The 210,971-nt window shown below is 73.1% G+C and carries 183 protein-coding genes, 6 tRNA genes, 2 pseudogenes and 4 riboswitches (1 of these 195 only partly in view); of the genes and pseudogenes, 61 read left to right on the forward strand and 130 right to left on the reverse strand.

What is annotated here, in order from left to right; translation table 11 throughout:
- The 5 genes from ACIRPH_RS25695 to rplJ all read right to left on the reverse strand — a co-directional run.
- A protein-coding gene (locus ACIRPH_RS25695) for a hypothetical protein (protein WP_402918793.1) crosses the window boundary here: on the reverse strand, positions 1-3,084 show its 5' portion. 45 nt of this gene lie to the left of the window's left edge; only the first 3,084 of its 3,129 coding nucleotides appear in the window; its start codon is at positions 3,082-3,084; its stop codon lies beyond the left edge, outside the window.
- Positions 3,085-3,208: 124 nt separating this feature from the next.
- A complete protein-coding gene (locus tag ACIRPH_RS25700) occupies positions 3,209-7,087 on the reverse strand; it encodes a DNA-directed RNA polymerase subunit beta' (RefSeq protein ID WP_402918795.1) in 3,879 nt (1,292 codons plus the stop codon).
- 34 nt (positions 7,088-7,121) lie between these two features.
- On the reverse strand, positions 7,122-10,589 hold the full coding sequence (gene rpoB, locus ACIRPH_RS25705) for a DNA-directed RNA polymerase subunit beta (RefSeq protein WP_402918797.1): 3,468 nt from the start codon (positions 10,587-10,589) through the stop codon (positions 7,122-7,124).
- A 1,082-nt stretch (positions 10,590-11,671) separates the two neighbouring features.
- Entirely contained in the window at positions 11,672-12,055 is a 384-nt protein-coding gene (rplL, locus tag ACIRPH_RS25710; protein WP_402918799.1) for a 50S ribosomal protein L7/L12, read from the reverse strand.
- Positions 12,056-12,152: 97 nt separating this feature from the next.
- Positions 12,153-12,680, reverse strand: coding sequence for a 50S ribosomal protein L10 (gene rplJ / locus ACIRPH_RS25715; protein WP_402918801.1), 528 nt, complete (start codon positions 12,678-12,680; stop codon positions 12,153-12,155).
- 693 nt (positions 12,681-13,373) lie between these two features.
- Here rplJ and ACIRPH_RS25720 point away from each other — a divergent pair.
- Positions 13,374-14,204 (forward strand): hypothetical protein, encoded by an 831-nt coding sequence (locus ACIRPH_RS25720; protein WP_402918803.1) that lies wholly within the window; start codon positions 13,374-13,376, stop codon positions 14,202-14,204.
- Between the two features lie 80 nt (positions 14,205-14,284).
- On the opposite strand, the gene rplA is transcribed toward ACIRPH_RS25720, so the two are convergent.
- The 5 genes from rplA to ACIRPH_RS25745 form a co-directional block, all read right to left on the reverse strand.
- Positions 14,285-14,962: a 50S ribosomal protein L1 gene (gene rplA, locus ACIRPH_RS25725; RefSeq protein WP_330089899.1), complete on the reverse strand. Its 678-nt coding sequence runs from the start codon at positions 14,960-14,962 to the stop codon at positions 14,285-14,287.
- 122 nt (positions 14,963-15,084) lie between these two features.
- Positions 15,085-15,513: a 50S ribosomal protein L11 gene (gene rplK / locus ACIRPH_RS25730; RefSeq protein ID WP_330159891.1), complete on the reverse strand. Its 429-nt coding sequence runs from the start codon at positions 15,511-15,513 to the stop codon at positions 15,085-15,087.
- Between the two features lie 288 nt (positions 15,514-15,801).
- Entirely contained in the window at positions 15,802-16,593 is a 792-nt protein-coding gene (gene nusG, locus ACIRPH_RS25735; RefSeq protein WP_402918806.1) for a transcription termination/antitermination protein NusG, read from the reverse strand.
- Positions 16,594-16,764: 171 nt separating this feature from the next.
- Positions 16,765-17,019, reverse strand: coding sequence for a preprotein translocase subunit SecE (secE, locus tag ACIRPH_RS25740; protein WP_267946703.1), 255 nt, complete (start codon positions 17,017-17,019; stop codon positions 16,765-16,767).
- A 100-nt stretch (positions 17,020-17,119) separates the two neighbouring features.
- Positions 17,120-17,192, reverse strand: a tRNA-Trp gene (locus ACIRPH_RS25745).
- 356 nt (positions 17,193-17,548) lie between these two features.
- Here ACIRPH_RS25745 and ACIRPH_RS25750 point away from each other — a divergent pair.
- Positions 17,549-18,628: an adenosine deaminase gene (locus ACIRPH_RS25750; protein ID WP_402918809.1), complete on the forward strand. Its 1,080-nt coding sequence runs from the start codon at positions 17,549-17,551 to the stop codon at positions 18,626-18,628.
- Here the strand turns inward: ACIRPH_RS25750 and ACIRPH_RS25755 are convergent.
- From ACIRPH_RS25755 to ACIRPH_RS25835, 17 genes are all read right to left on the reverse strand, one after another.
- Entirely contained in the window at positions 18,591-19,184 is a 594-nt protein-coding gene (locus ACIRPH_RS25755; protein WP_402918811.1) for a TMEM165/GDT1 family protein, read from the reverse strand. The genes ACIRPH_RS25750 and ACIRPH_RS25755 overlap by 38 nt on opposite strands.
- Before the next feature lie 402 nt (positions 19,185-19,586).
- On the reverse strand, positions 19,587-20,696 hold the full coding sequence (locus ACIRPH_RS25760; protein ID WP_402918813.1) for a UDP-N-acetylmuramate dehydrogenase: 1,110 nt from the start codon (positions 20,694-20,696) through the stop codon (positions 19,587-19,589).
- A 27-nt stretch (positions 20,697-20,723) separates the two neighbouring features.
- A complete protein-coding gene (locus ACIRPH_RS25765) occupies positions 20,724-21,149 on the reverse strand; it encodes a MaoC family dehydratase (RefSeq protein ID WP_330159885.1) in 426 nt (141 codons plus the stop codon).
- Positions 21,150-21,180: 31 nt separating this feature from the next.
- The gene (locus ACIRPH_RS25770; protein WP_402918815.1) at positions 21,181-21,624 is read right to left on the reverse strand and encodes a MaoC family dehydratase N-terminal domain-containing protein; all 444 of its coding nucleotides are present in this window, start codon (positions 21,622-21,624) and stop codon (positions 21,181-21,183) included.
- 134 nt (positions 21,625-21,758) lie between these two features.
- Complete coding sequence (rpmG, locus tag ACIRPH_RS25775) at positions 21,759-21,923, reverse strand: 50S ribosomal protein L33 (protein ID WP_013156089.1); 165 nt, start codon at positions 21,921-21,923, stop codon at positions 21,759-21,761.
- A gap of 102 nt (positions 21,924-22,025) precedes the next feature.
- Positions 22,026-22,101: transfer RNA gene (locus ACIRPH_RS25780), tRNA-Met, on the reverse strand.
- A 100-nt stretch (positions 22,102-22,201) separates the two neighbouring features.
- Positions 22,202-22,277, reverse strand: a tRNA-Thr gene (locus tag ACIRPH_RS25785).
- Positions 22,278-22,505: 228 nt separating this feature from the next.
- Positions 22,506-24,608, reverse strand: a complete 2,103-nt coding sequence (locus ACIRPH_RS25790) for an AAA family ATPase (RefSeq protein ID WP_402918817.1) — start codon at positions 24,606-24,608, stop codon at positions 22,506-22,508.
- A gap of 301 nt (positions 24,609-24,909) precedes the next feature.
- On the reverse strand, positions 24,910-29,565 hold the full coding sequence (locus tag ACIRPH_RS25795; protein WP_402918819.1) for an SbcC/MukB-like Walker B domain-containing protein: 4,656 nt from the start codon (positions 29,563-29,565) through the stop codon (positions 24,910-24,912).
- Positions 29,519-30,901: a TIGR02678 family protein gene (locus tag ACIRPH_RS25800; RefSeq protein WP_402918821.1), complete on the reverse strand. Its 1,383-nt coding sequence runs from the start codon at positions 30,899-30,901 to the stop codon at positions 29,519-29,521. Before ACIRPH_RS25800 ends, ACIRPH_RS25795 begins: the two co-directional genes overlap by 47 nt.
- Complete coding sequence (locus ACIRPH_RS25805) at positions 30,901-32,391, reverse strand: DUF2397 family protein (protein ID WP_402918823.1); 1,491 nt, start codon at positions 32,389-32,391, stop codon at positions 30,901-30,903. The genes ACIRPH_RS25800 and ACIRPH_RS25805 overlap by 1 nt, the downstream gene beginning before the upstream one ends.
- 179 nt (positions 32,392-32,570) lie before the next feature.
- Entirely contained in the window at positions 32,571-33,119 is a 549-nt protein-coding gene (locus tag ACIRPH_RS25810; RefSeq protein WP_402918825.1) for a hypothetical protein, read from the reverse strand.
- Between the two features lie 169 nt (positions 33,120-33,288).
- Positions 33,289-33,573 (reverse strand): hypothetical protein, encoded by a 285-nt coding sequence (locus tag ACIRPH_RS25815; protein ID WP_402918827.1) that lies wholly within the window; start codon positions 33,571-33,573, stop codon positions 33,289-33,291.
- Between the two features lie 12 nt (positions 33,574-33,585).
- Positions 33,586-33,840 carry a hypothetical protein gene (locus ACIRPH_RS25820; RefSeq protein WP_402918829.1) on the reverse strand — a complete coding sequence of 85 codons (255 nt, stop codon included), beginning with the start codon at positions 33,838-33,840 and terminating at the stop codon, positions 33,586-33,588.
- Between the two features lie 15 nt (positions 33,841-33,855).
- A complete protein-coding gene (locus tag ACIRPH_RS25825) occupies positions 33,856-34,107 on the reverse strand; it encodes a hypothetical protein (RefSeq protein WP_402918831.1) in 252 nt (83 codons plus the stop codon).
- A 56-nt stretch (positions 34,108-34,163) separates the two neighbouring features.
- Positions 34,164-34,409 carry a hypothetical protein gene (locus tag ACIRPH_RS25830; protein ID WP_267946717.1) on the reverse strand — a complete coding sequence of 82 codons (246 nt, stop codon included), beginning with the start codon at positions 34,407-34,409 and terminating at the stop codon, positions 34,164-34,166.
- Between the two features lie 572 nt (positions 34,410-34,981).
- Positions 34,982-35,063: transfer RNA gene (locus ACIRPH_RS25835), tRNA-Tyr, on the reverse strand.
- Positions 35,064-35,301: 238 nt separating this feature from the next.
- Here ACIRPH_RS25835 and ACIRPH_RS25840 point away from each other — a divergent pair.
- Positions 35,302-35,799, forward strand: coding sequence for a YajQ family cyclic di-GMP-binding protein (locus tag ACIRPH_RS25840; protein ID WP_267946738.1), 498 nt, complete (start codon positions 35,302-35,304; stop codon positions 35,797-35,799).
- A gap of 83 nt (positions 35,800-35,882) precedes the next feature.
- Here the strand turns inward: ACIRPH_RS25840 and ACIRPH_RS25845 are convergent, their stop codons facing one another.
- On the reverse strand, positions 35,883-36,746 hold the full coding sequence (locus ACIRPH_RS25845) for a M48 family metalloprotease (RefSeq protein ID WP_402918833.1): 864 nt from the start codon (positions 36,744-36,746) through the stop codon (positions 35,883-35,885).
- Between the two features lie 495 nt (positions 36,747-37,241).
- Between ACIRPH_RS25845 and ACIRPH_RS25850 the strand changes: the two genes are divergently transcribed.
- From ACIRPH_RS25850 to ACIRPH_RS25890, 9 genes are all read left to right on the forward strand, one after another.
- Positions 37,242-39,092 carry a 2-oxoacid:acceptor oxidoreductase subunit alpha gene (locus ACIRPH_RS25850; RefSeq protein ID WP_402918835.1) on the forward strand — a complete coding sequence of 617 codons (1,851 nt, stop codon included), beginning with the start codon at positions 37,242-37,244 and terminating at the stop codon, positions 39,090-39,092.
- A 70-nt stretch (positions 39,093-39,162) separates the two neighbouring features.
- A complete protein-coding gene (locus ACIRPH_RS25855; RefSeq protein ID WP_402919108.1) occupies positions 39,163-40,149 on the forward strand; it encodes a 2-oxoacid:ferredoxin oxidoreductase subunit beta in 987 nt (328 codons plus the stop codon).
- A gap of 145 nt (positions 40,150-40,294) precedes the next feature.
- Complete coding sequence (locus ACIRPH_RS25860) at positions 40,295-40,963, forward strand: SDR family oxidoreductase (RefSeq protein WP_402918837.1); 669 nt, start codon at positions 40,295-40,297, stop codon at positions 40,961-40,963.
- Positions 40,964-41,161: 198 nt separating this feature from the next.
- Positions 41,162-41,683, forward strand: a complete 522-nt coding sequence (locus ACIRPH_RS25865; RefSeq protein WP_402918839.1) for a hypothetical protein — start codon at positions 41,162-41,164, stop codon at positions 41,681-41,683.
- A gap of 328 nt (positions 41,684-42,011) precedes the next feature.
- Positions 42,012-42,224, forward strand: a complete 213-nt coding sequence (locus ACIRPH_RS25870; protein WP_267946743.1) for a hypothetical protein — start codon at positions 42,012-42,014, stop codon at positions 42,222-42,224.
- An 89-nt stretch (positions 42,225-42,313) separates the two neighbouring features.
- A complete protein-coding gene (locus ACIRPH_RS25875; RefSeq protein WP_402918841.1) occupies positions 42,314-42,526 on the forward strand; it encodes a hypothetical protein in 213 nt (70 codons plus the stop codon).
- A 242-nt stretch (positions 42,527-42,768) separates the two neighbouring features.
- On the forward strand, positions 42,769-43,677 hold the full coding sequence (gene sigJ / locus ACIRPH_RS25880) for an RNA polymerase sigma factor SigJ (protein ID WP_402918843.1): 909 nt from the start codon (positions 42,769-42,771) through the stop codon (positions 43,675-43,677).
- Positions 43,678-43,681: 4 nt separating this feature from the next.
- Positions 43,682-44,836 carry a phytoene desaturase family protein gene (locus ACIRPH_RS25885; protein ID WP_402918845.1) on the forward strand — a complete coding sequence of 385 codons (1,155 nt, stop codon included), beginning with the start codon at positions 43,682-43,684 and terminating at the stop codon, positions 44,834-44,836.
- Positions 44,837-45,036: 200 nt separating this feature from the next.
- The gene (locus tag ACIRPH_RS25890; RefSeq protein ID WP_402919110.1) at positions 45,037-45,657 is read left to right on the forward strand and encodes a Uma2 family endonuclease; all 621 of its coding nucleotides are present in this window, start codon (positions 45,037-45,039) and stop codon (positions 45,655-45,657) included.
- Here ACIRPH_RS25890 and ACIRPH_RS25895 read toward each other — a convergent pair.
- Together ACIRPH_RS25895 and ACIRPH_RS25900 are read right to left on the reverse strand one after the other, a co-directional pair.
- Complete coding sequence (locus ACIRPH_RS25895) at positions 45,639-46,325, reverse strand: response regulator (protein WP_267946748.1); 687 nt, start codon at positions 46,323-46,325, stop codon at positions 45,639-45,641. The two genes, ACIRPH_RS25890 and ACIRPH_RS25895, sit on opposite strands and share 19 nt — an antisense overlap.
- Complete coding sequence (locus ACIRPH_RS25900; protein WP_402918847.1) at positions 46,322-47,986, reverse strand: ATP-binding protein; 1,665 nt, start codon at positions 47,984-47,986, stop codon at positions 46,322-46,324. The genes ACIRPH_RS25895 and ACIRPH_RS25900 overlap by 4 nt, the downstream gene beginning before the upstream one ends.
- A 209-nt stretch (positions 47,987-48,195) precedes the next feature.
- Here ACIRPH_RS25900 and ACIRPH_RS25905 point away from each other — a divergent pair, with 209 nt between their 5' ends.
- The 5 genes from ACIRPH_RS25905 to ACIRPH_RS25925 all read left to right on the forward strand — a co-directional run bounded on the left by ACIRPH_RS25905 (position 48,196) and on the right by ACIRPH_RS25925 (position 52,600).
- Positions 48,196-49,188: a Bug family tripartite tricarboxylate transporter substrate binding protein gene (locus tag ACIRPH_RS25905; RefSeq protein WP_402918849.1), complete on the forward strand. Its 993-nt coding sequence runs from the start codon at positions 48,196-48,198 to the stop codon at positions 49,186-49,188.
- Positions 49,185-49,847, forward strand: coding sequence for a tripartite tricarboxylate transporter TctB family protein (locus ACIRPH_RS25910; protein ID WP_402918851.1), 663 nt, complete (start codon positions 49,185-49,187; stop codon positions 49,845-49,847). The genes ACIRPH_RS25905 and ACIRPH_RS25910 overlap by 4 nt, the downstream gene beginning before the upstream one ends.
- On the forward strand, positions 49,847-51,403 hold the full coding sequence (locus ACIRPH_RS25915; protein WP_402918853.1) for a tripartite tricarboxylate transporter permease: 1,557 nt from the start codon (positions 49,847-49,849) through the stop codon (positions 51,401-51,403). The genes ACIRPH_RS25910 and ACIRPH_RS25915 overlap by 1 nt, the downstream gene beginning before the upstream one ends.
- A gap of 191 nt (positions 51,404-51,594) precedes the next feature.
- Positions 51,595-52,044, forward strand: coding sequence for a helix-turn-helix domain-containing protein (locus tag ACIRPH_RS25920; RefSeq protein WP_402918855.1), 450 nt, complete (start codon positions 51,595-51,597; stop codon positions 52,042-52,044).
- A 1-nt stretch (position 52,045) separates the two neighbouring features.
- Entirely contained in the window at positions 52,046-52,600 is a 555-nt protein-coding gene (locus ACIRPH_RS25925) for a putative toxin-antitoxin system toxin component, PIN family (protein WP_402918857.1), read from the forward strand.
- Between the two features lie 134 nt (positions 52,601-52,734).
- Here ACIRPH_RS25925 and ACIRPH_RS25930 read toward each other — a convergent pair whose 3' ends face one another.
- The 4 genes from ACIRPH_RS25930 to ACIRPH_RS25945 all read right to left on the reverse strand — a co-directional run bounded on the left by ACIRPH_RS25930 (position 52,735) and on the right by ACIRPH_RS25945 (position 56,518).
- The gene (locus ACIRPH_RS25930; RefSeq protein ID WP_402918859.1) at positions 52,735-52,944 is read right to left on the reverse strand and encodes a hypothetical protein; all 210 of its coding nucleotides are present in this window, start codon (positions 52,942-52,944) and stop codon (positions 52,735-52,737) included.
- Positions 52,945-53,187: 243 nt separating this feature from the next.
- Positions 53,188-54,321, reverse strand: coding sequence for a hypothetical protein (locus tag ACIRPH_RS25935; protein ID WP_402918861.1), 1,134 nt, complete (start codon positions 54,319-54,321; stop codon positions 53,188-53,190).
- A gap of 161 nt (positions 54,322-54,482) precedes the next feature.
- Entirely contained in the window at positions 54,483-55,856 is a 1,374-nt protein-coding gene (locus ACIRPH_RS25940; RefSeq protein WP_402918863.1) for an ATP-binding protein, read from the reverse strand.
- Entirely contained in the window at positions 55,853-56,518 is a 666-nt protein-coding gene (locus ACIRPH_RS25945; protein WP_402918865.1) for a response regulator transcription factor, read from the reverse strand. Before ACIRPH_RS25945 ends, ACIRPH_RS25940 begins: the two co-directional genes overlap by 4 nt.
- A gap of 159 nt (positions 56,519-56,677) precedes the next feature.
- Here ACIRPH_RS25945 and ACIRPH_RS25950 point away from each other — a divergent pair, with 159 nt between their 5' ends.
- From ACIRPH_RS25950 to cobM, 5 genes are all read left to right on the forward strand, one after another.
- Positions 56,678-57,412 (forward strand): PepSY domain-containing protein, encoded by a 735-nt coding sequence (locus ACIRPH_RS25950; RefSeq protein ID WP_402918867.1) that lies wholly within the window; start codon positions 56,678-56,680, stop codon positions 57,410-57,412.
- Positions 57,413-57,625: 213 nt separating this feature from the next.
- Positions 57,626-57,830: riboswitch (cobalamin riboswitch) on the forward strand.
- A 53-nt stretch (positions 57,831-57,883) separates the two neighbouring features.
- The gene (locus tag ACIRPH_RS25955) at positions 57,884-58,819 is read left to right on the forward strand and encodes a nitrite reductase (RefSeq protein ID WP_402918869.1); all 936 of its coding nucleotides are present in this window, start codon (positions 57,884-57,886) and stop codon (positions 58,817-58,819) included.
- Positions 58,816-59,481, forward strand: a complete 666-nt coding sequence (locus ACIRPH_RS25960) for a precorrin-8X methylmutase (RefSeq protein ID WP_402918871.1) — start codon at positions 58,816-58,818, stop codon at positions 59,479-59,481. Before ACIRPH_RS25955 ends, ACIRPH_RS25960 begins: the two co-directional genes overlap by 4 nt.
- Entirely contained in the window at positions 59,478-60,992 is a 1,515-nt protein-coding gene (locus ACIRPH_RS25965; RefSeq protein WP_402918873.1) for a precorrin-2 C(20)-methyltransferase, read from the forward strand. Before ACIRPH_RS25960 ends, ACIRPH_RS25965 begins: the two co-directional genes overlap by 4 nt.
- Entirely contained in the window at positions 60,977-61,759 is a 783-nt protein-coding gene (gene cobM / locus ACIRPH_RS25970) for a precorrin-4 C(11)-methyltransferase (protein ID WP_402918875.1), read from the forward strand. Before ACIRPH_RS25965 ends, cobM begins: the two co-directional genes overlap by 16 nt.
- On the opposite strand, the gene cbiE is transcribed toward cobM, so the two are convergent.
- Entirely contained in the window at positions 61,742-62,977 is a 1,236-nt protein-coding gene (gene cbiE / locus ACIRPH_RS25975) for a precorrin-6y C5,15-methyltransferase (decarboxylating) subunit CbiE (protein WP_402918877.1), read from the reverse strand. The genes cobM and cbiE overlap by 18 nt on opposite strands.
- 54 nt (positions 62,978-63,031) lie before the next feature.
- Positions 63,032-63,171, forward strand: a riboswitch (cobalamin riboswitch).
- A gap of 26 nt (positions 63,172-63,197) precedes the next feature.
- On the opposite strand from cbiE, the gene ACIRPH_RS25980 reads away from it, so the two are divergent.
- The 3 genes from ACIRPH_RS25980 to ACIRPH_RS25990 all read left to right on the forward strand — a co-directional run bounded on the left by ACIRPH_RS25980 (position 63,198) and on the right by ACIRPH_RS25990 (position 68,367).
- A complete protein-coding gene (locus tag ACIRPH_RS25980; protein ID WP_402918879.1) occupies positions 63,198-65,288 on the forward strand; it encodes a VWA domain-containing protein in 2,091 nt (696 codons plus the stop codon).
- Positions 65,288-65,902, forward strand: a complete 615-nt coding sequence (gene cobO / locus ACIRPH_RS25985) for a cob(I)yrinic acid a,c-diamide adenosyltransferase (RefSeq protein ID WP_402918881.1) — start codon at positions 65,288-65,290, stop codon at positions 65,900-65,902. The genes ACIRPH_RS25980 and cobO overlap by 1 nt, the downstream gene beginning before the upstream one ends.
- 77 nt (positions 65,903-65,979) lie before the next feature.
- On the forward strand, positions 65,980-68,367 hold the full coding sequence (locus ACIRPH_RS25990) for a cobyrinate a,c-diamide synthase (RefSeq protein WP_402919112.1): 2,388 nt from the start codon (positions 65,980-65,982) through the stop codon (positions 68,365-68,367).
- A gap of 264 nt (positions 68,368-68,631) precedes the next feature.
- On the opposite strand, the gene ACIRPH_RS25995 is transcribed toward ACIRPH_RS25990, so the two are convergent.
- The 8 genes from ACIRPH_RS25995 to msrA all read right to left on the reverse strand — a co-directional run bounded on the left by ACIRPH_RS25995 (position 68,632) and on the right by msrA (position 79,983).
- A complete protein-coding gene (locus ACIRPH_RS25995) occupies positions 68,632-69,372 on the reverse strand; it encodes a cobalt-precorrin-6A reductase (RefSeq protein WP_402918882.1) in 741 nt (246 codons plus the stop codon).
- Positions 69,369-71,117, reverse strand: a complete 1,749-nt coding sequence (locus ACIRPH_RS26000; RefSeq protein WP_402918884.1) for a cobyric acid synthase — start codon at positions 71,115-71,117, stop codon at positions 69,369-69,371. The genes ACIRPH_RS25995 and ACIRPH_RS26000 overlap by 4 nt, the downstream gene beginning before the upstream one ends.
- Positions 71,114-71,839: a precorrin-6A synthase (deacetylating) gene (gene cobF / locus ACIRPH_RS26005; protein ID WP_402918886.1), complete on the reverse strand. Its 726-nt coding sequence runs from the start codon at positions 71,837-71,839 to the stop codon at positions 71,114-71,116. The genes ACIRPH_RS26000 and cobF overlap by 4 nt, the downstream gene beginning before the upstream one ends.
- A complete protein-coding gene (gene cobN, locus ACIRPH_RS26010; protein WP_402918888.1) occupies positions 71,836-75,426 on the reverse strand; it encodes a cobaltochelatase subunit CobN in 3,591 nt (1,196 codons plus the stop codon). The genes cobF and cobN overlap by 4 nt, the downstream gene beginning before the upstream one ends.
- A 33-nt stretch (positions 75,427-75,459) precedes the next feature.
- Positions 75,460-75,599, reverse strand: a riboswitch (cobalamin riboswitch).
- A 13-nt stretch (positions 75,600-75,612) separates the two neighbouring features.
- Positions 75,613-76,431 carry an ABC transporter ATP-binding protein gene (locus ACIRPH_RS26015; RefSeq protein WP_402918890.1) on the reverse strand — a complete coding sequence of 273 codons (819 nt, stop codon included), beginning with the start codon at positions 76,429-76,431 and terminating at the stop codon, positions 75,613-75,615.
- Positions 76,428-77,444 (reverse strand): FecCD family ABC transporter permease, encoded by a 1,017-nt coding sequence (locus ACIRPH_RS26020; RefSeq protein WP_402918892.1) that lies wholly within the window; start codon positions 77,442-77,444, stop codon positions 76,428-76,430. Before ACIRPH_RS26020 ends, ACIRPH_RS26015 begins: the two co-directional genes overlap by 4 nt.
- Positions 77,441-78,499 (reverse strand): ABC transporter substrate-binding protein, encoded by a 1,059-nt coding sequence (locus ACIRPH_RS26025; protein WP_402918894.1) that lies wholly within the window; start codon positions 78,497-78,499, stop codon positions 77,441-77,443. Before ACIRPH_RS26025 ends, ACIRPH_RS26020 begins: the two co-directional genes overlap by 4 nt.
- A gap of 59 nt (positions 78,500-78,558) precedes the next feature.
- Positions 78,559-78,769, reverse strand: a riboswitch (cobalamin riboswitch).
- Positions 78,770-79,326: 557 nt separating this feature from the next.
- A complete protein-coding gene (msrA, locus tag ACIRPH_RS26030) occupies positions 79,327-79,983 on the reverse strand; it encodes a peptide-methionine (S)-S-oxide reductase MsrA (protein ID WP_402918896.1) in 657 nt (218 codons plus the stop codon).
- A gap of 607 nt (positions 79,984-80,590) precedes the next feature.
- On the opposite strand from msrA, the gene rarD reads away from it, so the two are divergent.
- From rarD to ACIRPH_RS26045, 3 genes are all read left to right on the forward strand, one after another.
- Positions 80,591-81,568, forward strand: a complete 978-nt coding sequence (gene rarD / locus ACIRPH_RS26035) for an EamA family transporter RarD (protein ID WP_402918898.1) — start codon at positions 80,591-80,593, stop codon at positions 81,566-81,568.
- A 122-nt stretch (positions 81,569-81,690) separates the two neighbouring features.
- On the forward strand, positions 81,691-82,632 hold the full coding sequence (locus ACIRPH_RS26040; RefSeq protein WP_402918900.1) for a flagellar associated protein: 942 nt from the start codon (positions 81,691-81,693) through the stop codon (positions 82,630-82,632).
- Positions 82,633-82,840: 208 nt separating this feature from the next.
- Positions 82,841-83,953 carry a hypothetical protein gene (locus ACIRPH_RS26045; RefSeq protein WP_402918902.1) on the forward strand — a complete coding sequence of 371 codons (1,113 nt, stop codon included), beginning with the start codon at positions 82,841-82,843 and terminating at the stop codon, positions 83,951-83,953.
- Between the two features lie 553 nt (positions 83,954-84,506).
- On the opposite strand, the gene ACIRPH_RS26050 is transcribed toward ACIRPH_RS26045, so the two are convergent.
- From ACIRPH_RS26050 to ACIRPH_RS26135, 18 genes are all read right to left on the reverse strand, one after another.
- A complete protein-coding gene (locus ACIRPH_RS26050) occupies positions 84,507-85,511 on the reverse strand; it encodes a polyprenyl synthetase family protein (protein WP_402918904.1) in 1,005 nt (334 codons plus the stop codon).
- 216 nt (positions 85,512-85,727) lie between these two features.
- Positions 85,728-87,368: an NADH-quinone oxidoreductase subunit NuoN gene (nuoN, locus tag ACIRPH_RS26055; RefSeq protein WP_402919114.1), complete on the reverse strand. Its 1,641-nt coding sequence runs from the start codon at positions 87,366-87,368 to the stop codon at positions 85,728-85,730.
- An 8-nt stretch (positions 87,369-87,376) separates the two neighbouring features.
- Positions 87,377-89,041: an NADH-quinone oxidoreductase subunit M gene (locus ACIRPH_RS26060; protein WP_402918906.1), complete on the reverse strand. Its 1,665-nt coding sequence runs from the start codon at positions 89,039-89,041 to the stop codon at positions 87,377-87,379.
- Positions 89,042-89,044: 3 nt separating this feature from the next.
- A complete protein-coding gene (nuoL, locus tag ACIRPH_RS26065; protein ID WP_402919116.1) occupies positions 89,045-90,988 on the reverse strand; it encodes an NADH-quinone oxidoreductase subunit L in 1,944 nt (647 codons plus the stop codon).
- Positions 90,989-91,002: 14 nt separating this feature from the next.
- The gene (nuoK, locus tag ACIRPH_RS26070) at positions 91,003-91,302 is read right to left on the reverse strand and encodes an NADH-quinone oxidoreductase subunit NuoK (protein WP_013156051.1); all 300 of its coding nucleotides are present in this window, start codon (positions 91,300-91,302) and stop codon (positions 91,003-91,005) included.
- A complete protein-coding gene (locus ACIRPH_RS26075) occupies positions 91,290-92,279 on the reverse strand; it encodes an NADH-quinone oxidoreductase subunit J (RefSeq protein ID WP_402918908.1) in 990 nt (329 codons plus the stop codon). Before ACIRPH_RS26075 ends, nuoK begins: the two co-directional genes overlap by 13 nt.
- On the reverse strand, positions 92,276-92,827 hold the full coding sequence (gene nuoI / locus ACIRPH_RS26080) for an NADH-quinone oxidoreductase subunit NuoI (protein ID WP_402918910.1): 552 nt from the start codon (positions 92,825-92,827) through the stop codon (positions 92,276-92,278). Before nuoI ends, ACIRPH_RS26075 begins: the two co-directional genes overlap by 4 nt.
- A complete protein-coding gene (gene nuoH / locus ACIRPH_RS26085; protein ID WP_402918912.1) occupies positions 92,820-94,187 on the reverse strand; it encodes an NADH-quinone oxidoreductase subunit NuoH in 1,368 nt (455 codons plus the stop codon). Before nuoH ends, nuoI begins: the two co-directional genes overlap by 8 nt.
- Positions 94,184-96,664, reverse strand: coding sequence for an NADH-quinone oxidoreductase subunit G (locus ACIRPH_RS26090; RefSeq protein ID WP_402918913.1), 2,481 nt, complete (start codon positions 96,662-96,664; stop codon positions 94,184-94,186). The genes nuoH and ACIRPH_RS26090 overlap by 4 nt, the downstream gene beginning before the upstream one ends.
- Positions 96,661-97,980, reverse strand: a complete 1,320-nt coding sequence (nuoF, locus tag ACIRPH_RS26095; protein WP_402918915.1) for an NADH-quinone oxidoreductase subunit NuoF — start codon at positions 97,978-97,980, stop codon at positions 96,661-96,663. Before nuoF ends, ACIRPH_RS26090 begins: the two co-directional genes overlap by 4 nt.
- On the reverse strand, positions 97,977-98,729 hold the full coding sequence (gene nuoE / locus ACIRPH_RS26100) for an NADH-quinone oxidoreductase subunit NuoE (protein WP_402918917.1): 753 nt from the start codon (positions 98,727-98,729) through the stop codon (positions 97,977-97,979). Before nuoE ends, nuoF begins: the two co-directional genes overlap by 4 nt.
- A complete protein-coding gene (locus tag ACIRPH_RS26105) occupies positions 98,726-100,021 on the reverse strand; it encodes an NADH-quinone oxidoreductase subunit D (RefSeq protein WP_402918919.1) in 1,296 nt (431 codons plus the stop codon). The genes nuoE and ACIRPH_RS26105 overlap by 4 nt, the downstream gene beginning before the upstream one ends.
- 43 nt (positions 100,022-100,064) lie before the next feature.
- Positions 100,065-100,796: an NADH-quinone oxidoreductase subunit C gene (locus ACIRPH_RS26110; protein WP_402918921.1), complete on the reverse strand. Its 732-nt coding sequence runs from the start codon at positions 100,794-100,796 to the stop codon at positions 100,065-100,067.
- A 1-nt stretch (position 100,797) separates the two neighbouring features.
- A complete protein-coding gene (locus ACIRPH_RS26115) occupies positions 100,798-101,343 on the reverse strand; it encodes an NADH-quinone oxidoreductase subunit B family protein (protein WP_344177191.1) in 546 nt (181 codons plus the stop codon).
- 67 nt (positions 101,344-101,410) lie between these two features.
- Complete coding sequence (locus tag ACIRPH_RS26120; protein WP_267946792.1) at positions 101,411-101,770, reverse strand: NADH-quinone oxidoreductase subunit A; 360 nt, start codon at positions 101,768-101,770, stop codon at positions 101,411-101,413.
- A gap of 196 nt (positions 101,771-101,966) precedes the next feature.
- Positions 101,967-103,271, reverse strand: a complete 1,305-nt coding sequence (locus tag ACIRPH_RS26125) for a geranylgeranyl reductase family protein (protein WP_402918924.1) — start codon at positions 103,269-103,271, stop codon at positions 101,967-101,969.
- Positions 103,272-103,700: 429 nt separating this feature from the next.
- Positions 103,701-104,411, reverse strand: coding sequence for a demethylmenaquinone methyltransferase (locus tag ACIRPH_RS26130; RefSeq protein WP_402918926.1), 711 nt, complete (start codon positions 104,409-104,411; stop codon positions 103,701-103,703).
- 127 nt (positions 104,412-104,538) lie between these two features.
- Entirely contained in the window at positions 104,539-104,898 is a 360-nt protein-coding gene (locus ACIRPH_RS26135) for a hypothetical protein (RefSeq protein ID WP_402918928.1), read from the reverse strand.
- 406 nt (positions 104,899-105,304) lie between these two features.
- Between ACIRPH_RS26135 and ACIRPH_RS26140 the strand changes: the two genes are divergently transcribed.
- From ACIRPH_RS26140 to ACIRPH_RS26165, 6 genes are all read left to right on the forward strand, one after another.
- The gene (locus tag ACIRPH_RS26140) at positions 105,305-105,604 is read left to right on the forward strand and encodes a hypothetical protein (protein ID WP_402918930.1); all 300 of its coding nucleotides are present in this window, start codon (positions 105,305-105,307) and stop codon (positions 105,602-105,604) included.
- A gap of 25 nt (positions 105,605-105,629) precedes the next feature.
- Complete coding sequence (locus ACIRPH_RS26145) at positions 105,630-106,001, forward strand: DUF6507 family protein (protein WP_402918932.1); 372 nt, start codon at positions 105,630-105,632, stop codon at positions 105,999-106,001.
- Positions 106,002-106,116: 115 nt separating this feature from the next.
- Complete coding sequence (locus tag ACIRPH_RS26150) at positions 106,117-109,071, forward strand: hypothetical protein (RefSeq protein ID WP_402919118.1); 2,955 nt, start codon at positions 106,117-106,119, stop codon at positions 109,069-109,071.
- Positions 109,072-109,087: 16 nt separating this feature from the next.
- Complete coding sequence (locus ACIRPH_RS26155; protein WP_402918934.1) at positions 109,088-109,555, forward strand: hypothetical protein; 468 nt, start codon at positions 109,088-109,090, stop codon at positions 109,553-109,555.
- Between the two features lie 180 nt (positions 109,556-109,735).
- Positions 109,736-110,437, forward strand: a complete 702-nt coding sequence (locus ACIRPH_RS26160; protein ID WP_402918936.1) for a hypothetical protein — start codon at positions 109,736-109,738, stop codon at positions 110,435-110,437.
- Between the two features lie 209 nt (positions 110,438-110,646).
- Positions 110,647-110,841 carry a hypothetical protein gene (locus ACIRPH_RS26165; protein WP_267946802.1) on the forward strand — a complete coding sequence of 65 codons (195 nt, stop codon included), beginning with the start codon at positions 110,647-110,649 and terminating at the stop codon, positions 110,839-110,841.
- A gap of 72 nt (positions 110,842-110,913) precedes the next feature.
- On the opposite strand, the gene ACIRPH_RS26170 is transcribed toward ACIRPH_RS26165, so the two are convergent.
- On the reverse strand, positions 110,914-111,279 hold the full coding sequence (locus tag ACIRPH_RS26170; protein ID WP_402918938.1) for a helix-turn-helix domain-containing protein: 366 nt from the start codon (positions 111,277-111,279) through the stop codon (positions 110,914-110,916).
- Between the two features lie 10 nt (positions 111,280-111,289).
- Complete coding sequence (locus ACIRPH_RS26175) at positions 111,290-111,817, reverse strand: ATP-binding protein (RefSeq protein ID WP_402918940.1); 528 nt, start codon at positions 111,815-111,817, stop codon at positions 111,290-111,292.
- A gap of 180 nt (positions 111,818-111,997) precedes the next feature.
- On the opposite strand from ACIRPH_RS26175, the gene ACIRPH_RS26180 reads away from it, so the two are divergent.
- The 3 genes from ACIRPH_RS26180 to ACIRPH_RS26190 are packed head-to-tail and all read left to right on the forward strand — an operon-like array spanning position 111,998 to position 113,188.
- Complete coding sequence (locus tag ACIRPH_RS26180; RefSeq protein WP_402918942.1) at positions 111,998-112,822, forward strand: helix-turn-helix domain-containing protein; 825 nt, start codon at positions 111,998-112,000, stop codon at positions 112,820-112,822.
- Positions 112,809-112,994, forward strand: a complete 186-nt coding sequence (locus tag ACIRPH_RS26185; RefSeq protein ID WP_402918944.1) for a DUF397 domain-containing protein — start codon at positions 112,809-112,811, stop codon at positions 112,992-112,994. Before ACIRPH_RS26180 ends, ACIRPH_RS26185 begins: the two co-directional genes overlap by 14 nt.
- Positions 112,995-113,017: 23 nt before the next feature.
- Positions 113,018-113,188 (forward strand): DUF397 domain-containing protein, encoded by a 171-nt coding sequence (locus tag ACIRPH_RS26190; RefSeq protein WP_402918946.1) that lies wholly within the window; start codon positions 113,018-113,020, stop codon positions 113,186-113,188.
- Between the two features lie 121 nt (positions 113,189-113,309).
- On the opposite strand, the gene ACIRPH_RS26195 is transcribed toward ACIRPH_RS26190, so the two are convergent.
- Positions 113,310-114,119, reverse strand: a complete 810-nt coding sequence (locus ACIRPH_RS26195) for a DUF1963 domain-containing protein (RefSeq protein ID WP_402918948.1) — start codon at positions 114,117-114,119, stop codon at positions 113,310-113,312.
- Positions 114,120-114,441: 322 nt separating this feature from the next.
- Here ACIRPH_RS26195 and ACIRPH_RS26200 point away from each other — a divergent pair, with 322 nt between their 5' ends.
- Together ACIRPH_RS26200 and ACIRPH_RS26205 are read left to right on the forward strand one after the other, a co-directional pair.
- Positions 114,442-114,984, forward strand: a complete 543-nt coding sequence (locus ACIRPH_RS26200; protein WP_402918949.1) for a hypothetical protein — start codon at positions 114,442-114,444, stop codon at positions 114,982-114,984.
- Entirely contained in the window at positions 114,981-115,457 is a 477-nt protein-coding gene (locus tag ACIRPH_RS26205; protein WP_402918951.1) for an ATP-binding protein, read from the forward strand. The genes ACIRPH_RS26200 and ACIRPH_RS26205 overlap by 4 nt, the downstream gene beginning before the upstream one ends.
- Positions 115,458-115,507: 50 nt before the next feature.
- Here ACIRPH_RS26205 and ACIRPH_RS26210 read toward each other — a convergent pair whose 3' ends face one another.
- Positions 115,508-116,257, reverse strand: coding sequence for an alpha/beta fold hydrolase (locus ACIRPH_RS26210; RefSeq protein WP_402918953.1), 750 nt, complete (start codon positions 116,255-116,257; stop codon positions 115,508-115,510).
- Between the two features lie 92 nt (positions 116,258-116,349).
- On the opposite strand from ACIRPH_RS26210, the gene ACIRPH_RS26215 reads away from it, so the two are divergent.
- The 4 genes from ACIRPH_RS26215 to ACIRPH_RS26230 all read left to right on the forward strand — a co-directional run bounded on the left by ACIRPH_RS26215 (position 116,350) and on the right by ACIRPH_RS26230 (position 121,477).
- The gene (locus tag ACIRPH_RS26215; RefSeq protein WP_402918954.1) at positions 116,350-116,898 is read left to right on the forward strand and encodes a TetR/AcrR family transcriptional regulator; all 549 of its coding nucleotides are present in this window, start codon (positions 116,350-116,352) and stop codon (positions 116,896-116,898) included.
- A gap of 117 nt (positions 116,899-117,015) precedes the next feature.
- Positions 117,016-118,905: a DUF4328 domain-containing protein gene (locus tag ACIRPH_RS26220; protein WP_402918956.1), complete on the forward strand. Its 1,890-nt coding sequence runs from the start codon at positions 117,016-117,018 to the stop codon at positions 118,903-118,905.
- 188 nt (positions 118,906-119,093) lie between these two features.
- Positions 119,094-119,378: a hypothetical protein gene (locus tag ACIRPH_RS26225; protein ID WP_402918958.1), complete on the forward strand. Its 285-nt coding sequence runs from the start codon at positions 119,094-119,096 to the stop codon at positions 119,376-119,378.
- 185 nt (positions 119,379-119,563) lie between these two features.
- The gene (locus tag ACIRPH_RS26230; protein ID WP_402918960.1) at positions 119,564-121,477 is read left to right on the forward strand and encodes a rhamnogalacturonan lyase; all 1,914 of its coding nucleotides are present in this window, start codon (positions 119,564-119,566) and stop codon (positions 121,475-121,477) included.
- Positions 121,478-121,733: 256 nt separating this feature from the next.
- Here ACIRPH_RS26230 and ACIRPH_RS26235 read toward each other — a convergent pair whose 3' ends face one another.
- The gene (locus ACIRPH_RS26235) at positions 121,734-122,498 is read right to left on the reverse strand and encodes a DUF1963 domain-containing protein (RefSeq protein ID WP_402918962.1); all 765 of its coding nucleotides are present in this window, start codon (positions 122,496-122,498) and stop codon (positions 121,734-121,736) included.
- A 192-nt stretch (positions 122,499-122,690) separates the two neighbouring features.
- Between ACIRPH_RS26235 and ACIRPH_RS26240 the strand changes: the two genes are divergently transcribed.
- Positions 122,691-124,610 carry a S9 family peptidase gene (locus ACIRPH_RS26240; RefSeq protein WP_402918963.1) on the forward strand — a complete coding sequence of 640 codons (1,920 nt, stop codon included), beginning with the start codon at positions 122,691-122,693 and terminating at the stop codon, positions 124,608-124,610.
- A gap of 425 nt (positions 124,611-125,035) precedes the next feature.
- Here ACIRPH_RS26240 and ACIRPH_RS26245 read toward each other — a convergent pair whose 3' ends face one another.
- The 5 genes from ACIRPH_RS26245 to ACIRPH_RS26265 form a co-directional block, all read right to left on the reverse strand.
- On the reverse strand, positions 125,036-125,242 hold the full coding sequence (locus ACIRPH_RS26245; protein ID WP_402918965.1) for a hypothetical protein: 207 nt from the start codon (positions 125,240-125,242) through the stop codon (positions 125,036-125,038).
- Complete coding sequence (locus ACIRPH_RS26250; RefSeq protein ID WP_402918967.1) at positions 125,233-126,078, reverse strand: hypothetical protein; 846 nt, start codon at positions 126,076-126,078, stop codon at positions 125,233-125,235. Before ACIRPH_RS26250 ends, ACIRPH_RS26245 begins: the two co-directional genes overlap by 10 nt.
- Complete coding sequence (locus ACIRPH_RS26255) at positions 126,065-128,866, reverse strand: hypothetical protein (RefSeq protein ID WP_402918969.1); 2,802 nt, start codon at positions 128,864-128,866, stop codon at positions 126,065-126,067. Before ACIRPH_RS26255 ends, ACIRPH_RS26250 begins: the two co-directional genes overlap by 14 nt.
- Positions 128,867-129,023: 157 nt before the next feature.
- Positions 129,024-129,371 (reverse strand): DUF6507 family protein, encoded by a 348-nt coding sequence (locus ACIRPH_RS26260; protein WP_402918971.1) that lies wholly within the window; start codon positions 129,369-129,371, stop codon positions 129,024-129,026.
- A complete protein-coding gene (locus ACIRPH_RS26265; protein WP_402918973.1) occupies positions 129,368-129,682 on the reverse strand; it encodes a hypothetical protein in 315 nt (104 codons plus the stop codon). Before ACIRPH_RS26265 ends, ACIRPH_RS26260 begins: the two co-directional genes overlap by 4 nt.
- 381 nt (positions 129,683-130,063) lie before the next feature.
- Between ACIRPH_RS26265 and ACIRPH_RS26270 the strand changes: the two genes are divergently transcribed.
- A complete protein-coding gene (locus ACIRPH_RS26270) occupies positions 130,064-131,452 on the forward strand; it encodes a DUF6177 family protein (RefSeq protein ID WP_402918975.1) in 1,389 nt (462 codons plus the stop codon).
- Between the two features lie 232 nt (positions 131,453-131,684).
- Positions 131,685-132,950 carry a hypothetical protein gene (locus ACIRPH_RS26275; protein WP_402918977.1) on the forward strand — a complete coding sequence of 422 codons (1,266 nt, stop codon included), beginning with the start codon at positions 131,685-131,687 and terminating at the stop codon, positions 132,948-132,950.
- Between the two features lie 469 nt (positions 132,951-133,419).
- Here the strand turns inward: ACIRPH_RS26275 and ACIRPH_RS26280 are convergent, their stop codons facing one another.
- Positions 133,420-133,815: a DUF4229 domain-containing protein gene (locus ACIRPH_RS26280; RefSeq protein ID WP_402918979.1), complete on the reverse strand. Its 396-nt coding sequence runs from the start codon at positions 133,813-133,815 to the stop codon at positions 133,420-133,422.
- Between the two features lie 425 nt (positions 133,816-134,240).
- On the opposite strand from ACIRPH_RS26280, the gene ACIRPH_RS26285 reads away from it, so the two are divergent.
- Together ACIRPH_RS26285 and ACIRPH_RS26290 are read left to right on the forward strand one after the other, a co-directional pair.
- Positions 134,241-134,441: a BldC family transcriptional regulator gene (locus tag ACIRPH_RS26285; protein WP_017535950.1), complete on the forward strand. Its 201-nt coding sequence runs from the start codon at positions 134,241-134,243 to the stop codon at positions 134,439-134,441.
- Positions 134,442-134,558: 117 nt separating this feature from the next.
- Positions 134,559-134,912: a PLD nuclease N-terminal domain-containing protein gene (locus ACIRPH_RS26290; RefSeq protein WP_402918982.1), complete on the forward strand. Its 354-nt coding sequence runs from the start codon at positions 134,559-134,561 to the stop codon at positions 134,910-134,912.
- 210 nt (positions 134,913-135,122) lie between these two features.
- Here the strand turns inward: ACIRPH_RS26290 and ACIRPH_RS26295 are convergent, their stop codons facing one another.
- Positions 135,123-136,412: a polysaccharide lyase family 1 protein gene (locus ACIRPH_RS26295; RefSeq protein WP_402918984.1), complete on the reverse strand. Its 1,290-nt coding sequence runs from the start codon at positions 136,410-136,412 to the stop codon at positions 135,123-135,125.
- A gap of 237 nt (positions 136,413-136,649) precedes the next feature.
- Between ACIRPH_RS26295 and ACIRPH_RS26300 the strand changes: the two genes are divergently transcribed.
- Positions 136,650-137,645, forward strand: coding sequence for a LacI family DNA-binding transcriptional regulator (locus ACIRPH_RS26300; RefSeq protein WP_402918986.1), 996 nt, complete (start codon positions 136,650-136,652; stop codon positions 137,643-137,645).
- A 123-nt stretch (positions 137,646-137,768) separates the two neighbouring features.
- On the opposite strand, the gene ccsB is transcribed toward ACIRPH_RS26300, so the two are convergent.
- The 9 genes from ccsB to ACIRPH_RS26345 form a co-directional block, all read right to left on the reverse strand.
- Complete coding sequence (gene ccsB / locus ACIRPH_RS26305; RefSeq protein WP_402918988.1) at positions 137,769-138,785, reverse strand: c-type cytochrome biogenesis protein CcsB; 1,017 nt, start codon at positions 138,783-138,785, stop codon at positions 137,769-137,771.
- Between the two features lie 3 nt (positions 138,786-138,788).
- Complete coding sequence (locus ACIRPH_RS26310; RefSeq protein ID WP_402918989.1) at positions 138,789-140,453, reverse strand: cytochrome c biogenesis protein ResB; 1,665 nt, start codon at positions 140,451-140,453, stop codon at positions 138,789-138,791.
- On the reverse strand, positions 140,453-141,271 hold the full coding sequence (locus ACIRPH_RS26315) for a cytochrome c biogenesis CcdA family protein (RefSeq protein ID WP_402918991.1): 819 nt from the start codon (positions 141,269-141,271) through the stop codon (positions 140,453-140,455). The genes ACIRPH_RS26310 and ACIRPH_RS26315 overlap by 1 nt, the downstream gene beginning before the upstream one ends.
- Positions 141,271-141,993: a TlpA family protein disulfide reductase gene (locus ACIRPH_RS26320; RefSeq protein WP_402918993.1), complete on the reverse strand. Its 723-nt coding sequence runs from the start codon at positions 141,991-141,993 to the stop codon at positions 141,271-141,273. The genes ACIRPH_RS26315 and ACIRPH_RS26320 overlap by 1 nt, the downstream gene beginning before the upstream one ends.
- A 239-nt stretch (positions 141,994-142,232) precedes the next feature.
- Positions 142,233-142,436, reverse strand: coding sequence for a helix-turn-helix domain-containing protein (locus ACIRPH_RS26325; protein ID WP_013155995.1), 204 nt, complete (start codon positions 142,434-142,436; stop codon positions 142,233-142,235).
- A 254-nt stretch (positions 142,437-142,690) separates the two neighbouring features.
- Complete coding sequence (locus tag ACIRPH_RS26330) at positions 142,691-143,488, reverse strand: phosphatase (RefSeq protein WP_402918995.1); 798 nt, start codon at positions 143,486-143,488, stop codon at positions 142,691-142,693.
- 294 nt (positions 143,489-143,782) lie between these two features.
- On the reverse strand, positions 143,783-144,943 hold the full coding sequence (locus ACIRPH_RS26335) for an acetoin utilization protein AcuC (RefSeq protein ID WP_402918997.1): 1,161 nt from the start codon (positions 144,941-144,943) through the stop codon (positions 143,783-143,785).
- Positions 144,944-145,110: 167 nt separating this feature from the next.
- Complete coding sequence (proC, locus tag ACIRPH_RS26340) at positions 145,111-145,905, reverse strand: pyrroline-5-carboxylate reductase (RefSeq protein WP_402918999.1); 795 nt, start codon at positions 145,903-145,905, stop codon at positions 145,111-145,113.
- A 114-nt stretch (positions 145,906-146,019) separates the two neighbouring features.
- Complete coding sequence (locus ACIRPH_RS26345; protein WP_402919001.1) at positions 146,020-146,964, reverse strand: sugar phosphate isomerase/epimerase family protein; 945 nt, start codon at positions 146,962-146,964, stop codon at positions 146,020-146,022.
- A gap of 319 nt (positions 146,965-147,283) precedes the next feature.
- Here ACIRPH_RS26345 and ACIRPH_RS26350 point away from each other — a divergent pair, with 319 nt between their 5' ends.
- Complete coding sequence (locus ACIRPH_RS26350; protein WP_402919120.1) at positions 147,284-147,901, forward strand: class I SAM-dependent methyltransferase; 618 nt, start codon at positions 147,284-147,286, stop codon at positions 147,899-147,901.
- A gap of 88 nt (positions 147,902-147,989) precedes the next feature.
- Here ACIRPH_RS26350 and ACIRPH_RS26355 read toward each other — a convergent pair whose 3' ends face one another.
- Together ACIRPH_RS26355 and ACIRPH_RS26360 are read right to left on the reverse strand one after the other, a co-directional pair.
- Positions 147,990-148,571 (reverse strand): C40 family peptidase, encoded by a 582-nt coding sequence (locus ACIRPH_RS26355; protein WP_402919003.1) that lies wholly within the window; start codon positions 148,569-148,571, stop codon positions 147,990-147,992.
- Positions 148,572-148,798: 227 nt separating this feature from the next.
- Positions 148,799-149,716 carry an SGNH/GDSL hydrolase family protein gene (locus tag ACIRPH_RS26360; RefSeq protein WP_402919005.1) on the reverse strand — a complete coding sequence of 306 codons (918 nt, stop codon included), beginning with the start codon at positions 149,714-149,716 and terminating at the stop codon, positions 148,799-148,801.
- A gap of 167 nt (positions 149,717-149,883) precedes the next feature.
- Here ACIRPH_RS26360 and radA point away from each other — a divergent pair, with 167 nt between their 5' ends.
- Positions 149,884-151,266: a DNA repair protein RadA gene (gene radA, locus ACIRPH_RS26365; protein WP_402919007.1), complete on the forward strand. Its 1,383-nt coding sequence runs from the start codon at positions 149,884-149,886 to the stop codon at positions 151,264-151,266.
- Between the two features lie 103 nt (positions 151,267-151,369).
- Here radA and ACIRPH_RS26370 read toward each other — a convergent pair whose 3' ends face one another.
- The 3 genes from ACIRPH_RS26370 to ACIRPH_RS26380 all read right to left on the reverse strand — a co-directional run bounded on the left by ACIRPH_RS26370 (position 151,370) and on the right by ACIRPH_RS26380 (position 153,618).
- Positions 151,370-151,774, reverse strand: coding sequence for an SSI family serine proteinase inhibitor (locus ACIRPH_RS26370; RefSeq protein WP_402919009.1), 405 nt, complete (start codon positions 151,772-151,774; stop codon positions 151,370-151,372).
- Between the two features lie 120 nt (positions 151,775-151,894).
- Positions 151,895-152,659, reverse strand: coding sequence for an SGNH/GDSL hydrolase family protein (locus ACIRPH_RS26375; protein WP_402919011.1), 765 nt, complete (start codon positions 152,657-152,659; stop codon positions 151,895-151,897).
- Positions 152,660-152,937: 278 nt separating this feature from the next.
- Complete coding sequence (locus ACIRPH_RS26380; protein WP_402919122.1) at positions 152,938-153,618, reverse strand: hypothetical protein; 681 nt, start codon at positions 153,616-153,618, stop codon at positions 152,938-152,940.
- A 143-nt stretch (positions 153,619-153,761) separates the two neighbouring features.
- Here ACIRPH_RS26380 and ACIRPH_RS26385 point away from each other — a divergent pair, with 143 nt between their 5' ends.
- Positions 153,762-154,637, forward strand: coding sequence for an A/G-specific adenine glycosylase (locus ACIRPH_RS26385; RefSeq protein ID WP_402919013.1), 876 nt, complete (start codon positions 153,762-153,764; stop codon positions 154,635-154,637).
- Between the two features lie 22 nt (positions 154,638-154,659).
- Here ACIRPH_RS26385 and ACIRPH_RS26390 read toward each other — a convergent pair whose 3' ends face one another.
- The 7 genes from ACIRPH_RS26390 to lysX all read right to left on the reverse strand — a co-directional run bounded on the left by ACIRPH_RS26390 (position 154,660) and on the right by lysX (position 163,876).
- The gene (locus ACIRPH_RS26390) at positions 154,660-155,556 is read right to left on the reverse strand and encodes a DUF3105 domain-containing protein (RefSeq protein WP_402919015.1); all 897 of its coding nucleotides are present in this window, start codon (positions 155,554-155,556) and stop codon (positions 154,660-154,662) included.
- An 82-nt stretch (positions 155,557-155,638) separates the two neighbouring features.
- Positions 155,639-158,149: an ATP-dependent Clp protease ATP-binding subunit gene (locus ACIRPH_RS26395; RefSeq protein ID WP_402919017.1), complete on the reverse strand. Its 2,511-nt coding sequence runs from the start codon at positions 158,147-158,149 to the stop codon at positions 155,639-155,641.
- Between the two features lie 861 nt (positions 158,150-159,010).
- Positions 159,011-159,349 carry an Lsr2 family protein gene (locus ACIRPH_RS26400; RefSeq protein WP_402919019.1) on the reverse strand — a complete coding sequence of 113 codons (339 nt, stop codon included), beginning with the start codon at positions 159,347-159,349 and terminating at the stop codon, positions 159,011-159,013.
- Between the two features lie 215 nt (positions 159,350-159,564).
- Positions 159,565-159,846, reverse strand: a complete 282-nt coding sequence (locus ACIRPH_RS26405; protein ID WP_402919020.1) for a hypothetical protein — start codon at positions 159,844-159,846, stop codon at positions 159,565-159,567.
- A gap of 441 nt (positions 159,847-160,287) precedes the next feature.
- Entirely contained in the window at positions 160,288-160,890 is a 603-nt protein-coding gene (locus ACIRPH_RS26410) for an amino-acid N-acetyltransferase (RefSeq protein WP_402919022.1), read from the reverse strand.
- A gap of 397 nt (positions 160,891-161,287) precedes the next feature.
- The gene (locus ACIRPH_RS26415) at positions 161,288-161,611 is read right to left on the reverse strand and encodes a LuxR C-terminal-related transcriptional regulator (protein WP_330158420.1); all 324 of its coding nucleotides are present in this window, start codon (positions 161,609-161,611) and stop codon (positions 161,288-161,290) included.
- A gap of 762 nt (positions 161,612-162,373) precedes the next feature.
- On the reverse strand, positions 162,374-163,876 hold the full coding sequence (lysX, locus tag ACIRPH_RS26420; protein ID WP_402919023.1) for a bifunctional lysylphosphatidylglycerol synthetase/lysine--tRNA ligase LysX: 1,503 nt from the start codon (positions 163,874-163,876) through the stop codon (positions 162,374-162,376).
- 179 nt (positions 163,877-164,055) lie between these two features.
- Here lysX and ACIRPH_RS26425 point away from each other — a divergent pair, with 179 nt between their 5' ends.
- Positions 164,056-165,012, forward strand: coding sequence for a cation diffusion facilitator family transporter (locus ACIRPH_RS26425; RefSeq protein ID WP_402919025.1), 957 nt, complete (start codon positions 164,056-164,058; stop codon positions 165,010-165,012).
- Between the two features lie 75 nt (positions 165,013-165,087).
- Here the strand turns inward: ACIRPH_RS26425 and ACIRPH_RS26430 are convergent, their stop codons facing one another.
- The 19 genes and pseudogenes from ACIRPH_RS26430 to dacB all read right to left on the reverse strand — a co-directional run bounded on the left by ACIRPH_RS26430 (position 165,088) and on the right by dacB (position 184,749).
- Positions 165,088-165,870, reverse strand: coding sequence for a type III pantothenate kinase (locus tag ACIRPH_RS26430; protein WP_402919124.1), 783 nt, complete (start codon positions 165,868-165,870; stop codon positions 165,088-165,090).
- Between the two features lie 65 nt (positions 165,871-165,935).
- On the reverse strand, positions 165,936-168,527 hold the full coding sequence (locus tag ACIRPH_RS26435) for an L-aspartate oxidase (RefSeq protein ID WP_402919027.1): 2,592 nt from the start codon (positions 168,525-168,527) through the stop codon (positions 165,936-165,938).
- A 43-nt stretch (positions 168,528-168,570) separates the two neighbouring features.
- Positions 168,571-169,449, reverse strand: coding sequence for a pantoate--beta-alanine ligase (panC, locus tag ACIRPH_RS26440; protein WP_402919029.1), 879 nt, complete (start codon positions 169,447-169,449; stop codon positions 168,571-168,573).
- Between the two features lie 80 nt (positions 169,450-169,529).
- The gene (locus ACIRPH_RS26445; RefSeq protein WP_402919031.1) at positions 169,530-170,414 is read right to left on the reverse strand and encodes a Rossmann-like and DUF2520 domain-containing protein; all 885 of its coding nucleotides are present in this window, start codon (positions 170,412-170,414) and stop codon (positions 169,530-169,532) included.
- A gap of 173 nt (positions 170,415-170,587) precedes the next feature.
- Positions 170,588-170,830 carry a hypothetical protein gene (locus ACIRPH_RS26450; RefSeq protein WP_402919033.1) on the reverse strand — a complete coding sequence of 81 codons (243 nt, stop codon included), beginning with the start codon at positions 170,828-170,830 and terminating at the stop codon, positions 170,588-170,590.
- 544 nt (positions 170,831-171,374) lie between these two features.
- Positions 171,375-171,614 (reverse strand): chaplin family protein, encoded by a 240-nt coding sequence (locus ACIRPH_RS26455; RefSeq protein WP_330158369.1) that lies wholly within the window; start codon positions 171,612-171,614, stop codon positions 171,375-171,377.
- Positions 171,615-171,857: 243 nt separating this feature from the next.
- On the reverse strand, positions 171,858-173,252 hold the full coding sequence (locus ACIRPH_RS26460) for a PH domain-containing protein (protein ID WP_402919035.1): 1,395 nt from the start codon (positions 173,250-173,252) through the stop codon (positions 171,858-171,860).
- Positions 173,253-173,801: 549 nt separating this feature from the next.
- Positions 173,802-174,248 (reverse strand): PH domain-containing protein, encoded by a 447-nt coding sequence (locus tag ACIRPH_RS26465; RefSeq protein ID WP_402919125.1) that lies wholly within the window; start codon positions 174,246-174,248, stop codon positions 173,802-173,804.
- A 437-nt stretch (positions 174,249-174,685) separates the two neighbouring features.
- Positions 174,686-175,174 (reverse strand): DUF3180 domain-containing protein, encoded by a 489-nt coding sequence (locus ACIRPH_RS26470; protein ID WP_402919037.1) that lies wholly within the window; start codon positions 175,172-175,174, stop codon positions 174,686-174,688.
- Positions 175,174-175,710 carry a 2-amino-4-hydroxy-6-hydroxymethyldihydropteridine diphosphokinase gene (folK, locus tag ACIRPH_RS26475; protein WP_402919039.1) on the reverse strand — a complete coding sequence of 179 codons (537 nt, stop codon included), beginning with the start codon at positions 175,708-175,710 and terminating at the stop codon, positions 175,174-175,176. Before folK ends, ACIRPH_RS26470 begins: the two co-directional genes overlap by 1 nt.
- Positions 175,711-175,784: 74 nt before the next feature.
- Positions 175,785-176,144, reverse strand: a pseudogene (gene folB / locus ACIRPH_RS26480) (dihydroneopterin aldolase); the annotation flags it as partial.
- Positions 176,141-176,584 carry a nuclear transport factor 2 family protein gene (locus tag ACIRPH_RS26485; protein WP_402919041.1) on the reverse strand — a complete coding sequence of 148 codons (444 nt, stop codon included), beginning with the start codon at positions 176,582-176,584 and terminating at the stop codon, positions 176,141-176,143. The pseudogene folB and the gene ACIRPH_RS26485, both read right to left, overlap by 4 nt.
- The gene (folP, locus tag ACIRPH_RS26490; RefSeq protein ID WP_402919043.1) at positions 176,581-177,486 is read right to left on the reverse strand and encodes a dihydropteroate synthase; all 906 of its coding nucleotides are present in this window, start codon (positions 177,484-177,486) and stop codon (positions 176,581-176,583) included. Before folP ends, ACIRPH_RS26485 begins: the two co-directional genes overlap by 4 nt.
- Before the next feature lie 97 nt (positions 177,487-177,583).
- The gene (folE, locus tag ACIRPH_RS26495; RefSeq protein ID WP_402919045.1) at positions 177,584-178,183 is read right to left on the reverse strand and encodes a GTP cyclohydrolase I FolE; all 600 of its coding nucleotides are present in this window, start codon (positions 178,181-178,183) and stop codon (positions 177,584-177,586) included.
- Positions 178,180-180,186 carry an ATP-dependent zinc metalloprotease FtsH gene (ftsH, locus tag ACIRPH_RS26500; protein WP_402919047.1) on the reverse strand — a complete coding sequence of 669 codons (2,007 nt, stop codon included), beginning with the start codon at positions 180,184-180,186 and terminating at the stop codon, positions 178,180-178,182. Before ftsH ends, folE begins: the two co-directional genes overlap by 4 nt.
- Positions 180,187-180,448: 262 nt before the next feature.
- On the reverse strand, positions 180,449-181,003 hold the full coding sequence (hpt, locus tag ACIRPH_RS26505) for a hypoxanthine phosphoribosyltransferase (protein ID WP_267946864.1): 555 nt from the start codon (positions 181,001-181,003) through the stop codon (positions 180,449-180,451).
- Between the two features lie 139 nt (positions 181,004-181,142).
- On the reverse strand, positions 181,143-182,159 hold the full coding sequence (gene tilS, locus ACIRPH_RS26510) for a tRNA lysidine(34) synthetase TilS (RefSeq protein ID WP_402919049.1): 1,017 nt from the start codon (positions 182,157-182,159) through the stop codon (positions 181,143-181,145).
- Complete coding sequence (locus tag ACIRPH_RS26515) at positions 182,156-183,238, reverse strand: zinc-dependent metalloprotease (RefSeq protein ID WP_402919127.1); 1,083 nt, start codon at positions 183,236-183,238, stop codon at positions 182,156-182,158. Before ACIRPH_RS26515 ends, tilS begins: the two co-directional genes overlap by 4 nt.
- Before the next feature lie 140 nt (positions 183,239-183,378).
- A complete protein-coding gene (gene dacB, locus ACIRPH_RS26520) occupies positions 183,379-184,749 on the reverse strand; it encodes a D-alanyl-D-alanine carboxypeptidase/D-alanyl-D-alanine-endopeptidase (protein ID WP_402919051.1) in 1,371 nt (456 codons plus the stop codon).
- Between the two features lie 76 nt (positions 184,750-184,825).
- Between dacB and ACIRPH_RS26525 the strand changes: the two genes are divergently transcribed.
- A complete protein-coding gene (locus ACIRPH_RS26525; protein ID WP_267946867.1) occupies positions 184,826-185,356 on the forward strand; it encodes an inorganic diphosphatase in 531 nt (176 codons plus the stop codon).
- 423 nt (positions 185,357-185,779) lie between these two features.
- Here ACIRPH_RS26525 and ACIRPH_RS26530 read toward each other — a convergent pair whose 3' ends face one another.
- On the reverse strand, positions 185,780-186,373 hold the full coding sequence (locus ACIRPH_RS26530; protein WP_402919054.1) for an RNA polymerase sigma factor: 594 nt from the start codon (positions 186,371-186,373) through the stop codon (positions 185,780-185,782).
- A 109-nt stretch (positions 186,374-186,482) separates the two neighbouring features.
- Positions 186,483-186,719, reverse strand: coding sequence for a hypothetical protein (locus ACIRPH_RS26535; protein WP_402919056.1), 237 nt, complete (start codon positions 186,717-186,719; stop codon positions 186,483-186,485).
- Between the two features lie 545 nt (positions 186,720-187,264).
- Here ACIRPH_RS26535 and ACIRPH_RS26540 point away from each other — a divergent pair.
- Positions 187,265-187,870, forward strand: a complete 606-nt coding sequence (locus ACIRPH_RS26540) for a hypothetical protein (RefSeq protein ID WP_402919058.1) — start codon at positions 187,265-187,267, stop codon at positions 187,868-187,870.
- A gap of 43 nt (positions 187,871-187,913) precedes the next feature.
- Here ACIRPH_RS26540 and ACIRPH_RS26545 read toward each other — a convergent pair whose 3' ends face one another.
- Entirely contained in the window at positions 187,914-188,303 is a 390-nt protein-coding gene (locus tag ACIRPH_RS26545; protein ID WP_402919060.1) for a hypothetical protein, read from the reverse strand.
- 37 nt (positions 188,304-188,340) lie between these two features.
- A complete protein-coding gene (locus ACIRPH_RS26550; RefSeq protein WP_402919062.1) occupies positions 188,341-188,559 on the reverse strand; it encodes a hypothetical protein in 219 nt (72 codons plus the stop codon).
- A gap of 149 nt (positions 188,560-188,708) precedes the next feature.
- Here ACIRPH_RS26550 and ACIRPH_RS26555 point away from each other — a divergent pair, with 149 nt between their 5' ends.
- Together ACIRPH_RS26555 and ACIRPH_RS26560 are read left to right on the forward strand one after the other, a co-directional pair.
- A complete protein-coding gene (locus ACIRPH_RS26555) occupies positions 188,709-189,542 on the forward strand; it encodes an exonuclease domain-containing protein (RefSeq protein WP_402919064.1) in 834 nt (277 codons plus the stop codon).
- 83 nt (positions 189,543-189,625) lie between these two features.
- The gene (locus ACIRPH_RS26560; protein ID WP_402919066.1) at positions 189,626-189,781 is read left to right on the forward strand and encodes a hypothetical protein; all 156 of its coding nucleotides are present in this window, start codon (positions 189,626-189,628) and stop codon (positions 189,779-189,781) included.
- Positions 189,782-189,898: 117 nt separating this feature from the next.
- Here the strand turns inward: ACIRPH_RS26560 and ACIRPH_RS26565 are convergent, their stop codons facing one another.
- From ACIRPH_RS26565 to ACIRPH_RS26580, 4 genes are all read right to left on the reverse strand, one after another.
- Positions 189,899-190,258, reverse strand: a complete 360-nt coding sequence (locus tag ACIRPH_RS26565; protein ID WP_402919068.1) for a hypothetical protein — start codon at positions 190,256-190,258, stop codon at positions 189,899-189,901.
- A 267-nt stretch (positions 190,259-190,525) separates the two neighbouring features.
- Positions 190,526-190,598 (reverse strand) — tRNA-Thr (locus ACIRPH_RS26570).
- A 139-nt stretch (positions 190,599-190,737) separates the two neighbouring features.
- Positions 190,738-192,294, reverse strand: a complete 1,557-nt coding sequence (locus tag ACIRPH_RS26575) for an alpha/beta hydrolase (protein WP_402919070.1) — start codon at positions 192,292-192,294, stop codon at positions 190,738-190,740.
- 255 nt (positions 192,295-192,549) lie between these two features.
- On the reverse strand, positions 192,550-193,731 hold the full coding sequence (locus ACIRPH_RS26580) for a DNA polymerase III subunit delta' (protein WP_402919072.1): 1,182 nt from the start codon (positions 193,729-193,731) through the stop codon (positions 192,550-192,552).
- A gap of 217 nt (positions 193,732-193,948) precedes the next feature.
- Between ACIRPH_RS26580 and ACIRPH_RS26585 the strand changes: the two genes are divergently transcribed.
- The gene (locus ACIRPH_RS26585) at positions 193,949-194,206 is read left to right on the forward strand and encodes a hypothetical protein (protein ID WP_402919074.1); all 258 of its coding nucleotides are present in this window, start codon (positions 193,949-193,951) and stop codon (positions 194,204-194,206) included.
- 287 nt (positions 194,207-194,493) lie between these two features.
- Here ACIRPH_RS26585 and tmk read toward each other — a convergent pair whose 3' ends face one another.
- From tmk to ACIRPH_RS26615, 6 genes are all read right to left on the reverse strand, one after another.
- Positions 194,494-196,593 (reverse strand): dTMP kinase, encoded by a 2,100-nt coding sequence (tmk, locus tag ACIRPH_RS26590; protein ID WP_402919076.1) that lies wholly within the window; start codon positions 196,591-196,593, stop codon positions 194,494-194,496.
- 271 nt (positions 196,594-196,864) lie between these two features.
- Entirely contained in the window at positions 196,865-199,726 is a 2,862-nt protein-coding gene (gene topA / locus ACIRPH_RS26595; protein ID WP_402919078.1) for a type I DNA topoisomerase, read from the reverse strand.
- Positions 199,727-200,362: 636 nt separating this feature from the next.
- The gene (locus tag ACIRPH_RS26600) at positions 200,363-201,742 is read right to left on the reverse strand and encodes a hypothetical protein (RefSeq protein ID WP_402919080.1); all 1,380 of its coding nucleotides are present in this window, start codon (positions 201,740-201,742) and stop codon (positions 200,363-200,365) included.
- A gap of 347 nt (positions 201,743-202,089) precedes the next feature.
- The gene (locus ACIRPH_RS26605) at positions 202,090-202,830 is read right to left on the reverse strand and encodes a chaplin family protein (protein ID WP_402919082.1); all 741 of its coding nucleotides are present in this window, start codon (positions 202,828-202,830) and stop codon (positions 202,090-202,092) included.
- 160 nt (positions 202,831-202,990) lie between these two features.
- Positions 202,991-204,028, reverse strand: coding sequence for a hypothetical protein (locus ACIRPH_RS26610; protein WP_402919084.1), 1,038 nt, complete (start codon positions 204,026-204,028; stop codon positions 202,991-202,993).
- A gap of 225 nt (positions 204,029-204,253) precedes the next feature.
- Positions 204,254-205,576: a M20/M25/M40 family metallo-hydrolase gene (locus ACIRPH_RS26615; RefSeq protein WP_402919086.1), complete on the reverse strand. Its 1,323-nt coding sequence runs from the start codon at positions 205,574-205,576 to the stop codon at positions 204,254-204,256.
- Between the two features lie 143 nt (positions 205,577-205,719).
- Between ACIRPH_RS26615 and ACIRPH_RS26620 the strand changes: the two genes are divergently transcribed.
- Positions 205,720-205,804, forward strand: a tRNA-Leu gene (locus tag ACIRPH_RS26620).
- A gap of 329 nt (positions 205,805-206,133) precedes the next feature.
- On the opposite strand, the gene ACIRPH_RS26625 is transcribed toward ACIRPH_RS26620, so the two are convergent.
- The gene (locus tag ACIRPH_RS26625) at positions 206,134-207,003 is read right to left on the reverse strand and encodes an alpha/beta hydrolase (RefSeq protein WP_402919088.1); all 870 of its coding nucleotides are present in this window, start codon (positions 207,001-207,003) and stop codon (positions 206,134-206,136) included.
- Between the two features lie 388 nt (positions 207,004-207,391).
- Here ACIRPH_RS26625 and ACIRPH_RS26630 point away from each other — a divergent pair, with 388 nt between their 5' ends.
- Positions 207,392-207,970, forward strand: coding sequence for a TetR/AcrR family transcriptional regulator (locus tag ACIRPH_RS26630; RefSeq protein ID WP_402919090.1), 579 nt, complete (start codon positions 207,392-207,394; stop codon positions 207,968-207,970).
- 277 nt (positions 207,971-208,247) lie between these two features.
- Here the strand turns inward: ACIRPH_RS26630 and ACIRPH_RS26635 are convergent, their stop codons facing one another.
- Together ACIRPH_RS26635 and ACIRPH_RS26640 are read right to left on the reverse strand one after the other, a co-directional pair.
- A complete protein-coding gene (locus ACIRPH_RS26635; RefSeq protein WP_402919092.1) occupies positions 208,248-208,907 on the reverse strand; it encodes a response regulator in 660 nt (219 codons plus the stop codon).
- Positions 208,904-210,058: a sensor histidine kinase gene (locus tag ACIRPH_RS26640; protein WP_402919094.1), complete on the reverse strand. Its 1,155-nt coding sequence runs from the start codon at positions 210,056-210,058 to the stop codon at positions 208,904-208,906. The genes ACIRPH_RS26635 and ACIRPH_RS26640 overlap by 4 nt, the downstream gene beginning before the upstream one ends.
- Before the next feature lie 313 nt (positions 210,059-210,371).
- Here ACIRPH_RS26640 and ACIRPH_RS26645 point away from each other — a divergent pair.
- Positions 210,372-210,971: pseudogene (locus ACIRPH_RS26645) on the forward strand (sensor histidine kinase); the annotation flags it as partial.

Below are 210,971 nucleotides of genomic sequence, written 5' to 3' on the forward strand. Positions count from 1 at the left end.
GCCGACCACCGCGAACACCGTGCCGACGGTGATCAGTCCGAGGCCGTCGAGCTCCCCGCGCGAGGCGCGGATCGCCTTCTTGGCCTTGGGCCCCGTGACCAGGAGCGCCAGGAGAGCCGTGACCAGACCGATGCCGGGGAGCAGCGAGGCGATGCCCAGCCACAGGGTGACGGTCGCCCCCCTCTCCGTGTCCGGCAGGAAGTCGATGCTGTCGTAGCCGGGGTACGGGTCGCCCGGCTCCCCGCCCAGGGGACGGTCCACGAAGCCGGGGAACTCCTCGGCGATGGGGTCCTTGCGGCGCCTGCGGGAGGCCGGGGCCTCCGGCATGCCGTAGTCCGCCGGGGTGAAGCCGTCGTCGTACTCGCTCTCCCCCGCCGGCTCCGGCTCGTCGTGGTCCCAGGTGTCCTCGGGGATGCTCGGCGCCTCGAAGACCTGGGTGGCGCCGTCGGGGACGCCGTCCCCGCCGGGACCGCCCCGGCGGACCGGGCCGTCGTCGTACTCCTCGTCGTCGTACTCCTCGTCCGCGAACGCCTCGTCCGCGTAGCCGTCGGCCTCCCTGGAGCGGGCGCGCGACTGCATGTCCGCGATCGCCGCCAGGGGGTCGTCCGCGGAGGGCACGCCGCCGGTCCGCTCCCCGTCCGGGCCCCCGTCGCGCAGCCGGTCGTCGTCCCCCCGGGCCGGGAGGGAGCCCCCGTCCGCGCCGTCGTCCCCCCAGGCTCCGGTGTCGGAGGACCTGGCGGACTCGCGCCGGCGCTCCTCCGCCTCCCGGACGATGTCGGGGAGGCGGGGGTCGTTGCGGTCGAACGCCCAGGTGTTGCCGCTCCCCGCCCCGAACCCGCCCGGGTCGGGAACGGGGGCGGGGGCCGGGGCGGACGGCGACAGCTCGTCGCCGTAGCCGTCGGTCCACGACTCGTCGGTCCCCGCGCCGGACCACGCGTCGCCGGTCTCCCCGGCGGGCGCCCAGGAGTCCAGGTCGCCGGTGTCGGCCGCGGACCCGCGACCGCCGTACTCAGGCCCCGCGGCGGCGTCCCGGCCCTCTCCGGCGGGGGCGCCGCGATCGGCGGCCGACCCCCAGGAGTCCGAGCCGAGCTCGTCGTCGTCCCACGAGCGGCCGCCGTCGGCGGCGGCCCGGGCGCCGGCCGGCGCCCCGTGGCGGGGGGCCGCGTCCCAGGGGTCGCGTCCCGGTCCCGCCGCGCCCTCCGCGGGGGCGTCGGCGCCCCACGCGGACGGTCGGCGGTCGTCGGACAGCTCGTCGTCCCAGAGCGGGGCCGCGGGGGCCGTGCCCCCGACGGGGGTCCGGAAGTCCTCTCCCACGGGGTCCCGCCGGTCCGCGGGACCCGCGCCCCAGGCGGTGGCGCCGCGGTCCTCGTCCCGGGCACGGTCCGCGCCCCCGGCGGGTCCGTACCCGGAGGGCGCGTCGTCCCAGGGGCGGTCCCCGGCGTCGGCCGAGGGCGTCCAGGCGTCGGCCGCGCCGACGTCCTGTCCGTCGTCCCACGGGCGCGCGTCGCCCGTCGCGGGGCCGGTCACGGGAGCGTCGGAACCGCCCGCCGGGGCGTCCGGGGACCAGCGGTCCCGCTCCCGGTCCTCCGGGCGGCCCGCCGGGGCGTCGGCGCCCCATGAGTCCCGGAGGGGCTCGCCGATCCCGCCGAGGGCGGGGTCCGGCTCCCACGACCGCGTGTCGGCCGGGGGCTGCGGGGTCCAGGCGTCGGCGCCCGGGGAGGGGGACCACGCCTCGCGGCCGCCCTCCCCCCCGGGCGCCTCGTCCCACGGGCGCGCGTCGTCCGTCGCGGGGCCGGTCACGGGAGCGTCGAAGTCGGCGGGGGCGGAACCGCCCGCCGGGGCGTCGGCGCCCCACGCGTCCCCGGCGCCGGCCGCGGGGGCCTCCGGGGACCACGCCTCACGCGCGTACACGTCGGAACCGCCCGCCGGGGCGTCCGGCGACCAGCGGTCCCGCTCCCGGTCCTCCGGGCGGCCCGCCGGGGCGTCGGCGCCCCACGCGTCCCCGGTACCGGCCGCGGGAGCCTCCGGAGACCACGCCTCACGCGCGTACACGTCGGAACCGCCCGCCGGGGCGTCGGCGTCCCACGCGGCGGGGCCGCGCGCGCCCTCGGGGTCCCACGCCGTGGAACCCTGCGTACGGGTCCCCGGGGCCTCGTGGCCGTGCCCGCCCTCGGGCACGTCGTCCCACGGGCGCGCGTCGTCCGACGGCTCCGGGGTACGTGCGTCGGCGTCTCGGGCCGGGACCCACGCCTCGGGACCGCCGTCGCCCGGGCCGTCGTCCCCGGGGACGTCGGTACGCCACGCGTCCTGCCCCCGGGCGTCGGAGCGCTCCGCCGGGGCATCGCTCCAGGCGTCCCGCGCGTACACGTCGGAACCGCCCGCCGGGGCGTCGGCGTCCCACGCGGCGGGGCCGCGCGCGCCCTCGGGGTCCCACGCCGCGGAACCCTCGGGCCGGGCCGCGGGGGCGTCCCACCCGGACGGGTCGTGCGCCCCGTCGAGGGGCGACCCGCTCCTCCAGGCGTCGGAGGCGCGGTCGGGCGACGCGTACCCGGCGTCCGGGAAGGCCTCCCCGTCCCGTGGGCCCTGTGCGGGCGCCTCCGGCTCGTCCCGGCCCGTCGCCCAGGCGTCGCCGGGGCCGGCCGGCGCCTCGGCGCCGCCCGCCGCCGGGTCGGTCCGGGGCGCGGCCCAGGAGTCCATGCGGCCGGCCGGTCCCTCGCCCGGGTCCTCGGAGGGCAGGGGAACCTCGGCGCTGGCCGCGACGCTGGGCAGGCTCGGCTCCTCCGGCTCCCCCGGCACCCGGGTCAGCGGCTGGTACGCCGACCGTCCCGCCCCCGGGTAGGAGATCGGGTGCGAGGCGCCGGACGGCGGACCGCCGAGCGCCTCCGGGTACGGCTCGACCAGGGCCGGGCGCGACGCGCTCAGCCCCGTGTAGCCGCCGCTGTCGGGGAACACCGTCTCGGCGCCCTCGTCGGCTTCCTCACCCTCGAGCGGGTCCTGGTACTCCGACTGCGTGCGGTAGCGGTTCTCGCTCGGCTTGAACCAGTCCCCCGCACCGGAGTCCCGTCCGCCCCCGTGTTCAGTCATGCCTCTCCCGCCAGCGCAGTAGCGCCGTCTCCCCGTCCGCCGTGCGCGGACCCTCTACGCCGAACGGCGGCGGCACCACTCCCGGTCGGGAGTGGCTGGCCGCCGCCGTCAGTTCAAACCGCTCTTACCGGTTGTACGGCCCGAAGTCGTACTCCTCCAGCGGGACGGCCTCGCCCGACCCCTGACCGAAGGTGTACTCGCTCGGCTCCTCGTACCCGGAGACCGAGTACATCGAGGCCTTCGCCTCCTCGGTGGGCTCCACCCGGATGTTGCGGTACTGCGGAATACCGGTACCGGCCGGGATGAGCTTACCGATGATGACGTTCTCCTTGAGGCCGAGCAGCGGGTCGCTCTTGCCGTGGATGGCGTTCTCGGTGAGCACCCGGGTGGTCTCCTGGAAGGAGGCCGCCGACAGCCAGGACTCCGTGGCCAGCGAGGCCTTGGTGATCCCCAGCAGCACCGGGCGTCCGGCCGCGGGCTGTCCGCCCTCGGAGACGACGCGGCGGTTGATCCGCTCGAACTTCGGACGCTCGACCATCTCGCCGGGAAGGAGCTCGGTGTCGCCCGACTCCAGGATGTTCACCCGCTTGAGCATCTGGCGGACGATGATCTCGATGTGCTTGTCGTGGATGGACACACCCTGCGACTTGTACACCTCCTGGACCTCCGACACGAGGTGCTGCTGCACCGCGCGCGGGCCCTGGATGCGAAGAACCTCGTGCGGGTTGATCGCACCCTGGATCAGCTGCTGGCCGACCGTGACGTGGTCGCCGTCGCTGACGAGGAGCTGCGCACGCATCGGGACCGGGTAGGCGATCTCGTCCGTGCCGTCGTCGGGGATGACGACGATCTTGCGGCTCTTCTCGGTGTCGTCGATCCGGATCCGGCCCTCCATCTCGGAGATCGGGGCCACACCCTTGGGGATGCGGGCCTCGAAGAGCTCCTGGACACGGGGCAGACCGTGCGTGATGTCCTGACCCGCGGAACCGCCCATGTGGAAGGTACGCATGGTCAGCTGGGTGCCGGGCTCACCGATCGACTGCGCCGCGATGATGCCGATCGCCTCGCCGACGTCCACCGGCTTGCCGGTCGCCATGGAGCGGCCGTAGCAGGTGGTGCAGACGCCGATCTTGGCCTCACAGGTCAGCGACGAGCGGATGCGGACGCGGGTGAACCCGGCCTCGATCAGCTTGTCGATGTTCTGCTCGGAGGTGTCGCTCAGCGCGGGCAGGACGAGCTTGCCGTCCGCCCCCGTCACGTCCTCGGAGAGGGTGCGGCCGAAGCCGGTGTTCTCGACGTTGTGCTTGCGCACGACGACGCCGGCGGCGTTCTTCTCACCGATCTCGTGCCAGATCGAACGGTCCGTGCCGCAGTCGATCTCGCGGACGATGACGTCCTGCGCGACGTCCACCAGACGACGGGTCAGGTAACCCGAGTCGGCGGTACGCAGGGCGGTGTCGGCCAGGCCCTTGCGCTGGCCGTGCGTGGAGATGAAGTACTCCAGCACCGACAGGCCCTCACGGTAGGAGGACTTGATCGGACGCGGGATCGTCTCGCCCTTGGTGTTGGAGACCAGGCCGCGGATACCCGCGATCTGGCGCACCTGCATCGGGTTGCCTCGGGCGCCGGACTGGACCATCATCCACACCGGGTTGTCGGCGGGGAAGTTGTCCTCCATGTTCTGCGCGACCTCGGCGGTGGCCTGGGTCCACACCTCGGTGAGCTCCTGGCGGCGCTCGTCGTCGGTGATGAGACCGCGGTCGTACTCGCGCTGGATCTTGTCGGCCTTGCGCTCGTACCCCTCGAGGATCTCCGTCTTGCGCGGAGGCGCGACGACGTCCTCGATGCCGATGGTCAGGCCGGACCGGGTGGCCCAGTGGTAGCCCGCGTCCTTCAGGGCGTCCAGGGTCGTGGCGACCTGGACCTTGGGGTAGTTCTCGGCGAGGTCGTTGACCAGGACCGAGACCTGCTTCTTGCCCACCTGGAAGTTGACGTACGGGTAGTCGACCGGGGTGGTCTCGTTGAAGAGGTACCGGCCCAGGGTCGTCTCCAGGACGTACACGTCACCCTGCTGCCAGCCCTCCGGCGGCGTCCAGTCCTTCGGAGCCGGGGCGCCGTCGGCGATCCGCAGGCGGATCTTCGCCTGCAGGTCCAGGTCGCCCAGGTCGTAGGCCATGATCGCCTCGGCCGGGGAGCGGAACGCGCGGCCCTCGCCCTTGGCGTCGTCCTTCTCCGTCGTCAGGTAGTACAGGCCGATGATCATGTCCTGGGTGGGCATGGTCACGGGCTTGCCGTCGGACGGCTTGAGGATGTTGTTGGTCGCCAGCATCAGCAGCCGCGCCTCGGCCTGGGCCTCGGCGGACAGCGGCAGGTGCACGGCCATCTGGTCGCCGTCGAAGTCGGCGTTGAACGCCGTGCAGACGAGCGGGTGGATCTGGATGGCCTTGCCCTCGACCAGCTGCGGCTCGAAGGCCTGGATGCCCAGGCGGTGCAGCGTCGGGGCGCGGTTGAGCAGCACCGGGTGCTCGGTGATGACCTCTTCGAGGACGTCCCACACGACCGGGCGGGACCGCTCCACCATGCGCTTGGCGCTCTTGATGTTCTGCGCGTGGTTCAGGTCGACCAGGCGCTTCATCACGAACGGCTTGAAGAGCTCCAGGGCCATCTGCTTGGGCAGACCGCACTGGTGCAGCTTCAGCTGCGGGCCGACGACGATGACCGAACGGCCGGAGTAGTCGACGCGCTTGCCGAGCAGGTTCTGGCGGAAGCGGCCCTGCTTGCCCTTGAGCATGTCGGACAGCGACTTGAGCGGCCGGTTGCCGGGACCGGTGACCGGGCGTCCGCGGCGGCCGTTGTCGAACAGCGCGTCGACGGCCTCCTGCAGCATCCGCTTCTCGTTGTTGACGATGATCTCGGGCGCGCCGAGGTCGAGCAGCCGCTTGAGGCGGTTGTTCCGGTTGATCACCCGGCGGTACAGGTCGTTGAGGTCGGAGGTCGCGAAGCGACCGCCGTCCAGCTGCACCATCGGACGCAGGTCCGGCGGGATGACCGGGATGCAGTCGAGCACCATGCCCATGGGGCTGTTGGTGGTGTTGAGGAACGCCGAGACGACCTTGAGCCGTTTCAGGGCACGGGCCTTCTTCTGGCCCTTGCCGGTGCGGATGGTCTCGCGGAGCTTCTCGGCCTCCACGTCCAGCTCGAAGTTGGCGAGCCGGTCCTGGATGGCCTGGGCGCCCATGCCGCCGCGGAAGTACTTCCCGAAGCGGTCCCGCATCTCGCGGTAGAGCATCTCGTCGCCCTCGAGGTCCTGGACCTTGAGGTTCTTGAAGCGGTTCCAGACCTCGTCGAGGCGGTCGATCTCGCGCTGGGCGCGGTCGCGGAGCTGGCGCATCTCGCGCTCGGCGCCCTCGCGGACCTTGCGGCGCGCGTCGCCCTTGGCGCCCTGCTCCTCGAGCTCGGCCAGGTCGGCCTCGAGCTTGCGGTGCCGCTCCTCGATGGTGGAGTCGCGGCGCTGCTCCAGGTGCTGCTTCTCGACCGAGATCCGCGCCTCCAGGGACTGGAGGTCGCGCTCACGGGCCTCGGTGTCCACCCACGTGACCATGTAGGCGGCGAAGTAGATGATCTTCTCGAGATCCTTCGGAGCCAGGTCCAGCAGGTAGCCCAGGCGGGAGGGCACGCCCTTGAAGTACCAGATGTGCGTGACGGGAGCGGCCAGCTCGATGTGGCCCATCCGCTCGCGGCGCACCTTGGCACGGGTCACCTCGACGCCGCAGCGCTCACAGATGATGCCCTTGAAGCGGACGCGCTTGTACTTGCCGCAGTAGCACTCCCAGTCCCGGGTCGGGCCGAAGATCTTCTCGCAGAAGAGTCCGTCCTTCTCGGGCTTGAGGGTCCGGTAGTTGATGGTTTCGGGCTTCTTGACCTCGCCGTGCGACCACTGGCGAATGTCGTCGGCGGTGGCGAGGCCAATCCGCAGCTCGTCGAAGAAGTTGACGTCGAGCACTTAATTCGTCCCCTGCTCTCGAAATCCGCGGAAGTTAGACCTCTTCGACACTGCTGGGCTCTCGCCGCCCCAGGTCGATTCCCAGTTCTTCCGCCGCGCGGAAGACGTCCTCGTCACTGTCCCGCATCTCGATGGACATACCGTCACTGGACAGCACCTCCACGTTCAGACAGAGCGACTGCATCTCCTTGATGAGCACCTTGAAGGACTCAGGGATACCCGGCTCGGGGATGTTCTCGCCCTTGACGATGGCCTCGTAGACCTTGACCCGGCCCACCACGTCGTCGGACTTGATGGTGAGCAGCTCCTGGAGGGCGTAGGCGGCGCCGTAGGCCTCCAGCGCCCAGACCTCCATCTCACCGAAGCGCTGACCGCCGAACTGCGCCTTACCGCCCAGCGGCTGCTGGGTGATCATGGAGTACGGGCCGGTGGAGCGCGCGTGGATCTTGTCGTCCACGAGGTGGTGGAGCTTGAGGATGTACTTGTAGCCGACGGAGATCGGCTCGGCGAACGGCTCGCCGGTGCGGCCGTCGAACAGGCGCGCCTTGCCGTCCTCGTTGATGAGGCGGTTGCCGTCCTTGTTCGGGCGCACCGACTGGATCAGGCCGCTGAGCTCGTCACCGTGCAGGCCGTCGAAGACCGGGGTGGCCACGCGCGAGTTCGGCGGGACCTCGGCCGCGCCGATCGCGTGGAGCGACTTCTGCCACTCCTCCTCCACCCCCTCGACCAGCCAGCCGTTCTTGGCCAGCCACCCGAGGTGGACCTCCAGGACCTGGCCGACGTTCATCCGGCCGGGCACGCCCAGCGGGTTGAGGATGATGTCGACCGGGGTGCCGTCCTCCAGGAAGGGCATGTCCTCCTGCGGCAGGATCTTGGAGATGACGCCCTTGTTGCCGTGGCGGCCGGCGAGCTTGTCACCGTCGGTGATCTTGCGCTTCTGGGCCACGTAGACGCGGACCATCTCGTTGACGCCGGGGGCGAGCTCGTCGCCCTCCTCGCGGCTGAACACGCGCACGCCGATGACCTTGCCGGTCTCGCCGTGCGGCACCTTCAGGGAGGTGTCGCGGACCTCGCGGGCCTTCTCGCCGAAGATGGCGCGCAGCAGGCGCTCCTCCGGGGTCAGCTCGGTCTCGCCCTTGGGCGTGACCTTGCCGACGAGGATGTCGCCGTCCACGACCTCGGCGCCGATCCGGATGATGCCCCGGTCGTCGAGGTCGGCCAGGACCTCTTCGCTGACGTTGGGGATCTCGCGGGTGATCTCCTCCGGGCCCAGCTTGGTGTCGCGGGCGTCGACCTCGTGCTCCTCGATGTGGATCGAGGAGAGGACGTCGTCCTGCACCAGGCGCTGGGAGAGGATGATCGCGTCCTCGTAGTTGTGGCCCTCCCAGGACATGTAGGCCACGAGCAGGTTCTTGCCGAGCGACATCTCACCCTGGTCGGTGGAGGGTCCGTCGGCGAGGACCTGGTTGGCCTCGACCCGCTGGCCCTCGCTGACGATCGGCCGCTGGTTGAAGCAGGTGCCCTGGTTGGAGCGCTGGAACTTGCCCATGCGGTACGTCTTGCGCGTGCCGTCGTCCGCCATGATCGTGGCGTAGTCGGCGGTGACGTCCTCGACGACGCCGGCCTTCTCGTTGAGGATGACCTCACCGGCGTCGGTGGCGGCGCGGTACTCCATGCCGGTGCCGACGAACGGCGACTCGGCGCGCAGCAGCGGCACGGCCTGGCGCTGCATGTTGGAGCCCATGAGCGCGCGGTTGGCGTCGTCGTGCTCCAGGAACGGGATCATGGCGGTGGCGACCGACACCATCTGGCGCGGCGACACGTCCATGTAGTCGACCTCGTCGGTGCTGACCTGCTCGAACTCCCCGCCCTTGCGGCGCACGAGCACGCCGGACTCGGCGAAGCTGCCGTCGGCGTTCAGCGGCGTGTTGGCCTGCGCGATGACGTACAGGTCCTCCTCGTCCGCGGTCAGGTAGTCGACCTGGTCGGAGATGCGACCGTCGACGATCTTGCGGTACGGGGTCTCCACGAAGCCGAAGGAGTTGACCCGCCCGTAGCCCGCCAGGGAGCCGATCAGACCGATGTTGGGACCCTCGGGGGTCTCGATCGGGCACATGCGGCCGTAGTGGGAGGGGTGCACGTCGCGCACCTCGAAGCCCGCGCGCTCACGGGACAGACCGCCCGGACCCAGCGCCGAGAGGCGGCGCTTGTGGGTCAGGCCCGCGAGCGGGTTGGTCTGGTCCATGAACTGGGACAGCTGCGAGGTGCCGAAGAACTCCTTGATGGAGGCGACGACGGGGCGGATGTTGATCAGGGTCTGCGGCGTGATCGCCTCGACGTCCTGGGTGGTCATCCGCTCGCGGACCACGCGCTCCATGCGGGCCAGGCCCAGGCGGACCTGGTTCTGGATGAGCTCGCCGACGGTGCGCAGGCGGCGGTTGCCGAAGTGGTCGATGTCGTCGGTCTCGATCGGGCGGAGGCCGTTGACGGTCTCCTTCTCCACCTCGCCCGCGTGCAGGCGGACCATGTAGTCGATCGTGGCGACGATGTCGTCCTCGGTCAGCGTGCCCTGCGTGTAGTCGGCGTCGAGGCCGAGCTTCTTGTTGATCTTGTAGCGGCCGACCTTGGCGAGGTCGTAGCGCTTGGGGTTGAAGTAGAGGTTCTCCAACAGCGCCTGGGCCGACTCCTTCGTGGGCGGCTCTCCGGGGCGCAGCTTGCGGTAGATGTCCAGCAGCGCGTCGTCGGTGCCCGCCGTGGGGTCCTTCTCCAGCGTGTTGCGGATGGACTCGTACTGGCCGAACCGCTCCAGGATCTGGTCGGTGGTCCAGCCCAGCGCCTTGAGCAGGACGGTGACGCCCTGCTTGCGCTTGCGGTCGATGCGGACGCCGACGAAGTCGCGCTTGTCGACCTCGAACTCCAGCCAGGCGCCGCGGGACGGGATGACCTTGCAGCCGAAGAGGTCCTTGTCGGTGGTCTTGTCGACGGACCGGTCGAAGTAGACGCCCGGGGAGCGGACCAGCTGGGACACGACGACGCGCTCGGTGCCGTTGATGATGAAGGTGCCCTTGACGGTCATGAGCGGGAAGTCGCCCATGAACACCGTCTGGCTCTTGATCTCACCGGTGTCGTTGTTGATGAACTCCGCCGTGACGAACATCGGGGCGGAGTAGGTCATGTCCTTGTCCTTGCACTCCTCCTCGGAGTACTTGGGCGGCTCGAACCGGTGGTCGCGGAACGAGAGGGACATCGTGCCCGAGAAGTCCTCGATCGGGCTGATCTCCTCGAAGATCTCTTCGAGACCGGACTGCTCCGGAACGTCCTTGCGGCCGGCGTTTCGGGCCGTCTCGACCCGGGTCTTCCACTTGTCGTTGCCCAGCAGCCAGTCGAACGACTCGGTCTGCAGGGCCAGAAGGTTCGGAACCTCGAGGGGTTCCTGGATACGGGCGAAAGAAACGCGGTGCGGACCAAGGGCGTTAGCGGAGGCGTTGCGCGAGGCTGCCAACAGGGGTCCTTCCGAAGGCTTGTGGCGGTTGAAGCGCGCACGCCAGACGATCCGTCACGAGAGGGACCGCCGCAACGCGGTTGAGACGGTCACATCGAGCGGGTGACGGGCCACCGTATGTCCAGAAATGGGATGGGTGGCAGCCGTGCACCGGCACAGGGATCACCAAAGGGCAGCGCAAAAGAGCAGTGTAGCCGAACACCACACCGCTGTCCACTCACGGTCCACAGCGCAACTCACGACACCGGCAGGATCACCCGTGAAGGGCGATCCGTCAAGCCCGGCCGTCGTCCCGCGCGGCCCGTGACGGAGAACCTCCGACCGTGGACCAGCCCCGCCGCCGTCTCCGGCACGGGGTGTCCGGCCTCGGACCGTCCGCCCGTCCGCTCCCCCTCGGGGGAGCGGTCCGCCGGCGGACCGGCTCCGGTCCGCCGCCGCTCGCAACCCTCACGGGGTCGCCCTCGACCGGGATCGGTGGAGCTGGCGCGCCTGCCCTGGCCCCAGGGGGTTGTGAGCCCGACGGACACCGGAAAAGGTTCCCCCGCGGGGGGCGGGTAAACCCTCTCCCGGGGCCTCGTCGGGATTCCCGGGACGGGAGATTACCGCGTCCGGGGGACAGTTCGCACATGCGGCCCCTGACCTGGTGCTCCCGAACCGCCCCAGCTTCGCACACCCGGCGGAGCGAACGGCGGCGGAACACGGCGTACCCGGAGAAGGGGGGACCTTCGTCGCACGGGTCCGGGACCAGGGGCCCTGTCACGGCGGAGTGCGGGGACGGCGGGTCGGCGGGGTGCGGGGCGGTGGCCGGGCGGCGGGGCGGGGTGCCGGGGCGGCAGGACGCGGGGAGGGGGACGGCGGGGGACGGTGCCGGTGCGCGGCCGAGGGGGGTCGCACCGACGGGCACACCCGCGGCGCGGGGGCGCGGGTGCGGGGCCGGTTCCCGTCACGGGCCCCGCGCCCGGCGGACCGCGGGGCCCGGAAGCCCCTGCGGCCCGGCCCCGGGAACGCGAACGCGGCCGCCCCTCCCGGAGGAGGGACGGCCGCGTGGAGCAGACCAGCGGGCCCGTGCGGCCCGCGGAGGACTACTTGAGGGTGACGGTGGCGCCGGCGCCCTCGAGAGCGGCCTTGGCCTTCTCAGCGGCCTCCTTGTTGACGCCCTCGAGCAGCGGCTTCGGAGCGTTGTCGACCAGGTCCTTGGCCTCCTTGAGGCCCAGGCTCGTGAGGCTGCGGACCTCCTTGATGACCTGGATCTTCTTGTCGCCGGCGGACTCGAGGACGACGTCGAACTCGTCCTTCTCCTCGGCCTCGGCCGGAGCGGCGCCCGCGGGGCCGGCGACGGCGACGGCGGCCGGGGCGGCGGCGGTGACGTCGAACTTCTCCTCGAAGAGCTTCACGAAGTCGGCCAGCTCGAGAAGGGTCATCTCCTCGAAAGCGGCAAGCAGGTCGTCGTTGCTGAGCTTCGCCATGATGCGGTTTCTCTTTCTCTACAGACACGCGCGCCTGTCGGCATCACGTGCGAGCCTTCGGCGGGGCGCCCTCGGCGCCCGCCGCGGTTCAAAAGGTTCAGGCAGCTTCCTGGGAACGCTTGTCCGCCAGGGCCTGCGCGAGGCGCACGGCCTTGGAGGGAAGCGCCTGGAAGACGGCGGCGGCCTGGCCCTGCTTGGCCTTGAGCGCGCCGGCAAGCTTCGCGAGGAGAACCTCGCGGGACTCCAGGTCGGCCAGCTTGGTGATGTCCTCGGCGCTCATCGACTTGCCGTCGACGATGCCGCCCTTGATCACCAGGGGCGCGTTCGCCTTCGAGAAGTCGCGCAGACCCTTGGCGGCCTCGACCACGTCACCGTGGACGAAGGCGATGGCGGACGGGCCCACCAGAAGATCCTGGATCTCCTGGTCGACGCCGGCCTCCTTGACCGCGATCTTGGTCAGCGTGTTCTTGACGATGCGAAAACGCGCGTTCTGGCCGAGGCTGTTGCGCAGGTCGGTGATCTGCGCGACAGTGAGCCCCCGGTATTCGGTCAGCACGGCGCCGCTCGACTCACGGAATTCCTCCGTGAGTTCGGCGACCGCGGCTGCCTTGTCCGGCCTCGCCATGGGACTCCTTCCAACATTGACTTCGATCCCGCGCCTGACGGCGGGGTGTCCCGCACCTCGCGGGGCGGAGTTCCTGCACTCGTGCGCCGGCGGACCGCCCCGGACGGAGCCGGAACGGACCCGCTCCGCCTCCGCCTGCCTTCCGGCCGGGGCCCGGTGGACCACCGGTGCCGGCCGGTGCGGGTACGAACGCCGGTCGGTTCCCGAGGACTCGCGCGATCGGCGTCAGCACGAGAAAAAGCCCCGAGCGCCAGGCGCACGGGGCACGACCGCGTTCTCTCGGCGCGGAGTGCGCGCCCGGAACGGGAAAGCTCTAGTGACACCTGCGCGGGCGCCCATCGCGGATGGGTCCTTGGGCCACCCCTGCGGGTGGCGACCAGCGGTCTTCGGCAGTCTCCATCGTAACCGACGTCCGGGGGTGCTCGCCCCCTTCCGCGGAACCGCCGGTGTGATCGCGCGCACCCCGCGCACGCGCGGGAACCGCACGCCGGTCGGGGCCGGTCCCGAGGACCAGGGGGCGCACCCCGCGCACGCGCGGGAACCGTACCGGGAGACCGGCCGTCGAAGGGGCAACTCGCGAATAATCGACCGATATGTCGGTTGCGTGCGGGAAGATGATCCCCCGGGCACCCCCGCTCCCAGACGTGCCCGTCCCCCACCCCAAGAAAGCGGAACACCTTCGTGAAGACGCGCATGCCCGCCCTGATCACGGCGGGAACCCTCGCCCTCGCCCTCACCGCCTGCGGAGGCGGGGCCCCGGAGGAGGAGGCGGTCGAGGTCGAGGCGGCCGAGGAGCCCGCGGAGGGCGGCAGTGTCCTGGACATGCTCGCCGAACTCGCCTCGAGCACGCAGGAGGTCACCAACTACACGCTGGACCTCGACCTGTCCATGCCCGACCCCGAGCTCGGCTCCATGGACATGACCATGACCTACGAGGTCATGGACGACCCCGAGGCCGCGCAGGTCACCATGGTGATGCCCTTCGTCGGCGAGATGCTGCTGGAGCTCGCCGCCATGGGCGGGGAGGACCTCGGCCTGACGGCCGAGGAGCTCGGCACGACCATCCTCATCGTCCCCGCGGAGGGCGAGTCCCTGGTGTCCAACCACAACGGCCTCCAGGAGGTCGACACCCCCTGGGCCCGCGGCGTCCAGGACACGGCGGAGCTGAGCCCGCAGGAGACGTTCGACATCGCCTCGCTGCCCGACCTGGTCGGCGCCTTCGCCGAGATCGACCAGATCGAGGAGGCCGGCACCGAGGAGGTCGGCGGTGTCGAGACCACCCTCGTCGAGGGCACGATGACCGCGGAGGAGATCGACGCCCTGGACGCCGAGCAGAAGCTCGCCGTGCTGGAGCTGATCGGTGACGTCAGCGGCTCCGTCGACGTGTCCATCTGGGTCGGCCGGGACGGCTTCCCGATGCGCCTCGACTTCTCCGACGAGAAGGCCGACGTGTCCATGGTCTTCTCCGAGCTGGGCCAGACCTCCTTCGAGATCCCCGGCGAGGACGAGATCACCGACCTGTAGGGGCCCGCACGAGGAACGGCCCCCGCGTCCGGTGGACGCGGGGGCCGTCGCCGTCTGCGTGACGGCTACGCGGAAGGACGTCAGGCGTCGAGCGGGATGCTCGGGCCCATGGTCGTGCTGACCACGGCCTTCTTGATGTAGCGGCCCTTGGCGGCCGACGGCTTGAGGCGGTTCACCTCGTCGATCGCGGCCTGGTAGTTCTCCAGGAGCTGCTGCTCGCCGAAGGAGGCCTTGCCGATGATGAAGTGCAGGTTCCCGTGGCGGTCCACGCGGAACTCGATCTTGCCGCCCTTGATGTCGGTCACGGCCTTGGCCACGTCCGGGGTGACGGTGCCCGTCTTCGGGTTCGGCATCAGGCCACGCGGACCGAGCACGCGGCCCAGGCGGCCGACCTTGCCCATGAGGTCCGGGGTGGCGACGACGGCGTCGAAGTCGGTGTAGCCCTTGGCGACCTTCTCGATCATCTCGTCGTCGCCGATGATGTCGGCGCCAGCGGCGAGAGCCTGCTCGGCACGCTCACCGGTCGCGAAGACCAGGACCCGAGCGGTCTTGCCGGTGCCGTGCGGCAGGTTCACGGTGCCGCGGACCATCTGGTCGGCCTTGCGCGGGTCGACGCCCAGGCGCAGGGCGACCTCGACGGTCGAGTCGAACTTGGCGCTGGCGGTCTCCTTGGCGAGCTTCACGGCCTCGGCGGGGCCGTGGAGCTTGTCGCGGTCCACCAGCTCGCTGGCTTTGCGGTGGTTCTTGCTGCGCTTCACGCTGTTCTCCTAGGGAACGTGTGGTCGTCGGGCCAGCGCCTGGCCCTGCCACGGTGGTTCTTGAACGTCGAGCGTCCCCGGTCGCCCCGCCCCGTCTGGGGACGGCGCCACCGTGCGGGGGGCTACTTGACCTCGATGCCCATCGAACGGGCGGTGCCGGCGACGATCTTGGTCGCGGCCTCGATGTCGTCGGTGTTGAGGTCGGGCAGCTTGGTCTGCGCGATCTCGCGGACCTGCTCGGCGGTGATGGAACCAGCCGTGCTGCGACCCGGGTCGGTGGCGGCCTTGTCCAGCCCGGCGGCCTTCAGGATCAGCTTCGGCGCCGGAGGCGTCTTGGTGACGAAGGTGAAGGAACGGTCCTCGTAGATGGAGATCTCTACGGGGATGACGTTGCCGCGCTGGGACTCCGTGGCAGCGTTGTACTGCTTGCAGAAGTCCATGATGTTGACGCCGTGCGGACCGAGGGCGGTACCAACGGGCGGCGCCGGGGTCGCCTGGCCGGCGGGGAGCTGCACCTTGACGAGTGCGGCCAGTTTCTTCTTCGGAGGCATATCGGGTCCTTTGCCTGATCTGCGTTGTGTGCTGGTCCCTGGCCTCCCTGACGACGCCGTGCGGTCGTGGTGACCGCTGCGGCGCCGCTGCCGAAGGAGGCGCGGCCCCGCGCCGGAGGGCGCGGGGGCGGCGGCCCGCCGGGACCTGGCGGGCCGTGGCGTGCCCTGCCTGGGCGGGACACGGGAGTGGGTCCACCGCGAGGGTGGACCCACCAAGTCTATGCCGCCGTGACGAGTGCCTTGACGGTCGTCCGGCGGGCACGGCGCCCCGCCGGACGGCGGCCCGGGTCAGATCTTGGCGACCTGGGTGAAGGACAGCTCGACCGGGGTCTCGCGGCCGAAGATCGACACCAGCACCTTGAGCTTCTGGGTGTCCGGGTTGATCTCGCTGACCGTGGCGGGCAGCGTGGCGAACGGGCCCTCCATGACCGTGACGGACTCGCCGATCTCGTAGGCCACGTCGGAGCGGACCTCGCCGCCCGTGCGGGCCTTCTGCGCCTGCTCCGGCTCCTGCTCCGGCTCGGGCGCGAGGAGCTTGGCGACCTCGGTCAGGCTCAGCGGGGCCGGCTTGTTGGACAGGCCCACGAAGCCGGTGACGCCGGGGGTGTTGCGGATGGCCGACCAGGACTCGTCGGTCAGGTCCATGCGGACGAGCACGTAGCCGGGCAGGACCTTCTCGGTGACCTGCTGGCGCTTGCCGCTCTTGACCTCGGTGACCTCGTGCTCGGGCACCTCGACCTGGAAGATGTACTCCTCCATGTTGAGGGACTGGGTGCGGCTCTCGACGTTGGCCTTGACCCGCTTCTCGTAGCCCGCGTAGGTGTGCACGACGTACCAGTCGCCGGGCAGCAGGACCAGCTCGTTCCTGAACTCCTCGACGGGGTCGAGGCGCGGGGCCTCCTCGGCCTCCTCCTCGCCCTCGTCGTTCTCGTCCGCGTCGCCGGTCAGAGCAGGGCTGTCGTCGTCGGCCTTGTCGGCCGCGTCCTCGGACAGCTCGCCCGCCAGGCCGGTCTCTTCCGCAGACGACTGATCCGGCTCCTCATCGGGGAAGTCGTCAGAGGTCAGTGGGGACTCGGACACGGCTGCTCTTTCTCTCGTCGGATGCGCTCTGCGGAGCGACGCACGCCGAACAGCGGTCTGCGTCGAACCCAGTCATGCCAGCTTACGGTCTGTCCGGGCGGCGCGGGACCGACGCGCGGACGAGCGGGGCCGCGCCCCGGTCGTCCGGCAGGCGCGGCCCAGAAGTCTCGGTCAGACGCCCGCCGGGCGACCGAAGGTGCCGTAGAGCCAGGTGATGGCCTCGCCGAAGCCCCAGTCCAGGAGCGAGACGTAGCCGAGGACGACCACCACGAAGACGAGGACGACGATGGTGTAGGTCACCAGTTCGCGGCGCGTGGGCCAGCGGACCTTGCGCAGCTCACCGACGACCTGCTTGGTGAACGTCACCGGACCGGTACGACGCTTCGGCTCCTTGTCGGGCTTCGCGTCGGCGTCAGTCTGTGTCACCTGGGGTCCTTAGGGTCGCGGGCTGCCAGAAATCCCCGTAGTTCCGATGCCCCGTGCGGAGTGTCGGCCCGGAGGCCGCCACTCCGCTCGCGCGGACTTGCAGGGCAGGAGGGACTCGAACCCCCAACCGCCGGTTTTGGAGACCGGTGCTCTACCAATTGAGCCACTGCCCTTGACGGAAACTGCGCTCCCACCATAGCCGGTCGTCGCGCGCTACGCACACTGGTGGCCCGGTAACACCTGGGCCACGACCGTTCGGCGCGACCGAGTGTATGCCCATTCGCCCGATCTGACCAAACCGCCGGAGGGGCGGCGCCCCTGCCCGGGCCGCCTCTCGGGGCCCACGGCCCGGGACGGGCCCGCGTGGCGCCACGGGCGCCCGACCCCTCTGTCCGCGCACGCGCCGGGGCCGTCCCGGCTCCGGCGCCCCCGCCGCGGGCTCCGGCCCGGGGCACCCGTCCCGCGGCCCCGGCGCGGCAAGTACGGCGTCCTGGCACCGGGGGCGCCCGTGATACGGCAGGCTTGGTTCATGGAGACACCGACCACCGCTCGCCGATTGGACCGGCTGCCCAAGGCCCACCTGCACCTGCACTTCACCGGCTCGATGCGGCACTCGACCCTGGTCGAGCTGGCCGAGGAGCGCGGAGTACACCTTCCCCAGGCCCTGGTCGAGGAGTGGCCTCCCCGGCTCCGGGCCACGGACGAACGCGGCTGGTTCCGCTTCCAGCGGCTGTACGACATCGCCCGCTCGGTGCTGCGCCGGCCGGAGGACATGTACCGGCTGCTGCGCGAGGCCGCCGAGGACGAGCGCGAGGCCGGGTCCGCCTGGCTGGAGATCCAGGTCGACCCGAGCGGGTACGCGTCCCTCTTCGACGGCCTCACCGCCACCCTGGAGCTGATCCTGGACGCGGCCCGTGCCGCCGAGCGCGACACCGGCGTGGCCGTCGGCCTGATGGTGGCCGCCAACCGGACCAGGCACCCCCTCGACGCGAAGGCCCTGGCGAGGCTGGCCCGGCAGTACGCGGGCAAGGGGGTCGTCTCGTTCGGGTTGAACAACGACGAGAGGCGCGGGCGCGCCCGCGAGTTCGAGGGCGCCTTCAGGATCGCCCGCCGGGCCGGCCTGCTGTCCGCCCCGCACGGGGGCGAGCTCCAGGGGCCGCGCAGCGTGCGCGAGTGCCTGGACGAGTTGAGCGCCGACCGGATCGGCCACGGCGTCCGCGCCGTGGAGGACCCGTACCTGGTCGAGCGGATCGCCACCCAGGAGGTCACCCTGGAGATCTGCCCGACCTCCAACGTGGGCCTGGGCGTGTACGAGGACCTGGAGCACCTGCCCCTGCGCAGACTCTTCGACGCGGGGGTCCCGATCGCCCTGGGGACCGACGACCCGCTGCTGTTCGGTCCCCGCCTGGTGGAGCAGTACCGGATCGCGCGCGAGGTGTTCGGCTTCTCGGACGCCGAGCTGGCGACGCTGGCGGGGATGTCGATCCGCGGGTCGGGAGCGCCGGACGCGCTCAAGAAGGAACTGCTGGGCGGGGTGGAGGCCTGGCTGGCCTCGGAGCCCGTGCCGGACGCTACGCCAGGAGCATCCACGCCCCCTGGCCGAGCATGACCGCTCCCGCCCCGAAGAAGAGGACGGCGGCGCCGATCCGGATGGCGCGCTCGGGGAGCTTCTTGCCGAGGGCCGCGCCGAGGGCGATGGCGATGGCGTCGGCGGCGACCATGCCGAGGGTCGAGCCGATCCAGACGGGGAGCCAGTGGTGCTGGGTGCCGACCGTGATGGTGGCGAGCATGGTCTTGTCGCCGAGCTCGGCGACGAGGAAGACCACGAAGACGGTCATGAACGCGGAGCGGATGCGCCTGGAGGCGGCGCGCCTCTCGTCGTTCTCGGTCATCTCGTCGCCGCGCAGGGTCCACAGCCCGAAGAGGAGGAAGGCCGCGCCGGCGACGAGGGTGAGCCAGTCGGTGGGGATGGCGGCGCCCAGGACCTCGGCGAGGAACACGCTCCCGGCGTGCACGACGAGGGTGGCCGCGGTGATGCCCAGGAGGACCGTCAGGGCCCGGTAGCGGGTGGCCAGGGACATCGCGACGAGTTGGGTCTTGTCGCCCATTTCGGCGATGAAGATGGCGACGGCGCTGAATCCGAGGCCCGCGAGAAAAGCGGTCATGCGTCTGCCTCCGTACGAGGTGTGCAGGGCGGAAGGAGGCGGAGAGCGCCCCTTCAACCCGGTCGTCCTGAACCGGGTCAAAGGTCTCGTCCGCCCGCCGCGCCGGAATGCGGCCCCCGTCGGACCGGGGGCTCCTCGTCGGTTCGGGCTCGTACGACCGGGCCGCGGGGCGGCCAGTGTGTCGATCGCACGCATTGGGGACTACTCCCCTTCGACACACGTACTTTATGCGCAAAGAACGGCGGAGGGCAATTCATTGCCCCTTCGCATTTCTTTATTCGGAGCGACTCATAAACGAGTTCGGTTCACCGAACTTCTTTCTTGGGGAAAGGCCACTCTGTTGTGCGGCATGACGGCCCCCGACCGCACGCGGGTCGGCGCGGCGGCCGGGGGCGTGAGCCGTCAGAGGGAGACGCCGACCATCACGGGCTCGTTGACCAGGCGGACCCCGAAGGCCTCCTCGACGCCGTCGCGGACGTCCCGGGCCAGGGCCAGGAGGTCCTCGGTGGTGGGCGCCCCCGGGACGGTGGTGAGGGCGAGCACGTGCTTGGAGGAGATGCGGGCGGTCCCCCTGGCGTGGCCGCGGAACCCCGCCCTGTCGATGAGCCAGGCCGCGGACAGCTTGACGCCGCCGTTCCCGTCCGGGTGCCCGGGCATCCCGGCGTCCGCGCCGAGCAGCCGGTCGGCCCGTGCGCGCACCTCGGCGAACTCCTCGGCCGTGACCACCGGGTTGGTGAAGAAGGAGCCGGCGCTGCGGGTGTCGGGGTCGTCGGGGTCCAGGACCATGCCCTTGCCCCTGCGCAGGCCCAGGACGGTCTCCCTGGCCCGCTCCAGCGGCACCCTGTCCCCCGCTTCGGCCCCCAGGGTGCGGGCGACCTCCGCGTAGGCGATCGGGCGGCTGAGCTTGGCCCGGCGCAGGGCGAACACGACCTCGCACACCACGTACCGGTCGTCGCCCTTGAAGGCGCTGTCGCGGTAGGTGAACCCGCACTCGGCGTTCCCCAGGACGCGCCGCTCGCCGGTCCGCCGGTCGTAGACCAGCACCTCGCGGATGGTCTGGCTGACGTCCTGGCCGTAGGCTCCGACGTTCTGGATGGGGGTGGAGCCGACCCGGCCGGGGATGCCGGAGAGGAACTCCAGGCCGTTGAGCCCCTCGGCGACGGTGCGCTCCACGAGCGGGTCCCACTCCACGCCCGCCTCGGCGCGCAGCAGCACGACGGGCTCGCCCGTCCCGGGGTCGGTGTCGCCGGTCTCCTCGAAGGAGACCCCGGGCGTGTCCACGAGGACCACGGTGCCCGGGAACCCGTCGTCGGAGACGACCAGGTTGCTCCCGCCCCCCAGGACGAGGACGGGCTCCCCCGCGGCGTCGGCCGCGGCGACGGCCCCGACCAGCTCATCGGTCGTACGGGCCGTCAGGGAGGTCGTCGCCGGGCCGCCGAGGCCGAGCGTGGTGTGGTCGCAGAGCCAGAGGACCTGGTTCTCGGGGGCCTCGTTCTCGCGCACTGTGGACACGGTCACCTCACTGCTTCGCTACTGCCGTCAGGCCAGGCGGACGACGGCTTTGGACTGCACCAGGACCTTCGCGCCGCCGGAGCGGGCGGTCAGCAGGACCGTGACGGTGCCGTCGTCGTTCTTGGACTTGACCTTGCCGCCGACGGTGATCTCGGCCCCCTCGTCGTCGTCCGGGACGACCACGGGCGCGGAGAAGCGCACCGAGTAGTCGACGACGCAGCCGGGGTCCCCGGTCCAGTCGGTGAGCACCCGCGCGGCCTCGGCCATCGTGAACATGCCGTGGGCGATGACGTCGGGGAGCCCGACGGACTTGGCGAAGCGCTCGTTCCAGTGGATGGGGTTGAAGTCGCCGGAGGCGCCCGCGTAGCGGACGAGGTCCAGTCGGCGGACCGGGAAGGTCCGCTCGGGAAGCTCGGCGCCGACCTCGACGTCGGCGTGGCTCAGCCTGCTCACGATCGCGTTCCTCACGTTCCTGTGGATGGGGTCACTCGCCGCGCACGACGAGCATCATCGTGGTGGTGACCACGTGGTCGCCGTCGGCGTTGTCGGCCACGGTCTCCAGGGTGAGCAGTTCGTTGCCGCCGAGGGACTTGATGCCCGTGATGCGGGTGACGCTGCTGAGGACGTCGCCGGCGTGCAGGGGCCGGCTGTAGCGGAAGCGCTGGTCGCCGTGCACGACACGGGAGAAGTCGACCCCCAGCCCCGGGTCGGCGATGGCCTGCGCGGACCCGGCCATGCCCAGGATCACGGGGAAGGTGGGCGGCGCGATCACGTCGGGGTACCCGGCGGCCTTGGCGGAGGCCGTGTCGGTGTACACCGGGTTGGGGTCGTTGACCGCCTCGGCGAACTCCCGGATCTTGCCCCGGGTCACCTCGTAGGACTCCGGCGCGGGGTACTCCCGGCCGAGGTAGTCAGGGTTGATCGCCACGCTCTCCCTCTCCTGGTTCTGCAACGCGGGCCGGAGGGGCCCGGATACGCGAACAGCCCGGTGAGCGGATCGCTCACCGGGCTGGAAGTCTATGAGAAGCTCACGTCGGCCTCAGCCGCGCCGCTCGCGAGGACCTAGCGGGTCTCGCGGTGCTCGTTGTGCTTGCGGCAGTTCGGGCAGAACTTCTTGATCGCGAGCCGGTCGGGGGTGTTCCGACGGTTCTTGCGCGTGATGTAGTTACGGTGATTGCACTCCTGGCAGGCCAGGGTGATCTTCGGCCTCACGTCTGTGGCAGCCACTTCGGAGTGCCTTTCTCGCTGGAAACAGTACCTAGTGCGCAGTAGAACACTGCAAAGCGCCCGCGACGACCCCTGAGAACGGTGTCCCAGGGGTCAACGGGTTGGTAGCGGGGGCCGGACTTGAACCGACGACACAGCGATTATGAGCCGCTTGCTCTACCGACTGAGCTACCCCGCCCCGATCAACGGAACCCGGCCCCCGTGGGGACCGGTCCCGGTTCAGGCCGGTAGATGCTCCACCGGCCACCCACCTGAGTGGACCGGACCTCGTCAAGTGGTGGAGCCCCTTTACGGAATCGAACCGTAGACCTTCTCCTTACCATGGAGACGCTCTGCCGACTGAGCTAAAGGGGCGCGCTGTGGGGCTTGTGTCGACCGCCCCGGGGGTGTTGCCCCCTTGCGCTGGTCATGACTATACAGGGATTCGGGGGTGGTCTGCCAAATCAAAGGCCCCGGCGACCCCGGCGGCCCGCCCCTCCGAAGCGAAACCCCAGCTCGGAACCGGTTTCCGCCCCTTTCGCGAGCCTGCGTGTGATCCAGGCCGCTCCCGGCGTCCCGGGGCCGGGACGCCGTGGCCGGGCGTCAGAGCGCCCCGTCGGACACCCACACGTTGGACATGGCGTCCCTGTTGAGGGTGCGGATGGTCGCGGGCAGCCCGAGGCGGCGCAGCGCGTCGGAGAGCCGGGTGTCGTGCGTGAACACGATCAGCTGCCGGTGCCGGCCCACCTCCGCCAAGACCGAGGACAGCCCCTCGACGGTCTCGGTGTCCATCGCCTGGACGGGGTCGTCGAGCAGCAGGAAGCCGAACGGGTTGCCCTCCACCAGGGTGCGGGGCAGGCAGATGGACAGCGCCAGGGCCTGGAACTCCCCCTGGCTGAGCAGGCCGGGCGCGCTGGTCTGGTCGTCGACCCCGTCCACGGTCACGTCCACCTCGACCCGCCTCCGGGCGCCGCGCCCGATCAGGCGCATGCCCTGGAGGTCGATGCGGCGTTCCTGGCGCAGCCGGAACCACACCTGCTCGGCCTGTGAGGCGACCGGGCCGAGCCGTTCCGCCCGCAGGCCCCGGGCCTGGTCGGCCAGCCAGTCGAGGGCCGCCTCGGCGCTGTACAGGACGTCCCTGGCGCGGAGGGCGTCCTGCGCCTCGTCCAGCCAGCCGGCGAGCCGCTCGGCGAGGTCGCCCCAGCCTCCGCTGGGGTCCTCCAGCCGCTCGGTCGCGTCCCGGCGCGCGCTGACGGCGGCGGAGCGGAGCCGGCGGCCGACCGCCTCGATGTGCTCGGCCAGCTCGGCGAGGTCGGTGATGTCGGAGCCGGACTCCCACAGCGCCCACACCTGGCCCAGCTCGCTCTCCGGCGGCAGCCACCCGGGGGCGGGGGAGAGCAGGAAGCGGGCCTGGTCCCGGGCGGCCGAGGCGCGCTCGTAGGCGGCCGAGGCCGGGGCGGCCTGGGTGCGCAGGGTCCTCAGCTGGGCGTTGGCCCTGCGGACCCAGTCGGCGCCGAGGGCCCCGGGCGCGGAGCAGGTGGGGCAGGTGGTGTCGGAGGGGTGCCGCTTGTGGTGCTCCAGCGCCTGTTCGAGGAGCTGCACGACGCCGTGGGCGTGGTCGCCCTTGCTCCCCGCCGCCATGGCGAGCTCCATGGACGCACCGCGCAGCTCGTTGACGACGTCGGCGATGACGGTTCGCTCGGGGACCGAGAGCCGCCGCAGGCGCCGCAGGACGACGTGCAGGGCGGGGTCGCTGGGCCCGTCGTCCTCGGCGATCCGGCGGAGCGCCTCGATGTCGAGGTGCTGCGCGCCGAGGAGGTGGACGGCCTGGGCGGCCCGGGGATCGCCGGAGCCCCTGAGCGCGTCGACCAGGTGGCCGAGCTCCCGCGAGGGCCGGTCGCGCCGCTTGGCCAGGGAGTCGCAGACCTTGGCGAGCCTGCGCTCGGCCTCGGCCAGGCCGGTGAGGCCCAGGAGCGCCGTGAGCGTGTCGTAGAGCTCGGCCGAGCGCCCGGTGACGGTGCGCCCGAGCTCGTCGTAGGAGAGGAAGGGGCGGTAGCGGACGAGGCTCTCGCCCCAGTCCAGGGTGCGGAGCGGGGCCACCTCCCCGTTGGGGCGGACCACCTCGCCGCGCGCGGAGCGCACGCTCTCGCCGGTCCAGCGGCGGGTGATCCGGGTGGGGCCCTCGTCCCCGGCGACGTGGATGTCGACGGTCGCCTCGGTGCGTTCGTCGTAGTGCAGGTTGCGCCAGCCGTCCCGCCACCCGGTCGGCATCGCGTCCCAGCGCGGGTTGCGCCCGGTGAGGGCGGCCTCGGCCGCCTCCGCGAAGCTGGACTTGCCGGAGCCGTTGCGGCCGACGATGACGGTGAGCCCCGGGCCGGGCGGGAAGGACAGCTCGGAGGGGCGGCCGATCCCCCGGAAGCCCTGGACCCGGATGCCGGTGAGGTAGGAGCGGCGGACCCTGCCCGGCGGCGCGGGCGCCGCGGGCGGTCCGCCGGCGGCCGGGTCGGGGATGTGCTCGCCGTCGAGCAGCGCGGCGAGGGCGTCCTCGCCCCACAGGGCGGCGGTGACCCACGACCGGACCTCCCGTGGCAGCCCGGAGGCCGCCAGCGCGTCCAGGAGCGAGGTCGTGGTGGGGTCGTCCCCGGCCGACGGGGCGCTCTGCGCGTCCGTACCGCCACCGTCGAACGTCTCGGGTACCCGAGTCACCTTCGTCACCCCGCTCTGTCGTCGTTGCCGCACAAGCAGACTAGGACAGGTGGGGAGGAAGCATTCGTGGTTCCCCCCTTCCCGGGTGTGCGGTTCCGCTCCGCGCCCCGCCCGCCCGCGGGGGCCGGGCGGCGTTGCCCGTAGGGCTCCCGCCGCGGCGCCCGGCCGCCCCGTGCGGCCCCCGCGGGGCGGTGCGCGGCGTCTCGGCCGGGTTCGGGGCGCGGCCGGGGCCGGGGCGGTGGAAGGCGTGCCGGGGGTCCTCCGGCCGGGGCCGGAAGGGCCCCGGAGCCCGCCGCCGTGCTCAGACGCCGACCAGGCGCCTCCTGCTGCCGTCCCACGTGAAGTGCAGTGTCGCGATGCCGGGGACGTTGGGGTCGCGCAGGCACTCGTAGATGTTGAGGCTCGGCACGCTGGCGAAGCAGCCCCACACGCGTTCGGAGGTCAGCACGAAGTCCAGGTCCAGTTCGACCAGGAGGCCGAGGAGGCGCCCGTGTGTGGGCTCGTCGACCTTCGCGAACGCGTCGTCCAGCAGGATGAGCCTGGGCGCCCACGAGGCGCGCGCGGCGAGCGCGTCGAAGTGCGCCGCCGCCGCGGCGAACAGCACCAGGTAGGCGACCACGCGCTGCTCGCCCTGGCTGAGGGCGGTGCGATGGCCCAGGCGGCGCTCGTCGCCCGCGCCGTCGGTCACGTAGACGGTGAACGTGAACCAGGACCTGTAGTCGAGGGCGGCCCGCAGCTGGGCTCCTCCGGTGGCCGTGGGGTCCAGGCGGCGGATCGCCTCGATGCAGCGGCGCAGGGCGTCGCGCAGGCGGGTGGTCTGCACGCGGGTGCGCTCCTCGGCCGGGGTCGCCAGGAGCGGGACCACCGCCTCGACGTCGGCGCCCGCGTCGGGGGCCAGCCTCCAGTCCAGGCGCACGCCGAGGCCGGCGGAGGTGGTGACGTCCTTGAGGACGTCGTTCATGGTGGTGATGAGGGCGCGGGCCTCGTCGATCTGGCGGGCGAGGTGGCCGGCCAGCTCTCCGAGCAGGTGGCGCTCGAATGCCTCCTCCTCGGCCACCGCGACGGCCTCGGCGGCGCGGGCGGCGGAGGCGGTGATCCGCTCGGCGTAGGCGGTGACGTCGTGGGCGCCGCCCTCGTCGTGGACCGTGAGGCGCTTGAGGCCGCGCGGCTCGCTGAGCTCGGTGCGGGTCTGCGCCCACCCGGCGGAGGTGAGCAGGCGGTGCAGGTCCTCGCGGCTGCTCAGGATGGCGCTGTCGTCCACCTCGGGCACCCCGGCCTCCTCCTGGGCGGCGAGGCCCTCCTCCAGCTGTCCGACGAACGCCTCCAGCAGGGCGAGCCGGGTGTCCGGGCCGGGCGCGGGCGGCCGGGCGGCCGGGTCCGCGTCCGGCTCCCCGGCGTGGAGGGCGGAGTGGGCGAGGTAGGCGGCGAGGGGGCCGTCGTCCGCGGCGCAGGCGTCCAGGCCCGCGGCGCCCAGCAGGACGGCGTCCGGGACGTCGGTGTCGTCGATCCCCGTGCCGCCGGGGAGGGAGACCGCGCGGACGAGCCGCTCCCCCGCCGTGAGGGCGCGGCGCACCTGTTCGGCGCGCTCCTGGGCGGCGGCGACGAGCCGCGCCTCGGCGCCGACCCGCTCGTCGCGGGCGCGCTGGGCCCCGCGCTCGAGTTCGGGCAGTCGGCGGGACGCCTCGTCGGCCCTGGCCCTGACCTGGTCCCGGGCCGCGTCGATCTGCTCGCCGGGCACGCCGCGGGCGCGGTCGCCGAGCTCGAACTGGCGGCGGACGGTGATCATGTCGTCGATGGCGGCGGCCCTGGCGTCCTCGGCCAGGACCCGTTCGGCGCGGGCCGCCCTCCACCCGGCGACGTGGTGCTCGTGGTCGGCCAGCTCCCAGGCGAGGACGTCGAGGTCCTTGAGCCCGGAGCCGACGAGGACGCGCAGGTGGTCGAGGGCGCGCAGTGCGCTGTCCAGCTCGGCGCGGACGCTCGGCAGGGCGTTGACGTCGGCCGAGGTGCGCAGGCGGGAGCGGAGGTCGAGGAGTTCGGCGCGGCACTCCTCGGCGGCCCGGCCCGCGGTCTCATGGGCCCGGCGGGCGGCGGCGACGTCCTCGCGGGCGACGTCGAGGACCGCCCGGGCGCGGATCAGCGGGGAGGGGTCCGGCAGGCTCCGGGACACCTCCAGGAGCTCGGCGTAGGACTGCTCGACGGCCCAGCGGCGCTCCCCCGCCTCGGCGAGGAGGGCCTCGGCGATGGCCATGCGCCGGTCGGTGTTGGCCGACTGGCGGTCGCGGGCCCGTTTGCGGGCGGCCTCGCCGATGTACTCGGGCTCGCTCTTGTCGTGGGAGCCGGAGGCCACGCCGAGGCGCCAGCCGCCGGTGAGCGACATGGAGCTGACGGTGGCGACGGAGCTGTCGCGGCGGTGCTTGGCCTCGGTGTCCTCGGCCGTGCCCGGGACGGGTTCGTCCTCGGAGTGCAGGGCGATGGACGAGAGCAGGGTGCGGAGGCTGTCGTGGTTGACGCCGCGGTCGGGGGCGGCGACCGGGACGAGCACGTCGAGGAGGGTCCTGCCCTTGGCCTGCCGGGCGGGCGTGACCAGGAGGTCGCGGGTGCCCGGGTCGTGGAGGGAGCCGTCCGCGCGGATCCACCCGGCGAGCAGCCCGCTGGCCTCCAGGGCGGCCTCCAGGCCGGCCTGCTCGCGGGTGCTGAGCCCGTCGGCGAAGTCGACGGCCAGGTAGAGGGGGGCGCCCTCGCCCGGGGGGCGCGCGTAGGTGGCCCACGGCGGGCGCTCCGGGGCGTGCTCGGCGTTGCCGGTGCGGCGCTCGGCGAGCTCGGCGAGCTCGTCGGAGAGCTGGCCCTCCTCGTTGACGGCGACGTCGCGCCGGGCGCGCAGGTCCTCCAGGAGGGGGGCGACGGCGTTGTTCGCGAGGCGGGAGACGGTGGAGGGCACGTCGGGGTCGAGCACCCTCAGGGAGTCGGTGATGGGCAGCTCGACGCTGCCCTCCAGCTCGTGGACGGCGTCGCCGAGCGCGTGGGCGTGGCTGGACTCCCGCAGGCGGGCGGCCCAGGCCCGGACGCCGTCGGCGTAGGCGGTGCTCTCCTCGCGCAGCGCGGCGACGGCGGCGCTCTCGCGACCGTGGGCGAGTGCGAGCACGGCGTCGGCGCTCTCGGCCTCGCTCGTCAGGGCGACGAGGCGGCGGTCGGCCGCCGCCTCGGCCGTGGTGAGGCCGGTGAGGCGGGCGGCGAGGTCGGCGCGCTCGGCCGACCGCTCCGCCGCGTGGGAGAGCTGGTCGTGGAGGCGTCCGAGGCGGTCGCGCAGGTCGTCGAGGTCGATGCCTTCGACGGGCTCGCGCTCGACGGCCTGTTCGAGCCCCTGGAGATCGACCCGGGTGGCGCTCTCTCGCGGGGCGTGGACGGTGTCGAGCGTGTCCGGGACCTCGCCGAGGAGGGCGGGGTCGATCCCGGCGGCGGTGGCCGCGCGGGTGGCCTCGGCGTGGGTCTGGCGCAGGGTGTCGAGCGCGCGGTCGATGGCGGCGGTGTCCTCGCCGAGCCGTTCGACGGTGTGCCGTTCGACCCGCTCGGCGTGCTCGGCGGCGACCCAGGCGGCCTCGGCGGCCCTGATGTAGGCGCCGACGGCGGCGTCGTAGGCGCGGCGCTCGTTCCCCGTGGCGGTGGCGGCGTTGTTCCGGGCCGCGGCGAGGGTGCCGTCGTCCGCCTCTGCGGTGTCGCGGGTGCGCCGGGCCTGGTCGCGCTCCTCGGAGATCCGGCTCTCCTCGGTGATGAGCCGGTCGAGTTCGGCGCGCAGGCGCTCGGTCTCGGCGGTCCGGCCCGCGGCGGCGTCGATCTGCTCGCGGACGTCGGCGGCGCGTGACCGGAGGGCGTGGACCAGGTAGCCGCGGTAGTCGTCGAGGAAGGCGGTGACCCCGGCCCCCGCCTCGCCGAGGGCGGTCTTCTCCGCCCGGGCCTGTTCGAGGTCGGCGATGTTGCGGGCGACCTCGTCCAGGACCGACTCGTCCATGGGCGGAAGGGCCTCGGAGAGGACGCCGACGAGTTCGCCGGCCTCCAGGCGGTCGCCGATGGTGGGGCGCCGGAGCCGGTAGAGGAGGTGGATGAGGTTGCGGTAGCGGACGGAGTCGTCGATGCCGAACAGGTCGTGCATCACGCGGGCCCGGTAGGGGACGGCGCTGGTGAAGCAGTTGTCCGCGCCGATCTCCGAGCGGAGCCGGTCGACGGGCTTGGGGCGGCCGTCGGTGACGAGTTCGAGGTCGTGTCCGACCCGGCGGTCGGTGACGAAGAACACGCAGCGCGGGTCGGAGTCGCCGACGGCCATGACGGCGGCGCCGAGGGTCAGGTGGCGCGGCCGGCCGCCCGGGGCGTCCTGCCCGGGCTCCTCCGCCGCGGGGCCGGGGCCCGGCGTCGCGGCGGCGAGGAGCGCGGACGCGTCGGCCGTCCCCGACGCGGCGAGCAGGGCGGACGCGCTGTTGGGCCCGGTGGTGGCGCGGGCGGCGGCGTCGAGGCCGCGGTCGCCGCGGTCGGTGGTGAACTCGACCCACAGGTAGCCGAGGCGGGTGACGGGGCCGGTGTCGCCGTCGGCCTGCTCGGGCCCGGCCTCCTCGGCGGCCTCCTCGGGGCCGCCGAGCAGGTCGGGGCCGGTCTCCTCCGGCTCGGGCCGGCGTCCGGCCCGGGGGTCGTCGGCCATGAGCCAGCGCAGGCTGGTGCGGTTGGTGCCGGTGGTGTCCAGGCGGCGCACGTCGCCGTCCAGCAGGAACGGGAGCAGCATCTCCAGCGCCTTGGACTTGCCCGCGCCGTTGCGTCCGCGCAGCAGGAGGCGGCCCTCGGCGAAGTCGAGGACGTGGTCGTCGTACTGCCAGACGTTGCGGATGCCCGCGCGTTCGAGGCGGTAGCGCGGGGTGTCGACGGGGTCAGCCGGAGCTGCCCCCGGGGCCTCGCTGGTCTCCTGTGTCACCACTGGTCGCGCTCACCTTCTCGTTCGCCACCGCTTGCAGCACGGACGTCACCCGGCTCAGGTCGCCTCGGGGATCGGCGGGAGCGTCGGGAGGACCGTCTTCGTGGCCGGACCCGCGCGTCGGGGCGGCGTGCGTCCGGCTGTCTTCGCCATTGTCCTGGATCGGGGGGACGCGCTCGTCCACGTCGGCCCCGTACCGCGCCGCCGCGGCGGTGAGCCGCCACTCGCCGGGGCCTCCCCGCAGGAGTCCGAGGTCGGTCAGCAGGGCCGTGACGCGGGTGCGCAGCCGGTCCGGGTCGGGCACCTCGGGGCCGGCGGTGCGGGCCCACTCGGCCCGCGCGGGGGCGTCGGGGCCGCCCAGGGCGTCCAGAGCGGTGCGCAGTTCGCGGTCGGGCACGGGGACGGAGGTGGCGGGCCTGCCGGGGTGCAGACGGCCGGAGAGGTGGCGGACGAGGGCGAGCGCCACCTGGCCGACGGGGTCGTCGGAGGGGAAGGCCGGGCGGGCGCCGGCCTCGTCGGGCATCACCATCGCGACACCCTCGGCGCGCACCTCGGCGTCGCAGCCGAGCAGGTTGCCGAGCGCGGCGGCGGCACGCCACTGGTGCGCGGCGAGGCGGTCCCTCTGGCGGTCGGGGAGGTCCTCGCGGTAGACGACCGCGGTCTCGGCGAGGAGGCGGCGCAGGGCGGTCTCGCCCTGGTGCTCGCTGTCGGGGTCGGTGTCGACGGCGCCCGCGAGGAAGGATTCCGGGTCGTCGGAGGCCTGCGGCAGGTGGGCGGCGACGGCGCGGACGACCGGTGTGCGGGGGCGGACGGCCGGGTCCGCGGCGGCGTCGGCCCCGTGGTCGGCGATGCGGCCGGAGGTCTCGGTCAGGGCGCCGAGCGCGACCAGGTGTTCCAGGGCCGCGCAGAAGGCGCGTCGCTCGCCGAGCCCGCGGCCGGGATCGGCGTCGATCCCGGCCTCGTGCGCGGCGGCCCGGACACGGAGGGCGAGCGCGCGGACGGTGGTGGGCCCGGTCTCCTCGACCAGGACGGCCAGGGCCAGCGCGAGGTAGGTGTGGGTGCGCGGCGTGAAGCGGGCTCCGTTGGCACGGGTGGGCCGGTGGACGACCTCGCCGACGAGGCCGCGTTTGACCAGCCGGGCGTGGTCGTCTCCGACGTCGAGCCGGTACCCGAGCACGCGCTGGAAGCGCTGGACGAGCCACTCGGCGTGGGAGCGCACGAGGGACAGTTCCGCCGGGTGGGCGGCCCGGGTCAGCAGCGGGTGCGCCAGGAGCGCGCGCGCCGCGGCCTGGCGTTCGCCGATGAGCGCGGCGTCCTCGCTGTAGGCGTCCGTCTCCATCACCCCCACGGTCGGGTCCGGTCGGCGGACAGGTCGATCGGTCCCGTGGTCTCGACGTCCGGGTCCGGTCCCGGGAGGCCGCCGGCGGCTCCGGGCGCCTCGGCGGAAGACGCGGACGGGTTCCCGACGGTACCCGGTCCGGGCCGCCGGGCCCCCGTCACGGGGGCCTCGGCCGGGAGGGGCGCGCCGTCGCCCGCCTCGGGTCCGTCCGGCTCCTCCGGCGGCCGGTGCCCGCCGTCGGTCCCGGCGGGGGCGGTCCGTGCCCCGCTGCCCCCCGTCTCGGCGGACGGGGTGGCGAGGAGGCCGCGGGCCGGAGGGACGTCGTACCGGGGGGCCGTGCGGCCCGGCTGTTCCGGGTCGAGGGGGTGCGGGGCCCCGGGGTGTGGGGCGAGGGCGTCCGCGGCGGGCGAGTGCCGGGACGGCGGGTCCAAGGGGTCCGGGAACAGCGTGTGCGGGGCGGCAGGGGCCGCCGGCGCCGCGGGCACGGGGTCCGGGGCGGGCGGGTCCGGGCGGTCCGCCTCCGCGGGGTCCGGGGCCGCGGGCACGGGGTCCGGGGCGTCGGCCGGAACCCGGTCCGGAGGGGACGGCGGGGCGGGGGCGTACGGGGTCGTCGGGTCCAGGGGGTCCGGGTCCAGGGGGTGCGGGGCGGAGTCGTCCACCACGCCCGGGGCGTCCGGCTCGGGGACGGGCGTGTACGGGGACGCCGGATCCAACGGATCCGGATCGAGGGGGTGCGGCTCACGGGCGGGCGCGGCCGCCGGGGCCCCGGCAAGGGGGCCGGAGCCGGTCCGGGCGGCGAGCGGTGGGCGCCCCGCGGGCCCGAGGAGGCCGGGGAAGCCGTCGTCCTCGACGGTGTGCTGGTCGTAGGAGGTGACGCGCAGGCGGAGCCCCTCCAGGGTGAGTTCCCCGCCCTCGCCCCGGATGGTGACCTCGGCCCCCGGGGCGGCGCCGACGTGCAGGCGCAGGGAGAACTCCAGGTCGCCGGCGGAGGTGGGGCGGCGGCCGGCGTCCCCGGAGCCGAGGGCGGCGGTGAGGAGCTCCATGAGGACCTCCATCCCGGCTCCGGACAGGTCCAGGCGAGCCCGCAGCGGGGTGGGCTCGGCGAGCAGGGCGCGGATCTGGGAGGCGCCCGCGCGGCGCCAGTGGGCGGAGGACTCGGCGGCGTCGCGCAGGCGGGCCTGCTGCGCGCGGTGGTCGCGGACGGGCTCGGGCAGCCGGGAGCCCGGGTGCTCGGTGACGGTGCTGCGGTCGGGGGCCGCCTGCCACCAGCTGGTGGTGGCGGCGACGCCCTCGTCCGTCTGCCCCTCCAGGTGGAGGGCCGGGTGCAGGCCGTAGGCGGCGGTCGCCAGGGCGTCGGCCCGGTCGGGGCCGGCCTCATCGAACCAGGAGGCCAGGCGCAGCAGAGCCGCGCGGCCGTGCCTCGGCCCCGGCCGTCCGCCGGCGCCCCGTACGTCGTCCGCGCGGGTGTCCGCGCGCTCGTTGAGTGCCACAACTCAGCAGACTAGAGACCTCCCGGGCGCGCCACGCCCGGTTCCGGCCCGTCCGGTCCCGCCGACCTGCTCCTGCCACCCACTCTGACCAGTAGGTTTGCGCATTTTCGGAACTTTAGGACGATTCTTGGGGGCCGTGGGAGAGGCGAACCCCACCCGGCCGCGCCGGGCCGCCCGCCTCACTCCGGGGTCGGCACGGAGAGGCGCCCGCCGTCCGCGTCCTCCAGCGCCTGGCGCACCTCCGGCGTCATGTCCTCGTCGTACCTAGTGACGGTGTAGGTCGAGAAGTACGGTGTGCCGTTCACGTCGACCGGGTCGCCGAGCTCGACCTCGACCTCGTAGGGCTCGTCCTGGCAGCCCCGGTCCATGCACCAGGTCCCGTACAGGTCGCCCGCGCCCGACGCGGTCTCGTCCGTCCACTCGGGCCACTCCAGGTCGGAGAAGGACGTGAACTCGGTGGCGACGTACTCGACGGGGCGCTGGTCGTCGAACCCGTTCTCGTCGCCGTACATGTTCAGGACGTGGGCGCCGTCGTCTTGGGCTCCCTGGCCGGAGCCGCCCTCCTCGGAGCCGCCGCCCTCCCCGGCGTCGGGGCTCGCCCGGTCCTCGGGGCTCTCCGTGGCCTGCGGGGCGCCGGTGCCCTCGGGCAGCCTCGGGGTGGTCTCCTGCTGTCCGCAGGCGGTGGCCGCCAGCAGCAGGGCGGCCCCCGTCAGGATCACGCGCTTCATCTCGCCTCTCTCCTCCTCCGTCGGGGCCCGGGACGGCCCCCTGGCCGGCCCGCGCGGGGAGCCGCCGAACCGATGGGTCGCGTCGAGGCCCCCCGGCGGCTGCCGGGGGGCCTCGACCTACTGCTCTGTTCCGTCACCGTGGGGCCGGAGCCCCGTGACACCGGGCGCCCTAGTGGTACCCGTGACCGCTCTCGTGCTCGGCGCGGTCCTGGCTGATGTTGGTGGCCGCCGGACCGTTGATGCAGTCGCCCGTCGTCTGCGGCGACAGGATCGGCACGTTGACACCGGCCAGGCCCACGGCCAGCTCCATGTTGCAGAGCTGGACGGGAACCAGTTGCAGGTTCTGGTTGAACTGCTGGTCACCGCCGTGCGAGGCGGACGCGGGCGAGGCGGCGAGCATCGCCCCCAGCGCTACACCGGCGATGGCGGTGGCAGCCGCGAACTTGCGCAGCATGCGGACCCCCCGCTAGTCGATGTTGTGGCTGATCGGGCCGTTGACGCAGTCGCCCGTGGTCTGCGGCGACAGGATCGGGATGTTGACGCCCGCCAGGAGACCGACGGCCAGCTCGGTGTTGCAGAGCTGGACCGGGATGGCCTGGAGGTTCTGGTTGTACTGCTGGTCGCCGCCGTGCGAGCCGGAGGCGGAGGCCGGGGAGGCCGCGAGCATGGCGCCCAGGGCGATTCCGGCGATGGCGGTGGCAGTCGTGAACTTGCGCAGCATGTCTGGAATCCCCTACTAGTCGATGTTGTGGCTGATCGGGCCGTTGACGCAGTCGCCGGTGGTCTGCGGCGACAGGACCGGCACGTTCACCGCGACCAGGCCGATGGCGGCGCTGGTGTTGCAGAGCTGGACCGGAACCAGCTGGAGGTTCTGGTTGTACTGCTGGTCGCCGCCGTGGGAACCGGAGGCGAGGGCCGGGGACCCGGTGAGAACGACGCCGAGAGCGGCGCCAGCGACGAGACCGGCAACGCCGAGCTTACGCAGCATTGAATTGCCCTTCGAGAAAGTGTGAGACATCGTCACGGTCGGACGAATTGCCGGAACTAGCTGATGTTGGTGCCGATGGGGCCGTTCACGCAGTCGCCCGTGGTCTGCGGCGACAGGATCGGCACGGTCACGGCCACCAGACCGACGCTGCCGGTCAGGTTGCAGGACTGGATCGGAACCAGCTGGAGGTTCTGGTTGAACTGCTGGTCGCCGCCGTGCGAGGCGTGAGCGGGAGCCCCCATGAGGAGAGCGCCCATCGCGGCACCGGCGACCAGGCCGGCAACGGCCATCTTCTTGATCATGTTTCCCCCGGGAAATCATTACGAGGCATTGACAGAAAAAGACTCAGGCGCTTGCTGCACCTGTGTCGCGGTGGACTGGTGCAATCATCATCCGGCCCCCGTTTTTTGTCAACGCCGAAACCCCGGAATCACTTTGTCCATATTGCCGTCAGGGTTCTTTTTGCGACATACGCAAATGGATTGATTGCCCTTCTTTTCGCGCGACACGCACAAAGGCCCGAGAGCGGGTCGAGGGGTGGCCGGACCGGCGAACCGGGCACATCGGCCGCCAACGGCACAGGAAGACCTTCGGCCCGCGCGCGAGACCGCCCGGGGAGACGGCGAAACCGCAGCTCAGAGCAGGATCGGCCGAGTGGCCGGAGAGCAGTTCCGGTCGGACCGGAAGCAGGGCGCGCCGTTACTCCGCCGCAACCTGAACGCGACACATTCGCGATCAACCGAATCCCGGGAGGCGGCGGATCCGCGAGGGCGGGGGCCGGGCCGGACCGGGACGGGGGAGACACCGGGCCGACGGACCCCGGACACACGACGGGGCCCCGGCACCTGATGGTGCCGGGGCCCCGTCCCCAGGGTGGCAGGTGAAGGATTCGAACCTTCGAAGGCTAAGCCGACGGATTTACAGTCCGCTCCCATTGGCCGCTCGGGCAACCTGCCTGGGCTGCGGCGACGGTGTTCGTCGCGACGCATGAACGAGAATAGCGGATGATCCGCCCGAACCTGTAATCGAATACCCGGGGCGCGTCCCGAGCAGGGGCTTCGGGCACCCCGACCAGGTCGGGGCTAAGCTCTGAAGCCTGCCCGGGCCGGGGTTCCGGCACGGGCGGACGTGTACCCACGCGGGCGTCCCGACGGGCGCCCGCGATCCATGAGACCAAGCGGGGTGTGAGCGAACGTGGCCGCCGAATCCAGTTTCGACGTCGTGTCCAAACTCGACCGTCAGGAGGTCGACAACGCCCTGAACCAGACGGGCAAGGAGCTGTCCCAGCGGTTCGACTTCAAGGGGACCGGAACCACCATCGCCTGGCAGGGCGAGGACGGGATCGAGATCAGGAGCACGTCGGAGGAGCGGGCGAACGCCGCCCTGGAGGTGTTCAAGGAGAAGCTGGTCAAGCGCAAGCTCTCCCTGAAGATCCTCGACCCGGCCGAGGAGCCCAAGATCTCCGGCAAGGAGTACCGCCTTCCCGTCGGCCTCAAGGAGGGCATCACCTCCGAGGACGCCAAGAAGATCTCCAAGCTGATCCGGGACGAGGGCCCCAAGGGGGTCAAGGCCCAGATCCAGGGTGACGAGCTGCGCGTCAGCTCGAAGAAGAAGGACGACCTCCAGGCCGCCCAGAACCTAATCAAGGAGAAGGACTTCGACCTGGCCCTCCAGTTCGTGAACTACCGGTAGCCGGCGGTCCGCGGCCCCGGCACGGCGACGGCCGCTCTCCCCCGTGAGGGGAGAGCGGCCGTCGCCGTGTCGGGGAGGGGCGCCTACCCGCCCATGTCCCACCGGCGGCGCAGGAGGTGCAGCCGACGGACGCGCTCGTCCGTCGGCGGGTGGGCGGCGAACAGCCGCCCCACCCCGGTCGGGAACGGGTTGGTGGTCATCACGTGCGCCGACGCCAGCAGGCCGCGGTCGCGGGGCAGGGGGTAGCGCCGCGCCCCCTCCTCCAGCTTGACCAGCGCCTCGGCGAGCCCGATCGGGTCCCCGGTGAGTTCGGCGGCCTTCTCGTCGGCGCGGAACTCGCGTCCGCGCCCCACACCGAAGTGGACGACCAGGGCGGCGAGCGGCGCCAGCGCCGCCACCATCAGTCCGGCCAGCAGGTCGGGCATGTCCGTCTCCTCCGACTCCCCCAGCGGGAGCAGGAAGGTGACCACCGTCATCGCGGTGATGACCGCGGTGAGGGTCGCCGCCACCGAGCTGATCAGGGTGTCGTGCGAGCGGATGTGCGCCAGCTCGTGGGCGATCACCCCGCGCAGCTCCCGCTCGTCGAGGGTGCGCAGCAGGCCCGTGGTGCAGCAGAGCGCGGCGCGGCGCGGGCTGCCGCCGGTGGCGAAGGCGTTGGGCGAGCGGATCGGCGACAGGTACAGCCTGGGCATGGGCTGCCGGGCGGCGGTGGCCAGCTCCCGGACGATCCGGTACAGCTCGGGGCGCTCGATCTCGCTGACCGGCCGGGCCCTCATGGCCCGCAGGGCCAGCGACTCGCCGAACAGGTAGACGAGCACGCCCGCGCCCACCACCAGGGCCACGGAGAACTGGGCGCCCTTCGCGGATCCGCACAGCCAGCCGACCACCACGACGAGGACGGCGGCCCCGACGAACAGACCGACCGCACGGGCCACGTTGACGTGCACGCCGCCACCTCCTCGCTCAGCCGGTCCTCGACCGTGAATGCGTACATGGTGACAAACGTGCGGGTCGACGTCTTGCGTTCCCCATGTGACGGGCTGTCGGTCACATCCCGGTTGCGGATGACCTCACGCCGTCCGACGGGGTTCCGGTGTGACAATCGCCACCCGGCCCCCGTCCCGCAGTTCCCGACGACCTATAGTGCGATCGTGGCCCTTATCACTCCGAACTCCAGGCCGGCGGGGCGCCGCCCCGTCCGGATCCCGGTGTCCGGGGAGCCGTGTCGTTGAAGGCAGGCCCCTTCACGACCCGGCAGTCGCGGTGTGACCGCGCCGTGCGAGACCGGGTTGGCGCACCCGGCGAGCGCGAGGGCCGCGCACGCTGTCCCACGCCCCCGAGCCGGACGCCCGCCCCGCGGCGGAGTGCCCCGACCGGGGGATGACACCCGAGCGCCGCCGCCCGTCACGACCGGCGGCTCACCAAGGAGGTCGTCGATCTCAGTGGCCAAACAGATCGAACAGCTCGACCGCGTCATCATCCGCTTCGCCGGCGACTCCGGCGACGGCATGCAGCTGACCGGAGACCGCTTCACCCAGGAGACCGCGTCGTTCGGCAACGACCTGTCGACCCTTCCGAACTTCCCGGCCGAGATCCGCGCCCCCGCCGGAACCCTCCCGGGGGTGTCCAGTTTCCAGCTGCACTTCGCGGACCACGACATCATGACCCCGGGCGACGCGCCCGACGTCCTGGTGGCCATGAACCCCGCGGCCCTCAAGGCGAACCTCGGCGACCTGCCCCGGGGCGCGACGGTGATCGTCAACACCGACGAGTTCACGAAACGGAGCCTGGCCAAGGTCGGTTTCACCGGGGACCCCCTCACCGACGGCACCCTGGACGGGCTCAAGGTGAGCGCGGTGGCGCTCACCTCGATGACGGTGGCGGCGCTGGCCGGCGCCGACCTGTCCAAGAAGGACGCGCAGCGGGCCAAGAACATGTTCGCCCTGGGCCTGCTGTCGTGGATGTACAACCGGCCCACGGAGGGGACGACGTCCTTCCTCAAGTCCAAGTTCGCCGCCAAGCCGGACATCCTCGCGGCGAACCTGACCGCGTTCCGGGCGGGGTGGAACTTCGGTGAGACCACCGAGGACTTCGCCGTCTCCTACGAGGTCAAGCCGGCCCGGCTCCCCGCGGGCACGTACCGGAACATCACCGGGAACCTGGCGATGGCCTACGGGCTGATCGCCGGCTCCACCCGGTCGGGCCTGCCGCTGTTCCTGGGCTCGTACCCGATCACCCCCGCGTCGGACATCCTGCACGAGCTGTCCAGGCACAAGAGGTTCGGTGTGCGCACCTTCCAGGCCGAGGACGAGATCGCCGGGGTGGGGGCCGCCCTGGGCGCCGCGTTCGGCGGCTCGCTGGGGGTGACCACGACCTCCGGCCCGGGCATGGTGCTCAAGCAGGAGACGGTGGGGCTCGCGGTGATGACCGAGCTGCCGCTGCTGATCATCGACGTGCAGCGCGCCGGGCCCAGCACGGGCATGCCGACCAAGACGGAGCAGACCGACCTGCTGATGGCCCTGTACGGGCGCAACGGCGAGTCCCCGCTCCCGGTGGTGGCGCCGTCCTCCCCCGCCGACTGCTTCGACGCCGCGGTGGAGGCGACCAGGCTCGCCGTCACCTACCGCACCCCGGTGGTCGTGCTCTCCGACGGGTACCTCGCGAACGGGTCGGAGCCGTGGCGCCTGCCGGAGGTGGGCGACCTGCCGGTGATCGAGCCGGGGTTCGCCACCGGGCCCAACGGCCCCGACGGCTCGTTCCTGCCGTACAAGCGCGACGAGGAGACCCTGGCCCGCCCGTGGGCGGTGCCGGGCACGGCCGGGCTGGAGCACCGCATCGGCGGCATCGAGAAGCACGCCGAGACGGGTGACATCTCGTACACGCCCGCCAACCACGACCTGATGGTGCGGACCCGCCAGGCCAAGATCGACGCCATCGCCCGGGACATCCCCGAGCTGGCGGTGGACGATCCCGACGGCGCCGCCGGGGTGCTGGTGCTCGGCTGGGGCGGCACGTACGGGTCGATCACCGCGGCGGTGCGCCGGGTGCGGCGCGCGGGCGGCCGGGTGGCGCAGGCGCACCTGCGCCACCTCAACCCGTTCCCGGCCAACCTCGGCGAGGTGCTGGCCCGCTACGAGCGGGTGGTGGTGCCGGAGATCAACCTCGGCCAGCTGGCCCTGCTGCTGCGCGGCAGGTTCCTGGTCGACGTCATCGGCTACAACAAGGTCCGCGGCCTGCCCTTCAAGGCCGAGGAGCTCGCGGACGTGCTTCGGGAGGTCATCGACCGTGACTGAGAACGCGAACGGCCGGCCGGACGGCTCCGGGGGGCTGAGGCTGGTCCCCAGGACGGACACCGCCTACAAGATGAAGGACTTCAAGTCCGACCAGGAGGTGCGCTGGTGCCCGGGCTGCGGCGACTACGCGATCCTGGCCGCGTTCCAGTCCTTCCTCCCCGAGCTGGGGGTGCCCCGCGAGAACATCGTCATGGTGTCGGGGATCGGCTGCTCCTCCCGCTTCCCCTACTACCTGAGCACCTACGGCGTGCACTCGATCCACGGGCGCGCGCCGGCGATCGCGACCGGGCTGGCCTCCAGCCGCCCGGACCTGTCGGTGTGGGTGGTGACCGGTGACGGCGACGGGCTGTCCATCGGCGGCAACCACCTGATCCACGCGCTGCGCCGCAACGTCAACGTCAACATCCTCCTGTTCAACAACCGGATCTACGGTCTGACGAAGGGGCAGTACTCCCCCACGTCCGAGCCGGGGAAGATCACCAAGTCCTCGCCGGCGGGATCGCTGGACCACCCGTTCAACCCGGTGTCCCTCGCCCTGGGCGCGGAGGCCTCGTTCGTGGCCCGGACGGTCGACTCCGACCGCAAGCACCTCACGTCGGTGCTGAGGGCGGCGGCCGAGCACCCGGGGGCGTCGTTCGTGGAGATCTACCAGAACTGCCCGATCTTCAACGACGACGCGTTCGAGCCGCTGAAGGACCCGGCCGCGAGGGACACGCGCCTGCTGCGCATGGAGCACGGCGAGCCGCTGCGGCTCGGCCCGGACCGCGGCGTGGTCGCCGGCGGGTTCGGCGGGCTGGAGGTCGTGGACGTGGACGCGGTGGGCGAGGACCGGCTGATCCGGCACGACGCGCACCGGGAGGACCCGGGGTACGCGTTCGCCCTGTCCCGGTTGGACCAGCCCGCGTTCGAGCACGTGCCGATCGGGGTGTTCCGGGACGTGCGCCGCCCCGCCTACGACGAGCTGTTGAACGAGCAGGTCGCGGAGGCTCGGGCGGAGCACGGGGACGGCGAGCTGGCCGCGCTGCTGGCGAGCGGGGACACCTGGACCGTCGAGTAGGGGGTCCGGGGCCGTCCCTCCCGGGCTCCGCGCGGACCCGCGCGGGGCCCGGGGCGTTCGTCGGGGCGCACACGGACGCGGACGTCCGGAGGAGCCGCGTGCGGGGCCCGGGGGTCCGGCCGCCGGGAGGGCATACGCTTCCCCCATGCGTATCGTCATCGCCGGGGGACACGGGAAGATCGCACTGCTGCTGGCCAGGCAACTGGCCGACCGCGGGGACGAGCCCGTCGCCCTCATCCGCAACCCCGACCACTCGCAGGACGTCGTCGACGCCGGTGCCGAACCGGTCGTGGTCGACCTGGAGACGGCCACCGTCACCGAGCTGACGGAGAAGCTCATGAACGCCGACGGCGTCGTGTTCGCCGCCGGGGCCGGACCCGGCAGCGGGCCGGCCCGCAAGGAGACGGTGGACCACAAGGGGGCGGTGCTGACCGCCGACGCGGCCTCGCTCGCGGGGGTGCGGCGCCTGGTCCAGGTCTCGGCCATCGGGGTGGACGACCCGCTGCCCGGCGGGAACGACCCCGACGGTTCGTGGGCCGCCTACGTGGAGGCCAAGCGCGCCGCCGACGCCGACCTGCGGGAGCGCGGGCTGGAGCTGGACTGGACGATCCTGCGCCCGGGAAGGCTGACCGACGAGCCGGCCACCGGGAGGGTGGCGCTGGGCGCGGAGGTCGAGAGGGACTCGGTGACGCGGGAGGACGTCGCCTCGGTGATCGTGGCCGTTCTGGACGAACCGGGGACCGTCGGGAGGGTTCTCAACCTGGTGAACGGTGAGACACCCGTCGTCGAGGCCGTCCGCGCCGCCGCTTCCTGAGCACCGCCCCGGAGCGGCCGCCGGCCGGGACGCCCCTCCCGGTCGGCTGCCGCTCCGGCCTTCTGTGGCCAGACAGGCCCGCAGGGGGCATGATGGGAGCGGAACCCGGCGGATTCCCGCCGCTGTGGACGCGGACGACCGGGTGGCACCCCGACGGGTACGGCAAGCTCCGCGCTGAGCAGATGGGTACGGTTATTCATGAGCGTCACGCAGGTCGTGAGGGACAGCACGGTCGTCGAACACGCCAAGGTCGCGGCGCAGCAGAAGCGCCGGATGTTCATCATCCAGCTGGAGGTGAACGCCTACGACGAGCCCTCCAGCAAGCTCCGTCCCGGGCTGACCCGCATCCTGGAGGGGATCGAGGAGGCCGGTTGGCGGCTCGACCTGATCACCCCCGGCGACGAGGGCGACAAGCCCGCGCGCCTGTTCATCTTCCGCCCCGACCCCGACGGCAGGAAGAAGGACGAGGCGGACAGGGCCGAGGCCCAGCAGCAGCCGGAGCCGTCCGGCCAGCAGCAGGCCTACCAGCACCCGCCCACGGGCGCCCAGCAGCCGGACCCGTACGCGGGTTACGGACAGCAGCCCGGCTACGGCCAGCAGCAGTACCCGGGGTACGACCAGCAGCAGTACCCGGGCTACGGGCAGCCGCAGCCGGGGTACGGACAGCAGCCCGGCTACGGCCAGCAGTACCCGGGATACGGGCAGCAGCAGGGCTGGTAGCTTTCGCGGCGCACGTCGGGGGCGGCGCCCACGAGGTTCGGGGCCCGCGCGGTGGAGACACCGTGCGGGCCCTTTTTCATGTCCGATGTCTTGATACAGCGTGATTCCGATGCATTCGTCAGGGGTGGGATTCGGCCGTGCTTTCGGTTGGGTAACACGTTGGCTTCATTGCCTGGCGACATGTCCGGCATGTCCACATCGAAGCCGAGAAAAGTCCGAGGAAACTCTGGATTCTTCCCGTGAAGTACGGCGAGCACGGGCCTCGCTACGCTAAGTTAATTCCGGCGGCCGCCGATAGAGCGTTATGAACTTCCGAAAGGCATCACCCATGACCCGTATCGCCAAGGTTTCCGGCTTCGTACTGGCCACCGGCCTCGCCTTCGGTGCCTTCACCGGCACCGCCGCCGCGGACAACAACGCCAACGTCCAGAACATCACGATCCCGATCTGCCTCGACGTGCTCGCCGCCTCGGGCGTCAGCGGCCCCGAGTGCAACGTCGTCAACTGGACCGCCACCAAGGGCATCAGCGTCGACGACTAGCACCCCGTCGCACACACCCCTGCATCAGCGGGGCCCCGCGGCCCCGTCATCAGCAACCAACGCACCGCCAACCGAAAAGGATCAGCACCATGAAGCGCATCGCCACCGTCTCCGGCCTCCTCCTCGCCACCGGCCTCGCCCTGGGCGCCATGACCGGGACCGCCGCGGCGGACAACAACGCCAACATCCAGAACGTGACCGTGCCGATCTGCGCCGACGTCCTCGCCTTCGACGGCCTCGACCTGGGCGGCTGCAACGTGGTCTCCGGCACCTCCACCAAGGGCATCTCCGTCGACGACTAGTCGGCCCTCCCGGCTCGCCGGGTACGGGACTTCCGGGGCTCTCCGTCCCCCGGAGCCACCCGGAACTCCCAGCACACCCGGCACTCGCGGGATGGACGCGGGGCACGGCACCGGCCGCGCCCCGCGTCCTGTTTCTCCGGGCGCACCGCCCGGCCGGCCGACGCGCCCCGCGTACAGGGTGCCCGGGCCGACCGGCACGGGGGGCGTGTCACGCCGGGACGGGGGTGATACGTCTTCCAGACATGACGACCGATGCCTTCCACGAACACCGCGCCCTCCTGACCGGTGTCGCCTACAGGATCCTCGGCAGCGCCTCCGACGCGGAGGACGTGGTCCAGGAGGCCTGGCTGCGCTGGTCCGCCGTCGATCCGGCGAAGGTCGACGACCCGCGCGCCTACCTCGTCACCATCGCCTCCCGCCTGTCCATCGACCGGCTGCGCAGCGCCCGGTCCCGCCGCGAGTCCTACGTCGGCGAGTGGCTCCCCGAACCCGTCAGCGACATCCCCGACGGCGCCGACCAGGCCGAACTGGCGGACTCCGTGGAGTTCGCGCTCCTCGTGGTCCTGGAGACCCTCTCCCCCCTGGAACGGGCCGTGTTCGTGCTGCGCGAGGCCTTCCAGTTCCCCTACGCGGAGATCGGGGAGGTCATCGGCCGGGAGGAGGCCGCCACGCGGCAGCTGGCCAGGCGGGCCCGCGACCACGTCCAGGAGAGGCGGCCCCGGTTCGAGGCCGACCGCGCCGCGCGGCGACGGATCACGGAGCGGTTCCTCCGCGCCTGCCTGGAGGGGGACCTGGACGGCCTGACCGGGCTGCTCGCCGACGACGCCACCCTCGTCGGGGACGGCGGGGGCAAGGCCAAGGCCCCCCTGCGGGTGCTGGAGGGCTCGTCCAAGGTCGGCCGCTTCCTGGCCGCCCTGCCCGGCAACGCGGACAGGTTCCTCGCCTCGCTCGGTTTCGACCCGGCGATCACCTGGGCCGACGCCCGGACCGAGGTCACCGAGGTCAACGGCGGTCCGGCGGCGGCCGTCTCGCTCGGGGGCCGGGTGGTGGCGCTGGTCGTGCTGGACGTGGCCGACGGGCGGATCCAGCACGTGTACCTGGTGGCCAACCCCGACAAGATGTCACGCCTGCGGACGCCCGGCCCGTCGTAGGGGTATGGATATCACCGTTGTGGGCGGTGGCCTCGCCGGACTGACCGCGGCCATCGCCGGCGCCGAGAGGGGCGCGAACGTCACCCTGCTGGAGGCGCACCGGACCCTGGGCGGACGGGCCCGTGCCACCGAGCCCCCGTACGTGGCCAACGAGGGGCCCCACGTGCTCTACGGGGACGGGGCCCCGTACCGGTGGCTGGCCGAACGCGACCTGCTCCCGCCGCACCTGCGCCTTCCCGCGCGGGCCGCGCCGGGCGTGAGGTTCCGGTACCGGGGGCGGCTCGGCATGCCGCCCGCCGGGCTCCTGCGGGCCGCGGCCCGCCGAGGGCTGCGGGCCCCGTACGACCGGGACTTCGGGTCGTGGGGCCGGGAGCGCTTCGGCACGGAGACCACCCGGGCGATCGCGAGCATGATGGGGGTGGCGCTCTTCGACGCGGACCCGTCCCGGCTGTCCGCGGAGTTCGTCTGGGACAGGTTCCTGCGGGTGACCGCGCCCGCGTGGCCGGCCGCCCGCTACATGGTGGGCGGCTGGACGTCGCTGGTCGGGTGGATGGCCGACCGGGCGCGGGAACGCGGGGTGCGGATCGCGACGGATGCCCGGGTCGGCTCCCTGGATGCGCTCCCCGGCGGCCCGGTCGTCGTGGCGACGTCGCTGGCCACGGCCCGTTCCCTGCTGGGGGACGACTCCCTGGAGTGGGAGAGCGGGCACACCCTGATGGTGGACCTGGGGCTGCGCCGGGGGCGGGACCCGTTCATCGTCTTCGACGGCGACGAGTGCGGGTTCGTGGAGCGCTACACGGCGGTGGACCGCACGCTGGCGCCGGAGGGCGAGGAGCTCGTGCAGGCCCAGGTCCCGGTGCGCCCCGGCGAGTCGAGGGCGCGCACCGGGGAGCGGCTGGAACGGCTGCTGGACCTGGCGCTGCCGCGGTGGCGCGACCGGGTGACGTGGCGCAGGGACCAGGTCGCGCGGGGGCGCACCGGTGCGCTGGACCTGCCGGGGCACACCTGGCGCGACCGCCCCGCGATCGACCGCGGGAACGGCGTCTACCTGGCCGGCGACTCGGTGGCGGCGCCCGGCCTGCTCGGGGAGGTGGCGTTCACCAGCGCCGTCGCCGCCGTCGAGGCGGCGACGGGAAGGAGGCCGGTCGGGACGCCCTGATCCCGTCCGGTCCCGCGACCGCCGGGCCGGGAGCGGGGACGGACCGCCCCGGCCCGGCGGTCGGCGCTCCCAGGTCCGGAAGGCCCCTCTTTCGCGAGAAACCTCCGCTCTCCTTCGGATTTCTTCGGCGAAACCCGCCGGTAACAGAGCGTGGGGCCGGATACTGGCGGTCATGATGAAGAGGAGGCAGTATGTCTGTCATGACTACCAGGCATCCGGACGTGCCCGAACGAGGTCTGACCGTGGACGACCTGGCGGACACACCGGACGACGGGCGCAGGTACGAGCTGGTCGACGGGCGGCTTGACGTGTCACCGGCCCCCATGTCCAAGCACTTCCGGGCAGCGAACCGCCTGTCCACGCATCTCAACAATCTCTGCCGCGGTGAGTTCGAGATCGGTGAGAACCCCGGCCTCGACCTCAACGCCGAGCGAACACACCACCGCATCCCCGACCTGGCGGTCTTCGACTACGATCCTCCGGCACAGGGATACTTCAACGTGCCGCCGCTCCTTGCGGTGGAGATCGTCTCCCCGGAGAGCGTGCTCCGCGACAACCACACCAAACGGCACGAGTACGCCGCGTTCGGCATCCGCTCCTACTGGATCGTCAACGCGCTCGCGGACAAGGTCGGCCTGGTGGAACTGCGCCTGGAGGACGGCGTCTACCAGGAGGCCGCCCAGGTCCACGGCGAGGACGTCTTCGAGACCGACCTCCCCTTCCCGGTCAGGCTCGTGCCGCACTGGCTCACGGCCAACGGTCCTTGGATGGAGCACATCGGCGGCGAGGCGCCCGGGGAGGATCAGGCGACCCAGCGGTAGAGGTGCTCCGGGCGGCCCGCCGAGCCGTAGCGCATGCGCAGCTCGGCGCGGCCGTCCGCGCACAGGTGCTCCAGGTAGCGGCGCGCGGTCACCCGCGACACCCCCGCCCGTTCGGCTACCTCCGAGGCCGACACCTCCTCGGGCGCGTCCCGCAGGACCCCCGCGACCAGGTCGACGGTGGCCGAGGTCAGCCCCTTGGGCAGCGACCGTGCCGCCGGGGGCCGCAGCAGCCCGAACAGCCGGTCCACGTCCTGCTGGGTGGCCTCCCCGAAGGCGTCCATCTGCCGCCGCGCCACCGCGTACCGCTCCAGCTGGTCGCGCAGCGCGCTCAGCGGGAACGGCTTGAGCAGGTAGTGCACGGCCCCGCCGTGCAGGGCCGAGCGGACCTGCGCGATGTCGCGCACCGCGGTGATCATCAGGAAGTCGGTCTGCTGGGGCGCGGCGGCTGCCGCGGACGCGCGCAGCGCGCGCATCACCGAGATCCCGGAGGCGTCGGGCAGGTGGAGGTCGAGCAGGACCAGGTCGGGCCGGTGGCCGTGGATCTGGGTGAGGGCTGCCGCGGCGGTGTGCGCGACCCCCACCACGGAGAACCCGGGCTGCGACTCCACCACCTCCTGGTGGTTGCGGGCCACGCGCACGTCGTCGTCCACGACCAGCACGCGGATCACGACGGCACCACCGCCGCCGTCCGCACGGGCAGGCAGGCGGTGAACACCGCGCCCTCGTCGGCGTCGGGCGCCTCCATCTCGACACTTCCCTCTCTGCTCTCGCACACCTGTTTCACGAGCGCGAGTCCGAGCCCGCGCGTGCCGCCGTCCCGGGACGCCTTGGTGGTGAACCCGAGCCGGAAGATCTCCTCCGCCACGTCGTCGGCCACCCCCTGGCCGGAGTCGGTCACCCGGATCTCCAGCAGGTCGTGGGGCAGACCGCGGTCGGCGGTGTGCAGGCGCACCATCAGCTCGACCCACCCGTGGGGGGTGGACGCCACCGCGTCGAGCGCGTTGTCGACCAGGTTCCCGAGAACGAGCAGTGCGTCGGAGCGTACCTCCCTGTCGAGGGCGGGGACACTCGTCATGGGCGAGAGCCGCAGGTCGACCCCCATCTCGGAGGCCTGCGCCGACTTGGCGATGGTGAGGGCCGCCACGGCGGGGTCGCGGACGTGCTCGGAGATGTCCGTGCTGGTGCGGGTGTGGGTGGCGGACAGGTCCGCCAGGTAGGCGCGGGCCTCGTCGTAGGCGCCGAGTTCGAGCAGGCCCGCGACGGTGTGCACCCGGTTGGCGAACTCGTGGGTCTGGGCGCGCAGCCCCCGGGTGACGGTGCGGGCTCCGTCGAGTTCCCCGGTGAGGCGGTCGAGCTCGGTGCGGTCCCGCAGGGTGACGACCGCGCCCGCGTCCTCGCCGCGGATCTGGACCGGCATGCGGTTGGCGACCAGGATGCGGTTCCCCGCCAGCAGGAGCCGGTCGTCCCCCGGGTCGTCGCCGGAGACGATGTCGCGGATCCGTTCGGACAGGCCGAGTTCGTCGAGGTGGCGCCCCTCCGCGTCGCCGGGCAGGCCGAGCATGTCGCGCGCGGGCAGGTTGGCCAGGACGAGGCGGTCGGCGCCGTCCACCGCGAGGACCCCCTCGCGGACCGCGTAGAGCAGGGCCTCCCGGCTCTCCAGGAGCGCGGTGATGTCGGCGGGTTCGAGCCCGTGGGTCTTGGTGCGGACCTGGCGCGAGAGCGCCCAGGCCCCGCCCACGCCGAGGACCAGGACCACGGCGACCATGCCGAGGATCGCCGGGACGGAGGCGCGCACCTCCGTGGCGGCGCTGGAGGTGAGTATGCCGAGGGAGACGTAGCCGACCACGTCGCCCCTGGCGTCGCCGCCGTTGACCGAGCCGCCCCCGGAGAACACGGGGACCTTGGCGCGGACGGTGCGCCCCTGGGTCCCGTTCTCCACGCCGGTCCACTCCTCGCCCCGGGCGGCCGGCCCCGGCGGGGTGGACACGGTCAGGCCTATGAGGTCCTTGTCGGGGTGGGTGTGGCGGATGCCGTCGGGGGACGCGATGACCACGAAGTCGGCGTCGGTCGCGGCGGAGACCCGGTCGGCGAGCGGGTCGAGGACGGTGCTCGGCTCGGCGGTCTGGAGGCCCTCGACGACCTGGGGCATGACGGCGACGGAGCGGGCCACGCTGAGGACCCGTTCGGTGTACTGGCGGTCGGTGGCGCGGTCGAGGTGGACCGCCCAGAGGGTTCCGACGGCGGCCAGAGCCACCGTCAGCAGGAGCACGTAGCCGATGAACAGGGAACCTGTGAGCGAGAGGCGGCCGCGCGCGGGGAGCGTGGTCATGTGTCCTCCAGTCGCCTTCGCCGGGTGCGGGGTCCCGGCCGGGCAAACGCCCAGGTGGACGTGTCACGAACAATACGACCAATATGCCCCCAGTTTTAACAAAGATCTGACATCGGCGTGCCCGGGGTCACACTGTGGTCTGGATCTCCTCGTCGCCAGGGCGCCGGGGAGGCCTGTGACGCCCTGGACGACCGAAGAGGAGAGCACCCATGCGCGATCGCGGCGTGCTGTTCCGCGTGGGGGGCGGGCTGTGCGCCCTCCTCCTCGTGGGGACGGCGCTGTTCGACGTGCGGCAGAGCGCGGCGTCGGGGAGCGGCCAGCAGGAGAAGCTCCTGCTGATCGCCCCCGCCGGACCGGGCGGCGGCTGGGACACACTGGCGCGGGAGATGCAGAACGGGCTGCGCGAGGAGGACCTGCGCTTCAACGTCGAGGTACGCAACGCGGAGGGCGCGGGCGGCACCATCGGCCTGGCGCAGACCGCGGGCCGCGAGGGCCAGGCGAACGTCCTCACGATGACGGGCCTGGGCATGGTCGGCGCGGTGGAGACCACCGGTTCGCCGTACACGATGGAGGACTCGACCCCCATCGCGCAGCTGGCGTCGGAGTACCTGGCCGTGGTCGTGCCCGCCGACTCCCCGTACGAGACCCTGGACGACCTGGCCGAGGACTGGCGCGAGCGGTCCGGGACCATGCCGGTCTCGGGCGGCTCGATGGGCGGCGTGGACCAGATCTTCGCCGCGCAGATGGCCCGGACCATGGACATCTTCCCCGGGGAGATCAACTACCTGCCGTACTCGGGCGGCGGCGAGATGCTGACCTCTCTGCTGTCCGGCACGTCGGAGGTCGGCTTCGGGACGCTGGGCGACTTCAGCGACCAGGTGGAGGACGGCGGCCCGCTCCGCGCGCTCGCGGTCTCCTCCCCCGAACGGCTGGACGGGGTGGACATCCCCACCGTCGTCGAGCAGGGCTACGACGTGGAGATGTCGAACTGGCGCGGGGTCATCGCCCCGCCCGGGCTCACCGCGGAGGAGACCGCACGCCTGGAGGAGCTGGTCGCCGACCTGTTGGCCACGGACTCCTGGGCGGACACCCTGGAGCGCAACCGGTGGACCGACACCTACCAGCCGCGTGAGGAGTTCGAGGAGTTCCTCGACGCGGAGGTGGCCCTGACGCAGGAGACCGTAGAGGAGTTGGGGCTGTGACGGCCAACAGTGAGCACGCGGCCCCCGGTGACCGCGGGACGGGCTCCGCGCCCGTCGCCGAGGAGGCGCCCGGGGCCGAGCGGACGCCCGGGGCGCCGGAGGACGGCGCTTCCCGGATCCCGGCGACCGCTGCCCCGGCGGACGCCACGGCCGCCGGGGAGGACCTCGACCCGGAGACCGCGCCGTGGAGCGGACCGGCCATGTGGGTCGTCCCCGCCCTGGTAGCGGCCGTGGGCGCGGTCTGCCTGTGGGGCGCGTTCACCATCGAGGCGCCGCCCAACGTGACCCGGCCCGGACCGGCGGCCTTCCCCGGGGCGGTCGGCGGCCTCCTGCTGCTGGTCGCCGCGTGCCTGACCGCGGTCAACGTGCGCCACCTCCGGTCGGGGGCCGGCGCCGGCGTGAACGGCCTGGCGTGGTTCGAGGGCCGCCCCGTACTGCTCATCCTCGCCGGGCTGGTGGTGCACATCGCCGTGCTGGAGCACGTGGGGTGGCTGCTGTCGGGGGCGATGCTGTTCTGGGTGGTCGCCTACGCGTTCGGCGCCCGCGCCTACGTGCGTGACGCCGTGGTGGCGCTGTCGATGTCCGCGGCCGTGCAGGTCGGTTTCTCGCTCGGGCTCGGGCTGAGCCTGCCCGGCGGTTTCCTGGAGTTGGTGCTCTGATGGATGCTCTCCCCCTCCTCTTCGACGGGTTGGTCTCGGCGCTGACCCCGGCGAACCTCGTGTGGGCCTTCCTCGGCGTGCTGCTCGGCACCGCCGTGGGCGTGCTGCCGGGTCTGGGTTCGGCGATGGCGGTGGCGCTGCTGCTGCCCGTGACGTTCCGGCTCGACCCGACGAGCGCCCTGATCCTGTTCGCCGGCGTGTACTACGGCGGCATGTTCGGCGGGGCGACCACGTCGATCCTGCTGAACACCCCCGGCCAGGCGTCGTCGATCGCCACGACCTACGAGGGCCACAAGATGGCGCTCGGGGGCCGGGCGGCCCAGGCCCTGGGAACCGCGGTCATCGGCTCGTTCGTGGCCAGCGTCATCGGCACCCTGGTGGTGGCCCTGTTCGCCCCGGTCATGGTGTCCCTGGCGCTGAACTTCGGTCCGGGCGAGTACTTCGCGCTGACCGTCTTCTCGTTCGTCGCGGTCGCCGCGGTCGTGTCGGGCTCGGTGCTGCGCGGGCTGGCCTCGCTGCTCATCGGCCTGGCCGTCGGCATGGTCGGCATCGACGGCCAGAGCGGTACCGCGCGCTTCGACTTCGGGTCGTCGGCGATGCTGGACGGGATCGACATCGTCATCGTCACCGTGGGCCTGCTCGCCCTGGGCGAGGTGCTGTACGTGGCGGCGCGCGGCAGCTCGGGGGCGGACCTGTCCGCGATCCGCACCGGCCGCGCGTGGCTGAGCCGCCGGGACTGGGCCCGGTCGTGGAAGCCGTGGCTGCGCGGAACCGCTCTGGGCAGCGCGTTCGGCCCGATCCCGGGCAGCGGCGCGGAGATCCCGACCTTCCTGTCCCTGGGCCTGGAGCGCAAGCTCGCGGAGCGCCGGGCGAAGCGCAGGGGCGTGCCGAACGAGTTCGGCGGAGGAGCGATCGAGGGCGTGGCCGGGCCGGAGGCCGCGAACAACTCCAGCGCGGCGGGCACGATGGTGCCGCTGCTGGGGCTCGGGCTGCCGACCTCGGCGACGGCCGCGATCATGCTGGCCGCCTTCCAGCAGTACGGCCTCCAGCCGGGGCCGGTGCTGTTCGAGCGCAACGCCGACCTGGTGTGGACCCTCCTGGCGAGCCTGCTGATCGGCAGCGTCCTGCTGCTGGTCATCAACCTGCCGTTCGCGCCGCTGTGGGCGAAACTGCTGAAGCTGCCCAAGCCGTACCTGTACGCGGGCATCACGCTGTTCTCGGTGCTGGCGGTGTACGCGATCAACACGTCGGTGGTGCACCTGTTGATGCTGTTGGGCGTGACGCTGCTCGGCCTGGCCATGCGGACGTTCGGCGTCCCGGTGGCCCCCGCGCTCATCGGCGTCGTGCTCGGCCCGATCGCGGAGACCGAGTTCCGCCGCGCGCTGGCCGCCTCCTCGGGCGACCCGTCGATCCTGGTCGGCAGCGGCATCTCGATCACCCTGTACGCGCTGGTGCTGCTGGCGGCCGTGGTCCCGGTGATCGCCGGGCTGCGACGCCGCCGCGCCGCGCGCGGGCGGGAGGCCGCCCCGGAACGAGAGTCCGCCGACCTCGGCTGACCTCCGGGCGCGACGCCCCTCCCCGCGGCCCCCGGCACCGTCCGCCGGGGGCCGCCGCCGTCCGCCCCGGGGGGACCCGCCCGTGGTGGCGGTCCGAGGTCCCGCCTCCCCGGGCCACGATGTTCCACGTATTGCGTTTGTTGCGTTTGCATCGGATAATGCGTTTATCCAGTTCTGGAGGGAGAGGGCCAGTGAGCGTACTGTCGAGCCGACCGGACGAGCGTGAGGCACGTGCCGCGCAGAGTGCCCTGGCGCGCGTGCGCAGATACCTCCAGGAGCATCCGGAGGAGCTGTCCAGCGTGCCGGTCCTCGTGGAGGACAGCCGTGAGGAACTCGTCCTGCCGCGTTCGGCGGTCGAGCTTCTCGCGGGGGTGCTCGCGCACATGGCGGCCGGTCGGGGCGTGTCCGTGGTGCCCGCCCACGCCGAGCTGACGACCCAGGAGTCGGCGGACATGCTGAACGTCTCCCGGCCCTACCTCATCGGCCTGCTGGAGGCGGGCGAGATCTCGTACCGCAAGGTCGGCACCCACCGCCGGGTGCGGGCGGACTCGCTCATGGACTACCTGCGCCGGGACGACCAGCGGCGGCGTGAGGCCGCCGACGAGCTCTCCGCCATGACGAGGGAACTGGGACTCGACTGACATGCCCTTCGTCGTGGTCTACGACGCCAACGTCCTCTACCCGAGTACCCTGCGTGACCTCCTCATACGGGTGGCCCGTGCCGGGCTGGTCCAGGCCAAGTGGTCCCACAGGATCCTCGACGAGGTCTTCGACAACCTCGGGAGGAACCGCCCGGACATCCCGGCGGAGAGGCTCACCCGGACCCGGGAGCTGATGATCCGGGCCGTCCGGGACTGCCTGGTCACGGGTTTCGAGCCCCTCGTCGACGCACTCGTCCTCCCCGACCCCGACGACAGACACGTGCTCGCGGCGGCTGTTCGGGCCCATGCCCAGGTCATCGTCACCTGGGACCTCGGCGACTTCCCGGCCGGGGCGCTGACCCCCTGGGACGTGGAGGCGCGGAGCCCGGACGCGTTCCTGCTCGACCAGGTGCATCTGAACCGCAAGGTGGTGTGGTCCTGCGTGCAGCAGATCGCTGATTCGTGGCGGGACCCGCCCGCCACGGTGGACGACGTCCTGTCCAGCCTGGAACGCGACCGCCTCACGCAGACCGTCGCGGAACTGCAGTCGGAGTAGTCCCCGCGGCCCCCGGCACCGTCCGCCGGGGGCCGCCGCCGTCCGCCCCGGGGGGACCCCGGGCCGACGCCCTGGCGAGGTACGCCTCCGGCCGCGCCTCCCACCGCTCCGGCAGGCCCCTCCCCGCCGGACAGCTACTCCACCAGGTCGGTGCGGACGGCGGCCGGGAGCGCGAGCGCGGTGAAGTCGGCGACGGGCGCGCACGGGATCCCGCGCACGGCGTCCCGCAGGAGGATGTGCCACCACGCGTCGTGCCCCGCCCGGTAGGGGCTGTTCCCGCCGCCCGTCTCCGGCGCCGGGCGGCGGTTGCCGGGTGTGAACCGCGGCGGTGCGGCCCGGAGCACCGGGACGCGCGCGGGTGTGTCGGGGCCGAGGGGCGCAGGGCCGCCCCGGTCGCGGCCGGGACCCGTCAGCCGGGAGCCGCCTCCCTGCCGCGCTGCGCGTCGGCGCGCTCCCCGCGTGGGCGCACGTCCCCCTGCGGGACGGGCCCGCCGCTCCGCACGGACCAACGGTCCCCGTCCCGGGGGCGCGGGGCGCCCGTGCCCGACGCCCCGGCGCGGGCGGGCAGGGCGGCCGGGCCGTCCGGGTCAGCCGGCGGCGCCGGTCTCCAGGGCGTGGAGGCGGGTGTAGGCGTACTCCGGCACGGGCCGCCCGGCGGGCCCCTCCCCGCCCCGGCCGGAACCGTCCCTCCCGGAGGCCGCGGGCCCGGCCGCGCCCCCGTTCACGGGGAGGGGGTCGGCCAGGCGGCGGTGGCCGGGCTCGTCCGGCCCGGTCAGCAGGAAGACCTGGCGCCGGCCCCCGCTCCCCCCGGTCACGAGCGAGTCCTCGACGACCTCGGCGATCCTGCGGTCCCACGGGTCGCGGGTACGGCGTAGCCGGACCACGCCGCGCTCGGTCCACTCCACGTTGTCCCGGCGCAGGAGGACCCGCGGGAGGTCGGGGGCGATCACGTCGTCCACGCGGAAGGCCATGTGGTCGACCCCGGCGAAGGCCCGTCCCGCCCGCGTGACGTGGGCCCGGCAGCGTTCGTAGAGGAACAGCGCGCCGGGGGCCGAGACCACCAGCGTGTCGTCGGGCGTGGCGGGGCGCTGCGCGTAGACGTCCATGGTCCGGCTGCGGCTCCGGAGCCAGCGCCCCGCGGCCGGGTCGACGAACGCCGCCAGCTCCTCGACCTGGCGGACCTCGAACGGGAAGTCGACGCCGAGCACCGAGTCGTGGTGGGCGATCCGGTTGCGGAACCGGCGGACCCCCTCCGCGGTGGCGGCCACCTCGGCGCGCCGCCCGGACGACCCGGGGAAGGCGCGGTGCAGGCAGGCCCGCCACAGCTCCTCGTACCCGGGCCCGAGCATCCCGGACCAGAAGCCGAAGCTCATGGCGGCGACGACCTGGTCGCGCGTCTCCCGCCCCTCCCTGCGGAGGCGCTCACGGACGTGGCCGGACGCCTCGACGACGTACTCGCCGCCGGGAACGGGGATCAGGAACCAGGGGATGCCGCGCTCCGCCTCCCGGAAGTGGGCCCGGAGGACCCCGTCCATGCCCCCTCTGAGCAGAACCTCCAGGTGGGCGATGTCCTCGAAGGCCGCCGCGGACACGCGCGCGCCCCACTCGTACAGGGCGAGGGCCCGGCCGCGGTCTCCCCCGGCCAGCGCCAGGTAGGGCGCGAGGCGCGGGGCGGGGACCAGGTTCAGGACCGCGTCGGTGTCTGCTTCGACGGAGGACATCAGCCGATGCTACTGTCCTGGGGAACGCCCCAGTGCCGCCTCTGCTGACATGCGCCTGGGGCTTTTCCCGTCCCTGGGCCCGCCCGGCCCGGCGGGCCCCCGTCCCGGCGCTTCCCGCACGCGCCGCGCGTCCCGGGCCGCCGCGGCGTGTCGGCCGCCGGTCAGGCCGTGGCCCTGGGCAGGGTGATCGCGACGCCGGTGCCGGAGGGGCCGCTGTCGATCTCCACCCGGCCGCCCTGGGCCCGGACCAGGGAGCTGACGACGGCCAGCCCCAGGCCGGAGATGCGGCCGGCGCCCTCGTCCCGCGAGGTCACGAACGGCTCGAACACGTGGGGCAGCAGCGCGGGGTCGACGCCCGGACCGTCGTCGGTCACCGTGAGGACGAGGGATTCGCCCTCGCCATGGGCGGCCACGGTGGCGCGGGTGCCCTCCGGGTTGTGGTCGACGGCGTTCGCGACCAGGTTGGCCAGGCACTGCTCCAGGCGTGACTGGTCCCCGAGCAGGACGTCCGGCGGCGGATCCTCCAGGGTGACCGCGTCGGCGTAGGGCAGGGAGTCCAGCCGGGCGCGCACGGCGTGGAACAGGTCGGGCAGGAACACCGCCTCCACCCGGACGTCGATCTCGTCGCCTCCCCGGGCGACCGCCATGAGGTCCTCCAGGACCCGGCGCAGGCGGTCGAGTTCGGCGCGCACGACGGCCGCGTCGGCCGTGCCGAGCAGTTCCAGGTGCCCCTCCGCGACGGCGAGGGGGGTGCGCACCTCGTGCGAGATCGCGGCCAGGTAGCGGCGTCTGTTGGCGTCGGCCTGCTCGATGCGCACGAGCATCTGGTTGATCTCGGTGGCCAGCTCGGCGATCTCGTCGCGGGTGGCGGGCACAGGTACGCGGGTGTCCAGGTCGGAGGGGGAGATGGCCTTGGCCGCCTCGGAGACCTCCCGCACGGGCGACAGGGTGCGCCGCACCACCAGCCACAGCACGACGCCGCCGCCGACGACGCCGATCCCGCCGGCGAGGGCGGAGAGCAGCAGGACCGTGGCCGCCGTGTCGCGGGTGGAGTCGAGGGGGGCGACGACGGTGACGACGGCGAGGGGGTCCCCGGCCTCGTCGGCGACCGCGGTGTCGAGCACCCGGACCGGGCCGGCGTCGGTGTCGAGGGTGCGGATCGTCCCCGGTTCGGGGGCGGGGGCGTCGCCGCCGCGCATCAGTCCGGCGACGCGGGTGGGGCCTCCCGTGCTCTGCAGGCGCGCACCGTTGGCGGTCACCAGCGTCACGTGGCGGGCTCCGCTGGGGCGCACGGCGAGCGCCTGCCGTGCGGCGCGCTCCGCCTCGGGCCCCGAGACCACCCCGTCGAGCCCCGCGGCGGCGGGGACCTGGTCGGCGAGGGCGTCGCCGACCAGCGCCGACTCCTCCCGGAGCAGGCGGTCGATGTCGGTCAGGCCCGAGACGCGCACGAGTTCGTAGGTGAGGAGGGCGACGCCGCCGATGACGAGGGCCATGACGAGCAGCGACCGCAGGACGACGCGGCCGGTGAGGCTCACCGGGCACCGCCGGCGAGGCGGTAGCCCGCGCCGCGGACGGTCTGGATGCGGTCGGCGCCGAGCTTGCGGCGCAGCTGGCTGACGTAGACCTCGACCACGTTGGAGGCGCCGTCGAAGTCGTAGCCCCAGACGCGGTCGAGCAGCTGGGGCTGGGAGAACACCTGGGAGGGGTGGCGGATGAGGACTTCCAGGAGGCCGAACTCGCGGGTGGACAGGTTGACGGTCCGGCCGTCGACGGAGGCGGTGCGGGCCCCGAGGTCGAGCACGACGCCGCCGGCCGCCAGCACGTCGCCGCGCTCCTGTCCGCCGGTGCGCAGGCGCGCCCGGACCCGGGCCAGGAGCTCGCTCACGCTGAAGGGCTTGACCATGTAGTCGTCGGCGCCGGCGTCGAGGTTGGCCACCCGGTCGCTGACCGCGTCCTTGGCGGTGAGCACGATCACGGGCACCGAGGGGCGGCGCTGCCGCAGGCGGCGCAGCACCTCCTCCCCCGGGATGCCGGGCAGTCCCAGGTCCAGGACGACCAGGTCGACGTCGGGGGACAGGGCCATCGTGAGCCCGTCGACGCCGTCCGCGGCCGAGAGCACCTGGTACCCGGCCGTCTCCAGGCCCCGCCGCAGGAAGGAGACGATGCCCTCCTCGTCCTCCACCACCAGAATCGCCAACGCCGTGTCCTCTCCGCCCGTGGTCCCCCTACCTTGGCAGGAACCGCTGAACCGTTCCTGAGAGCCACATGAAGACGTTCTTCAGGTGGCTTTCAGGACTCCATCATCTTGCCGCCGCATGCTTGGGGCAGTAGAAACCTTCGAGCAAAGGGAAAGCCGATGCAGCGCACCACCGTCATCCTCCTCTCCTCCGCCGCCGCGGCCGGTCTGCTGGCCGTCGGCACGATCGGCTACCTCGTGGTGGACGACCCCGAGCAGCAGGTCGACTCGATCCGGCTCACCGGCGTGACCTCCGGTTCGGCCCCCTCGGCGAACGGGGCGGACGCGTCGGGGCAGAACCCCCCCTCGACCCAGTCGGTGGACGGCCTGGAGCAGCTCGTGGGCGAGCTGCGCGCCGACCGTGACGACGACGGGGACGGCGACGACGCCGACGACTGGACGGTGTCCGGTGTCGAGGTCGACTTCGGCCCCGAGGAGTGGCTGCTGACCGACCCCGAGCTGGAGGACTTCGACGGCAACGGCACCGTCGAGCCGCTCCTGGACGAGCTGCGCGGCCTGGAGGGCACCGAGGTGACGCTGGGCGTGCGCTACGAGGCCGACGACGACCGCGACGACGCCGACGTGTACACCATCAACGGCCTGGCCTTCCGCGACACCGACGACGGCCCGGCCCCGTGGCAGAACACCGGCGGGCGGACCGAGGCCGACCGCGACACGGTGTCCGCGAACGCCGCCGAGGCGGTCGGCGAGGGCGCCCGCACCGTGGAGGTCGAGCGCCAGGACGAGGACGGCTGGGACGGCTGGGACGCCGAGGTGCTCGACGCCGGGGGCCAGGAGTACGAGGTGATCCTCGACGCGGCCGGCGAGGTCGTCGACGTGCGTGCCGAGGACTGACCTGCGCGGACCCCGTGCGGCCGTCCCGCGGCCCGTCCCCGCGTCCGCGCGGTCGGGGCCCCGCCCTCCGAGGAGGGCGGGGCCCCTTCACGTCGTCCGGCCTTCGGGGACGGGGAGGGGGTCGCTCGTCCGGCCCGCCGGTGTCCGGACGCCGGGCCGCCGTAGGGGACCGGCCGCCAAGGCGACGTCCCCCGGAGCAGGCGGGAGGGGGTCGGGTAACCTCGTCGGGCCAGTCGAACCCCATTCCGTGGGGCAGGGAACCCGGTGGGAATCCGGGACTGACGCGCAGCGGTGAGGATGACGGGCGGGCACGTCCGGGGAGCGCTCCCCGGGACAGCCACTGGGGCACTGCTCCGGGAAGGCGCTCCGCACCGGTCGAATCCGAGTCCGAAGACCTGCTGGCACCGGCGGTCACGGTCCGCCGAGTCATCCGCGGGCTCCGCGAACGAGCCCCTGACCCGAAGGACGCGCATGTCCCCGACCGGTTCTGCCCCCTCCGTGCGCCGTACGCGCCGCGACCGCTGCCCCGGCGTGCTGAGACCCTGGCCCGCGGAGGACGGCCTGCTGGTCCGGCTCCGGCTCATCGGCGGCCGTGTCGGCGCCTCCTCTCTGCGCTCCCTCACCGCGGTGGCCGACCGTTACGGCGACGGCCGTGTCCACGTCACCGGCCGCGCGAACCTGCAACTGCGCGCCCTGCCGGGGAACGCGGGGCGGTTGGGGCCCGAGGTGGTCCGCGCCCTGGCGGAGACCGGCCTGCTGCCCTCCGCCGACCACGAACTCGTACGCAACGTGATGGTCTCCCCGGGCACGGGCGCCGTCCCGGCGGCCACCGCCGGGGACGGGCCCGGCGGCGGCCGGGCCGACCTGCGGCCCGTCGCCTCGGACCTGGACGCGATGCTGTGCTCCGTCCCGCGCCGCGCCGGCCTGCCCGGGCGCTTCCTGTTCGTCCTGGACGACGGGCGCGGCGACCTGATCGGCCACCCGTGCGACCTGGGGCTCGTCGCCCTGGGCGGGGGCGTCGCCCAGCTGAGGATCGGCGAGCGCTGGGGCCCGTTGACGCCGGTCGACGAGGCGCCGGCCGCGCTCCTGCGCCTGGCGGACGCGTTCCTGGACCGCCGAGGGGAGGGGCCCACCGCGCCGTGGCACGTCGCCGAGCTCCCGGCGCCGCTGGCCGAACCGGAGGAACCGGACCGTCGGCTCCCGCCTCCCGCCCCGCCGCTGCCGTACGGACCGCTGCCCGGGGGCGCACGGCATGTGCGCGTGCCGGACGGGGGCCTGGACCGCCCGGCCGTCGAAGCGCTCGCCGGGGAGGCGCTCGCCGCCGGGTCCGGAGAACTCGTCGTCACGCCCTGGCGTGGCGTCCTGGTGCCCGGAAGGCCCGGCTCCGCCCGCGGGGAGGCGCGGTGACCGCCCCACGCCGACCGAGCCGGCACTACGACTACATCGACGACGGGCCCGCGATCTACACGGACTCCTTCGCCGTCATCCGTCAGGAGGCCGAGCTCGGGCACCTGCCCGCCGACGCGGAACGGCTCGCCGTGCGGATGATCCACGGCACCGGCCAGGTCGACCTCGCCGGGGACCTGGTGGTCCACCCCGGCCTGGTGTCCGCGGCGCGCTCCGCCCTGCGCGCCGGGGCGCCGATCCTGTGCGACGCGCGCATGGTGGCCAGCGGCGTCACCGCGAGCCGCCTTCCGTGCGGCAACGAGGTGCTCTGCTTCCTGGGCGACGAGCGCGTCCCCGGCCTCGCCGCCGCGTGGGGGACCACGCGCAGCGCCGCCGCGGTCTCCCTGTGGGAACCGTTCCTGGAGGGCGCCGTGGTCGCCGTCGGCAACGCGCCCACCGCCCTCTTCCACCTGCTGGAGATGCTGGCCGACGGGGCTCCGCGCCCGGCCGCGATCGTCGGCTGCCCCGTCGGTTTCGTGGGGGCGGCCGAGTCCAAGCAGGCGCTGGAGGAGTTCGGCGCCCGGTTCGGCGCCGACATCCCCTACGTGACCGCCCGCGGACGCCGCGGAGGCTCCGCGATGACCTGTTCCGCCCTCAACGCACTCGCCAAGGAGGAGGAGTGACCGGACGTTTCCACGGCGTGGGCGTCGGCCCCGGCGACCCCGGGCTGATCACCCTCAAGGCTGCCCGGCTCATCGCCGCGGCCGACGTCGTCGCCTACCACGCCGGGGTCGGCAAGGCGTCCAACGCCCGCCGCATCGCCGCATCGCTGATCCCCGGCTCGGCGGTCGAGGAACAGCTCACCTATCCGGTCACCACCGGCGCGACCGACCACCCGGGCGGGTACACGGGGGTGCTGGCCGACTTCTACGAGGGGTCCGCCGCCCGGCTGGCCGCGCACCTGGACGCGGGCCGCGACGTCGTGCTCCTCTCCGAGGGCGACCCGCTGTTCTACGGCTCGTACATGTACATGCACGACCGGCTGTCCGAGCGGTACGAGACGGAGATCGTGCCCGGGGTCCCGGCGTTCGCCGCGGCGTCGGCGGCGGCCGCGGCCCCGCTGGCCCGGCAGACCGACGTGCTCACCGTGCTGCCCGGCACCCTCCCCGAGCCGGAGCTGGCCCGCCGGCTGGCCGACACCGACGCCGCGGTGGTCATGAAGCTGGGCCGGACCTTCCCCGCGGTGCGCCGGGCCCTGGAGGCGGCGGGGCGGCTGGAGCACGCGGTGTACGTGGAGCGCGCCTCCATGGACGGGGAGCGGCGGCTGCCCGTGGCCGAGGTCGATCCGGCGACGGTGCCGTACTTCTCCCTGGTGCTGGTCACCGGGGACAGCCTCAACGGCAGGAGGTCGCGCGACCGGGCCGTGCCGGAGCCCGCGGTCGCGGAGCCCGCCGTTCCGGCCGCCGAGCTGCTGGTCGTCGGCCTGGGGCCCGGCCCCGGCCACTGGCTCACCCCCGAGGCCTCCGCGGCGCTGGCCGGGGTGGACCACGTGGTGGGTTACGGCCCCTACGTCGACCGCGTCCCGCAGCGGGCCGGCCTGACCCGGCACGCCTCCGGCAACACCGTCGAGATCGACCGCGCCCGCCTCGCCCTCGGGCTCGCCCGTGGCGGTGAGAGCGTGGCCGTGGTCTCGGGCGGGGACGCCGGTGTGTTCGGCATGGCCACCGCCGTGTTCGAGGCGGCCGAGGACCCCGCCTACCGGGACGTCCCGGTCCGGGTGCTGCCGGGCGTCAGCGCCGTGCAGGCGGTCGCCGCCAGGGCGGGCGCCCCCGTCGGCGGTGACTTCGCGGTGATGAGCCTGTCGGACCGGCTCAAGCCCTGGGAGGTGATCGAACGGCGCCTGCGCGCCGTCGCCGAGGCCGACCTGGCGCTGGCGGTCTACAACCCGGCCTCGCGTTCGCGGACCGGGCAGGTCGCCGCCGCCCGTGAGGTCCTGCTGGAGCACCGCAAGCCCGACACCGTGGTCGTCGTCGGGCGGAGCGTCGGCAGGGAGGACGAGTCCCTGGAGGTGACCACGCTCGGGGAACTCGACCCCGCGGGCGTCGACATGCGCTGTCTGCTCATCATCGGCGCCTCCGGCACCCGCGTCTCCGGGACGGGCCGGGTCTGGACGCCGAGGTGGGTGCGCCCGTGACCGTGCACTTCGTGGGGGCGGGGCCCGGCGCCGCCGACCTGCTCACCGTCCGCGCCACGCGCATGCTCAACGCGGCCGACGTCGTCCTCTACCCCGGCACGTACCTGGACCCCGGGGTCCTCGCCCACTGCGCCCCCGGCGCGGAACTGGTCGACACCCAGGGCCTGGACCTGGACCGCATCACCGAACGCCTGGTCGCCGCGCACGCCGCGGGCCGGGACGTCGTACGGCTGACCTCCGGGGACCCGTCGCTGTACTCGGCGCTGGCCGAGCAGACCCGCAGGCTCGACGCGCACGGGGTGCCGTGGGACGTCACACCGGGGGTGCCCGCCTACGCGGCCGCCTCGGCGCTGGTGGGCCGGGAGCTGACCGTTCCGCTGGTGGCCCAGTCGGTGGTGCTGACCCGGACCTCCGCCCGGTCGACGGCGATGCCGCAGACCGAGTCGCTGGGCGCGTTCGCGGCGACGCGGGCCACGCTGGTGCTGCACCTGGCGGTCCGGCGGGTGCGGGAGCTCATGGCCGAGATCGTCCCCGCCTACGGCGCGGACTGTCCCGCGGTGGTCGTGTACCGGGCGAGCCAGCCGGAGGAGGCGGTGCTGCGCGGGACGGTCTCCACCATCGCCGGCCTGGTGGAGGAGGCGGGGCTCCGGCAGGCGGCGGTCGTCCTGGTCGGGCGGGCGCTCGCTCCGGAGGGGGGCGGGGAGTCCTACCTGTACGACCCCGCGCGGCCCCGGGGCGCCGCCCCCGCGTCAGGCGCCCCCGGGTGAGGTCGCCAGACACCACTGGGTGACGGTGCGGGCGGGGGACCATCCGGTGAACGCGCCGATGGGCGCGGCGGCCTCCACCGCGATGCGGGTCAGCTCCCCGCCGTGGCGCCGGTAGGCGTCCGCGAGCAGCCGCTCGGTCTCCAGCGTCACCCCGTGCACCACGAGCCGGCCGCCCGGCCCCAGCGCCGCCAGGCAGGTGTCGAGCACGCCGGGCCGGGTCGCGCCGCCGCCGACGAACACCGCGTCGGGCGGGGCCAGCCCCTCCAGCGCGTCCGGCGCGCGGCCGGCGACCACGCGCAGGCCCGGGACGCCGAGCCGGTCCGCGTTGCGGCCGATCCGCGCGGCGCGCCCGGCGTCGGCCTCCACCGCCGTGGCCGTGCACGAGGGGTGGGCGCGCATCCACTCGACGCCGACCGAGCCCGCGCCCGCGCCCACGTCCCACAGGTGCTGCCCCGGGGAGGGCGCCAGCCGGGCCAGCGCCGAGGCGCGCAGGTCCCGTTTGGTGAGCTGGCCGTCGTGCTCGAACGCGTCGTCGGGCAGCCCGGCGATCAGGCCGTGGCCCGCCGGCCCGGAGAGCTCAAGCGCCAGGACGTGCAGCCGGGGCGTCCCCGCCGGAGGGGAGCCGAGCCACTCGTGCGCCGTGCTCCCCGATCGCGACTCCGTGTCCGCCCCCAGGTCGCCGAGGACGGTCATCCGGCTGCCGCCGTAGCCCGCGCCGACGAGCAGGGCGGCGACCGTCCCGGGGGTGGCGGCGTCCGAGGAGAGCACCAGGACGCGGCGTCCCGGGGCCAGGTCGCGCATCAGCAGGTGCGGGTCGCGCCCCACCAGGGACAGCACCGTGCTCCCCTCCGCCGGCCACCCCATCCGGGCGCGGGCCAGGGCGACGGAGGAGACGGCCGGTTCCACGCGCACCGCGTCCGCTCCGAGCAGGTCGATCAGCGTGCCGCCGACACCCGACACGAGGGGGTCCCCGGAGGCCAGCGCGACGACGCGGCCCTCGAGGGAGGCGAGCAGGTCCGGCAGGCCCGCGCGCAGCGGGGAGGGCCAGGCCAGGCGGCGCTGGTCCGGCGCCTGCGGCAGCATGGCGAGGTGCCTGTGCCCGCCCAGCACCGTGTCGGCCGCCAGGACCAGCCCGCGCAGCCTCTCGGGCACGCCTGGCCAGCCGTCGGCGCCGATGCCGACGACGGTGATTCGGGGAGGGGACGTCTCGACCTTCATGGGCAGGACGCTATCGTGGCGGCCGAAGGTGCGAGGTGCCCCGGCTGCCCAGCCATCGGAAACGGTGGGGACGGCGTCCGGGGAGAATCTGGGAAGCCCGGTGAGATTCCGGCACAGGCCCGCTGCGGTGAGCCGAGCCTCCGTACAGGAGGACTCGGTGAGTCCGAAGACCGGCCCCGCACCCGCCCATGACCGATGGCGCAACGAGCGGGAGCCTCACATGCCATTGCGGACGTCCCACTATCCCTTCTCGGCGATCGTCGGCTGCGACGCCGAACCGCTCGACGACCTCGGCCTGGCCCTCGTCCTGGCCAGCGTGTCCCCCGAGATCGGCGGAGTCCTGGTCCGCGGCCAGAAGGGCACCGCCAAGTCCACCGCGGTGCGGGCCCTGGCCCCCCTCCTGCCCCCGGTCGAGGTCTACCGGGGCGACCGCTTCTCCGTGGACCCCGCGGACACCGCGCAGGAGTCGCCGGACGGCCCCTTCCCGCCCGGCACGGCCGTGGAGCGCCGCCCAGTGCGCCTGGTCGAACTGCCGGTGGGCGCCACCGAGGACCGCGTCCTGGGCTCGCTGCACCTGGAACAGGCGCTCACGCACGGCCGGGTCGCCTACGAGCCCGGGCTGCTGGCGCGCGGCCACCGCGGCCTCCTCTACGTGGACGAGGTCAACCTGCTCCACGACCACCTCGTCGACCTCCTCCTGGACGCCGCCGCGACCGGCCGGGTGACCGTGGAGCGCGACGGGTTCTCCGTGGAGCACGCCGCGCGGTTCCTGCTCATCGGGACGATGAACCCCGAGGAGGGCGAGCTGCGCCCGCAGCTCCTGGACCGGTTCGGGCTGACCGTCGAGGTCGCCGCGCCCTCCGACCCCGCCGCGCGCATGGAGGTGGTCCGCAGGCGCATGGCCTACGACGCCGACGCCGCCGGCTTCTCCGGCCGCTACGACCGGGCCGAGAAGGCCCTCGCCGAGCGCATCGCGGCGGCCCGGGAGAGGGCACGGCGCGCCCGGCTGTCCGACGCCGCCCTGCTGAAGGTCGCGCAGGTGTGCGCGGCGTTCGAGGTCGACGGCCTGCGCGCCGACATCGTGACCGCGCGCACGGCCCTGGCGCACGCCGCCTGGGAGGGCCGGACCTCGGTCACCCTGGCCGACATCCGCCGCGCGGCCCTGCTGGCCCTGCCGCACCGGCGCCGGCGCAACCCCTTCGACGCGCCGGGGCTCGACGAGGAGCTCCTCGACCGCGTCCTGGGGGACGAGGAGCCGCCTCCGGACGGCCCCGAGCCGCCGGGCGGCCCCGGCGGCGACCCCGCTCCCCCCGCGGAGGACGACGGGGACGGCCCTGCCGAGGGCCCGGAGGGGGATGCCTCCCCGGCCCCGGAGGCCGGCGACGGCGGACCGGACCGGTCCCCCGACCCGCCCCGGGGACCGGAGGACGGCGGGGAGGCGGAAGCCCCCGGGGAGCCCGGGGACGCCGAGCGGGACGGGGCCGGGCCCCGGCCCGCGGCCGGCTCCACGGTCGGGGCGGGCGCGCCCTACCGCCCCCGGACCTTCACCGCGCGGGGCACGGGGATCGGCGCCGACGGCCGGCGCAGCCGCGCCCTCGGCGCCCGGGGCCGCCGGATCGGGGCCGCACCGCCCGGCGGGGGTTCCGGCGGCTCGCTCCACCTGGTCGAGACCGTCAGGGCGGCGGCCTCCCGCCCGCACGGCGGCGGCCGGATCGGCCTGCTCCCCGGCGACCTGCGCGTCGCGGTGCGCGAGGGCCAGGAGAGCAACCTGGTGCTGTTCTGCGTCGACGCCTCCGGCTCCATGGCGGCGCGCAAGCGCATGGGGGAGGTCAAGACCGCCATCCTGTCGCTGCTCCTGGACGCCTACCGGCGCCGCGACAAGGTCGGCCTCGTGACCTTCCGGGGCGCGGGGGCCGAACTGGTGCTGCCCCCGACCCGTTCGGTGGACACCGCCGCCGCCCGTCTGGAGGCGCTGCCCGCTGGAGGGCGCACCCCGCTCGCCGAGGGCCTGCTGGAGGCCGCCCGTGTCCTGCGGCGCGAGCGCCTGCGCGACCCGAGACAGCGTCCCCTGCTCGTCCTGGTGACCGACGGCCGGGCCACCGGGGGCCGGGGGGCGGTCGGCCGATCGCTGGAGGCCGCCGGCCACGTCGCCGGCCTGGGGGTGGCCACCGTCGTCGTGGACGGCGAGTCCGGTCCCCTGCGTCTGGGCCTGGCCGCCGCGCTCGCCGCCCGCATGGGCGCCGAACACCTGCCCGTCGACGAGGTCAGCGCCGACGCGCTGGGAAACGCCGTGAGAGAGAGGGCCGCCTGATGCCCCAGGGCAGACCGTCCGTCGTCCCCGACGACGGGCTCACCACCCGGCAGCGCCGCAACCAGCCCGTGCTCGCCGTCCACACCGGGGACGGCAAGGGCAAGTCGACCGCCGCGTTCGGGCTCGCGCTGCGCGGCTGGAACCAGGGCTGGCGGATCGGGGTGTTCCAGTTCGTGAAGTCGGCGAAGTGGCGCATCGGCGAGCAGACCGTGCTCGAACGCCTGGGAAGGCTGCACGAGGAGACCGGCGAGGGCGGCCCCGTGGAGTGGCACAAGATGGGCTCGGGCTGGTCCTGGAGCCGCCGCCGGGGCAGCGAGGAGGACCACGCCGCGGACGCGGCCGAGGGGTGGGCGGAGATCAAGCGCAGGCTCGCCGAGCAGACGCACGACCTGCTCATCCTGGACGAGTTCACCTACCCGATCCACTGGGGCTGGGTCGACGTCGGGGACGTCGTGACCGCCCTGCGCGACCGGCCGGGCCGCCAGCACGTGATCGTCACGGGCCGCCGCGCCGCCCCCGAACTCCTGGAGGCGGCGGACCTGGTCACCGAGATGACCAAGGTCAAGCACCCGATGGACGCGGGCCGCAAGGGCCAGCGGGGGATCGAGTGGTGACGGACCCGTCGGCCCCGGGGCCGACGGGTCCGCCCCGGCCGGAGCCCCCGGCACGGCCGGCGGCCCTGCCGAGGCTGATGGTCGCCGCGCCCATGACCGGGCAGGGCAAGACCACGGTCGCCGCCGGGCTGATGGCCGCGCTCCGCGACGCCGGGCTCGCCGTCAGCGGCCACAAGGTCGGCCCGGACTACATCGACCCCGGGTACCACGCCCTGGCCACCGGCCGCCCCGGCCGCAACCTCGACCCCCACCTGGTCGGGGAGGAGCGGGTGGCGCCGCTGCTCCTGCACGGGGCCCGGGGCGCGGACGCGGCCGTCGTCGAAGGGGTGATGGGGCTGTATGACGGGCGGCTCGGCACCGGCGGCTTCGCCTCCTCCGCTCACGTCGCGGCCCTGACCCGCACGCCCGTGGTCCTGGTCGTGGACGTGTCCCGGATGTCCCGGTCGGTGGGTGCGCTGGTGGCGGGCATGGCCGCCTACGACCCGGCGGTCGAGGTCGTCGGCGTGATCCTCAACAAGGCCGGTTCGGCGCGCAACGTCGCCGAGATCACCCGCTCGGTCGCCCTGCCGGTCCTCGGCGTGATCCCCCGCGACGAGCGGATCGCCAGCCCGTCCCGCCACCTCGGGCTCGTCCCGGCGTCCGAGCGGGAGGACGCGGCACGGGTGGTCGAGCGGCTCGGCGAGCACATCGCGGGCCACGTCGACCTGGACGCCCTGCTGGAGGCGGCCCGCTCCGCGCCCGGTCTGGACGCCCGCCCGTGGGACCCGGCCCCGGAGGTGGCGGCCCCGGGCCGGGGCCCTCGCCCGGTGATCGCCGTGGCCGGGGGCCGGACCTTCACCTTCCGCTACACCGAGACCGAGGAACTGCTCACCGCCGCCGGGTGCGAGGTCGTCGCGTTCGACCCCCTGGAGGACACCGGCCTTCCGTCCGGTACCCGGGGCCTGTACCTGGGCGGCGGGTTCCCCGAGGTGTACGCGGGCGAGCTCGCCGCGAACCGGGGTCTGCTGGCCGAGCTGCGCGAGGCGGTCCGGGGCGGGGTCCCGACGGTCGCCGAGTGCGCGGGCCTGCTCTACCTCGCCGACGCGCTCGACGGCCACGCCATGGCGGGGGCCGTCCCGGCCGTCGCCCGCATGGCGGAGCGGCTCACCCTGCGCTACCCCGAGGCGGTCTCGCCGGGGGACACACTGCTGACCCGGGCCGGGGAGCGGGTCACCGGCCACGAGTTCCACCGCACGGTCCTCGCGCCCGGCCACGGGGACCGTCCGGCCTGGGAGGTCGACGGCACGCCGGAGGGCTTCGCCTCCCCGACCCTGCACGCCTCCTACCTGCACGTGCACTGGGCCGGCCACCCCGAGCTCGCCGCGAGGTTCGCCGGGGCCGTGCACGGGGCCCCGGCTCCGGCCCCGGCGCCCGCCGTGCCCTCCCCCGTGGCCGGGGCGGCCGTCCCCGGCTCCGGACCGGTGGCCGATCCGCTGCGCCACCACGGCGACGTGGAGGCGCGCGGCGGCATGCTCGACTTCGCCGTCAACGTCTATCCGGGGCGGCGGCCCGCCTGGCTCGACCGGGCCCTGCGCGAGAGCCTGGACCACGCGGACGTCTACCCCGACCCCGCGCCCGCGCGCGAGGCCGTCGCGCGCCGCCACGCCCGGCGGCCCGCCGAGGTCCTGCCGACGGCGGGCGCGGCCGAGGCGTTCACCCTGATCGCCCGCTTGCGGCCGTGGCGCCGTCCCGTCGTCGTGCACCCCCAGTTCACCGAGCCGCACGCCGCCCTGGAGCAGGCCGGGCACGCCGTGACCCCCGTGCTGTGCCCGGAGAGCGGGGGTTTCGCCCTCGACCCCGCCGCCGTCCCCGAGGACGCGGACCTGGTGGTGGTCGGCAACCCCACCAACCCCACCGGTGTCCTGCACCCGGCCGAGGCGCTGCGCGGACTGTGCCGGCCCGGCCGTCTGGTCGTGGTGGACGAGGCGTTCATGGACGCCCTGCCCGGGGAACCGGAGTCCCTGGCCGGTGAGCGGATCGGGGGCCTGGTGGTGCTGCGCAGCCTCACCAAGCACTGGTCGGTCCCGGGTATCCGCGCCGGGTACGCGGTCGGCGACGAGGCCGTCGTGCGCGGTCTGGCCCGGGTGCAGACGCCCTGGTCGGTGTCGGCGCCCGCGATCGCCGCCACCGTCGCCTGCATGGGCGGGGAGGCGGGCGCGGAGGCGGAGCGCCGCGCGGAGGAGTTCGGTGACTGGCGCGCCGTCCTGGAGGCGGGGCTGCGCGGCGCGGGGATCGGGTTCGTGCCCTCCCGGGCGCCTTTCGTGCTGGTGAAGGCGGGCGAGGGGGTCCACGCGCGGCTGCGCGACCGGGGCATCGCCGTACGCCGGGCCGACACCTTCCCGGGTCTGGACGCCGCGTGGGTGCGCGTGGCCGTGCGCCCGCCCGGGACCACGGGCGAACTGCTCGCCGCCCTGTCGGCGGGGTGACCGGGCGCCGACAGCACCGGGAGGGAACGGTTCAGCCGGTCGCGCGCGTCGGCGTCCCCGGGTGCCGGCGGTGCCACGGGGGAACGGCTGGGCCGACCCCGCGCGTCGGTCCCGGTCCGTCGTCCGGGAGACGAACACGTCCTTCCCGGCCGACCGCGTGCGCGCCGGCGTCCCCGGCTCGCGGGGGGGCGGACGCCCGTCGTCACGCCGCGGGGAGGGGAGCGGCCCGTGCCCGGCCCGTCGACGACCGGGTGCGCACCGCCCTCAGGGGCTCCGCCGGGGGATCCCGCCCGGGCCGGTCACCCAGTCGAAGGCGTCCACCACGTCGTGGACGGTGGGCACGCCCCGGGGGCCGGGCGGGCGCCGCACCACCACGACCGGCACCCCCAGCCTCCCGGCCGCCTCCATCTTCGGCCAGGTGTAGGCGCCCCCGGAGTCCTTCGTGACGAGCACGTCCGCGCGGTGCCCGGCCATCAGCTCCAGCTCACCGTCGAGGCGGTAGGGTCCCCGGCTGGTCACCAGCCGCCAGGCGGCGGGGAGTTCGAGTCCGGGCACGTCCACCACCCGGGCCAGGACCGCGCGCCCGCCCAGGGCGGGGACGAGGCGGGCCAGCTCCTGGCGGCCGACCGTCACGAACGGCCGCTCGCCGAGCCCGGCCGCCAGCTCCGCCGCCTCCTCGTGGGTGTCGGCGTAGTGCCAGGCCGGGTCGGGTTCCCACCCCGGCCGCTCCAGGCGCAGCAGCGGCAGGTCCGTACAGGCGGCGGCCGCGTTGGCGGTCATACCGAGCGCGAAGGGGTGGGTGGCGTCCACGACCGCGTCGTAGTCGGCCAGGGCCGCGCGCAGTCCGGGCACTCCCCCGAACCCGCCGATCCGCACCTTTCCCGCCGGCAGGCGCGGCCGGGCCACCCGTCCGGCCAGCGACGTGGTGACGTCGACGCCCGCCCCGACCAGCAGGGCGGCCAGTTCGCGGGCCTCGGAGGTGCCGCCCAGGAGCAGGAGCCTCATCGGGGATCACCGCCCCGAAGGCGTCCGCCGGGGGCGGCGGAGGGCGACGAGGCGGGAGGGACCGCGGCCGAAGGCCCTCCGTCGAGGGTGGTGGAGGGTGACGAAGAGGAAGAGACCGCGGCCGAAGGCCCTCCGTTGAGGGTGGTGGAGGGTGACGAAGAAGGAAGGACCGCGGCCGAAGGCCGTCCGTTGAGGGTGGTGGAGGGTGACGAAGAAGGAAGGACCGCGGCCGAAGGCCGTCCGTTGAGGGTGGTGGAGGGCGACGGGAGGGAGGGTCCCGGGCCGAGCACGGGGAGCCCGGCCGGGGCCCCCTCGCGGGCCAGCCCCAGCAGGGCGTCGACGTCCAGGTACCGCTCCGCCAGATCGGCGAGCAGGTCCATGCGCCGCTCGCGCGCCGCGGAGAAGTCCGTCCCGGACGGCCCGTACCCCAGCGTCCGGGCGAGGAAGGCCGCCCGGAAGGCGTCGCCCTCCAGGCTGCCGTGCCACATGGTCCCGAAGACGCTGCCCGAACGCGCCCCGCCCGGGAACTCCTCCGCGCCGTCGCCCACCGTGATCCGGCCGTGGTGGATCTCGTAACCGCTCACGGGAGCGCCCAGGGCCTCCCCCTCCGGCAGGCGGAGGACCTTGTCGGCGGTGAAGTCGGTGCGCACGTCGAGGAGGCCCAGCCCGTCGGCGGACGCCCCCGGTGCGGCCTCGACCCCTTCGGGGTCGGTGACGGTGCGCCCGAGCATCTGGAACCCGCCGCACACGCCGAGCAGGGGGCGTCCGCGGCGGACGTGTGCGGTGATCGCCGTGTCCAGTCCGCGCGAGCGCAGCCAGGCCAGGTCGGCGAGGGTGGAACGGGTGCCCGGCAGCACCACGAGGTCGGCGTCGGCGATGTCGCGCGGTCCGGAGGCGAAGACCACGTCGAGCCCGGGTTCCAGGCCGAGGGCGTCCACGTCGGTGAAGTTGCTGATCCGGGGCAGGCGCACCACCGCCACCCGCAGCGCCGCCTCCCCGTCGGCCCGCCGCCCCTCCAGGTCGAGGGCGTCCTCGGAGTCCAGCCACAGTCCCGGGTCCCACGGCAGGGTCCCGAACACCCGACGGCCGGTGATCCGTTCGAGGTCGTCCAGCCCCGGCCGGAGCAGGGCGTGGTCGCCGCGGAACTTGTTGACCGCGAAACCGGCGATCAGGACCTGGTCCTCGGGTTCCAGCAGCGCCACCGTCCCGTACATCGCGGCGAACACCCCGCCCCGGTCGATGTCGCCGACCACGACCACGGCCATCCCCGCGTGGCGGGCCAGGCCCATGTTGACGTAGTCGCCCGCGCGCAGGTTGATCTCCGCGGGGCTGCCCGCGCCCTCGGCGACGACGACGTCGTAGCGGGCGGACAGGTCGTCGAAGGCGGCGTGCGCGGCCTCGGCCAGGTGGCGCCGCCCCGCCTCCCAGTCGGAGGAGGACACCTCCCCGGCGGGGTGGCCGAGCAGCACGGCGTGGCTGCGCCGGTCGCTGCCCGGTTTGAGCAGCACCGGGTTCATGGCGGGCTCGGGGAGGGCGCGGGCGGCCAGCGCCTGCACCCACTGGGCGCGGCCGATCTCCGCCGGGCGCCCGTCGGGGCCGTGGCAGACCATCGAGTTGTTGGACATGTTCTGCGCCTTGTACGGCGCCACCCGCACGCCCCGGCGGGCGAAGGCCCGGCACAGGGCGGTGGTGACCACGCTCTTGCCCGCGTCGGAGGTGGTCCCGGCGACCAGGAGCCCCGTCACTCCGGCCTCCTCAGCAGCGCGGTGTCCATCATCCAGCCGGCCTTCTCCCTGGCCCGGCGCCGGGCGGCCCCGATCTCGGGCAGCACCTCGCCCACCCGTCCGGCGACCAGCTCCTCGGAGTCGGCGCCCAGGTTGGCCCCCCACCAGAGGGACCAGTCCTCCAGCCCCTCGAACCCGTGCCGTCCGCCGAGCACGACCACGATGTTGTCCTGCCCCGCGTCGACGGCCTCGCCCAGCCGCCGCGCCGGGGTCACGTGCACCGGGCGGCCGACCTCGTGCAGCACGATCCGGTGCCGGGCGGCCAGGACCTGGGGCGCGCTGATCCCGGGGAGCACGTCGTAGTCCGTCTCGACGCGCCCGCGCTCGGCGATCCGCCGCACGATGCGCAGGGTGGAGTCGTACAGGGAGGGGTCGCCCCAGACCAGGAGGGCCGCGGTGCCGCCGCGCTCGCCGAGCACCCGCTCGAAGGCGGCCACGCGGGCCTCGTGCCAGTCGGCGACCGCCGCCGGGTAGTCGGCGGGGTCGTCGCGGTCGCGCTCGGGGTCGGCCACGGTGACCAGCGGGACGCCGAAGGCGTCGCAGACGGCCCGGCGCAGGGCCAGCAGCCCGTCGTCCGCCCCCTTGTCGACGGCCACCGCGTAGTCGCAGTCCCGCAGGGCCTCGGCGACCTCGCCGGTGACGTGCTGGGGGCCCATGCCGATCCCCAGGATCCGCACCCTCATTCGGACCGCTCCTCCAGGTCGCCCTCGACCTCCAGGTAGACCTCGGTGAGGGCCTCCAGGGTGGCCGGGTCCGGCTCCGCCCACAGCCCGCGGCGCGCGGCCTCGTGCAGGCGCTCGACGATGCCGTGCAGCGCCCAGGGGTTGGAGCGGCGCAGGAACTCCTGGGTCTCGGCGTCCAGCACGTACTCGGCGGCGAGCTTCTCGTACATCCAGTCGTGCACGACCCCGGCCGTGGCGTCGAAGCCGAACAGGTAGTCGACGGTCGCGGCCAGCTCGAAGGCGCCCTTGTAGCCGTGCCGCCGCATGGCCGCGATCCAGCGGGGGTTGACCACCCGGGCGCGGAACACGCGGGCGGTCTCGTCCGCCAGGGGCCGTGTGCGCACCGCGTCGGGCGAGGTGGAGTCGCCGACGTAGGCCTTGGGGTCGGCCCCGCTGAGGGCGCGCACGGTGGCGATCATGCCGCCGTGGTACTGGAAGTAGTCGTCGGAGTCGGCGATGTCGTGCTCGGCGCTGTCGATGTTCTTCGCGGCGACCTTGATCCGGCGGTAGTTGGTCCGCATGTCGTCGGCCGCGGGCACGCCGGCGAGGTCGCGGCCGTACGCGAAACCGCCCCAGGCCGTGTAGACCTCGGCGAGGTCGCGGTCGTCGCGCCAGTTGCCGGACTCCACGACCTGGAGGATGCCCGCGCCGTAGGAGCCGGGGGCGGAGCCGAAGATCCGGGTGGTGGCGCGGCGCCGGTCGCCGTGCTCGGCCAGGTCGGCGTCGGTGTGGGCGCGCACGTAGTTCTGCTCTTCCGGCTCGTCGAGCCCGGCGACGAGGCCGACCGCGTCGTCCAGCATGGCGACCACGTGCGGGAAGGCGTCGCGGAAGAAGCCGGAGATGCGCACCGTGACGTCGATGCGCGGGCGCCCCAGCTCCTCCAGCGGCACCACGTGGAGCCGGCCGACCCGCCGGGAGGCCTCGTCCCACTCGGGCCGGACCCCGAGCAGGGCCAGGACCTCGGCGATGTCGTCGCCGGAGGTGCGCATCGCGGAGGTGCCCCACACCGACAGGCCGACCGACTCCGGGTAGGCGCCGGTCTCGTCCAGGTGGCGGCGCAGCAGGGACTCGGCCATGGCCTGGCCGGTCTGCCAGGCGAGCCGGGAGGGGACCGCGCGCGGGTCGACCGTGTAGAAGTTGCGGCCGGTCGGCAGCACGTTGACCAGTCCGCGCAGCGGGGAGCCGGACGGGCCCGCCGGGACGAAGCCGCCGTTCAGGGCGTGCAGGGCGTGGTCGATCTCGTCGGTGGTGCGGGCCAGCCGGGGCACCACCTGCTCGGCGGCGAACTCCAGGACGCGGCGCACCCCGGGGTCGTCGTGCACGCCCTCCGCGGCGGCGGGGTCCCATCCGGCGGCCTCCATGCGCTCGACGAGGCCGCGGGCCAGCGCCTCCACCGCGTCGACCTCCTGGGTGGGCGCGTCCTCCTTGAGGCCGAGGGCGGCGCGCAGGCCGGGCACCGCACCTCCCACGCCTCCCCAGACCTGGGCGGCGCGGAGCACGGACAGGACCAGGTTCACCCGGGCCGTGCCCTCCGGCGCCGCCCCCAGCACGTGCAGGCCGTCGCGGATCTGGGTGTCCTTGATCTCGCACAGCCAGCCGTCGACGTGCAGCAGGAAGTCGTCGAACTCCTCGTCGTCGGGCCGCTCGTCCAGACCCAGGTCGCGGTGCATCTCGGCGGCGCGCATCAGGGCCCAGATCTCGCCGCGGACCGCGGGCAGCTTGGCCGGGTCCATCGCCGCGATGTTGGCGTGCTCGTCGAGGAGCTGCTCCAGGCGCGCGATGTCGCCGTAGCTCTCCGCCCGGGCCATCGGGGGGATGAGGTGGTCGACGACCGTGGCGTGGGCGCGGCGCTTGGCCTGGGCCCCCTCCCCCGGGTCGTTGACCAGGAACGGGTAGACCAGCGGGAGATCCCCCAGGGCCGCGTCGGTGGCGCAGCCGGCGGAGAGCGCGGCGTTCTTCCCGGGCAGCCACTCCAGGGAGCCGTGCTTGCCCAGGTGCACGACGGCGTGCGCGCCGAACCCGTGCTCCAGCCAGCGGTAGGCCGCCAGGTAGTGGTGGCTGGGGGCCAGGTCGGGGTCGTGGTAGATCGCGATCGGGTTCTCGCCGAAACCGCGCGGAGGCTGCACCAGGACGACGACGTTGCCCGCCCGGAGGGCGGCCAGCACGAGTTCGCCCTGGTCGTTCACGTACAGCTCGCCGGGTGCGGCGCCCCACGCCTCGGTCATCGCCTCCTTCAGGGCCGGGTCCAGGTCCCGGGTCCAGGCGGCGTACTGCTCGGGGGTGATGCGTACGTGGGCCTCGGTGAGCTGGACGGAGGTCAGCCAGTCCTCGTCCTGGCCGCCCGCCTCGATCAGGGCGTGGATCAGGGCGTCGCCCGCCTCCGTCTCGTCGGGCAGGTCCAGGCCGGGAAGGGCGTCGGGTCCGCCCAGGTCGTAGCCCTCCTGGCGCAGGCGGCGCAGCAGGCGCACCAGGGAGCGGGGGGTGTCGAGCCCGACGGCGTTGCCGATGCGCGCGTGCTTGGTGGGATAGGCGGACAGGACCACGGCGATCCGCTTCTCGGCGGGCGGCACGTGCCGGAGCCGGGCGTGGGCGGCGGCGATCCCGGCCAGCCGTGTGCAGCGCTCGGGGTCGGCGACGTAGCGGGGCAGCCCGTCGCCGTCGATCTCCTTGAAGGAGAACGGCACCGTGATGATGCGGCCGTCGAACTCGGGGATGGCGATCTGGGTGGCCGAGTCGAGCGGGGTGACCCCGTCGTCGGATGCCTCCCAGTCCTCGCGTGAGCTGGTCAGGCACAGTCCCTGGAGGACGGGGACGTCCAGGGCGGCCATGCGCTCCACGTCCCAGGCCTCGTCGTCGCCGCCCGCGCCGGCGGACGCGGGCACGGTGCCGCCCGCCGCGAGGACCGTGACCACCAGGGCGTCGAAGCCGCCGAGCGCCTCGTAGAGGTCGTCGGGGGCCGAGCGCAACGACCCGGCGAAGACGGGGACGCCCACGGCCCGGCCGGTCGCGTCGACGGCGTCGGCCAGGGCGTGCGCGAACGCGGTGTTGCCGCCCGCCTCGTGGGCCCGGTAGTAGAGGATGCCCACCTTGGGCAGCCCCGGGTCGTGCGGCAGCTCGCGCTCGGCGAAGCCCCACGGCGGAAGCGCCGCCGGGGGCTCGAACCCCTCGCCGGTCAGCAGCACGGTGTCCGACAGGAAGGCGTGCAGGCGGCCGAGGTTGGCCGGACCGCCCTCGGCGAGGTAGCGGTGGGCCTCGGTCGCCACCCCGACGGGCACGGTGGAGTGCTCCATGAGCTCGGCGCTGGGCTGCTGCTCGCCGCTGAGGACCACCAGGGGCGTGCCCCGCTCGCGGACTGCGGCCAGGCCGGGCCACAGGTCGTGCGAGGAGCCCAGCAGGCGCACCACCACGAGGTCGGCGCGCCCGACGGCGCCGGTGAGCTCGGCGTCGGAGGCGCGGGACGGGTTGGCCCACAGGTAGGCGGCGCCGCTGGCCCGCGCGGACAGCAGATCGGTGTCGGACGTGGACAGCAGAGCGATCCGGACCGTCATGGCCGGGCTCCTCCCTCGGGGTTCTCGCCCCGTCGGCGGTCGGACTGCCCGGGCCAGTGTCTGGCTGCACCCCTCATCGGGGTGTCACAGTGGCGGAACCGCCCCGGACTCGCACCGGGTTCCTGTACCACGAGCAAAGGATTCACACTGTAGCCGGGAGCCCCTCCTCCGGTCCCGGCGGGGACGTCAGGAGCGGCCGGCCCGCCCCGGGGTGACGCGGCCCCGGCGCAGGAAGCGGACCACCGGGCCGTCGGTCCCCGGGGTGACCTCGGCCGGGACCCCGTACACCTCTCCGATGAGGTCGGAGGTCAGGACCTCGGAGGGTGTGCCCCCGGCGACCGCCCGGCCCTCCCGGAGCACGACCAGGCGGTCGCAGTACATCGCCGCCAGGTTGAGGTCGTGCAGGGCGACCACGGTGGTCACCGGCAGGCCCGTGACCAGCTCCAGCAGGTCGAGCTGGTACTGGATGTCGAGGTGGTTGGTGGGTTCGTCGAGCAGGAGCTCGCCGGGTTCCTGGGCCAGGGCCCGGGCGATCTGGGCGCGCTGGCGCTCGCCGCCGGACAGGGTGTGCCAGGACTGGTCGGCCCGGTCCGCCAGTCCGGTGCGCTCCAGCGCCCGCGCCACGGCCTCCAGGTCGGCCGCGGTCATGGGCGTCCAGGACCGGCGGTGCGGGATGCGACCCAGGGCCACCACCTCGCGGACCGTCAGCTCGGTCTGGGTGTGCGCCTGCTGCTGGACGGCGGCCACGCGCCGTGCCACGGCCCGGCGGCCGACCCGGTCCAGCGGCCGGCCGTCCAGGGTGACCACCCCGGCGGAGGGACCGAGCACCCCGGCGAGCAGCCGCAGCAGGGTGGACTTGCCCGAACCGTTGGGGCCCAGCAGTCCGACGGTCTCGCCGGGGCGGGTGGCGAGGGTGACGCCGTCGAGCACGAGCCGGCCGCCGATCCCGAGGCTGACCCGGTCGGCGCGCAGCCCCTCCCCGGGGGCCTGGACGGGGTGGTTCACGTCTTCCTCCTCACTCGGTACAGCACGGCGACGAAGGCGGGCACCCCGATGAGGGAGGTGACCACCCCCACCGGGATCTCCTGCGGGTCCAGCGCGGTCCGGGCGACCGTGTCCACCCACACCAGGAAGACCGCCCCCGCCAGCGCGGTGACCGGCAGGAGCCGGGCGTGGGAGGAACCGGTGAGGGCCCGTGCGGCGTGCGGCAGGACCAGCCCCACGAAACCGATCGCGCCGGTGGAGCTGACCAGCACCGCCGTGAGCAGCGCGGTGGCGCTCAGCAGCAGCGTGCGGGCCCGGCCCACCCGGACGCCCAGGTTCGCCGCGGCCTCCTCGCCGAACGCGAAGGCGTCCAGGGTGGTGGTGTGGGCGAGGCAGACGGCGAGCACGAGGCACAGCACCGCGGCGCACAGGAGCACGTCGGTCCACCCGGCGCCGCTGAGGGAGCCCAGCAGCCAGAACAGCACCGCGCGCGTGGTGTCGGCGTCCGCCGAGGTCAGCACGATGAACGAGGTCAGCGCCGAGAACAGCTGCATGGCCGCGACCCCGGACAGCACGACGCGGTCCATGCTCCCTCCGAGGCTGTGGCTGAGCACCATCACCATGCCGAAGGAGAGCAGGGCGCCCGCGAAGGCCCCCGCCGGGAGCGAGACCGCTCCGACGCCCCAGCCGAGCACGGTCACGAGGACCGCCCCGGTGGAGGCGCCGGAGGAGACCCCGAGCACGAAGGGGTCCGCCAGCGGGTTGCGGAGCAGGGACTGCATGACCGCGCCGCACACGGCCAGGCCGGCCCCGCAGACCGCGGCGAGCAGGGTGCGGGGCATGCGCAGGTTCCACACGATGCCCTCGCGCAGCTGCGTCAGAGGGCTCTCACCCCACCCGAACCGGGCGGCGGCCGACCTCCAGACCTCGGCGGGGGTGATGTCGGCGGGCCCGATGGTGACGGCGACCGAGACCGACAGGCCGAGGAGCAGCAGGCCGGAGGTGAGGAGCAGCGCCGGGCGCGCACCCCTCAACGGACGTACCCGAGCTCGCGCAGACCGTCGGCGACCAGTTCGATGCCCTCGACCGTGCGGATCGAGGGGTTCATCGCCTGGCCGCTGAGCAGGACGTACCGCTCCTCCCGCACGGCGGTGAGGTTGCGGGTGGCCGGGTTGTCCTCCAGGAACGCGATCTTGGCCGCCGCGCTCTCCGCGGTCTGGGAGTCGCGGGTCAGGTCGCCGAGCACGATGACGTCGGGGTCGCGGTCCGCGACGGTCTCCCAGTTGATCTGGGGCCATTCGCTGTGGGTGTCGTCGAAGGCGTTCTGCGCGCCGACGGCGCTGGTGATGGCGCCGGGGGCGCCGCAGCAGCCCGCGAGGTAGGGCGACTGCGCGTTGGCGAACCAGTACATGAGGGAGACGTCCTCGACCTCCAGCTCCTCGGTCGCGGCGTCCACCCGGTCACGGAGTTCCCCGACCAGCTCCTCCCCGCGCTCCTCCACCCCGAAGATCTCGGCCAGGTCGTGGATCTCGCCGTAGACGGCGTCCAGGGTGAGCGGCTCGCTCCGGGAGCCGTCCCCGCCGCCCTCGTTGTCCTTGCCCGTGGCGCAGTCGGTCGGGGAGACGTACGAGGGCACGCCCAGCTCCTCGAACTGTTCGCGGGTGGCGACGCCGCCGGCGCCGAGCGTGGAGACGAAGGAGGCGGTCACGAGGTCGGGCTCGGCCTCCAGGACCCGCTCGAAGGAGGGGCTGTTCTCGGCCAGCCGCGGGATGCCCTCGTCGGCCTCCTCCAAGCCCTCCATGATCGGGTCGGTCCAGGTGGCGGTGCCGACCACGCGGTCCTCCAGCCCCAGGGAGAGGAGGATCTCGGTGGTGCCCTGGTTGAGGGAGACCGCCCGCTGCGGGGGTGCGTCGAGGGTGACCTCGTGGCCGCAGTTGTCGACGGTGCGGGGGTAGCCGGACCCGGTGGCCGCTTCGTTGCCGTCGCCGTCCCGGTCGTCCTGCGGGCCGCAGGCGGTGAGGGCGAGGAGGGGGACGAGCAGGAGGGCGAGGGAGGGGAGGGCGGAGGACGGGAGCGCGTGGCGCGACATGGGGATGCCTCGGGTGTCGGGACTCGAACGCGGAGCCTGGCATGGATGCGCCTCCGCGCACTCGACGCGGAGGGGCCAGCAGGTCTTCGGACTCGGGTTCGTCCGGACGGAGTGCCTTCCCAGGGCGGTGCGCGCGGGCGCTTGTGTCCGCGCGCGGGCCCCAGTGGCTCGTGTACCCCGCCCGTCCCCCACACCGCTGCGCGTCAGCTCCGGATTCTCACCGGATTCCCTGACCACCGAGGTGGTACGACTGGCCCCGGAAGGGTACCAAGGGCCCCGTCCGGTCTCCCGGGCGGGCGGGGCTGCGGGGCCGTCCGGGCCCGTCGGGCCCATCGGCACTCCGCCGGAGCAGGGGGAAGGACCCTGGCAGGCCGCGCCCGCCGTCCGCTACGGGGCGGCCGCCCCGCCCCCTCCCGGGCGGGAGTGCCCGGCCCCGGCACGTCCGTGGCCGCACGGGATCCCTCCGGGCGCGCCTCCCGCGCACGTGACCCCTGCCGCCGTCGGCGTGCGGCTCCCACGGCCCGGCCCCGGCACACGCCCCCGCGTCGCCGGGCTGCCCGGCCTCCCCCACCGGGAGAGCGCCCGCGCCGGGGTTGTGAGAGCCCCGGTCGTCGTCGCGCGACGGCCGGGCCGTCACCCGGCCGTCAGGCGAACGTGCGCGGACGTGCTTCTGCGTGCGCGGACGTACCACCCGGCCGCCGTCGGACGGCGGGCCGGGACGCTGAGCCCCGGCCCGGAGCCCGGCCGAGGCGGACGCGGGGCCCCGGTCGTCGTCGCTCGACGGCCGGGCCCTGCTCCCCCCGGCGCGGTCGGCCGCGCCCGGACGGCTAGCCCACGACGCCGATGGGGCAGCTGGTGCCCGTCCCGCCGATGCCGCAGTACCCGTTGGGGTTCTTGGCGTCGGACAGGTACTGCTGGTGGTACTCCTCGGCGAAGTAGAAGGCCTTGAGCGGCGCGATCTCGGTGGTGATCGGGCCGTACCCGGCGGCGGTCAGCACCGGCTGGAAGGCGTCGCGCGTGGCCTCGGCGACGGCCTTCTGGGCCTCGTCGTGGTAGTAGATCGCCGAGCGGTACTGGCTGCCGACGTCGTTGCCCTGGCGCAGCCCCTGGGTCGGGTCGTGGCCCTCCCAGAAGGCCTTGAGGACCTCCGGGTAGGTGATCCGACTGGGGTCGAACACCACCCGTACGACCTCGGTGTGCCCGGTCAGGCCGGAGCAGACCTCCTCGTAGGTGGGGTTGGGCGTGTAACCGCCCGCGTAGCCGACCGCGGTGGTGACGATGCCGCGTTCGGCGCCGAGGCGCCAGAAGATCCGCTCGGCCCCCCAGAAGCAGCCCATCGCCACGTCGGCGATCTGGCTGCCCTCCGGGTAGGGCGGGGTGAGTGGCGTGCCGAGCACGGTGTGCTCGGCGTGCACCGGCATCGGGGTGTCCCGGCCGGGCAGGGCACGCGCTGGGTCGACCATGGTGGCTTTTCTCCCGAACATGACTCCAGGCTATCCGCGGCGCGGGCGCGGCGCACTGCCCTGTTCCCGCCTGTGGACGACCCCGCCGCCGGGCCCCTTCCGGCGTCGTCGTCCACCGCCGTCCGCCGTCGGCGCGGAGGTCTCTCCCCCGCCGCTCCCACGTCGGCGCGCCCCTCCCCCGACCGGCGCCCCTCTCCGTTCGCCGCCCGGCGGCGAAGCCCCGCCCGAGGGGGCGGCGGGCGATGGCGCCCCCGTCCGGCGGATCACCGCGCCCCCGCCCGCCCGGGGCCCCTGTCCGTCGGACGCCGGACCCGGCGCCCCGTCGCAGGCGCGCACCCGAGCGCCCGGGGTCCCGACCGACCAGAGGTCCGACCTCCGACAGCGCGCCCGAGCGCCCGGGCCCCGGCCCCCGGGGTCCGTCCTCCGGACAGCGCGCACCCGAGCGACCGGGGCCCCGGTCGGCACGCCGCTCCGCAGCGAGGGGCGCGACCCGCCCCCGCCTCCACGGGAGGTCGCCCACGGGCCCGGGAGGCCCCCGCCCGTCCCGGGAGCATGACCCGCCTCACGAAACCGGGTACCGCCCGATATGAGGCAGACACGCCAGATAATTCGTCCTACCATTGCGTACGTGCCGGAATCCAACCGCGGCGTCGCCCTCGGGGCAAGCGCCTTCCTCCTGTGGGGCTTCGCGGCCCTGTACTGGCCGTTCCTCTCCGCCTCCGAACCCGGCGAGATCCTCGCCCACCGCATGGTGTGGGCCCTGCTGGCGATGTGCGTCATCCTCCTGCTCGCCCGCCGGGGCTGGGCCTGGCTCCCCGCCGTGCTCCGCAGCCCCCGGCGCCTCCTGCCGGTCGCCGCCGCAGCCGTGCTGATCTCCCTCAACTGGTGGGGTTTCATCTACTCCGTCTCCGTGGAGCAGACCCTCCAGGCCTCCCTCGCGTACTTCATCAACCCCCTGATGTCGGTGTGTCTGGGGGTGCTGCTGTTCTCCGAACGGCTGCGCACGGCCCAGTGGGTGGCGGTCGGCCTGGGCGTCCTCGCCGTGGTCGTGATGACGATCGGCTACGGCGTGACGCCGTGGCTCGCCCTGCTCATGGCCTCGTCGTTCGCCGCGTACAGCGCGGTCAAGAAGTACGTCGACCTCGACGGGATGCAGAGCCTGACCGTCGAGACGCTGGTGATGTTCCTGCCGGCGCTGGGCTTCGTGGTCTACCTGGAGGCCACGGGGGACGGAACCATGTTCTCGGTGTCGCCCGTCCACACGGCGCTGCTGGTCGGCGGCGGGTTCGTGACCGCCCTGCCGCTGCTGCTCTTCGGCGTGGCCGCCCGCCAGGTGCCCCTGAGCATCATCGGCATGCTCCAGTACATCGCCCCGACCATGATGTTCTTCATCGGCTGGCTCGTCCAGGGCGAGGAGATGCCGCTCGCCCGCTGGATCGGCTTCGCCCTGGTCTGGTCGGCGCTGTGCGTGTTCGTCCTCGACCAGCTGAGCGGCGTCCGCTCGCGTTCCCGCGCACGGGCCAGGGCCCGGCTGGACCTCATGGCGCAGGAGGCGGAACGGGAGAGGGAGCCCGAGCAGCACGTCCGCCCGGACGCCGAGGAGTGACCCCGGCGGATTCCCCCTTTTCGGAGAACACAAACTACCCTGCGTGACATTGTGCTAACGTCAGGTCGCGAACCGGTCACCGTACCGGTTCCGACCAGGCAGCACGTCCCGGAGGGTCCCTCATGCCCCGCACCAGCCGAACGGCACGCGCCATGCGCGTCGCCTCGGCCGCGTGCTCCATGAGCCCCTCCCTGCTCGGCCTGCCGTTCCTCGTGGGGGCGTTCCTCACCACCCTGTGGCTCTTCGGCGCCTCACCCGTCCACGCGGACGCCCTCGGCGGCGCCCTCGACGGGACCGGGGCACTCGCGCGGAGCGGGGCGGGCGCGCTCACCGGGACCGGCGCCGCCCTCGGCGGCACCGGCGCGGACGCGCTGGGCAACGCAGGCGCGCTCGGGCTCGACCGCCCCGGTTCCCTCGACGAGGTCGTCCCGGAGCGGGTCGCCGAACCGGTCTCCAGGACCCTCGGCACCGTCCGGCAGGGCCTGGGCCGACAGGACGGGGACGACCGGACCGGACTCCTGGACGATCCCGGCTGGCCGGTGGACGAGCTTCGCGAAGGGGCCCGCCGGGTCGTCGGGGACCTCGACCGCACCCGCCGGGACACCGCCCAGAACCTCCTCTCCCCCGCCGTCGACACCGTGTCCGGCCTCCAGGACTCCACGGCTCCGGCCGGGGCCCGAGCCCGCGAGGGGGAGCCGGAGTCCGCCGACCGCGCCCGTGGGCGGGAGGGGCGCCAGGACGCCCCGTCCGCCTCCGCCGGGACCCCCGGCGGGCACGGGCCCGTGTACGCCTTCGCACCGCCCGCCGCACCCGCCGCCGAGGTCCCCTCCGCCGGGTCGGACGGGGAGCCCGGCGACACCGGCGCCTCCTCCGCGACAGCGCCCTCCGCCCAGCTGGCCACCGGCTCCGCGGCGTCCGCGGGCGGCGCCGCCCCCGCGGTCGCCGGCTACCTCACGGCCCCGCCCGTCACCGCTCCCTCGGCCTCCGCCGTGCTCCTGGCCTCCCGCTCGCTGCACCCCGTGCCGAGCGGTCCCAGCGACGACCCCACCGTCTCCCCCGACTAGGGCGGTCCCACCGCGCGGTGTCCCGTTCCCGCGCGCGGACCGTTCCCAGCGCGGCGTCCCCGCCGCACCTCCTGGGAGCTGACCTGAGTCCCGTGCCGCCGTTCACGTGATTCATGTCAGCCGGTGGTCCACCTCCGGCCCAGGTCGTCGGCGCTCCGAGCGCACGGCTTCCACGAATGCACCGACCACAGCTTCCGGAAGGAATTCCATGACGCAGGCCAAGCGAATCTCAGCCAGGGCCGTCCTGCTCGTCGCGGGCACCGCGGGCTTCGTCGCCCTCGGCGCCGGGATCGCGGGCGCCGAGGGACTCGACTCCCCCGTCCGCGAGATCACGCCGATCGTCGAGCGGGCCCTGGTGGAGGGCGTCGCCCCCACCATGAACAGCCTGGCCCCCGGCGGGGTCGGCCCCATCGCGGGCACCGCCCTGGCCGAGCTCCAGGACAGCGCGCACAACCCCGACGGCTCCGCCCCCGACCTCTCCGCGCCGCTGCCCCGGGGCACGGACGTCGCCACGCCGGTCGGGACCGTCCCCAACCCCGTCCCCGCCCTCGCCGACACCGTGTCCGGCGTCCAGGACGCCACGGGGCTGGACGGGAACCCCCACGACACCGTCGGCCACACCGCGGGCGCCGTCGTGGAGGAGCGCGCCGTGGCGGCCGGGGAGGCGCTGGAGGACACCGCCCGGGGCGTCGGGTCCGAGGCCGAGGCGACCCTCGTCGAGGTGGTGCCGCACACCGTGGAGGCCACCTACGCCCTGCGCGACGAGATCGACCTGCCGAGCACGCGCGACCTCACCACGCTGCCGCAGACCGCCGAGCTGCCCGAGCCCTCGGACCTGACCGCCCTGACCGGGAACGGGAGCATCGTCCTGGACGAGGTCGTGGCCCCCCTGGGCCGGGGCACCGTCCGGCAGAGCGCCCCCGCGGAGCCCCTGGCCGGTCTGACCGACACCGTGCTCGCCGCCCCCGAGGGCACGACCGTCCTGGGGCTGGGCGGCCCCCTGGCCGACGCCGGCGTGCCCCGCATCACCGGTACCGGCATCGCCCCGGTGGACGAGGCGCTGCCGCAGGCCGCCGAGGCCCTGCCCCGGGCCGCCGCCGACACGGGCCTGCCCACCCTCGTGGAGGGCGCGAACACGGAGACCGCGGAGGAGCTCGTGGCGAGCCTGGGCCGGGGCACCGACCTGCTCAACGACATCGACACCAGCGACATCGTGTCGATCGACGGGGGGACCAAGGAGCAGGAGGTCCCCGCGAACATGGTCCAGCACCCGACCTTCACCCAGCTGCCGGGCTCCGAGGCGCTTCCCGTCATCAGCTAGCGGGCCGTCCGGGAGGGTGACCGGTGCGACCCGAGGGAGACCCGCCCCGACGGACCAGGACCCGCGGAGGGGCTCGGCGCCCTGCGGGCCGCGGGTACGGGGGACGTAGCCGGGAGGGGCGGGTCTGGGAACCCCTCGGGTCACCGCGCCGCCCGACCGGACCGCTCGACCGCCGGCGCCGCCCCTTCGCGGGGCGGCGCCGCGCCGCGTCCGGCCCCCGGAGGGGCCGGGGTCCCGGGGGGCGGCCTTCCGCTCGTACGCCCGTCCGCGCCGCGTCCGGCCGCCAGGACGGAACAGCCTACGGCGCGGCCCCCGCTCGGAGGCGCCTACGGTCGGGGACGCAGGAGGCCGCAGGAGACAGCCACAGGGACAGGGCCGCCCACGGCGCGGCCCCGCCCGGACGCGGCGACGGTCGGAGGCGCGGGAGACGGCCGAGGGACAGCCCACGGCGCGGCCCCACCCGCCCGGATCCGTCAACGGTCGGGGACGCGGGAGGCCGCGGGAGCAGCGGGAGCACAGGAGACCGCGGGGGCGGTCGCCCCGCGCCCCGGTGTCAGCCGGAGCGCTCGACCACGTAGTCGCAGAGCGCCTCGAAGGCGTTCCTGGCCGGCCCCTCCGGGAGCGTGGCCAGCTCTTCGCGGGACTTGTCGGCCCAGCCCCTCAGGGTGGCCTCCGCCTCCGCCATGGCCGGGTGGACGCGCAGCAGCTTGAGCGCCTCCTCGGCCTCGTCGTCGCCCAGCGGGCGGCCGAGGAGCGAACGGAGCCGCGCGTCGGCGGGGTCCTGCGAGCGCAGCGCGTAGAACATCGGCAGCGTGAGCACGCCCTCGCGCAGGTCCGTGCCGGGCGTCTTGCCGGAGTCGGTGCTCTCGCTGGCGACGTCCAGGATGTCGTCGGAGAGCTGGAAGGCCATGCCGAGCGCGTCGCAGGCCCGGGTGACGGTCCCGATGGTCTCCGGGTCGACCTTGCCGAACATGCCGCCGAACTCCGCCGAGGAGGCGATGAGCGAGGCGGTCTTGTCGCTGATGACCCGCAGGTAGTGGTCCAGGGGGTCGGTGCCCTCGCTGGGGCCGGAGGTCTCCAGGATCTGGCCCTGCACGAGGCGGCCGAAGGTGACCGCCTGGAGCCGGACGGCCTCGGTGCCCAGGTCGGCGAGCATCTCGGAGGCCTTGGCGAACACGTAGTCGCCGGTGAGGATGGCGATGCTGTTGCCCCAGCGCTGGTTGGCGCTGGGCTCGCCCCGGCGCATCTCCGCCTCGTCCATGACGTCGTCGTGGTAGAGGGTGGCCACGTGGGTCAGCTCCACGACGGCCGCCGCGGGGATGAGGTCGGGGACCGTGGGGTCGCCGAAGTGGGCCGCGAGGAGCACCAGGGTGGCCCGGAACCGCTTGCCGCCCGCGGCGAGCAGGTGGGACGCCGCCTCGGACAGCAGGGGGTCACTGGAGGCCACAGAGTCCCGGAGCAGGTCCTCGACCTTCTCGAGGTTGTCCTGGACCTCCCGGGCGAGGGTCGGGTCGACTCTCGGCAGAGCGAGAAACCCGCTCGGGACAGCACCGCTCACCGTAAAGCTCCACCTGTTGAACGGGCACGTCGGCGGCCTCTCGGGAGACCCTCGGAAGGAGGCCCGGGGGCCGCCGCGTGCTCAGCACATGAACATGATCCGACTTGCCACGGTATCCGACCCGGAATGCTCAGCCAAAGCCACACCCGGGTACACGGCGGCCGGATCCGGATCACCCGGGTTTCACGGGCGATCCGGATCCGTGACCGGCGGTGTTCACCCGTCGGTGTCCGTGGAGGCCTGGTCCACCATGACGGCGACCGGTTCCGGGCCCGTCTCCGAGGACGGCAGCAGGTGGTCCAGCACCGGTCCGGGGTACAGGCCGAGGAGCAGCGTGGCCGCCACCCCGATCGTGATGACCCCGCCGGTGGCCGCGCCCGCGCGCACCACGGTCGGACCGTCGCCCTCCGGATCCCGGAAGAACATCACAACGATGATCCGCACGTAGAAGAACGCGGTCACCGCGCTGCTGAGCACGCCCACGACCACCAGGGGCGCGGCCCCGGCCGCGACCGCCGCCTCGAACACCGCGAACTTGCCGATGAAACCGCTGGTCAGCGGGATACCGGCGAAGGCCAGCAGGAACAGGGCGAGCGCACCGGCGAGCGCCGGGGAGCGGCGTCCGAGCCCGGCCCAGCGCTCCAGGTCGCCGAGCTCCTGCCCGCCGTCCTTGGTGCGCACCAGGGTCACCACCGCGAACGCGCCCAGGGTCGTGAACCCGTAGGCCGCCAGGTAGAACATGGCGCCCGCGAGCCCGTCGGTGCTGTTGGCCACGACGGCCGTCAGGATGAACCCGGCGTGCACGACCGAGGAGTACGCCAGCAGGCGCTTGATGTCCCGCTGGGTGACGGCGATGACCGCGGCGGCGACCATCGTCAGCACCGCGACCGCCCACAGCATCGGCTCCCAGCTGGCCGCCGAGGTGCCGAAGGGCACGAAGAACACCCGCAGCAGGGCGCCGAAGGCGGCGACCAGCGTGCAGGAGGCCATCAGCGCCGTGATGGGGGTCGGGGCGCCCTGGTAGACGTCGGGCTTCCAGTTGTGGAAGGGGACGGCGCCGACCTTGAACAGCAGCCCGATGGCGACGAGGCCGATGCCCATCAGCAGGAGCGGTTCGCCGTCGCCCCCCTCGCCCTGGAAGATCTCGGCCCCGCCGGCCTCCACGGCCGCCCTGATCGTGCCGAAGTTCACCGATCCGGCGTACCCGTAGACGAGGGCGATGCCGAACAGGAAGAACGCCGAGGAGAACGCGCCGAGCAGGAAGTACTTGACCGCGGCCTCCTGGGAGAACAGGCGCCGCCGCCTCGCGAGCCCGCAGAGCAGGTACAGCGGGAGGCTCATGACCTCCAGGGCGATGAACATCGTCAGGAAGTCGTTCGAGGCGGGGAACATCAGCATCCCCAGCACGGCGAACATGACCAGCGGGTACACCTCGGTGTGCTGGGAGCCCGCCATGATGTGCGCGCGCTCCTCCTCGCTGCCGGGGACGGTGGCGGCCTGGGCGGCGAACGCGTCCCGGCCGTCCCGGTTCTCGGCGATGAGCAGCAGGCTGACCAGCGCGAGCACGGTGATGGTGCCCTGGAAGAAGATCACCGTCCGGTCCACGGCGAGCACGCCGGCGGCGACGGTCACCCCGGCCCGGTCGGCGGGGAGCGTGCCGATCTGGAGCACGAGCAGCACGAACGCGGCCAGCAGCGCGAGCGCCGCCAGCCCGATCTGGAGGCCGCGCCTGCGCCTGGCCGGCACGAACGCCTCGAACAGCACGCCCAGGACGCCCGCCGCGAACAGCGTGAGCAGCGGGGCGAGCAGCCACCAGTTGATCTCCGGCGGTCCCTCGGTGACGACGGGGAGGTCCATGTGGGGGATCACTCCTCGCCTCCTTCCTCAGAGGCCCCGTCCGCCCCGGCGCCCGCGGTGTCGGCGGTCCCGACCTCCACGGTGCGCTCGACGGCGGGGTTGATCACGTTGAGCAGGGGCTGGGGGTAGAGGCCGAACGCGATGATGAGCGCGAGCAGCGGGGCGACCGCCCACGTCTCGCGCCCGGACAGGTCCCGCAGCCCGGACAGCCGGGCCGGGGTCTCCCCGGTCATGGTGCGCTGGTACATCCACAGGATGTAGAGCGCGGCCAGGACGACGCCGGACGCGGCGATGACCGCGGGCGCGGGGTGGAACGCGTACACCCCGACGAACACGAGGAACTCGCTGACGAACGGGGCGAGGCCGGGCAGCGCCAGGCCCGCGAGGCCGGCGACCAGGAACACCCCGGCGAGCTTGGGCGCGACCTTCTGGACGCCGCCGTAGTCCTCGATGAGCGACGACCCGCGCCGCGCGACGAGGAAGCCCACGACGAGGAACAGCGCGCCGGTCGCGAACCCGTGGTTGACCATGTAGAGGGCGGCCCCGGCCTGCGCCTGCGGCGTCAGGGCGAAGATGCCCAGGGTGATGAACCCGAAGTGGGACACGGACGTGTACGCCACCAGGCGCATCATGTCGCTCTGCCCGATGGCGAGGATCGCGCCGTAGACGATGCTCACCAGGCTCAGAGCGACCACCGGCCACACGAACCACGAGACCGCGGACGGGAACAGCTCCAGGCAGTAGCGGAGCATGCCGTAGGTGCCGACCTTGTCGAGCACGCCGACGAGCAGCACGGCGGTGCCGGGGCGCGAGGCCCCCGCCGCCGAGGGCAGCCAGGTGTGCACGGGCCACATCGGCGCCTTGATCGCGAAGGCGATGAAGAAGCCGAGGAAGAGCCACCGCGCGGTGCCCGGGTCGACCGCCGCGAGGGCGCTGCCCTCGCCCACGAGGTCGGTCCACAGGAAGGTCCCGCCGATGACGTACACGCCGATCACCGCGACCAGCATGACCAGTCCGCCGGCGAGGCTGTACAGCAGGAACTTGACGGCCGCCTTGGCCCTGTCCTCACCGCGCCCGTACCGGCCGATCATGAAGTAGACCGGGATGAGCATGGCCTCGAAGAACACGTAGAACAGGAACACGTCGGTGGCCGCGAAGACACCGATCATCATGGCCTCGAGCACCAGGACGAGCGCGAAGTAGCCGCGTCCGCCGTCCTCCCTGTCCTCGTTCTCGTTCCAGGCCGCGAGGATGACGAGCGGCACCAGGACCGCCGACATGAGGATCAGCGTCAGCGCGATCCCGTCGACGCCGAGCGCGAAGTGGACGCCGAAGCGCGGGATCCAGGGGTAGACCTCCTCGAACTGGAGGCCGCCCGCCGCGGACGTGTCGAACCTCAGCGCCATGGCGGCGAGGACGACGAGGGTGAGCACGGAGAAGCCGAGCGCGACCCGCTTGGCGGTCCCGGCGGGCGACCCGGCGGCCCCCGCGGCGGTGGCCGCCGGGGCCCTGGTGGCCGTGGCCGTGGCGGCCCCGGCCGTGGCCGCGGCGCCCGCGGAGGCGGAGGCCCCCGCGGTGGCCGCGGCGGGTGACGTCTTCACGCGCGGCAGCGCCCAGATGACGGCCGCGCCGATCACGGGGAGCGCGATCGCGATAGTGAGCCAGGGGATCATTGTCTAGAACCTCACAGCCAGCGTCGCGGCGACGATGACGGCGCCGAGGAGCATCGTGAGCGCGTACGTCCGGGCGAAGCCGGTCTGCGCCCTGCCCAGCCCGCGGGAGGAGTCGCGCACACCCGTGCCGAGCCCGTTGACCGCGCCGTCGATGATCTTCTCCTCGACCACGAGCAGGACCTTGGTCAGGACCTGTCCGGGCCGCATCAGCAGGCCTTCGTTGATCTGGTTTCCGTACAGCTCCTCACGCGCGAAGGCGGTGACGAGGTTGGCCTCCGGCGCGGTCCTGGCCACCGGCCTGCGCAGGTAGACCACCCAGGCGAGGGCCACACCGCCGACCATCACGGCCAGGGCCGCGATCCCGTAGGGGGCGGTGAACGCGTGCGCCACGTCGAAGTGGTGCGGGTGGGCCCCGATGCTCGGGGCCAGGAAGTTCGCGAACCGGTCGCCGAGGGTCATGAACGCGCCCAGGGCGACGGAGCCGATCGCCAGCACCACCATGGGAGCGGTCATGCTGACCGGCGACTCGTGCGGGTGCACGCCCTCCTCCCAGCGCTTCTCGCCGAAGAAGGTCATGAAGACCATCCGCGACATGTAGAAGGCGGTGAGCGCGGCGCCGACGATGACGGCGGTGCCGAGGACCAGGCCCCGGGTGCCGCCGACGCCGAAGGCCGCGGAGATGATGCTCTCCTTGGTCCACCAGCCGGACAGCAGCGGGAACCCGATGATGGCGAGGTAGCCGAGGCCGAAGGTCGCGAACGTGACCGGCATGGCCTTGCGGAGGGCACCGTACCGGCGCATGTCCACGCCGTCGTTCATGGCGTGCATGACCGATCCGGCCCCGAGGAACAGCCCGGCCTTGAAGAAGCCGTGCGTGACCAGGTGGGCGATGGCGGCCACGTAGCCGACGGGGCCGAGCCCGGCGGCGAGGACCATCATGCCGATCTGGCTCATCGTGGACCCGGCGAGGGACTTCTTGATGTCGTCCTTGGCCGAGGCGATGATCCCGCCCGCGATCATGGTCGCGGCGCCCACGACGGTGACGACCGTCTGGGCGACGGGCGCCGCCTCGAAGACGGGCCCGGCGCGCACGATGAGGTACACGCCCGCGGTGACCATGGTGGCCGCGTGGATGAGCGCGGACACCGGGGTGGGGCCCTCCATGGCGTCGAGGAGCCAGGCCTGGAGGGGCAGCTGCGCGGACTTGCCGCACGCGCCGAGGAGCAGCAGCAGCCCGACGGCGAGCAGGACGCCGTCGCCGGCCCCGGGGACGGCCGCGAACACGTCGCTGAAGCTGACCGCGCCCAGCGCCGTGAACATGATCATGATGGCGACCAGCAGGCCGATGTCGCCGACCCGGTTGATCAGGAACGCCTTCTTGGCGGCGGTGGCCGCGGTCGGCTTGTACTGCCAGAACCCGATGAGCAGGTAGGACGCGAGGCCCACGCCCTCCCAGCCGAGGAACAGCAGGACGAAGTTGTCCGCGAGCACCAGCACGAGCATGGCGGCGACGAACAGGTTGAGGTAGGCGAAGAACCGCCGTTTGCCGGGGTCCTCGGACATGTAGCCGAGGGAGTAGATGTGGATCAGGGAGCCGACGAAGGTGATCAGCAGGACGAAGCTGATCGAGAGCGGGTCGACCAGGAGGTCCACCCCGGCGGAGAAGTCGCCGACGGCGAACCACTGGTAGACGGGGACGGCGACGCTGCGGGCGTCGGCGCCCCGGCCCAGGAGGTCGAACAGGGCCAGGAGCGCCCAGGCGAAGGCGGCGACCGGGAGGGCCGTGGCCAGCCAGGGCCCCCACTTGTCGGTTCGCCTCCCCCCGAGCAGCAGGACCGCCGCGCCCGCGAGCGGCAGGGCGATCAGCAGCCAGGCGTTCGACAGCACCGCGCTGTCGGCGGCGGTCGCCACCGCGGGTTCGGCGGCGAGGTACGCGTGAGATGTCACTGCCACGTCGCCTTCTAGTGCTTGAGCAGGTTCGCGTCATCGAGCGACGCGGACCTGCGGGTTCGGAAGATCTGCATGATGATCGCGAGGCCGACCACCACCTCGGCGGCGGCGACGACCATCACGAAGAACGCGATGACCTGGCCCTCGATGTCCCCGTGCATCCGGGCGAACGCGACGAACGCCAGGTTGCAGGCGTTGAGCATGAGCTCCACGCACATGAAGACGATGATCGCGTTGCGCCGGACGAGTACGCCGACGGCGCCGATGGTGAACAGCAGCGCCGCGAGGACGATGTAGTTCATCGGGTCCACGAGGACTCGACCTCCTGCCCGTTGCCGTTGCTGTTCTCGGTGCCGCCGGTTCCGTCGGCGCCGTCGTCGGGGTCCCCGCCGCGGCCCTCGCCGGTGTCGGTGACGGGTTCGCCCTCCTTGGAGCCGGCCGAGTCCGACGCCCCGCCGGGCAGCGCGGGGCCGCCGGTGCGGACGTCGGCGGGCACCCGCGACTGGTACTCGGGGTCGCGTGCGGTGAGCACCGGGTTGAGGGAGAGCTGGGAGACCGTGCCGTCCGGCAGCAGCGCGGGCATGTCGATCGCGTTGTGCCGGGCGTAGGTGCCCGGTCCGGGCAGCGGGGTCGGGTGGTCGCCGCGGATGCGATCCTCGGAGATCTCCCGCTGGGTGCGCCGCTTCTTCGTGCGGGCGGTGTGCGCGAGCACCATGGCGCCGAGGACGGCGGTGATGAGCAGCGCGCCGGTGGCCTCGAAGGCGACCACGTAGCGCAGGAGCAGTTCGCCCGCGATCCACGGGATGGTGCCCCCGGCGGCCGCGGCCCCGGCGCCCAGCCCCACCGGGTCGCCCACGGAGATGCGGGTGATGCCGGTGGCCAGGGCGCCCACGAAGGCGAGCGCGACGACGGCCGTCATGATCCGCTGCCCGCTGAGCGTCTCCACGAGGGAGTCGGCCGAGCTGACGCCGATGAGCATCAGCACGAACAGGAACAGCATGAGGACGGCGCCGGTGTAGACGACGATCTGGACGACCATCAGGAACGGCGCCGCGTTGATGCCGTAGAAGATGGCCAGGCCGACCATGGTCAGCGCCATGGACATGGCCGAGTGGACGGCCTTGCGCGAGAAGACCACGCCGAGGGCGCCCAGGAGGACGACCGCGCCGAGGATCCAGAACGCGGTGGCCTCCCCGCCCGCGATGGGCGCGGCGAGGTACAGCGGGGCGTCCACGGGCGAGCCGAGCGGGACGTTGACGCCGTGGTGGGTCGTGGAGAGCGGGTTCAACGGACCCCCTCCGTGCTCTCCGCCGGGGCGCCCTGCGTCCCGTGCTGGCCGCGCCCGGTGGCGTAGTAGTCCTGCTCGGTGTCGCCGAGGCGCATCGGGTGGGGCGGCTGCTCCATGCCCTCCTTGAGGGGGGCGAGAAGCTGCTCCTTCGTCCAGATCAGGCTCTGCCTGCTGGTGTCGGCCAGCTCGTACTCGTTGGTCATCGTGAGGGCGCGCGTGGGGCACGCCTCCACGCACAGCCCGCACAGGATGCAGCGCAGGTAGTTGATCTGGTAGACGCGGCCGTAGCGCTCGCCGGGCGAGTACCTGTCGTCGTCGCTGTTGTCACCGGCCTCCACGTAGATGGCGTCGGCCGGGCAGGCCCAGGCGCACAGTTCGCACCCGATGCACTTCTCCAGGCCGTCGGCCCACCTGTTCAGCTGGTGTCGGCCGTGGAAGCGCGGCGCCGTGGGGCGCTTGACCTCCGGGTATTCGACCGTCGGCACCTTCTTGAACATGGTGTGGAAGGTGACGCCGAATCCTTTGACGGGGTTGAGCCACTCAAGCACCGGAAACCTCCTCACCCTTCTTGTTGCTCTCGGCGGCGACCGGGGCCGTCCGCGGCGGTTCGGCGAGCACGCTGCTGCCGTAGTGCGGGGCGGTGCTCGGTGGCACCGGGAACCCGCCGAAGGCGGGGTCCTTGTGGGCGCGGCGCCGGCTCTCGGCCCGCAGGCGCGCCTCCTCGGCGCGTTCGCGGCGGGCGGAGCGGGCCCAGGCGGCGAACGCCCCGATCGTCGCGGCGGAGAACCCGGCGACCACGAGGCCGATGACGATCGGCGACGCGCCGTCCAGGACGAGCATCCGGACGACGGCGACGGCGGTGATCCACACCAGCTGGACGGGGATGAGCACCTTCCAGCCGAGCTTCATCAGCTGGTCGTAGCGCACCCGGGGGAGGCTGCCGCGCGCCCAGATGAACAGGAACATGACGCACAGGAACTTGAGCAGCCACCACAGGGCGGGCCACCAGCCCTCGTTGGCGCCGGGCAGGATCGCGCTCACCCCGGGCGGGGCGAGCCAGCCGCCGAGGAAGAGCGTGACGGACACGGCCGCGACGGTGCACATGTTCACGTACTCCGCGAGGAAGAACATCGTGAACTTCATGGACCCGTACTCGGTCATGAAGCCGCCGACGATCTCGCCCTCGCCCTCCGCGAGGTCGAAGGGCAGCCGGTTGGTCTCGCCGACCATCGTCACCAGGTAGATGAGGAAGGACGGCAGGAGCAGCACGGCGAACCAGAGCCCGCGCTGGGACTCGACGATCCCCGACGTGGTGAGGGTGCCGGACATGATGAAGACCGCGACGAAGGACAGGCCCATCGCGATCTCGTAGCTGATCACCTGGGCGGAGGCGCGCAAGCCGCCGAGCAGGGCGTACGGCGACTGGGACGCCCAGCCGCCGAGCACGAACCCGTACACGCCGAGCGCCGCGGTGGCCAGGACGACCAGGGCGGCGATGGGCAGGTCGGTGAGCTGGAGCGGGGTGGTGACCCCGAACATGTTCACCTCGGGCCCGATCGGGATGACCGAGAACGCGATGAACGCGGGCACGGCCGCGATCATCGGCGCGGCGATGTAGACGAACCGGTCCACCCCGCGCGGGATCAGGTCCTCCTTGAGGGAGAGCTTGATGCCGTCGAAGAGGGACTGGAGGAGGCCGAAGGGGCCCATCCGGTTGGGTCCGTGGCGCTGCTGCATGCGGCCCATGACCTTGCGGTCGGCCATGATCATCATCAGCACGCAGAGCATGAGGAAGACGAAGATCGCCAGGGCCTTGATCGTGGTGATCCACCACGGGTCGTTGCCGAAGGCGCCCAGCGTCTCCTCCGAGGCGAGCTGGAGGGCGCCCGTGTGGACGGCGGGGCTCACTGCTGCCTCCCGGCGGTGTGGTGGGACGCGCCCGCGGAGTCGGGCGCGGACAGGATGACCGTGTCCCCGGCGCCGCTGCCGAGGTCGCGGCGGACGACGCAGCCGCGGGCGTTGGCCGGGAGCCAGACGACGCGGTCGGCGATGTCGGCGACGACGACCGGGACGGTGACGGAGCCGTGGGCGCCGGTGACGCCGAGCATCCCGCCGTCGGGGACCCCGACCTCGTCCGCGGTGGCCCTGGACAGGTAGGCGCGGGGCGGCCGGGCGGTGCCGGCGAGGAACGGCTCGCCGTCCTCCATGCGCCCGGTGCCGAGCAGCTGCCGCCACGTGGACAGGACGGCCTGCCCGGCCTCCGGCTCGGGCACGGCGACCGGCCGGGTGGAGGGACCGGAGGGCCGGTTCCCCGTCCACAGGCCCAGTTCGAGCAGTTCGCGGTAGGCGGACGCGGCGTCGGGCAGGCCCAGGTGCACGTCCATGCCGTCCGCGACGGCGGAGAGGACCCGCAGGTCGGAGAGGGCTCCGGGGACCTTGAGCGCGTCGCCGAAGGGCCGGTGGCGGCCCTCCCAGTTGACGAAGGTGCCGGACTTCTCCGCGACGGCGGCGACGGGGAGGACCACGTCGGCGCGGTCGGTGACGTCGCTCGCGCGCAGTTCGAGGCTGACGATGAACGGCACCCTGGCCAGGGCCGCGCGGGCGGCGTCCGGGTCGGGCAGGTCGTCCAGTTCGACCCCGGCGACGACCAGGGCGTCGAGCTCCCCGGCCGCGGCGGCGGCGATGATCGCGGCGGTGTCGCGGCCCGGCCGTTCGGGCAGGGACCCGACGTTCCAGGCGCGGGCGACCTCGGCGCGGGCGGCGGGGTCGGCCACGGGGCGTCCGCCGGGCAGCAGGCCCGGCAGCGCCCCGGCGTCGACGGCGCCGCGCTCCCCGGCCCGGCGCGGCACCCAGACGAGCCGGGCTCCGGTGCGCCGGGACAGGGCGGCGGCGGCGGTGAGCGCCCCGGGGACGGCGGCGAGCCGCTCCCCGACGGCGATGACCGCGCCCTCCTGGCCGATGGCCTCCACGACCTCGGGGTGGTCGACGTCGAGGGCGTTGAGGACGCGGCCCTCGTCGCCGGGCACGGCGCGGACGAGCGTGCCGTCGGTCTTGGTCAGGCCCAGGCTGGCGTGCGAGGCGACCGAGAAGACCTTGAGCTTGCGCTTGCGGGCGCCCTTGCGCAGGCGCAGGAACGTGGAGGGCGACTCGTCCTCCGGCTCGAACCCGGCCAGGAGCACGGCGGGCGCCTTCTCCAGGGCGGTGAAGTCCACGCCGACGGGGGTGCCCGCGACGTGGGCGGCCAGGAACGCGGCCTCCTCCTCGGAGTGGTCGCGCGCGCGCATGTCCACGTCGTTGGTGCCGAGGGCGACCCGCGCGAACTTGGCGTAGGCGTAGGCGTCCTCGTAGGTGAGGCGGCCCCCGATGAGCACGCCGACCCGGCCGCGCGCCGCGGCCAGGCCCTGCCCGGCGAGGGTGATCGCCTCGGACCAGGACGCGAACTCCAGGGCCTTGGTCTCCTCGTCGCGGACGAGGGGGCGGGTGAGGCGGTCGGGCTGGGTGGCGTAGGTGAACGCCCACCGGCCCTTGTCGCAGTTCCACTCCTCGTTGACCTGCGGGTCGTCACCGGCGAGGCGGCGGGTGACCTTGCCCCGGCGGTGGTCGGTGCGCTGGGCGCAGCCCCCGGCGCAGTGCTCGCACACGCTGGGGGTGGAGACCAGGTCGAAGGGCCGGGACCGGAACCGGTAGGCGGAGCCGGTCAGGGCGCCCACCGGGCAGATCTGCACGGTGTTGCCGCTGAAGTAGGAGTTGAAGGCCTCGCCGTCGGCGATGCCGACCTGCTCCTGGGCCCCGCGCTCCATCAGCTCGATGAGCGGGTCCCCGGCGATCTGCGCGGCGAACCGGGTGCAGCGGGCGCACTGGATGCAGCGCTCCCGGTCGAGCAGCACGCCGGTGGACAGCGGGATCGGCTTGGGGAAGGTGCGCTTGACGTCGACGAAGCGCGTCTCGCCCCGCCCCGTGGACACGGCCTGGTTCTGGAGGGGGCACTCGCCGCCCTTGTCGCAGACCGGGCAGTCCAGCGGGTGGTTGATGAGCAGGAACTCCATGATCCCGCGCTGGGCCTTCTCCGCCACCGGCGAGGTGAGGTGGGTGTTGACCACCATCCCCTCCATGACGGTGATGGTGCAGGAGGCCTGCGGCTTGGGCATGCCGCGGCCGTTGCCCATGTCGGGGATCTCGACCAGGCACTGGCGGCAGGCGCCGACCGGGTCGAGGAGCGGGTGGTCGCAGAACCTCGGGATCTGGATGCCGAGGAGTTCGGCGGCCCGGATCAGGAGGGTGCCCTTGGGCACCTGGATCTGGAACCCGTCGATGGTGACGGTGATCAGGTCCTCGGGCGGCGGCGCCGGCGCCGATCCGCCGGAGGAGTTGGAGGTGACGGTCACTGGTTTCCTCCCGTCGCGGCCGGGCGGTCGCCCCACAGGGTGGACTTGGCGTGGTCGAACGGGCAGCCGCCCTGTTCGACGTGGTCGATGTACTCCTGGCGGAAGTGCTTGATGGAGGACATGACCGGGCTGGTCGCTCCGTCGCCGAGGGCGCAGAACGAGCGGCCGAGCAGGTTGTCGCAGATGTCGAGGAGCTTGTCGAGGTCGGCCTCGGTGCCCTCGCCGCGCTCGATGCGGTCCAGGACCTGGACCATCCAGTAGTTGCCCTCGCGGCAGGGCGTGCACTTGCCGCAGGACTCGTGCGCGTAGAAGGCGATCCACCGGCCGACGGCGCGGACCACGCAGGTGGTCTCGTCGAAGACCTGGAGCGCCCGGGTGCCGAGCATGGACCCGGCCGCCCCGACCGACTCGAAGTCGAGCGGGGTGTCCAGGTGCTCGTCGGTGAAGATGGGCGTGGAGGAGCCGCCGGGGGTCCAGAACTTGAGGCTGTGCCCGGCCCGCACCCCTCCGGCCATGTCGAGGAGTTCGCGCAGGGTGATCCCGAGCGGCGCCTCGTACTGGCCGGGCCGGGTGACGTGCCCGGACAGGGAGAAGAAGCCGAAGCCGGCGGACTTCTCGGTGCCCATGGACGTGAACCACTCGGCGCCGTTGGCGACGATGCCGGGGACGCTGGCGATGGACTCGACGTTGTTGACCACGGTGGGCGAGGCGTAGAGCCCGGCCACGGCGGGGAACGGCGGCTTGAGCCGGGGCTGGCCCCGGTAGCCCTCCAGGGAGTCCAGGAGGGCGGTCTCCTCGCCGCAGATGTAGGCGCCCGCCCCGGCGTGGACGACGACGTCGAGGTCGAAGCCGCTGCCGAGGATGTCCCGGCCGAGCAGCCCGGCCTCGTAGGCGTCGGCGACGGCCTTGCGCAGGCGGCGGATGACGTGGACGACCTCGCCGCGCACGTAGATGAAGGCCTGGTGGGACTTGATCGCGTACGACGCGATCGCCACGCCCTCCACCAGCACGTGCGGGTTGGCGAGCATGAGCGGGATGTCCTTGCAGGTGCCCGGCTCGGACTCGTCGGCGTTGACGACGAGGTAGCGCGGGTTGGGGTTGTCCTTGGGCAGGAAACCCCACTTCATCCCGGTGGGGAACCCGGCGCCGCCGCGGCCGCGCAGGCCGGACTGCTTGACCAGGTCCACGATGGCGTCGGGTTCCATGGCCAGGGCCGTGCGCAGCGCGTCGTAGCCGCCGGTGGCCTGGTACCCGTCGAGGGTGAAGGAGTCGGTGCGGTCCCAGTTGCGGGACAGGATCGGGGTCAGGGTGGTCACTTGGCGCCCTCCTCACCCTGGTCGCGGGCGGGAAGGTTCGCGGGGTCGGGCGCGGTCCAGCCGTTGCGCCGGGCCACGTCGAGTCCGGCGAGCGAGGCGCCCGCCGCCTGGACGCCCTCGCCGGCGCGGCCGTCGTCGAACCCGGCGAGCACGCGGGAGGCCTGCTTCCAGGTGCACAGGCTCGCGGGGCCGCGCGTGGGGGCGACGTCGTTGCCGAGCCGCAGGTCGTCGACCAGCCGCTTGGCGGTGTCGGGCGTCTGGTTGTCGAAGAACTCCCAGTTGACCATCACGACGGGGGCGAAGTCGCAGGCCGCGTTGCACTCCAGGTGCTCCAGCGTGACCTTGCCGTCCTCGGTGGTCCCGTTGTGGCCGACCCCGAGGTGGTCCTTGAGGGACGCGAAGATCTCGTCGCCCCCCATGACCGCGCACAGGGTGTTGGTGCACACGCCCACCTGGTAGTCGCCGCCGGGGCGGCGGCGGTACATGGTGTAGAACGTGGCGACCGCGTTGACCTCGGCGAGGGTGATGCCGAGCTGGTCGGCGCAGAAGCGCATCCCGGCCGTGCTCACGTGCCCCTCCTCGGACTGCACCAGGTGCAGCAGGGGGAGCAGGGCGGAGCGCTGCCGGGGGTAGCGGGCGATGATCTCCTTGGCGTCCGGTTCCAGACGGGCCGTGACCTCGTCGGGGAACCTCTCGCGCACGACCTGCGCGCTGTCCGCGCTGTCGGGTGTGGTGTCGTTCTGGCTCACCGGTCCACGCCTCCCATCACCGGGTCGATACTGGCCACGGCCGCGATCACGTCCGCCACCGTGCCGCCCTCGCACATGGCGGCGACGGCCTGCAGGTGCGTGAACGAGGGGTCGCGGAAGTGCACGCGGTGGGGGCGGGTGCCCCCGTCGCTGACCGCGTAGCAGCCGAGTTCGCCCTTGGCGCTCTCGACGGCCGCGTAGGCCTGGCCGGCGGGCACCCGGAAGCCCTCGGTGACCAGCTTGAAGTGGTGGATGAGGGCTTCCATGGAGCCGCTCATGATGTGCGCGATGTGGTCGGGCGAGTTGCCCAGGCCGTCGGGGCCGAGCGCCAGCTTGGCGGGCCAGCCGATCTTGGCGTCCTGGATCATCACCGGGCCGGGAGCGAGCTTGTCCAGGCACTGCTCGATGATCTTCAGGCTCTCCTCCATCTCGGCGATGCGCACCCGGTAGCGGGCGTACACGTCGCCGCCGTCGGAGACGGGGACGTCGAACTCGTAGCCCTCGTAGCCGCAGTAGGGCTTGGACTTGCGCAGGTCGAACGCGAGTCCGGAGGCGCGCAGCAGCGGCCCGGTGACGCCGAGCGCCATGCAGCCGGGCAGGTTGAGGTAGGCGACGTCCTTGGTGCGGGCGAGGTAGACGGGGTTCTCGTCCAGGAGCTTGCGCATGATCTGGATGCGCTTGGGCATCTCCTTGAGCAGCTCCCGGACCTGGCCGACCGCGCCGGGCGGCAGGTCCTGCGCCACGCCGCCGGGGCGGACGTAGGCGTGGTTCATCCTCAGGCCGGTGACCAGCTCGAAGACGTCCAGGATCATCTCGCGCTCACGGAACCCGTTGGTCATGACCGTGGTCGCGCCGAGTTCCATGCCGAACGTCGCCATCGCCACGAAGTGGGAGGCCATCCGGTTGAGCTCCATCATCATCACGCGGATGACGCTGGCGCGCTCGGGGACGCGCTCGGTGATGCCGAGCAGTTTCTCGACCGCCAGGCAGTACGCCGTCTCGTTGAAGAGCGGCGTCAGGTAGTCCATGCGGGTGACGAACGTGGTGCCCTGCGTCCACGTCCGGTACTCCATGTTCTTCTCGATACCGGTGTGCAGGTAGCCGATACCGACGCGTGCCTCGGTGCAGGTCTCACCGTCGAGGGTGAGGATCAGGCGGAGGACGCCGTGGGTGGACGGGTGCTGGGGGCCCATGTTGACGACGAGGCGTTCGGCGCTGGTGGCCTGCGCCTTCTCGATGACGTCGTCCCAGTCCCCGCCGGAGGCGTCGATGTAGTCCTCGGTGACGGTCATGCCGTGCCTCCCTTCGTGGCTGAGTGGCTGTGGGTGCTGGCGGTCACGTGTAGGACCTCCGCTCGTCCGGCGGGGGCACGGTGGCTCCCCGGTACTCCACGGGGATGCCGCCCAGCGGGTAGTCCTTGCGCTGCGGGTGTCCGCGCCAGTCGTCGGGCATCTGGATACGGGTCAGCGCGGGGTGGCCGTCGAAGACGATGCCGAAGAAGTCCCAGGCCTCGCGCTCGTGCCAGTCGTTGGTCGGGTAGACCGACACGATCGACGGCACGTGCGGGTCGGCGTCGGGGCAGGTGGTGATGACGCGGATCTCGCTGTTGTGGCTGATGGAGCGGAAGTGGTAGACCGCGCGCAGTTCCCGGCCGGTGTCGGCGGGGAAGTGCACTCCTGTCACCCCCGTGCACAGCTCGTAGCGCAGGGCCGGGTCGTCGCGCAGCACGCGCGCCAGTTCCAGGAGCGCCTCGCGGCGCACGTGGAAGGTGAGTTCGCCGAGGGCGACCTCGACGCGCTCCACCGCCCCGGCGTCCTCGCCCAGGGCGGCCTCCAGGTCGTCGGCCACCCTGTCGAAGTCCGCGGTGCGCGGGTCGTCGGGGTCGGTGTAGGGGCGCGGGCTGTTCGCGGGAGCGCTCCCCCTGACCTGGAGGCCCCCGAAGCCGGAGGTGTCGCCCCCGGTGGAGCCGCCGAACATGCCGGTCCGCTTGACCGGGGCGGCCAGCCGCTCGCGTCCCTGCTTCTCGGGCAGGTCGGCGGCTTCCTCGTTGCGCTCTTTCTCGCTCATGTCAGTCCCTCGTCACCACGGGCAGCGACCGGCGGAGCATCCGCTCCTCGATCTCGGTGATCTCCAGCTCCCGGTGGGCGCCGAGCTTGGTGTTCTGGACCTTGTCGTGCAGCTTGAGCACGGCGTCGAGGAACATCTCCGGCCTGGGCGGGCAGCCCGGCAGGTAGATGTCGACCGGGACGACGTGGTCCACGCCCTGCACGATCGCGTAGTTGTTGAACATGCCGCCGCTGGAGGCGCACACGCCCATCGCGATGACCCACTTGGGCTCGGGCATCTGGTCGTAGATCTGGCGCAGGACGGGGGCCATCTTCTGGCTGACGCGTCCGGCGACGACCATGAGGTCGGCCTGGCGCGGGGTGGCGCCGAACTTCTCCATGCCGAACCGGGCCAGGTCGTAGTGGGGGCCGCCGACGGCCATCATCTCGATGGCACAGCAGGCGAGCCCGAACGTGGCGGGCCACATGGAGCTCTTGCGGGCCAGGCCCACGACCTGCTCGACGGTCGTGAGCGCGATTCCGCTGGGGAGTTTCTCTTCGAGTCCCATCAGCTGCGGACCTCCTCCGGGCTGGGCTGGGCGAGCTGCCGTGTCTGGGCGGGGCGCGCGGTGGTCGTCAGTCCCATTCGAGCCCCCCGCGGCGCCACTCGTAGGCGTAGGCGATGGAGACGTTCACCAGGAAGAGGACGATCGCGACCAGTCCGAACCAGCCGAGGGCGTCGAAGTGGACGGCCCAGGGGATGAGGAAGATGATCTCGATGTCGAAGATGATGAACATCATGGCCGTCATGTAGTACTTGACGGTGAAGCGGCCGCCGCCGGCGGGCTGCGGGGTCGGCTCGATGCCGCATTCGTAGGCCTGCATCTTGGCCCGGTTGTAGCGCTTGGGGCCCATGACCGCCCCGGCCACCATCGACACCACCACGAACGCGGCGCCGATCCCGCCGAGCACGAATATCGGTGTGTAGAGCTCCACGGGTCACCCTCCTTCTGGCTGGTCGGCACGCTCGCGCATGCTTGTGATTGCTTTCACTAGCTCATCTCTTCGGTCGTCCCGTGCTGTCCTGTTGTGGCGCCGGACCCGACCGCCCGGCCGCGTGGTCCCGGTGCTCCGCGCCCGGTCCCCCGGGGCGGGCGGCTCCGGGAACGGGGCCGCCCGGCCCGCGGAGCGGCTAGGCCGCGGGGGCGATCCTGGTCAGGCCGTTGATGACCCGGTCCATGGCGTCGCCCTGCGTGGGGTCGGTGAGGTTGGCGAGCATCTTCAGCGCGAACTTCATGAGCGTGCGCTGGCGCAGGCCGTACCTGGTCGCGTACTTCATGAACTCGGGCTGGCCGATGACCTTCACGAAGTAGCGTCCGAGCGTGTAGTAGCCGCCGTAGGTGTCGGCGAGCACGTCGGGGTAGCTCAGCAGGGCCCGCTCGCGGGTCTGCTGGGTGGGCCGCCCGTGCGCCTGCACGATGACGTCGGCGGCGATGTTGCCGGCCTCCATGGCGTAGGCGATGCCCTCGCCGTTGAAGGGGTTGACCATGCCGCCGGCGTCGCCGACGAGCATGAGCCCCCGCGAGTAGTGCGGCACCCGGTTGAAGCCCATGGGCAGGGCCGCGCCGCGGATGGCGCCCTTCTGGTTGTCCTCGGTGAAGCCCCACTCCTCGGGCATGGACTCGGTCCAGCGGCGCAGGAGCTTGCGGTAGTCCACGTCCTGGAAGGAGGCGGTGGAGTTGAGGATGCCCAGGCCGACGTTGCTGGTGCCGTCGCCGACGCCGAAGACCCAGCCGTAGCCGGGCAGGAGGACGTCCTTGTCGCCGCTCCTGTCCCACAGCTCCAGCCAGGACTCCAGGTAGTCGTCCTTGTGGCGGGGGCTCTCGAAGTAGGTGCGCACGGCCACGCCCATGGGGCGGTCGTCGCGCTTGCGGATGCCCATGGCGACGGACAGCCGGGAGGAGTTGCCGTCGGCGGCCACGACCAGCGGGGCCCGGAAGGTCACGGGCTCGCGGTCGGCGTCCTTGGCGCGTACCCCGACGATGCGGTTGCTGCGCTCGTCCATGAGGGGGCCGGTGACGTTGGTCCGCTCCAGGAGTTTGGCCCCGGCGGCGACCGCGCGGTCGACCAGGATCTGGTCGAAGTCGAAGCGGGTGCGGACGAGTCCGAAACCGGGGTACGCGGCCAGGTCGGGCCAGGGGAGTTCGAGGCGGACGCCGGCGCCGACGATGCGCAGGCCGTGGTTCTTGATCCACCCCTCGTCCTCGAAGGTGATCCCCATGGCGGTGAGCTGCTTCACCGCCCTGGGGGTCAGTCCGTCGCCGCAGACCTTCTCCCGGGGGAAGGCGGTCTTCTCCAGGAGCAGGACGTCGAGTCCCGCCTGGGCGAGGTAGTAGGCGGTGGTTGAGCCGGAGGGACCGGCGCCGACGACGATGACGTCGGCGTCGTACTCGGTCCGCTCCCGGCCTCTGGGAGAGGAGGTGGCTGTCTCGCTCACGGGTGGGTCCTCGACTGCTCGCGCGGTGCACCGTGGCGGGCCAGTGCGGGGACGACCCGCTCACGGGGGGTGGTATGGGTGTTGTGGGACTTTCGACATGTCCGGTATAGGGCCATGTGTCCTGCGCCTCGTGGCCTTGTGAAGCACTTCACAAGGCTCTTTTCCGCAGTCTAGACCCTTACGCACCGCGAGGCGACCCCCGGGGGGCGCGCTAGACGTGTTATCCCCAAACGGGATATTGGTCCCAGATAGCCCCACTGGACACCTAAAGGCATCACCTTCTGACAAAGGTGCAGCTCATGATTGTTTCCGACACCCCAGGGGACCCAGTGGCAACACAAAAAACCCGGAGAACGCTCCGTTCTCCGGGTTTTGCGTACTTTTTAGCTATAGAAGAAGTATCTGGCTTTCTGAGTGCTATGTCGGTTTCTACTTCTCCCGGAAACCGCGGTGCAGGGCGACGATGCCCGTCGACAGGTTGCGCCAGGCAACCCTGGACCAGCCCGCGTCCTGGAGGTGGCGGGCGAGGTCGGCCTGCTTGGGCCAGGCCATGATCGACTCCGACAGGTAGTCGTAGGACTCGCCCCGGCCGGACACCGCGCCAGCGATCTTGGGCAGGGCGGCCATCAGGTAGGTGGAGTAGAGCTTGTCCACGAACTCCACCGGGATGTGGCTGAACTCGCAGATGACCAGCCGGCCGCCGACCTTGGTCACCCGCAGCAGCTCCCGCAGGGCCTGGTCCACGTCGCTGACGTTGCGCAGGCCGAAGGAGATCGTGACCGCGTCGAAGGTCTCGTCGGCGAAGGGGAGGCTGAGGGCGTCGCCCGCCACGAAGGTCACGCCGCCGGTGGAGGCGCCGCCCCGGCGCTTGGCGCCCGTGGTGAGCATGCCCAGGGAGAAGTCGCACGCGATGACGCGCGCGCCCTTCTTCACGAAGGACTCCGAGGAGGTGCCGGTGCCCGCGGCGAGGTCGAGGACCAGTTCTCCGCTGTAGGCCTCGACGGCGTTGACGACGGCCTTCCGCCAGATCCTGTCCTGTCCCAGCGAGATGACGTCGTTGACGAGGTCGTAGTTTTCGGCGATGCCATCGAACATCGCCGCGACGTCCTGGGGCTTCTTGTCGAGCTTCGCGCGGGTCATGGCACAAGACTAAGGGTGCGCCCCGTGCGGCCGTACCGCTCCCCCGCCCCGCCCACGCCGTGCCTCCCGCCGCCGCGCCCCGGCCGCTTCCGCGGGCGCCCGGCCCGGCGCCCGTGGCCCGGCTCCGTCAGCCGGCCGGCCGGATCTGCCGGAAGCTCTCGGCCATGACCGGGCCGAGATGCCCGACCAGGGCGTATCCGGGCTGTTCCGGCCACGGAAGGGAGTAGAGGAACGACGTGCCGATCACCACGTCCGCCTCGGGGACTCCGCGCGCGCTCTGCGCCTCCAGGAAGCCGAGGACCCCCTCCCAGTCCAGCCCGTGGCTCCCGTCGGAGAGGAACGACGCGACCACCTCCTGGGTGACGTCCCAGAAGAAGACGTGGGGGAGCGAGCCGCCCTCGTTCTCGACGTGGCACTCGTAGTCCTCCGCGAACCAGGGGACCGCGGCCACGAGGTCGGTGACGAGCTTCTGCGACTCCTCGTCCACGAACGGTTTCCCGGCGTCGTCCCTAGGTGAACCGTGCTCCGTCCGCGATGGTCTCGGACGGACCACCCTGCCGTGGCCCAGCGGGGCGCGCCACCGGTTTTCCGGCGCGGGCGGGCCGTCGCGCCCCCTGCCCCGCGAAGACCCCCGTGGTCCCGGGGGCGGGCCCCGATACCGGCGCGGATGAATTCGGGCGTACTCCCGAGCACATTACGGAAGACCGTTTCAGCCCCGTCCGGGAGGCGGCGGGGAGAAGGACGTACTCATGGGTAGGAATTCCCCGACCTCGCCTCCCTTCCGGCCCCGCAGGGGAGAATAGGGGCGCGCGACGGGGATGATTCCCGAACCGCGCGCGGCTACCGTGCGTCCTATCCCCCGGAGGAGGACTCCGGCGAGAGGAGGGGTGGAAGTGAAGTTCGACGTGGTCGACCCGAGCGACGAACAGGCCGTCCCCGACGAGGAGGCGGCCCCCGACGAGCCGGTGGCCGGGGACGAGCCCCTGCCCCCGGGGGTCCATCCCCGGCTGGACCGGGCCGCCCGCCGGATGCACGCCCGGGTCGGCGCCGACCTCGGTACCCTCGGCGAGAGCCTGAACCGCCTGCACGCGCACATCGAGACCGCGCGGAGCCGCGGGGCGGAGGACGCCCCGCCGGCCCCGCCGCCCACGAACTTCCGGGCGGGCGCCTTCTCCCGCCCCCCGTCCCCCTGATCCCCGTCCTGGTGAGGAGAACCCCGTGTCAGCCTGGAACATCCTGCCGTCCGAGGTCGGCGGCGTCCTGTCCACCGTCGCCGGGCACATCGGCGAGGAGGGCGGCAGCGAGGGCCTGGTCGGCTCCATGACCTCGACCGAGACCCTGCTCACGAGCATCAGCGGCGAGGCGAACAGCGCCCCCGTCAGCATGGCCCTGGGCGAGTTCGCCGAGTACAACTTCGGCCTCATGGGCGACATGGCCGGGGTGACGGTCAGCGCCGTCACCGGGGCCAGCGAGGCCACCACGCACTACGTCAACGGCAACCTGGAGATGGCGGCCGAGGCCCAGCAGAACGCCGGCGTGGTCCCCGAGCCGGAACCCGAGCGCCCGGTGTACGGCCCCTACCTCCCCTAGGCGTCCCTCCCCCGGCCCCTGATCACGGCCCCGTTCGTCCTCCCCGGTCCCGCACCCCGGAGACCCCTACCCCGAACCACTCCGGATCCCAGATGGAGACGTCCACGTGACCGAGATGTGCACGCCCACCGGCGGCCTGATCAACCCCTCGATGTTCCCCGTCCCCACCGCCGACCCCGCCGAGCTGGAGACCCTGGCGGGGCAGCTCCGCACGGCCGGGACGACGGTGTCCGGGATCGGGGCCGACATCAAGAGCGCGTGGTCGGACCTCTCCGGCTGCTACACCGCGCCCGAGTCCGGGACCCTGCTCGCGGCGGTCGACTCCGTCGCGACCGACGGGGACTCGGTGGAGACCTCGACGGGCAAGGCGGCCACGGCCCTGGAGACCTTCGCCGAGTCCGTGCGCGACATCAAGGCCAAGTGGGCGACCCTCACGACCGACTCGAACGCCTTCCTCAACTCCATCGACACCAGCAACGACGACTGGAAGCAGGCCGACGGCTTCTGGAACCGGCTCGTCGGCAACGAGAGCGAGAAGGTCGGGGAGCACCAGGCCCTCCTCGACCGCGCCGACGCCCTGCGCCAGGAGTACGAGCAGGCGGAGCGGGACTGCGCGAACGCCATCAACGCCGACATCCCCGGCCGCACGAACTTCGTCTCCGCGAACGCGGACGGCAGCCCTCCCGGGGAGAACGAGTACCAGCACGGGTTCGACGGCTACCTCGGCGACGTCGACATGGCGTGGGGCGGCTCCCAGGAGACCGACCACGGCTGGTGGGTGGACGCGGGGTCCGCGGTCAAGGACTTCGGGGTGGGCATCGCCGAGGACGTCGGCGGCTTCGTCGGCATCCACAACTCCGACGGCTGGTTCCAGGGCAACTGGGGCGACAACCTGTGGGAGTACCACGAGGGCAACCTCCAGTCGGCCGCGTCGCTGGTGGGCATGTACGACGCCGAGAACGACAGCTGGGGCTTCCAGGGCTGGGAGCGCACCGGCGAGATCGCGGGCGGGGCGTGGAAGGACGCCGCGCACGCGGTGGTGCCGTGGGAGGAGTGGGGCGAGCGGCCCGGCTACGTGATCGGCACGGCGCTGCTCAACATCGGCGCGACGGTGGGCGGCGTGGCCCTGTCCGCGACCGGTGTGGGCGCGGTCGTGGGCGCGCCGCTGCTGGCGTGGCGCGGTTCGGCGATGCTCAACCGGATGGGCGGCGACGGCCCGGACGTGAACACACCGGACGTGCCGGAGTTCGACGTGAACAACCTCAACCTCGGCATCCCCGGTCGGTTCGGCGGCAGCGGCTCGCCCACGTTCGACTTCGACATGAGTGATCTCGACACCAGCTCCTTCAGCCCGTCGCAGCTCGGCGAGATGCGGGCGGCGCTGGACCGGATCAACACCGGCGGGACCGACCCCGTCCCGGACGGGACGCCGGACAACCGCCGGGTCACCCCGGTGAACGACAGCGGCGACGACGGCGCGGACACGGGCAACCCGCCCCGGAACCGCGACGCCACCGCGGACCAGCTCCAGGCCACGGACGACTTCCTGGACATCGTCAACAGCCCGGAGAACGCCGACTTCGGACGCGAGGTCACCCAGCGCAACCAGGCCGAGATCGACGAGGTCGACCGCAACGCCAAGACCGCCCCGAACCGCGGGGGCTCGTGGGAGGGCAACGACGTCGAGTCCGACCGGCCCGACCTGGAGAACGACCCGGCACGGGTCCCGGTCACGCCGCGCGGCGACACGATGGAGGCCGACAGGCCGCACGACACCTCGGCGGAGGACGTGTACCGGCTCACCGGCACGGGGCCGCAGGACTTCGACTCCCGCGTGGACACGGGCGACACGGGCAACGGCAACGAGACGCAGAACCGTACGCCCACGGTCACCAACAGCGTCGACAACGGCAACGCCGGTGTCGACGCCGACACCCGCGGCGGGACGGCCTCGGCCGACGGCGGCGGGACGAGCTCGGCCGACGGCGGCGGGAACGGTTCCGGTCGGGGCCCGGTGTCCTCGAACCAGGTCGGCGGCACGGGTTCGGGGAGCGGTCACGGCGGTTCGGGCGGCCCGGACGCCAGCGGCGACCTGGACCTCTCCGGCGGCTCCGACGACGGACCCTCGCTCACGGACAAGCCGGAACTGCGCCGGGACAGCACGGACCCCGCCGATCGGGCCCTCCTGCCCGGGAACGGGCAGCGCTTCGGCGAAGGCGTCCAGCTGGACGGCAACAGCGTCTACACGCTCGTCGAGGCGGACGGGGTCCGCAAGACCCAGTACGTCACCGACGAGCACGGGAACATCCGGGAGATCCGCGCGGACTCCTCCCACTGGAACTCCAGGCACCCCGAGTTCCTGAGGCCGCGGCCCGACATGACGTACAAGGTGGACGGCTACACGTACGAGACCGACTCGCTGAGCCGGACCGTGTCGGTCGAGGGGGACCTGGACTCCCGCACCAACGTCCGCAACGACGACGAGCAGAGCAAGGTCAACGACCGCGGGTCGAACTACTACGAGCAGCTCAACGAGAAGCTCAAGGACGACTTCGAGGCGGAGCACGGGCGCCGGCCCGGGCCCGGCGAGGTGCCGGAGTACGAGGCCATCCAGTGGGACGGCGGACACCTCATCGGCTACGCGGAGTTCTTCGGAATCGGTGAGCGCCTCAACCAGGTTCCGATGCGCTTCGACGTGAACCAGAACCGGGTCGGGACCGCCCTTCCCGATATCCCCGAGAATCTGAGGGGCACTATCGACGGGAGCTACCGCAACATCGAGCGCTCCTGGAACGGTATCTTGACCAAGAAGGACAAGTGGCACGGGTTCAGCAACCCGAAGTTCAACGACGGGACGTGGGACGCGGCTCTCGCGCTGAACCCGACCAAGCCGACCATCCACGCCAAGGTCACCAGCGTCTACGACCCGAACATGCCTCAGGTTCCGGACCCGGCGAACCCGGGGCAGATGCTCCCGCCGCCGCCCACCAAGCTGGTCGTGGAATGGCAGCTCAACGGGGTGGACATGAAGCCGCAGGAATACAACAACGTGCCGCCCCTCAAGAAATAGGGAGAAAGTTCGTTCAATGGTTACCCACCTCTTCAAAAAAGGCCATCTGGACCCCGCTGCGCAGCAGCGGGCCCTCAAGGACATCGGTCAGAAGATCGTCTCGGTGGTCCCGAAGGAGTGGGAGCGGATCACGTACACGAGGGAAGCCGTCATCGATCACGCGACGAGCATCGTCGTCGTGGAGCTCCAGGACGGCACGTCGGTCAGGAAGTCGCCGCCTCCGTCCATCAGCCTGGTGGCCGACGACCTGCGGGCGGGGATGTACCAGGAGGGCAAGGGCACCTGGTTCTCCATGGAGTACGTCATCACCCGGCCCGGCAAGTTCGCGGTCAACTACAACTACGACGACGACCCGGGCATCACCTTCCCCACCGCCTTCGGCTTCACCCGAGACCTCGAGTACTTCCCCCGCGACGAGGAGAACATCCCCGGCTGGCTCCGCGAGAAGCTGGTCGAGGAAGCCGAGGGACGCGCCACGGAGTGACCCCGTCCGGGCCGGGGCGGTCCCCGCACGAGGGGACCGCCCGGACGACGGGTCGGCCGCCAGAACCCCTGCCGCACCGGAACTTCCGTGAACCGAACGGAAGAAGTACGGATCGTAACCGGCGAACAGGAAGCGTCGGCCCGCCCGGGGCCGCGTCCGCCGACACCAGGGAGTGGCAGCATGGCCGAGGTCCGCTTGGAGATGGGCGAGCACCCGCTGTCCCCGCAGACGCGCCGACGCTTCCCGTGGGCGCGCAGGCAGCCCCCGTACACCCGCGCCGAGCTCAACCAGGTCGTGGCGGAGGCCGATGCCGTGAAGCGGGAGTGGCTCTCCGCCCGCGCCGAGCTCAGCGGCCTGGTGCCGCGCCTGGAGGAGTGCGAGCGGGCCGCACGGGCGGCGGCCCCGGATTCCCGGGGGACGGCCGGGGAGGTCGCGGGCTTCCTCGCCCGGGGCAGGACGCTGCTCGCGGCGGGGGACGATCCCGAGCGGGTGGCCGGATACGCCGACGCGGGCAGGAGGTCCTTCGGCGAGCTGCTCCGCCTCCTGGCGCGCGGCGTCCGGCCCGCGGAGATGAGGGCGCTCAACGCCGTCGGCCGCATGCGTGCGGGCACCGAGACCCTGCGCACGTCGCTCACCCGCATGCGCGTTCTGTGCGACCGGGCGGAACAGGCCGGGGCCCGCTGGCCGGGAGGGTGGACCGCGGCCGGACCCTCGGCGTCGGGCACGCCGTCCGGAGCCGTGCGCGGGGTACTCGCGGACCGGCCGGTCACGCGCGCCGGTGGCGGGCGCGGAGCCGGGGCCCCCGCTCCGGCGCCGCCCTCCCCCCGCAGGCGCGTCCCGGCGAACGGCTCCGGGGAGCACCGGGTCGCCCGGTCCCGCTGACCGCCCCGCCCCCCGACGCGGGTCCGGCTCGGCTGGTCCGGGGCGGTGACGCGTCGGTGCGGAGCGGCCCCCGGGTGCGCGGAGGCCCCGTCACGGGACCGTGCGGGGATCAGCGGGCCGGACGGGAGGCGTTCCCGGGGCGCGACCACCCCATCGCGACTACTCTTGGTCGTTCGACGAACCCTCCGAGTGATCGACCGTGGAGAGACATGCGCCTGCGAACCCTTCTGGCCGCCACCGCCCTCACCGCCGCCGCGCTGGCGGTCGGCGCCGGCACTGCCGTCGCCGACGAGACCCTCGACCAGGCCTGTGCGGCCGTGGGCGGGGTGCTCGACCACCCCCTCTCCCCCGTCTCGCTCAACACCACCACGAGCCTCCCCGTGGACTGCCTCGTGGCGCCGTAGCCCGGCCGCCCGCCGGGGCCGACCGTTCCCGCCGTACCCGCCGGCCCCGCCCCCGCGAGGGCCGGCGGGCGTTCATCCCCCCGTGCCCAGCACGGCCATGAGCCGGGCGATCGTGGCCGCCTCCTCCCGCGCCCCGATCTCCAGGGCGCGGTCGTGGACCTGCCGCAGGGTGGAGACGACCTCCTCCAGCGGCGGCACCGGGACGGCCAGCTGCTCGACCAGGGTCCTCGGGTAGCGCCGGTGCCCCCCGAGGGTGCGGAACGACATGAGCCGCCCCTCCCCCTCCCAACGGATGAGGGTCTTGGGGTCGACGCCGAGGACGCGCGAGGCCTCGCGCGGGGTCAGCAGCCTCTCCGCCGGTCGTGCGGGAACCTCTGGGGCGGGGTCCTCCGGGGCCCGCTCCGCCACCGGTCTCCCCTGTTCCTGTCGCGTCGTCACGGGCGCCACCTCAGATCCGGGCCTGCGGCCGGTCGAGCTCGAACCACACGGTGGTGCGGTTCCGGTCGTGGAAGGTCCCCCACCTGGCCGCCTGGACGTGCACGAGGCGCAGGCCGAGCCCGCCCTGCCTCTCCAGGTCGAGGGGGCGTACGTGCGGGGTGGAGCCGGCCTCGCCGCGCGGCCCCTGGTCGACGACCTTCAGCTGGACGCGGTCGGGAAACCGGTGGACGGTCACGGTCACGTGCCCGCCCTCGTCCCCGCTGCGCGAGTGGGTGATGGCGTTGTTGAAGAGTTCGCTGACCAGGTACTGGGCGACGTCGGCGGTCGCGGGCGGCAGGACCGTGGCGATGCGCCTGCGCAGGACGGCGGCCTGTTCGGGGCGTCCGGCGACGGCCAGGGCGTGGCAGTCGGGGACCCCGCACGTGCGGTCGAGCACCATCGGCGCACGGTCGTCGGGGTCCGTGACCCGGCGGGGCAGGGGCTCGGAGCCGCCGGTGTCGGGCTCGCGGTTCGGCACAATGCGGATGGCTGGTCGCACCTGTATTCCCTCCCTGGGTCGGCCACTACGCGCGTGGCCCGTGGCACCACCCTGGAGCCGCCCGTGGGCGGGTTCCAGCGAAATCACCGAACGGTCACACTTAGTCGTTACAGGCTCTATCGGGTCGTGTCCTGGTCTTGCATGGGTCGTAGTGGCGATAACCCGGAAATGGGAGTCGTAGTGAGCCTCAAGGCCAACCCCAGGCGCAAGACCCTGGGCAGGAAGATCGCGGCGGCACGGAGCCAGGCCGGAATGACGCAGGGACAGGTGGCCAAGGCGCTGAAGGTCGTCCAGTCCACGGTGTCCGCGTGGGAGAAGGGTCGGCGCAGGCTGCCTTCGGACCGGGCGGAAGAACTCGATGCGCTCTTCGATTGCGGCGGTGCGATAAATCGGGCCTGGAACGCGGCGAACGAGCCCGACGCACTACCGCCCTGGTACACCGAGGTCGGGCAGCTGGAGCGGGAGGCGACCGAACTCCGGGAGTACCAGCCTTTGGTCTTTCCTGGACTTGTTCAGTGCAAGGCCTACGCGCGAGGTCTGCTGGCCGACACAGGACCATGGCGCTCCCAGCAAGAGTTCAAGCAAATGGTCGACTCTCGGGTGGAGCGCCAGGAGGTGCTGGAGAGAGTGGATCTTCCTCTGCTGTCCATCGTGGTGGAAGAGTCGGTTCTCCGTCGAGCTGTTCAGGGAGGGAAGCCGGTACTGATCGAACAGCTCGCTAAGAGCCTTGAGCTGATCGAACGGGGCAAAGTCCGCTTTCAGGTCATTCCTGTCGACGCTGAGTGCCATCCAGGCGCTTCTGGACCGTTCCGGCTCTACACGTTCCCGGAGAAGCCCACGGTTGCCTCAGCTGAGCACATGAAAGGTGAGCAGTTCATGGATGACATGATGCAGGTGCAACACTGCGCGATGCTCTTCGGCATCCTTCAGGCGGAGGCGTTGTCTCCCCGCGCGAGCCGGGAACTGATCAGGAAGGTCAAGGAAGAACTCGATGACGAAGCGTGAGCCCCACTGGCACAAGAGCAGCTACAGCGCCCAGGAGGGAAGCTGCGTCGAGGTCGCGGAGGGGGAGGCCGTCCTGGTCCGCGACACCCAGAACCGAGTACTCGGACACATCGACTACACCGCCGAAGCGTGGGCATCATTCCTGCGCGGGGTGACCACCCACCGCGCCTGAGCCGACGAGGCAGAGGAGCCACCGTGAACGCCTGGCACAAGAGCACCTACAGCGGCGCATCGGGCAGCTGTGTCGAGGTCGCCGAAGGGGAGTCGGTCCTGGTGCGCGACACCGACAACCGGCCCCTCGGCCACATCGACTACACCCCCGAGGCCTGGGCGGCGTTCCTCGGCTCCACCACCCTTCTCCCCTGATCCCGGACACGACGACGGCCGACCAGTCCGCTGGTCGGCCGTTCTCCCGTTCCCGCCCAAGGACGGGGCGCCGCCGCCGCACGCCGTCCGACCGACGCCCTCGCCCTCTGGGTTCACCTGGTCAGTGGTACTCCCACATGACCACTCGCGCGCCCGCGAAGTCCCTCTTCTCCAGGTCGCTGCGCCGGATGATCCAGAACGGGCAGCCTGTGCAATCGGGGTCCGCCTGCATGGGGTACTGCGCCTGGGCCAGCAGGACCCACTCCTCCTCCGCCTTCTCCTCCGGTGACTGCATGATGGGCGGGTCCTGCGGGGAGTAGGCGTAGCCGCCCAGGAGCAGGTCGACAGCCCACACCTGCTTCCGCTTGTCGTGGTGTTCCAGGCCGTGCTGCCGGTAGACCCGTCGGACCTCCGGGTCGTGGAGGGCGTCGTCGCCGTCCGTCGGCAGGCTCAGGACGGTCCGGGCGTAGAGCGGGCGCGGGTCCGTGTGGGGGGTGGCCCAGTACGCGGCCCCCTCCTCGTCCTCGATCTCCCCGATGTCCTCGCGCGGGGGCCGGGGGGACCCTTCCTCCGTGACCGTCCCGGCCGGGACGTACACCACGTAGTCGCCGTCGGCGGGCTCGTCGTCGTCGAGCGGGTCGTGCTTGTTGGCGAAGAACAGCAGGTGCCCGTCCTCCGGCAGCGGGATGTCGAGGGCGTCCCGTGGCAGGGCCGCGCAGTCGACCGACGCGACGAAGTGCGGGTAGGAGCCCCATTCGACGTCCGGGGGAAGGGAGGGAAGTCCTCCGTACCGCCCGGCCAGGACCCCGCCGTCCTCCGCCGAGGACGTCAGCTCGATCTGGGGGCGGGCGAGGCCGAGGGCCAGGTCGATGGCGTGTTCGGGCACACCGGCCTCGCGGGCCGCCTCGCGATACTGCTCAGAACTGTCCATGCCGGACATGCTGCCCCATTCGGCGGACACTCCGGCACGCTCCGCACACGCCCCGGAACCAGGCCCCCGGGTCCCGGCCGGCGACCGCCGAGCCCAACACCCATATCCCCTGATCACAGACATAACGACGGCCGACCGGCGAGCCGATCGGCCGTTTTCTCAACTTTCCCCGCCTTACTTTCCGGTATCTCCCCCACCCCACCCCCCGACCCCCTACTCTCTGTCTCGTCAAGCCCCCTGCATCAAATGACCCCGCAACGGCTGAACACCGTTCGGGGTCGTGGCCAGCAACTCCAACCCTTTAACCACAAGGAATGCCAGCATGCGCCAGTTTAGCGCTGCGGCCCTGACCCCTGCCTTTCGGCTGGTCATGGCCCTGTTCATCGCCCCTCGCGGACGCCACGCCTCCCCCGGGTGGCTGCGTCGCCGCCGGTCCACCCGGGTCCGCCGCTACGCGCCCGTGCCCGTCCCGGCCCTGGCGGCCGCGCCCGACACCGCCACGGCCTCCGCTCCGCCCCCGGTGACACCTCCCCGCCCGGTACGGGACCTGGCTCCCCCGCGCCACACCTGCGAGGCCGGGGACGTCGCCCTCGTCCGGCCCTACTACGAGGCCCACGAGCGCGAGAGCGAGCGCGAACGGGCGCTGCTCCGCGTCCAGGCCGAGGCAAGCACCCGCCTCCACGGCTGGGTCCCCCGGCCCCGCGCCTCCGGCGACCTCCTCGCCGCCCCGTCCCCGCTGCCCCTCTCGGCGTACGGACCGCCGGTTCCGCCCGCCGGGGCCGCAGCCCCGGAGACCTGGGACGACCTGGCAGCCGCCACCCACGGGTGGGGCGGACGGCGGGCCCGTCAGGGGGTCCCGGCATGAGGCCCCACGTCTTCTGGGAGCACCGCGTCTACCCCGGGCACCTGTCCGGACTGGGCGGGGTCCGCGCGGACCTCGCCGCCGACCTGGCCGGGTTCGACCCGGACACGGTGGACACGCTCACCCTCGTCACCAGCGAACTCTTCGCCAACTGCTGCAAGTACACCGACTCCGGCCGCGAGGGCGGCGAGGTCCTGCGCGCGCTGTCCATGCCCGAACCGGGCACCCTGCGCGTGGGCCTGTCCGACTCCGGCGGGGGCGGCGGCGTCCCCGCCGTCCCCCACCACCGGACCGCCGACGAGTGGGAGGGGGCCGAGGGGCAGCGCGGCCTGCTCATGGTCGAGAACCTGGCCTCGGCGTGGGGCCACCACCGGCTCACGCCCTGGGCCGACCTGGGCACCCACGTGTGGGCGTCCCTGACCGTCGACCCGGCCGGGGTGCCGCCGGGCCTGCGCCCCTACGTGTTCACCCGCTGAACCGCCCCGGGGAGTCCCCGTCCCGCCCGCCTCGACGGGGCCCCGGGGGCTCAGCCGGGCAGCGAGTCCCAGAACCGGCGCAGGACGGCCGCGCCCCGCTCGGGGTCCTGGAGCATCCAGTAGTGGGTCAGCCCGTCCAGCTCCTCGTACTCCGCCCCCAGCTTCCGGGCCACGTCCCGGTCCTGGCCCGGGTCGGCCATCGGGTCCCCGGTCGGTGCGAGCACGAGCCCCCGCGCCCGGACGGGCCCCTCGAACTCCCTGCCCCAGTCCGCGTGGAAGTTGGGCCACGCCGACCGATAGAGCGCCAGGATCGCGGCGCTCATCACCTCGTCGTGGGCCCCGTCGACCTCCTGCGCGAGTTCCGCGCTCATGCCCCGGGACCGGAGCACCTCCCCGAAGGTCGCCCCGCTGCCGGGGGCGGCCTCCCGCAGCCCGGCCAGCGACTCCTCCCCCTCGGGGCTCTTCTGCCACAGCGTGGCCGCGTCGTGCCACCGGTACTCGGGGTGCCAGCCGTGGGCGACGTCGGAGACCCAGCTGCGGACCGGGACGTCGTGGGCGGAGACCACGCGCATGGCCAGGTGCGCTCCCCAGTCGTGGCCGACGAGGTCGACGGGCCCGCCGACGGCGCGGAGCTCGTCGGCCAGCCAGGCGGCGTACTCCTCCTTGCCGTGCATGCCGTCCGGTCGGGCGCTGCCGAAGCCGGGCAGGCGCAGGGCCACGGTCGGCCCGGGGATGAGGGCGCGGACGGCGTTCCAGACGGACGGCGTCTCGGGCACGCCGTGGACGAAGACGATGGTCATGCGGTCCCCCACAAGGAAATTGATAAGCTATCGATTTCACCGTAGCACGAAAAGTTGATGAGTTATCAACTTTCTGGACCCGGGGGGCAGCCATGCGGGCGGACGTCGCGCGCAACAACCAGAAGATCTTCGAGAAGGCCCGGGAGGCGGTCGGCGCCGGGGAGACCGACCTCAAGCTCAACGAGCTGGCCCGCCGCGCGGGGGTCGGCGTCGGGACGGTCTACCGCCTCTTCCCCACCCCGCGGGCGATGCTGGAGGCCGTGGTCGAGGAGGCCGTCACCGACCTCAACCGCGTGGCGGCCGAGGCGGAACACGACCCCGACCCCCGCCGCGGCCTGGACGACTTCCTCCGGGCGGCCCTGACCGCGGCGCTCGACCAGCCCGGCCTGTTCGACGTCCTCATCACCGTCGAGGACGAACGGGAGTCCCTGCGCCGGGCCAAGGGCGAACTGGTCGCGGCGGCCTCGCGGCTCCTCGGACGCGCCCGTCCGGAGACGCCCCTGACCGGCGAGAACCTGCTCAAGCTGCTGTGCGGGCTGATCCACGCGATCACCGAGCACCCGGCCGAGCGCCGCCGGGCCGCCGCCGACGCCTACCTGCTCCTGCTCCGGAACGGCCTGGCCCCCGGCCCCTCCGCCTGAGGCAGGACCGGCCCGCCCCGACCACCCTGGCCGGATGCGGGCACAAAGCCCCACGGGGGCGGTTTTCTGGGATCATCGGCCCGTTCGGACACACGACCTCTGGCGGAGCGTGAAGCCATGGCCACCCCCCTGCGCGACGGCGACCCCCTCCGGATCGGCCCCTACCGGCTGGTGGGGCGGCTGGGCACGGGCGGCATGGGGAGGGTGTTCCTGGGGCGCTCCCCGGGCGGACGCCTGGTCGCGGTCAAGACCGTGCACCCCGAACTGGCCGAGGACCCCGAGTTCCGGCGGCGGTTCGCGGCCGAGGCGACCGCCGCGAGGAAGGTGGGCGGGTTCTACACCGCGCAGGTCGTGGACGCCGACCCCGACGCCGACCCGCCCTGGCTGGCCACCGCCTACATCCCCGGCCCCTCCCTCCACCGGGCCGTGGCCGACCACGGACCGCTCCCGGCGGAATCGGTGGCCGTGCTGGGCGCGGGCCTGGCCGAGGGCCTGGCGGCGGTGCACGCCTGCGGGGTGGTGCACCGCGACCTCAAGCCCGCCAACGTCGTCCTCGCCGAGGACGGGCCCCGGCTCATCGACTTCGGCATCGCCCGCGCCCTGGACGCCACGTCCTTCACCCGAACCTCCACGGTGCTGGGGACGGCGGCGTTCATGTCCCCCGAGCAGGCGCGCGCCCTGCCGGTGGGCCCGGCCTCGGACGTGTTCTCGCTGGGGTGTGTGCTGGCCTTCGCCGCCACGGGGCGCAGCCCGTTCGGGCAGGGCCCCGCCCACGCGGTGGCCTACCGGATCGTGCACGAGGCCCCGGACCTGAGCGGTGTCCCGACCACCCTCGCGGCCCTGGTCGCCGGATGCCTGGCGAAGGGGCCCGACGACCGCCCCGGGGTCGGCGGGGTGCTGGAGGAACTGGCCGCGCTCACGGCCTCCCTGCCCGCGCCCGCCCACGAGCGGTGGCTCCCCGAGGAGCTGACCCGGGTCGTCGCCGCGCGCCGGACCCTCGCGCTGACCGCCGTCGTCCCGGCGTCGGACCCCCCGCAGGAGGCCGCCCGGACCGGAGGGGATCCGGGAGGGGACGCCCTTGAGGCGAACCCCCCACAGGAGGCCGCCCCGGCAAGGGGGGTCCCGCACGGGGACGCAGCCCCCGGGGAACGCGCCGCGCGGGCAGGCCGTCCGGCGGGGACCCTCCCGGAGCCGGTTCCGGCGTCCGGCGGCCACCGTGGAACCGCACCGGACCCGCCCGGCGCCCCGCCCCGGGGCGGTCCGGTCGGCCCCGCCGGTCCGCCGGCGCCCCTGCTGGTCCACGAACGCCGCCGCGCACGCGGCGAGGCCCCGCCGCGCCCGCCGCGCGGGGAGCAGGCCGCCGTCCACTGGCTGCTCGTCCTCTTCGCGCTCGCCGCCGCGGTCGCGGTCGTCCACCAGCTCGTCGTGGCGGCCGAATCGGGTGTGGAGCTGAGCGGCCACGCCTATGCGGCGTCGAGGGGGCCGTGGGGGTGGCGGACCTTCGCCCTGGCCCTCTGGTACGTCCAGATCGCCCTGGGCGCCGGGCTGATGGCGGCCTGGACGGTCTGGTTCCTGCGCGTGCGCACGCTCGCGGAGTCGTTCGCCCCCGGCCGCCTGCGCTACCGTCCGCGCATGGCGGTGCTCGGCTGGTTCGTCCCGGTGGGCAACCTCTGGCTCCCCAAGCAGATCGCCGACGACGTCTGGCACGCCTCCAGCCCCGCGGACCAAGGCGGGCGCACGGCCCCGGCCGGGGTGGTCCACCTCTGGTGGGCCCTGTGGCTGCCCGCCCTGGCGACCTGGCCCCTGTTCTGGACCCCGTGGGCGCTGATGATCGAGGAGAGGCACGGGATCGGCGACTTCGGCTCCATCGAGGTGTACGAGTTCGAGTTCCTGCCGATGGCCTGGGCCGCCCTGGCCGCGCACGCGGTGGCGGTACCGGCGGCGATCACCGCGGCCGTGTTCGTGCGGCGGCTGACCGACATGCAGGCGGCCAGGCTCGGCGGCTGACCGCCCCGCCCCGGGAGGGCCGGTCCCGACCCCGCCGGCGGCCTCCGGGCCACCCGGTCGGAGAGAATTCGGCCGCTTGCCCGCGTATAGGGCGTGACCTGCGCCTCAGCTGCGCGACGGGCGGTTTCTCGACTTGCGGATGCGGACATCACGTGCTCACAACATCACTCCAAGTGATCGGAACGCCCGTGAAGCACACCCTGGCCGCACTGGTCCTCACCTCCTTCTCCGCCCTCACGCTCGGGGCCGTGCCGGCGCAGGCGGCCGGGGGTTCCCTCGTCGTCAACGGCACGGAGCACCGGGACCCCCGGGGCTGCTACGACACGGACCGGTGGCCCCTCGTGGTCGACAACCGGACCGACGGCCCGGTCCACGTCTTCTCGGACCCCGGCTGCACGGGCAGATACGTCACCACCGTGAACCCGGGGGAGCGGGAGATCGACGAGCACGGCCAGAGCGTCTACGTCGAGTGACCTCCGTGCCGCCCGCCCCCGCCCACGGGGGCGGGCGGCGGCGCGTCCGGTTGCGGGGATTCCCCCGGAGTGTCCGCCGTGTTACGTTCTGTTCCCGACACGGCCCGGTAAGCGCTTACCGACGTGTTCCCGCCCCGCGGAACGGGGCCGCACACCCCGCCCGCACACCCCGAGAGAAGGAACCCATGCCACCCCCCGCTCACCGACGGCGCCGGACCGCCGTCACGGTGGCCACGGCCGCCGCGCTGGCCCTCGGCGCCGGCGCGCTCACCCTCCCCGGCCCCGGAGACGGCGCGACCGCGACGGCGGCGCCCGTCTCCTCCGCCTCCTCCGACGCCCCCTCCGGGGCGCGCCTGGCCGAACGGCTCGACCGCGGCGTCGTCAGCGTCGGCGGCCCCGACGGCAACCTCGTCACCTGGCGGCTCCTCGGCGGAGACGACCCGGCCACCGCGTTCAACGTCTACCGCGACGGCGAGCTCCTCACCCCCGAACCCCTCACCGGGGCCACCAACCACCTCGACCCCGACGCCCCGGCCGACGCCTCCTACACCGTCGCGGCGGTGGTCGGAGGCCAGGAGCAGCCCCCGTCCGCGCCCTCGCTCACCTTCGCGGACGGAAGCCTGGACGTCCCCCTGGACCGCCCCGAGGGCGGCAGCGTCAACGGCTCCGCCTACACCTACGACGCCAACGACGCCTCCGTGGGCGACCTCGACGGCGACGGCCGGTACGAGATCGTCCTCAAGTGGGACCCGACCAACGCCAGGGACAACTCCCAGAGCGGGCACACCGGCCCCGTGCTCGTCGACGCCTACACCCTCGACGGCACCCGCCTGTGGCGCATCGACCTGGGCGCCAACATCCGGGCGGGCGCCCACTACACCCAGTTCCAGGTGTACGACTACGACGGCGACGGCAGCGCCGAGGTCGCCATGAAGACCGCCGACGGCACCCGCGACGGCGAGGGGACGGTCATCGGCGACGCCGGGGCCGACCACCGCAACTCCGGCGGGTACGTGCTCAGCGGCCCCGAGTACCTGACCGTGTTCGAGGGCGCCACCGGCCGCGCCCTCGACACCGCCGACTACGCTCCCGGGCGCGGCAACGTCGCGGACTGGGGCGACGGCTACGGGAACCGGGTCGACCGGTTCCTCGCCGGGACCGCCTACCTGGACGGCGAGAACCCCAGCATGGTGTTCTCCCGCGGCTACTACACCCGCGCGGTCATCGCCGCCTGGGACTTCCGCGACGGTGAGCTGACCCGGCGCTGGGTGTTCGACTCCGACGACCCCGGCAACGGGGCCTACGCCGGGCAGGGCTTCCACAGCCTGTCCGTCGCGGACGCCGACGGCGACGGGCGCGACGAGGTCATGTTCGGCGCCGCCGCCGTCGACGACGACGGAACCGGCCTGTGGGTGACGGGCCACGGACACGGCGACGCCCTGCACGTCGGCGACTTCGTCCCCGACCGGCCCGGCCTGGAGGTGTACGGCGTCGGGGAGAACACCGCCTCCCCGGACGCCTGGCTCGCCGACGCCGCCACCGGCGACGTGCTGTGGACCCTCGGCTCCGGCAACGACAACGGCCGCGGCGTGGCGGGAGACGTCTGGGCGGGCAGCCCGGGGGCCGAGTTCTGGTCCTCCAGCGTGTCGGGGCTGCGCGGCGCCGACGGCGACGAGGTGGGGCCCAAGCCCGGCTCCGCCAACTTCCTGGTGTGGTGGGACGGCGACGCGAGCCGCGAACTGCTCGACGGGACCCGGATCGACGAGTACGACCCGGACGGGAGCACCCGCCTGCTCGACGGGGAGGGCGTCGCCTCCAACAACGGCACCAAGGCGACCCCCGCCCTGTCCGGCGACATCCTCGGCGACTGGCGCGAGGAGGTCGTCTGGCGTACCGCCGACAACACGGCGCTGAGGATCTACTCCACACCGCACGAGACGGACCTGCGCGTCCCGACCCTCGTGCACGACACCCAGTACCGGGTGGCGCTGGCCTGGCAGAACACCGCCTACAACCAGCCGCCGCACCCGTCGTTCGCCCTCGGGGACACGGCGGCCGAGGGCGCCGGGGCGCCCTGGCCGGACATCCGCCACCCCTGATCCGTCGGCCCGGCGGCCCGGATCCGGGTCCGGGTCCGGGCCCGGTCTGGTGGGGCGCTGCGGCCCGTCCCCTCGCGGGACGGGCCGCGGCGCCCGCGGAAGCGGCCGGGGACCGGCATCCGGGCCCCGGCGACCGGCCGGCCGCCCGCCCATCGGGCCCGCGCCGGGCCCCTCGGCGCGCGGAACGCCGGGGGCGGGGGGCGGCGGCCGTCGCGATCACGCGCGACCGGGTTCCCCCAGGAACGCCGGGACCGCCTCAGTGGTAGGTCAGCGTCACCAGGACCGCCGCCGCGAAGTTCCCGGCCCCGAGCTCGTCGCGCCGGATGATCCAGAACGGGCACGCGGTGGTGCCGGAGACCCCCGGCATGTCCAGCTGCGCCTGGGCCAGCAGCACCCATCCCCCCTTCTCGTCCTCCGGGGAGGAGCCCGTGATCGGGGGGTCCTGCGGCGAGTAGGCGTACCCGCCCAGGATCAGGCTGTCGCCCCGGACCGGCGTCCTGGGGTCGTGATCGCCCAGCCTGTACTCCCGGTAGAGGCGCTCGGTCTCCGGGTCGGAGAGGACGGCGTCGTCGGCGGGCGTCGGGAAACTCCGGACGGCCCGGGCGTAGAGGGGCCCGGGGTCGAGGGCGGGGAGGGCTCCCTCGGGGAGCGCCCGTTCGGTCGTGGGCGTCCCCGCGGGGACGTGGACCACGGCACGGGAGTCCTCGATCAGCACGGCCCCCTCGGGGTCGGTCCTGTTGGCGAAGAACAGCAGGTGCCCGTCCCCCGGCAGCGGGAGGTCGAACCCGTCCGGGGGCAGGGCCGCGCAGTCGAGCGTGGCGACGAGGTCCAGCCCGAGGCCCCACTCGACCCCCGCGGGGAGGGAGGGGAGACCGCCGTACCTCCCGGCCGGGACGCCGCCGTCGGCGTCCGACGTGGTCAGCTCGGTCTGGGGCAGGGCGAGACGCAGGGCGTGGTCGATGACGTGCTCGGGGACGCCCTTCTCGCGAGCCGCGTCCCGGTAGGTCTGAGGGTTGCGCATACCGGACATGCTGCCGCAGCCGGAGGACACTCCGCGCGGGCCCGGTCCGCCGCCCCGCCGGGTTGACCGTGCCCCTACGTCATGGTGTTGCGTCGGTTCCGGGGCCGTCCGCAGGACGGACCCGGGCAGCGGTGCGCGTCGCACGGGGCGCACCGTCCGCCCACACGGCACCGACCCCGACTGGAGCGCCCGATGGCCCGGACACCGAGCCGAGAGACCCTTCCGAAGCTGTTCGACGTCGAGGAGTTCTTCGCCGACCCGGAGTTCTCCGGCGCCTCGATCTCGCCCGACGGAACCCGGATCGCCTACCTCGCGCCGAAGTACGGCCGCACCAACGTGTGGGTGCGCGGCGTCGGGGAGGGGCACGAGGACGCGGTGTGCGTCACGCACGACACCCGGCGCGGCATCCACACCTACCACTGGACCGACGACCCGCGCTGGCTCCTGTACCTCCAGGACACCGACGGCAACGAGGACTGGCACCTCTACCGGGTGGACCTCCACGCGCCGGACGAGCCCGCCGTCGACCTCACGCCCATGGCCCCGGGCTCCCGCGTGGCCGTCGTCGAGCCGCACAAGCCCTCACCCGGCAGCGTGCGGGTCTGGATGAACCTCAGGCCCATGCTCTTCGACGTGTTCCGGATCGACGTGGCCACCGGTGGGACGACCGTGCTCGTGGAGCAGACCGGCCCCACCAGCAACGTCCTGGTCGACGGCGAGGGGGAGCCGGCCTTCCACGTGGAGGTGGCCGACGACGGCGTCCACTCCTTCTACGCGGTGGACGGCGCGGACGGGGACAAGCGCCTCCTGTCCCGGCAGGGCGGCCCGGAGTACCCGTACGGCCTGCCCCTCCAGCTGGTGACCCCGGACGGAAAGGGCCTGCTGCTCGGCTCGCACCGGGACTCCGACGACATGCGGGTCGTCCGCCTCGACCGGGAGACCGGCGAGGAGACCGTGGTCGCCGCCGTGGAAGGGCACAGCCTGTGCACCATGGGCATGGTGTCCCCCGCCCTGCCCCCCGCGCTGTACCTCAGCCGGCGCACCGGTGAGGTCGTCGCGGCCCGCTTCGTGGGCGACCGGCCCAGGATCGAGGTGCTGGACCCGCACTTCGCCGAGGTGTACGCCGAGCTGTCCAAGCTCTCCGACGGCGTGCTCGGATCGGTGTCCTCGGACGAGTCCGAGCAGCGGTGGGTCGTCTCCTTCGTCCACGACCGCGACCCGGGGGCGACCTGGTTCTACGACCACGCGACCGGGGAGAGCAGGCTCCTCTTCCGCCCGCACCCGGAGCTGGACCCCGCCGAGCTGGCCCCCATGACGCCGGTCCGGTTCCCGGCCCACGACGGGCTGCCGCTGCACGGGTTCCTGACCCTGCCGCTCGGGGAGGCGCCCGAGAACCTGCCGCTGGTGCTCCTCGTGCACGGCGGCCCCTGGGCCCACGACACGTGGTCCTTCGACAAGACGGTGCAGTTCCTGGCCAACCGCGGCTACGCGGTGCTCCAGGTCAACTTCCGGGGCTCGACCGGCTACGGCGCGCGCCACACCGCCGCCGCGATCGGCGAGTTCGCCGGGAAGATGCACGACGACCTCATCGACGCCGCCGACTGGGCGGTGGCCCGCGGCTACGCCGACCCGGCCCGCATCGGCATCGCCGGGGGCTCCTACGGCGGTTACGCGGCGCTCGTCGGCGCCACGTTCACCCCGGACTACTTCGCCGCGGCGGTGGACTACGTGGGCATCTCGGACCTGGCGAACTTCATGCGCTCCCTGCCGCCGTTCCTCAGGCCCAGCATGGCCAACAACTGGTACCGCTACGTCGGCGACCCCGACGTCCCCGAGCAGGAGGCCGACATGCTGGCCCGCTCGCCCATCACCATGGTCGACCGCATCCGCACCCCGCTGCTCGTCGCCCAGGGCGCCAACGACGTCCGCGTGGTCCAGGCGGAGTCCGACAACATCGTCGCGCCGCTGCGTGCGCGCGGGGTGCCCGTCGAGTACATCGTCGCCGAGGACGAGGGGCACGGCTTCGTGAACCCCGAGAACCAGGTGCTGCTCCACCGCGCGATCGAGAGGCACTTCGCGGAGCACCTCGGCGGGCGGTCCGGGGCGCGGTAGGACCGGTGGGGGGCGGGGACGGGGCGTGCGGACTACCCGGTCCCGCCCCGCGCCGCCTCGACCTGCTCCCCGGCCGGGGAGAGGTCCTCCGGCCCTCCGCGAAACCCTCGGAGCTTGGACGGAACCCGAGGTCCGGGCGGGTCACCGATTCAGCCCCCGTCGAATATTGAGGACTCGGACCATGAGCCAACCGGTCGAGAAGATGTGAACAACCGCGTTCAAGCCGCACCCGCCCCGCTGGACCTGCCCCGACACGTTGATGCAAACCCCCTGAAAACCGACCGGCGCCCGACCACCCCCACCCGCCCGAAAGCTCCGGGAATCGGCTCACCTTTTCTCAGCACGCCAGGAACCCATGAACAGGATGACGCTCCGAGGCACCACCGAAAACCCCAAGCGCCGACACCGATGGGGAGCCATGCCAGTCATTCGATCCGGATGTCATCCGGCGGGTTCTTGGCGATCTTCGCATAGGTCTCCGCGTGCTCTCGGTCGAAACCCTCGTCCAGGTACATCTGGATCAGCTCCTCGAGATCGTAATTCTCAGAATCTCTTACCACGAAGAACAAAGACTTCTCCTTTTCCGAGGGTTCGGCCTGACCATATAGTCCCGGCCGGGAAGCTACAGCCACGGAGCCGGGCGCTCCTCCCCGGTCTCGGGGTCCCGCAGCAGGCGCTCCGGAGGAAAGACCTCCTCCTTCGCTATGTTCCCCGCCTCGTCCATCCCACGGAAGATGATGCGGTTGCCCAGCGCATCGTAGACCGTCTCGGAGAGAAGCCTCCCCTCCTCGTCCCACTCGTGCCAGGGCCCGACCCGGCCGTAGGGATCCCGGACAACCCCCTGGACCACGAGCTTGCCACTGGGCGACCACACGAGAAAAGGTCCGTCCTCGACCCCTTCCGTGAAAGTTCGCATCTCGGTCCGACCAGATCCTTCGACGAGAACCGCTTCACCCGTATACACGGCACCCCTGTGAGTCACCTGGCCTTCAAGGTCCAAGTCACCCATCCCGACAGCCTCCACATATCCCTCACGCCCTGAAGTGCCAGGGTGCGAAGGAACAGAGCGCCAGGGCCTGAATATTTTTTCCCCCGTCTCGGAAGTCTCGAACGGCGCACGCGGAGACCCCTCCTCGAAGTGAACGAGTCGTCCCCCTTCGTCCCACCTCCTCAGAAGCCTCAGACTCCCGTCCGAGTAGTCCGAGACGCCTTCTTCGCGGAGCTCCCCGTTCTCACCCCAGAAGAAATATGGGCCAACGGAAATATTCCCGACGCGGTTGGAGTACTCCAGGGCCACCCCGTGTTCGTTCAGCAGGAAAACCGGACCGAGGGCATAGCCCTTCACGAAGGTCTGGTAATGCGTGAACCTACCGTCTTTCTCAACGGCCTGCCCGGTGAAACTTCCCCCTGGAATCCTGACCGAGATTTCATCCAGGTAATCGAGCTCTTCCGAATCAACTCGCCTCACGGGGAGGACCATCCCTTCCGACCAGCTCGCACGCCTCGTTCGTTGGAGGCCAGGTGTTCTTCCCCACCCGGGGGGCTGGAACCCCTTCGGTGATTCTATAGCAGTTCGCACAGCAAGGGCAGTCGCCGGGCTTTTCTGCCTTCAGGGTGAATCTATTATCCAACTGGAACTCCCCCGCGACAACCTCTATTCCAGCCGCCTCCCTCTCCTGGAGCAGCCGGTTGAGTGCCTTCACCTCCGCATGGCGCGTCGGGATGTCTCCGTGGGGGTAGGGAGTATAACGCACCACCTCTTGATTCTCGTTGTACTGGGGGTATCCGGAACCCGGCACCAGGGGGTCCACCGGACGATGCATCCGCGAGATGCGATCCCGAATCAACCCGTGCAATTCAGCATCGGGGATGCTCGTACCATTGCTGTGCCCGTTGAAGCCTTCCGCGACAAGCCCTGTCCGCCTGTCGATGACGATCGCGTTGACCGCTCCACCCTTCTTGCCGAGAGAGGCATCACTCAATCCATGCCGTTCCTTGAACTCGGCCATCTCATTTCCCCTGTGCACCACCAACCTCTCAAGCCAGACCTTGACGTCCATTCCGTTGACTTCCAGGATGAGACCGCGATCGTCCCTTCTCGTCACCATTCCGTCCAGGACCTCGCCCAAGACCCTCCCCCTGGACGCGAACTCGCGAAGCTTCATCGGGTCGGCGGTCGGCAGCTTGTCCTGATAAGCCTCGGGGTAAGTTCCTCCCCTTGTGCCCAGGCCGAAATCTTCGATCAGAGAACTTCTGTCCTCCGCACGTCCATCGAGTTCCCCGGGCACTTCCCTGACCGGCTCGGGGACGATGACATCCGATACCCCGTCCCCGGAACCGTCGTCGACGTCACGGAAATCGACGCCCTCGCCCACCGGAAAAGTGTTGGGAGGCCCTTCTGGGATCGGAAGCAGGGGAGCCCCTCCGGCCGGGCGGGGGGCGCCGGCCCCGTGACCGGTGCTCGGACCGTCGGGGGCCGGGGCGGGGCTTGCGGCACCGGTGCCGTCGCGGGGCGTCGGGGGCGGGGTGGCGGGCCCCGGGTCCGGGTCGTGGGCGGCGGTGACGCGGAAGCCCTGGTCGGTGCGGTCACCGGGGCCGTCCCCGCCGGGAGCCTCCCTCCCCCCGCCGACGCCGACCAGCGCCTCCCGCCGCGCGTCGAGCAGCGCGGTCCGCTCGCCGGTGTCCATGCCGCTGTAGCGCTCGACGTCGGCGACGAGGTCGACGACCCTCACGTCGCCGTCGCGACCGGCCGGAACCGCCGCCGCGGGCGCCCCCGTCCCGCCGTCCTGAGCACCCCCGTCCGCCGCGGGCGCCGGCGCCGGCCTCGGCCCGGCCCCGGGCTCCGGCCCGGCCCCGCCGACCCCGCCGCCGCTCCCCCCGGGCTCCGGTGCTCCCTCCACCACCTCCCAGCGGGCGAACCGCGCCGCCATCCCCGTGCCCAGCCGGTCCAGGCGCAGCCCGATGCCGGTGGCGGCGTCGGAGAACCCGGTCCTGATCCCGCTCAGCGCCTGGGCCAGGCTGAACCCCGGCCGGGCCGCGGCGCCGGGCTCCCAGGCCACCCCCGGGCGCTCCGGCGCGTCGACGTCCGGGAGGTCGGGCCCGCCACCGCCGATCCGGCTGAGCAGCATGCCGCCCCTGACGGGGAACGCCACCACGGTCAGCGCCAGGTTCCCGCCCGCCGTGGACAGCGTGTACGCGGGCCGGTCCTCCCACTCCCGCCACGGGAACAGGTCGTGGCCGACCTCCGTCCACGCCGCCCCGGCGTTCTCCCGCCAGGTCCGCCCCGAGCGCTCCCCGGGGTCGAACGGGTTCATCCACCCGTCCTCGCCGTACATCCCGACGAGCGCGCCGTACCCCTGGAAGGTCTCCTCCTTGTGGGTGACGGCGTTGTCCACCGCCTCGCCGACGCTGCCGGCCCACCCGCTGCCCGCGCGCCACAGCCCGGTCGAGGACAGGGCCCCCACACCGAGGCCCCAGGCCATCCCGACGCCGAAGTGCTCCTGCTGGGCGGCGAACGCGTCGGCGGCCCAGTCGAGCGGCCACGGCTTGTCCGACCCCGTGAGGTGGGCCCAGCCCTCCCCTCCCGCACGCTGCCACTCGGAGAACTCGGTGAGGTCGAACGCGATGCCGGGGACCTCGCCCGGGTCGAGGCCGTAGGCGATCTCCCCGGGGCCGGGGGCTCCCTCCCCCGCGGCCGTGTAGGTGTTGCCCTGCCCGTTCACCGCCGAGATGGCGGTGGCGCACTCCCTCTCCGCCTCCTGGAACGTCGCCCAGACGATGTTGGCCCACAACTTCAGGGCGCGGTTCTTGCCGTAGTGCCAGGGGTTGAGCGCCCAGAACTCCTCGTCCCGCACCTCCTCCACGAAGGCCAGGGCGTCGTTCTTGATGTTGCGCAGCCTGGTCCGGGCGCTCTCGGCCTCCTCGGCGAAGGTCTCCAGCGCGGCCACGACCGCGGAGACGTCCTCCAGGAGGGTGTCGCCCTTGCGGGCGACGGGGCCCATCGCCGCGAGCAGGGTCTCCGACTCGGGCGCGGTGTAGTGGGCCTGGAGGGCCTGCCACGAGCTCTCGACCCCCGCGCCTCCCTCCGCGACCTCCTCCGCGGCGGCCCTGAGGTTGGCCGCGGCCGTCTGGAGGACCTCCACCGAGGTCCCGGGCATGGGGATGGCGCCGGGGACGATCAGGGCGGTGAAGTCGTTGTCGAGGGGCTGCTGGTTCCGGGGGTCGGGTTCGGGTCTGGTCACGTCGACGGGGGGCATGGCGACTCCGTGGGGGGTGGGGGATCCGCCGCCGGGCCGGAGCGGTCGGCACGGCGGGGGCAGGGGGGTGGGGGGTGAGGGGGCGACCGGGACGCGGCCCGGTCGGGGCTTCGCGGTCGGCGCGCGGCGGAGCGTGCGCGCCGGACGGGCGGGAGGGTCAGTGCGGAGCGTTCACGGGGTTCTCGACGTACGCGGCGTTGGCCTGGGCCTCCTCCGCCATCTCCAGGTCTCCGAGGAGGTAGGCGTCCACGGCCAGGGCGCACCCCTCCAGCGCGGAGCCCGCCCGTTCGACCATCTCCTCCGCGAGGGCTCCGACGTGTTCGAGGAAGTGGTACAGCTCCCCCTCGACCGGGCCGCTGCACGCGGCCGTGGCGGCGTTCATGATCTCGTCGCCGGTGGTGGTCAGGGCGCCGTCGAGCGCGTCGCCGCTGCCGTCGCCGGCCTTGCCCAGCACCTCGTTGAGCACCGTCCCGACGGAGGGGGCGTCGATGTCCCACGCGCTCACCGGTCACCGCCTTCCCGGGCGGAGAAGCGGTCGCCCCGGAAGTTGTCGGGCGGTTCGGCAGTCGAATCGTGGCCGGTATCGGCCAACTCGCGCTCGGAGCGGACGATGCTCGCGTCCATGCGGTCCAGGGCGGGGCGCACCGCCTCGATGATGCTGGTCAGACGTGTCCGCAGCTCCCCGGTGCGCTCGCGCATGCGCACGGCCAGGATCTCGTGCGCTCCGGGAACCCGCACCGGCGGGACGCCGTCGCGCGGGAGGTCGCCCGTGGGTTCCCCGAGCGCGCCCGGGACTTCTACCAGCTCGAATCTCATGTACCGGTCACCCTGCCCAGCTCCGTCGGAACCGCCGCCCCCCGTGGCTCATTGTGCGTATTATGCCGATGCACGACGACAATGTGTGACCCCTCCCTCGCGGAAGCGGTTCGCACTGGCACGGAGTTCCGGATACCCCTTGACCGCAGGCCCCCTCTACCGCTTCTCCCGGAGGGACGGGCCCCACGACGTCCGCTCCCCCGCTTCCCCGCCCCGCAGGCCCCCCGCACGCACGCATGCCGAGCCACCAGCACCGAGCCACCAGCCACCCGGCGCCGACCGCGCGGCCCTGTTCGGTCCCGGACCGGACTCCCCTCCCGTGTCGCCCGGTCACGCCGAACCCGACCCCGCCGCCCCCGGCGGCATCGCCAAGGAGAACCGTTGAGCTACGACGTGGTCGCACTGCTGGCGGCGGAACCCGGCATGGTCGCGGTCGCCCACTCGCTCCGCGACGCGGGCGCCGACCTCGCGGTGCGCCCCCTGGACGGCGGGGTCGTCCAGCTGCGGGACGCCGAGGCCCGTGTCCTGGCCACCCTCGAACCCGCCCAGCTGGTCGAGTCCCGGGGCGAGGTCTCCCGGCTTCTCGGCGCCGAGGCCGCCGTCAACCTGCCCGACACCTGCTGGTGGGCCGAGGTGCGGGCGCGGCCCGACGCGGCGGGACGCGAGGCGGCGCACCGCGTCGCCGACGGCCTCGCCCTCCGGCTGGGCGGCGGCGTGTGGACCTCGGGTCCGGGCGACTTCTCGCTGTGGGAGGAGACCGGGCACCCGGCCGTCGAGTTCGAGGCCGAGGAGGCGTTCGTCGTCGCCCAGGACCGCGAGGTCGTCCCGCTGTCCTCCTGGATCACCGACGCCGTGTCGGCCAACGCGCTCCGGGGCACGGTCCTCCAGGTGCTCACCCCCAGGTCGTCGCGGCTCACCCACGGCCTGCGCACCCTGATCACGCAGCCGATGGCCCGGTGGGTGGTGCTGGACGGGGAGGGCGGCCAGTTCGACGGGGTCAGCGGCCTCCCGCTCCGCTGGGACCGGGTGCACGGGTACGTGCCCGACTCCCGGAACGGGAGCGCTCCCGAGCCCGCGGTCGGGTTCCTCGACATCTCGCCGATGGGCGCCCACCTGCTGGTCGACCTGGCGGTCCGGCACGGCGCGTCCTTCGCCCCGCCCCTCGGCCGGGCGGTCGAGCTCGTCACCGGACACCTGGCCGGGGTCCTCCCTGCCGGTTGGGGGCCGCACGAGCCGGCGCTCGCCCCCTGGGACCGGGAGAGGCTCGTGCGGCTGGTGCGCCACCGCGCCCCGCGCACGGCCCTGCTCCAGTTCGCCGGGCACCAGGGCGCCGGCCCGCCCTTCACGGGCGGCGCCCGCGTCTCGTGGGCCCCCGACGGGGAGAGGGCGGCGGAGCGGATCTCGCTGGCGATCGGGTTCGAGGACGAGGAGGCGCTGCCTCTGGGGGCGCTCCCCGGCCTCGTGGAGGCCCTGGCGGCGGAGAACCTTCTGGACGTGCTCCACGTGCGCCGGGCGCGCGGTCGCCGCGACGTCACCTTCGAGCCGCGCTGGCACGGGCTCGCCGCGCCGGTCGGCATGGCCCTCGGCCCCGACGGGGTGCGTCGGGCCGGTGAGGAGCACGCGCTGGCCGGCCCCCTGCGGGGAGAACCGCTGGGCGAGGCCGGGGCCCGCGCGATCTGGTACCCCGCTCCCGCCGAGGCGACCCGTCAGCGGGCGGCCGAGGCCGTGGCGGCCCAGCTGCGCCACCTCGCCGCGGCGCCCCGGGCCTGACCGGGCCCGCCCCCCGGCGCCCCCGCCCCGCCGGTGGCGCGGCGGACCCGCCGCCCGTTCCCGCCGCCGCGCGGCCTGTCGGCCGGCGGGGGACAGAACCAGGAAGGCACGGACGGAGCCAACATGGTTACTGTGTGTGATTTTCCCGCGACTCTTTGACAGAATGCGGACACCCCCCGGCCGTCCGGCCTCCCGCCCGACAAGCAGGTCCGCACACCAAGGAGAATCCTCCGTGAAACCCAGCCGTTCGTTCGTCGCGCTGACGATGAGCACCATGCTCCTGCTCCCCGTCGGCATCGCGGTGACGGCCCCGGCCGCGCACGCGGCGCACCGGGGCGTGGTCGGCGAGCAGCCCGTCCAGTGGACCCCGCACGTCCTGGACGGGACGGTCAAGGACATCCTGAGGATCGGGAACACGGTCCTCGTCGGGGGTGAGTTCACCAGGGTCGCCGAGGTCGGCGGCGACGAGCACACCCTCCGCAACCTCTTCGCCTTCGAGCACGGGACCGGGCGGATCATCCGCGACTTCGAGCCGGACGTCAGCGCGATGGTCACCTCGCTCGCCCCGGGGCCGGACGACAGCGTGGTCGTCGGCGGCCGGTTCACCGCCGTCGACGGCAAGCCCTCCCGGGGGCTGGCGCGGCTGTCCCTCGCCGACGGCGGCCCCGTGCGCGAGTTCGGCGCCGTCCTCGACGACGGCGCGACCAACCGTCTGGCCACCGACGGCGCCCGCCTCTACGTGGGCGGCAACTTCACGGGGGTGAGCGGCGCCGAGCGCACGGGCCTGGCCCGCCTCGACCTCCGGACCGGCGAGGTGGACCGCAACTTCGCGCCGCGCCTCGCCGAGCCGCGCCGAGGCAGCCTGCGCGTGCAGGAGCTGGCCCTGAGCCCGGACGGCCGGCGGCTCGCCATCAACGGGACCTTCACGAAGGTGGACGACAAGAACCGCTACCAGATCGCCATGATCGACACCGCGGGGGCCTTCGTCACGCCGTGGTCCACGTCCGCCTACGAGGCCCCGTGCGACTACGAGCGGATCCACACGTACATGCGGCAGATGGCGTTCTCCCCCGACGGCTCGTACTTCGCCGTCGTGACGGGGGGCGGCCCCAAGGTCAAGCCCGGCCTGTGCAAGTCGACCAGCCGGTTCGAGAACACCGACAGGCCCGACTCCCAGCCCACGTGGAGCAACAAGACCGGGGGCGACTCCCTGTACTCGGTGGAGGTCACCGAGTCGGCCGTGTACGTGGGCGGGCACCAGCGCTGGATGGACAACGAGAAGGGCGAGCTGAACCCCGGGCCGGGGTCGGTGGAGCGGGAGGGCATCGGCGCCGTGGATCCGCGGACGGGACGCGCGCTGGCCTGGAACCCGGGACGCGCGCGCGGGCACGGCGCGGAGGCCCTGCACGCCACGTCGGACGGGCTGTACGTGGGGAGCGACACCGAACGCCTCGCCGGCGAGTACCACGCGCGCCTCGGCATGTTCCCGCTGGCCTGAGGACGGCGGTCCCGGTCGGTCGTCCGAGACCGGCCGGCCGGGGCCGCGGGGCCGGGGCGGGAAGCCCGGCACGGCAGGACCGGGACGGCGTGACCGGCGTCCGCCCGGGGGCCGTCTCCCCGGCGCGCCGCCCCGGGAGGGGCCCCGGAGGCCGGGACCGCGAGGTCGTCCTCCACGGGGTTCCCCGGCCCGCTCGGAGGGGCCGCCGCACGCGACCGGGCCGGCCTCCGTCGCCTCGGAGGCGCCCGGTCGAAAAGCCCCGCCGCAGTCCTGTCCGCACGCCCGGCCGACCGTGCCGCCCCCACCCGGCCGACGCGTGCCGCCCCGACGGGATCAGCGACAGGACGGCCCCAGGGGCGGGCGCGTCAGCCCCTGACGGCCTTGCGGGCCCGGGGCGTGTTCCGTGGGGGGCTTGCGGGCGGGCACCGCCCGGACGCCCGTCGTGGGGCCCGTGGCGGGCGAGGACCGGTCAGGCGTCCTTGGACGCGGCGGCCGTGCCCCCGTCCCGCTTCGCCTCGGCGTCCGCGGTCCCTGCCGTGTTCCCCGCGCCGACCTCCTCGGGGGCCGCGTCGGCGGGCTTCCCGGCCGGCCCGGACGCGGCCGCGTCCTGGAGGTCGTCCTCACGGGAGGCCCCTCCGACCAGGCGGTCGCCCACGTTGGCGCCCCGGCGGCTCTCCAGGCGCTCCACGGTCCGGGCCGACAGCTGGTCGCGCAGCCGGGACAGCAGGACATAGGACGCGAGGCCGCTGACCAGCCACGCCAGGATGAGCGCGACCCACGAACGGGCGCCGAATAGGTAGACCACTCCGAAGGCCGCCAGGAAGAGTCCCACCCGGGCGGCGGTATAGGTCAGCCAGCTACGCATGAAAAAGCCTCACAACAGACGATTACCTGGACTAGATTGGTCGCTACGCCCATCAGCACACGAGACGACCGGGTCCACACATGTGGCCCGGGCGGTACCGGGTCCCCGAACAGGACCGAACGGGTGGCTCCCGCATGTCCTCACCACCAGGTTAAGGGCGTGTCGGGCGCAGCGGACACCGGGGCGGCGTGTCCCCCGCCGCAAAGGCGACGGGACCACACAGGCCACTGGATTCACATAGTCATGGGATGTTTCCAATCCCGACAGCAGGGCCCGAACATCACGTTCCGGTCACATATCCGGTACTCCTCCCCCCATCACCGCAATTTCTCCGAAAACTAGGGAGGAAACGGACCAACTCGTGCACACTAGGGGATCAAACGCCCGCCGCCCCCACAGTCCGAGGCGGGCACGATTGGGGGAATGTGAAGGTGGAACGAGCAAGCGAACGCCTGTTGACCCCCGGGGAAGTGGCCTCACTCTTCCGGGTTGATCCCAAGACCGTCACGCGCTGGGCCGCCTCCGGGCGGATCAGCAGTATTCGCACCCCCGGCGGCCACCGCCGGTTCCGCGAGTCCGAGGTGCGTGCCCTCCTTCTCGGGGAGCCGAGCGAGAGCACCCCCTGAGAGCGAGGTGACGCCCCCCACCCCTTCGGCCCCGGACATCGGACTCCGCGGGGTCTCCCGCGCCCCTGGGTCGGTGTCCCGACCGTGAGGAGTCGACAGCAAGAGTAGGCTGGAACCATGGTGTGGCTTGGTGGCCTGATCACGCTCGTATCGATCGTTCTCTGGGTGTACGCGTTCTTCGACGCGCTGACCACCCCTGCGCAAGAGGTCCGGAACCTGCCCAAGGTCCTCTGGATGATCGTCATCGCGCTGTTCATGCCCGTCGGTTCGATCCTGTGGCTCTTCCTCGGCCGCCCGCGCCAGGCGGCCCCCGTCGACGGAAGCCCGCCCTCCCCGGCGCAAGCCGCGTCGGCCGACGACCTTGACCCGTCCGACTTCGCCAAGCCCTCCGACAGCCCGCACCCGCTCGGACCCGATGACGACCCCGAGTTCCTGCGACGCCTCAAACGGCGCATCGACCCGGAAGAATAGGTTCTCCTCGCCGGATCGGTCGGAGAAGGGGCCCACCCGCCCCTCGCCGCCGGCCCGCCCGGGTGAACCTCGCCGACGGACCGCGTGGAACAAGGCCGCCCCGACAGGCGGGGCACGACAGGCGTGAACACAACGGTGGGGCCGCACTCCTCGGAGCACGGCCCCACCGTCATGTCAGGGGCCCGGAGCGGGCCCCCGGCCCGCCCAGGTTCAGAGCAGCCCGGCCCCCACCTCCCGCGGCAGCCCGCGCAGCGCGTGCACCGGCTCCACGTCCGCGGCGAACTCCGGGACCCAGGTGGCGGCGGTGCCCAGCTCCATGCCGGGGTTGGCCGCGTTGTAGACCTCCACCAGGTCGACCGGGGACAGCCGCCCGCGGCCGTCGCGCATCACCGCGTTGCCGTGCTCGACGATGTCGTCGCCGCCCCAGTTGTACAGGACCTCCTCCGCCCCGATCCCGTCGTGCAGGTCGAACACGTTGTTCTCCGCGTACACGTGGGACTCCACCCCGACGCCCAGGCTGTACTGGTAGAGCCCGCCCCGGACGGTGTAGTGGTTGTTGTACACGTGCACCTGGCCGTAGCGCACGCGCGGCGCCCTCTGGCCGAGCCCGTCGAAGTGGTTGTGGTGGTAGGTCACCCGGAGGCGGCCCCGGTCCGTGGTCCGGCTGTCGCTGTTGCCGAGCAGCATCGCCTTGTCCCGCTCGACGAAGTCGTTCCACGAGACCGTGACCAGGTCGGACCCCCGGACGATGTCCAGCAGCCCGTCGTGCACCTCGTACTTGCGGCCGAAGTGGTCGGGCAGCTCCGCCCCCGGGTTGTCGCCGTCGTCGAACGTGTTGTGGTCCACCCACACGTTGGTGGCCCCGGAGACCTCCACGTGGTCGTACTCCGAGTTCCAGTTGCCGGTCCCGCCGTCGGCGGGGTCCCAGCCGGGGAAGCAGTCGTGGGTGTCGGAGAAGGAGAGGTTGCGCAGGATGACGTTGTCCACGTCGTGGACCAGGAGGTTCACGCCGGCGATGACGGCGTCGTCGCCCGCTCCGACCACCGTGGTGTTGGAGCCGACGCGGACCCGGATCTGCTCGGCCTGGACGTCCTGCGAGGCGGCGCGGGCCTCCTCCAGCGGGCCGGACGGGTCCTCCCACCCCCACACCGCGGGGTCGTAGGCGGCCAGGTAGCCCTCCAGGGTGTAGCCGTCGACCGCGTAGTCCTCGCACGCGATCGGGGTGCCGTCCGGCGCCGTGTTGGCGTCGACGGTGCCCTCCACGCGGACGATCTTCGGGTGGTCCCCGGAGACCGCCTCGCGGAACTCCTCCAGGGTGGAGACGGTGACGACGTGCTCCGGTGCGGCCGCGGACCCGCCGGTGGTCCCGGCCCCGGCGGAGCCCCATCCGTCGCCGTCGGCCAGGACCTCCCGGCCGAGGTCGGGGGCGGCGTTCGCGGTGGTGGCCGGCGCGGCGGTCAGCGCCACCGCCGCGGCCAGGGGGAGTATGAGCCTGCGCATGTTCGTGCTCCTGGTCGGGGGATCCCGGGTGCTGGTCCGCACCCGGCTGCAAACGTTTGCATGAACATCTCCCGACTCCCCCGCCCACGTCAACCCTCCCGCCCCGCCTTCTCCGTGGAAAACACCGGAAAACCCGGTACCGGCGGTCCGGCCCGCACCCTGCCGCTCCACAACCGGTTGCCGTACCCTCGGGTCCCAGCGGAGCACATCGGAACATCCACGGAACGGAGGCCCCGGGTGGCCGTCACCATCAGGGACGTCGCGCGGGAGAGCGGGGTCCACGTCTCCACCGTCTCCCGGGCCTTCTCCGCCGCCCACATGGTCAACGCGGTGACGCGGACCCGTGTCATGGCGGCGGCGGAGCGGCTCGGCTACCGCCCCAACCGCGCCGCGCGGGCCCTCTCCACACGGCGGACCGCGAACCTCGGGGTGATCGTCGCCGACATCGCCAACCCGTTCTTCCCGCCGCTGATCAAGGCCGCCCAGGCGCAGGCGCGCGAACGCGACTACCACGTGTTCGTGGCCGACACCGACGAACGGGCACGGGTGGAGGAGGAGCTGGTGCGCTCCATGGCCAAGCAGGTGGACGGCGCGCTGCTCGTCGCCTCGCGGCTCAGCGGGCGCGTGATCGCCGAACTCGGACGCGACGTGCCCTTCGTCGTCGTCAACCGCCGGGTCAGGGGCCTGCCCTGCGTGCTGATGGACGTGGCCTCGGGCACCCGGCAGGCCTTGGACCACCTGGTGGCGCTGGGGCACAGGGACATCGCCGTGCTGACCGGGCCGAGCGCGTCCTGGACCGCCCAGCGGATACGGGGGGCCGCGGAGGAGGCCGCCGCGCGCCACGGCGCGGGGCTGCACCCCGTCGGGCCGAACCCTCCCACCGAGGAGGGCGGGGCGTCCGCCGCCGCCGAGGTGGCGTCCGGTCCGGCGACGGCCGTGCTCGCCTACAACGACCTCGTGGCGCTGGGCCTGATCCGTGAGGTGGAGGCCCTGGGGCTGTCGGTGCCCGGGGACCTCAGCGTGGTCGGCGTGGACAACACCCACATCGCCCGGCACTGCCGCCCGGCCCTCACCACCGTGGACATGCCGGTCGTGGCCGCGGGGCGCAGGGGCATCGACCTGCTGGTCCACCGGGTCACCACGGGGGAGGACCCCGGGACCGTCACCCTGGACACCCGCCTCGTCGTCCGGGAGTCCACCGCGCCGCCCCGGGGCGCCCCGGCCCGCCCCTGACCGCCCCGGCGCCGGGCCGCCGTGCGCGGCAGCGGCCGGGCCCTCCGGCAGGACCTTCGCTCGGGGGCCGCAACAGACGGCGGCGGGGACCCGAGGGGTCCCCGCCGCCGTGCGCAGCCCTGGTCAGGCGTAGGAGTGCAGGCCGCTGAACATGTAGTTGACGGCGAAGAAGTTGAACAGGATGGTCAGGAAGCCCAGCACGTTGATCCAGGTGGCCTTGGGGCCGCGCCAGCCGCCCGTGGCACGGGCGTGCAGGTAGGCGGCGTAGATCACCCAGGAGATGAACGACCACACCTCCTTGGGGTCCCAGCCCCAGAAGCGGCCCCACGCCTCGTCCGCCCAGATCGACCCGGCGATGATGCCGAACGTCCACAGCGGGAACGCGAACAGGATGAACCGGTGGGAGATGCGGTCCAGCAGCTCCGGGCTGGGCAGGCGCCCCGCGATGCCCGCGACCTTCTGCCCCAGGGCGCGCTTGGCCTCCGTGCGGTGCGACACCAGGTAGGTGACGCCCGCGACGCCGGACACCATGAACGCGCCGCCCGCGATGATCGTCGCGGTCACGTGGATCGGCACCCAGTAGGAGTGCAGGGCCGGGATCAGCGGGCCCGGGTCCACGTACAGCCACTTGACGCCGATGCCCAGCAGGAGCAGGACCGGGACCAGGACGAAGGCCCCGAGGAACCGCGCCTGGTAGCGGAACGAGGCGTACAGGAGCCCGCCCACCGCGACCAGGCACAGCGCCACGATGAACTCGAACATGTTGCCCCAGGGCCACCGGCCGGCGGCGAGGCCGCGGGTGACGATCTGGGCGACGCCCATCAGGAACCCGAGCGTCGTCACGCCGAGCGCCACCCGGCCGAGGTTGCTCTGGGAGGCCTGCGCCTCCCCCTCGGTGGTGCGGACGTTGACGTCGATGTCGAGGTCGTCGTCACCGCCCCCGTCGGCTCCGGCGCCCTTCCCGGCCCCGGCGGCCACCGGCATGAGCTTGCCGGCCCTCAGGTTGGTGCGCTTTCCGTAGGCGGCCTCGATGGCGAAGAGGAACAGGGCCGCCGCGTACGTGACGATCATCGCGATGATCAACATGTCGCTGGTCGACGCCATCGTCTCGTCCACCGTTCCGGCGAGTGTGTACGTCACCGGTCACTCCCTCGTTGTCGTCGACTCTGGCGGGTCGGATGGTGTGCTGCTTCGGGGATTTCGGGGGTTGTCGTCCGACTCGTCGTTCCGGAGCCGTCCGGCAAGCTCTGTGGTGAGTTCGTGGAACTCCGCGTTGTTGCCCGCCACCTCGGTCTTGCCGAGGCCGGACAGCTCGACCCGCGTGCGTCCGTCCCCGCCCGTGGTCGCTCGCACCCACACGCGGCGGGGGCGGACGAACAGGGTGGTGACCAGGCCCAGGACGGCGAGGGTGGCCGCCGCCAGCGCCGGGAGGCGCGCGCCGTCGCGGTTGGTCTGGAGGCTGATGTACTCGCTGTACCCGGTGAACGTGATCGACCCGGCGCCGTCCGGGAGGTCCCAGCTGTCCCCGATCCCCAGCACCGGGGAGCTTCCGAGCTCCTCCATGCCGCTGGTCTGGAGCTGGTAGACCGACTGCGGGTCCAGCATGCCGAGGTCGCCCCGGTAGCCCTCCAGGGTCACCCGGGGGTTCTCCGCGCCCGGGAAGTCGGAGACGAGGTCGCCCTCGGGCGTCTCCGCCGCGCTCGGCAGGAACACCCCGACGAAGCCCAGCTCCTCCCCGCCGGTGTCGGGGACCTTGACGACGCCGTCGGAGGTGAAGGTGGCGGTCTCCCGGAACAGGAACGGGACCGCCTGGTCGAAGACGACCTCGCCGTCGGCGTTGCGGACCTCGAACTCGGGCGCGTAGCCGTGGCCGAGCAGGTAGACCTGCACGCCGTCCACGGTGAGGGGGTGGTTGACCTCCAGCGTGTGCCGGGCCTCCTCCGCCTCCGGGGACTCCTTGTAGGTCAGCTCGGCGACGTAGGACTCGGCCTGCCCCCGCAGGTCGCCGTCCTCGATGAACGACGCCTCGAAGTCGTCCAGGTGCAGGGTGAAGGGCTCCAGGGCGTCGGTGTCGGTCCAGTGCCCGGGGTAGATGGCGTCGTAGGAGGGCAGGGTGTTCGCGAACCCGTCGCCCTCCACCAGCAGCATGTTGCCCCGGTAGCCGAAGAACGATCCGGCGGCCAGCGCGAGCAGCAGCCCCAGCAGGGCGAGGTGGAACAGCACGTTCCCGGCCTCGCGCAGGTAGCCGGTCTCGCTGGAGAGGGAGTCCCCGTAGCGCTCGATCCGGTAGCCCTTGAGGACCTTGCGGGCCTGACCGAGGACCGTCTCGGGGTCGGCGCCGGTCGTGAACGTCGCCACGTACGGCATCCGTCCCAGGTTCCTGGGGGTGTGCACCGGCCTGGCCCGCACGGCGCGGGCGTGGACGACGGCGCGCGGGATGACGCAGCCGGCGAGGGAGACGAACAGCAGCAGGTAGATCGCCGCGTACCAGGGCGACGAGAACACGTCGAAGAGGTAGAACCGGTCCAGCCAGGGGGCCAGCTCGGGGTTCTCGCGGACGTAGGTGTTGACCTCGTCCACGCTCACGACGTTCTGCGGCAGGATCGAGCCGGGGATGGCGCCGACGGCCAGCAGGAAGAGCAGGATCAGGGCGGTGCGCATCGAGGTGAGGATGCGCCACGCCCAGCGCAGCCAGCCGAGCGCGCCCAGGCCCCGGGGCTGTCCGCCGCCCCGGTCCTCGGTCCCGGTCCCGCCTCCCGGGCCGGCCCCGCCCCCGGTGTCGTCGTCGGTCGTGGTCGTCGTACTCATCAGATCACCGTTTGGAAGTCGGCGGCCCAGCCCTGCATGGCGACGGTCAGCTGCGTCCACAGCCCGGTCACCATGGCCAGGCCGACGAGGACGAGCATGGCCCCGCCGATGACGGTGACGGTGCGGGTGTGTCGCTTGAGCCAGCCGAAGGCGGTCAGGGCGCGCCGGTAGAGGAGGGAGGCGAGGACGAAGGGCAGCCCCAGGCCCAAGCAGTAGACGAGGGACAGGAGCATGCCTCGGCCGGCGCCGCCCTCGATGAAGGCGAGGGTCTGCACGGCGGCCAGGGTCGGGCCGATGCACGGGGTCCAGCCGAGGCCGAAGAGCATCCCGAGCAGGGGTGCGCCGGCCAGGCCCGCACGGGGCAGCCGGTGGAAGCGGAACTCGCGCCCGAACCCGGGCATCACGCCCATGAAGGCGAGGCCGAGGACGATGGTGAGGACCCCGAGGACCCGGGTGATGGGGTCGGTGTAGTCCACGAGGAGGTCGCCGAGCCAGCCGATGAAGCCGCCGACGGCGACGAACACGAGGGTGAACCCGGCGATGAACAGGACGCTGCCGGTGACCATCGTCCACCGGCGCGTGGCGAGTTCGGCGTCGACGTCGGCGACGGCCGTCGCCGTGGCGCCCCCTCCCCCGGCGGCGCGGGCGGCGGAGCGCTCGCGCACGTCGGCGCCGCTCATGCCGGTCACGTAGGAGAGGTAGCCGGGCACGAGCGGGAGCACGCAGGGGGACAGGAAGGACAGGAGCCCGGCGGCGAGCGCCAGGGGGACGGCGGCGAGGAGGGACCCGGTGAGGACGGTGGTGCCGATCGCGTCCATCAGCGGTCGTCCCCGTCGGAGGGGGCGTCGGAGGGCTGTTCCCCGCCCTCCTGGGGGGACGCCTCCCCGGCCTCCTGGTCGGCCACCCGGGGCCGCTCCTCGGGATCGCCGAGGCCGAACTCGACCACCACGGGGTTGAGCAGCTCGGTGAGCTGGCCGTAGGTGGTGGGCCCGATGACGCGGGCCGCGATGCGGCCGTCGGGGTCGATGACGAGGGTGCTGGGGATCGCACGCGGGGGGACGGTGTCGCGGAAGGCCTGCGGCACCTCGCCGGGCTGGTCGTACAGGCTCGGGTAGGCGACGTCCTTGTCGGAGAGGTAGGCCCGCGCGGCGGTCTCGTCGTCCTTGATGTTGACGCCCAGGAAGTCCACCCCCAGGTCGCCGTACTCGGCGTGGACCTCGTCGAGCACGGGCTGCTCGGCGCGGCAGGGGCCGCACCAGCTCGCCCAGACGTTGAGGACGACGATGCCGCCCTCGTAGTCGCCGAGGGACACGGGGTCGCCGTCGAGGGTGGTGCCCTCGACCTCGGGGGCCTCGACCCGCTCGGCGGCCTCGAAAACGGTGGCGCTGCCGTCGCCGGAGATGAACCGCTCGTCCTCGCCCCCGGACTCGATCTCGTTGCCCCCGGCGCAGCCGGTGAGGGCGATGGCGGCGGCCAGGGCGGTCGCCGCAAGGCGCGGCACGCCGCGGCGCGACCGCGTACCGGAGCTGGTACTGGGCATCGAGGGAACCTCGCGAACCGGGGGTGAACAGGGCGGACTACATCAACGACAGATTGTAGTAGATGCCCTGGCGCCCCTTCGGCCGCCCCGGCACAAGGGACCTTCGGTCCGGTGTGCCGGGCGGCCTGCGGCGAGGTGGGGAGACCTCGAAGGGGACGGCGTCCGTCAGGCACCGCCCCCGGGGGTTGTGCGTCGGCCGGGGCGCGCGTGTCGCGGCCCCGGCCGGCCTCGGCCCTGGATCAACCAGCCTCGACGAATGCCTCGCGGAGGTAGTCGTGCACGGCCCGCTCGGGAACCCGGTAGGAACGCCCCACACGAATCGCGGGGAGAACTCCCGAGTGCACCATTCGGTAAACGGTCATCTTGGACACACGCATGATCGTGGCGACTTCCGCCACGGTCAAGAACCTGACCTCTTCGAGAGGCGGTTTGCTCCCGTTCATCTTCCGACGCCCTCATTCCCGGACGTGAGCATTGTCCACTCTTCAGCCCGGCGTGATGTACGGCGGTAGGGGCAACCCCGGTATGTGCCCGTCCCAACCCCACGCCAGCGTGTCACTCTGTCACTACTGACACGTCCGTTTTCAGAGTAGAGCCGAGACCCCGTCTGCGAAAGGTCGATTGTCCTGTCTTCGGGGATACACGTTGACGACGGGACGGATGAGGTTTAACGGTGGGTATAAATGGTCGGCCCTGGTCAGATCAGACCGGCCCTCGCGAGGACGTACTCGCGCAGGGGGGCGTAGTCCTCGGTCAGGTATCCGTCGTCCAGAGGCACCGTGACCAGTAGCTTTCCCTCGTGTTCGGCCAGGAACAGAGCGGGGTCGTTGCAGTCCGCGAACCCCATCGTCGGCACTCCGGCCTCCCCCGCCGCACCCGCGAACCCGTGGTCCGCGATGACCAACTGCGGCCATGCCTCACCCCGGTTCTCCAGGTCCCCGAGAATGGCACGCATGGCGAAGGGGTGGTGGCTGTGACGCGCGAGGTGTCCGTCCGTCACGATCGCGACTTCGTCCTTCCAGACCACGATCCGCCGGTTGGGGGGCTTCTCGGTAGTCACCTCGTACGAATAACCGCCCGCAGCGGTGACGACCGGGCAGCCGCGCGAGGCCAGTGCGTCCTTCCAGACCCGGTAGGTCTCACGGAGTTTGCTGGGGTGTCCGGTGGCGAACATGACCCTCTCCCGGCGCTCCGCCGCCAGCGCCATCCGATCGGCCAGCGCCTCCAGGGCGTCCACGGTCAGGTCGGGGTCGATGGTGTCGATCCCCCACACGTACTCCTCGTCGCCCACGACGCCGCACCGCTTGCTCATGAGGGAGAGGACCTCGGAGAACGTCCAGTCGTGGGAGAACGTCAGACCGAACTGGTGGTAGGGGTCCTTCTGCACCAGCCGCCGGTAGTGCCGAAGGTTGTTCTGGCGGGGGGTGTCGACGTGCCCGGCGATCCCCGTGCGAACCAGATAGGTGATGAGTTCAGCGCGTGTCGGCGGCGTCACCTGGCGTTCCCCTTCCTCGACTGGGCAGCGAGCGTGCGCCCCGCCGTGATGCCACCACGACGCCGGCCTCTGTTCGCCCGGTATTCAACCTCTGTCCTACCCGCCTGCGGCGTACAACGCGCAATCCCCATGAATTCACCTCCGTACTCCCGGGCACCGCGGCGGGCCGGGCCACGGACCGGAACCCCGGAATGCGCGGCGGTCCCGAACCGGCCGGGATCCGGCCGCGCCGGAACCGCTCCGGGGCGGCCGGCGGAGCGCGTTCGGGAACACGGGCGGTCCGGCCGGCGGGGCCTAGAGGCTCGGGTCGATGCCGTGGCTGGGGAAGACGGCGGTACGGGTGGCGTGGATCGCGCGGTCCACCGCGTCGCCCGGGTCGTAGCCGTCCACGAAGGGCGCGAACGAGACCTCGCGGCCGTCGGTCATGTAGAGGGGCGCCAGCTCCCCGGTGCGCTCCCGCACGAAGTCGCGCCACTTCTGCGGGGTCTCGGCGTCCGGGTCGACCGGGTGGCCGGCGGCCTCGGCGAGCAGGTGGGTCCAGGCGCGCGGGACCACGTGCACCAGCCCGTAGCCGCCGCCGCCGAAGAGCAGCCACCGGCCGCCCGCCGTCTTCTGCGCGAGCTTGTGCAGCTCGGAGTAGGCGCGCCGCTGGCCGTCCACGCTGAGGGTGAGGTTGGCGAGCGGATCGAGGGCGTGGGTGTCGCAGCCCTGCTGGGTCACGAGGATCTCCGGCTGGAACTCGTGCAGCAGGGGAGGGACGACGGCGTCGAAGGCGCGGTGCCAGCCGGTGTCCCCGGTGCCCGCCGGGAGGGCGACGTTGACCGCGTACCCCTCCGCGTCCGGGCCGCCGGTCTCGGACGCCTGCCCGGTGCCGGGGAACAGGGTCACCGGCGACTCGTGCAGGCTGATGGTGAGTACGCGGGGGTCGTTGTAGAACGCGTTCTGCACGCCGTCGCCGTGGTGGACGTCCACGTCCACGTACGCGATCCGCTTGGCGCCCTGCTCCAGCAGCCAGCTGATGGCGATCGCGGGGTCGTTGTAGACGCAGAAGCCCCACGCGTGGTTGCGCATCGCGTGGTGCAGGCCGCCCGCGATGTTCGCGGCGTGCGCGGTCTCCCCCGTCCACACCGCTCTCGCGGCGGCGACGGACGCGCCCGTGATGAGCGCCGCGGCGTCGTGCATGTCGGGGAAGACGGGGTTGTCCGCGGTGCCGAGCAGGTGGGCGTCGTCGGGCGCCAGTGTCCTGCCCGCGCGCTTGACCGCCTCGATGTAGGCGCGGTCGTGCACCAGGGAGAGGAGTTCGTCGGACGCGGGCTCCACGTCCAGGAGGCCGACCCCGGGGGCGTCCAGCACGCCGAGTTCGCGGCTGAGGGCCATCGTCAGCTCGACACGGATCGGCGCCATCGGGTGCTGGGGCCCGAAGTCGTAGGCCGTCAGTCCGTCATCCCATGCCACCCGAAGCGAGCAGGACGTGCGCCCTCCCATGTGGTGACCCCCGTTTCAGGTGTGCGTGCTCCGAAGCACACAGTACGCAAAACCGGGCTCCGATCCGAACCCCGGGTCCAGGGGACGGCCGCCGGCCGGCGCCCCGCGGGGCCGGCGGCGGCCCCGCCCGGGCCCCGTCAGCTTCCGGAGAGCGCGCCGCTCCTGTCGCGGGCCGCCTCGATGGCGTCCGTGAACGCGGTCCGGACGCCGTGCCGCTCCAGCTCGCGCAGCGCGGCGGCCGTGGTGCCGCCCGGGGAGGTCACGGCCTCGCGCAGCACCACCGGGTGCTCCCCCGAACCGTTGAGCATGGCGGCGGCGCCGGTGATGGTCTGCCCGACGAGCTTCTGCGCCGTGACGCGCGGCATCCCCATGGCGACACCGGCCTCGATCATCGTCTCCGCGATGAAGTAGAAGTACGCGGGGCCGCTGCCCGAGATGGCGGTCACCGTGTCCATGTGCTGCTCGCCGACCCGGATCACCTCGCCGACCGTGGCCAGGAGCGCCTCCGCGCGGTCCAGGTGGGCCCCGTCGGTGTGGGCGCCGCCCGCGACGGCGGTCATCCCCTCGCCCATCAGTGCGGGCGTGTTGGGCATGGCGCGGACGACGGGCGTCCCGGCGGGCAGGTGGTTCTCCAGGACGGCGGTGGTGATGCCGGCCGCGACGGAGATGATCAGGCGCTCCGAGCCCAGGTGCGGGGACAGGTCGTCCAGCAGTGCCACCATGTCCTGGGGTTTGAGGGCGAGCAGGAGCGTGTCCGCGCGCTTGGCCGCGTCCGTCGCGGGGACCACCTCGACCCGGTAGCGGCGGCGCAGCTCCTCCGCGTGCTCCTCGCGCGGCTCCGTGACGAGGACGTCCTCCGGCGCGTGGCCCTTGGCCAGCATCCCGGCGAGCAGCGCCTCGCCCATCTTCCCGGCACCGATGATCGCGATCATGAAGAGTCCTCTCTGCGGGTCACGTCCACGCTAGCGGCCCCGCCGCCCCGGGGGGACCGCGCGTCCCGGCCTGTGGACGGCGGACCGCGCAGGCCCCGCCGGGGCCGGGCCGCGTCAGCTCCCGCCCGGGTCGACCGTGCCCTTGTCGTCGACCGTGCCGCCGCCGTCCACCGAGAAGCGGCGGGGCGGTGCCGACGGCTTCCGGCGCAGGAGGGCGATGCGCTCGCGGCGGTCGTGCGTGCGGCCGGGGGACGCGGAGGTCTGCGCGAAGTGCAGGCGGGTGAAGGCCAGGGCCTCGGCCAGCTCGCGCATGCGCGCCTGGCGGTCGGCGGCCTTGCGGGTGCTGACCTCCAGCACCAGCTGTCCGCCGAAGCCGCCCTCGGCCAGGTACTCCAGGAGTTCGCCGACCGGCTGGGTCCCCCGGCCGGGGATGAGGTGCTCGTCGAGGTTCTGTCCGCCGAAGCCGTCCGTCACGTGGACGTGCGAGAGGCGGTCGCCCAGCTGCCTGGCCATCTGCATGGCGTCGGAGCCGGACATGGCGGTGTGCGACAGGTCGAGCGTGACGTCGGGGTAGTCGCGGTCGAGCGGGTCCCAGCTCGGCGCGTAGGGGACGACCTCGCGGTCGCGGACCCGCACGGGGTACATGTTCTCCACCGCGAAGACGACGTCGGTCTCGTCCTGCATACGGGAGATCCCGCTCTCGAACTCGCGCGCGTACTCGCGCTGCCAGCGGAAGGCGGGGTGGACGACGATGGTCTTCGCCCCCAGGGCCTCGGCCATCTCCTTGGAGCGGACGAGCTTCCCCCAGGGCTCCCTGCCCCACACACGCTGGGTGAGGACCAGGCAGGGCGAGTGGACGGCGGTGACGGGTATCTGGTGGTAGTCCGAGAGGCGCCGCAGGAGGTCGATGTCCTGGCTTGCCGGATCGGAGGAGACGAGGACCTCCACCCCGTCGTACCCCAGCTTCGCCGCGATCTCGAAGGCGGCCGGGGTCTTCTCCGGGTAGACCGACGCCGACGACAGGACGACGGGTGCGTCTGGGACCTGGATAGGACTCACACACCCAGACTATGCGCTGTCGGGCCCTCCGTGCGTTCCGCCCGGGCGAGCGCGGCGCGCCGTGCCCCCGGGGCCTCCCCGTCCCCTCCCGTCACGCCCCTCCCCCGTACGGGGCCCGGCCGGGGCGGGGTCCCTCCGGCCGGGCCGGGGCGGGGTCCCTCCGGCCGGGCCGGGGGCGCGGGAAGCACGGCGCCGGGACCGGCCGGGGACCCGTCGGCCGGGCCGGATGGCTAGTGTGCGGTGCATGATCCCCAGGGACGCGATCCCCAGCCCCAACATCTGGCGGAACCCGCAGACGTACGAGTTGGAGAACCGGGCGGTGGACCCCGAGGGCGTGATCGGCGCGGCCATGGACCGCGTCCGCCCCATGGACGGGGCGCACGTCCTGGACGTCGGGTGCGGCACCGGCTACCACCTGCCGGGGTTCGCCGCGCGGGCGAGCCGGGTCACCGGCGTGGAACCGCACCCGTCGCTGGCGGGGGCGGCCCGGGCCCGGGTGCGGGGCCTGGACCACGTCCGGGTCCTGGACGGAGTGGCCCAGCGGCTGCCCGTCCCCGACTCCGTCGTCGAGGTCGCGCACGCGCGCTGGGCCTACTTCTTCGGCCCGGGGTGCGAGCCCGGCCTGGCCGAGCTCGACCGCGTGATGCGGCGGGGCGGGGTCGCGTTCGTGATCGACAACGACGCCACGCGCTCCACCTTCGGCTCGTGGTTCCGGCGTTCGCTGCCGTCGTACGACCCGGCCGCCGTGGAACGGTTCTGGGCGGCCCGCGGGTTCACCCGCGAGGCCCTGACGATGCGCTGGTCGTTCACCGACCGCCGCGCCTTCGAGGCGGTGGTACGGATCGAGTTCCCCTCCGCGCTGGCCGCGGAGATCGTGCGGTCCCATCCCGGGCTGTCGGTGGACTACGCGGTCAACCTGTGGTGGAAGCGGTACTGACCCGGTGGACGGGTGCGTCCGGGGTCCCGGGCTCACCGCCCGGGGCGCGCTCGGCGGCCGCCGGCGCGGCCCGCGGGGACCGTTCCCGTCACAGGCGTACCGCGCCTGCGAGGTTGTAGCGGTTGACGTCCCGCTCGCGGACCTGGTCCCCGGACTTCGGGGCGTCGATCATGCGGCCGCCGCCGAGGTAGATCGCGACGTGGTAGGCGTACCCTCCGCCGTCGGCCCAGTAGAGGATGTCGCCCCTCCTGGCGTCGGAGTAGGAGACCCTGGTCCCCTCCCTCACCTGGTCGTGGGCGATGCGGGGGAGGCTGACCCCGGCCTGCCCGAACGACCACTGGACGAGGCCGGAGCAGTCGAAGGAGTCCGGTCCGGTGCCGCCCCAGCCGTACGGGGTGCCCTTCTTGGACTCGGCGGCGCTGATGGCCCTCTCGACGGTGGAGGAGGGCAGCGCCGCCTGGTGGACCCTCGCGGGCGCGCCGGCGCCCGGTGCCGGTTGCGCGTGCTGGGCGAGGGCCGGGGCGGCGCCGGAGGTCAGGAAGGCCGCGGCGAGCGCGGCGGCCGTGAGCGATCGCGGTCCGCCCCGGCGGGGGCGGGCGGACGAGGCCTGTCGCCCCGGGTCCTGAGGACGACAGGCCTGCGTTTGCTCGTGCTTTCGCGGTAGTCGCATGACGGTGGTGCTCCACTCGTGTGAGTAGTCACGCCGGGGCGTCCGCGCCGCTGTGACGCGGATCTCTCCGCCTCGACGCACCACCATTCGTCACACAGCCACCCGAAGAAATCACTCTCCGTGGTCCAGTTGGCCACCAAGGAGGGTAAAGGCTGCTTTACCCGAGGGGATATACCGGTCATTCGACCAGCAAACGGACTCCCTCTCCCTGGGGTGGCGACCCTCCGCTACAGAGCCGGGGAGGGCACGCCCACCGCGGCCTGGACGAAGTCCGCCGTCGCCTCCATGCCGAGCCGGTTGGGGTGCACCGGGGCCCCGTTCTCCGGGATCAGGCCCTCCACCCAGCGGGTGCCGGAGGGCTTGCACACGTCCCTGCCGCGCTCCAGGACGTCCACGAACACCGCGCCGTTGGCCTCCGACTCCTCCTTGATCACCGCGTTGAGCGACGTCTGCGCCGCGTCGAGGAACGGGACGTCCCCGCGGGCGATGGGCGTGCTCGGCCAGCAGCCCCCGCTCTCCGGCAGGAGTTGGAGGTAGCCCACGCTGAGGACCGTCGCGTCGGGGCTGCGCTCCGCGATGTCGGCGTAGACCTGGGAGATCTCGCCGCGCAGGCCCTCGATCCGGACGTCGAGCTCGTCACCGTAGTAGTTGGCGCACGGGCTGCCCAGGGGGTTGCCCAGGCTCCGCTTGGCGCACTCGACGAACACGTCGGAGAACCCGAAGTCGTTGCCCGCGATGCCGACCGTGACCAGGTCGGTCTCGGGCCGCAGCGCGTCGAGCTGCGGGAGCGTGTCGGTGAACTGGTTCTCGTAGAAGTGCTCCATCCGCGCGCCGGAGCAGCTGGCGTCGGTCAGCTCGGCGACCCCGATCCGCTCGGCGAGCATCTTGGGGTAGTTGTGGTTCGACTGCATGCAGCCGAGCAGGGGCACGCGGGCCTGGGCCTGCTGCTGGCGGACCAGGGGCCCGGCGACGAAGGAGTCGCCCAGCGCCACGTAGTGCTGGAAGGCGGCCGCCTCGGCCTCCTCCGCGGCGGCGGACGGCGGCGAGACCAGGGACAGGCCCAGGACCGCCGCGGCCGCGGGGACCAGGACTCGGCGGAGCCACCGGTGTCGGGGGATGGCGGGGTTTGCGTCGTTACGGGGCACGCGGGTTCCTCTCCAGGGAGCGGGGGGCAGGGAGTAGTCGGACCCTTACAGATTCTTTAACACGACCTACCGGAAGTTCCCCATAACCCGTAGGTAACTTTCGTGTGTCGCGGCGAATCCGTTCCGCCCCGGCGGGCCTGTCCCCGGGAGCCGCTAGCGTGGCGACCATGGCAAAGGCAGCGAAGACGACGTTCCGGTGCGCGGAGTGCGGATGGAGCACCCTCAAGTGGGTGGGCCGCTGCGGCGAGTGCCAGGCCTGGGGCACGGTCGAGGAGGCCGGGGCCCCCGCCGCGACGTCCGTCGCCGCCGCGCCCGTCACCTCCCGGGCCCGGCCCATCACCGAGATCAGCGTGGAGAGCGCCGAGGCCGTCCCCACCGGGGTCGACGAGCTCGACCGCGTCCTGGGCGGGGGCGCGGTCCCCGGCGGCGTCGTCCTGCTGGCGGGCGAGCCCGGCGTGGGCAAGTCCACGCTGCTCCTGGAGGTCGCGGCGATGCGGGCCGCGGACGGGCCCGTGCTGTACGTCACCGGCGAGGAGTCCGCCGGACAGGTGCGGCTGCGCGCCGAGCGCCTCGGGGCCCTGTCGGACAAGCTCTACCTCGCCGCCGAGACCTCCATCGCCTCCCTCGTCAGCCACGTGGACCAGGTCGGCCCCCGGCTGCTGATCGTGGACTCGGTGCAGACCATGGTCTCCCCCGACGCCACCGGCGTCCCCGGCGGCGTCACGCAGATCCGCCAGGTGACCGGCGCGCTGATCCAGATCGCCAAGGAGCGCGGGATCGCCACCATCCTGGTCGGCCACGTGACCAAGGACGGTTCCATCGCGGGGCCCCGGATGCTGGAGCACCTGGTCGACGTGGTGCTGCACTTCGAGGGCGAGCGCCACTCCCAGCTGAGGCTGCTGCGCGCGATCAAGAACCGGTACGGCCCCACGGACGAGATCGGCTGCTTCGAGCTCACCGAGAGCGGCATCGTCGGCCTGCCGGACCCCAGCGGCCTGTTCCTCACCGAGCGCACCGACCCCGTGCCCGGCACCTGCGTCACCGTCGCCATGGAGGGCCGGCGCCCCCTGATCACCGAGGTCCAGGCGCTGGTCGCGCCCACGCCCCTGCCGGCCCCGCGCCGCGCCACCTCGGGCCTGGACACCTCCCGGGTCAACATGATCCTGGCGGTGCTGGAGAAGCGCACGGGCATGCGGCTGGCCAACATGGACGTGTACGCGTCGACGGTCGGCGGCGTCAAGCTCACCGAGCCAGCCGTGGACCTGGCGCTGGCCATGGCGGCGGCCAGCTCCAGCAACGACGTCGCCCTCCCCGTCGGGTTCATCGCGATCGGCGAGGTCGGCCTCGCGGGCGACGTGCGCACCGTCTCGGGCGTCCGCCGCAGGGTCGCGGAGGCGCAGCGGCTCGGGTTCACCGAGGCGATCGTCCCCAAGCACTTCGGCGACCCGGTCCCGGGCATCCGTACCCAGGAGGTCGAGGAGCTGAGCGAGGCGCTCCTGCGCGTCGCCAAGCGCTCGCGCCGGTCCCGCAAGCCCCAGGACGACGGCTGAGGCCGGCGGGCCGGGCCCCTGCCCCGCCCGTCGGCCCCGGAGCGGCCCCGGGCCGTGGTCCGCGGACCGTCCGGGGCCGGCGCGGGCGCCCGCGGAACACGTCCTAGAAGTCGAAGAGGACGCCCTTCTGGCTGACGAGGAGGCAGGAGTTCGAGAACTCCTCCTCGTACCTCTCGGCGCCCTCGGCGACGGCCACGACGGGCTGGTGGATCATCGTGCACATGCCGCCCTCCCCCTTGGCCCGGGCGATCGACCCGGCCCCGTCGACGGCCGCGCAGGCCCGCTCCGCCTCGGGGTGGTCCCCGCCGGTCGGCCGGCACTCCAGGGTGACCTGCCGCACCTCTCCCGTGGACGGCGTCCGGATGCTCAGTGTGTGGCTGGTGGTCACGGTGCGCTCCGCCTGCGCGGGCACGGCGACGGCGAGGGACAGGACGGCGGTGGCCGCGAGGGCCAGGGCGGTGCGGTGCACGACTGCTCCCGGTGTGCGAACGATCAGAACACCACGCATCGTAACCATTCGATCACCGGAATCGGCCGACTTTACCGAAACACGGGCGACTTCTTCCCCTCCGGGTTCGCCCTGGAACGGCCGGACCGGGCCGGGGGCGGCCCGGTCCGGCGCGGGGCCTCAGGCGAACAGCGGGAGCAGGGACTCCAGCCAGCGGTCGGCGATCCTGCGGTCGCCGCCGGCCGAGGGGTGCACCCCGTCGTAGGTGTCGGTGTCGGTGTCGAACCCGGTCCACTGGTCCACCACGGTCACCGGCGACTCCGCCGTGCTCTCCCCCGCCGCCCACGCCGGGATGGCGGCGTTGAGGTCCTCGACGCCCTGTCCGCACCCGGCGCAGCTGCGGGCGGGGTCCATCGGGATGATCTGGGCGACCAGGACGCGCATGCGGGGGTTCTGCTCCCGCATCTGCGCGACGAGCACGCCGTAGGCGTCCAGGACCGCCTCCACGGGGACGCCGCTCCACACGTCGTTGGTGCCGAAGTGCATCAGCACCACGTCCGGCTCCGTCCGCGCGAGCCAGTCCACGAGGAGGCCGCGGTCCGCGACGTCGGTGACGAGGAAGCCGCCGTGGCCCTCGTTGTCGCCGTCGTACTCGAAGCCGCAGCCGTCGCCCGGCCGGGTGCCCACGAAGTCGACGTCCGTGTGCCCGGCCTCCACCAGGTCGGCCCAGAGCAGGGCCCTCCAGCACCCGGGCGAACCCGTGATCGAGTCGCCCAGCGGCATGATCCGCACCGTGTCCTCCTCCGTTCGCGCGGTCCCGGCCGCGGTCGCGCCGGTCGGTCCCGCCTCCGCCGCGGCGGGGGCGAACGCGCCCGCGACGAGCGCGAGGGCGAGTCCGAGGCCCGCGCCGGCGCGCCGGACGGCCCGGGAGAGTCGTTGGTCCATGGGGAAGCTCCTTGCTCTGTGCGGGTCCCCGGGAGGAACGCTCTGGGAGCGCTCCCAACCGCAGGCAGGGTACCTCCGACCCGCCCGTGCGGGAAGGGGGGTTCCCGGAACGGGCAGGTCCTCGCGGGGCGGCGGCACGCGGGACCTCCGGGCGGGACGGGCCGCCGCACCCGGCGGGACCGGACACGCGCCGCGCCCCGGGGCCCGGGAGGCGGCGCCACCGCCCCGGCCCCGGGGCGCGAACCCGGCGGGCCGCGTCGACCGCGGCCCCGCTCGGCTCAGGACCTGAGCTGGAACGCCAGCTGTGGCTGGTCCCCCGCGTAGTCGCCGTGCAGGTTGGCCCGGTACCAGCCCGCCCGGGCGCCGGCGCTGGTCTCGCGGCAGTCCGTGAAGGAGCGGTTGCGCTCCCAGTCGACCGTGAACTCGTGCGGCACGCCCCGGCTGAGCTGCTGCTCCTCGGCGCCGCCGTCCTTGAGGCAGTCCGCGGTGGAGTAGATCCTGTCGTCACCGGAGTGGATGCGCACCTCCAGGGCGGCGCCCCCCACGTCCACGGTGCAGGTCTGCTCCGCCGTGTTGACCACGGTGATCCTGAAGCCCGGGGCGCTCCCGGAGCCGTAGACCTCCTGGTCACCCTCCAGCTCGAACGTCACCACGACGTCCTCCGGGCGGCAGAGGTCCTCGGCGCGCTCGGGCGCGGCGACCTCTCCGGCGCCGCCGCCCTCTCCGCCCTCCTCGCCGCCGGCGCCCTCGGACGCCTCGTCGCCGGGCGAGGGGGAGGCGCTCTCCTCGGCCCCCTCCGACGCCCCGGCCGTGGGTTCCGGGCTCTCGTCCGCGGAGGGGTCCTCGGATGGGACACTGGGGGAGGGCGACGCGTCGATACCGGCCTCGGACCGGGTCGGTTCACCGCTCTCCTCGTCCGAGGGTTGACAGGCGAACGCGATCAGCGCGACCACCAGCATGACCCCGATCAGGACGAAGGCACGCCGCTTCCAGTAGGTCTCGCGGCTGACGGCTCCTGGATGTCCGGTACTTGACGCCATGGCCCGTAGTATTGCGGTTTTGCGTGCCACCCACCTACTCAACCCGCCGATTCCCTTTAAAGATGAGCGATAACCCTTACAGCACCGCCGTTCTGGCGTGGTACGAGTCGAACGCGCGCGACCTCCCCTGGCGCGCGCCCGACGCCACCCCCTGGTCGATCCTGGTCAGCGAGATCATGCTCCAGCAGACCCCCGTCGTGCGGGTCCTGCCCGCCTGGCGCGCCTGGATGGAGCGCTGGCCCACCCCCGCCCACCTGGCCGGGGAGGCGTCGGGCGAGGCCGTGCGCATGTGGAACCGGCTCGGCTACCCGCGCCGCGCACTGCGCCTGCACGCCTGTGCCGTGGCGATCACCGAGGAGCACGGCGGCCGGGTCCCCGACGACCACGCCACGCTGCTCTCCCTCCCGGGGATCGGCGCCTACACCGCCGCGGCCGTGGCGAGCTTCGCCTACGGGCAGAGGCACGCCATTCTGGACACGAACGTCCGCCGCGTCCTCGCCAGGGCCGAAACGGGAGTCCAGTACCCTCCGAAAACCCAGACCAAGGCGGAGACGGCGCTCGCGGAGGCGCTGCTGCCGCCCACCGCCCAGGTCGCCGCGCGCTGGGGGGTCGCCGTGATGGAGCTCGGCGCCCTGGTGTGCACCGCCCGCACGCCCGCGTGCGCGTCCTGCCCCATCGCCGGGCAGTGCGCGTGGAGGCTCGCGGGCAAGCCCGCCTACGACGGGCCGCCCCGGCGGGGCCAGACCTACGAGGGCACCGACCGCCAGGTGCGCGGCCGCCTGCTCGCCGTGCTGCGCGACTCCGCGCACCCGGTGGCCAAGGACGCCCTGGACGCCGTCTGGGACGACCACGTGCAGCGCGAGCGCGCCCTGGACGCCCTGGTGTCCGACGGCCTGGTGGACCCGCTCGACGACGGCCGCTACGCCCTGCCCTCCTGACCCGGCCCCTTCGGGCGCCGGGTCAGTCGTCCATGCGGGCGCTCGTGCCGCTGCCCGCGTCGAACTCCGCCTCGGTCCCGGCGAAGCCGCCGCTGCACGGCGCCCCCGGCTCCGGGGTGTTCTCGCCCTGGACGTACTCGACCAGGTACTCGGTGAGGCGCGGGTCCTCGGCGCCCTCCAACAGGATCTGCGACCCCCAGGCCGACGCCACCACGGGCGAGGGCAGCCCCTCGACGGGGCTGATCACCAGGTAGTCGCCCGGCGAGTAGAGGCCGGCGAGCGTCTCGACCTGATCGGCGTCCAGACCGGGGTCGTAGGCGATCCACACGGCCCCGTGCTCCAGGGAGTGCACGGCGTACTCGGTGCGCAGGGGCTCCCCGTAGACGCCGCAGTCCTGCCAGACGGGGTAGTGCTCCCCGCCCACGGGCGGGAACACGTCGTACTCGACGGTCTCGCCCTCCTCGACGTGGTCGGCGGACAGCCCCTCGTAGTGCCGGACCGCCTCCAGCCCCGCCCCGGCCGAGGCCCCGGCCTCCCCGCCCCCGGGGCGCGTCACCACGTAGAGGACCCCGCCGCCCGCGACGAGGAGCACGACGAGGACCACCGCCCCGATGATCAGGGCGAGCCCGGCGCCGCGCCCGCCCCCCGCCTGCTGCGGCGGCGGGTACGGCCCCTGCGGCCCGTAGTGCCCCTGCGGCCCGTGGGGGCCCGGCCCCTGGGGTCCGGGCGGTCCCGGCGGGGGGTACCCCCCGGTCGGCGGCATCCCGGTCGGCGGCATCGCGCCGTGGGGCGGCTGCCCCTGCGGGGCGCCCGGCGGGGGGCCGCCGGGGGCGCCCGGCTGCGGGTACGGGGGCTGCTGCTGCGGCTGCTGTCCGTGGGGCGGCCACGGACCGTGCTGCGGGGGTTCTGAATGGGTCACGAACGCACACTAACGGCCGAACGCCGAAGGGGGCACCCCCGAAGGGGTGCCCCCGTGACGGACGGCGTCCGGTTCAGCCGTGTCAGTCGCTCTTGCCCGCGGCCGACTCCTCGATCTCCGGGGTGTCCGGGACCGCGGCCGGCTTCGGCACGCCCTTGAACGTGAACTTGGCGTCCGTGCCCTCGCCCTCGGCGTCGATCACGACGATCTGACCCGCCTTGAGGTCCCCGTACAGGATCTTCTCGGACAGCTGGTCCTCGATCTCCCGCTGGATCGTCCTGCGCAGCGGGCGGGCGCCCAGCACGGGGTCGAAACCGCGCTCGGACAGGATCTGCTTCGCCTTCGGGCGCAGCTCGATCCCCATGTCCCGCTCCTTGAGGCGAGCGTCCAGGCTCGTGATCATGAGGTCCACGATCTGGAAGATCTCCGCCTCCGTCAGCTGGTGGAAGACGATGATGTCGTCCACGCGGTTGAGGAACTCGGGACGGAAGTTGGTCTTGAGCTCCTCGCTGACCTTCGCCTTCATCCGCTCGTAGTTGGTCTGGGCGTTGTCCTCCTTGGCGAAGCCCATGGCCTGGCCCTTGGAGATGTCCCGCGTGCCCAGGTTGGTGGTCATGATGATGACCGTGTTCTTGAAGTCGACGTTGCGACCCTGGGCGTCGGTGAGACGGCCCTCCTCCAACACCTGCAGCAGGGAGTTGAAGATGTCGTTGTGGGCCTTCTCGATCTCGTCGAACAGGACCACGGAGAACGGCTTGCGGCGCACCTTCTCGGTGAGCTGGCCGCCCTCCTCGTAGCCGACGTAGCCGGGAGGCGAGCCGAACAGCCGGGAGACCGTGTGCTTCTCCATGAACTCGGACATGTCCAGCTGGATCAGCGCGTCCTCGTCCCCGAACAGGAACTCGGCCAGGGTCTTGGACAGCTCGGTCTTGCCGACACCGGACGGACCGGCGAAGATGAACGAGCCACCCGGGCGCTTGGGGTCCTTCAGACCGGCGCGGGTACGGCGGATCGCCTGGGAGAGCGCCTTGATGGCGTCCTCCTGGCCGATGACCCGGCGGTGCAGCTCGTCCTCCATGCGCAGCAGCCGGGAGCTCTCCTCCTCGGTGAGCTTGAAGACCGGGATGCCGGTGGAGGCGGCCAGGACCTCGGCGATGAGCTCCTCGTCGACCTCGGCCACGACGTCCATGTCGCCGGCCTTCCACTCCTTCTCCCGCTGCGCCTTCTTGTTGAGGAGCTGCTTCTCGTCGTCGCGCAGGGACGCGGCCTTCTCGAAGTCCTGCGCGTCGATCGCGGACTCCTTGTCCCGGCGCACGCCCGCGATCTTCTCGTCGAACTCGCGCAGGTCCGGCGGAGCGGTCATCCGGCGGATGCGCATCCGCGAGCCGGCCTCGTCGATGAGGTCGATCGCCTTGTCCGGCAGGAACCGGTCGCTGATGTAGCGGTCGGCCAGCTGGGCCGCCGCCACCAGGGCGCTGTCGGTGATGGAGACCCGGTGGTGCGCCTCGTACCGGTCGCGCAGGCCCTTGAGGATCTCGATGGCGTGCTTGATGGTGGGCTCGTCCACCTGGATGGGCTGGAAGCGCCGCTCCAGGGCGGCGTCCTTCTCCAGGTACTTGCGGTACTCGTCCAGGGTGGTGGCGCCGATGGTCTGGAGCTCACCCCGGGCCAGCATGGGCTTGAGGATCGAGGCGGCGTCTATGGCGCCCTCGGCCGCGCCCGCCCCGACCAGCGTGTGCAGCTCGTCGATGAACAGGATGATGTCGCCGCGGGTCCGGATCTCCTTGAGCACCTTCTTGAGGCGCTCCTCGAAGTCGCCGCGGTAGCGGCTTCCGGCGACCAGCGCGCCCAGGTCCAGCGTGTACAGCTGCTTGTCCTTGAGCGTCTCGGGGATCTCGCCCTTGACGATCTTCTGGGCCAGGCCCTCGACCACGGCGGTCTTGCCGACGCCGGGCTCACCGATGAGGACCGGGTTGTTCTTGGTCCGCCTCGAGAGCACCTGCATGACGCGCTCGATCTCCTTGTCCCGGCCGATGACCGGGTCGAGCTTGCTCTCCCGGGCGGCCTGGGTCAGGTTGCGACCGAACTGGTCCAGCACCAGGGAGGTGGAGGGGGTGGACTCCGAGGAGCCCGCGGTGGCCTGCGGCTCCTTGCCCTGGTAGCCGTGCAGCAGCTGGATGACCTGCTGGCGGACCCGGTTCAGGTCCGCGCCGAGCTTGACGAGGACCTGGGCGGCGACGCCCTCGCCCTCGCGGATCAGACCCAGCAGTATGTGCTCGGTACCGATGTAGTTGTGGCCGAGCTGGAGCGCCTCGCGCAGCGACAGCTCAAGGACCTTCTTGGCGCGCGGGGTGAAGGGGATGTGCCCCGACGGCGCCTGCTGGCCCTGGCCGATGATCTCCTCAACCTGCTGCCGAACCGCTTCGAGGCTGATACCGAGGCTCTCCAGAGCCTTGGCGGCGACGCCCTCACCCTCGTGGATGAGGCCGAGCAGGATGTGCTCCGTACCGATGTAGTTGTGGTTGAGCATCCTGGCCTCTTCCTGGGCCAGAACCACCACTCGCCGTGCGCGGTCGGTAAACCTCTCGAACATGTCTCGTCGCTCCTCTACAGAGCGGTCAGGCAGGGACGGTCTCGCCGACCCAACTCTTCCGCATATCGGCCCCACAGGGATAACCGCCCAGGGGAGCACTGTCGCACCCGCCGGTCGACAGGCTGCCGACCGGGCGAACCTCTCCGCATGGCCGACCTCTCAGCCGTCCGTGCCAGAGACTTTCCCCGACGATAGGGCGTTCACCCAACATCCAACTACCAATTGACGCGTCAGATTTCCCTGTACGCCGAAGGCGAACGGCCCGGACACTCCCATCCATCACGGGAGTCCCCGGACCGCACGTGTACAAGCCCGATAATCGGCTCTGAGCGAACAAGCCGAACCGCGTGTTGTTCTTCGGGCCGGGTCAGTCGGCCCCGAAAGCGGGAAATGCGCGTCGGCCCCGGTGGGCCGCGGTACGGCTCCGCCGGGTCGGCGGAACGGCCCCGGGCCCTGCGGCCGTGCGGCCGCAGGGCCGGAAGTCGAGAGCCTCCACGAGGACGGGAAGCGCTGTGGCGCCCCGGTCGTCGGCGCGTCCGCGTACACCGCGGCGAGCGGCGGGACCCCCGTCCGAGCCGCGTCACGGAGACGGGAGCCGGAAGGACCCGGGGCGGCGGTGCGCCCGCGGTCCGGATCCGGCGGCGCCGGCTCGGCGCCGGCCGCCGGGGATCCGGTGCCCGTCGTATCCCCTCGTCCCCTGCATCCCCATGGCGGGGAACCCCGTGTCACAGGATCCGCGTGTGACGGGTCCACCGGTGTCAGGCGGTGCCGGATGAGGGAGTCGGGTGCTCCTGGTGGGCACCGGTCGAAATTCGATCAAGCCCTGACAACATTTCGGCGAACCGAAGGCGGTCGCGGGACCTAGCCCTTGATGGCCTCATATTCGGCGACGATGGCGGCGGGGATCCGGCCGCGCTCATTGACGGGCTTGCCGGCAGCCTTCGCCCACGCGCGAATCTCGGCGCTGCGCTCGCGGCTGGGCGCATTACGGCTGCCCCGGCGGGCGGCGGGGCGGTTCGTCTTGGACGGAGCCTTGCGGGAGGCTTCGACGAACGGGTTAAGGGCCTCGCGAAGCTTGGCGGCATTACCCGCACTGAGGTCGATTTCGTACGTCGATCCGTCCAGACCGAACGTCACCGTCTCCTCGGCCTCGCCGCCGTCGAGGTCGTCGACCAGGAAAACCTGGACCTTCTGTGCCATGGAATCAAACCTTTCAGAAGAGCGGTGTCTGCACACCTGAATATAAAGCTATCCCGCGCGAACGCGGAAGACAATTCCCGGCGTGCCAGAAATCGTCTGGGGCCGACCGTGGTTTGGGGGGTCGCCGGAGCAGCGCGGGTGCGGCGAGTTGGCCCGCGCACGCGGTGGGACCGAGACCCGGCCCCCGGGCTTCACGCAACCGGTCAAGTACCGTATCAACGACCGTCGGATTCGGCGCGTTCCCCACCCTGGACAATCGGCGTCTCGTTCGTCGCCCCGGTCTCGCGGACCTCGGCAGCGCCCTTGTGGTCGGTCGCGTCCTGCGCCGCCCCGTCATTGCTGACCAGGCTTCCGTCCATCCGCCGCGGCGCCATCTCCTTGCGCAGCAGGTTGATGACGAAGGCACAGAAGACGGTACCGACAACCACAGGGGGGATGAGCGCCGACAATACGTCGATCAGTCCAGGGGGAACCACCGACGACAAAAAGTCACCCATCGAAGCGCTCCACCCTTCCTGGTTGTTACTTATTGCAGCAAATACCCGACTCAGTGTCGGGCCACTCCGGGGGGATGGCGCGCCGTACGACCTGGCAAACGCATACCCGACATCATAGACATCGTTTGCCCCCGGTTTGACACCGGACGTACCCGAGCGGCCTCCCGCAAACCCCGTGGGCGCCAATGTCCGGTCATGGGTTCGGTGCCCTCGTGCGGGTGCGGCCGGAACACGGGGTCTTGCGGGGTCAAATCACAACCCTTCGTCACCGCCCCGCCGAACTCGATCATGAGGACGGCCAGCCGGACGCAGGTACACATTACCTGCCCTGTTCCACCTCCATACCCCCCGGTGTGCATAAGCCGCCCCGAGTCCGGACGCCGGAGCGGCACGGGCGGGGCCGCGTAAGGGGAACTCCGTACCAAGCACACCCGAAATCCTTTAGGCGCGGGCGGGGTCGGCCGCGTCGTCGAGGCGCACAAGCATCCGGGTGTTCCCGAGGGTGTTGGGCTTAACCCGCTCCAGGTCGAGGAATTCGGCAACTCCCTCGTCATAGGAACGCAGGAGTTCCTCGTACACACGGGACGAGACAGGGGTCCCCTGGATCGGGGCAAAGCCGTGTTTGGAGAAGAAACCGGTCTCGAATGTCAGACAGAACACACGGCGCACACCCAACTCACGGGCCGTGGCGAGGAGTTCGGTCACGATTCGGTGTCCCACGCCGAAACCGCGCAGGGAGGGGTCGACCGCGACGGTCCGCACCTCGGCCAGGTCCTCCCAGAGCACGTGAAGGGCTCCGCAACCCACCAGGCGGTGCTCGACCTCCGCCTCGGGGACCGCACCGGGGGAGGATTCCGGCCCCGCGGGCGACATGTCCGGAACCACCTCCGCCTCGGCGACCCAGAACTCCTGGACGTCCTCGTAGAGGTTGACGGTGCTCTTGGAAAGCACCCTCCGGTCGACGGTGTAGGTGTCGACGAGACGGCGGATGGCGGCGACGTCGCGCGTCCTGGCGCGACGCACGTGAACATGGCGAACGGGCATAGCCGGACCAGACTATGCCCACGCGGGCGAGAACTCCTACCCGAGGTGCGCGACCACACGCGCACGGACCCCACGGAGCACCGCCGCGCGGGCGGGGGGGCGGACGCGAACCCCCACCCCAGGTGCGCGACCACACGCGCACGGACCCCACGGAGCACCGCCGCGCGGGCGGGGGGCGGGCACGAACCCCCACCCGAGGTGCGCGACCACACGCGCACGGACCCCACGGAGTACCGCCGCGCGGGCGGGGGGTGCTCCGGCTCCCGGCCGCGGACACGAGATCGGGGGCACCGCGGCACCGCCGGCCGGAGAGTCTCCTCCCGGCCCTCGCGGTGCGCGTGCGCCCCCTGGGTCGGTCATTCCCGTGTGCGGATCCGGCTCCAGCCGGGGGTTCGGCTCAGATGAGCTGCCGCCGCGCGGCCCAGACGACCGCTTCGATGGGTGTGTTCACGCCGAGTACGTCGCAGATGTTGCGGATACGCCGGCGCAGGGTCCTCGCGCTGAGCTCCAGGTGCCGGGCCGCGACCTCGGTGGTCACGCCGGTGGCGATCTCTGCGAGCAGTTCGAGCTCCTCGTGGCTCAGTTCCACCGGCGCGTACGGACTGCTGACAGCCGTGTCGCGCGGGCGGGTCTGAAGGGGAACCACGCTCTCCCGGTGCTCCCTCGGCTGGAGAGCGCCATGGTCCTCAACGGTACGTCGTACGAGTGTGGCCTGTTCCACTCCGTCCTCCCTCATCATGTGAGTGCGGAACATCAACTCGTCACCTGATGGACGCGAGTGCGCCGACCGGGGGTCGCCCCGTCGGAGCGGACGGAGACTCCGCGGGCCTCGAAATCCCCGGCGGACCCCTCTGGCACAGGGGTCGGGGGGAGTTCCGGGCGCACGGGTCGCAGGCTGGCCGACTCGCTGGGGTCTGGGACGGACAGACCACACCGAGGGCGCGCATGCGCGCGCGAATTCGGACCGCATCGGCGGTCCCGTTTCGCGCTCGCCGTCGTTCTCGATCCACTTCGGCAAACTCACGGGCCTCGGCCCGCCCTCAGCACGCTAGGCCGCAGAGATGATACCGTCAAGACCCGATAAATCACCATGTGTAGTTATGCAAGATCCTTCTGTGACAAGGCAAGGGGAAAGAAAAATCCCCGAGGGCATTGACCTGCGTAAACAATCTTTACCTGAGAGCGGCTGCTTATAGCGCTCCGGCCCCTGGAAAAACTCTGGCCTATCCCCGCGGCCATCACGGTCTGACCGCGGGTTCGCCTTCTATGTCCGGTCGGTGAGTCATGTCCCTTGTTCCGGCGCCGGGGCCGGGACACGCGGAAGGGGCCGGCGCACCCCTGGTGCGACGACCCCGGTCCCCAATTTCGGCCACCCGGCGCGGCCCTTATCGGCCATTCCTGCGCGGATGCGCCGCAGCGCGTCCCGGCCCCCCGCGCCGCACGGCCTTCCGGGCCCCGGCGACGCGGCGGACGGACGCCCCGCTCAGTCCCCCGAGGGCTTCACGATCGGGAAGAGCACGGTCTCCCGAATGTTCTTGCCGGTGAAGGCCATGAGCAGACGGTCGATGCCGACCCCCACGCCTCCGGTCGGCGGCATCCCGTACTCCAGCGCCCGCAGGAAGTCCTCGTCCAGCTGCATCGCTTCGGGGTCCCCCTCGGCTGCCATCAGGGACTGCCGGGTGAGCCTCTCGCGCTGCTCGACCGGGTCGACCAGCTCCGAGTAGCCGGTGCCCAGCTCCATGCCGAACCCGATCAGGTCCCACTTCTCGGTCAGCAGCGGGTCCTCGCGGTGCTGGCGCGTGAGCGGGCTGGTCTCGACCGGGAAGTCGCGCACGAACGTCGGCTGGAGGAGCGTGTGCTCGACCAGTTCCTCGAAGACGTGCTCGACGAGCTTGCCCTGACCCCAGTCGGAGCTGAACTCGACGCCCTTGGCCCCGGCCAGTCGGCGGACCTCCTCGACGGGGGTACGCGGGTCGACCTCCGCGCCGAGGGCGTCGGACACGGCCCCGTACAGGGTGATCTGCGGCCACTCGCCGCCGAGGTCGTACTCCTCGCCGTCGCGCTCGACCACGGTCGTGCCGAACACCGCGCGCGCCGCGTCCTGGACGAGCTCCCGGGTGATGTCCGCCATGACGTTGTAGTCGGCGTACGCCTGGTAGAACTCCAGCATCGTGAACTCGGGGTTGTGCGTGGAGTCCGCGCCCTCGTTCCTGAAGTTGCGGTTGACCTCGAAGACCTTCTCCAGGCCGCCCACGACCAGGCGCTTGAGCGACAGCTCGGGCGCGATGCGCAGGTACAGGTCCATGTCGTAGGCGTTGATGTGCGTGGTGAACGGCCGCGCGGTGGCGCCGCCGTGCACGCGCATCAGCATCGGGGTCTCGACCTCGATGAAGTCGCGCCGGCTCAGGCCCTCCCTGATCGCCCGGATGGCGGCCGAGCGGCGGCGCACCATCAGCTGGGAGTCGGGGTTGACGATGAGGTCGACGTACCGCTGCCGTACACGGGCCTCGGGGTCGGTCAGGCCCTTGTGCTTCTCCGGGAGCGGGCGCAGGCACTTGGCCGTCAGCGTCCAGGAGTTCACGAGGACGGACAGCTCGCCGCGGCGGGAGGTGATGACCTCGCCCTCCACGCCGACGTGGTCGCCCAGGTCGACGTCGGCCTTCCAGGCGTCCAGCCGCTCCTGGCCGACCTGGTCCAGGGACAGCATGACCTGGACGTCGCCGGTCTCGTCGCGCAGCGTCGCGAAGCAGAGCTTGCCGCCGGTGCGGTAGAGCATCACGCGACCGGCGATGGAGACGACGACGCCCGTGTGGGCGTCCGGCTCCAGTCCCTGGTGTTTGTCGCGCACGGCACCGATCGACGTGGAGCGCGGGAAGGTCACGGGGAAGGGGTCGATCCCCTCCTCCCGGAGACGGTCCAGCTTCTGGCGCCGGACCCGCATCTGTTCGGGCAGGTCGTCGTAGGTGTCGTCGTGCGTGTCAGTCACGCGCACGATCCTACCGGCGGTCCGCGCCCCGGCCGACCGCGCGGACCCCGCCCGGACGGGGGCGCCGGGACCGTGCCACGCGGTTCCGGGAGGTGGGCCGGGCGTGTCCGGATCACTAGTATTGCGCTGCCTTGACCCGCGCCCCCACCACCGGAGCAGAACCTACCGAGAGTCGGACAATGAGCGTTGAGGGAAGCACGAAGGCCGTCGTCACGGCACTGGTTGCGAATCTGGGGATCGCCGTCACGAAGTTCGTGGCCTATGTACTGACGGGCTCGTCCTCCATGCTGGCCGAGTCCATCCACTCGGTCGCCGACTCCAGCAACCAGGCGCTGCTGCTCATCGGCGGCAAGCGCGCCCGGAGGGGCGCCACCGAGGAGCACCCCTTCGGCTACGGGCGCGAACGCTACATCTACGCGTTCGTGGTCGCGATCGTGCTGTTCAGCGTGGGCGGCCTGTTCGCGCTCTACGAGGCCTGGCACAAGATCTCCCACCCCGAGCCCATCACCGAGTGGCAGTGGGTGCCCGTCGCGGTCCTGGTGATCGCGATCGGCCTGGAGTCGATGGCGATGAGGACGGCTGTCAAGGAGTCCAACGCCGTCCGCGGCAAGGCGAGCTGGGTGGAGTTCGTCCGCCGGGCGAAGGCCCCCGAACTGCCCGTGATCCTGCTGGAGGACGCCGGCGCCCTGCTCGGCCTGGTGTTCGCGCTGCTCGGCGTCAGCCTGACCCTGATCACCGGCAACGGCCTGTGGGACGGCCTGGGCACCGCCGCCATCGGCGTCCTGCTCGTGGTCATCGCCGTCGTGCTGGCCGCCGAGGTGAAGAGCCTGCTGGTCGGCGAGTCCGCCACACGCGAGAACGTCCTGGCGATCCGGAGTGCCATCGAGTCGGTCGAGGACGTCGACCGCCTCATCCACATGCGCACCCTGCACGTGGGCCCCGAGGAGCTCCTGGTGGCCGCCAAGGTCGCGGTGGACGCCCGGGACGACGCCGGCCGGGTGACCAGGGCGATCGACGAGGCGGAGGAGCGCATCCGCGCGTCCGTGCCCATCGCCACGCTGATCTACATCGAGCCCGACCTGTTCCGCACGGCTCCGGGGTCCCCCTCCTCCCCCGGGGCCGGGACCTCCGCGTGAGCCGGGCCCGGTGCGGCCCCGGCGCCGCACCGGCCCTGCCCGGGGGAGGGGGCGCGCCCCCTCCCCCGGCCGGGTTCAGCCCGTGTTGCGCTCGAAGACCAGGCGCAGCCCGATCAGGGTGAGCCACGGCTCGTGCAGGTCCACGGTCTCGCACTCGCCGATGACCGTGGACGCGAGCCCGCCGGTGGCCACGACGGTCACGTCGTCCGGGGAGTCGGTGAGCTCCGCGACCATCCGGTCGACGATCCCGTCCACCTGGCCCGCGAACCCGAACACGATGCCCGAGCGCAGCGCCTCCGTGGTGTTCTTGGCGATGGCCGAACGCGGCTTGACGATCTCCACCATGTGCAGCTGGGCGCCGCGCCGGGACAGGGCGTCCACGGAGATGTCGATGCCGGGGGCGATCGCGCCGCCCACGTACTCGCCCTTGACGCTCACCGCGTCGAAGGTGGTCGCGGTCCCGAAGTCCACGACCACGGCCGGGCCGCCGTAGAGGTGGTTGGCGGCGAGGGCGTTGATGATCCGGTCGCTCCCCACCTCCTTGGGGTTGTCCATCCGGATCGGCACCCCGGTCTTGACCCCGGGTTCGACGATGACCGCGGGGACGTCGCCGAAGTGGCGGCGGAACATGTCGCGCATCTCGTGCTGGACCGACGGCACCGAGCAGCACAGGGCGAGCCCGTCGATGTCCTCCGGGCCGCCGAGGGTGCTCGCGTCGAGGAGCCCGCGCAGCACCACCGACCACTCGTCGGCGGTGCGCCGGGTGTCGGTACCCACTCTCCAGTGTTCGAGGAGCTCGTCGGATTCAAAGAGACCGAAGACCGTCTCGGAGTTGCCGACGTCGATCGCGAGCAGCATTCTGAGGGCCTCATCCATGGTCGAAGTGGTGTGTTCTCAAGGAATCTTCCACCACTCGGGCACCCTCACAACAGGTCGAGGGCGATATCGAGCGCGGGACTGGAGTGGGTGAGCGCGCCGACGGCGAGGTAGTCGACCCCGGTGCGTGCCACGTCCCCCGCGACGTCGAGGGTCAGTCCGCCGGAGGACTCCAGTCGCGCACGGCCCCCGACCTGGGCGACCGCTGTCCGGAGCCCGTCGACGGTGAAGTTGTCGAGGAGGATCTCCTCCGCGCCGGCGGCGATGGCGTCCTCGATCTGGTCGATCCTGTCGACCTCGACCTCCAGGGGGAGGTCGGGGAAGCGCTCGCGGACGGCGCGCACCGCCGCGCCGACGCCCCCGGCGGCGACCACGTGGTTGTCCTTGACCAGACCCGCGTCGCCGAGGCCGTACCGGTGGTTCACACCGCCTCCGCAGCGCACCGCGTACTTCTCCAGGGCGCGCATCCCGGGGCGGGTCTTGCGGCTGTCCCGGACGCGGGCCCGCGTGCCGGCCACGGCGTCCACCCACGAGCGCGTGGCGGTCGCGATCCCGGACATGTGGGTGAGGAGGTTGAGCGCGGTCCGCTCCGCGGTGAGCAGGTCGCGCGTACGGGCGGTGACGGTCATCAGGACGTCTCCGCGCTTGACCGCGTCGCCGTCCCGCGCGGTGCGCGTGACCTCCAGGGCGCCGTCGGCGACCAGCCAGAACACGAGCTCGGCGAGCGGGAGCCCGCTGACGGTGCCGTCGGCCCGTGCCACCGCCTGGGCGGTGCGCACCTGGTCGGCGGGGATGGTCGCGACGCTGGTGACGTCGATGCCGGGGCCCCCGGTGAGGTCCTCGGCGAGGGCGCGGCGGACCAGTTCCACGTGGGACCGGTGGGGGGCGGTGCAGGTGAGGGCGAACTCGTCCCGGGCCTCCGGGCTCCGGTCCGCCCCGGCGAGGGGGAAGGAGACGGCGTCGAGTTCGGCCACGAGGGCGGACGGCAGGGAAGGCTCCCAGTCCTCGGCGGTGGTCACGGCGGTGTCCCCTTCCAGTCGGACGACGACGGGCCGGATCCTGAGCCCCGGTCTGGGCTCGGGGAAGTCGGCACGCTGGTGAGAGCCCCTGCTCTCGGTTCTGTACAGGGCGGCGGCGGCCACGAGGCGGGCCGTGGTGAGCAGGTTGGCGGCCTCCCACGCGGCGACGCCGGGGGTGACCGGCGCGGCCGGCCGGGCGAGGGCGTCGAGTTCGGCCACCAGCTCGGTGAGGCCCTCGCCCGTGCGGAGCACCCCGGCGTGCCGCGACATGAGGGTGCGGACCCGGGTGGCGGTGGCGGGGTCGGCGAGCGGGGCCACGGAGCCGGCGGTGGCGCCCGTCGCGGGGACGGGTCGGGGGTCCTCGGCCAGGCGAGCGGCGATCCGGTCGGCGTAGACCAGCCCCTCCAGCAGGGAGTTGGACGCGAGCCGGTTGGCGCCGTGGACGCCGGTGCGGGCGACCTCGCCGACCGCCCAGAGCCCGGGGACGCTGGTGCGGCCGTCGATGTCGACCTCGGCGCCGCCGGACGCGTAGTGGGCGGCGGGGGCGACGGGGACGGGCTGCGTGAGGGGGTCGACGCCGTTGGCGCGGCAGGAGGCGAGGATGGTGGGGAAGCGCTTCTCCCAGGTGGCCGCGCCGAAGTGGCGGGTCTCCAGGTACACGTGGTCCACGCCCTGCTCGGCCATGGTGCGGGCGATGGTGCGGGCGACCACGTCGCGCGGGGCGAGGTCGCCCAGCTCGTGGACGCCCTCCATGATGCGTGCGCCGCCGGCGTCCACCAGGTAGGCGCCCTCTCCCCGCAGGGCCTCGGAGACCAGGGGCTGCCGACCGCGTGCGTCGGCGCCGAGCCAGAGCACGGTGGGGTGGAACTGGATGAACTCCAGGTCGCGCAGCCTGGCCCCGGCCCTGGCGGCGAGGGCGAGGCCGTCCCCGGTGGAGACGGGCGGATTGGTGGTGGCCGCGAAGACCTGCCCGATGCCGCCGGTGGCCAGGACCACCGCGGGGGCGACGACCGCGCCGACGCCGTCGCGGGCCCCCTCGCCCATCACGTGCAGGGTCGCCCCGGTGACGGCCCCGGTGGCGGGGTCGTGGAGGGTGTCGAGCGCGAGGGCGTGCTCGACGACCTCGATCCGCTCCTCCGCGAGGACGGCGGCGACGAGCGCGCGCTGGATCTCGGCGCCGGTGGCGTCGCCGCCCGCGTGCGCGACGCGGTCCGCGCGGTGGCCGCCCTCCCGGGTGAGGGCGAGGGCGCCGTCCTCCGAGCGGTCGAACTCGGCGCCCAGGCCGATGAGCCAGCGCAGGGCGCCGGGGCCCTCGGTGGCCAGGACGTTGACGGCGTGGGGGTCGGACAGCCCGCCCCCCGCCAGGTGGGTGTCGACCATGTGGGCGACGGGGTCGTCACCGGGCGCGACGGCCGCGGCGATCCCGCCCTGGGCGTAGGCGGTGGACCCTGTGGACAGCCGGTCCTTGGTGACCAGCACGACCCGGCCGCTCCCGCTCCTCTGGACGTAGCGCAGGGCGGTGCTCAGGCCCGCGATGCCGGAACCGACGACCGCGACGTCCGCCGCGACCGTCCACCCGGGCCCGGGTGCGTCGAGCCTGGTCTGTGCGGGTGTACTCATCTGGGGTCTCTTTCGCGAGGCGCCGCCCCGGGGGCCGGGGCGGTCACAGGGGGATCGACACGTTGTCGATGAGCCGGGTGGAGCCCACGCGGGCGGCGACGGCGAGGACCGCGTCCCCCCGGTGGCCGGGCGCGGCCTCGGTGAAGGTGGCGGCGTCGACCAGGGCCAGGTAGTCGAGGACGACGGGGGGAGCGGCCCCGGCCGCCTCGTCCAGGACGGCGAGGGCGGCGGCGCGGACGGCGTCCGGTCCCCCGGACGCGGCCTCCCGGCCCGCCCGGAGGGCGCGCGACAGCGCCAGCGCGCTGCGCCGCTCGGCCTCCGACAGGTAGACGTTGCGGCTGGAGGAGGCGAGCCCGTCGGGGTCGCGGAGGATGGGGGCCCCGACGATCTCCACGGGCACGTCGAGGTCGGCGACCATGCGCCGGACGAGCGCGATCTGCTGGGCGTCCTTCTCCCCGAAGACGGCGGTGTCGGGCCGGACCAGGTTGAGGAGCTTGGCGACGACGGTGAGGACCCCGGTGAAGTGCCCGGGGCGGGAGGCGCCCTCCAGCCGCTCCCCCATCGGCCCGGCGTCGACCGTGACCATCTGCGGGGCCGGGTACATGGTCGCGACGGAGGGGGCGAAGACGACGTCCACCCCCGCCTCGGCGCAGAGGGCGGTGTCGGCCTCCAGGTCGCGCGGGTAGCGGTCGAAGTCCTCGTCCGGGCCGAACTGGAGCGGGTTGACGAAGACGCTGACGACCACCGTGTCCGCCCGCTCGCGGGCCAGGCGCATGAGGGAGCGGTGGCCGCCGTGGAGGGCGCCCATGGTGGGGACGAGGGCGACGCGCCCGGGGCCGGAGAGGGCCCGGCGCAGCTCTTCGGGCGTGCGCGCCACGAGGGGGCCGGCGGCGGTCGCGGTCTGCGGTGTGGGTTCGGTCATCGGTGGTTTCCCGTGGTGGAGTTCTGCGGCGCGCACGGCGCGGCGGCCGGGCGCGCACCGGGCGCGACGTGGGGAGGGCGTCAGCGGCGGAGGACGTCGAGCAGGCGCACGGCGTCCTCGGGCTTGAGCATCCCGGCGTTGATGGCGCGGTCGGCCGTGAGCCGGGCCAGCTCGACGTAGCTGGCGACGCTCTCGGGGGCGTTCTCGCGGAGCTGCTCGATGTGTCCGGCGACGGTCCCGGCGTCACCGCGCAGGACGGGTCCGCTGAGGCCGTGGATGCCCAGGCGGAGGGCGTTGTCGAGGGCGGCGCTGAGCATGGGGGCGAGCATGCGGCCCGGCTCGGGGACCCCGGCGGCCGAGAGCAGGGCGGCGCTGTCCGCGACGAGGGTGACGAGGTGGTTCGCGCCCCCGGCGAGGGCCGCGTGGTAGAGGGTGCGCCTCTCCTCCTCGATCCACACGGGCTCGGCGCCCATCTCGACCACGAGGGCCTCGGCGATGGGCCGCAGCTGCTCGGGCGCCGTGACGCCGAACGCGCAGTTGGCGAGGCGGTCGACGTCCTCGTCCCGGCCGGTGAAGGTCATCGCCGGGTGGAGGGCGAGCGGGAGCGCGCCGACCAGGGTGGCGGGGGCGAGGACGCCGTAGCCGTGCGCCCCGCTGGCGTGGACCAGGAGTTTTCCGCGCAGGTCGGCGCCGGTGGAGGCGAGCCCCTCGGTGATGTCGGGCAGGGCGTCGTCGGGCACGGTCAGCAGGACGAGGTCGCTGGCCTCGGCGACCTGCGCCGGTTCGAGGACGCGCGCGGCGGGCAGGCGCGCGGCGACGCGCTCGCGGGAGGCGTCGGAGACCGCGGAGGCGGCGACGACCTTGTGCCCGGCGCGGCCGAGGGCCTGGCCGAGGACGGAGCCCACGCGGCCGGGACCGATGACGCCGACCCGCAGTCGGGCGGGGCGCCCCTGCGTCGTCTCCATGTGCGTGCCCCCTCGTGGTGCGGTGCGTCCGGCTCTCGCGCACCGTGACGCCTGTGCACACGATAGCCCTCCCCCGCCGGTGACCTGCCGCCCCGCCCCCGGGACGCGAGTGGGGACGGACACGTCGTGTCCGCCCCCGCCCGTCGTCCCCCTGCCCCCGTGCGGGGCCCGGGTCAGTTCTGGATGATCACGCCGGTGTTGTAGCAGGAGCCCACGGACTTGCCGCCGAGGACGGCGTTGGAGATGCCGCAGCCCTCGCTCTCGTTCTCCAGCTCGTGGAGGGTGGTGTTCCCGCTGAGCACGGAGTCGAAGTTCTGGGTCCATGCCTCGGAGTCCGCAGCCGCCGGCGAGGCGGAGAGAAGGATTGCGGCGGAGGCGAGGGCCACGGCACCCGTGGCGAACGTCTTCTTCAGCACGATGGAACTCCTTCTTTGTCCGGCCGGGAGGGCCGGCCGGATCGCGGTTGTGCGTGGCGCCCGGAGGCGCTGGTGAAGAAGTTACTGGGCGAGAAGCCCCTTCAACGGGGTTGAGCTGGAGTGATCACGAAATCGAGGGAGATGCCGACTCTGAGTAGTCGAGCGTCTCGGGGGCGATCGGGGCAAAGGTCGCAGACCGGGGAGGGGCGCGTGCGCACTGCGTCACCGCAGCACGGGGTTCCAGTCGCGCACCAATACGGGTTGCGGTCGGCCGCGTCGGACCGGAGGGCCGGGGGCGGGCTCCGCGGGGGCCGGGACCCGGCGGCCGACTCCGTGCCCCGCCCGGAGACGGCGGGGCGCGTCGGCGCCGGGCGGCGGGCGGCGGACACGGGAAAGGCGCCACCCCGTCGTCACGGGATGGCGCCTCGCGCGGAGAGCTCGCGGACCCCGGCCGGGTCGGTTCAGCCGGGACGTCTCCGGCTGGACACCCCCGCCCGGTCGGGCCGGATCGATCTGTCCTGCGTGTACCGCGGGAACCGCGGTACTAGTTCTTGACCGTGGCGCCGGAGTCGACGCAGTTGGCGCCGGCCACGCCCAGGACGGAGATCGCGTTGCCGCAGACGTTGATCGGCACGTCCAGGTCCGCGACGAGCTGGTTGCCGCCGAGGATGCTGCCGTTGCCGGAGGTGAAAACGTTGCTGTTGGCCATGGCCGGAGCACCGGTGAACAGGACGCCGGCGGCGGCGGCAACGATGGCACTGGCGGCGAAAGCCTTCTTCAGCATGTGTTTCTCCCGTCGGACCGGTCGGCGGGGGCGCCAACCGGTCGATAACGTTGACTATGTGTATGACACTGAACACTCGCCGTGTTCAGTCACTATTTAGCCATACGCAACCACTCCATGTGACCAAAACTCGGAAGTCTTCCGCGGCCCGGAGCTGGAGATATCACCATTCGTGATCAACCATGTCCGACATGTGGTCCACAATGGGAGGCACTTCGGGCCCATATTGTGTTGCACGTCACATCAGGTTTCGGGGGTGTCATAGGTCCCGTCCGCAACCCCGGATCCCACCGCGTGCCCCGGACGCCGCTCCAGCGTCGAACGGGTCGCCCAGCGCTCCGTCCCCGCCGACGGCACCCGTGCCCGGCGACCGTACGCGGCGAGCGCGTCCACGAGCCGGCGGCCCTCCCCCGCCTCCCGGGCGGACGCCCTCGCCCGGACGGGGCCGGGGGGCGTGTCCACGTCCACCGACACGAGGCCGGTGAACCGGGCCAGCGGGCCGGCCGTCAGCCGCAGCGACTGGACGCGCTCCACCGGGACGATCTCCGTCACCTGGCAGAACAGGCCCCGGGTGCTGATGAACAGGCGCCGGTCGACGCCGACCAGCCCCGGCGCCCAGGTCCGGTTCGGCACCATCGCCACGTGCGCCGCCGCGCTGTCCGGGAACAGCTCGTCGACCAGCGCGTAGGCCCTCCGGCGCGGGGCCACCGGGAGCAGGGTGGCCGAGTCGCCCTGGCGGGCTCCCGCGTATCCCGCGACGTTGGCCTCCACCCGGGCCACCCCCAGCGCGCGCCAGAGCAGCGGCTCGACCACGCGCACCGCCTGGACCCGGCCCGGCGGGACCGTCTGCATGCGGCGCTGGAACATGCCGTAGCGCAGCCGCAGCCCGTCCGACGACAGGGAGGCGTAGTAGTCCGTGTAGCGGGCCAGGGGCCCCCAGAAGTAGCGGAGCAGCCCCAGGGTGAGGGGGACGAGCGCGCCCGCCACCCCCGGTTCGGCGAAGACCGCGCCGGCGGTGGCCAGCATGAGCAGCAGCACGAACGACAGCAGGACCGGCACCCGGAAGGTCAGCGCGCCGAGCAGCAGGAGGAACGGCAGCCGGTAGAACGGCCACTCCGGCGCCTCGGGCGAACGGCCCGGAAGCCCCGCCGCGTGGGCGAGGACCGCCGCGCGCACCCGTTCGGCCAGGCCCTTGCGCAGACACCTCAGCCGGATGGCGCTCCCGTCGCCCCCGGCGAGCTCGATGCGCAGGTCGGCCACGCCGAACACCTGCATGAGCAGGGGTTGGACCACGTCCACCGCCTGGAGGCGGCTGAGCGGGATCTCCCGTGAGCTGCGCATCACGAGACCGCTGTGGACCACCAGGTGGTCCTCGCGCAGGCCGAAGGTGCCGTACCACCAGGAGGGCAGGGCGTAGGCGAGGGAGCCGAACACGACGGCCACCGTCATCATCACCACCCAGCCGAAGCCGAACATGGTGAGAATCGGGCCGGCCAGCGCCACGAACACCAGGGCGACGCCGACGACCTGGAGCGGGACGAGCATCCAGTGCGGACGGAACACGCCCGTGGTGACGTCCTCGTCGGGTTCGCGCCGCGGTACGGGCTGCGGGCGCCACGCCACCGAGGGGGGCAGCATCGTCGGCGCCTGCGGGTACGGGCCGGCCGGCGGGAAGCCGGCGGGGTACCCGCCGGGCCCCGGGGGACCGTACGGTCCCGGGGCGGCTCCGGGGGCGGGCGGGTGCGCCGGCCGGCCGGTGCGGCCGCCGGGCCACTGCGGCGCCGGGCCGTGCGGGACCCCCGGACCGTACGGGGGCCGCGGCCCCCGGGGGACGGGTCCCGTCCGGCCCGGGGCGCCCGGACGGCCGGAACCCTCCTGCGCGCCGGGCGGGGGGCCGTCCGGCACGCGTCCGGCGGCCCCCTCCGGCGCCGCCCCCGGGGCGCCGGGAGCCCTCCGGGGGCCGGACGGCCCCTCCGGCCACCGTGGGCCGGAGGGGGCCCGGGCGCCGGGCGGAGGTCCGGGCTCGGCCCCCTCCGCCGCCGGGCGCGGGCCCCCGCCCGGCGGGACCCACCCCGGTTGGTCCGTGTTCTGCGGCCCCGGCGGGTCCTCACGCGCGGCGCCCTCCCCCGAGGGCTGTTCCCCCGGTGGACGCTGGGGCTCCTGGGACGGCTGAGCTGGTCCGTGCACTTACAACCCCGTCGAGAAACTCTCGCTGCGCGCCGCGAGCCGGTCGCGCAACTGGACGGCTTCGGCCAAGGGGAGTCCGACCACGCGGATGTCGGCGGTGCTCGCCGCGGTGCGCACCCGCACGGTCGCGATCCCCAGTGCCTGTTCCAGCAGGTCGGCGGTGACGTCGACGACCTGCATGCGGCCGTAGGGGACGACCACCAGCTGGCGGACGAGCACCCCGTAGGTCAGGTACAGCTCCTCCGCGGCCTCCGCGTACCCCCACGACCCGCGGAACCGCCCGGCCAGGAGCCAGCCCGCGGCGAAGGCCGCCAGGGCCGCCGCCGTCCAGCCCGCGGCCCACGGCCAGGAGGCCCAGACGAAGAGCGTCACGGCGCCCCCGACCCCGGCGATCAGGCACACCGCGCCCACCGCGAGCCTGCGGTACCACGCGAGGGCGGGCGACACGCGGTTCCAGGAGGTGTTCGCGGGCGGGGCGAACGCCGTGTCGAGCGGCCGGGCGGGCCGGGGCTCCCCGGTCGGGTTCGGCGGCGGCGTCGGCTGCGGTGTCGGATCACTGGTCTCCACGGAGCCAGTCAACCATCAGCGGGCAACCCCCCGCCGGAGCGGCTCGGCGCGGCCCCGGGCCGGACTGCCGCGCGGGCGCCCCGGAAGCGCCCGGCGGACCGTCGCGGGGGACGGCCGCCCCCGGCCGCGCGGCGGGCCGGAACGGGGCGCCCCGCACACCGGCGGGGTCCGGCTCCCGTCGGCTCCGGAAGGCCCTCCCCGACCGTGTCGGGCGGGACGGCCGGCTTCCGCGATCGGCGCGCCCGGGACGCGCCCCGTGGACGCTCCCGGCGCCCGCGCCGGTCGCCGCGGGCCCGGAACGGTCCGCGGGACACGGCCTACCGGGCGGCCGGGGGCTCGTCGCCCCTGTCGTCGTCCTCGGGGACCCGGCAGCAGTACTCCAGGTAGAGGGCCGCGGCCAGCAGGAGACCGGCGGACAGCGCCGTGAACAGCGCCGTCAGGAACACCTCCCGCTGCGTGGGCAGCACCAGCATGTCCGACACCGTGAGCGCCATGCCCGCGAAGAAGCCCAGCGCCAGCGACGCGAACAGCGCGCTCGCCTTGGCCAGGGCGACCAGGCGGGCCGCGCTGAGCGGCTGGATCGGCTCCGTGCCGGGCTCGTGGCGGATGCGCCTGCGGGTCCGCCCCGCGGTGAACCCCTCCGCCAGGGCGAGCAGCAGCAGGGTCGGGATCGCCGACCACGGCAGGAGGGGCAGGGCGGGCAGCGCGTTGGTCAGCAGGACCCCCAGGAGGGCCCCGGCCACCGCCAGCAGCGCCGGCACCCGCCAGCCCGTGGGCCGGAGCCGCCCCTCGTCGTCCTCGGCCATCAGCGGTCCTCCCCGCCCGGCAGCCGCAGCCGCAGGTCCTCGCGCACGCGGAGTCCCTGTCCGCCGTCGGCGCCCCCGGCCACGAGCTCGGCCAGGAGGTCCGCGACCGGGCCGCGGCCCGGCAGTTCGGCGAGGGGGTCGGCGTCCAGCCACGGCTGGAGGACGAACGCCCTCAGGTGCGCCCGCGGGTGCGGCAGGGTCAGGGCCGGGTCGTCGTCGCGCACGTCGTCGTACGAGACGACGTCCACGTCGAGGGTGCGCGGCCCCCACCGGACCTCGCGGACCCGGTCGAAGGCCCGCTCGGCGCCCTGGGCGCGGGCCAGCAGCCCCCCGGGCGTGTCGGCCGTGTCCACGACGAGGACCGCGTTGAGGAACGCCCCCTGCTCGGGCCCGCCCACCGGGGCGGTCTCGTAGACCGGGGAGACCGCCACCGGGACGGGCGCACCGGACCCGCCCAGCAGCGTGTCCACCGCGCCCTGCAGGGTCGCCATCCGGTCCCCGAGGTTGGACCCCAGGGAGAGCACCGCCCGGGTCACGTCCGCGACCCCCGTCCGTCCGGGACGCGGGCGGGCTCCGGGGCGCCGGGCTCCCCCGGGTTTCCGGGGGTCGTCCGGTCCCTGACGACGGTGACGGCGACGTCCGCGAACTCGTGGTCGATGGGCGCGGACGGCTTGTGCACCGTCACCTCGGCCCGGTCCACCAGGGGCTCGGCCAGGCACGCGTCCGCCAGGCGCTCGGCGAGCGTCTCGATCAGGTTGACCGGCTCACCGGTCACGATCGCGACCAGCCGGTCGGCGAGCAGCCCGTAGTGGACGGTGTCGCCGACGTCGTCGGAGGCCGCCGCCCCCGCGGTGTCCAGGTGGAGCACGGCGTCGACCACGAAGTCCTGGCCCTCGCGGCGCTCGAACCCGAACACCCCGTGGTGGCCGCGTGCGCGGAGGCCGCGGAGGGCGATGCGGTCCCGCGTCACTCCTCGTCCTCCTCGTCGTCGTCCTCCATCAGCACGGGAGAGGCGTGGTGCGACCACAGCCTCCATCCCTGCTCCGTGTCCACGAACAGGTTGGTGGTCACCACCTGGCCCCCGGCGACGAAGCCGGGGCTGCCGTCCTCGGCGGTGAGCACGTTCTCCTCGCACGTCACCATGGCGATGTCGCCTCCGACCCCGATGTGGGTCTCGGTGAGCACGTACTGGATGTACGTCACGTTGGCCATGATCAGCGACCAGGCCCTCATGATCTCGGTCCGCCCGCGCAGCAGCGGCCAGCCCGGGTTGACGCAGACCAGGTCGGGCGCCTCGTGCTCCTCGGCCCAGACGCTGCGCATCAGGTCGATGTCGCCGTTCTCGATGGCGCTGTAGAACTGCGCGTTGGCCTCGGCCACGCGCTCCATGACCTCCTGGCGCGACTTCACCGGCCGCCCCGGTCCAGCGGCTCGGAGCGCCCCTCGTCGAGGCGGGCGCCGCCGTCGGCCCAGGCGGCGGAGACGCGCACGGCGTCGGCGTTGGGCCGCACGTCGTGCACCCGCACGGCCCACGCCCCGCGGTCGGCGGACAGCGTGGTGACGGCGGCCGTGGCGGCGTCGCACTCGGCGAACGGGCGGTCCTCGCCCTTGGCGTCGCCGAGGAGCCGGCTCAGGAAGCGTTTGCGCGAACCGGCCACCAGCACCGGCCGCCCCAGCTCGTGGAAGCGTTCGAGGTCGTGGAGAAGCGCCCAGTTGTGCGCCTGCTCGGGACGTTTGGAGAATCCCAGTCCCGGGTCCAGAACGATCTGACCCGGGTCGACACCTGCACTGATCATGGCCTCCATACGGTCGCGGAGCTCATCGAGGACCTCCTGGACGACATCCGTGTACACGGCACGGCTCTGCATGTCATGACTATGCCCACGCCAGTGCATCAACACGTAGGCAACGCCGGAAGAGGCCACGAGGCGTGCCATCGCCGGGTCGGCGAGGCCCCCGCTGACGTCGTTGACGAGCACCGCGCCGGCCTCGACGGACCGCTCCGCGACCTCCGCGCGCATGGTGTCCACGCTGACGGCGACGCCGCGCGAGGCGAGTTCGCGTACGACGGGCTCGACCCTTCGCAGCTCCTCCTCCGCGGAGACGCGCTGCGCCCCGGGGCGGGTGGACTCACCGCCCACGTCGACGATGTCCGCGCCCTCCTCGACCAGGCGCAGACCGTGTTCGATCGCCCTGTCGGGATCGAACCACGCGCCGCCGTCGGAGAAGGAGTCGGGGGTGACGTTCACGACCCCCATGACCAGGCACCGCCCGAGGTCGGGCAGGCCCGGAAGTGTGTGTTTCGGCCCCATAAGGATCACCCTACGCGTACGGCCGGGGGCCGGGGGCTCGTGCCCCCGGCCGGGTGTCCGCGACGTCACTTCCGGCGGCTCCGCCCCCGGACCGTCCTCAGCGCCGGTCGAGGATCAGGCTCATCGCCTCGGAACGGGTGCGGTCGCTGCTGCGGAAGATCCCCCGCACCGCGGAGGTGACGGTCTTGGCCCCGGGCTTGCGCACCCCGCGCATCGTCATGCACAGGTGCTCGGCCTCGACCACGACGATCACGCCACGGGGCTGGAGGTGGTCCATGATGGCGTCCGCGACCTGGCCGGTGAGCCTCTCCTGGACCTGCGGGCGGCGCGCGTACACGTCCACCAGGCGGGCGAGCTTGCTCAGACCGGTGATGCGGCCGTCGGCGCCCGGGATGTAGCCCACGTGCGCCACCCCGTAGAACGGCACCAGGTGGTGCTCGCACGTGGAGTAGAGCTCGATGTCCTTGACCAGGACCAGTTCCTCGTGGTCGGCCTCGAAGACCGTGGTGAGCACGTCGCCCGGCTTCTGGCCGAGCCCCGCGTACTGCTCCTCGTAGGCGCGCGCCACCCGCCCCGGGGTCTCGACCAGGCCGTCGCGGTCCGGGTCCTCGCCGATCGCGATGAGGATCTCCCTGACCGCGCGCTCGATGCGCGGACGGTCCACGGGTCTGGACGGCAGTTCGCCGGCTCCGCTCACGCGTCGTCTCCCTGGGTGCCGTTGGAGGGGGCTTCGGGCAGCCGGCCGTTGGTGGACGGGGTCTGCACCTCCGCCCCGTTGAGGACCGCCAGCTCCTTCTTGGAGCGCACCGGGGGCCGCTCGGAGGGCTGGCGCTTGCCGTAGCCGGTGTAGGAGCCCCGCGACGGGCGCTCGGCCACCGGGGCGAAGATCTCCAGCACCTGGGTCTTGGTGAGGGTCTCCTTCTCCAGCAGGGCCACGACCAGGTCGTCCAGGACGTCCCGGTACTCGACGAGGACCTCGTAGGCCTCGTCGTGCGCGGACTCGATGAGGCGGCGCACCTCCTCGTCGATGATGGAGGCGATCTCCTCGGAGTACTCGCGGGCGTGCGACATCTCCCGGCCCAGGAAGGGCTCGGTGTTGCCGGAGCCGAACTTGCGGGCGCCGAGGCGCTCGCTCATGCCGTACTCGGTGACCATGTTGCGGGCCAGGTTCGTGGCCTTGTCGATGTCGTTGCCCGCGCCGGTGGTGGGCTCGTGGAAGACGAGCTCCTCCGCGGCGCGTCCGCCGAGCATCATGGCGAGCTGGTCCATCATCTGGGAGCGCGAGGTGAGGAACTTGTCCTCGGTCGGCACCGACATCGTGTACCCGAGGGCGCGGCCGCGCGGCAGGATCGTGATCTTGTGCACCGGGTCCGAGTTGGGCAGCGCGTGGCCCACCAGGGCGTGGCCGCCCTCGTGGTAGGCGATGATCTTCTTCTCCTGGTCGGACATCACCCGGGTCTTGCGCTCCGGGCCGGCCATGACGCGCTCGATGGCCTCCTCCAGGACCGCGTGGGTGATGACCGTGCTGTCCGCGCGGGCGGACAGCAGCGCGCCCTCGTTGATGACGTTGGCCAGGTCGGCGCCGGTCATCCCGGCGGTCTGGCGGGCGATGACGTCGAAGTCGACGTCGTCGGCCAGCGGCTTGCCCTTGGAGTGGACCTTGAGGATGTCGCGGCGGCCGTCCATGTCGGGGCGGTCGACGACGATCTGCCGGTCGAAGCGCCCCGGGCGGAGCAGGGCCGGGTCGAGGATGTCCGGGCGGTTCGTGGCGGCGATCAGGATGACGCCGCCCTTGACGTCGAAGCCGTCCATCTCGACGAGCATCTGGTTGAGGGTCTGCTCGCGCTCGTCGTGGCCGCCGCCCATGCCCGCGCCGCGGTGGCGGCCCACGGCGTCGATCTCGTCGATGAAGATGATGGCGGGGGCGTTGGCCTTGGCCTGCTCGAACAGGTCGCGCACACGGGAGGCGCCGACGCCGACGAACATCTCCACGAAGTCCGAACCGGAGATGGAGTAGAACGGGACCCCGGCCTCGCCCGCGACGGCGCGGGCCAGCAGGGTCTTACCGGTTCCGGGCGGGCCGAACAGGAGCACGCCCTTGGGGATCTTGGCGCCCATCGCCTGGAACTTGGACGGGTTCTGGAGGAACTCCTTGATCTCGTGGAGCTCCTCGATCGCCTCGTCCGCGCCGGCGACGTCGGCGAAGGTGTTCTTGGGCGTGTCCTTGGTGATGAGCTTGGCCTTGGACTTGCCGAAGTTCATGACCCGGGAGCCGCCGCCCTGCATCTGGCTGAAGATGAACCAGAAGATGACGATGATGATGATCAGCGGCAGCAGGCTGAACAGCGCGGTGGTCCACACGGAGGTCGTGGCGACCGTGACCTCGTAGGACTCGAGGTTGCTGCCCTCGGTCTCCAGGGACTCCTGGAGCATGTCCGCCAGTTGGAGGCCCTGCCCCTCGACCCAGTACGCCTCGTAGATCTCGTCGTCGGTCGTGGTCAGCACGATGCGCTGGTCGCGGTCGACGATCTCGGCGTTGTCCACCTCGTCCCGCTCGATGAGCTGGTAGACGGTCGAGGTGTCGGTCTCCGTGGGCTGTGGTCCGCCACCGACGTCGAAGACGCGGAAACCGATGATGAGCATGAGGCCGACGGCCAGGACCCAGATCCACGGGCCGCGGAAAAAACGCTTCAGATTCATGTGAGCGGAACCCTGTCGGGTCCGTCCCTCCTGACCAGGCCGCCCGCCCCAGAGGACTATCCGAAGCAGGACCAAACGGACACGTGGCTCCCCGCGAGAACGCCGGGACCTTTCGACGGTACACCGCACCCCACCGGGCGGTGGCACCGCTCGGGAAGCCGGACGCGGGGTCGTCATGAGAGCAACGACGGCAACCCGCCCCGTTGTTCCCGTGGGCGTTCCCACCGCCGCGCGGGGCCCGCGCGGCGGCGTTCCCGGGGGGCTACTCCTCGTAGACGTGCGGGGCGAGGGTGCCGATGAACGGCAGGTTGCGGTACTTCTCCGCGTAGTCGAGGCCGTAGCCGACGATGAACTCGTTGGGCAGGTCGAAGCCGATGTACTTGACGTCGAGGTCGACGTCGAAGGCCAGCGGCTTGCGGACCATGGTGCAGACCTCGACCGAGCTGGGCCCGCGCGACTTGAGGTTCCCCACCAGCCAGGAGAGGGTCAGGCCCGAGTCGATGACGTCCTCGACGATCAGGACGTCGCGGTCCTTGATGTCGGTCTCCAGGTCCTTGAGGATCCGCACCACCCCGGAGGAGGTCGTCCCCGCGCCGTAGGAGGACACCGCCATCCAGTCCATGGAGACGGGGCTGTGCAGCACCCGGGCCAGGTCGGCCATCACCATGACCGCGCCCTTGAGCACTCCGACGATCAGCAGGTCCCTGCCCGCGTAGTCCGCGTCGATCCGCGCACCGAGCTCCGCCAGGCGCGCGTTGATCTCTTCCTCGGTGACCAGGACCTTCTCCAGGTCCCGACCCATGTCCTTAGCGTCCACGCTCACTGTCCTCGCTGCTGGGTTCCCCGTTTGCGGCAACCAGGATAAACGTGCCGAACACGGGTACGGCCCCCGACCGTCGGCCCCCGGCCCCCTCGACGTCCGCGCAGGTCGGACATGCCGGACAGGCGGGAGGGGTTCAGCGGGGTCCGGCCTCGAACCGGATACGGCCCGCGGAGCGCCGCCCCCTGACGCCCCCGGGCAGGTCGATGTGGGCCTGGCCACGCCAGTCGACGACCAGGCGTTCCAGCTCGCGCACGTGCCGGGCGGTCAGCGCGCTCGCGGAGCACCCGGCCGCCAGGGCGGCCCGGCGCAGCACGCGCGTGCGCAGCGCGTCGGGGGCCGCCTCCAGCGGGGCCACCGCCAGCTCCGGCCCGACCGGGACCGCGGGGGCCGGCGGGAGGCGGTCGGGCGTCTCGGCCGCCTGCGCGTACAGCGCGTCGGCGAAGGAGTCCAGGGTGTCGGCGTCGGCCCGCAGCAGCGCCGCCGTACGGGCGAGGGCCGCGGCGACCCCCGGCCCCAGCGTCCTCTCCAGGGCGGGCAGCGCGTCGTGGCGCACCCTCGACCGGGCGAAGCGGGGGTCCAGGTTGTGCGGGTCCTCCCAGGGGTCCAGGCCCATGAGGGCGCATGCCTCGCGGACCGTGGCGCGGTCCAGGTCGAGGAGGGGGCGCGCGTAGCCGCGGGTGCGCGGCGCCATCCCGGCCAGGGAGCGGGCGCCCGACCCCCGCGCCAGCCCCAGCAGGACCGTCTCCGCCTGGTCGTCGAGGGTGTGGCCGAGCAGCACCACCGCGGGGGCGTGCGCGGCGGCGGCCTCCTCCAGGGCGTCGTAGCGGGCACGGCGCGCGGCGGCCTCCGGCCCCCCGTCCGCGCCCACCTCCACCCCCACGGCCAGGACCGGGTCGAGCCCGAGCCCGCGCAGGACGCGGGCGACCGCCTCCGCCCGCGCCGCGGACCCCTCCTGGAGCCCGTGGTCGACGGTGACCGCGCCCGCGGCCCGGCCGGCCCTCGGCGCCTCGAAGGCCACCGCCCCCGCCAGGGCCAGGGAGTCGGCGCCGCCGCTGCACGCCACCAGCGCCGTGGCGCCGGAGGGCAGGTCGGACAGCGCCCGCCGGACCGCGGAGCGCACCGCGGCCACGGCGGGGGGCGGTCCGCTCACTCGGTGATGGCGGCGGGGCGGACGACCCGGGCGATCCACGTGTGCGGGTTGCGGATCTCCTCCAGGGTGGGGAGGGTCTCGGGCGAGGTCCACACCTTGTTGAACTCCGCCATGCCGACGTCGGCCACGACGGCGCGGACGAAGGCGGCGCCCTCCTCGTACTGGCGCATCTTCATGTCCATGCCCAGCAGCTGCCGCATGATCCGGTCGAGGGGGTTGACCGACTCGCGGCGCTTCTGGAAGCGGGCGCGGATGGTGGCCACGGTCGGCACCACCTCGGGCCCGACGGCGTCCATCACGTAGTCGCCGTGCCCCTCGGCGAGGCTCATGACCGCGGTGACGCGGTCCATGATCTCGCTCTGCTCCGGGCTCTGGATCGCGGTGATGAGGCTGGTCTCCCCGCCCCCGCGGACGGCGTCCGCGACGGCCTCGCCGGCCGCGCGCAGCCGGTCGATGAGGTCTCCCGCGTTCATGTCGGACGACAGCAGCAGCTCCTGCATGAGCCCCTGGACGTGCCCGCGCAGCCACGGCGTGGCCGTGAACTGCATGCGGTGGGTCTCCTCGTGCAGGCACACCCACAGCCGGAAGTCCCGGGGGTCGACGTCCATCTCGCGTTCGGCGTTGACGATGTTGGGCGCCACCAGGGTCAGACGGCCGGTCGACACGGAGCCGTCGGGGCCCGGCGGCAGGAAGAGCTCGTACTGGCCGAGGACCTTCCCCGCCAGGTAGGAGAGCATCGCTCCCAGCTGCATCCCGGTGATCCGGGACCCGACCGCGCTGGTCAGGTTCCCGGCGGGGCTGTTGTTGAGCCGGTCGGCGCCCATTTGCTCGAGTACGGGTTCGATGACCACTCGAAACCCGTCGACGTTGGCTCGGATCCAGCCGGGGCGGTCCACCACGGCCGCGGGTCCCGCTGGTTCGAGGGGGTTCATTCCGGTGAAGTCGCGCACGTGCCCGGCCGCCACGGTGGAGAGCTCGCGCAACTGCGCCACGGCCTGCCGTGCGTCGGAGAGGTCCACCTGCGGCCCAGGGCGCACGAGGCGAACACCGGTGTTGACGGCTACGTCCCAGTCGATCACAGTCACACCGCCAGCCTACCCACGCAGCGGCGGAGGGCACGGGGATCAGGGTCGGAATTCCGGGTGCCCCCAGGGATACCCCTGAGACCGGCCGAATCGCCCCTCCCCTCCGGGCGCCCGGAGGGGAGGGGCGGCAGCGGTCAGGAGCAGCCGCAGCGGCTGAGCGCCGCGGGCAGCGAGTCGAGCTGGTAGCCGCTCGCCGCCGGGTTGTTGGCCATGAAGGCGAACACGAACACGTTGCCCTCGCGGTCGTGGACCGTTCCGGCGAGGGTGGCCACCCCGTTGAGCGTGCCCGTCTTGCCGCGCACCAGGCCCGCGGCGTCGTGGGCGGAGGAGCCCTCGGCGTAGCGATCGGCCAGGGTGCCGGTGGCGTGGGCGGTCGGCAGCCCGGTCACCGCCGCGCCCAGGTCGGGGCGGTCGCCGCTCGCGACCAGCTCCAGGAGTTCGACCAGGGCACGCGGCGTGATGCGGTTGCGGGTGCTGAGGCCGCTGTTGTCCGTCAGTGAAACGCCCTCGACGCCCAGCCCGGACATGATCCGCTCGGTGGCCGCCGTGGCGCCGTCGAAGGTGGGCTCCTCCCCCGTCTCGATCGCGGTGATCCGTCCCATGGACTCGGCCAGGATGTTGTCGCTGGCCAGCATCATGAACTCCACCAGGGAGGCCATCGGCGCCGACTCCACCGACGCCACGGGCTCGCCCGAGGCGGTGGCCTCCGACGGCTCGCCCTCGACCTCGACGCCCGCCTCCTCCAACTGCTCGGCGAACGCCCGCGCCGCGTGCAGGGAGGGCTCCGTCGTGCGCGAACCGTAGCCGCTGGCCTCCGGGGAGACCCGGCCGGAGTCGAGCATCAGGGCGGTGACCGGGGCCGCGTTGCCCTCGGGGACGTAGTTGGGCTTCCAGCCCTCCGGTGTCTCCGGGCCGGCGAACATCGAGTCGTCGTAGCCCAGGGAGACGGTGCCGACACCCTCCGCCGCCAGCGCCTCGGCCGTGCGCGCAGCGAGCTCCTCCAGCGTGGCTACCTGCGGGTAAGCTGCGGAGTCGGCGGTCGCGGTCAGGGTCGTGTCGCCCCCTCCGCGCAGCACCACCCGGTTCGCACCGGTGTCGAGGTACGCCTCGGTGCGCAGCACGTGGTCGGGGCCGACGGTGTCCAGGACGGCGACGGCCGTGGCGATCTTGGTCGTCGAAGCGGGGGTCACGGGCGTGTCCGCGTCACTCTCGAAGAGCGTCTCACCGGTCGTTCCGTCGACGACGTAACCGGAGAGGCCCTCCTCGAGCCCCGGGGACGACATGGGATCATCAAGGATGTCCGCGATCCGTTCCGGGTCCGCCGGAGTCGAGGCCGCGGGTTCCGCCGCCGCCACGCCCTCGGCGTTCGTGACCGGGTTGGGCACTGCGGGAAGCGGCCGAGCCTCGATCACGTCGAGGGCTACGAACCCGGCGATCAGCACGAATATGTTGAGCAGGGCCAGTGCGAGGAACCCCTCGCCTCGTACCCGTCGCACCCGGGGCACCTGCCCTTCCTTCGGTGTCGCGGCCTGACGTTGTTGTTATACGGCGACATTAGTCGCATTGGGAGCCGAGATCAGCATGGAATTCGACGTTACGATCGAGATCCCCAAGGGGGAGCGCAACAAGTACGAGGTGGACCACGAGACCGGTCGTATCCGCCTCGACCGCATGCTGTTCACCTCCACCACCTACCCCGCGGACTACGGCTTCGTCGAGGGCACCCTCGGCGAGGACGGCGACCCCTTGGACGCCCTCGTCCTGCTCAAGGCGCCGACCTTCCCGGGCTGCCTGATCAGGGCCCGCGCCATCGGCATGTTCCGGATGCGCGACGAGGCCGGTGGTGACGACAAGCTGCTCTGCGTTCCGGCGACGGACCCGCGCCAGGAGCACCTCCGTGACATTCACCACGTCAACGAGTTCGAGCGCCTGGAGATCGAGCACTTCTTCACGGTGTACAAGGACCTGGAGCCCGGCAAGTCCGTCGAGGGCGCCAGCTGGGTGGGCCGCCACGAGGCCGAGCAGGAGATCGTGGCCTCCGTGAAGCGCGCGGAGGAGGCGGGGGCGCACGGCGACAGCTCGCACATCTCCGACACCGAGGGCGACAAGTAGGCGTCGCCGACGCGTGGTCCGGCCGTGCCGGCGGAGGGCCGGTGGGGACGACCCCACCGGCCCTCCGCCGTCGGGGCACGCCGGCGCCGTCGGGGACGGCGGCCCCCTGTATCCATGAAACCCCGGTTCGCCCCGCTCCGGCAGGGGCTGTGGACGGCGTGGGGGCGGCGGTACGGCCGCCTCCGCCGGCGGGCCCGGCGCGGGAGAACGCCCCCGGCAGGGCCGACACGGGCGGCGCGGTGGCGGCGCGGGAGAACGCCCCCGACGCGGGCGGCGCAAGAGGCCGCGCTCCGGCAGGACCGGCGCGAGTGGCGGCGCGGGAGGCCCCCGGCGGCTCCGGACCGGGGCGCGGAGCGGGCGGCCGTGCGCCGCGGCCCGCGGGCGGTAAGCGCGGTCCCCGGCGGGCGCGGAACACGACCGGCGTCATCTCCGGCTCTGCGGGATCGCCTCCCCCGGGGCGGATTCGGGCGCGTGGTCCCTGGCGAGCACGAAACCGGCGAACGCGACCAGGAGCAGGGCGCACACGACCGCCAGCGCGACGGGGGCCAGGGCCACCATCCCCCGCAGCCGCAGGGGACCGTCGGGCCGCACCGGGAACCCGTTCCGGTCGAAGTGGTCGGCGCGCGCGGCCACGTGCGCCCTGTACCCGTCGAGCTCGGGTCCGCTCATCCCGTTGAGCACCCGGACCGGCACCAGCGCGGTCCTCTCGGGCATGGACATCCCGTCCCCGACCGGCGCGGCCGTGCGCAGGCCGGCCGCGAGCCGTCTGGCGCACTCCGCCTCCGCCAGGGCGTGCAGCCACTCCCCCAGGTGCTCGGGCTCCTCCAGCCGGCCGATGTGGGCCCGGGCGGCGATCAGCGTGTCCCTGAGCACCACGTGCGCGGCGTCGCGGTCGCGCAGGACCAGGATGCAGCGCCGGTAGAGCTCCTCCCCGTAGGCGTCGAGCAGCCTCGCGTAGGCGTCGGCCCGCGGTATGCGACTGGAGCGCAGGGCGTGGAGGAGATCCTGGTCCGTCATAGACCAAGAATCTACGCGGCGCGGCGGGCGGCACATCCCCCTTTGTCGAAAGACGTTCCGTACCGGCGCTCCGCCCGTCGAACCGAAGGAACCGGTGCGCGCCGGCCCCTCAGTCCGCGTCCCGGGGCCCCCGGGGCTCCGGGGGCCGGGGGGATCCGCCGGGGGGCCGGGAGGGCCTCCGGTGGCGCGCGCGCAGCCACAGCAGGACGAAGGTCAGAGCGGTCAGCGCGGCGACCAGGACGGCCGCGCCCGGTCCGAGGAAGCCGAGCGCCATCACCGCGGCGGCCGCGACGACGAGCGCGCGCACGAGCACACGCGCCCACAGCCCCGGGGCCTCGGGGTTCAACTGTGCCTTCTGGGGAGGTATGCCATAACGGCCGCTCCTGTCACTACGGCTGGGGGATGGTGCCCGCTCCGGCGGTGTTCGCACGCCGTACTCGGGCTCCACATGTCACCACCGCGCAGCGCCACCCGCAACACACCCGGTGCTCCTCCGGGGTGAGGTGGCCGACACGCGCGATTCCCGACGATGGCTTGACTCCTCCCGGACTTTGCTGGTGTCCTTGCACCTATGTATCCGCGCACCCGCACCGACGCCACGGCTCGCACGGCCCCCGGGGCCCTCTGCCACCTGGCCCGTGCGGCGTGTCCGTGTTGTCGTCACTGAGCCGGTTCTGAGGCGTCTCCGTACGCCGTCGCCCGACCGCGTGCCCCTCCGCCCCGACCACCTCTGCGTGTGGTCCGGACACGGGGCGCATCCCGCAGGGTGATTCCCGCCTCCGCGCGTACGCGCGGGGACCTCGCACCTGCCGCCCGGCCCGCCGGGACCCACCGACGACATCCGCGCGTTCCCGCACACACGGGCGCGCACACGGGAAAGATCCTCTCACGATGCCCCAGCGCACTCTCGACCCCACCGCCGTTCTCCCGTCCTCCGAGGCCCCGTCGCCCGCCGTGTCGGCGCCGGCCGCCCGCCGCCCCTCCGACCCCGGGACCCCGGCCCCCGGACAGGTCTCGTTGGAGGGGATCGGCGACGTGGTGGACGCCGGACGCCCTTCCGGCTATGCCCACCTGGGCGAACGCCGCCTGCCGACCCTGGGCCGCCTGGTGGCGGCCGCCCGCGGCGCCGCGTCCTCGCTGCGCCGTCCCACCCTGTGGCCGTCCCGGCGGGGACACTGGCAGCCCGCCCCCCGCGCCGCCCGCCGCCACGCGAGCGGCCGGCTGCGGGTGAGCACCGTGGCCCTCGAACCCCACAGCTTCGTGGCCGGCCCCGCCGACCACCCCGCGCGTCCGCACGGCATGGAGGTCCTCTACCTGGTCAGCGGTCGCGCCCATCTGATCGCGTCGGCCCCCGACGGGCAGATGCGCTCGGCCTCGGAGCTGGCCGAGGGTCGGGCCCGCGTGATCGGCGCACCCGTGGGAGGCGCCGCACGGGGACACCACTTCCTGGTGAACACCGGGGACGAGGTGGCCGTGGTGGTCCGGGTGACCGCCTGACCGCCCGCGCCCGGACCGCGTGCGCGGTCCCGCGGCGAAGCGCTCACGCATCCGCGCCCCGTTCGCCGGTGGCCGAGCGGAGCGCCGCGTCGACCGCCTCGACCGACCTCAGGACCCCCGCCATGCGCTGCCCCTCAGCGAGGTAGGCGTTCATCACCTGGTCGAGCGCGTGCGGGGGCAGATGGTCGCGGAGGTCGACCCGTGCGGTCCGGTACCCCTCCCGGGCGGCCTCCAGCGCCGCGGAGACGTACTGGCGGGCCAGCCGGGAGAGGGCGACGGGATGACGACGCAGGACCCCGTGCAGCCGGTAGTCGGCGGGCACGTGGTCGAACAGCCACACGAGGGCGGTCTGCTCGAAGGAGTCCGACCCGGGCGGGTGAACACTCGCGGGCCAGTCCGGCGTCAGCGGCTGATCGGGCATGCCGACCAGCATACCCTTTGATCGAAAATATGTTCGATTCGGTGGTGGGTCAGTCGGCGGTCCCCGTCGCCTCCGACGAGTCCTCCTTGGCGGCCTCCCGCCTCTCGAACTCGACCCTGATGGCCTGCTCCGCCGCGTCGACCGCGGCTCTGGCGGTGATCGCGTTCGTGTGCGCGCGGTCGAGCTCCTCCAACAGGATGCAGTCGAAGGAAACCCGTGCGTCGTGGATCGCTGCTTCCAGCTGACGTGATGCCTCTTCCAAACTCATGCCCTTCCCCTCCCCAGAAGAAGGCCCCCGCACACACGCACCCCACCGGCACCGCCCCTCCCGTCCCTCCCCGACTGTCGCAAAGCCGCTCTACGATGGAACATCGCCGCTGCTCACAGCAGTGCCGACCATCCGGCCGAGAGGAATCCATGCGCAACCGCTACCCCGGGAGATGCACCGCCTGCCAGGTCGCCGTCGGCACCGGAGAGGGGGTCGTCCGCAAGGGGGACGGCCGCTGGCTCACCTACTGCGCCGAGCACGAGCCGCGCCCCGTCCCGCCCTCCCGGGGCGCGCACCCCGGCTGGCACACCACCCCCCTGCTCGGCTTCGACTCCGAGACCTCCTCCCGCGACCCCGACACCGCCTTCCTGGTGTCGGCCGCCCTCGTGGACCGCGAGGGCGGGGCACGCACCTGGCTGGTGAGCCCCGGCGAGCGGGAGATCCCGGCGGGAGCGGTGGCGGTCCACGGGATCACCACCGAACGGGCTCGCGCCGAGGGGCGACCGGCCGCGGAGTGCCTGGAGGAGATCGCCCTGGCCCTGACCGGGCAGCTCTCCGCCGGCGAGGGCCTGGTGGTCTTCAACGCCCCCTACGACCTCCGGGTCCTCTCCTGCGAACTGCGGCGGCACGGCCTGGCCTCCCTGGAGGAGCGCCTGGGCGGCCCTCCCGCGCCCGTGGTGGACCCGCTCGTGATCGACCGCGGGGTGGAGCCCTACCGCAAGGGCAAGCGCAACCTGGGCGCCATGTGCGAGTACTACGGGGTGGAGCTGACCGACGCCCACACGGCCCGGGGCGACGCGTCCGCCGCCCTGGCCCTGGCCGAGGAGATCGGCGCCCGCCACCCCGGGCTCGCCTCGGCGGACCTCGCCGAGCTGCACCGGCGCCAGGTCGACTGGTCCCTCTCCTACGCCCGCAACCGCCAGGCGTGGATGGACAGCAACAAGCCCGACCACGGGACCGTGGTGGACGGCGCCTGGCCCTGAGGGGCCTCCCCGCGGCCGTGATGTGCGGAACCCCGGCGAACGGGTAGGCCACCCCCACGGAGCGCACATCCTCGGGAGGCGGCATGGTCTATCTCATCCTGGTACTGCTGGCGGTCTGGCTGATCCTCACCATCATCGGCGTGGTGATCAAGGGGCTGGTCTGGCTCGCCGTCATCGGCGCGATCCTGTTCGTCGCCACCGCCGTGTGGGGATGGCTCCAGAACCGGCAGCGCGTCTGAGGCCCGGGCCGGGAGGAACCGCGACGCGACGGCCGCGGAGCGCGCTCCGGGCCGCGCTCCGCGGCCCGTGACGGGACCGCGGGCGCCGCGCCCTCAGCCGCCTCCTCGGGACGGCCCCTAGGGCTCCAGGGCCCGCCCGGAGCCGGTCCCGTCGCCTTCGAGCCCGGCGACGATCCGCCGGGCGCGGGCCTCGTCCGCGCCCAGGCGTTCGCGGACCGCCCGCACCGCCTCCTCGCCCCGCCCGAGGGCGACCAGGTCGTGCACGCGGGCGCGCAGGGAGGGCGGCAGATCCTCCGACCCCCTCGGCACGGGAACGTATCCGCCCACATGCCGCTCGGGCTCCACCCGGGGCGCCGGCTCCTCCGCGACCACGAGCCGGTCGTTCAGGTAGGCCACCACCCGGCGCAGCGCCAAGGAACCGGCGGCGAGCACGACGATGGACCCGAGCAGCGCGAACAGCATGAACATCAAGCTCATGGCGTGCACCTACCCGCGTTCCCGTCGGCACAGCCCCACACCGCCGACACGTCGGGTAATCATCTGTTGACCAAGGGCGTTCGCCGGGCCGCGCGGAACCGCGGCCCCGGACGCCGGGGCCGCGGTTCCGGCGCCCCGGGGCCCCGCGCGGGGTGCGGCGGGGTCCGCCCCCGCCGAGCGGGGCGCACACCCCCGGGGCTCCGGCCGGAACGGACCCCGGACACGCGTCAGGCCCGCCCGGGGAACTCCGGACGGGCCTGATGTCGGAGCCGCCTGTCGGAATCGAACCGACGACCTATTCATTACGAGTGAATCGCTCTGCCGACTGAGCTAAGGCGGCGCGACGCCACGTGTCACACGCGGCGAAGCGGTCCCAGTCTAACGCCTTCCGACGGGTGCCGTGTACACGTTTGCGGTCATGCCGGTCCCGCCGCCGCGAACGGGGCGGGGCCGGGGGCGGCGGCCCCCGGCCCCCGCGGTCAGGCGCAGGCCATGCCGTCCTCGGGAACGGTCAGGTCGACCAGGTAGGCGTCCACGATGTCGTCGATGCACTGGTCGCCCATCCGGTAGGCCGTGTGGCCGTCACCGTCGCGGGTCACCAGGAACCCGGATTCCAGCTGACCCGCGAGCGCCTCGGCCCACGCGTACGGTGTGGCCGAGTCCCGGGTGGTGCCCACCACCATGATGGGGGCGGCCCCCGCTCCGTCCAGGCCGGTGGTCGGGGTGACCGCCTCCTCCGGCCAGTAGGCGCACGGCAGGGCTCCCCAGGCCAGCGTCGGACCGAAGATCGGCGACTCCTCGCCAGCCTCGGCCGCGGCCAGGACATACGCGTCGACGTCGCGCGGGCTCGGGGAGTCGGAGCAGTTCACCGCGATGAGCGCCGCGGTGGAGTTCTCGTAGGCGGCCGGGTCCTCGCGGCTGTACAGGTCGTCGCCGAGCTGGAGCAGGACGGTGCCGTCGCCGTTCTCCACCGCCTCGGTCAGACCCTCGCGCACCCGGGGCCACCAGCTCTCGGAGTACAGGGCGGCGAGGACGCCCAGCTCGGCACGGGCCCGGTTGACCTCGCGGTCGTCGGCGCTGTTGGACAGCGGCTCCGCGGCGGTGTCGGCCAGGAAGTCGCTCAGCGCTCCGACGCCGTCCTCCACGCTGTCGCCGGACGCGCCCAGCGGGCAGTCCGACTGGCCGAGGCAGTCCTCCACGAAGGCCCGCAGCGCCGTCTCGAAGCCGGTGGCCTGCGCGACGCTGAGGTCGAGCTGCTCCTGGCTGGGGTCCACCGCGCCGTCGAGCACGAGGGCGCGGACCCGGTCGGGGAACTCCTCCGCGTACTGCGCCCCGATGTGGGTGCCGTAGGAGGCGCCGAGGTAGGTCAGCTGCTCGTCGCCGACCAGGGCGCGCAGGATGTCCATGTCGCGGGCGACGTTGACGGTGCCCATGTGGAGCATCAGCTCGGGGTCGTTGGCCCGGCAGGCCTCGACGAACCCGCGGCTGTCCTCCTCCAGTTCGGCCAGCTCGGCCTCGGTGACCTCGGACATGTCGCCGTCGCCCTCGACGCTGTCGACCCCGCCGAGGAACTCGTCGAGCCCCTCGGAGTCCAGGCAGGTCAGCGGTGAGCTGCGGCCGACGCCGCGCGGGTCGAACCCGACCACGTCGAACCTCTGGCGCACCGCGTCGCTGACCGTGAAGGCGGCGTGGTCCACGTAGTCGTAGCCGGAGCCGCCCGGGCCGCCGGGGTTGACCAGCAGGGAGCCGATGCGGTCGCCGCCCTCGGCGGGGAACCGCTTGACCGCGATCTCGACGCGGTCGCCGCCGGGCTCGTCGTAGTCCAGGGGCACCTCGTAGACCGCGCACTCCGCGCCGTCCGCCCCGCTCTCGCACTCACCCCAGTCGAGGCCCTGATCGGTGAAGTCGGTCAGTGCGGGGTCGGGGGCGGCGACGTTCCCCTCCTCGGGTGCGCCCTCCCCGCCCGTGCACCCGGTCGCCAGCAGCACCGCACCGGCCAGTGCCGCCGCCAGTGCCCCCCGAACTCTCGTCGCCACGGATGTCCGCCCTCTCGTTTCCGCCGGCCGCTGGTGGCCGGCGCGTCGTCTGCTCCGCACCGGCCCGGCCGTGCGGCTCTGTCCTCCCACGGTCCCGGGACGCGACCACCGGGTGGTCGCGACGCGCGGCCGGGGCCGTCTCCTGCCGCTCCGGACCGGCCCGGGGCCGTCCGGCCCCGGGCCGTGCGCGCACGGGCCCCGGAGGACGCCCTCCGCGCCGTCCGCGCCCCGCCGGGGCGCCTCGGACGGTGCGGCTCACGCTCTCCCGTCGGCCAGGAGGGCGGAGGTCATGGCCTCCATGGCGATCTGGGGGTGCACGTTCGCCTCGATGCGTCCGCGGCACTCCATGATGGCGTCGATCCGTCGCAGTGTGGTCTCGGGTGCGCTGGAGCGCGCCACGCGGTCCAGGTCCCCGGAGCGCTCTCCGGTGGACAGCTCGACCGAGGCCCCCAGCTGGAGGGCCAGGACGTCCCGGTAGAAGGCGGCCAGGTCGAGCAGGGCGCGGTCGTAGGAGTCGCGTTTGATCCGGGTGGCACGGCGCTTCTGCCGCTCCTCCAGGTCCTTCATGGCGCCCGCGGACCCCCGCATGGCCTTGGCCACGCCCTTGCCGGTGGAACCCTCGCCGAACGCGGTCCTCAGCTCGTCCTTCTCCTTCTCGTCCAGGGCGGTGGTGAGGGCCTTGGACTCCTCCTCGGCGATCTCGTACAGCCGGGCGGCGGAGGTGACGCACGCGCCGAGCCCGTCGAGGCGGGCGGGGATGGACAGCACCTCCTCCCGGCGCCTGCGCGCGTCCGGGTCGGTGGCCAGCTGCCGCGCCCTGTCGATCCGGCCGGCCGCGGCCACCGCCGACGCCTGGGCGAGCACGGGGTCGACCCCGTCGCGCCGGACCAGGGCGTCCACCAGCTCCCGGGTGCCGGGGGTGGCGAGGGTGACCAGCCGGCAGCGGGAGCGGATGGTGACGAGCAGGTCGTCGGGCGCGGGCGTGCACAGCAGCCAGACCGTACGGGGGGAGGGCTCCTCCACCGCCTTGAGCAGGGCGTTGGAGGCGGCCTCGGTGGCGCGTTCGGCGTCCTCGAAGAGCACGATGCGGAACCGGCCGCCGGAGGGCCTGGAGCCCGCCCGCAGCACCAGGTCGCGGGTGGCGGCGACGCCGAAGCTCAGACCGCTGGGGCGCACGTACAGCAGGTCGGGGTGGGTTCCGGCGAGGACCTGGTGGCAGGAGGGGCAGTGCCCGCAGCCGCCGTCCGGGCACTGGAGTGCGGCCGCGAAGGCCCGGGCCGCCTCCGAGCGGCCCGATCCGGGCGGGCCGGTGAACAGCCAGGCGTGGGTCATGCCCGCGCCCCGGCCCCCGGCGACGAGGTCCGACGCCCCGGCCACGGCCCGCCGGAGCTGGCCCACCGTGGCCTGCTGGCCGATGAGGTCGTCGAAGACCGTCACGCTTCCCCCCGAGAACCACCGCTGATGTCTGCTCTCAGGATAGGAGCCGCCACCGACGCCCGGGCCGTCGTCCACAGGCCCGCCGGGGGTGGATAGCGTGGTGCCGTCACGGCCCGGCGCCCGCTCCGCGTACGGCCGCCGCGGCGGTCCCCCGACCTCCGCGGTCCGACCACACCCCCTCTCCCCGTCCCCCGCAGAAGATCCGGAGCAGTCCCCCTTGACGCACTCCCCCTCCCCCTCCCCCTCCCCCTCCTTCCAGCCGCAGCCCGAGTCCCGCCCCGGGTGGGACTCCTCCCTCCCCGAGGACGGGTCGCCCTTCGGGGGAGGTTCCGGCCGCCCCTCGTTCGCCCCGCCCGAGCCCCGGCGACGCGGGATGTCCGCCGCCGACCGGGCCGCCGCGATCGTCCTCGGCTGCGTGGTCGTGGCGCTCGTCGCCCTCGTCGCGATCGGGGTCGCCGTCCTCCTCCCGGTCTGACGGGCCGCCCGGGGCCCGGTGTCCCGGGCCCCGGACCGGCGGACCTCCCGGGCTGCGCCCGGGACACCGCCGCCCTCACGGCCCGGCGCCTCGGGGAGCCCCGCCTCCGGCCCCCCGGTCCGCGGTCCCCGCGTCTCCCGGGCTCCGGGGTGTCGCGGGGACCGCCGGAACCCGCGCCGGGCGCGCACCGCCCGGCCCGGCGGACCGAAGGGGGAGGGCCCCGGCGGTGCTCCGCCGGGGCCCTCCCCCGTCCGTCGTGTCCCGGCCCGCCGGGCCGGGCGTCCCGCTCAGTCGGCCCTGATCACCGGGATCATGCCCGTGACGGCCTCGGAGCCGCTCGGCACCGGGTCGGGCAGGACGGAGCGGATCCGGCGCTGGATCTCGCGGGTGACCTTGTCCTGCTGCTCCCGGGCGTCCAGCACGAGGTAGCGGTCGGGGTCGGCCTTGGCGAGGTCCAGGAAGCCCTTGCGGACCCTGGCGTGGAACTCCACCGACTCGGACTCGATGCGGTCGGCGGGACCGCCCAGGCGGGCCAGCCCGTCCTCGGGCCGCACGTCCAGCAGCACCGTCAGGTCGGGGACCAGTCCCTGGGTGGCCCAGGCGCTGATGTCGCGGATGTCCTCGACGGACAGGTCGCGGCCCGCGCCCTGGTAGGCGAGCAGGGAGTCCACGTAGCGGTCGCTGATGACGACCGCGCCGCGGCGCAGGGCGGGCAGGATCTCCTGCTCGACGTGGTCTGCCTTGTCCGCGGTGTACAGCAGCACCTCCGCGCGCGGGGTGATGTGCGAGTTCTCCCGGTCCAGGAGCAGACCGCGCAGGCGCATGCCCAGCTTGGTCGCCCCCGGCTGGCGGGTGCCGATGACCTCGAAGCCCTGCTCGCGCAGCCACACCGTCAGCTCGCGCACCTGGGTGGACTTGCCCGCGCCCTCACCGCCCTCGACCACGATGAACGCGCCGGAGTGGGCGGCCGCCTCCCCGTCGCCGTCGCTGACCGCGACGCCCCGCAGGGCGGCGAAGAGCTCGGGGAGCAGGCCGGGGCCGGCGTCGGGGCGGTCCTTGTTCATCAGGCGGTAGCAGAGCAGCGCCACGAGGAGGACCAGCAGACCGGAGGCCATCAGGACGACGCCGCCGCCGCGGAGGTCGTAGGTGAGCGGGCCGACCGGGACGGCGTAGTCGCCGACGAGCCCGGCGAGCAGGGGCGCCAGCGCCATGGCGGCCGGCAGCGCGACACGGGCGGCGCCGTGCACGAAGGCGACCGCGCCCGGCCGGTTCTCGTCCCCGACCTCGTCGTCGAGCAGCGCCAGGCCGGTGACCCAGGCGATGCCCGCGCCCACGCCGAGGAGCCCCGCGAGGACGGCGATGAGGACCGTGTCCCCGACGGCTCCCGTGAACAGCAGGGCCAGGCCGGAGAGGGCGACGCTCAGGCCGAGCAGGCGCCTGCGGCTGAACTGCTTGAGGACGCGGGGCCCGGCGAGCGCGCCGAGGGCCATGCCCGCGAAGACCGCCGCGAAGACGGCGCCGAAACCGGCGTTGCCCGCGCCCAGCGCCTCGAGGTGGACGCGCGCGACGCCGATGACGGCGGCGCCGCCCGCGAGCGATCCGATCAGGCCCGCCACGAGGCCGCGCGGGAGCGGCTCACCCCCGGGGCGCCGGCCCGTCGCCACGACGCGGAGGATCCCGCTGTCGCGGGTGTCGCTCCCGCCGTCCCCGGACGCCTTGTGCCTGGGGATCGGCAGCACGGCGACGACGGCCGCCGCGACGAAGAAGGTGAGGCCGTTGAGGTAGAGGGCGATGTCGGCCTCGGGGCTCGCCATGGAGGGCAGCAGCGCGCCGAGCACGTTGCCGACCGAGGCGAGGGCCGCGAACAGCAGGGCCGCGACCGGGGCCGTGCCGTAGGAGGTGAGCAGGTTCAGCCGGTCGGCCTGCGGCAGCAGCCTGCGGGGGACGAGGCCGGGGACGGCGGCGTCCTTGGCGGGCGTCCAGAACAGGGCGACGAGCTCCGCCAGGAGGCTGGCGATGAGCAGCCACTCCAGGGCGAAGCCCGGGACGAGGAGGCCCACGACGGGGATGGAGACGTACAGGAGGCCGCGCAGGACGTCGGTGGCGACCATCGTCCACTTGCGGTCGAGGCGGTCCGCGACCGCTCCGACCAGCGGGCTCAGCAGGATCGGCGGGGCGAGCTTGATCACCACGACGCCGCTGACGGCCAGGTACTGCGCGAACGTGGAACCGCCGGCGGTGAAGATCGCCGCCAGGGACATCAGGGCCAGGAGGCTCAGCCAGTCGCCCAGGCTGGAGAGGGAAAGCGAGATCCACAGCCTGCGGAAGGGTGTGATCGCGAGGACGTTTCGCGCCTCGACTGGCGCTCCGGGTGCAGATCTGCTCATAGCGCTCAAGATATCGGTGAGGGGGAAAGGGAAAGACGGACACGGGATCCGTCCCAGAATTCGGTGGATGACGCCGGGGATCGCACACGATTCTGCGTCCTCGTGAGTCATGCCCACACTAGTACGGAAGATCATTCCCGAACAGGGGTGGAGACGGCCCACCCGGTGCGGACACGGAGATAGTACTCACCCGGGCACCCCCTCGGGGAATGCCCAGGTGAGCGGTGTTCTTCGGTGGTGGCCGCGACCGGAGGAGGGGGGCCTGCGGCGGCTACGGGCCGTTCCCCTCCGCCGGCTCCTCGGCGGAGGCGCGGGGGACGCCGGTCTTCTTGGCCGGGGCCTTCTTGGCGGCCGTCCGGGTGGCCGTGCCGGTCTTCGCCGCCGTCGTCTTCTTGGCGGCTGTCGTCTTCTTGGCGGCCGGCTTCTTCGCCGGGGCCTTCTTGGCCGCGGGCTTCTTCTTGGCGGGCGCCTTGGCGCGGCGCTCGGCCAGCAGCTCCGAGGCGCGCTCGTCGGTGATCGACTCGACCTGGTCGTCCTTGCGCAGGGAGGCGTTGACCTCCCCGTCGGTGACGTAGGGGCCGAAGCGGCCGTCCTTGACCACCATCTTGGCGCCCGACACCGGGTCCTCGCCCAGCTCGCGCAGGGGCGGGGTCGCCGCGCGGCGACCGCGCTGCTTGGGCTGGGCGAAGATCGCGCGCGCCTCGTCGAGGGTGACCGTGAACATCTGCTCCTCGGTCTCCAGGGAGCGGCTGTCGGTGCCCTTCTTGAGGTAGGGGCCGTACCGCCCGTTCTGCGCGGTGACCTCCTCGCCGTCGATCTCGCCGACCACCCGGGGCAGCGACAGCAGGCGGAGCGCGTCCTCCAGGGTGACGGTGTCCAGGCTCATGGACTTCAGGAGCGAGCTGGTGCGGGGCTTGGCCTTGGCCTTGGCCCGCTTGGGCCTGGCCTCGCCCTCGGCCTCCTCCGGCTCCTCGATCACCTCGGTGACGTAGGGGCCGAACCTGCCGGTCTTGGCCACGACGGGGCGGCCCGTCCCGGGGTCGGTCCCCAGCTCGCGGTCGCCGCTGGGCTGGGCGAAGAGCTCCTCGGCCTTGGCCTCGGTCAGCTCGTCCGGCGCCAGGTCCTCCGGCACGTTCACCCGCACGCCGTCGCGGTCCAGGTAGGGGCCGTAGCGGCCCACCCGCAGCACGATGTCGGTGCCGGGGAGGGGCACGGAGCTGACCTCCTTGGGGTCGATCTCGGAGAGGTGGTCGCCCACGAGCTCCTTGAGACCGGTCTCCCGGCGGCCCTGCGTGTCCTCACCGCCGAAGTAGAAGCGGCGCAGCCAGGGCAGGCTCTCCGCCTCGCCGCGGGCGATGTCGTCGAGCACGTCCTCCAGGCGGGCGGTGAACTCGTAGTCCACCAGGTTGCCGAAGTGGCGCTCCATCAGCTGCACCACGGCGAAGGCCAGGAAGGACGGCACGAGCGCCGTGCCCTTCTTGAACACGTAGCCGCGGTCGAGGATGGTCCCGAGGATCGACGCGTAGGTGGAGGGGCGGCCGATCTCCCGCTCCTCCAGCTCCTTGACGAGCGACGCCTCGGTGTAGCGCGCGGGCGGCCGGGTGCTGTGCCCCTCCGCCTCCAGGTTCTGCGCCTTGAGCGGGTCGCCCTCGGCCATCGCGGGCAGGCGGCGCTCACGGTCGTCCAGGTCGGCGGCGGGGTCGTCGGACCCCTCCACGTAGGCCTTGAGGAAACCGTGGAAGGTGATGATCTTGCCGGTCGCGCTGAACTCGGCGACCTCCCCGGCGGCGGAGGTGCCCTCGATGCGCACGGTGACCGACTCGCCGACCGCGTCCTTCATCTGGGAGGCGACGGTCCGCTTCCAGATCAGCTCGTAGAGCCGGAACTCGGGTCCGGAGAGGCCGGTCGAGGCGGGGGTGCGGAAGGCGTCGCCCGCGGGGCGGATCGCCTCGTGCGCCTCCTGCGCGTTCTTGACCTTCTTGGCGTACACGCGCGGCTTGTCGGGGAGGTAGTCGCCGCCGTACAGGCTGCGCACCTGGGAGCGGGCCGCGCCGACGGCGCTGTCCGACAGCGTGGTGCTGTCGGTGCGCATGTAGGTGATGTAGCCGTTCTCGTACAGCCGCTGGGCGACCTGCATGGTCTGCTTGGCCGACAGCCCGAGCTTGCGCGACGCCTCCTGCTGGAGGGTCGTGGTGCGGAACGGGGCGTACGGGGAGCGGCGGTAGGGCTTGCGCTCGACCGAGCGGACCGAGAACCCCGCCCCCGCCAGGCGCTCGGCCAGGCCGCGCGCCGTCGCCTCGTCCAGCTGGCGGACCCCGCGGTCCGAGCGCAGCGTGCCCTGGGGGGTGAAGTCGCGGCCGACGGCGACGCGGGTGCCGTCCACGGAGACGAGGGTGGCGGGGAAGGTCGCCGGCCCCTCGGGGACGCCCGCCTCGCTCGCGTCGAAGAGCGCCTTGAGGTCCCAGTACTCGGCGGACGTGAACGCCATGCGCTCGCGCTCGCGCTCCACCACCAGCCGGGTGGCCACGGACTGGACGCGGCCCGCCGAGAGCTTCGGCATGACCTTCTTCCACAGCACGGGGGAGACCTCGTAGCCGTAGAGGCGGTCCAGGATGCGCCGGGTCTCCTGGGCGTTGACCAGGCGGGTGTTCAGGTCGCGGGTGTTGCTCGCCGCGCGCTGGATGGCGTCCTTGGTGATCTCGTTGAACACCATGCGGCGGACGGGGATCTTGGGCTTGAGCTCTTCCAGCAGGTGCCAGGCGATGGCCTCGCCCTCACGGTCCTCATCTGTGGCGAGCAGGAGGAGGTCGGCGTCCGCCATGAGCTCCTTGAGCTTCCTGACGTGCGACTTCTTGTCCGCGTTGACGACGTAGAGCGGCTCGAAGTCGCCGTCGACGTCCACGCCGAGCCGGGCCCAGGACTCCCCCTTGTACTTGGCGGGGATCTCGGCGGCCTTGTTGGGCAGGTCGCGGATGTGACCGATGCTGGACTCCACGACGTAGCCGCGCCCCAGATAACCGGCGATGGTCTTCGCCTTGGCGGGCGACTCGACGATGACCAGAGCGGTGCCCGCCCCCTGCCGTCCGCTGTCCTTCGAGCCGTTCTTGCCGGCGCTGCCCTTCGTGGGTGGCACGCTGTTCCCCTACGTCTAGCCTTACGTGATCTATCCGGCCGCGGTCTGTCGGTTCCCGTGGGAACCGACAGTAACCGAAACTCCAGGCACTCCCCCGTCGATGGGCGAGCGGGGCCCTCTCCGCGTGTGCGGGGTCCACCGCCCCGGGCAGGGCGCCCGGCTCACACCCACCGGCATCCGCAGAATAAGCGCTTCGCGCACCGGTACCGGTCCGTAGCGTACGCGAGCGGTCCTGGCAACGCCCGTCGGTCGACGGTGGCCGCCTTCGTCGAGCACCCGGAACCCGCCTCGTGAGTGACTTCGGTCACACTTGAAAACCCCCAAGTGCCGATATCCCCCAGAATGCGGCGAGTCCTCCCGGATATTCCCGGGAGGACTCGGCTCACGTCCTGAGCCGGCGTCGCCACCTCCACCCTCCCGCAGTCCACCGCGTTCCAAACGGAACGGGAGTGCGGAGGCGACTCGACCTGCCCTGCGGACGCACACGGCACCGGTGTGCCGGAGCGGGGCCCCGCCCGGGGGCCGCCGCCGTCCTGTGGGATTGGGCACCTCGCAGTCCACCGCGTTCCAAACGGAACGAGGCGCCGTCACCCTCCAGGCCGGACGGCGGGCCCCCGGGCCCACCCCACGACGGTGCTACAGGCCGACGCCGGCGGCGCCGAGCAGGGTGCCGACGGGGTCGACGCCCGGAGCCGGGGCGGGCAGCTGGTCCAGGTGCTCGGGAGCGTGCTCCGCCACGGCCTGGTGCGTGGTCTCGCTCAGGGTGTAGTCGACGGGCAGCATCTGCGAGACGGGGATCTCGGGCAGGTCGCGCACGACCGGCGCGTCCTGCAGCACGCCGGACTGGTGCTCGGTCGCGCTCTGGTGCACGACCGCGGCGCCGTTGTCGGTGGAGCCGGCGCCCGCCAGGCTCGCGACGGCGGCGACGGCGTTGCCGGTCACGTTGACGGGGACGTCCGCGTGCGCGACCAGCTGGTTGCCGCCCACGGCCGAGCCGTTGCCCGAGGTGGCGACGTGGGGCTCCTCCTCCAGGACCAGGGCGCCGGTGTCGGTGGCCGCGGCGCCCGCGACGCCGCCCACGGCGCCGATGGCGTTGCCGGACACGTTGACCGGGACGTCCAGGGCCGCGACCAGCTGGTTGCCGCCCACGAGCGAGCCGTTGCCGGAGGTCGCGACGCCCGACTGGTGCTCGCGCTCGGCCGACTGGCGCAGGATGCCCGCGTCCACGCCGGAGGTGTCGGGCAGGATGCTGGCGTTCGAGACGGCCTCGTTGACCAGGTCCATCGCCGTGAGACCGGCGGGGGCGGACTGGTGGTGACGGCCGCCGCCCTCGTGGACCAGGGCGCCGGTGTCGGTGGCCGCGGCGCCCGCGACGCCCGCGACGGCGCTGATCGCGTTGCCGGACACGTTGACCGGGACGTCCAGGTCGGCGACCAGCTGGTTGCCGCCCGCGACCGAGCCGTTGCCCGAGGTGGCGACGTCCGGGTCGTGGTCGTGCCCGTGGTGCTCGTGGCCCTGGTGCTCGACGTCGTAGCCGTCGTGGCCCTGCTGGTGGGCGTGGCCGCGCTCGTCGTGCCCGTGGTGGCCGTGGTGGCCGTGGTGGCCGCCCTCGTGGACCAGGGCGCCGGTGTCGGTGGCCGCGGCGCCCGCGATGCCGCCCACCGCGGCGATCGCGTTGCCCGAGACGTTCACGGGGACGTCGCCGTCCACCACGAGCTGGTTGCCGCCCAGGACCGAGCCGTTGCCCGAGGTCGCGACCTCGTCGCTGTGGTGGTCGACCACGGCGGCGCCGGAGTCCGTGCACTGGGCGCCGGACGTGCCCAGGACGGCGCTGATCGCGTTCCCGCAGACGTTGACCGGGACGTCGAGGTTGGCGACGGCCTGGTTGCCGCCCAGGATCGAACCGTTGCCCGAGGTCACGGGCTCGGTGTCGGCGAAGGCCACGCCGGTGCCCAGAGCGACGAATCCCGCCGCCATGAGCGCGGACTTCGCGGAGATGCTGGCCCACTTACGCATGTGGGGAGTCCTTTCGAGAAGACATGAAGACATGTTGAAGAGAACAGGTGTGCTTGTGCGTGCTTGTGCTCGGGCAACAGGCCGTGCCACATCCCTGGGTGGGGTGCAGGCCTCCGGCCGGGGCCGGGGATCGTCCGGACGGCCTCACACCTGGGCGGTGCGTGCCGGCCGGTTCAGGAGAGCGCGCCGCGGTCGGCGCCCGCTGGTTGCGGGTGACGCGCGCGCCCCGTCGATCAGCTCCGCCCTGGTTGGGCGGCGGCTGACGTGAACCCCGAGCACGTGGCCTCGGCCGGTGCTACGGGACTCGCGTCAGCCCCCGGGCCGCTCGGGGCGGCCCGGGGAGCCGATCAGGAGCGGGCCCTGCGCCGCATCCCCGCCACGACCAGGCCGGCCCCGGCGGCGACCGCGGCGACCGCGGCGGCGACCAGGCCGAACAGGCCGGTGGAGTCGGCGCCGGTGACCGCGAGCTCCGCGCCCGGGCCCTGCTCCGCGGGCTGCCCGAGGGTCTGCTCGGACCACTGCTCCGCGGACTGCTCGAAGGACTGCTGGTCGGGCTGCTCCGCGGACGGTCCGGCCGGGGAGTCGGCCGGGTCGGGCGCGGGCTGCTCGTCCACCGGGGCGGGGCTCTCCTCGGCGAGCCCCTCACGGTCCTCGGGGACCTCCGGCGGGACGCCCTGGCCGGGGTCCTCACCCTCCGGGGCCTCCTCCCCGGGGTTCTCGCCCTCGGTGGAGCCCCCGCCGGGGCCCTCTCCACCGGGGGCCTCCTCACCGGGGGCTTCCCCGCCGGGGACCTCCTCCGCGCCCTCGTAGCCGCCCTTCGGCCCTCGGACGGAGGACGACTTGCCCTCGATGACGGCGGCTCCCGAGTCCGTGCACTGGGCGCCGGCGAGGCCGAGGATCGCGATCGCGTTCCCGCAGACGTTCAGCGGGACGTCGAGGTCGGCGTTGAGCTGGTTGCCTCCGCCGATGGATCCGTTTCCGCTGGTGACGGTGTCGGCGTAGGCGGTTCCGGCGGTGGCGGCGGCCGTGGCGGCGATGAAGCCGGCGGTCACCAGGGCGGCGATACGTGCTTGTGTCTCGTGGGTCATCGCGTGTCCTTATGTCAGCGAGAAGGATCGGCTGGCTACACGTGTGACCGCGGTCGGAGAGCTTCGGGCTCTGGGAAAGCCGGTGAGAAGGCACGCCCGCCGGAGTCGGCGGGACGGCTGCGTGCGGGAGCGCACGGACCGGCCGCGGTCGTGGACGCGGCTAGTCGGGGGCGAAGCTGGGGTCGTCCGCGGCGTCGCGGACGACCAGGGTGGGGTCGCCGGGAAGGGCGACCCGCTGGGCACGGGGAGCCAGGTGGGCGGCCCGGGCCATCAGGAACCCGGCAGCGCCGGGCGCGGGGAAGGACGGGGCGGCGGCGCCGGTGGCGTCCGCTCCGGCCGAATGGTGCGAGCCGCCTCCGCCGATGAGGCGGATGCGCTCACCGGGGTCGTCGTCATGCACCCGCTCGGCCGCCTCGACGGCGGCCGAACTCCATGCGGACGGCACCGCGGAAGCGCTGGTGGTCGCCGCCGTGCCGGGGCGGGGCGCATCGGCGCCCCGACCGGTCTCGGCGGCGGCGCGCTCGACGGCGGGGCCGGCCGGGTCGTGGGGAAGTTCGTCCGTGGCTCCGGGAAGGGGCAGGCCCAGGGGGGCCGTCGCGTTCGCGGCACCGTCGATGCCGCCCCGGACGACCCGTGTGGACTCGGTCAGCCCTGCGGCGACCGTGTCCACGAGTCCGCTGTCGCGCAGCGAACCGTCGGTGGACCGCACCACGTCCTGACCGGTGCGGGCGATGCCGCCGACGAGGCTTCCCGCCCCGCGGGCGGTCCCGTCCACGGTGGCGGCGGTGTCGCCCACGACCCTGGCGGCCGCGGCTCCCGCCCCGCTCTCCTCCAGCGCGGACGAGACACCGGTCTCGTCCAGGGCCTGGGAGGGGAGGGCAGCGGCCCGGGGCGCCACGGCCCCGGCCAGCGAACCGGTCGCGGAGCCCGCGCGGGCGGCGGTGTCGGAGACCCGTGTCTTGCGGAGCTCCTGGGTCGCGGCGCGGCCGGCGTCCTCGGCGGTGTCGCCGACGCCCATGACGCGGTCGACGAGGCCCTCGGAGCCGGGAGCGGTGTCGCTGTGGGCGACACCGATCCCCCCGGCCAGCCACGCGACGGCGACGATGCCGGACAGGAGCAGCAGGCGGGCACAGGCGTTGCGGGACACACAGGCGGCGCGACCGGTCGACACCAGCCACCCCCTGCCCGTGAGCACCATGACGCCCTCTCGTTCCGCTACCGCTGGACGGTCCCGTGCGGCCGAGCCGCCACGGTCGTACCGGTGCCGCCCCGTCCCGCGCGGAGGCGGGAGGGAGAACCGCGACACCCTCGAACTCAAAGCAACCGTAGCATCACGTTGGGTGATGCAACACCGAAACGTGAACCGCGCCGAAAAAGTTTTCGGCACGGTTCACCAGGCAGGACACCGCAAAACGTGGCCAGGTCAGCTCAATCCGACGAAACGGTCCAGGACCCTGACGCCGAAGTGGAGGCCGTCCACCGGGACCCGTTCGTCCACGCCGTGGAACATGCCCGCGAAGTCCAGCTCCGGCGGCAGCTTGAGCGGCGCGAAGCCGTAGTTGCGCACGCCGAGGCGGGAGAAGCTCTTGGCGTCGGTCCCGCCGGAGAGGCAGTAGGGGACGGCCTTGGCCCCCGGGTCCTCCGCCAGCAGGGACTCCGACATCGCGTTGACCAGGCCGCCCTCGAAGGGCGTCTCCACGGCCGGCAGGTGGTGGATGAACTCGCGGTCGACCTTCGGACCGAGCAGCTCGTCGATCTTCGCGAAGTACGCGTCCTCGGTGCCCGGCAGGAAGCGGCCGTCGACCTGGGCGGTGGCCTCGCCCGGGATGACGTTGGCCTTGTACCCGCCCCCCAGCACCGTCGGGTTGAGGGTGTTGCGGAGGGTGGCGCCGATCATGCGGGAGATCGGTCCCAGGCGGGCGACCGTGGCGTCGACGTCCTTCTCGTCGAAGGGGATGCCGAACTCCTCGCAGATCTCCTCCAGGAAGGTCCGCACGGTCGGGGTGAGGTCGAGCGGGAACTCGTGCCGGCCCAGCCGGGCGACCGCCTCCGCCAGCTCGGTGACGGCGTTGTCCCTGTTGGTCATCGAACCGTGCCCGGCCGTGCCGCGCGCGGTCAGCTTCATCCAGGCGATGCCCTTCTCCGCGGTCTCCACCAGGTAGAGGCGGCGGTTCTCCTTCACCGTGAACGAGAACCCGCCGACCTCGCTGATCGCCGAGTCGCAGTCGGCGAACAGCTCCGGGTGCTCGTCCACGAGGTACTGGGCGCCCCAGGTGCCGCCCGCCTCCTCGTCGGCGAGGAAGGCCAGGACGATGTCGCGCGGGGGGCGGCGCCCCTCCCGGAGCCGCTGGCGCAGCATGGCCAGGACCATCGCGTTCATGTTCTTCATGTCGACCGCGCCGCGGCCCCACACGCACCCGTCGGCGACCTCCCCCGCGAAGGGGTGGTGGGTCCAGTCCTCGGGCGCCGCGGGGACGACGTCCAGGTGGCCGTGGATGAGCAGCGGGGGGCGGGAGGGGTCCTCCCCCGTGATCCGGGCCACGACGTTGCTGCGCCCCGGGTGCTTCTCGTAGATCTTCGACTCGACGCCGACCTCGTCGAGCTTGGCGGCGACGTACTCCGCCGCCTTGCGCTCCCCCGGCCCCGAATGGTCGCCGTAGTTGGAGGTGTCGAACTCGATGAGCTCCCGGCACAGGTCGACGACCTCCGCCTCCGCCGCGCTCAGGACCCTGTCTGGCTCTGCCATCTGACGCTCCCGTCCAGCCGCACCTTTTGCCGTGCTGTCCCCCCGACCCTGCCATGGAGGCCCCCCGGCGGAAAACCTGGTTCGTGCCACCCCAGACTTTTGCTATGGTTGACCTGTACGGCGCGGCAGGCGCCGAACACCCGGTCCGGGTGGCGGAATAGGTAGACGCGCTAGCTTGAGGTGCTAGTGCCCGTTAAGGGTATGGGGGTTCAAGTCCCCCCTCGGACACAAACAGAAGGCCCTGGTATCAGGGCCTTTTTTGTTGTCCGGGTCGGGTCCGCGGTCGACGGGCCCGATCCGTGCGGGAAGCGGCCGGGCGATCCGGCGCCCTGCGCGGGGCGCGGTCGTCGCCCGCCCCGCGCACGGCGCCGCCGCCGGGTGCGGCGGCGCCGTGCGCGGGCGGTCCGAACGGTGGTTCCGCCGCCCGCCCGGCGCCCTGCCCGCCATGGGCCGTTCCCGGCGGAGGCGGGCCGCGGTCCCGTGCCGTCTCCCGGGACGGGCGGGGGGGGCGGCCCGTGCCGCGCTCCCGTAGCGCGGTCGGCGGGGAGCGGCGTCGGCTAGCGCGCGTGGCACGCCTTCAGGTAGCTCAGGAACGACGCCTGCAGCCCGGTGACGTGCGTCTCGTGCAGCATCGCGGTGGAGACCTCCTGCGACCGCCCCTTGGCGCGCAGCTGTTCCACCGTCGCAAGGACGTTACGGGCCATTCCGCGATAGAACGGGATGTCTCCCAGCAGTTCGGCCTCGTTCAGCGTGATGTGCAGCTGGGGGGCGGCCGCGTCCTCGCCGCGTTCCGGCAGGGCTTCGACGAGGGTGAAGATCTGGCTGTCCGTACTGGCCACACCGGGGCTGCCCGCACCGACGGTCGCGAAGAGCCCTGTCCCGCGCAGCCATGCGTAGAGGGCGAAGAGACCTCCGTAGGAGTAGCCGAAGAGGCCGTGCCCGGAATCGCCGACACGCAGCCTCGACCGCAGGTGGGGGTGGAGTTCGCCGGTCAGGAAGTCGAGGAAGACGTCGGCGCGGGGCTCCGCCAGTTCCGCGAGGTAGGCGTCGACCTGCTCCTGGGTCATCGCACCCGTGTCGCGAGCTGCGGTGAGGGTGGCCAGCATGTCGTCACCGACGGGTTCCCCCGGCGGCACGAGGTCGCGGTTGCGAATCTGCGCCCAGGCCTCGGCCTCCTCGCCGGTGTACCCGACGCTGACCTGGATGTAGGGGGCGATCGTCAGATACGGGTCCGCCTGGGTGACGATGAGGGGCGCGGTGAGGCCGACCGTCCAGTTGCCGTCCAACACGTAGACCAGCGGCAGCGGATCCGTGGAGTCCGCGTAGCCGGGGGGCGTCGTCACCCAGACGCCGTAGCGGTGCCCCGACCGCGCGGTGATCTCCAGGTACTCCGTGTCCGGCAGACAGCCGTGCAGTATCCCGCTCATCGGGCTTCCCCCTTCATGGTGCGGCCGTCCTCCACGACGAGGACGGCCATGTCCGGATCTGCGAACACCGCCGCGTCCCGGAGCGGGTCCCGCCGCCGGGCGACCGCGTCGGCCCGCGTCCCCGCGCGGATCGTCCCGCCCGGGCCGAGGACGTCGGCGTCGACGCCGGCGGCCGGCGCGAGCGCCCGCAGGGGCGGCTCCGGCTCGGCGCACAGGCGCAGTTCCTCGCCCCGGCGCCGCCGGTCCGGGCCGACGGGGTCCGGGTCCGGGCCGATCCGCGGGCCCGCCGCACGGGAGGTCTCCGGGGCTGCGTCCCATCGTCTTCAACAGTGGTGAATTCGCTGTGCGGTAACGTACTCAACAGTGGTGAATTCGTCAAGGAGGCAGTGTGAGGTCACCGGTCGGGGAAGGGAAGGAGCGCCTCCTGCAGGCGCTGTTCGAGGAGTACGGCGGGAGCGGCCCCAGCCCGAACCTGTCCATGCGCCAGGTGGCGGAGCGGCTCGGCGTACACCACACGCTGCTGACCTACCACTTCGGATCACGGCCGGGACTCCTGCGCGCCGTGCTGCTGGAGGCGCGCCGCCGCGACAACCTCCTCATCGCCGCGACCGGCGGCGAACTCGGGTTCGCCGCCCTGTGCAGGGCCGTGTGGAGCTTCTACGCGAACGCCGAGCACGAAGACCGCATCCGTGCCTTCTTCCACCTGGTCGGGCTCGCGGTGTACGAGCGCGACGTCTTCCAGGAGTTCGTCGCCGACATCGACGATCTGGCGTCCCTCCTCGAAGCGGCCGCTCTTCGCGACGGTCGCACGGCGGCGGACGCGAGGCAGCAGAGCATCATCGCGACCTCGTGCCTGCGAGGACTGCTGCTGCAGAGGCTGCTGGCCCCCTCCGCCGAGGTCGACGCCGCGGCCGAGCGCTTCATCGCCTCGTTGGCGGCGGCCGGGGGAGGCGGCCCGGCCTCGTGAACCGCGAGGACGCGGTGGGCCGGCCGGCGCGGCCCGCGGTCGGCCGGCGCGGCGCACCGGCCGGGTTCGACCGGGACGCCGTGGGCGGGGCGGGGCACGGACGCGACCCCGGGTGGCGCGGAGCGGGTCCGTCCATGCGGGAGCAGGGGACGACGGCCGCGGTCACGGCCTGCGGGGCGTCGCACCCGTTGCCCTCCGGGGCTGCCGTGACCACCCGGCGCCGGTCGGCCCCCGGGCCGCGTCCCCCGGATCCCCTCGCGGTCCGGACCGCGGCCCCTCAGGCCACCAGGCCGTGGCGGTAGGCGTAGACGACGGCCTGGACGCGGTCGCGGAGCGCGAGCTTGGCGAGGATGCGCGAGACGAAGGTCTTGACGGTCTCCTGGCTGATCACGAGGGCCCCGGCGATCTCCTTGTTGGAGAGACCGTCCGCGATGAGGCGCAGGACCTCCAGTTCGCGGGGGGTCAGCGGGATGTCGTCCGGGGAGCCGCCCGTCGGCCGGACACGGGCGGCGTACCTCCCCACGAGCCGGCGGGTCACCCCGGGGTCCAGGAGCGCCGCCCCCGAGGCCACGGTCCGGATGCCGTGCAGCAGCTGGCCGGGCGGGGCGTCCTTGAGCAGGAACCCGCTCGCCCCCGCGCGCAGCGCCTCGTAGACGTACTCGTCCAGGTTGAACGTCGTCACCACGAGCACCTTGACGGGTTCGCGCACCCCGGCGCCGGCCAGCAGGCGGGTGGCCCCGATGCCGTCGAGCACCGGCATGCGCACGTCCATCACCACGACGTCCGGGCCCAGCCGGGCGCCGAGGTCGACCGCGGTCCGCCCGTCACCGCACTCGCCCACCACCTCCATGTCGGGCTGGGCGCCGATGATCGTCACCAGCCCCGTGCGGATCAGCACCTGGTCGTCGCAGACCAGGACCCGGATCGGCGCGGTCACGGGCGGCCCCCCGCGGGTATGCGCGCCCTCACGACGAAGCCGCCCCCCGGTTCGGGCCCCGCCTCCAGGTCGCCGCCCAGGACGCCGACCCGCTCGCGGAGTCCGGCGAGGCCGCGCCCGCTCCCGCCGGGGGAGACCGTCCGCGGGCCGGAGCCCTCCGTGCCGACCTCCACGGTGATCTCCTCCTCGCCGTGGCGCACCAGGACCGAGGTGCGGCTGCCCCTGGCGTGCTTGAGCGCGTTCGTCAGGGCCTCCTGCACGACCCGGAAGGCCACGAGGTCGGCGCCGCCCGCCGACCCGGCGGGGGCGCCCTCCTCGGAGAACTCCACCGGCTGCCCGGCCCGGCGCGTCTGCTCCACGAGCGTGAGGACCCGGGCGGCGGGGGGCGACCCCGTCCCGGCGCCGTGGTCGGGGTCGAGGAGGTCGAGCAGGCTCCGCAGGTCGGTGAGGGCCCTGCGACCGGTGTCGGTGACGGCGGTCAGCGACCCGTCGAGCCGCTCGGGGTCCGCGGTCAGGTAGCGCGCCGCCTCGGCCTGCACCACCATCGCGGTCACGTGGTGGGTGACGACGTCGTGGAGCTCGCGCGCGATGCGGGTGCGTTCGGCCGTGCGGGTGTCCTCGGCGACGCGGCGGCGGCGTTCGGCCTCCATGGCCCGGGTGGACCGCAGCCACGCGCCGATGCCCCACACGAGGGCCAGCGCCAGGTAGAACGTCACGAAACCGACCGGCGTCTCGCCCGTGCCGAGCTGCGCGAGCGCCGCCGCCAGCGCCGCGTAGGCGGCCGTCAGGACGAGCACGGTGACGCGCCGGCCCCGTTCCAGGTGGGCGCCCGCGCTCAGCACCGCGATGGCCAGCCCCGTGCCGGCGAGCGTGTGGTAGCCCATGAGCTGGTCGACGGCGAAGCCCGCGCACACCAGGGCGAGGGAGGCGGTCGGCCACCGGCGGCGCAGGGCGAGCGGAAGGCACTGGAGGGCGATCGCCACGACGGCCAGCAGGTCGAAGGGGCGGTCGGGCACGCCCCCGAGCATCGTCCCGTGGTTGTGGAACGACGGCACGAACGAGGCGGCGAAGAACGCCAGTCCCAGCGGGAGGTCCCGGACCGTGACGTCGAGGCCCCGCCACGGTTCCGCGGCCCGCCGTAGATCGATCACCGGAGGAAGTGTAGTGGCGGGACCGCCCCCGTCCGCGCGGCGGGGGACGGGGCCGCCGCGCCGCGCGCCCTCCCCCGGGCGGGCACATGACGCAGCGTCACTGGTGGCGCCGCGGAGCGGGAGGAATACTGGGGGGAGATCCCGCCGCCGATCACGGAGAGCCCCGCATGGACACCAGACGCCCGCGCGTTGCGCCGGCGGTCGCCGCGGCCGCAGGTCCGCCCGTCCGCCCGGGGCCCGCCCTTCCCGCGGCCTCCCCGCTCCGCGCCCCGGGCGGGCACCGGTGACGCCGTCCCGGTCCGGGGCCGGCACGATGTCCGAGCACGCCGACGCGTCCCGGGGGGAGCTGCGCACCGTCAACCTCGGCATCGTGTTCGCCTCGCTCTCCACCGTGGGGGCGCTCCTGGTGGTGATCGACGCGCCGACCTGGTGGCAGGCCCTCGTCCTGGCCCTGGGGGTGGCGACGGCGGCGGTGACCGTCACGCGGTGGGCGGAGGGCCGCGTCCGCCGCGTCCCGTTCCCGGCCCTCGCCGTCACCGGGGCCGTGTGGCTCTTCGGGGCCCTGGTGGCGCAGACGCCGACCGCGTCCTACGGCTTCGCCGTGGTGGGGACCGTCGCGGTGCACCAGGCGCACCGCCACCGGGCGGCGGCCGCCGTGGGGCTGGCCGCCTTCGCGGCCGCGGTCGTCGCGGCGAGGCTGGCGGTCGCGCCGGGGGATGTCGTCGGCACCCTCCTGGGGTACGTCGTCGGCTCCGCGGGCATCGCCGTGGTGGCGGTCGTCCTCACCTCCCTCACCCAGATGGTCTCGCGCCTCGTCGCGGAGCTGGAGGAGTCGAGGGAGCGCGAGGCGGAGCTGGCCGTGGCCCGGGAGAGGGTGCGCTTCGCCGGCGACCTGCACGACATCCAGGGCCAC

It is taken from the genome of Nocardiopsis sp. NPDC101807 (assembly GCF_044766605.1).
GTDB classification, from domain to species: Bacteria; Actinomycetota; Actinomycetes; order Streptosporangiales; family Streptosporangiaceae; genus Nocardiopsis; species Nocardiopsis tropica.

Bases quoted from the DNA above. Each gene is read 5' to 3' on its own strand.
- ACIRPH_RS25890 (WP_402919110.1), top strand. From the start codon at position 45,037: ATGACTACCAGGCATCCGGACGTGCCCGAACGAGGTCTGACCGTGGAC.
- ACIRPH_RS25955 (WP_402918869.1), top strand. From the start codon at position 57,884: ATGTCCCCGACCGGTTCTGCCCCCTCCGTGCGCCGTACGCGCCGCGAC.
- ACIRPH_RS26150 (WP_402919118.1), top strand. From the start codon at position 106,117: ATGTGCACGCCCACCGGCGGCCTGATCAACCCCTCGATGTTCCCCGTC.
- ACIRPH_RS25885 (WP_402918845.1), top strand. From the start codon at position 43,682: ATGGATATCACCGTTGTGGGCGGTGGCCTCGCCGGACTGACCGCGGCC.
- ACIRPH_RS26290 (WP_402918982.1), top strand. From the start codon at position 134,559: ATGGTGTGGCTTGGTGGCCTGATCACGCTCGTATCGATCGTTCTCTGG.
- ACIRPH_RS26205 (WP_402918951.1), top strand. From the start codon at position 114,981: ATGAGGCCCCACGTCTTCTGGGAGCACCGCGTCTACCCCGGGCACCTG.
- ACIRPH_RS25990 (WP_402919112.1), top strand. From the start codon at position 65,980: ATGGTCGCCGCGCCCATGACCGGGCAGGGCAAGACCACGGTCGCCGCC.
- ACIRPH_RS26060 (WP_402918906.1), bottom strand. From the start codon at position 89,041: ATGATCCCCTGGCTCACTATCGCGATCGCGCTCCCCGTGATCGGCGCG.
- ACIRPH_RS26265 (WP_402918973.1), bottom strand. From the start codon at position 129,682: ATGAGATTCGAGCTGGTAGAAGTCCCGGGCGCGCTCGGGGAACCCACG.
- ACIRPH_RS25995 (WP_402918882.1), bottom strand. From the start codon at position 69,372: ATGAGGCTCCTGCTCCTGGGCGGCACCTCCGAGGCCCGCGAACTGGCC.
- tmk (WP_402919076.1), bottom strand. From the start codon at position 196,593: ATGAGCAGATCTGCACCCGGAGCGCCAGTCGAGGCGCGAAACGTCCTC.
- ACIRPH_RS26355 (WP_402919003.1), bottom strand. From the start codon at position 148,571: ATGCGACTACCGCGAAAGCACGAGCAAACGCAGGCCTGTCGTCCTCAG.
- ACIRPH_RS25925 (WP_402918857.1), top strand. From the start codon at position 52,046: ATGCCCTTCGTCGTGGTCTACGACGCCAACGTCCTCTACCCGAGTACC.
- cobF (WP_402918886.1), bottom strand. From the start codon at position 71,839: ATGAGGGTGCGGATCCTGGGGATCGGCATGGGCCCCCAGCACGTCACC.
- msrA (WP_402918896.1), bottom strand. From the start codon at position 79,983: ATGTTCGGGAGAAAAGCCACCATGGTCGACCCAGCGCGTGCCCTGCCC.
- rplL (WP_402918799.1), bottom strand. From the start codon at position 12,055: ATGGCGAAGCTCAGCAACGACGACCTGCTTGCCGCTTTCGAGGAGATG.
- ACIRPH_RS26610 (WP_402919084.1), bottom strand. From the start codon at position 204,028: ATGGTGCTCACGGGCAGGGGGTGGCTGGTGTCGACCGGTCGCGCCGCC.
- ACIRPH_RS26380 (WP_402919122.1), bottom strand. From the start codon at position 153,618: ATGCTGGTGGTCGCGCTGATCGCGTTCGCCTGTCAACCCTCGGACGAG.
- ACIRPH_RS26240 (WP_402918963.1), top strand. From the start codon at position 122,691: ATGGCCCGGACACCGAGCCGAGAGACCCTTCCGAAGCTGTTCGACGTC.
- ACIRPH_RS26215 (WP_402918954.1), top strand. From the start codon at position 116,350: ATGCGGGCGGACGTCGCGCGCAACAACCAGAAGATCTTCGAGAAGGCC.
- ACIRPH_RS26315 (WP_402918991.1), bottom strand. From the start codon at position 141,271: ATGGACGCGATCGGCACCACCGTCCTCACCGGGTCCCTCCTCGCCGCC.
- ACIRPH_RS26525 (WP_267946867.1), top strand. From the start codon at position 184,826: ATGGAATTCGACGTTACGATCGAGATCCCCAAGGGGGAGCGCAACAAG.
- ACIRPH_RS25905 (WP_402918849.1), top strand. From the start codon at position 48,196: ATGCGCGATCGCGGCGTGCTGTTCCGCGTGGGGGGCGGGCTGTGCGCC.
- ACIRPH_RS25825 (WP_402918831.1), bottom strand. From the start codon at position 34,107: ATGCTGCGTAAGCTCGGCGTTGCCGGTCTCGTCGCTGGCGCCGCTCTC.
- ACIRPH_RS26395 (WP_402919017.1), bottom strand. From the start codon at position 158,149: ATGTTCGAGAGGTTTACCGACCGCGCACGGCGAGTGGTGGTTCTGGCC.
- ACIRPH_RS26605 (WP_402919082.1), bottom strand. From the start codon at position 202,830: ATGACCCACGAGACACAAGCACGTATCGCCGCCCTGGTGACCGCCGGC.
- ACIRPH_RS25830 (WP_267946717.1), bottom strand. From the start codon at position 34,409: ATGATCAAGAAGATGGCCGTTGCCGGCCTGGTCGCCGGTGCCGCGATG.
- ACIRPH_RS26295 (WP_402918984.1), bottom strand. From the start codon at position 136,412: ATGCGCAGGCTCATACTCCCCCTGGCCGCGGCGGTGGCGCTGACCGCC.
- ACIRPH_RS26230 (WP_402918960.1), top strand. From the start codon at position 119,564: ATGCCACCCCCCGCTCACCGACGGCGCCGGACCGCCGTCACGGTGGCC.
- ACIRPH_RS26185 (WP_402918944.1), top strand. From the start codon at position 112,809: ATGACGAAGCGTGAGCCCCACTGGCACAAGAGCAGCTACAGCGCCCAG.
- ACIRPH_RS26160 (WP_402918936.1), top strand. From the start codon at position 109,736: ATGGCCGAGGTCCGCTTGGAGATGGGCGAGCACCCGCTGTCCCCGCAG.
- ACIRPH_RS26410 (WP_402919022.1), bottom strand. From the start codon at position 160,890: ATGCCCGTTCGCCATGTTCACGTGCGTCGCGCCAGGACGCGCGACGTC.
- ACIRPH_RS26445 (WP_402919031.1), bottom strand. From the start codon at position 170,414: ATGGAGACGACGCAGGGGCGCCCCGCCCGACTGCGGGTCGGCGTCATC.
- ACIRPH_RS26600 (WP_402919080.1), bottom strand. From the start codon at position 201,742: ATGCGTAAGTGGGCCAGCATCTCCGCGAAGTCCGCGCTCATGGCGGCG.
- ACIRPH_RS25755 (WP_402918811.1), bottom strand. From the start codon at position 19,184: ATGACCGCTTTTCTCGCGGGCCTCGGATTCAGCGCCGTCGCCATCTTC.
- rplJ (WP_402918801.1), bottom strand. From the start codon at position 12,680: ATGGCGAGGCCGGACAAGGCAGCCGCGGTCGCCGAACTCACGGAGGAA.
- ACIRPH_RS25855 (WP_402919108.1), top strand. From the start codon at position 39,163: ATGAAGGACTTCAAGTCCGACCAGGAGGTGCGCTGGTGCCCGGGCTGC.
- sigJ (WP_402918843.1), top strand. From the start codon at position 42,769: ATGACGACCGATGCCTTCCACGAACACCGCGCCCTCCTGACCGGTGTC.
- ACIRPH_RS25915 (WP_402918853.1), top strand. From the start codon at position 49,847: ATGGATGCTCTCCCCCTCCTCTTCGACGGGTTGGTCTCGGCGCTGACC.
- ACIRPH_RS25815 (WP_402918827.1), bottom strand. From the start codon at position 33,573: ATGCTGCGCAAGTTCGCGGCTGCCACCGCCATCGCCGGTGTAGCGCTG.
- ACIRPH_RS25900 (WP_402918847.1), bottom strand. From the start codon at position 47,986: ATGACCACGCTCCCCGCGCGCGGCCGCCTCTCGCTCACAGGTTCCCTG.
- cobN (WP_402918888.1), bottom strand. From the start codon at position 75,426: ATGACGGTCCGGATCGCTCTGCTGTCCACGTCCGACACCGATCTGCTG.
- ACIRPH_RS26320 (WP_402918993.1), bottom strand. From the start codon at position 141,993: ATGCCCAGTACCAGCTCCGGTACGCGGTCGCGCCGCGGCGTGCCGCGC.
- ACIRPH_RS26045 (WP_402918902.1), top strand. From the start codon at position 82,841: ATGACGCAGGCCAAGCGAATCTCAGCCAGGGCCGTCCTGCTCGTCGCG.
- ACIRPH_RS26220 (WP_402918956.1), top strand. From the start codon at position 117,016: ATGGCCACCCCCCTGCGCGACGGCGACCCCCTCCGGATCGGCCCCTAC.
- ACIRPH_RS26615 (WP_402919086.1), bottom strand. From the start codon at position 205,576: ATGGCAGAGCCAGACAGGGTCCTGAGCGCGGCGGAGGCGGAGGTCGTC.
- ACIRPH_RS26110 (WP_402918921.1), bottom strand. From the start codon at position 100,796: ATGAGCGAGAAAGAGCGCAACGAGGAAGCCGCCGACCTGCCCGAGAAG.
- ACIRPH_RS26540 (WP_402919058.1), top strand. From the start codon at position 187,265: ATGCCCCAGCGCACTCTCGACCCCACCGCCGTTCTCCCGTCCTCCGAG.
- ACIRPH_RS26105 (WP_402918919.1), bottom strand. From the start codon at position 100,021: ATGACCGTCACCGAGGACTACATCGACGCCTCCGGCGGGGACTGGGAC.
- ACIRPH_RS26405 (WP_402919020.1), bottom strand. From the start codon at position 159,846: ATGGGTGACTTTTTGTCGTCGGTGGTTCCCCCTGGACTGATCGACGTA.
- ACIRPH_RS26625 (WP_402919088.1), bottom strand. From the start codon at position 207,003: ATGAGCGGGATACTGCACGGCTGTCTGCCGGACACGGAGTACCTGGAG.
- radA (WP_402919007.1), top strand. From the start codon at position 149,884: ATGGCAAAGGCAGCGAAGACGACGTTCCGGTGCGCGGAGTGCGGATGG.
- ACIRPH_RS26565 (WP_402919068.1), bottom strand. From the start codon at position 190,258: ATGAGCTTGATGTTCATGCTGTTCGCGCTGCTCGGGTCCATCGTCGTG.
- ACIRPH_RS26130 (WP_402918926.1), bottom strand. From the start codon at position 104,411: ATGACCCGCGCGAAGCTCGACAAGAAGCCCCAGGACGTCGCGGCGATG.
- nuoN (WP_402919114.1), bottom strand. From the start codon at position 87,368: ATGGACCTCCCCGTCGTCACCGAGGGACCGCCGGAGATCAACTGGTGG.
- ACIRPH_RS26560 (WP_402919066.1), top strand. From the start codon at position 189,626: ATGGTCTATCTCATCCTGGTACTGCTGGCGGTCTGGCTGATCCTCACC.
- ACIRPH_RS26455 (WP_330158369.1), bottom strand. From the start codon at position 171,614: ATGCTGAAGAAGGCTTTCGCCGCCAGTGCCATCGTTGCCGCCGCCGCC.
- ACIRPH_RS26115 (WP_344177191.1), bottom strand. From the start codon at position 101,343: ATGGGACTCGAAGAGAAACTCCCCAGCGGAATCGCGCTCACGACCGTC.
- ACIRPH_RS26210 (WP_402918953.1), bottom strand. From the start codon at position 116,257: ATGACCATCGTCTTCGTCCACGGCGTGCCCGAGACGCCGTCCGTCTGG.
- panC (WP_402919029.1), bottom strand. From the start codon at position 169,449: ATGACCGAACCCACACCGCAGACCGCGACCGCCGCCGGCCCCCTCGTG.
- ACIRPH_RS25875 (WP_402918841.1), top strand. From the start codon at position 42,314: ATGAAGCGCATCGCCACCGTCTCCGGCCTCCTCCTCGCCACCGGCCTC.
- cobO (WP_402918881.1), top strand. From the start codon at position 65,288: ATGCCCCAGGGCAGACCGTCCGTCGTCCCCGACGACGGGCTCACCACC.
- ACIRPH_RS25950 (WP_402918867.1), top strand. From the start codon at position 56,678: ATGCAGCGCACCACCGTCATCCTCCTCTCCTCCGCCGCCGCGGCCGGT.
- ACIRPH_RS26400 (WP_402919019.1), bottom strand. From the start codon at position 159,349: ATGGCACAGAAGGTCCAGGTTTTCCTGGTCGACGACCTCGACGGCGGC.
- ACIRPH_RS26310 (WP_402918989.1), bottom strand. From the start codon at position 140,453: ATGAGTACGACGACCACGACCGACGACGACACCGGGGGCGGGGCCGGC.
- ACIRPH_RS25800 (WP_402918821.1), bottom strand. From the start codon at position 30,901: ATGGAGACGGACGCCTACAGCGAGGACGCCGCGCTCATCGGCGAACGC.
- ACIRPH_RS25720 (WP_402918803.1), top strand. From the start codon at position 13,374: ATGCCCGCCCTGATCACGGCGGGAACCCTCGCCCTCGCCCTCACCGCC.
- ACIRPH_RS26435 (WP_402919027.1), bottom strand. From the start codon at position 168,527: ATGAGTACACCCGCACAGACCAGGCTCGACGCACCCGGGCCCGGGTGG.
- ACIRPH_RS26425 (WP_402919025.1), top strand. From the start codon at position 164,056: ATGAGCGTTGAGGGAAGCACGAAGGCCGTCGTCACGGCACTGGTTGCG.
- cbiE (WP_402918877.1), bottom strand. From the start codon at position 62,977: ATGAAGGTCGAGACGTCCCCTCCCCGAATCACCGTCGTCGGCATCGGC.
- proC (WP_402918999.1), bottom strand. From the start codon at position 145,905: ATGATCGCGATCATCGGTGCCGGGAAGATGGGCGAGGCGCTGCTCGCC.
- ACIRPH_RS26375 (WP_402919011.1), bottom strand. From the start codon at position 152,659: ATGGACCAACGACTCTCCCGGGCCGTCCGGCGCGCCGGCGCGGGCCTC.
- ACIRPH_RS26530 (WP_402919054.1), bottom strand. From the start codon at position 186,373: ATGACGGACCAGGATCTCCTCCACGCCCTGCGCTCCAGTCGCATACCG.
- ACIRPH_RS26370 (WP_402919009.1), bottom strand. From the start codon at position 151,774: ATGCGTGGTGTTCTGATCGTTCGCACACCGGGAGCAGTCGTGCACCGC.
- ACIRPH_RS25860 (WP_402918837.1), top strand. From the start codon at position 40,295: ATGCGTATCGTCATCGCCGGGGGACACGGGAAGATCGCACTGCTGCTG.
- ACIRPH_RS25750 (WP_402918809.1), top strand. From the start codon at position 17,549: ATGGAGACACCGACCACCGCTCGCCGATTGGACCGGCTGCCCAAGGCC.
- folP (WP_402919043.1), bottom strand. From the start codon at position 177,486: ATGGGGCCGAAACACACACTTCCGGGCCTGCCCGACCTCGGGCGGTGC.
- ACIRPH_RS26165 (WP_267946802.1), top strand. From the start codon at position 110,647: ATGCGCCTGCGAACCCTTCTGGCCGCCACCGCCCTCACCGCCGCCGCG.
- ACIRPH_RS26235 (WP_402918962.1), bottom strand. From the start codon at position 122,498: ATGCGCAACCCTCAGACCTACCGGGACGCGGCTCGCGAGAAGGGCGTC.
- ACIRPH_RS26040 (WP_402918900.1), top strand. From the start codon at position 81,691: ATGCCCCGCACCAGCCGAACGGCACGCGCCATGCGCGTCGCCTCGGCC.
- ACIRPH_RS26430 (WP_402919124.1), bottom strand. From the start codon at position 165,870: ATGCTGCTCGCGATCGACGTCGGCAACTCCGAGACGGTCTTCGGTCTC.
- ACIRPH_RS26555 (WP_402919064.1), top strand. From the start codon at position 188,709: ATGCGCAACCGCTACCCCGGGAGATGCACCGCCTGCCAGGTCGCCGTC.
- ACIRPH_RS26025 (WP_402918894.1), bottom strand. From the start codon at position 78,499: ATGTCGCGCCACGCGCTCCCGTCCTCCGCCCTCCCCTCCCTCGCCCTC.
- ACIRPH_RS26470 (WP_402919037.1), bottom strand. From the start codon at position 175,174: ATGGCCGAGGACGACGAGGGGCGGCTCCGGCCCACGGGCTGGCGGGTG.
- ACIRPH_RS25980 (WP_402918879.1), top strand. From the start codon at position 63,198: ATGCCATTGCGGACGTCCCACTATCCCTTCTCGGCGATCGTCGGCTGC.
- rplK (WP_330159891.1), bottom strand. From the start codon at position 15,513: ATGCCTCCGAAGAAGAAACTGGCCGCACTCGTCAAGGTGCAGCTCCCC.
- ACIRPH_RS25865 (WP_402918839.1), top strand. From the start codon at position 41,162: ATGAGCGTCACGCAGGTCGTGAGGGACAGCACGGTCGTCGAACACGCC.
- ACIRPH_RS25935 (WP_402918861.1), bottom strand. From the start codon at position 54,321: ATGTCCTCCGTCGAAGCAGACACCGACGCGGTCCTGAACCTGGTCCCC.
- ACIRPH_RS26280 (WP_402918979.1), bottom strand. From the start codon at position 133,815: ATGCGTAGCTGGCTGACCTATACCGCCGCCCGGGTGGGACTCTTCCTG.
- ACIRPH_RS26255 (WP_402918969.1), bottom strand. From the start codon at position 128,866: ATGCCCCCCGTCGACGTGACCAGACCCGAACCCGACCCCCGGAACCAG.
- ACIRPH_RS26195 (WP_402918948.1), bottom strand. From the start codon at position 114,119: ATGGACAGTTCTGAGCAGTATCGCGAGGCGGCCCGCGAGGCCGGTGTG.
- ACIRPH_RS26550 (WP_402919062.1), bottom strand. From the start codon at position 188,559: ATGAGTTTGGAAGAGGCATCACGTCAGCTGGAAGCAGCGATCCACGAC.
- ACIRPH_RS25820 (WP_402918829.1), bottom strand. From the start codon at position 33,840: ATGCTGCGCAAGTTCACGACTGCCACCGCCATCGCCGGAATCGCCCTG.
- ACIRPH_RS26460 (WP_402919035.1), bottom strand. From the start codon at position 173,252: ATGCTGCCCCCCTCGGTGGCGTGGCGCCCGCAGCCCGTACCGCGGCGC.
- ACIRPH_RS26200 (WP_402918949.1), top strand. From the start codon at position 114,442: ATGCGCCAGTTTAGCGCTGCGGCCCTGACCCCTGCCTTTCGGCTGGTC.
- ftsH (WP_402919047.1), bottom strand. From the start codon at position 180,186: ATGAATCTGAAGCGTTTTTTCCGCGGCCCGTGGATCTGGGTCCTGGCC.
- ACIRPH_RS26545 (WP_402919060.1), bottom strand. From the start codon at position 188,303: ATGCTGGTCGGCATGCCCGATCAGCCGCTGACGCCGGACTGGCCCGCG.
- ACIRPH_RS25810 (WP_402918825.1), bottom strand. From the start codon at position 33,119: ATGAAGCGCGTGATCCTGACGGGGGCCGCCCTGCTGCTGGCGGCCACC.
- ACIRPH_RS26155 (WP_402918934.1), top strand. From the start codon at position 109,088: ATGGTTACCCACCTCTTCAAAAAAGGCCATCTGGACCCCGCTGCGCAG.
- ACIRPH_RS26385 (WP_402919013.1), top strand. From the start codon at position 153,762: ATGAGCGATAACCCTTACAGCACCGCCGTTCTGGCGTGGTACGAGTCG.
- ACIRPH_RS25870 (WP_267946743.1), top strand. From the start codon at position 42,012: ATGACCCGTATCGCCAAGGTTTCCGGCTTCGTACTGGCCACCGGCCTC.
- ACIRPH_RS26325 (WP_013155995.1), bottom strand. From the start codon at position 142,436: ATGAACGGGAGCAAACCGCCTCTCGAAGAGGTCAGGTTCTTGACCGTG.